Source organism: Streptomyces sp. NPDC001868, assembly GCF_040297125.1.
GTDB lineage: Bacteria > Actinomycetota > Actinomycetes > Streptomycetales > Streptomycetaceae > Streptomyces.
The window spans coordinates 1-202,004 of the sequence record NZ_JBEOYO010000015.1 but is presented as its reverse complement, the minus strand read 5'-3'; the positions used below and the strand labels follow the sequence as shown (position 1 = coordinate 202,004).

The following is a 202,004-nucleotide window of genomic DNA, read 5'->3' as shown; positions in this document are numbered from 1 at the left end:
ATCACGAGGTCGCCCGCCTCGTTCTGGTACAGCTCGCGCACCTTGCCGGTGTGCAGATGCACCAGGCCCGGAACCTGAACATCCCACCGTCCCGTTTAGTGTGCCGCCATGAACGACACCCTCCACGACCTCCGCATACGCGAGATGACCCCCGCCGACTGCCGCCCCGTCGCCGAGATCCGCGTCGGCGGCTGGCGGGCCGCGTACGCCGGGCTCGTTCCGCAGTCGTACCTCGATGCGATGGATGTGGAGGAGGACGCCGAGAAGCGGCGTGTGATGCTCTCGAAGCCGGACAGCCCCGTGGTCAACCTGATCGCCGAGCGGGCCGGGGAGGTCGTCGGCTGGGCGGCGTACGGGCCCTATCGGGACGGGGATGTCCGCACGGACGACGCCGAGTTGTACGCACTGTATGTACGACCTGACGACTTCGGCGGCGGGGTCGGCGGCGCGCTGCTGAAGGCCTGTACCGAGAACTGCGCGACCACCGGCCACGGCCGCATGCTCCTGTGGGTGCTGCGGGAGAACACCCGGGCCCGCCGCTTCTACGAACGGCACGGGTTCACCGCGGACGGCGCCGAGGAGCCCTTCGTGATCGACGGGGTCGAGGTACCCGAGACGCGGTACGCACGACGCCTCTGAGGGGCGCGGGAACTGCGCGACCAGCCGCACACACCGGCCCGCACACACCGGCCCGCGGACTTCAACGCCGCTTCGGGATCCGCGCCAGCGCCCGCACCGCCGCCTCCGCGAGCGTCGGGTGGGCCAGCGCCTCGTTGAGGACGGTCCTGGCCCGGGCGTCCCCCAGAGCCCCCAGCCCGTCCACGCACGCGAGGGCCACCCGGCGGTAGGGGTCGTGCGGTCGCAGCCGGCGCTGGAGGGTGGTGATCAGCGCGGGCACGGCCTCGGGTGCGCGGAGTTCGACGAGCAGGCGTACGGGGTGCAGGGCATAGGCGACGCGGAGTTCGTTCGTGGCGAGGGCCGCCGCCGCCCGGGCCGTGCGCGGGTCACCGAGCCGGGACAGCGCGTACGCGGCGGAGGCACAGCGCGGAGGGTCCCGGTGGTTGAGGAGCAGGACGAGGGACTCGAAGGCCCGGCGGTCCCCCGCGACCCCCAGCCGGAACGCGGCCAACTCCCGCGCCCACAACGGCTGTCCCGGCTCGACGAGCACCCCCGCCAGTTCGTCCGTGGACTCGGTCGTGACGAGCCGGTCGTATCCCGCCGCGCCCCCCGACTCGCTCCGCACACGCTCCGTGAGTGATCGCAACTCCTCGTCCATACACCGAGCGTACGGGCGCGGGCCCGTTCGGGGGACGTACATCACAAACACGAGGGCTGGCGCGCTCGTTACCCACCGGTTAAGCTCAGACGAGCGAGATACCCTCTCGCATTCGCTCACAACGGTTTGGTGACGCAGCCGTGGTGAGCACAGTCGGTTCGGTACCTGGAGTACCAGTACGGCTCGGCCTCGGGACAGGGCCGGTCGGTTCAGCCGTTCCCCCTGGGCGTGTGCACGCCCTCGGCGGCGGCACCGGGCGTGTGCGTTCTTCATCAGCCCGGCTTCACCAACACCCGCACGCCACGCGCCGGTTGCGCGCTCTTCGCGTACCCGCGGCGCTTCCCTCAGTCGTCACCACCTCCTGGAGTCCCGCGATGGCCACTCCCCTTTCCGACTCGTCGCTGTCCCCGCAGTCCCCGTTCAAGACGATCGCCGTGATCGGCCTCGGCACCATGGGCACCGGTATCGCCGAAGTGCTGGCCCGGGCCGGCCGTGAGGTCATCGGCATCGACATCAGCGAGGCCGCCGGCGCCCGTGCCGCCGCCTCGCTGGAGGCCGCGACCGAGCGGGCCGTGACCCGTGGGCGGATCACCGAGCGGGAGCGCGGCGACGTCCTCGCCCGGTTCCGCACCTTCACCGACCTCCAGGCCGCGGCCGACGCCGACCTGGTGATCGAGGTCGTCCCGGAGTCGTACGAGATCAAGCAGCAGGTCTTCCGCGAGCTGGACGCGATCGTGCGTCCGGACGCGGTTCTCGCCACCGGCACCAACGCCCTGTCGGTGACCCGGCTGGCCGCCGAGTCGGCGCGTCCCGAGCGGGTGCTCGGGCTGCACTTCTTCAACCCGGCGCCCGCGATGAAGCTGGTCGAGGTCGTCTCCTCGGTGCTCACCGCGCCGCAGGCCGTCGCCCGGGTCACGGATCTCGCCCTCGATCTGGGCAAGGAGCCCGTCGCGGTCGGCGACCGGCCCGGTTTCGTCGCCGACGGGCTGCTGTTCGGCTACCTCAACCAGGCCGCCGCGATGTACGAGGCCAAGTACGCCTCCCGCGAGGACATCGACGCGGCGATGCGGCTCGGCTGCGGGCTGCCGATGGGCCCGCTGGCGCTGCTGGACCTGATCGGCATCGACACCGCGCGGACGGTCCTGGAGGCCATGTACGCGGCCTCCCACGACCGGCTGCACGCACCGGCGCCCATCCTCAGGCAGCTCAGCGAGGCGGGCCTGACGGGCCGTAAGTCGGGGCGCGGCTTCTACTCCTACGAGGCCCCCGGTTCCGCCACCGTCGTGCCGGACGCGCTGACGCCGCTGGACGGGGTCGCCACGACCCCGGGCCGGACCGTGCGCTCGGTGGGTGTCGCGGGCTCGGGGACCATGGCGTCCGGGATCGCCGAGGTGTTCGCGAAGGCCGGGTACGAGGTCGTGCTGGCCGCCCGCAGCGAGGAGAAGGCGCAGGCGGCGAAGGCCCGCATCGGCAAGTCGCTCGCGCGGTCCGTCGACAAGGGGCGGATGACGGTCGAGGCCGCCGCCGAGACCCTGGACCGGATCACCCCGGCGGGCTCGTACGACGCGTTCGCGGACGTCGATCTGGCGCTGGAGGCCGTGGCCGAGGACCTGGAGGTCAAGCGGCAGCTGTTCGCGACCTTCGACAAGGTCTGCAAGCCGGGCGCGATCCTCGCCACCACCACCTCCTCGCTGCCCGTCGTCGCCTGCGCCCGCGCCACCTCGCGCCCGCAGGACGTCATCGGGATGCACTTCTTCAACCCGGCGCCGGCGATGAAGCTGGTCGAGGTGGTCCGTACGGTCCTGACCGCCGACGACGTCCACGCCACGGTCCGTGAGCTGTGCGCGAAGGTCCGCAAGCACCCGGTGGACTGCGGCGACCGGGCCGGATTCATCGTGAACGCGCTGCTGTTCCCGTACCTCAACAACGCGATCAAGATGGTCCAGGAGCACTACGCGACGCTGGACGACATCGACGCGGCCATGAAGCTGGGCGGCGGCTACCCGATGGGCCCGTTCGAACTGCTGGACGTGGTCGGTCTCGATGTCTCCCTGGCCATCGAGAAGGTCCTGCACCGCGAGTTCCGCGACCCGGGCCTCGCCCCGGCGCCGCTCCTCGAGCACCTGGTGGCCGCGGGCTGCCTCGGCCGCAAGACCGGCCGTGGCTTCCGCGAATATGCCAAGCGCTGAGCGGGCGGACGACGCGCTCGGCACGGCCTCGGGCCCGGGGGCAACGCCGGGCCCGGGATCCCCGCCGGAGCCGGCCCGGGCGGGCCGGTCGACGGTGGACGCCGGCCCGACGGACCGGTCGGCGGCGGGCACGGACTGGGGCGGGCTGCTCGGGCCGGGCAGCCGTTCCCCGTCCGCCCGCTCCGCCGACCCCGCGACCGGCCCGTCCCCCGCTTCGCCGTCCGCCCACCTGGCCTCTCCCCCCTCCGGGCAGGGCGGGGGGATGCCCGGGCACGCGCGCTCTCCTGCACGGATGCAGTACGTTCGGGGCATGTCCCAGCCCGCCAAGTCCTCACGTACACCAGCTGCGCCCGACGCTCCGGAGAGCGCCGCGGGAAGCCGTGCCGCCGCCCAACGCCTCAAGATGCGCCGGGAACTGGCGGCCGCGGCCATGGAGCTGTTCTCGACCAAGGGGTACGAGGCGACCACCGTCGACGAGATCGCGGCGGCGGCCGGGGTCGCCCGCCGTACCTTCTTCCGCCACTTCCGCTCCAAGGAAGAGGCGATCTTCCCGGACCACGACGACACCCTGATCCGCGCGGAGGCGGTGCTCAACGCGGCACCCCAGCACGAGCACCCGCTCGACACGGTGTGCCGCGGCATCAAGGAAGTCATGAAGATGTACGCGGCCCGGCCGGAGATCTCGGTCGCCCGCTACAAATTGACCCGTGAGGTCCCCACCCTGCGGGAGGCGGAGATCGCCTCCGTGGCCCGCTACGAGCGCCTGTTCACCCGCTATCTGCTGGGCCACTTCGACGAGCACGCCCACCACGACGACGGCAACGACGACCCGCTGCTCGCCGAGGTGGCCGCGTCGGCGGTCGTCACCGCGCACAACCACGTGCTGCGGCGGTGGCTCAGATCCGGTGGGCAGGGCGATGTCGAGACCCAGCTCGACCACGCCTTCGCCATCGTCCGCAGGACCTTCGGCACCGGCATCGGCGCGGGCCGCACCCTGGCGCCCGAGCCGGCCGCCGCGACGGCCTCCGCCCACGGCGAGGTGCTGGTGACGGTCGCCCGCACCGACGCCCCCCTCGACGAGGTCATGCGGACCATCGAAGAGGCACTCCGGGACCGCTGAGGAACTGCCCGAAACCTCGATCTACTCATCGGTAACTGTGAGAACGGCCACCCCACCGGGTGGCCGTTTTGGCATGTCAGAGGCCCTTTTCGACCTCCGTCTGATCGATCATCGCTCAGGTGTTACGTAAAGATTTCACCTGAGCGAACTTTCTGGCACTCGGTGCCTTGCGGGGTGACACGGCGTGCCATACGTTGAAGGAGTCCGGGCGGCCGGCGTGCAGAGATCTCACGTACGTCGGCTGTCCCAGCAAGCCAAGTGCCTGCCCGCCCGGACGCCTGCGTCACAGGCACCCTTCCGCGCCACAAAGCGCCGCCGAAAGCACCACCTCCGCCGAACCGACGGCATCACGCACCCAGCTCAGCAGCACCCGACGTAACCCTCAGCAGCGTCCTCCCTCAGGACGCTCGTCGCCGGAGGCACCACCGTGAAGGAAATCCTGGACGCGATCCAGTCGCCGGAGTCCACTTCCGCCGACTTCGCCGCTCTGCCGCTCCCCGAGTCGTACCGCGCGATCACCGTGCACAAGGACGAGACGGAGATGTTCGCGGGGCTCACCACCCGCGACAAGGACCCCCGTAAGTCGATCCACCTCGACGACGTTCCGCTCCCGGAACTCGGCCCGGGCGAGGCCCTGGTGGCCGTCATGGCCTCCTCGGTCAACTACAACTCCGTGTGGACCTCGATCTTCGAGCCGCTGTCCACCTTCGGCTTCCTGGAGCGCTACGGAAAGCTCTCCGAGCTGACCAAGCGCCACGACCTGCCGTACCACATCATCGGCTCCGACCTCGCGGGTGTCGTCCTGCGCACCGGCCCCGGCGTCAACGCCTGGCGGCCCGGTGACGAGGTCGTCGCGCACTGCCTGAGCGTGGAGCTGGAGTCGTCCGACGGCCACAACGACACGATGCTCGACCCCGAGCAGCGGATCTGGGGCTTCGAGACCAACTTCGGCGGCCTCGCCGAGATCGCGCTCGTCAAGTCCAACCAGCTGATGCCGAAGCCGGACCACCTCAGCTGGGAGGAGGCCGCCGCTCCGGGCCTGGTGAACTCCACCGCGTACCGGCAGCTGGTCTCCCGCAACGGCGCCGGTATGAAGCAGGGCGACAACGTGCTGATCTGGGGCGCCAGCGGCGGCCTCGGCTCGTACGCCACGCAGTTCGCCCTCGCCGGCGGCGCCAACCCGATCTGTGTCGTCTCCAGCGAGCAGAAGGCCGGCATCTGCCGGGCCATGGGCGCCGAGGCGATCATCGACCGCACCGCCGAGGACTACAAGTTCTGGAAGGACGAGCACAACCAGGACCCGAAGGAGTGGAAGCGCTTCGGCAAGCGCATCCGTGAGCTGACCGGCGGCGAGGACGTCGACATCGTCTTCGAGCACCCCGGCCGCGAGACCTTCGGCGCCTCGGTCTACGTCACCCGCAAGGGCGGCACGATCGTCACCTGCGCCTCGACCTCGGGCTACAACCACGAGTACGACAACCGCTACCTGTGGATGTCACTGAAGCGGATCATCGGCTCCCACTTCGCGAACTACCGCGAGGCCTGGGAGGCGAACCGGCTCATCGCCAAGGGCAAGATCCACCCGACGCTGTCGAAGGTCTACTCCCTGGAGGAGACCGGGCAGGCCGCGTACGACGTGCACCGCAACCTCCACCAGGGCAAGGTCGGCGTCCTCGCGCTGGCCCCCGAGGAGGGCCTCGGCGTGCGCGACCACGAGAAGCGCGCCCAGCACATCGACGCCATCAACCGCTTCCGGAACATCTGAGGTCCAGAGATGAGTGAGCGTCAGAAGGACCGGCCGTGGCTCATGCGGACGTACGCCGGTCACTCCACGGCAGAGGCGTCCAACGAGCTGTACCGGCGCAACCTCGCCAAGGGACAGACGGGTCTGTCGGTCGCGTTCGACCTGCCGACCCAGACCGGCTACGACTCCGACCACATCCTCGCCCGCGGCGAGGTCGGCCGGGTCGGCGTCCCGGTGGCCCATCTCGGTGACATGCGCAGGCTGTTCCAGGACATCCCCCTGGACCAGATGAACACCTCGATGACCATCAACGCCACCGCCATGTGGCTGCTGGCGCTCTACCAGGTCGTCGCCGAGGAGCAGGGTGTGGACATCACCCAGCTCCAGGGGACGACGCAGAACGACATCGTCAAGGAGTACCTGTCGCGGGGCACCCATGTGTTCCCGCCGGGACCCTCGCTCCGGCTGACGACGGACATGATCGCGTACACGGTCTCCCACATACCGAAGTGGAACCCGATCAACATCTGCAGCTACCACCTGCAGGAGGCGGGCGCCACACCGGTCCAGGAGATCGCGTACGCGATGTCCACGGCGATCGCGGTGCTCGACGCCGTGCGGGACTCCGGTCAGGTGCCGCAGGAACGCATGGGTGATGTCGTCGCCCGTATCTCCTTCTTCGTGAACGCGGGCGTCCGCTTCATCGAGGAGATGTGCAAGATGCGGGCGTTCGGCCGCATCTGGGACCGGATCACCCGCGAGCGGTACGGCATCGAGAACCCCAAGCAGCGGCGTTTCCGGTACGGCGTCCAGGTCAACTCCCTCGGGCTGACCGAGGCGCAGCCGGAGAACAACGTCCAGCGGATCGTCCTGGAGATGCTGGCCGTGACCCTCTCCAAGGACGCACGCGCGCGTGCCGTCCAGCTGCCGGCCTGGAACGAGGCGCTTGGCCTGCCCCGGCCGTGGGACCAGCAGTGGTCGCTGCGGATCCAGCAGGTGCTGGCGCACGAGAGCGATCTGCTGGAGTACGAGGACATCTTCGAGGGCTCGCACGTCATCGAGGCGAAGGTGGCCCAGCTGGTCGAGGAGTCCTTCGCCGAGATCGACCGGATCCAGGAGATGGGCGGCGCGATGGCCGCCGTCGAGTCCGGCTACCTCAAGTCGCAGCTGGTCTCCTCGCACGCCGAGCGCCGGGCGCGCATCGAGTCCGGCCAGGAGAAGATCATCGGCGTCAACATCTTCGAGTCGACGGAGCCGAACCCGCTGACCGCCGACCTGGACGCGGCGATCCAGACCGTCGACCCGGCGGTCGAGGCCCGGGTGATCAAGTCCCTGCGGAACTGGCGCGACACGCGCTACCAGCCGCCCTTCAACCACCCGCGCCCGTGCAAGGCGCTGGAGCGGCTGAAGGAGGCCGCGAAGGGCACCGACAACCTCATGGAGGCCACCCTGGAGTGCGCCCGTGCCGGGGTCACGACCGGCGAGTGGGCCGGGGCCCTCCGTGAGGTGTTCGGGGAGTTCCGGGCGCCGACCGGGGTGTCGTCGGCGCCGGTGGCCGTCTCCGCCGAGGAGGGCTCGGCCATGTCGGAGGTCCGCCGGAAGGTGGACCTGACGGCGAAGGACCTGAACGTCGGCAAGCTGCGCTTCCTGGTCGGCAAGCCGGGCCTGGACGGGCACTCCAACGGGGCCGAACAGATCGCCGTGCGGGCCCGGGACGCGGGCTTCGAGGTGGTCTACCAGGGCATCCGGCTCACCCCGGAGCAGATCGTGGACGCGGCCCTCGCCGAGGACGTGCACGCGGTCGGGCTCTCCATCCTGTCCGGCTCGCACGCCCAGCTCGTCCCCGATGTGCTGGACCGGCTGCGTGAGGCCGGCGCAGGCGACATCCCGGTGATCGCCGGCGGGATCATCCCGAACGCGGACGCCGCGCAGCTCAGGGCCGCCGGAGTGGCCGCCGTCTTCACCCCGAAGGACTTCGACATCACCGGGATCATCGGCCGTATCGTCGACGAGATCCGCAAAGCGAACAAGCTCGACCCCCTGGAGGTCCCCGCATGACCACGCCCGTCAACCGTCTGCGTCCGCGACGCTCCTGCCTCGCGGTCCCCGGAAGCAACCCCCGCTTCCTGGAGAAGGCGCAGGGCCTCCCGGCGGACCAGGTCTTCCTCGACCTGGAGGACGCCTGCGCCCCGCTCGCCAAGCCCGAGGCGCGGCACACCATCGTCAAGTTCCTCAACGAGGGCGACTGGACCGGCAAGACGCGGGTCGTGCGCGTCAACGACTGGACGACCGAGTGGACGTACCGCGATGTCGTGACCGTCGTCGAGGGCGCCGGGCAGAACCTCGACTGCATCATGCTGCCGAAGGTGCAGACGGCCCAGCAGGTCGTCGCCCTCGATCTCCTCCTCACCCAGATCGAGAAGACGATGGGCTTCGAGGTCGGCAGGATCGGCATCGAGGCGCAGATCGAGAACGCGCAGGGCCTGAACAACGTCAACGAGATCGCCACGGCCTCCCCGCGCGTGGAGACGATCATCTTCGGCCCGGCCGACTTCATGGCGTCGATCAACATGAAGTCGCTGGTCGTGGGCGAGCAGCCGCCCGGCTACCCGGCGGACGCCTACCACTACATCCTGATGAAGATCCTGATGGCCGCCCGCGCCAACAACCTCCAGGCGATCGACGGCCCCTACCTCCAGATCCGCAACGTCGACGGCTACCGCGAGGTCGCCCAGCGGGCCGCCGCGCTCGGCTTCGACGGCAAGTGGGTGCTGCACCCGGGCCAGGTCGAGGCGTCCAACGAGATCTTCTCGCCCTCGCAGGAGGACTTCGACCACGCCGAGCTGATCCTGGACGCGTACGACTACTGCACGTCCGAGGCCGGCGGCAAGAAGGGCTCGGCGATGCTCGGCGACGAGATGATCGACGAGGCCAGCCGCAAGATGGCGCTGGTCATCTCCGGCAAGGGACGCGCGGCCGGCATGCAGCGCACCTCCAAGTTCGAGATCCCGGAGGGCTGAGCGCGATGCAGTTCGGACGCACCTACGAGGAGTTCGAGGTCGGGGCGGTCTACAAGCACTGGCCCGGGAAGACGGTCACGGAGTACGACGACCATCTCTTCTGTCTTCTCACCATGAACCACCACCCGCTCCACATGGACAGCAACTACGCGGAGAAGACGACCGACTTCGGCAAGAACGTCGTCGTGGGGAACTACATCTACTCGCTGCTGCTCGGCATGTCCGTCCCGGACGTCTCCGGCAAGGCGATCGCCAATCTGGAGATCGAGTCGCTGAAGCACGTGGCGCCGACCTTCCACGGCGACACGATCTACGGCGAGACGACCGTGCTGGACAAGTGGCCGTCGAAGTCGAAGAACGACCGCGGCATCGTCCATGTCGAGACCAAGGGCTACAAGCAGGACGGCACTCTGGTGTGCGTGTTCCGCCGCAAGGTCATGGTGCCGACCGAGACCTACATCAAGGAGCGCGGCGGCGAACAGCCCGGCCGCCCGGAGCTGACCGCACCTGCGGAAAAGAACACGGAGAAGTAGCCATGGCCCGACTCGCCCAGACCGCCGGTCTGACCGACATCCAGCAGGAGATCCTGTCCACCGTCCGCGATTTCGTGGACAAGGAGATCATCCCGGTCGCGACCGAACTGGAGCACCGCGACGAGTACCCGCAGCAGATCGTCGACGGGCTCAAGGAACTGGGCCTCTTCGGCCTGATGATCCCCGAGGAGTACGGCGGTCTGGGCGAGTCCCTCCTGACGTACGCGCTGTGCGTGGAGGAGATCGCCCGGGGCTGGATGTCCGTGTCCGGGATCATCAACACGCACTTCATCGTGGCGTACATGCTGAAGCAGCACGGCACGCAGGAGCAGAAGGACTACTTCCTGCCGAAGATGGCGCTCGGTGAGATCCGGGGCGCGTTCTCGATGTCGGAGCCGGCGCTCGGTTCCGATGTGTCGGCGATCACGTCCAAGGCGGTCAAGGACGGCGACGAGTACGTCCTGAACGGTCAGAAGATGTGGCTGACGAACGGCGGAACGTCAACACTCGTCGCCGTACTCGTCCGAAGTGACGAAGGACACCCCGAGGGCACGGCGCCCCACAAGTCGATGACGACCTTCTTGATCGAGAAGGAGTCCGGTTTCGGAGAGGTCCGCCCCGGCCTCACCATTCCCGGGAAGATCGACAAGATGGGCTACAAGGGCGTCGACACGACCGAGCTCATCATGGACGGACTGCGCATTCCGGCCAATCGTGTACTGGGCGGCACCACCGGCCGAGGGTTTTACCAAATGATGGACGGCGTCGAGGTCGGCCGGGTGAATGTGGCCGCACGTGGCTGTGGAGTCGCTCAGCGTGCATTCGAACTCGGGGTCCGGTACGCCCAGCAGCGCCATACTTTCGGCAAGCAGATCGCCCAGCACCAGGCGATCCAGTTCAAGCTGGCCGAGATGGCTACCAAGGTCGAGGCCGCGCATGCGATGATGGTGAACGCGGCTCGCAAAAAGGACTCGGGAGAACGAAACGACCTCGAAGCAGGGATGGCGAAGTACCTCGCCTCCGAATACTGCAAAGAAGTCGTCGAGGACGCTTTCCGGATCCACGGCGGCTACGGCTTCTCCAAGGAGTACGAGATCGAGCGCCTCTACCGTGAGGCACCGATGCTGCTGATCGGTGAAGGTACCGCCGAAATCCAGAAAATGATCATCGGTCGTCGACTGCTCGAAGAGTATCGATTCCAGGGCTAGCACAGGGCCGGCCCGGGGTCGGTTGTCTGGTTGGGGGTGTTTTCTTCGAGAAGAAGATCACACCCCGTCAGCACTCTTCGGTCGTCGACTCGGCTTCCTGGCTTGCCCAGTTGCGGTCCGCGACCGGTACGATCCCCGGAAAGCCGCCGTCCCCAGTCACCGCGCGGCATCATCCGCTACGAAGGTCATCCATGCCCCACAGCCAAACCTCTGCACCTCGCGGCCGGGTCCGCCTCGCGCGCGGAGCATCGCCGTGGCTTCTCCCGACCGTCGCCACCGCAGCACTCAGCCTCGCCCGTTCGCGCCGCTCCGGTGCCGCTCGGGCCGTGGCCGTACCCGCCACCGCGCTGGCGGCGGGCATGCTGTGGTTCTTCCGCGACCCCGAGCGTGAGATCGCCCAGGGCCGGGTCATCTCGCCCGCCGACGGAGTGGTGCAGAGCATCATGCCGTGGAAGGACGGCCGTACCCGCGTCGCGATCTTCATGAGCCCGCTCAATGTTCACGTCAACCGGGCGCCGCTCTCCGGCACGGTGACGTCGGTCGAGCACATCCCGGGTGGGTTCGTACCGGCGTTCAACAAGGAGAGCGAGAACAACGAGCGCGTCGTCTGGCACTTCGACACCGAACTCGGTGACATCGAGATGATCCAGATCGCCGGCGCCGTGGCTCGCCGTATCGTCCCGTACATCCCCGAGGGCACCAAGGTCGAGCAGGGTGACCGGATCGGGCTGATCCGCTTCGGCTCGCGCGTCGACATCTACCTGCCCGAGGGTGTGGAAATCGACGTCGAGGTGGGTCAGAAGACTGTGGCTGGGGTGACTCGCATTGACCGTGACTGATCCGGAGACCCAGCCCGGCCAGACCGGGTCCTGGGTGCCCGAAGTCGACGAGGTGGAGGACGACGCGGAGGAGATGCCGCTGTCGCTCCGGCTGTCGATAGCGGACACCCTCACCCTGGGCAACGCCACGTGCGGCTTCATGGCGGTGTACTTCACCACCACGGGCATTCTGATCCCGCACCTCACCGGCAGCCAGGAGTCGGGCATGGCCCGCCACAGCGCGGCCACCGCCGTGATCCTGATGCTGTGCGCGGCGATCTTCGACCTGTTCGACGGGCTGGTGGCGCGCAAGCTCCGCTCCTCGCCGATGGGCGCGGAGCTGGACAACCTCTCCGACCTGATCAGCTTCGGCCTCGCGCCCGCGTACTTCGTCCTCGTCTACGGCATGGTCGCGGACGACGCGCACCAGCGCGTGGCGGCGGTGGGCGCGATCGTCGTGCTGCTGGCCGTGGTGCTGAGGCTCGCGAGATTCTCCTGTGTGACGGTCAAGGACGGCACCTTCCAGGGCATGCCGTCGCCGTTCGGCGCGCTGACCGTCGTGTCGATCGTGCTCCTCGAGCTGCCCTTCGTGGCGACGCTCCTGGCGATCATCGGCACGGCATGGCTGATGGTGAGCCGGGTCGAGTACCCGAAGCCTCGGGGTCCCCTCGCGGGCGCGATGCTCTCCTGGATCGTCCTGTCGATGGGCCTGCTGATGGCCTGGGCCTTCGACGCCCCCGGCGGCCAGCTCCTCCTCCAGACCGGCTGCGCCCTGCAGCTCGTCATGGGCGCGGTGATCCCGTTGTTCGCCACGGCACGCCGGGTGAACAACTTCCGCGACAACCGCCGCGAGGCGCGGGCGGCTCAGCTGCCCTGACGCTCCGCTCCAGCACTGACAGGTGTGGCCCGAGCCTTTCCGGCTCGGGCCACACCTGTTTCGCGTTCAAGGGCGTCGGGGTTTGCCCTTGAGGGGTCAACTACCTCGTGTGGGACTCCGGTTGCTGGGGGTGAGGAGGGGGAGGACGGTGGAAAGGGGTGGCTTTCACATCACTTGACACCTTTCGAGCGTCAGGAGAAGAGCATGACCTCGTACCAGCTCGAAGAGCACAGGGTGACGCACACTTCGAAGATCCCGGCGAACGAGGGCATCGAGGTGGAACTGCCCGTCCGCGAGTACAGGGCCACGCAGGGGCACGACCGCGAGCCGGTGCTGATGCTGCACGGCAGGAGTGTCCCGGCGCTCCCGGGCTTCGACCTCGCACCGGTGCCCGGCGAGAACCCGATCCGGTACAGCTGGGCACAGGAACTGGCGAAGGCCGGCTTCGACGTCTTCATCATGGACCTGCAGGGCTCCGGGCGGTCGCCTCGCCCGATGATGGACGTGGCGTGCAACACCAACCCCACCCAGCAGGCGCAGGCGCTCGTCCCCAACCCTCTGACGGAGCCGTGCACTCCCCCGCCCCCGTACGCCTTCCAGCTGGGTAACTCGGAGAGCGAATGGGCGGAGGTGAAGACGGTCGTCGACTTCATCAGGGACCTCCCCGGCGCGGACAAGCCGATCCACTTCGTGGGCTGGTCCGCGGCCGCGTTCGTGATGGGCCCCTACGCGCTCCAGTACCCCAACGACGTCAAGAGCCTCTTCCTGCTCGCCCCGATGTTCCCGCCGAAGGGGCGCTGGTCGGAGCAGGTCGACGAACCCTTCGGACGTCCGGCCGAGGCCGCGCAGCTGCCCATGCCCGGTTTCCCGATGCACGTCACCAGCAAGACGGGGTTCAAGGCCGCCCTGAGCGGCCCCGCCGCCCTGTGGGAGCCCGGCATCGACGAGCTGGCGTGGGAAGCCTGCATGCAGGACGACCACGAGGGCAGCAAGTGGGGCCCCAGGGTGAACGGCGGCGAGCCCGAAGGAGTGCTGCGCTACCGGAACACCTACTGGTGGGGCTGGAACAACCACACCGTGCCGCTCATGCACAAGGACAAGTACGTGCTCGGTGGTCGCGTACCCGTGCTCATCCTCTACGGACAGAACGACCGGACGGCCAACAGCCCGACGCCGATGCCCGACAACCTGAACTTCTCCGTGCCGGCCCTCTACAAGGCCATCGCGGGAACGAAGAAGCTGATGTTCTGCTTCGAGGGTTCGGGCCACTCCCTCGTCTGGGAGACCACCGCCGAGGCCATCCACCACTTCTCGAAACACTGGTTGAAGAAGGGCGAGGTCGAGGGTCACGGCTGCGGCAGCTTCTTCAGGGAACTCGACGGCAATCTGATCCGCCTGCCCTAGGGCCTGTTGCGAAAGTGGCGTCGTCGCCCGAAGGGCGGCCGGTCAGGTGAGGAAGTCCCGGCCGATCCGCTCGGCCGCCCGCTCCAGGATCGGCCCCGGATCGGCGAGGCACCGCTCCACGTCCGGCTCGACGTCCGTCAGGGGATAGACCCGGCGGAATCCGGCCCGCCCCAGCGCCTCCGGCTGGAGGGCCAGGCGGCCACAGACGGCCACGACCTCCTTGCCGGCGGCCCTGGCGGCGGCCGCGACCCCCGCCGGGGCCTTGCCGTGCAGGGTCTGCTCGTCGAGGGAGCCCTCGCCGGTGATGACGAGGGTGACCTTCTCCAGCGCCGCCGCGAAGCCGAGGACGTCGAGCATGACCTCGATGCCGGGGCGGAAACGGGCGCCGAGGACGAGCGCGCCGTAGCCGATGCCCCCGGCGGCACCCGCACCGGGGGCGCGTGCGTGCTCGGCGGCGCGCCCCCCGATCGTCGTCTCCAGGACGGCCGCGAAGTGGCCGAGGGCCGTGTCCAGCGCCGACACGTCCTCGGGGCTCGCGCCCTTCTGCGGGCCGTAGACGGCGGGCGCGCCCTTCGGGCCGGTCAGCGGATTGTCGACGTCGCTGGCCAGGACGAGGTCGATGGACGCGAGCCGCTCGTCGAGGCCCGACAGGTCCGCCGTCGCCAGGTCGCGCAGGCCTCCGCCGCCGGGCCCGACGGGCTCGCCCGCCGCGTCCAGAAAGCGGGCCCCGAGCGCGGCGAGCATGCCCGCGCCGCCGTCCGTCGTGGCGCTGCCGCCGACGCCGAACACGATCGTGCGGGCGCCCGCGTCGAGCGCGGCGCGCAGCAGTTCCCCGGAACCGTACGTGGAGGCGGTGAGCGGCGCGAAGACCCCGGCGGGGAGCCGCTGCAGCCCGCTCGCCTCGGCCATCTCGACGACGGCCGTGTCGCCGCGCAGCGCGTACGCGGCGGTGACCGGCTCGCCGAGCGGGCCCTCGACCCGTACCTCGCGTCGCTCGAAGCCGGCCGCGACCGCCGCGGCCACCGTGCCGTCGCCGCCGTCGGCGACGGGCAGCGCCTCGACCTCCAGATCGGGCAGGACCCGGCGCAGGCCCGCCGTGACCCGCTCGGCGACCTGGACGGCCGTCAGCGTGCCCTTGAACTTGTCCGCGGCGATCAGCACCCGCGGGACTGCCGTGTCCGTGTCGATACCCTTGTCGATCCCGTCCACTGCGGCGTTCGCCACCTTGCGTTCCCCTCGCTCGTCGAGCCTTGCCCACGTCAAGGCAGTCGCGCCGCTGCGACCCTAACCGCCCCGGCCCCGTACGTCATGCCCCGTCCCGCCCACCGAACACCGGGCGGGGGCCGCCGGCGGGGGGAGAACGGCGGCCCCGACACTGCTTGCGCGCGGTCCGGGGGCGGCCAGGGGCGCTGCGCCGTCCTCAGCCCCTGGGACGGCCGGGCCCGGCACGGGGGCCTTCGCGCCGCGCGAGGACCCGGCGCGGCCCGGAACCCCACGCGCGGGCGCCGCCCACCCCGCGCCGCCCGCTCCACTCCACGCCCTCTCCGCCGTACGCCCCCGTCCGTACGCCACCCCCGGGCGGCCGGGCCCGGGATTGGGTACACCTCAGGTATGACGCCCACGACCATCAAGCCGCTCACGCCCCCCGTGGGTGCCGATCTCGCCGACCGTGTGCTCGGGGGCTGGGTGGGCCGGATCGCGGGGAACATGCTCGGGAAGCCGGTCGAGCAGGGGGACGTGTGGACGCGGGAGCGTATCGACCGGTATCTGCGGCAGGCCGGGGCGCTGCCGCTCACCGACTATCTCCCGGAGCCGCTGACCGAGAGCGACGGGCTCGCGCTGCGGCCGGAGTGGCGGAGCTGTGTGCGGGGCCGGATCCACGGCAGCTGCCGTGACGACGACGTCGACTACGCGATCCTCGGGCTCCACCTCCTGGAGACGCACGGGTTCGGCTTCAGCACCGAGCAGGTCGGCGACCTGTGGCTGCTGCGGCTGCCGTATCTGCAGACGTTCACGGCGGAGCGGGCGGCCTACCGCAACCTCGCCCGGGGTCTGAAGCCGCCGCTGACCGCCACGTACGAGAACCCGTACCAGGAGTGGATCGGCGCCCTCATCCGCGCCGACGTCCACGGCTGGACCTCCCCCGGCCTGCCCCGGCGCGCGGCCTCGCTCGCCCGGCGTGACGCCGTGCTGTCGCACACCGGCAACGGGGTGTACGGCGCGATGTGGGCGGCGGCGCTGGTCGCGGCGGCGTTCACGGCGCCGGGGGTGCGGGCGGCCGTGGACGAGGCGCTGGCGGTGATCCCGGCGAGCAGCCGGCTCGCCCGGACCGTACGGCGCGTCGTGTCGCTGTACGACGCCGGGCTGGGCTGGGAGGACACGCTCACGACGGTGGGCGAGGAGACGGCCGGGCTGGGCTGGATCCATGTGGTGCCGAACGCGGCGGTGCTGACCGCCGGGCTGCTGTACGGCGAGGGCGACTTCACCCGGACCGTCGCGCTGACCGTCCGCGCCGGCCTGGACACCGACTCGAACGGGGCCACCGCCGGTTCGGTGGCGGGTGTGCTGTGCGGGGCGGCGGCGATCCCGGACCGGTGGAAGGACCCGTTGGAGGACACCGTGCGCAGCGCTGTGTTCGGCTTCGACGGGGTGCGCATCAGCGAACTCGCGGAGCGCACGGTGCGGTTGGCGGAGTCCTCCGGCCCCTGAGCGCCGGTCGCTCCGCTCCCGAGCGCCGATTTCACGCCCTTCGGGGCCGTCTACCCTTCCTGGATGACCACTCAGGACTTTGCCACGTACCTCGCGAGCCTGCCCCGTGTCCTCGCCGGCGCCGCCGCCCTCTTCCGGGACGCCGAGGGGCGGGTGCTGCTCGTCGAGCCCAACTACCGCGAGGGATGGGCGCTCCCGGGCGGGACGATCGAGTCGGACGACGGGGAGAGCCCGCGGCAGGGTGCGCGGCGCGAGACCCTGGAGGAGATCGGGCTGGACGTCGAGCTGGGGCCGCTGCTCGCCGTGGACTGGGTGCGCCTCGGGGCGGGACGGCCGCCGCTGGTGGCGTATGTGTACGACGGCGGGGTGCTCGGCGAGGAGGAGCTGAAGCGGATCCGGCTGCAGGAGGAGGAGCTGCTGTCGTGGCGGCTCGTCCCGCGCGCCGAACTCACCGACCATCTCCTCGGACCGCTCGGTCTCCGGGTGCTCGCCGCCCTGGACGCGTTGACGGACGGCACCGGTACGGTCGAACTGGAGAACGGCGAGCGGGTGGTCTGAACCAGCGAAGATCAGCCACGGCGGTGCCGTTCGACCCTCGCCCGCCACTTACAGGAGTCACTGACATCGCGTCAACTACCCTTGTACGGAACGTGAGAAGGGTGAACCCTTCACTTAATAGAAGTTTAAAGCGCTGGCTGAAAACGCTGCCCGTTCATCACTTCAGCATCTAGGCTGACGCCAACCCCGTCCGAGCGATCGCGCCCCATGGCCTCGCTCAGGAACCGGGGCAGCACTTGGGACACCCGTGACCGGCGGCCCGGGCGCGGGCCGTGGCTCCGGGAGATCCGGGGCCCCTGGGGGAACGGTCACCGGGAGCCGCCCGGAGCAGTCGGTCTCCCCCCACCCGCGGGCCGTTCGTCGCCCGTCCTCACCGAACAGGCAGCTGAGGTCATGGAACCACTGGGCTCAGACGATCCCGAGGAGCTAGGTCCCTACCGTCTCGTGGCACGGCTCGGCGCAGGCGGGATGGGACGGGTCTATCTGGCGCGCTCCCCGGAAGGGCGGACCGTCGCGGTCAAGGCCATCCGTCCCGAGCTGATGGGGGACAAGAACTTCCGTATCCGCTTCCGCCGGGAGGTGGAGGCCGCCGGAGCCGTCAGCGGCAGGTACACCGCGCCCGTGGTGGACGCCGACCCGGAGGGCACCGTCCCGTGGCTGGCCACGGACTACATCGCCGGTCCCACCCTGGCCGAGGCGGTCGCCGCGCACGGCCCGCTCCCGGTGGAGTCGGTGCTCGTGCTGGGCGCCGGTATCGCCGAGGCACTGATCTCGGTGCAGGCCGCCGGGCTGGTGCACCGCGACCTCAAGCCGTCCAACGTGCTGCTCGCCGCCGACGGCCCGCGCGTCATCGACTTCGGCATCGTCCGGGCGAGCGACGGCTACGACCTCACCCGCTCCGGTGCCCTCTTCGGCTCCTTCGAGTACATGTGCCCCGAGCAGGCCACGGGCGAGCCGCTGGGCCCCGAGGGGGACGTCTTCTCGCTGGGCTCGGTGCTCACCTTCGCCGCCGCCGGGCACGCGCCGTTCAGCGGCACCGCGGCGGCCACGCTGCTCTACCAGGTCGTGCACAGCGCACCCGACCTGACGGGCGTGCCCGAGCCGCTGGACAAGATCATCAACCTCTGTCTCACCAAGGACCCCCGGCTGCGGATCACGCCGGACAAGCTGGCCGCGGCGTGCGCGCCCGGGGGCGTGGAGCCGACGGCGGGAGAGGGTTGGCTGCCCGCGTCGGTGGCCTCCTCGATCGCCCTCCGCGCGGCGGCGGTGGAGAGCCTGGACGGCACGCCGTACACCGATGTCGCGTTCCCCGCCGCCGGGACCGACTCCGAACCGGACGCGTACGGCCGGAACCGCGACCGCGCCGCGTACGACTACCAGCGGGAACGCGCCGCCTACGCCCCGCCGCGGGACCGGGCCGCCTACGACCCGCAGCGCGGCCGGGCCGCGTACGACTTCGAGGGGGCCCAGGCGCCCGGCGCCACCGAGACCCCGTCGACGTACGACTCCGGCGGCCGGGGCGACGGCTCCGGGCTCCCGGGCCGCCTGGCCGAGGTGCCGCCGCCCGGCGGGGCCGGCGGAACCGGTGGCGTCGGCGCCGAGCCGCCGGGCGCCGAGCCCTCCTCCCGTGCGGAGCCCTACTCCGCTCCCGAGGAGCCGGAGCCGTACCGCTCCGCCTCCCCCGGGCATCGCCGCGCCGTACCCCGGCCCGGCCCGTCACGCCGTACGGTCCTCACCGCCTCGGCCGGCGCCGCCACCGCCGCCGCGGTCGGCGCCGCCCTGGTGCTCGGCCGACGGAAGGAGCCGGCCGCGCGGTCCACCAAGCCCGCGGGTCCGGCCCCGAAGCCGCTGTGGACCTACCGGGGCGGCCCGCTGCTCCAGGCACCCGCCGTCTTCAACGACGGCACGGCCCTGGTGAAGACCCGCCCGGGTGACTTGGTCTGTCTGGACCTCAAGGACGGCACCCGGCCCAAGTGGGTCTACGAGGGCATCAGCCAGTCGCCCACCCCGACGGTGCTGGCCTTCGACGCCGCGGTCGCGCTCGGTGAGGGGTCGACGGTGATCGGCATCGACCCGGTCGACGGAACGGAACGTTTCACCATCGACTTCGGGCCGGACTTCCGGTTCAACACGCTGCTCGGCGCCACCGAGGACCGGGCCGTCTCCGTCATCGGGGTCCGGCTGCGGCGCGAGTCCGACGAACAGGGCGTGGCGACCTCCACGGACACGGTGTTCGGCGTCGACCTCGCGGCCCGTCGCGCCGAGGTCATCCCCATCAGCCCGGAGGACGTCGGTGTCCGGCTGGCGCCGGTCATCGTCCCCGAGTTCTTCGTCTACGCCGACGGCCTGCGCAACATCACCGCCCGGGACACCGACAACTCCGGTGTCGTGTGGCGCCACCCCGTCGGCTACGACCTGCGGCCCGGCCTCGCCGTGCTCAACCGCACGGTGTACGCCATCGGCCGGGAGCTCGAAGCCCTCAACCTCGCCACCGGCAAGCTCCGTTGGCGGGTGAAGCCGGAGCGCGGCATGTTCGCCTCCCTCGGCGGCTACGGCAACACGGTCTACGTCACCGGCACGGACCCCGCCGGGGTGTACGCCTTCAACGCCGGGACCGGCGCCCGCCGTTGGTTCTGCCCCACCCCGCGCCTCAACATCGACCAGCCGGTCACGGCGGGCCCCGACGCCGTCTACGTCCCCGCCTACCAGAACAGGAACGGCTTCTACGCGATCGGCGCCGCCAAGGGCAGACTCCTGTGGAACTTCACCGACGGCCTGGAGACCGGCGTCAACGACTGGCAGCTCGCCTGCGACCACAGCGGCGTCCTGGTCGCCCAGCACTACGACCGCACCTACGGCCTGCCGGCCCCCTGACACCACCGCGGCCGGACCGCCGCACCCGGCCGCGACCGGTGTCCGCCCCGATATCCGCTCGCCCCGGCCGGACGGCCGACCTACCCTCACCCCATGAACAAGCCCCTGGTCGCCATCCTCAGCGGAGCGGGCATCTCCACCGACTCCGGCATCCCCGACTACCGGGGCCCGAACGGGCTGTGGCGGCGGGATCCGGAGGCCGAGAAGCTGGTGACGTACGAGTACTACATGGGCGATCCGGAGATCCGCCGGCGGTCGTGGCAGATGCGGCGGCGGAACCGGACGCTGAAGGCGGAGCCGAACGTGGCGCACCGGGCCGTGGCCGAGCTGGAGCGGTCCGGGGTGCCGGTGCGGGTGATCACGCAGAACGTGGACGGGCTGCACCAGCTCGCCGGGATGCCGGCCCGCAAGGTTCTCGAACTGCACGGCAGCGCACGCTCCGTAGTGTGCGTGAAGTGCCATGCCCGGGGGCCGATGGAGGACGCCCTCGCCCGGGTCGACGCCGGCGAGGACGATCCGCCCTGTCTGGAGTGCGGCGGGGTGCTGAAGTCCGCCACCGTCATGTTCGGTGAGCGCCTCGATCCGGTGGTGCTCGGGGAGGCCGTCGCGATCACCAAGGCCTGCCAGGTCTTCATCGCCGTCGGCACCACCCTCCAGGTCCAGCCCGCCGCCGGGCTCGCCGGGGTCGCCGCCGACCACGGGGCACGCCTGATCATCGTCAACGCCGAGCCGACCCCGTACGACGAACGGGCGGACGAGGTCGTACGGGAGCCGATCGGGACGGCGCTGCCGGAGGTGCTGCGGGGGCTCGGCGCCGAGAGCGTCTGACGGGCCGGGGGCCTGTCCCTCAGAAGAGGGCGGCCCCTCGTTCGAAGTCCAGCAGGCGCCGCTTGCGCTCCATGCCGCCGCCGTAGCCGGTAAGGCTGCCGTCGGAGCCGACCACGCGGTGGCAGGGGACGATGATCCCGACAGGGTTCTTGCCATTGGCCAGGCCGACCGCGCGGGAGGCCTTGGGGTTGCCGAGGGCGTCCGCGAGTTCGCCGTACGAGCGGGTCTCGCCGTAGGGGATCCGCGCGAGCTGTTCCCAGACCCGGCGCTGGAACGGGGTTCCGTGCAGCCTGAGTTCGACGGTGAACTCCTTCGACTCTCCCGCGAAATACGCCTCCAGCTGCTCCTCCGCCTCGGCGAAGAGCGTGTCGTCGCGCCCGCCGAAGCTCTCCTCCGGCGGGCGGTGGCGCTGCTCGGTCATGTACAGCCCGCACAGGACACCGTCGTCGGCGACGAGGGTGAGGGGGCCGTAGGGGCTGTCGACAACGGTGTGCCGCTTCTGCTGATTCATGGACGATCCTTGAAAACCATGGCGAACGGGCTTATACGGGAAGGAAGTTGATGGGGTGGCTGTCCGTCGCCCACAGGTACTGGACCGCGTACGCCCGCCACGGCCGCCAGGCCGCCGCTCGGGCCGTGAGCGCCGCCGGGGTGGACGGCAGACCCAACTCCTGTGCGGCGCGCCGGATTCCGAGGTCGCCGGCCAGGAAGGCGTCGGGGTCGCCGAGGGCGCGCATGGCGATGACGTCGACGGTCCAGGGGCCGAAGCCGGGGAGGGCGAGGAGGCGGGCCCGGGTCTCCGCCCAGTCGCTGTCGACACCCAAGCGCAGTCGCCCGTCAGCGAGTTGCCCGACCAGCGTGGTGAACGTGGTCCGGCGGGTGCGGGGCATCGCGAGGGTCTCGGGGTCGGCGCCCGCCAGTGCCTCGGGGGAGGGGAAGAGATGGGTGAGGCCGCCCTCGGGGTCGTCGACCGGTTCGCCGTGCGCGACGACCAGCCGGGCCGCGTGCGTCCGGGCGGCGGCCGTGGACACCTGCTGGCCGAGCACCGCCCGTACGGCGAACTCCGCCTCGTCGACCGTACGCGGCACCCGGCGCCCCGGCGCCTTGTCCACCAGCGGCGCGAGCACGGGGTCGGCGCGCAGCTGCTCGTCGACGGCGACCGGGTCGGCGTCCAGGTCGAGCATGCGGCGGCAGCGGCTGATGGCGACCGGCAGGTCACGCAGATCGCCGAGGGTGAGCCGGCAGGCGATGTGGTCGGGCCGGGGTGTGAGGCCCACGACGCCGTGGCCGTACGGCAGGCGCAGGGTGCGCCGATAGGTGCCGTCGCGCCACTCCTCCACTCCGGGTACGGCGGTCGCGACGAGGTGGCCGAAGAGGTTGTCGGGGTTGAGCGGGGCCCGGAACGGCAGCCGCAGGCTCAGCACCCCTGACGTACCGGGCGAGTCGGAGCGCTGTCGTACCGAACGCGTCGCCCGCTCGCGCAGTTCGCTCGGGGGCAGCGCGAAGACCTCTCGCACGGTGTCGTTGAACGTCCGGATCGACGCGAACCCGGCGGCGAAGGCGATCTCCGCCATCGGCAGCGCGGTCGTCTCGATCAGCAGCCGCGCGGTCTGCGCCCGCTGCGCCCGGGCGAGTGCCAGCGGCCCCGCGCCCAGTTCGGCGAGCAGCTGCCGTTCGACCTGGCGGGTGCTGTAGCCGAGCCGCCGCGCCAGCCCCGGCACGCCCTCGCGGTCCACCACCCCGTCCCCCACGAGCCGCATCGCCCGCGCCACGAGGTCGGCCCGCTGGTCCCACTCCGGCGACCCGGGGCTCGTGTCCGGCCGGCACCGCTTGCACGCCCGGAACCCGGCCTGCTGACACGCCGCCGCGCTCGGGTAGAACGTCATGTTCTCCACCTTCGGCGGGACCACCGGGCAACTGGGCCGGCAGTAGATCCGCGTGGTCACCACGGCCGTGAAGAACCACCCGTCGAACCGCGCGTCCTTCGACCGCACGGCCCGCACACACCGCTCCGTATCCGCGTACATCCCATTCCGCATGCCTCAAGCATCGGGGAGGGGAGGGAGGAGGGCTGGCGGAAATCCGACATCAGCGTGGGCCGACCTGCGACCGCCGGAAGCCCGGCGGTCTTTCAGGGGCGCGGGGCTGTGACATGTGCGGCTTCGCCGCGTGGGCGCGACCAGCCAGTACGAACCCGCAGCCGCCCTACGACACAAGCCCCTCCCCCCATCAGGCGCCCGTAGCCCTTCCCCACGCGGACTCCCGCAACAACCGCAGCCCGTTCAGCCCCACCAACACCGTGGACCCCTCGTGCCCGGCCACCCCGAGGGGCAGCGGCAGATGTCCCACCAGGTCCCACACCACCAGCACGGCGATGCACACCCCCGCGATCACCAGGTTCTGCACCACCAGCCGCCGAGCCGCCCGCGACAGCCGCACCACCGCCGGAATCGCGCCCAGCTCGTCCCGCACCACCACCGCGTCCGCCGTCTCCAGCGCGAGATCGGACCCGGCGCGCCCCATCGCCACCCCGGAGTGCGCGGCGGCGAGCGCGGGCGCGTCGTTGACGCCGTCCCCGACGAACAGCACCTTCCGGCCCCCGTCCTGGAGCCCCTGTACGGCCTCGACCTTGTCCTGCGGCAGCAGTCCGGCCCGTACGTCGGTGATCCCGGTGTCCGTCGCCACCCGGGCGGCGGCGCGCGCGTTGTCCCCGGTCAGCAGGACCGGGGACGCCCCGGTCACGGCGGTGAGCGCGGACACGGCGGCGGGCGCGTCGTGGCGCAGCCGGTCGGCCAGGGTGAGCGTCCCGACGGGGCGCCGGTCGCGCGAGACGAGGACGGTGGTCCCCTCGCCGTCCCCGTCGTCGGCGGTCTCCTCGCTCTCGCCGGGCCGCCCCACGGTCACCACACGCCCCTCGACGGTCGCGCGCACCCCCCGCCCGGGCAGGGCCGCGAAGTCCTCGGCGGCGGCCACGCGCAGCCCCCGGGCCCCGGCGGCGGCCACCACCGCCCGGGCCAGCGGGTGCTCACTGGGGTGCTCGGCGGACGCGGCCAGCGCCAGCAGCGCGTCCTCGTCGAGCCCGGAGCCCGGCAGCGGCCGTACGGACGTCACCTCGGGCGTGCCCTCCGTGAGCGTGCCGGTCTTGTCGAGGGCGGCGGTGTCGATCTCGCCCAGCCGTTCCATCGCGACGGCGGACTTCACGAGGACACCGTGGCGGCCGGCGTTGGCGATGGCGGAGAGCAGTGGCGGCATGGTGGCGAGGACGACCGCGCAGGGCGAGGCCACGATCATGAAGGTCATGGCGCGGAGCAGCGCGGCCGTGAGGTCCTCGCCGAAGGCCAGCGGGACACCGAAGACGGCGAGGGTGGCGACGACGATACCGACGGCGTACCGCTGTTCGACCTTCTCGATGAACAGCTGGGTCGGCGCCTTGGTGCGGGAGGCCTCCTCGACGAGGCTCACGATGCGGGCGATCACGGAGTCGGCCGGGTCGCGGGTGACGCGGACACGCAGCGCGCCCGTGCCGTTGAGGGTGCCCGCGAAGACCTCGTCGCCGGGGGCCTTGGGGACGGGCAGGGGTTCGCCGGTGATGGTGGCCTGGTCGGCCTCGCTCTCCCCCTCCAGGACCTGCCCGTCGGCGCCGATGCGCTCGCCGGGGCGGACCAGCACCATGTCCCCGACGGCGAGTTCGCCGGTCGGCACGGTCTCCTCGGCGGAGCCGTCCGCCGGCAGCCGGGTGGCCGTGGTGGGCGCGAGATCGAGGAGCCCGCGTACGGAGTCGGCGGTGCGGGCGGTGGCCAGGGCCTCCAGGGCGCCGGAGGTGGCGAAGATGACGATCAGCAGACCGCCGTCGAGGACCTGGCCGATCGCGGCGGCGCCCAGCGCCGCGACGATCATCAGCAGGTCGACGTCCAGGCTCTTCTCGCGCAGCGCCCGCAGCCCTTCGAGGGCGGGCTCCCAGCCGCCGGCCGCGTACGCGATCACATAGAGCGGGCCGTACAGCCAGGCGGAGAACCCGGCGAGGTCCAGCGGGAACGCGAGCAGGAAGGCGACGGTCGACGCGAGTGCCCAGCGGGCCTCGGGCAGGGCGAGGATCCGGGTACGGCGGCGGGGGGCCGTCGGCGCGGACGTACGGCGGGCCGGTGACGGAGCGAGGGTGACAGACACGCGCCACACCATACAGGAACACATGAAGACTCATTCATGCCTTCATGTGCCATGGGTAAGATATCCGCCATGGGTCATGGAGCCGTCACCTCAGCGCAGGACGCCACCCCTCGCGTGCGCCTGGACGCGGCCAATGTCGCCAAGGTGGCCACCACCCTCCAGGCCCTCTCCACCCCGTCCCGCCTGCTGATCCTGGCCCGACTGCGCGAAGGCCCGCTCCCGGCGACCGAGTTGGCCGCCGAGGTCGGGATGGAACAGTCCGCCTGCTCCCACCAGCTGCGCCTGCTGCGCAACCTCGGTCTGGTCGTGGGCGAGCGGCAGGGCCGTTCGGTGGTGTACGCGCTGCACGACCACCATGTCGCCGAGCTGCTGGACCAGGCCGTCTACCACGTCGAGCACTTGAGGCTGGGGCTCAGCGACGCGCCGGACCCGGACGGGGACTGAGGCACGGACGCCGGCGACCCGGGCACCGGGAGCGGTGCGCGGGCCGGGCGGTCACGTCGCGGGCCGGGCGGTCACGTCGCGGGCCGGGTGGTCACGTCGCGGGCAGCGTCGGCAGGGTGGGCGTCAGACCGCCGAGGAGGCCGGTGACCAGGCCGAGGACCGGCTGCAGCAGACCGGTGACGACGCCGAGGACCGGGGCGAGCAGACCGGTCACCGCGCCCAGGACGGCGCCCAGGTCGAGCGAGGTCAGGGCCTTGAGCAGGGCGTCGACCGCGGCCTGGAGCGCGGCCAGCAGATCCGCGACCGGGTCGGCCGCCGCGGCGGCGCGGTCGGTGCCGGCCGGGGCCGCCGCCTCCAGCTTCTGGAGCCGCTGCTGAACGGTGGTGTGGGCCGTGCGGAGGGCCTCCACGTGCCGGGCCGCCTCGGCGGCGTCGAGCTCGTCGGCGTCCAGCTTGGCGATGGTGGTCAACTCGTCCAGCAGCGGGGCGAGTACGTCCTTGTCGTCCATGCGGTCAAGCAGGTCCAGCTGGTCGAGCAGCACGTCCGCGTCGGTCGCGACGGCGTCGGCGTCCGTGGCGGTGTCCGTGGCCGTATCGGTGGCCGTGTCGGCGTCGATGTCCGCCAGGAGCCCGTCCAGATCGAGGTCGAGTTCAGCGAGGAACGCCTCCACCTCGGCCTCCTCCTTCTCGATGAGCGCCTCCACGTCGGCTTCCTCCTGGGCGATGAGCGCGTCGATCTGCGCGTCCAACGCGTCGAAGAGGTCGTCCAGTTCGTCTGCGGGGACCGCGCGGGTCCCTGTCGAGGTGCGGTCCGAGGCGGTGCGGTCCGAGGCGGTGCGGCCCGCGTCGACGGCCGCGGTTGCGGTGCCGACCGGCCCGAAGACCAGTGCCCCGCAGACCAGGGGCGACAGGAGGAGACCACGGGAGACGAGGGCGCGCATGCACGTTCCTTTCGAAGCAGCTGTCCTTGCGCTCACCGTGGGAGGCGGTACGGCCCGCCGCAACCGATCACGCGGCCGGGGCCCGGCCCGTCGGCCGATCACGCGGACGACCCTGACCAGGCTGTTTCCCCCTCGGGGCGAGCCCCGTACGACTCCGTTCGACACGCTCCGGCCGTTCGCCCGTCAGAGTGCGGGAGGGCGGCGCGCCCGGCCGCCTCACCCCGTCGACCAGTCAGCCCGTCGACCCGTCAGCCGGCCTGTTCGGCGAACGCCGCGTACGCCTCGTCGTCGAAGAGGACGAATCTGACCTCCTCGACCGATGTCTCCGTGGCGCGGACGGTCTGCACGGCGATGCGGGCGGCGTCGTCCATCGGCCAGCCGTAGATGCCGGCGGAGACGGCGGGGAAGGCGACCGTGCGGGCGCCCAGCTCGTCGGCCACGCGGAGGGACTCGCGGTAGCAGGAGACGAGGAGGGCGGAGCGGTCGAGGCTCTGGCTGTGGACCGGGCCGACCGTGTGGATGACCCAGCGCGCGTCCAGGTCGCCCGCGGTCGTGGCGACGGCCTGGCCGGTGGGCAGGCCCTTGCCGTAGTGGCCCGCGCGGAGCTTGCGGCAGTCGGCCAGGATCGCGGGGCCGCCGCGCCGGTGGATCGCGCCGTCCACTCCTCCCCCGCCGAGGAGGGAGGAGTTCGCGGCGTTGACGATGGCGTCGACGGACTGCTGGGTGATGTCGCCCCGGACGAGGGTGATGGTGGTCATGCCCGCCTCTATATCAGCCGACGGGACGCGCGGGCCGCCCTATATCGGGCCTTGTCAGCGTGTGCCGGGGCCGCGCCGGTCCGCCGACTCCCGGCCTACCAGCTCACCGGCAGCGACCTCACCCCGTGGATGGTGCTCATCGTCAGGGCGAAGTCCTCCGGGGGTGCGGTCAGACGCAGGCCGGGGAGGCGGTCGAAGAGGGCGGGCAGGCCGACCTGGAGTTCCGCGCGGGCGAGGGACTGGCCGATGCACTGGTGCAGTCCGTGGCCGAAGGCCAGATGGCCGGTGGTGGCGCGGCGGACGTCCAGCTCGTCGGGGTCGGCGAACACGGACGGGTCGCGGTTGGCGGCCTGGACCGCCACGATCACGCCCTCGCCGGCGCGGATACGGACGCCCGCGACCTCCGCGTCCTCGGTGGCCAGCCGTCGCAGCCCCGAGTGCGCGACGGTCTGATGGCGCAGCAGCTCCTCGACGGCCCCGGGCCACAGGCCGGGGTCCGCACGCAGGGCGGCGAGCTGTTCGGGGTGGCGCAGCAGGGCCACCACCGCGAGCGGGACCATGTTCGCGGTCGTCTCATGGCCCGCGACCAGCAGCAGCGCGGCGATGCCGACGGCCTCGGGCGCGCTGACCTCGCCGGTCGCCACCCGGTCCCGCGCGAGCCGCGAGATGAGGTCGTCGGCGGGCTCCCGGGTCCGCCGGTCGAGCAGCTCTCCCAAGTACGTCTGGAGGGCCTGACGGGCGGCCCGCATCTCCTCCGGTCCGGAGGTGAGCGTGCTGATCGCCCTGGCCTGCCGCTGGAAGAAGTCGTGGTCCTCGTACGGCACCCCGAGCAGCTCGCAGGTGACGAGCGAGGGCAGCGGCAGGGCGTACGACTCGACGAGGTCGGCCCGCGTGACGTGGGCCGCGCCCACCCCCGCCCCCGCGTGGGTCGCGCCCTCCACCGCGCCCGCCTCCACCGCGCCCGCCTCGGCCGCGCCCACCCCGGCCGTGCCCGTCATCGCGTCCAGCAGCTCGTCGCAGATGCGGGCGATGGCCGGCCTCAGTCGCTCGATACGGCGGAAGGTGAAGTCGGGGATCAGGACGCGGCGCAGCCGGGTGTGGTCGGGCGGGTCCATCATGAAGAACTGGCCCGGTTTGCGTGGCGGCGGCTCCGGCCGGAAGCCGGGGAAGCCCTCACGGGTCGCGTCGGCGCTGAAGCGCGGGTCGGCGAGGACCGCGCGGGCGTCCTCGTGCCGGGTGACCAGCCAGGGGCTGTTGTCGCCCCAGACCGTCACCCGCCGGATCGGCTCCTCTGCCCGCCACTTGGCGTACTCGGGCGACGGGTCGAGCAGCGGGCGGACGGCGGGAAGGGGAGGGTGGGCCGTCATGCGGGGCGCCCCTCGGCTTCCGCGTCCAGTCCCGCCAGCCTTAGCAGCAGCGACTTGATCTCGGTGGCGGCGTACGCCTCACGGCTCGACTCGCCGGTGGAACACAGCAGTACGGGACCGTCGTCGGGGTCGGCGGGCAGGCGGCCGTGGCTGCCGCTGACACCGGCGGGGTTCAGCGGCACCGTGCTGATGCGGTAGCGGAAGCCCAGCTTCTTGCGGGCGAGTTGGCCGGCCGCGCGCAGTTTCACGTTGGGGACGGTGTCGTCCCACAGCAGCTCGGCGGGGTCGTAGCCGGGCTTGCGGTGGATCTCGACCTGACGGGCGAAGTCGGGGGCGCGCGCGTCGTCGAGCCAGTAGTAGTACGTGAACCAGGCGTCGGGGTCGGCGACCGCGACGAGTTCGCCTGAGCGTTCGTGGTCCAGGCCCTGCGCCGCCTTGCCCTCGGCGTCCAACACCTGGTCCACACCGTCGAGTTCGGCGAGGATCTTGGCGACCTCCGCCGTGTCGGCCGGGTCCCGTACGTACACGTGGGCGATCTGGTGGTCGGCGACGGCGAAGGCCCGGGAGGCCCAGGGGTCGAGGTACTCCATGCCGTCCTGGGTGTACACCTGGAGCAGCCCGGCCCGGCGCAGGGCCCGGTTGATGTCCACGGGGCGGGAGACGGGGGTGATGCCGTACTCGCTGAGCGCGACCACGGTGGCGCCCGCGTCCAGGAAGTGGTCGATCAACGGGCGCAGGGCGTCGTCGAGTTGGCGGGCGGCCTGGATCGTGGCGGGTGAGTCGGGGCCGGATCGCTGGGGCTCGTAGTCGAGTTGGGGGATGTAGACGAGGGTGAGGTCCGGTTCGTGCTCGTCGAAGACCTGGCGGGCGGCGCCGAGGATCCACTGGGTGGAGGGCATGCCGGCGTTGGGGCCCCAGTAGGTGAAGAGGGGGAACGGGCCCAGCCGGTCGGTGAGTTCGTCGTGCAGGGACGGCGGCCAGGTGTAGCAGTCGGGTTCCTTGCGGCCGTCGGAGTAGTAGACCGGGCGTGGGGTGACGGTGAGGTCGACGTCCGCGCCCATCGCGTACCACCAGCAGATGTTGGCGACCTTGTAGTCGGGGTCGGACCTGCGGGCCGTCTCCCAGATCTTCTCGCCGCCGACGAGCGCGTTGTGCTGGCGCCACAGCAGCACCTCGCCGAGGTCCCGGAAGTACCAGCCGTTGCCCACCGCGCCGTGCCCGGCGGGTGGTTCGCCGGTGAGGAACGTGGACTGGACCGCGCAGGTCACGGCGGGCAGCACGGGGTCGAGCCGGGCCCGGAAGCCGCGCTCGCCGAGGGCGGCCACGGCGGGCATGTGCCGGAGCAGTTTCGGGGTGAGGCCGACGATGTCGAGGACGACGAGCCGGTTGGGCGGAGTGCTCACTGGTGGTCCTCCTTGAGGCCCAGGCCGGTCAACCGGTCGCGGGCCCAGGCGAGTTCGGCGGCGATACCGCCGGGCAGGTCGGTGGGCGGTTCGGGCAGGACGGACCAGGTGTAGGTCTCGACCTCGATGTGGTCGCAGTCGGCCGAGGCCCCGCCGAGCAGTCCGGCCAGGACCAGGCTCAGCTGGTCGGCGGTGGTGCGCAGCGGCGGTTCGGGGTCGGCGTGCAGCGGGGCGTGGAAGTGGACGCGCCAGGGGCCGGTGTCGGTGGGCAGGGCCCCGTCCAGCGCGTCCGGGAGGTCGTCGGCGCCCCGTACGCCAGCCGCCGTCGGGGTGCGGGTCTGGTGCAGGAAGCGGGGCTCGACGAAGCGGCCCAGGGCCGTACGGGTCGCCGGGTCGGCCGGATCAGGGGCCTCGACCGCGCAGGACGCCTGGAGCTTGACGACGGGCAGCCCGGCCTCGGCCAGGCGGCGCAGGGCGGCGCCGGGTTCCTCGAACTGCACGGCGAGATGGCAGGCGTCGAGACAGACGCCGAGCCGCTCGGGGTCGAGGCCGCGCAGTTCCCGTACGGCCTGGGCGGTGGTCTCCACGACGCAGCCGGGCTCCGGTTCGAAGCCGACCCGGATACGGCGGCCGGTGTCCGACTCGATCTCGGCGAGCCCGGCGGTGAGCCGGTCCAGGGCGCGGCGGGCGGCGTCGGCGCGGTCCGGCGGCCAGGGGGTGCGCCAGGCCAGCGGCAGGGTGGAGACGCTGCCGCGCTCGGCGTCGTCGGGGAGGAGCGCGGCGAGGACGCGGGCGCAGTCGAGGGTGTGGCTCAGCCGGGCCTCGTCCGCCCAGTCGGGGAGGTACACGTCCTTCTTGACCACCTCGCGGTGGAACCCGGCGTACGGGAAGGCGTTGAGGGTGACGGTCTCCAGGCCCCGCGCGGCGAGTTCGCCCTTGAGACGCTTCAACTCGCTCGGTTCCACGACCAGTTCGGAGACCACGTCGCGGGCGAGCCAGAGCCCGATGCCCAGCCGGTCGGCGCCGAGGCGTTCGCGCACCGGCTCGGCATAGGTGGCGAGTTGGGCGAGGACGCCGTCGAGGTCCTCCGCCTGGTGGACATTGCTGCAGTAGCCGAGGTGGACGGCGGTGCCGTCCGGATGCCGGAAGCGCATGGCCTCGCCCTCACTCCCCGCCGCGCCGGATGGAGTTGCCCTGGAAGCTCGACTCCTCGTCCGGCTTGGGCTCGTCGAGGTCGAGCCGGCCGCTCTGCCCGTAGAAAGCGACGGGGTTGCGCCACAGCACCCGGTCCACGGCGTCGTCGTCGAACCCGGCGGCGAGCATGGCGTCGGCGGTCTTCCGGGTCTTGAGGGGGTCCGAACGGCCCCAGTCGGCGGCCGAGTTGACGAGGACGCGCTCGGTGCCGTGCTCCCGAAGGATCGGCACCATGCGGTCCTCGCTCATCTTGGTCCTCGGGTAGATCGAGAACCCGGCCCAGCAGCCGCTGTCGAGGACCATGCCGACGGTCAGTTCGTTGAGGTGGTCGAGGACGACGAGTTCGGGGGCGATGCCCGACTCCCGTACGACGTCCAGGGTCCGGCGGGTGCCGGCGGCCTTGTCGCGGTGCGGGGTGTGCACGAGGGCGGGCAGTTCGTGCTCGATCGCGAGCTGGAGCTGGAGGGCGAGCGCCTCGTCCTCCTCGGGTGTCATGGAGTCGTAGCCGATCTCGCCGACCGCGACCACCCGGTCCTTGGCGAGATAGCGGGGCAGCTCGTCCAGCACGGGCCGGCAGCGCGGGTCGTTGGCCTCCTTGGGGTTGAGGGCGATCGTGCAGAAGTGCTGCATGCCGAACTGGGCGGCCCGGTAGGGCTCCCAGCCCAGCAGCGCGTCGAAGTAGTCGTAGAAGCTCTCCGGCGAGGTGCGGGGCTGGCCCAGCCAGAAGGCCGGCTCGACAACGGCACGCACCCCCGCCGCGTACATCGCCTCGTAGTCGTCGGTGGTGCGGGAGGTCATATGGATGTGGGGGTCGAAGATGCGCACGGGCGGGCCTTTTCCTCTGGTTGTGCTGTGAGCGACGTCGGCGGTGTGCTGCGGCGGCTGGGGGAAGCCCGCTGTACGAAGGCGGTGCCTGGCGGAGGCGGGGCGGTGGCCAGGGGGCTGTGGCGAGGCGGCTGGGGTCAGGGGGTGGCGGTCAGAGGGTGGCGGTCAGAGGGTGGCGGTGGCTTCCCGGAGCGCCTTCAGGGCGCGCTCGGCGGCCTCGCGGCGGTCGGGGGCGCTGGCCCGCGTCTCGGTGGTGAGCCGGTCGGTGAGCAGGTCGGCGGCGGGGAAGGGGCCGACGACGGGCCAGATGTCGGCCGGTACGTCCCGTCCGGCGGCGACCCGCTCGTGCGCGAAGTCGGCGAGCATCCGGGCGAGTTCGGCGTCGGCGCGGGCGGCAAGACCCGCGATCCGGTCCAGCGCGATCTCGTGGAAGACGCACTTCAGTACGGCCTGCCGGTACTCGGCGTCCGGGAGGCGGGCGGCGCCGTACGGGCCGAGGGCGGCCTCGATGACACTGCCGTCGTTGCCGCGCAGGGCCTCGCGGACGAGCGGCAGGGCGAGGTCGCCGAGGGGTTCTGTGGAGCTGTCGCCGTCTCGGGGGCCGGTGAACAGGTGCAGGGCCCGCAGGACGGCCCGCTGTTCGGCCGGGTCGCCGTGGCGGAAGAGGCCCGCGAGTTCCTCGGCGAGCGGCTGCCCGCCCAGCGGCAGCGCGGTGAGCAGGACGGCGCGGGCCGCCTCGTCGACGGTCCAGTGCGCGTCCAGCCGGGCACGCCCGCTGCGTCTTCGGGCGGCGGGGAACAGGGTGCGTACGGCGGCGGGCCGGTCGGCGATCCGGGCCACGGCCTCGTCGAGCCAGGCACGGGCCGCCGGGTCGGCGTGCCGGGCGAGGAGGCTTCGGGGGTCGGAGGGTGCGGCCGTCTCGGGGAGCGGCGTTCCTGTGGGGACCATGACGGGACAACCTCCGGTGGGGTGGAGGACGGGACGGAACGGTGTGTGCGTCGGGTGGGGTCAGGCCGTCGCCGCGCGCAGGAAGTCCAGCGAGCGACGGGCCACTTCGGGGGCGTCGAGGGCACCGCCCTGGATCTCCACGGAGACCAGTCCTCGGTGGTCGAGGTCCCGCAGGGCCGCGAGCACGGGCGGGAAGTCGATCTCGCCGGAGCCGAGTTCGAGATGCTGGTGGACGCCCCGCCGCATGTCCTCGATCTGCACGTTCAGCAGGCGCGGGGCGGCGAGGCGGACACACTCCAGTACCGTCCGGTCCTCCACGCAGTGCGCGTGCCCGATGTCGAGGGTGATCCCGAACAGTTCGTGCCCGCCGACCATCTCGGCTAGTTCCAGGCACCGTTCCACTGTGTCGACGAACATGTACGGCTCGGGCTCGAAGGCCAGCGAGACGCCGTACTCCCCCGCCGTCTCCAGGACGGTCTCGATGCCCGCCGCGAGCCGTTTCCACGCGTCCCGTTCCGGCAGCCCGACGGCCGGCGCGGGGCCGCTGCACAGGTGGACGGTGGGCGAGCCGAGGTCGGCGGCGATGCGGACGGCCCGGCGCAGCAGGTCGATCCGGGGCTCGGACCCGTCCGCCATGAGGGTCGGGTGGTGCTTGCCCCAGGGGTCGAGGAGGTAGGGCGCACCGGTCTCGACGGTCACGTCGAGTCCGTGCCGGGCCAGGTCCCGGGCGACCTCGGCCACCCGCCGGGGCAGGTCGTCGGCGTACGGGTCGAGGTGGCCGTGGTCCAGGGTGAGCGCGACACCGTCGTAGCCGAGGTCGGCGAGGACCGCGAGGACGTCGGCGAGCCGGTGGTTGGTGAAGCCGTTGGTGCCGTAGCCGAATCGGAGGGGCGTGGGGGGCGGGGTCATGCCGGCTCTCCTCCCGCGGAGGTCTGTGCTGGTTCAGGTGGGGGATATGCGCCGGGCGAGCCGCCGGGCGAGGGGGTGCACGACACCCAGGGCCGCCGCCGCGACCGTGGCTCCGCTCCGTGCGGTCAGCGCCGCCTGCAGCGGCATCAGCCCGAGGATCCCGGCGCCGACGGCCCGCCGTACGTTCTCGCCCGACGGCTTCCGTACGGCACGGGCCTGGGCGGCTCCGTAGCTGCCGAGGTAGGCGAGGGCACCGGCGGCGACCACGACGGCGCGGGCGGCGGTGGAGGGCGAGACACTGGCGGTCGTGGCCGGGCGGCGGGTCCCGGAGGCCGCGGCCGGGCGCGGGATGGTGACGGTCGCCGCCGGGCGCGAGATCCCGGCGCTCGTGCCGGACCGCGCGGCGCCGGTGGCCCCGTCGCGCTCCGCGAGGCGCCCCGCGCGCCAGGCGACGGCCGTGCGGACGGCCGGGAGTGCCGCGGCGAGGGCGGTGGCCGTGGAGGCGGCGAGGGTCGCGGCCGGCAGCCGGGCGGGGGCGCCGGAGATCTCGTGGCGGCTGAGGGCGGTCAGCGTGTACGTGTGGGCGCCCACCAGCGCGGCGGGGACGGCACCGCGCAGCAGGGCGGTACCGGTTCCGGTCGTACGGTCCGGCCCGCGCCCGGCGGCGAGGGCGCCCGCGAGGACGTCCAGGGCCCGCGCGGAGGCCATGGCGGCCGGGCCGGCCGGGGTGGACTTGAGCTTCAGGTCGTACGCCCAGACGGCACCGGCCAGGGGGAGCGCTCCCAGCAGACTCCGCCGGCCTCCCGAGGCGGCGGCGAGCGCGAGGCCCCCCGCCGTGAGGGCGCCCGCGACGGCGAGGGCGGTGCGGCGCGGGACACGGCCCGACGGGACGGGGCGCTCGGGGCGCTCGACCGCGTCGACCGCGGCGTCGGCGTAGTCGTTGAGGGCCATGCCGGCCCAGTAGAGGCAGACCGACGAGCCCATCACACCGAACGTCCGCGCGCCCAGCGGGTGTCCGGCGGCGGCGGCCCCCGCGAGCACGTCGCCCGGGACGCTCAAGGCGGCCGGTGCGCGCACGAGTTGCGCGAGGTCGGCGAGGCCCACGGCAGGTCGTGAGCCGGAGCCCGGTACCGCTCTCCGATCTTCCATGGCGGCAACTTACCCACGTGACTTGAACATTCACATGGAGAAAGTGTGAAGACCTTTGTCGATTCGTGACATTGCATTGCGCGCCGATGAACCTCAGGGCTCCTGCCGCAGCCTCCGCCACACCGCCTTGGCCGCGTTGTGCCCCGACATGCCGTGCACACCGGGGCCCGGCGGGGTCGCCGAGGAGCAGATGAACACGGCCGGATGCGGGGTGTGGTACGGGAAGAGCGAGAGCTTGGGGCGGAGCAGCAGCTGCAGTCCGGAGGCGGCGCCGCAGGCGATGTCGCCGCCCACGTAGTTCGCGTTGTGCGCGGCGAGTTCGGGCGGGCCGGCGATGGCGCGGGCGAGGACGCGGTCGCGGAACCCCGGGGCGAAGCGCTCCAGTTGGCGCTCGACGGCGTCCGTCAGGTCTCCGGTCCAGCCGTTGGGGACATGGCCGTACGCCCAGAAGACGTGCTTGCCCTCGGGGGCCCGGCTCGGGTCGACGAGGCTGGGCTGCACGGTGATCAGGAAGGGCGCGTCGGGCGCCCGGCCGTGCCGGGAGGCCGCGTCGAGCGCCGCGCTGATCTCGGCCCTGCTCGCCCCGACCTGGACGGTCCCGGCGGTGCGCGCCTCCTCGGCGGTCCACGGCACGGGGCCGTCCAGCGCGTAGTCGAGCTTGAAGACGCTCGCGCCGTAGCGGTACTGCTCGTAGTAGTTGCCGAAGCCGGCGATCCGGGCCAGCGCGGTGGGCGAGGTGTCGAAGACGTACGCGCGGGCGGGCGGCAGGTCGTCGAGGCGCTTGACCTCGTAGTCGGTGTGGACGGTGCCGCCGAGGTCCTTCAGATACGCGGTGAGCGCGTCGGAGATGGCCTGGGAGCCGCCCCGGGCGACCGGCCAGCCGGCGGCGTGCGCGGCCAGCGCGAAGACGAGGCCGACGGCGCCGGTGGCGAGGCCGCCGAGCGGGGCGATGACATGGGCGACGAGTCCGGCGAACAGCGCCTTGGCCCGCTCGTCCTTGAAGCGGCGCATCAGCCAGGTCGACGGCGGCAGCCCCACCAGGCCGAACCGGGCGAGGGTGACCGGGTCGCGGGGCAGCGCGGACAGCGGCAGCGACATGAAGTCCCGGGCGAGGGTGTCCCACTTGGGCAGGAACGGCTCGACCAGTCTGCGGTACGTGCCCGCGTCACGCGGCCCGAACGAGGCGGCCGTCTCCCCCACCGAGCGCGCCAGCACGGCCGCCGAGCCGTCGAGGAAGGGGTGGGCCATGGGCAGCTCGGCGTGCAGCCACTCCAGGCCGTAGCGGTGCAGCGGCATCGCCTTGAACGCGGGCGAGTTGACGCCGAGCGGGTGCGCGGCCGAGCAGGGGTCGTGACGGAAGCCGGGCAGGGTCAGCTCCGCGGTGCGGGCGCCCCCTCCCACGGTGTCCTTCGCCTCGAACACGGCCACGGAGAAACCGCGGCGGGCCAGCTCCACGGCAGCCGTCAGGCCGTTCGGCCCCGCCCCCACCACCACCGCGTCGAGCATCGACGGCACGTCCGGACCCCTTCGTCAGCCGATGGCCAAGCCCCGTCGGCGGAATCCCCGCCCGCCGACAGACACGCGCCCAGGATATGCCCGGCCACCGACAGCCCGGGCAAGGGTGGGCTCCGCCGACGGACGCGCCGGTTCCGCTCACCGTGCTCCACCCGGCGCTCCGTCCCACGCTCCACCGCTCCGACCGGGCCACCGGGGAGACACCCCGGCCCGCCGTGCGGTCGGGCGAGGCGCCCCCGGCACCCGGCACCCGGCACCCGGCACCCGGCACCCGGCACCCGGCACCCGGCACCCGCGTCAGGCTCCGTCGGAGGTCAGCCCCCGTCGGACAGCAGCCCCACCACACGGCGGGCCGTGGCCGCGTCCCGGGCCGTGGTGAACGGCAGGGCGTTGCCGCCGGTTATCCGGAAGGGTTCGCCGGCCAGGGTGAGGTGGGCGCCGCCCGCCTCCTCGACGAGCAGGAGCCCGGCCGCGTGGTCCCAGGCCGCTTCCCAGCTGAAGGCGGTCGCGTCCAACCGGCCCCGGGCGATGGCGAGATACTCCAGCCCGGCCGAACCGCAGGCGCGCGGTTCCACCCCGTCCGTCCAGAGGCCGAGCAGGGCCCGCTTCTGCTCGTCCGTGGTGTAGTCCGGGTGGGAGGTGGCGATGTCGAGGTCACGGCCGGGGTCGGGCGAACCGGCGCGCAGGGGCTCGCCGTCGAGCGTGGCCCCCTGGCCGCGTATCGCCACGGCGAGCCGGTCGAGGGCGGGCGCGTAGGTCCAGGAGGCGCGCAGGACCCCGCCCTGGGCGAGGGCGACGAGGGTGCAGAAGCCGGGCTCGCCGTGCACGAACTGCCGGGTGCCGTCCACCGGGTCGACGATCCAGACCGGTGCGTCGCCCTGAAGCGCCTCGTACGACGCCGGGTTCGCGTGCACCGCTTCCTCGCCGACCACGACCGAGCCGGGCAGCAGCGCGGCGAGCACCTCGGTCAGATACAGCTCGGCCTTGCGGTCGGCGTCGGTCACCAGGTCGTGCGGGCCGTTCTTCTCGTCGACCTCGTGCGCTGCGAGCTGCCGGAAGCGCGGCATGATCTCCGCGGCGGCGGCCTTGCGGATCGCTTCCTCGACGTCCGAGGCGTGCCGGGCGAGAAACTCGTCGATGGTTTCGTTGTCTTCGATCATGCCTCCATGACAGCACGCGGCACTGACAATCCCCACCCGTTCGGGGTATTCGGGATGGAATCGCCGTGAATATCCGGGGCGGACGGGCTGCGACGGGCAGCCGGGCGGACGGGCCGGGAAGCGGGCGCGGCCGGCCCTCCGCTCAGCGCCCGACCGCATACCCCTGCATCCCGCGCGGATTCGCCGCCGCCGACAACACCCCGGTCTCCGGGTCCCGTGCGACCGCGCACAGTCTGCCCTCGGACCAGGCCTCGCCGATCACGACGTCATGGCCGCGCCGACGCAGCTCGGCGACGGTCTCCGGGGGCATGCGGGACTCGACGGTGACGCTGCCGGGGCGCATACCGCGCGGGTAGAAGGAGCCGGGGAAGCTGTCGTTGTGCCAGTTCGGGGCGTCGATCGCGCCCTGGAGGTCGAGGCCGCCGCGCATGTGCGGGCGCAGGGCGACGGCGAGGAAGAAGTGCAGCTGCCACTGGTCCTGCTGGTCGCCGCCGGGTGTGCCGAAGGCCATGACCGGCACGCCGTCGCGCAGCGCCAGCGACGGGGTGAGCGTGGTGCGCGGCCGCCGGCCGGGGGTGAGGGAGTTGGGCAGCCCCTCGTCCAGCCAGGTCATCTGCAACCGGGTGCCGAGCGGGAAACCCAGCTCGGGCACCACCGGGTTGGACTGCAGCCAGCCGCCGCTGGGCGTGGCCGCGACCATGTTGCCCCAGCGGTCGACGACGTCGAGGTGGCAGGTGTCCCCCCGGGTGCTCCCGTCCCCCGCGACCTCGGGCTCCCCCGGCACCGGCGACCGAGGACTCTTGGCGACGGTGGGCTCACCCACTCCACGGAGCCCCTCCGTACCGGTGGGCTCGCCCACTCCCCCGAGCCCCTTCGCGACGGTGGGCTCGCCGGCCCCCATGCCGCTGAAGCCCGGGTCATCGGTGGCCACCACGCGCGCGTGCGCGCTCAGTCGCGGGGTGCGGTCACCGGGACGGCCCGGCAGCAGCTCGTACGAGGCCGTGTCGCCGACGAGGGCGCGCCGCGCGGCGTTGTACTCGTCGGACAGCAGCTCGTCGAGCGGTACCGGCGCCGCGTCCCCGTACCAGGCCTCCCGGTCCGCCATGGCGAGCTTGCAGCCCTCGACGAGGAGGTGCACATAGTCGGCGGACCCGTACGCGGGCAGTTCGGGCGGCAGCAGGGCGAGTTGCTGGAGGAGCACCGGGCCCTGGCTCCAGGGGCCGGCCTTGCACAGGGTCCAGCCGTGCCAGTCGTACGTCGCCGGGGCCTCGTAGGACGCGGACCAGCCGGCGAGGTCGGCCGGGGTGAGCGTCCCGGTGTGCCGTTCGCCGCTGGTGTCCAGGGTGGGCCGCCCGGCCTGCCGGACGAGGGCGTCGGCGATGAAGCCGGAGCGCCACACCTCGCGCGCCGCCTCGATCCGGGCCTCCCGGCCGCCCGCCCCCTCGGTCTCGGCGAGCAGCCGCCGCCAGGTCGCGGCCAGCGCCGGGTTGCGGAACAGCTCGCCGGGGCGGGGCGCCCGCCCGTCCGGCAGGTACACCTCCGCCGACGACAGCCACTCCTTCTCGAAGAGGTCCCGCACGGACTCGACCGTCGCGCCCACGTTCTCCACGGGCGCGTGCCCGTCCTGCGCGTACCCGATGGCGTACTTCAGGACGTCGGCCAGGTCCTTGGTGCCGTGGTCGCGCAGGAGGAGCAGCCACGCGTCGAAGGCGCCCGGCACCGCGGCGGCCAAGGGGCCCGTACCGGGGACGAGTTCCAGGGCGAGCCCCCGGTAGTGCTCGATCGTCGCCCCGGCGGGTGCCACGCCCTGCCCGCACAGTACCCGGACCTCGCCGCCCGCCGGGGCGAGGATGATCGGCACCTCGCCGGCGGGCCCGTTGAGGTGGGGTTCCACGACATGCAGGACGAAGCCCGCCGCCACGGCCGCGTCGAACGCGTTACCGCCGTCCTCCAGGACCGCCATCGCCGACTGCGAGGCGAGCCAGTGCGTGGAGGACACCATGCCAAAGGTCCCCTGGAGCGTCGGTCGAGTGGTGAACATACGGGGTCTCACCTCGCTGTTTACGCGCGTCGGACGGTCGAATCCGCACTCAGGATCGGGCCTGGGGAGAATCTGGGGAGTTTGGACCGGAACTCTCCTCGGCCCGCTCCCCCAACAGGCTATCGATCGCCCTGCGCCCCTTCTTCCCCGCCTCCGGCATGAAGTGCGCGTAGTGATCGAGCGTGATGGTCGGCGATGAATGCCCCAACCACTTGGCGAGTGTGACGACCGACTCTCCTGCCTCCAGCACGAGGGACGCGTACGTGTGCCTCAGCACATGGAACCCGTCCTTCGGTGCCGCTTGCCACTGCCAAGGTTTCGCCCCCTTGACACGCGGAGGGATTACACCTGCCCTAGCCAAGGCAGGCTTCCAGATCTCGGTGTTCCACGTGTTGGCGGCGATCGCGTTCCCGTACTTCGTTGTCAGTACGAGGCCGAACTTCTTCCGCTCCCTGTCCAATTCAGGACCGCCCCAGGGAAGCTCGACCTTGTCGCCGGGGTATGCCCTGGCATGCTTCACCAGCTCGTCGGACACGGAACGCGGCATGTCCGCAACGCGCGTTTTGCCACCCTTTGGAAGGGTAAAGTACTTCCGGCCATTGACTATTTGCACCTGACGTCGGACGTGGAGCACTCCGCGCGCGTGGTCGACGTCCTCCATGCTCAGGCCGAAGACTTCGCCCTGGCGCAGACCGCACCCAAGCCCAAGAACTACCGCTATACGGCGTCTCTGGCTGATCTCATCACGCACCCTCCGAGCCAACGCCTCAGGCCACGCCTCGCGACGCTCATCGGGCAGCTTCGGCCATCGGACCGACTTGGACCTCATCGGGTTCCGAGCAAGACGCTTGTCATCAACCGCTGTCTCTAGTGTCGTGTGTTTGAAGTCTATTTCCGCTTGATCTTGTCGAGGATCTGGTCGGCGGACTTCGTCCAGGTGAAGGGCTTGCAGCGGTCGTTGTAGCCATCGATGAACGCGCGGATGGCGGCCTTGAGGTCGGGGACGGACTCGAAGGTGCCGCGCCGTACCGCCTGCCGCGTGATGATCCCGAAGAAGATCTCGATCATGTTCAGCCACGAGCAGGAGGTGGGGGTGAAGTGCAGCGTGATCCGCGGGTTCTTCGCCAGCCACGCCTTGACGTTGGGATGCTTGTGCGTGGCGTAGTTGTCGGCGATGACGTGCAGCTTCACTCGGGGGTGGGCCTTGGCGACCTGCTTGAGGAAGGTGAGGAACTCCTTGTTGGTGTGCCGCTGGTAGCAGGCGTCCGCACTGATCTTGCCGGTGGCGACCTCAAGTGCGGCGAACAGCGAAGTGGTGCCGTTGCGCCTGTAGTCGTGAGTCTGCCGCTCGGGCAGACCGGGCCGCAGCGGCAGGATCGGAGCAGTGCGGTCCAGTGCCTGAATCTGGGTTTTCTCGTCCACGCAGACCACCACCGCCTTCTCCGGCGGCGCCAGATACAGCCCGACGATGTCCCGGATCTTCGGCTCGAGTTCAGGATCGGTGGAGAACTTGAACGTCTCCACCCGGTGCGGCTGGATACCCCACTTCCGCCAGATCTTGGCGATCGTGGAGTACGCCAGCCCCAGCTCCGCGCCCAGCAGCCGCGACGACCAGTGCGTGACGCCGAGCCGCGCCGGCGGCCTGCCGTCCTCCGCGAGCGTGGCGACCAGAACAGCGACCTCGTCCACGGTGCCGGGCCGCCCCGCGCGCGGGAGATCGCCCAGCGCCTCGATGCCCGACTCGGCATAACGCGAACGCCACTTGAGAACGGTCGGACGCGAGGACCCCAGTGACTCGGCGATCTCGGTGTTCGGCACCCCGTCCGCCGCCAGCAGCACGATCCGCGCCCGCTGAACCAGGCCGGACGGCGCGGACGTCATGCGCACCAACGCCTCCAGCCGGGAACGATCACCGTCACGAAGCACCAACGCCGAGGCCACATACATGGCCCGATTCTCCCCGACATCCAGACGTAAAGCTACTTCAAACACGGAACACTAGCTCTCCATCGTCGCCCGAACACCTCGTCCAGCGATTCCAACCGGGCCACCTCATAGACGACTGCTGGCAATAGACGGATGCTTGCCAGAGACCGGACTGGCCATCGGAGCATCCTGAAAAGCGAGACGGCCTCAGGATATCAACCTCAGTAGGGATCCGCACACTTGCAGTGCAGCGTCGAGTCGCCCGCTCCAACGAAGAATCATAAAATGGGACTATCAACGCGTCCTTCGAGGGCATGATGCGACTCCGGGGCCTCCTGTTTGACAAGAGGAATGTTCCGCCACCGGAGGTTCACCAAGACCCACTGGTGAGGACGCCGCATGAAGAGATTCCCGTTGCCGCACTCTCTCGGGGACGAGTCTACGGCGAGTGAAAGCATGTCCCTTCTGTATGTGCGTTATGGATCCCAAAGCGGCCGAGTACCCCAGTGGACACTATGCCGGATAGCCGCCTCGCAAGCGCAGTTGAGAGGCTTCGGATGATGACCAGATCTCGTATCTTTGTTGCACTCCTGGCGATACTATTGTCCATCCTCATCGGCAGTGGATGCAGCCGTGGAGGCGGCAGTAGTGAGAGTGTTCTCAACAACCTCAAATCACTCGCCAGGCAAGCAGATCAGCTGCGCACCACTATTCCTGAATCTGCAAACAGCAGCGAGTTGTCAGCTTTCAGGGAAGAGATGAGCGAGCTGTCTACTGAGTTGGCCGCCGTTCCCGACAACCTATCGAGCGCAGAGCTCGCTGCACGAGAAGCTGCCCTAGCTGCACAACTCAGGCTGGCAACTGCCATCAGGCAGGCGGAAATACCTCAGACGGCCGCCACCCTGACTGATAATTCCCGGCCGTCCAATGTAGCGCGCGTCGACGCGGAGTGGGTAACCCTCAGGGACAGCCTCAAGAAGACCGGCGAAGACTACATCAAGCAGTTTGCCTGTGAACAAGCGTGGACTGCTCTGACGCCGGAGAAGAAGCTGGAGCAGAATCCACCCACGACCAACTGGTTTACTGATGCGACAGAACAGACAATCCAGGGGTACATCGACACCCGCTACAGGGACTGGAAGTCGACCGCCATAGGGCAGTATGTCGCTTGGGCCCAGTACAGCAACGGCCTCTTTGAAAAAATGAAGGAGTTCGCTTCCCAGGGCCAGCTCGCCGCACCTGCGCAAGCGTACGTTTACTATGTGCGCTATTGCCAGACTCCGCCTATCCCATGACGGTGGGCTACGCATCAACCAAAGCTGCCGTTAATGGCGTGATGCACACCGTTTCCCCTTGAGGCGGCAGTCGCGGAGGATATTCCAGGTCTTCATTCGGGCGAAGACGTGTTCTAGCGGGCGCGGACTTGCCTGTGGGAGCGGTTGCGTTCCTATGGCTCTAAAGCGGCTCACCAAAGCGTCGCGCGTCGCCGCCTGCACCCGGAACACCCGCGTCCCCGCGAACTGCCGTCTCGCCATGAGACCCCTGGGCCATATGGCTGCTAACTCGGTGTCATGTGCCTCGATACAACGACATGCATGTGTTAATACCCCTTGCCGTTGACCTAAGGAGGACCTATGGAAGGCTTCGCAGCAAGCAGTCGACTGCCGACCGCGTACTGGGCCCACTTCACGCAGGCCATCGCACCCCTCGCTGACGAATGGAGTGGCGGCCACCCCGTCCGTGAGATCGAAGTGACGATTGAGTTCCGAGATGCCTCCGTCTTCCATATTGGCCCTGCCTTGCAGGACCTCGACAGATGGTTTCGCTGGGCTCATGCCGTAGATCAAGTGCACCGCAGCGGGCCAGCCAAGCCACCCCTCGTGCATTTGTTGCAACCCGCATTGCCCAAGGATTTCACCTTCGAGATCGTCAGCGTTGAGGGTGGGTCGCTGTGGGTGCGCCTGCGAAGCGCACTGAGGAACATCCGCGTCGATCTAAGCAGCGTAGTGCTGGTGCTCGCGCTATGGAACGACCTAACCGGAATCGCACCCTTTGAGTTCCTTTTCGATGGCGGACCTGACCGCGTCGTGGCGCCTGCTGCCCCCGCCGATGTCATGGAGCAGCAAAGGGGGCTGTTCGGCATCAGAGAAGGGGGGCACACTCCCCATTCCGACGCAGCTGATTTCCGTATTGCGCTCGACGGCGACCGTGTCCTTACCTGCAACGTTCGCGTTCCGTCCCGGTTGATCGATTCAGACAGTGAATTCATCAAGGATGCCGCCGATGCCTGCGCCCAATTCGCGGATGACGACGAGGAGTGATCGAGCGCATAACGCGCCACGCGAGTCATTGCTGTAAAGCGATAATGCGGACATGCGCGTTTACCGTAAGTCGCTACTTCAGTTGGCGTGATCTTGCGGCAGTCGGAGGGTGATGACACTGCGCTTCGGCCCCGGGAACTGGAGCAACTCCTTCGAAGTGCACTCGCCATCCCGAGATCGACATGGCGCTGAACGATAGCCCGTGGACAGCTCAACAGCGCATAACCGAAGTGGGACGGGTTCCGGGCACTCCTCTCCGTCGACGCCGACCAGGTGATGCTGCGCTCGAAACGCGGCACCGACATGGCCGCCTCCTTTCCGGAGATCGTGGCAGGGGCCGCCCAGTTGCCGGACGCGACCGCGCTCGACGGCGAGCTCGTCGTCTGGGACGCCGCAGGCCGCCTCGCCTTCGAGCGGGTACAGCAACGGCTCACCCGGCGCGGCTCCTGTGCGGCCCGGGCCGCACAGGAGCGGCCGGCCCACTTCGTAACTGGAAGTACGCACGGGTTCCTGAACCGCGCCTGAGGGGTTGATCGGGCGAAGTCAGCAGGTAGGAGACCCGTGTTCGAGGCATCCCTCAAGGGTGTGAGATTCCTGCAATCACTCGCATATTCCGCGAGTGGCCGTCGTAATCTGCGGGTTCATGAGGGAATCCGAAACACGTTCCCTGGCCCCTGGACGTGACGCGGTTCGGTCTGGCGGAGGTCTTCTCTCTCCACACCCGCCAGAGCCGTTCAGGCCAGACGGATGAGCGGTCGTACTTCTTCGACACGCTCGCGGAGTACCAGTGGGCGCGGGACGCGGCCGGGCTGATGCCCTCGTCGATCGACCAGTTGGTCAAGCCAGTGATCGACTTGTGCGTGCACTACGACATCGTGCCGCGACAGCTCACACCGGCGGCGTTGGACGGTACTTCGCCGGTTCGGGCAGGCGGGCCCGGTCGACGGTCTGCGCCAAGAGCAACAGGCACATCCCATCCCCAATTGGTCGAACCAGCCATCGTCACCGAAGTCACCGTCGACTGTCCCAGGACGTGGCCGCGCTGGTCGACTGCTTGCGGCCTTGCGGTGACGGCCTCCATGCGGGCCGGCAACGCCAAGTGGGACCGGCCCTGGACTCCAGCGTTCCATGGGTCCGCTGGTGAGCGGGGTCGGGGAACCGGAGGGCGGTGGCTGAGCGTATATCGGAAAAGACGCTGTGTGCGCGCTAGTAGGGCGCTACCGTCTCAGACCAATCAGCATGCAGCAGGGGACAGTGGGGGGATTGGATGCTGGCAGAGGAACTGGCCACGCTTGTCGCGGCGGGGGGCTTGGCAGTGGTACAGGCTGCGGGCACGGACGCCTGGCGGGGATTCCGGGAGAAGGCGGCGGCCTGGTTTGGCCGAGGGGACACCAGGCGGGAACGCGTCGCGCTGGAGCGGCTGGACCAGACAGCGGAAGTGCTGGCGAGTGCTAGCCCAGGCCAAGTTGAGGAATGCCGGGGCCAGGAGGCCGCATCCTGGCGGACTCGGTTCGCTGACCTATTGGATGACTTGGGTGAGGATGACCGCGTTCAGGCAGCAGCTGGCCTGCGCGAGCTCGTCACACAGGTCCGGCAGGCCCCTGGGGTCACCGTAGGGGAGATCGCCATTAGCGGAAACGTGCACATCCAGTCCACGCACGGCTCGGTGAGCGCGGTGAAGACGGGCAACGTGACCATGGGAAACCCTCCCCAGCCGGACGCGGACCCGAGCTGACCGCGCCCGGCAGCAGGCAGGCTCCCCAACCTGACGCCCACACCATAATCTCGGCTAAGCACGGCAGCCTGGCGGCCTGGAACATCGAGGTGCTGAACCAATACGCTGCGCCGCAGGCCCCAGTGGAGTGGCCCGTGCGGGTGGGGGCCGTGCCAGCCCTGGCCTCGGCCTTCCAGCCCCGCACTAGTCTGCGTGAGCGGATTGAACAGGCCCGGGCCGGACACGCCACGGTGGTGCTGACTCAGGTGCTCTCCGGCGGTGGCGGGGTAGGCAAATCCCAGCTGGCCGCCGCCTATGCCCACCATGCGCTGTCCGAGGGCACCGAGCTGGTGGTCTGGGTAAACGCCTCCGAGACTCAGCAGGTCGTCACCGGCTACGGCGACGTTGCACGCCGCGTCCAGGCACCCGGCGCTGCAGGGCAGGACCCCGAGACGGATGCCCGGGCCTTCCTAGCCTGGCTGGCTGTCACCTCCCGCTCGTGGCTGGTAGTCCTCGATGACCTCGCCGATGTGGAGGAGATCGCCCCGTGGTGGCCGCCGCCTTCTCGTGCGGGACAGGGCCGGGTGTTGGTCACCACCCGGCGCCGGGATGCGCTGCTGTCCGGCGGCGGCCGGGTGGTCATCGAGGTCGACGCCTACACCCCGGCTGAAGCGATGGCCTTCTTGCGCGACCGGTTCACCGGCGCGCAGACGCCCCACCTGTTGGACGTGCGGGCCGAGGATGTGGTGCAGAAGCTGGGGTACCTGCCGCTGGCGCTGGCCCTTGCCGCCGCATACATGATCAACGAAGACGTTCCATGCACGCCCTACCTTGACGTCCTCACCGACCGCGAGTTACGGCTGGGGGCGACGTTGCCCCATCAGGCGGACACCGAGGGCTACGGGCGGCAGATCGCCGCGGCTCTGCTGCTGACCCTGGACGCCGCCCAGCGATGCAACCCAGTGGGCCTGGCCGTCCCCGCCCTGCGCCTGGCCTCCCGCCTGGACCCGGCCGGACACCCCCAGGCCCTGTGGGCCGAAGCCGCGATCACCCGCTACCTGACCACCCACCGAAGCCGCTCCACCGCACCGGCCGCCCTCCCTTCTCCTGACGTCACCACGGAGCAGGCCCGATCCGCACTGCGGCTGCTACACCGCTACGGTCTGATCACCTGCGACTCCCGGCACGGCCCCCGTACGGTGCGCCTGCACGCCCTGACCGCCCGCGCCGCCCGCGAAACCACCCCTGCACCCGATGTCCCCGCGATGGTGCAGGCGACCGCAGACGCCTTGGCGGCAATCTGGCCCGAGACCGACCACACCGATCCCGATCTGTGCTCCGTACTGCGGGCCAACACCGACACCCTGGCCGCCCACTCTGGCGACCTGCTGTGGCAACCCCATGGCCACGGGGTGCTGTACCGGGCAGGGAAGAGCCTGCTGAACGCTGGCCTGTACGCCGCTGCACTCACCCATTGGCACCACCTCGCCACAACCGCCGGGAGGCTGCTGGGGCCCGAGCACCCCGACACCCTCACCGCCCGCGCTGGCCTGGGCACCGCGTATAAGGAAGCGGAGCGGACTGCCGAAGCCATCACCCTCCTGGAGCAGGTCGTCGCCGACGCCGAGCGGTTGCTGGGGCCCGAGCACCCCGACACCTTTTCCGCTCGCACCGACCTGGGCACCTCCTACCGGCAAGCGGGTCGCACGCCCGAAGCCATCACCCTCCTGGAGCAGGTCGTCGCCAGCGCCGAGCCGCTCCTGGGAGCCGAGCACCTCGAAACTCTCGCCGCCCGCAACAGCTTGGCCACCTCCTACTTGACGGCGGGGCGCACCGAAGAAGCCATCACCCTGCTCGAACAGGTAGTCGCCGACGCCGATCGGGTGCTGGGGCTGGGGCCCGAGTCCATCGCCGCCCGCGCCAATTTGGCCACCGCCTACTCGGCGGCAGGGCGCACGGCGAAAGTCACCTCCCTGGAAGAGGAGGTCGTCGCTGACATCGAGCGGCTGCTCGGGCCCGAGCACCCCGACACCCTCACTGCCCGAGCCAACCTGGCCATCTCCTATCGGGAGGCGGGGCGTGCCGAGGAAGCCATCGCTCTCGAAGAGCAGGTCGTCGCCGACCGCGAGCGGCTGCTGGGGCCCGAGCACCCCGACACCCTCACTTCCCGCAACAATCTGGCCCTTTCATACGCGCAGGTGGGCCGCACGGCGGATGCCATTCCCCTGGAAGAGCAGGTTGTCGCCGGCTTCGAACGTCTCTTTGGGGCCGGGCACCCGAGCACCCTGACCGCCCGCAACAACCTGGCCGTCTCTTATAAGGAGACCGGGCGGGCCGAGGAAGCCGTCCCCCTGCTGGAACAGGTAGTCCTTGGCCGCCAGCGACTGCTGGGGCCCGAGCACCCCGACACCCTTGCCGCCCGAGCCAACCTGGCCGCCTCCTACCGGCAGGCGGGGCGCGGCGAGGAAGGCATCACTCTCGAGGGGCAGCTGGCCACCGACGCCGAGCGGCTGCTGGGGCCCGAGCACCCCAACACCCTCACCATCCGAGCCAACCTCGCGTTCTCTTACTTGGAGGAGGGGCGGGCCGAGGAAGCCATCCCCCTGCTGGAACAGGTAGTCCTTGGCCGCCAGCGACTGCTGGGGCCCGAGCACCCCGACACCCTCACCGCCCGCAACAACTTGGCCAACTCCTACTCGAATGCAGGGCGCACGGCCGAAGCCATCACCCTGCTCGAACAGGTCGTCGCCGACGCCGAACGGGGGCTGGGGCCCGAGCACCCCTACACTTTCGACGCCCGCAACAACCTGGCCATGTGCTGGAAGGAGGCGGGGCGCACCGAGAAAGCGATCCCTCTCGAAGAGCAGGTCGTGGCCGGCCGCGAGCGGCTGCTGGGGCCCGAGCACCCCGACACCCTCACAGCCCGAGCCAACCTCGCGATTTCTTACTGGCAGATGGGGCGTGCCGAGGCAGCGATCCCTCTCGAAGAGCAGGTCGTGGCCGGCCGCAAGCGGCTGCTCGGGCGCGACCACCTCGACACTCTCGACGCCTGTTACAACTTGGCTGCCTCCTACCAGCAAGCGGGTCGCGTCGAAGAAGCCATCACTCTGCTGGAACAGGTCGTCGCCAGCGCCGATCGGGTGCTGGGGCCCAAGCACCGCAGTGTTGTGGCGATGACCGACACTCTGCGCTCATGGCGACGCGCGAACAGGCCACGCTGGTGGCACTGGTAGTTGATCACGAGGGATCCACAACTCCGAGGCGGCCCATGAGCAGGGGCATGCGGAAGTACTCGATTCTCGCCCTCATTTGAGGGCGGCCGCGTCGCCTTCGGTGTGCCCCTTCAAGGGCGGGGGTCCGGACGTAGTGAGGCGGTGGCCTGGGTCGGCTCTGTCTTCCGAGGACTTCGTGATGCCCGTTCGTCGCAGCAACAGGATGAAAGGGCCAGCTAGGAGCGTGTCTCAGTAACGAACAAGGGGCCCGCTGGCTCACGGCCCGCGCGGAAGGCCGCGGGAAACACCAGCTCGTCTCGTCTCCCCCACTTAGACCGTGTCCTATGTGGCGAGGCGGACGAGTCGCTTGTAGCAGCAGAGGGCGGCTGCGAGTCCGAGGAAGGCCAGGTAGTTGCGGGGATGGCGCTCGTAGCGAGGGCTCAGGCGTCGGTAGCCGGACAGCCAGGACATCGTCCGCTCGATCACCCACCTGCGGCGCCCTAATCGTTCGCTGGACTCGATGCCTTTGCGGGCGATGCGTACTCCGATGCGTTTCCATCGGAGCCATCTGCGCAGGTCGGCACGGTCGTAGGCTTTGTCTGCGTGTAGGCGCTGGGGCTTGAAGTAGCGGCCGCGGTGGGGGTCGTGTCTCGTTTGGTGGCCCTCGATCATGGGCTTCAGCCCTTCGCTGTCGTGGGTGTTGCCCGCGGAGATGCCGACAAGGAGGGGCAGTCCGTTCGCGTCCGACAGGACGTGCATCTTGGAGCCCGGCTTGCCCCGGTCCACGGGGCTCGGACCTGTGTGTTCGCCCCCTTTTAGCCCTGACGTGGGCGGTGTCGAGGACGACGCGGGTGACGTCGATGAGGCCGGCGTCGTCCAACCGGTGCAGGACTGCCTCGTGCAGGCGGCCCCATACGCCGGCTCTGGACCAGATCAGGAACCGGCGGTGGGCGGTCGACTTCGATACCCCGAAGCACAGCGGCAAGGCGCGCCAGGCGCAGCCGCTGCCGAGCACGTAGATGATGGCCGCGAACAGCGTCTCATCTGGGGTGTCCTGCGTTCCGCCGCCCTGCGGCCTCACTCTCGATGGCGGGATCAGTGGCTCCGCGATCTCCCACAGCCCGTCCGGAACAATCCAACTCCACGTACCCCGCCCCATGCACGGCTCAACGACGCCTCACCACATAGGACACGGTCTAAGAAGTCATCTCATTTGGTAAGTCGGCGGTAGCAGATGAGTGTGCAGGCGATGCTGGTGAAGGCCAGGAAGTGGTCGGCTTTGCGTTCGTAGCGGCGGTGCAGGCGGCGGCATCCGGCGAGCCAGGCCATGGTGCGTTCGATGGTCCAGCGGTGGCGGCCGAGTCGTTGCGAGGTCTCGATGCCCTTGCGGGCGATGCGGTGCCGGATGCCTCGGCTGGACAACCATCGCCGCAGGTGGTTGTAGTCGCAGCCCTTGTCGGCGTGGAGTTTGTGGGGTCTGCGTCGTCGGCGTCCGCGCCGGGAGCGGATCGGGGGTATGCCCTTCACCAGCGGGATCAGTGCCTGGCTGTCGTGTGTGTTGGCGCCGGAGATGCCGACGGACAAAGGCAGGCCGGTCCGCTCCGTGATCAAGTGGATCTTTGACCCGTACTTGCCCCGGTCTACAGGATTCGGGCCTGTCAGCTCCCCCTTTTCAAGGCCCGCATGTTGACCGAGTCGATCGCGCACCGCGACCAGTCCAGCTCGCCGCGGGAGCCGAGTTCGTCGAGGACCAGGCGGTGGAGTTTGGCCCACACGCGGGCCTTCGTCCACTCGGTGAATCGCCGGTGGGCCGTCGCACCCGACGGCCCGAACGACGCGGTCGGCAACTGCTGCCACGTGCAGCCCGAGGTCGCCACAAAGACGATCGCAGCCAGCACTTCACGGTCGCCGTGCCGACGCCGGCCACCGCCCTGAGGCCGCGACGGCGCCTCCGGCACCACACGCTGGAACAACTCCCACAACTCGTCCGGCACCAGCCGCTCAACGATCCCTGCCACGACCGGCAGCCTACCCAACCAAATGAGATGACTTCTAAAGGCCATCCCCGCAGAACGCCTCTGGGTCAACAAGACTGCGGCCTGAGGACCCGTGCATCGCCCGAGACTCGGGCGTCCCTGGAGAACCTGGTGGCTGCGGCCCGCACGGTCCACGCGGAACTCTCCGCATCCTGACGGCAGGCCCAGTCGGCTGGGGAGGAAATTGCTGTCCTCCCCAGCATCGGCATCGGACCTCGTCGTCCTCGGGGTCGACGAAACGCACACGCCCCCGCCGACCAGACGCTGGATCAACTCCTCCGCCTTCGGCCGTCGGGCACGAGCGATGGGCCGTTCACTGTGAGGCGTCGGACTGTGCTTGCGACCCGCACCTCCGCGCCGCCCACCTGCATTCGCTGACGCTGGAGGCCCACCAGACGCCTCCTGGACGCCACCGCCCTCAAACGCTGGATCCTCGGGGTGACGACCGAGCCGGAGGTAGAAGCGGCCGGCGTCGGGGACCTCGACACGACCGTGCCCTCCAGCCCTGCCGACCGCCAGAAGCCCACGGTCGCGCAGGGCATAAGCCGACAGCCAGTCCCCTGGCGACCATGCTCCAGATTTCTCACCGGCCGCGACACGTTCGAGAAGAGCGCGCTGCCGTTCGTTGAGGGCGGACCATCTGTGCACGACCCCCAGCCCACACCGCGCTACCACACGCTGCACAGAGCCGAAAGAGTGGCCTTGGGCCTAGGACGACCGAGCATGGCAGAGCAGCCGTTTCAGACGCCCCAGCCCTTGGCAGTCACTCAGCGTACTTACGGCGGGAGGGAGTTTCATCTCGTCGCCGCTGGTCACACCGGCTTTCCCTGGGGAGGATCTGGGGAGTATCCGCGCCGCTGGGGAGCGCGTGGGGAGGATCGGCTGCATAACACAGCACGAACCTGAAACGCCCTGAAAGACGCATCTGCCCAGGTCAGCCATAGGCCCAGCCGCATCACCGCAGGTCAGCCCACCCTGCGGACAACTACATGCCGAAGGTCCCCTGGAGCGTCGGTCGAGTGGTGAACACGGGTGGACTCCTCACTGCGCGACGGGCGTTCGATGATCGTACGCAGCGCTCCGCAGGGCCCTCGGGATCAGCCCTCGACGGGACGCCGCCCCGCCGTCAGCACATGCCCGCTCGCCCCCAGCAGCGACGGCTCCGACTCGATCCGCCGGGTCGCCGCCAGCACCGCCTCCCGGCGCTCCGGGTCGTCCAGCCACTCCTCCACGCCGCCCATCAGCCAGGCGACGCCCTCGACGCCGTACTGCCCCTCGGGCGCGAGCCCGGCCTCGGTGAACTCGTCCGGCGCCTCGGCGGGGTGGGCGAAGTAGGCGGTGGTGAAGTGCGGGTCCGCCGACGAACGGCTGTGCCGGCCGTCGGCCGAGACGGCGTCGATGCGTTCGCGGCGCTCCGGAATGAAGTAGTTCCCTTGCAGAAGCGTGTCGTTGAGCCCCGCGAAGCGGTTGATCGTGGCCGCGACCACCACGCCGCCGGGGCGCACGGCCCGCCGCGCCTCGGCCAACGCCCGTACCCGGTCCGGGCGTTCGGGCAGATGGTAGAGCGGCCCGAGGAACAGCACGGCGTCGTACGCGGCGTCCTCGGCGGGCAGCGCGCGGGCGTCCCCGAGCCGGGCGGTGACCCCGGGCAGCCGTCCGGACCGCTCCACGTGCATCGGCACCGGGTCGACGACCTCGACCGCGTGGCCGTCCTCCCCCGCCAGCCACTCGGCATGGATCCCCGTGCCGCCGCCGACGTCGAGCACACGCGCCGGCGCCTCGGGCAGGAGCCGTCGCAGAATGTCCTGCGTGCGCCAGAACTCCAGCCGTCCGGTGCCTTCTCTGAGGCGGGTGTTCTCCCCGCCGCGCTCGTAGTAGGCGAGGATCTCCTCGCTCAGGGACGGGAGTGGGGACGGGAGTTGGGGCTCGGTGGCGTACGGTGACGGCTCCATGCGACCAGGGTGCTGATCGCCACGCGGGCCCCGCAACCGGTTAAGCCCCGTCGGCGGCCCGCGTCCACGCCGTCGTGCCGAGGCGTCCCGTGTTGCCGAGGTCGAGGCCGCCGTCGGGGGTGAGGATCTCGGCCGGCCGGCCCGCGAGTGGGGCGACGCGCAGGGCGGGGGCGTTGACGGCGGGTACGTCCGCCTCGGTGACCGTGTTGCGCCAGACCAGCACGGTTTCGGCGGACTCGCCGGGTTTCAGGGTGACGCTGTGCGGTCTGAAGTCGGGCACCCCGGTGGTGATGTCCTCGGTGCCCCGGAGCACGCGTACGTCGCCGTAGGGCTCGCCGCTCTCGTCGAGGGCCTGGATCGACGGGTAGCCGTTGACCGTGTACGGCTTCTTGCCGCAGTTCGTCAGGGTCACGCTCATCGCCCGGAGTCCCATCGCCGCGTCCACGAGGCCGGGCAGCATCCGCACCCCGGAATACGGGCAGGCGTCCGTCGCGTCGGGTGACGCGCTCCCGGTGGGGGCGGCACCCGTCTCCGTCTCCGCGGCCTCGGGCGGCTCCGAGCCCCTCGCTCCCCCTGGCGCGTAGGTGACCGTCAGCGAGGCCTCCGCCGAGGGGGTCGTGCGGTCGGGGTCGAGTTCGCGATCCACCTCGGCCGCGAGTCCGCAGCCGCCGACGGCCAGGGCCAGTGCCACCACGAGGAGCGCGCGGGAGGCCGTACGGCCGCGTATCGGGATCACGAGCCGATCCTGACACGCACCCCGGCGGAAGCCCCGGCTCCGCCGACGACACGAAGACCCGTCGAGGTGGAAGGGGGCACAGACCGCCGACACGAGGACGGCACCCGTGTGAAGACGGCACCCGTGTCGTGAACACCGCACCCCTGTCACCACGTATACACAGAGCGAGTTCGGACTTTCGTCCCACAGGCACTCGTGTGACACTGACGTACCCCACCGCCCGGCGGTACCGCCGCCTCGACCCCGAGAAGTGCGCTGTGCGTGATCTCCCTCTGCCGCTCGCCCTCACCGCGCGACTGCTGCCGGTCGCCGTACTCGCCACCGCGGGCTGGGCGTTGTCGTCCGGTCCGCTGTCCGCGAGCCCGGCCGGGGAGGAGCCCGCGCAGGACACCGCGTCGGGGCCCGTCTCGACCTCCGAGTCGGCGCCGTCGACTTCGACCGCGACCAAGACGTACACGAAGGCACCCTCGCCCTGCTCCGGCGTATCGGAGAAAACGGTCAAATCCCTTGTTCCGGGCGCGAAGACGGCCGGCAAGGAGATCGCGTCGACCGACGAGTCCGTGCGCCGCACCTGCTCCTGGAACGCGCTCAAGGGCTTCGACTACCGCTGGCTCGACGTCTCGTACGAGATCCAGCAATCGGACGAGAAGGCACAGAGCTCCTATAAGGCGCGCACCACGGAGAAGAGCGGCGGCGGCGCCGTCCCCGGTCTGGGTGACGCGGCCTACTCGGTGGTGAACCTCACCACCGAGGACAAGCAGCAGACCCGCGAGGGCGTGGTGTACGTCCAGATGGCCAACGCCCTGGTGGTCGTCACCTACAACGGCAGCGACTTCGAGTCCCAGAAGGCGCCCGGCACGGACGAGATCAACAAGGGTGCCATCAAGGCCGCGAAAGAGGCGGCGGCCGTGCTGGAGGACGCCCAGTAGGGGCATGTCGCTCCGGCACGGCCACCGCCGCTCAGCTCGCTCCGGTCGCTCCGGTCACGGCCGCCGTCGGACGACGGCTGTCAGACGGCCGCCTTCTCCTGCTCCGCCTGCCGGCGCACCCGCTCACGCTCCCCGGCCATCAGCGCCACGTACAGCAGCATCGACGTGCCGAGGCCCACCGCCCAGCCGTAGTCGGCGAGCGGCTTGAGGAACGGGATCATGCCGTCGTGCGGGAACGGTCCCGAGGACACGCCGTCCGCGGAGACGGTCGAGTACGAACCGCCGACCGCGAGGACACCGCCGACCACGAAGGCCACTATCGCCCGCCAGTTCCAGCCGGACTTGTACCAGTAGCGCCCGCCGGGCGTGTACAGGTCCGCGAGGTGCAGGACGGTACGGCGGATGATCCAGTAGTCGGCGATGAGGATGCCGGCGACCGTGCCGAGCAGTCCGCCGACCACGCCGAGCCAGGTGAAGATGTAGAACTCGGGCGTCGAGATCAGCTTCCACGGGAAGATCAGGATGCCGACGACACCCGTGATGAGCGCGCCCGTACGGAAGTTGATGAGCTTCGGCGCGAGGTTCGCCAGGTCGTACGCCGGTGAGACCACGTTCGCCGCGATGTTCACGGAGATGGTCGCGACCAGCACGGTGATCAGGGCGAAGAGGAGCCCGAAGACGTTGTCGGCCTTGGCCGCCAGGGTGACCGGGTCCCAGATGGCCTCGCCGTAGACGACCTCGGAGCCGGAGGTGACCAGCACGGCGAGGACGGCGAAGAGGGTCATCGTGGTGGGCAGGCCCAGGGACTGGCCCCAGGTCTGCGCCTTCTGACTGGCGCCGAAGCGGGTGAAGTCGGGGATGTTCAGGGACAGGGTCGCCCAGAAGCCGATCATTCCCATCAGCGACGGGAAGAAGACCGGCCAGAAGTCGGCGCCCCAGCCGAGCTTGGACGGCTGGTCGAGCAGCGCGCCGAAGCCGTCGGCCTCGACCGCGATCCAGACCAGCAGCACCAGCGCGCCGACGATCACGAAGGGCGCGGCCCAGTTCTCGAAGTGCCGCAGGAAGTCCATGCCGCGGTAGATGATCGCGATCTGCAGCGCCCAGAAGAGGAGGAAGCAGAGCCACAGCGGCCACGGGTTGCCGAAGACCTGTCCGGACTTCTCCCACTCACCGCCGGTGAGCTTGGAGCCCAGCGCGAAGATGCCGGAGCCGCCGATCCAGGTCTGGATGCCGAACCAGCCACAGGCGACGGCGGCACGGATCAGCGCCGGGATGTTGGCTCCCCGCAGCCCGAAGGAGGCACGGGCCAGCACCGGGAAGGGGATGCCGTACTTGGGCCCGGCGTGCCCGGTGGCCAGCATCGGCAGCAGCACGATGATGTTGGCCAGGGCGATGGTGAAGACGGCCTGCTTCCAGTCCATACCGAGGGCGACCAGGCCGGAGGCCAGGGTCCAGCTGGGGATGCAGTGCGCCATGGAGATCCACAGCGCCGCGAAGTTGTACGTCGTCCACTTGCGCTCGGAGACGGGTACGGGGCGCAGGTCCTCGTTGGCGAAGGGGCTGTCGGCGGGGAACGCCTCGGGGGCCAGCTCGATCCGGCCCGACGAGTCGGCGGACTGGGCTATCTGTGACCCCGTGGGGACTGTTTCGGTCATGGGCAGGCCAATCAGGGGAGGTGGGACGGGAGAGAAAGGCCGTGCGGAGGCCTTGGGCCCCTCCCCGGGGACGGCCGGGGAGGGAGTCAAGGTGTGGGGGTCGGGGTGGAGCGGTTGGTTCCGGATTGTCGCAGGGGCTGACCTGGGAGAGAACCCCCTGGTCAGCCGTTGAGCCTCGGTCAGCCGTTGATCGCGGGGATGATCGTCGAGCCGTACACGTCGATCACCCGCTCCTGCGCGTCGTGCATGTCGTAGACGGCGAACTGGTCCACGCCCAGCGCGCGGAGCGCGTCGAGCTTCTCGATGTGCATCTCCGGCGTCCCGATGAGGCAGAACCGGTCCACGATCTCGTCGGGCACGAACTGGGTGTCGGGGTTGTCGGCACGACCGTGGTGGGAGTAGTCGTACCCCTCGCGGGCCTTGATGTAGTCCGTCAGCTCCTCCGGTACGGCCGCGGAGTGCTCGCCGTACTTCGACACCAGGTCGGCGACGTGGTTGCCGACCATCCCGCCGAACCAGCGGCACTGCTCCCGCGCGTGGGCCAGCGCCTCGGGCGAGTCGTCCTCGGTGACGTACGCGGGGGCGGCCACGCAGATCTTCACCTCGGACGGGTCGCGCCCGGCGGCCACGGCCGCGTCCTTGACCGCCTTGACCATGTACTCGGTGAGATACAGGTCGGAGAGCTGGAGGATGAAGCCGTCGGCCTCCTCACCGGTCATCTTCAGGGCCTTGGGGCCGTACGCGGCCATCCAGACCGGGAGTTCGGCGTCGTCCTTGATCCAGGGGAAGCTGATGACCGTACCGCCGAGGTCGGCCTCACCCCCGCTGCCCAGCGAGCGGATCACCTTCATCGCCTCGCTGATGCGGGCCAGGGTGTTGGGCTTGCGGCCCGCGACCCGCATCGCGGAGTCGCCGCGGCCGATGCCGCAGACCGTGCGGTTGCCGAACATGTCGTTGAGCGTGGCGAAGGTCGAGGCGGTGACCTCCCAGGTGCGGGTGCCCGGGTTGGTGACCATCGGGCCGACCGTCAGCTTGGTGGTGCTGGAGAGGATCTGGCTGTAGATGACGAACGGCTCCTGCCACAGCACGGCCGAGTCGAAGGTCCAGCCGTAGGTGAAGCCGTTGTTCTCGGCGCGCTTCATCAGCTCGATGACACGCGAGGCCGGCGGGTCGGTCTGCAGGACGAGTCCGAAGTCCATGGGCTCCACTCCTAGTTGAGGTACTGACAGGTGGAGCGGGGGGTGTACGTGCCGTGCCCGGCGTGCCCGGTGTACTCCCGCTCGGTGATGACGAGTTCGCCGCGCGAGAGGACCGTCTCGACCCGGCCGGTGGTGCGCTTGCCCTCGTACGCCGAGTAGTCGACGTTCATGTGGTGCGTCTCGACGGACATGACCTGCTCGGCGTGCGGGTCGTAGATGACGATGTCGGCGTCCGCGCCCGGCGCGATGGTGCCCTTCTTCGGGTACATGCCGAACATGCGGGCCGGGGTCGCGCAGGCGATCTCGATCCAGCGGCGGCGCGAGATGTGCCCGTCGACGACGGCCTGGTGGAGCAGGTCCATACGGTTCTCGACGCCCGGCAGACCGTTGGGGATCTTGGAGAAGTCGCCCCGGCCGAGTTCCTTCTGGCCGACGAAGCAGAACGGGCAGTGGTCGGTGGAGACCACCTGGAGGTCGTTGGTGCGCAGGCCCTGCCACAGCTTGGCCTGGTGCTCCTTCGGCCGCAGCGGCGTGCTGCACACGTACTTGGAGCCCTCGAAGTCCGGCTCCGCGAGGTTGTCCGTGGAGAGGAACAGATACTGCGGGCAGGTCTCGCCGAAGACGTTGAGCCCCTCGTCGCGTGCGCGCGCCAGCTCGGCCACTGCCTCCATGGCCGAGACGTGCACGACGTACAGGGGGGCGCCGGCGACCTGGGCCAGCTTGATCGCGCGGTGGGTGGCCTCGGCTTCGAGCAGGGCCTTGCGGACCTCGCCGTGGTACCGGGGGTCGGTCTCGCCGCGGGCGAGCGCCTGCTCCACCAGCACGTCGATCGCGATGCCGTTCTCCGCGTGCATCATGATCAGGCCGCCGTTCTCGGCGGAGCGCTGCATGGCGCGCAGGATCTGGCCGTCGTCGCTGTAGAAGACGCCCGGGTAGGCCATGAACTGCTTGAAGGAGGTGACGCCCTCCTGCACCAGCAGGTCCATCTCCTTGAGCGTGTCCTGGTTCACGTCCGACACGATCATGTGGAAGCCGTAGTCGATCGCGCAGTTGCCCTCCGCCTTGGCGTGCCAGGCGTCGAGGCCCTCGCGGAGGGTGTGGCCGACGCTCTGTACGGCGAAGTCGACGATCGTGGTCGTGCCGCCCCAGGCGGCGGCGCGGGTGCCGGTCTCGAAGGTGTCGGAGGCGAAGGTGCCGCCGAAGGGGAGTTCCATGTGGGTGTGGGCGTCGACGCCGCCGGGGATCACGTACTTCCCGGTGGCGTCGATGGTGTGCTCGGCGGTCCAGGCCTCCGCGGCGGTTGTGCCGGCGGCGGCGAGGGCGGCGACGCGGCCGTCCTCGATCAGGACATCGGCGTGGATCTCATCCGAGGCTGTGATGACGAGACCGCCGCGGATGACTGTACGGCCGCTCATTCGGTCACGCTCCGTTCGGTTGTCGGGAAAGTGCCGGTCGTTCGTGGCTGGTCGCGCCCACGCGGCGGAAGCCGCATATCGGGCACTTCCCCGCGCCCCTTTGGGGCGCGGGGGTGCTGGACCTCGCTGCTTACGGTGCCGTCAGCGGGCCGTACGCGTCCGGGCGGCGGTCCCTGAAGAACTGCCAGCGGTCGCGGACCTCGCGGAGCTTGGTGAGGTCGAGGTCGCGGACGACCAGTTCGGTCTCCTTGTCGCTGGCCACCTCGCCGACGAACTGGGCCTCCGGGTCCACGAAGTAGGAGGTGCCGTAGAAGTCGTTGTCGCCGAGTTCCTCGACGCCGACCCGGTTGATCGCGCCGATGAAGTACTCGTTGGCGACGGCCGACGCCGGCTGCTCCAGCTGCCAGAGGTAGCGGGACAGGCCTCGTGAGGTGGCCGAGGGGTTGAAGACGATCTCGGCGCCGCCGAGGCCCAGCGCACGCCAGCCCTCCGGGAAGTGCCGGTCGTAGCAGATGTAGACGCCGATCTTGCCGACGGCGGTGTCGAAGACGGGCCAGCCCGCGTTGCCGGGGCGGAAGTAGAACTTCTCCCAGAAGCCGGGGACCTGGGGGATGTGGTGCTTGCGGTACTTGCCGAGGTACTTGCCGTCCGAGTCGATCACGGCGGCGGTGTTGTAGAGGACGCCCGGCTGCTCCTCCTCGTACATCGGCAGTACGAGGACGAGGCCCAGCTCCTTGGCGAGCGCCTGGAAGCGCTTGACGATCGGGCCGTCGGGGATCGCTTCCGCGTACTCGTAGAACGCCTTGTCCTGGACCTGGCAGAAGTAGGGACCGTAGAACAGCTCCTGGAAGCACAGGACCTGCGCACCCTGCGCGGCCGCGTCGCGGGCCGCCTGCTCGTGGACCTGGATCATCGACTCCTTGTCGCCGGTCCAGGCCGTCTGGAAGATGGCTGCGCGGATGACTCTGCTCATCGGGACCTCCGGTCACTCGGTGTGCGGTGAGCCTAGGAAGTCCGGATGTCGGGTTTGAGTTGCACGGTGTCACGTCTGCGGGCCTTCTCCGTTCCACCGTGTCACCTCTTCGTGGGCGCATGTTTCACCGCCGTTTTCGCAGGTCGCGGCATGTTTCAGCCCTGTTGCGCGTCGTGTGCGAGGAGGGCGATGTGGACGGACGCCGCCTGCTCGAAGTCGTCGAGGTCCACACCGAGGCGGGCCTGTATGGCTTCGAGCCGGCGGTACAGCGCGGGCCGGCTGACGTGGTGCAGCTGGGCCGTGTGCGACTTGTTGCGGCCGGTCGCGAGGTAGGTCCGCAGCACGGGCAGCAGATCCTGCTCGGCGTGCCCGTCACCGCGCAGCAGACCGTCCAGCTCCCGCTCGGCGAAGGCCTGTACGTGCGGATCGTCCCGCAACAGCCGGATGAGGCCGCGCAGATGGACGTCACGGAGGCGTACGACGACCGGGAGGTCCAGCCCGGTCGTGGCGGACTGGGCGACGGCGTCGGCCACATGCCGGGCCTCCCGCAGTCCGCCCGGCACGTCCTCCCAGGTGGTGCGGGCCTCCGCCGCCGCCACGACCGTCCGGCGCGCCCCCGACTCCGACCGCAGCCGGGTCGCGAAGTGCGCGGTGAGCGCGGTCGCGTCCTGGTCCCGGGCGAGGCTGAGCAGTACGGCGGTGGCACCTTCCGCCAGCTCGGCGACAAGCCCGGGCATACCCAACATCCGTAGTACTCGGTCGAGTTGGGCCGCGTCCTCGTCGCGTACGACGAGCGGCACGAACGTACGGCGGTTGACCGGGAGCCCGGCCGCCCGCGCCCTCGGCAGCAGCTGCCGGGCCGGTACGACCCCGGAGACGAGGTCCGTCAGGAGGCTCTGCGCGGACTGTTCCTCCCACGAGTGCGCCGAACCACCGAGCATCCGGTGGAGGACGAGCGCCTCGGCGGCCCGGTCGGCGAGCAGCCGCCCGGTGGCGGTGTCGCCCCGGTACCCGCACAGCACGATCTGCCCCCAGCGTTCCCCCCGTCCGCCCAGTTCGGCCCGCACCCAGCCGTCGCCCTCGTTGCCGCCCGCCTGCCGGGAGATCCGCTCCCAGTCGCGCAGCACGTCGTCGACCGCCGACCGCTCCCCCGCCGTGGCGAGGACACGGTGGGCGAGGTTGGTGACGACGAGCGGACAGCCGGCGTGCTTGGCGATCTCGTCGAGGAGCCGTTGCAGCGGGGCGCCCGCGGTGATCAGTCCGGTGAGGGCCGTGCGGACGGCCTCCGACAGGCTCACTGCCGCGAACTTCCGCCGCACCAGCCGGGACTGCACCTCTTCGGTCAGTTCGGCGAAGGGGAACGGCCGGTGCAGCACCACCATCGGCAGTCCGCACCGCTCCGCCGCCCGGCGCATCACGTCGGGCGGCGTCGGGAAGGCCCGGCCGAGTCCGAGGACGACCGCCGAGGCCTCCGCGTGGTGCAGGGAGCGGATGTACTCGGCCTGGGCCTCGACGTTCCCGGCGAGCAGGACCCCGGTGGTGAGGACCATCTCTCCGCCGGTGAGCATCACGCCCACGTCGGGGGCCTCGGCGACATGCACCCAGCGCACGGGCCGGTCGAGCTGACCGGCTCCGGCCACCACCTCGGGCTCTCCGGCGAGGACCCGGTCCAGGCTGAGGACCTGGCGTACCGACAGGGCGGGTTCCAGGCCGGGTTCCGAGGTGGTGGTCATGGTGGTGTTCCTCAGATCTGTTCTGCTGGTGCTACTGGATGCTCCTCAGAGCGCGTTCGAGGGCGTCGGCGCCCTCCTCGGCCTCGGCGACGGTCAGCGACAGCGGGGGCGCGACACGCAGGGCGCTGGTGTTGTGGCCGCCGCCCTTGCCGATCAGCAGGCCCTCACGGCGGGCGGCCTCCAGGACGGCGGACGCGGCCTCCGGGTTCGCCTCGTCGGTGCCGGGTTTCACCAGCTCGATGCCGATCATGAGGCCCCGGCCGCGCACTTCCTTCACCGCCGGGATCTGCGCGGCGATCGCCCGCAGCCGCTCGATGAGCAGTCCGCCGACCCGGCGCGCGTTGCCCTGGAGGTCGTGCTCGATCAGGTAGTTGAGGTTGGCGAGGCCGGCGGCCATGGTGATCTGGGTGCCGCCGAAGGTCGAGATCGAGTTGCTGTCCAGGCAGTTCATGACCTCGGAGCGGGCGACGACACCGCCGATGGACATGCCGTTGCCGATGCCCTTGGCGAAGGTGAGGATGTCCGGCGGCCCGTTCTGCCCGTGCGCCTGCCAGCCCCAGAAGTTGTCGCCGGTACGGCCCCAGCCGGTCTGCACCTCGTCGGCGATCCACAGCACACCGTGCCGCTGCAGCACCTCGCGGAAGGCCGCGTACAGGCCGTCCGGCGGTGAGGTGAAGCCGCCGACGCCCTGGACCGGCTCGGCGATCAGCGCGGCCGGCGGGCGGCCGTGGCCGAGCAGGTCCTCCAGGTCGGCGACGCAGGCCGTGATGAAGTCGGCGTCGCTCAGGTCGGCGTAGGGGCCGCGCGTCCGGACGCCGCCGTGCACGTACAGCGTCTGGAGCGGGGACAGCGAGGTCGGGGACCAGCCCTTGTTGCCGGTGATGCCGACCGTGCTGAACGAACGGCCGTGGTAGCTGTTGCGCATCGCCAGGATCTGGTTGCTGCGGCGGTACGTCGTGGCCAGCATCAGCGCGGTGTCGTTGGCCTCGGTGCCGGAGGTGGTGAAGAAGACGCGTGCGTCCGGGATGCCGGACATCTGCGCGATCCGCTCGGCGAGTTCGACCATCGGACGGTTGAGGTAGAGCGTCGAGGAGTGGATGATCCGCCCGGCCTGCTCGCTCACCGCCTTGGTGACCTCGGGCAGCGCGTGCGCCGTCATCGTGGTGAGGATGCCGCCGAAGAAGTCGAGGTACTTGTTGCCCTGGGCGTCCCAGACATGGCGGCCCTCGCCGTGGGTGATCTCCATCGGGTCCGCGTAGTAGAGCGCGAGCCAGTCGGGCAGTACGGCCTTGTGGCGTCCGAGCAGTTCGTCGGTCACGGCTGCACCACTCCTTTCACTCCTGTACGGGTTCTGCGTGTGTCACGGCTGTACGTGCCCACGTCAGGGCTGGACAAGTCCTTCGTACGCGTCGGGCCGGCGGTCCCGGTAGAACGCCCACTGCCGCCGGACCTCCTCGATCAGGTCGAAGTCGAGGTCCCGTACGACGAGTTCCTCGCCCTTGTCGCTCGCGACCTCGCCGACGAACTTGCCGCGCGGGTCGACGAAGTACGAGGTGCCGTAGAAGTCGTTGTCCCCGTACTCCTCCACGCCGACCCGGTTGATCGCGGCGACGAAGTACTCGTTGGCGACGGCCGCCGCGGGCTGCTCCAGCTGCCACAGGTGGGAGGACAGGCCCCGGTGGGTCGCGGACGGGTTGTACACGAGCTGGGCGCCGTTCAGGCCGAGCTGGCGCCAGCCCTCCGGGAAGTGGCGGTCGTAGCAGATGTAGACGCCGACCTTGCCGACGGCGGTCTCGAAGACCGGCCAGCCGAGGTTCCCGGGCTTGAAGTAGTACTTCTCCCAGAAGCCCTTGACCTGGGGGATGTGGTGCTTGCGGTACTTGCCGAGGTAGGTGCCGTCGGCGTCGATCACGGCCGCGGTGTTGTAGTAGAACCCGGACTGCTCGACCTCGAAGACCGGGACGACGATCACCATGCCGGTCTCACGGGCCAGTTCCCGCATCCGGGTCACGGTCGGGCCGTCCGGCACGGGCTCCGCCCAGGCGTAGTGCTCCGGCTCCTGGACCTGGCAGAAGTACGGCGCGTTGAAGACCTCCTGGAAGCCGATCACCTTCGCACCCTGCCGGGCCGCCTCACGGGCGTGCTCGATGTGTTTGGCGACCATGGACTCGGTGTCACCGGTCCAGGTGGCCTGGACCAGGGCGGCGCGTACGACGTTGGCCATGTCAGGTGCTCCTTCGACAGGGACCTCGGAGAGCCTCTACGCCCGTAGACGCAGGCCGTAGAGGCTTGAAACTAAGCCCCGTCGACGGGCTGGGCAAGACCATCGTCGTCAACCGGCCGAGTCGATCACGTTTCGCACTCCAGTGGGTGATTACCCCTGTGTTTCGCGCGACGGGCAGGTCGGATGGGTCGGGCGGGGTCGTCCGGTATCCGGCAGGGATCAGGTGATCCCCTGCACGCGCAGGGCGTGCACCACCTCTCGGTAACGCTCCTCGGAGACACCGCGCGCCGCCGCCAGCACGAGGGGCTTGAGCCGGCGCGGATGGGCCTCCGCGGTGCGCGCCGCCTCCTCCGGCGTGCGTACGCGCACATAGACGTCGAGCAGTGCGCGCGCCTCCCGTTCACGCCCCTCGGTGGTGAACGCGAGCACCGCCTCGCCGATCTCCTCGGCGGGCCGTGAGACTCCCTGCCGCAGCATCTGCTCCCCGTCCGAGGCGCGGCCCACCGCGTGCAGGGCGTCCGCGACCGCGACCAGCCGGTCGGCGGGCAGCGAGCCGGCCTCCCACAGCAGGGTCGCCCAGTCGGCGCCCAGTCCCGCGCGGTGCAGATCGGCCGCGAGCAGCGGGAAACGGGCGGCGGGCCCCTGCGCGACCTCCACGAGGAGGGCGTGCGCCTCCCCGCTGCGGCCCTCCCGGCGCAGCCGCACCAGCCGCTCCACGGTCTCGGCGACCTCCCGGCGCGCCTCGTCGTCCAACGCCTGCCGCGCCTGCGGCTGCTTCGGCTTCGCCGTCTCGGCCCGCCCCACGACACCGGCGTACCGGGCGCCCCGGGGAGACCGCCCCTTGCGGCCGACGGCCGGCGCGGCCTCGGGCACGACGACGGGCTCCGCCTCCTCGTCCTCCGTCGCCCCGGCGAAACGGGCACCCCCTCGGGGGCGGCGCTTGGAGCGCTGCTTGGCTGGAGCCGGGGTGGCGACGGGTTCCGGGGCGGACTCGGGGTCGGGCTCCGCGCCGGCGTCGGGGGCGGGAGCGGGGCTGGTCCGGACGGGTTCGTCGGGCTCGGGGAAGGCGTCCGCGTAGGTGTCGCGCCGGGCGTCGTGCGCGGCGGGCTCCTCGGGGCCACGACCGTCTGACGTACGACCGCCGAACATCCGGCTGTCGGACATCTGGCTGTCTGACATCCGGCCGTCGTGGGTCCGTCCTCCGGCGCCGTACCGGTCCGTATGTATACGTCCGTCGCCGTACTGGTCCGCCTGGTCCGCCTGGTCCGCGTGCGCGCGCCCACCACCGTGACGCGCCTCCTGCGTACGTCCGTCGAGGCGCTGCGCCGAACCGTCCGTACGCTCCTCCGCCTCCGGTACTCGGAAGACGTCCCCGGCGGTGTTCCCCGGAACGCGCGCCGCGCCCCGCACGGGGCTGTGCGGGGCGCGGCGGTCGGCGTCCTCGATGCGGGTGCGCAGTTCCGTGCAGCGGGCTGTGGCGCGTTCGTGGTCGTCGTGGGCCCAGGCCAGGTCGAGGCGGATGGAGTCGGCCTCCTCCTGGGTGGTGGCGGCGTGGAGCAGGCGGCTCAGTTCGGCGGTGCGTTCGGCGGCGTAGCGCTGTTCGCGGAGCATGACGTCGAGCCGGTCGCCGAGGGCCTCACGGCCGCCGGGCCGGGCGTCGTACGCGGCGAGCGAGGCGCTGTGCAGGGCGCGGGCCCGCCCGGTCTCCTGGGCCGCGGCGGCGGGGCCGTACGCGGTGTTGAGGTCGTGCATGAGCGCTTCCACGACGTCCCAGGGCGGCACCTCCAGACCGTCCAGGCAGGCGCGCATGCCGTCGGGGTCGCGCTGCCAGAAGACGGCGCACCAGCCGTTGCCCTGGTCGAGCTTGGTCATCAGCTTGTTCAGGTATCCCGCGAACTCCCGCACTTGTCCCGGGAGTTGATCCACAGCCATCGCATACTCCCCGGCAGACTGGAGTGCTCCGGTCCGCAAGAAAACACCAGTTGTGTTACGGAAGGGCTACGCGAAGTTTTCAGAGCGGACGCAGTGTCCTGTGAGTTGCGGCGCGACGGCTGTTCGGGAAGGGATCACGCCATGACGGCGGTGGCCTGAACGGTTCAGGCCACCGCGGCCGTCGGGGCGACCGAGGGGGCCGGGGCGCACCGCGTGACGAGGACGTCCATGGACAGGCCGAGGGTGCGGGCGAGGGCGGCGACCGTGAAGAAGGCCGGGGTGGGGGCGCGGCCGGTCTCGATCTTGCGGAGGGTCTCCGCGGAGATACCCGCGCCGGCGGCGATCTCGGCCATGCTGCGACCGCCGCGGGCCTCTCGCAGCAACCGGCCGAGCCGCTCGCCGCGTTCGCGCTCTTCGGGGGTCAGTGGGGTGCGCACCATGACCCCATTCTAATACCGATCCCCCACCCCGGGGCCGGTATATTAATTGGGCATCGACCGGTATAGTAATTGGCATGGTGGAACTGAAGACGGATGCGTCGATGGACGCGATGTACGAGGCCGGGCAGGTCGTGGGGCGCGCGCTCACCGCGATGCGGAAGGCCGCCGACGTGGGGGTCTCCCTGCTCGAACTGGACGAGGTGGCACGCGAGGTGCTGCGGGAGGCGGGCGCCTCGTCGCCGTTCCTCGGCTACCGGCCCTCCTTCGCGCCCACTCCCTTCCCCGCGGTGCTCTGCGCCTCCGTGAACGACGCGATCGTGCACGGCATCCCGACGGCGTACCGGCTGCGCGACGGCGACCTCGTGTCCCTGGACTTCGGTGCCGTACTGGACGGATGGGCCGGGGACTCGGCGATCAGCTTCGTGGTGGGCGAGCCGCGCGTGGCCGACCTCCGGCTCGTCGAGACGGCCGAACGCGCCCTCGCGGCAGGCATCGAGGCGGCCGTCGTCGGCAACCGCATCGGCGACATCGCCCACGCGATCGGCACCGTGTGCCGGGGCGCCGGGTACGGGATTCCCGACGGGTTCGGCGGCCACGGGATCGGCCGGCACATGCACGAGGACCCGGGGGTGCCGAACGAGGGGCGGCCCGGGCGCGGGATGCGGCTGCGGCACGGGATGGTGCTGGCGATCGAGCCGATGGTGATCGGCGGGGGTGGTGACGGGTTCCACGCGGCGCCGGACGGGTGGACGCTGCTGACGGACGACGGGTCCCGGGCGGCGCACGCGGAGCATACGGTGGCCATCACGGAGGCGGGGCCGCGGGTGCTGACCACTCGGTGACGGGTGTTGTGAAGCGCCGTTGAAGTGCGGGTGGTTATGTGGCTGCGGGTGCGTGGGGCTTCTCGCGCAGTTCCCCGCGCCCCTGAAAAGCCGGGGCTGCGCCCCGTGCCTTTCAGCCCGCAGCCCCATCGCTTCTTCAGACCCCCGGGCCGTGGTCTTTCAGGCCCGCAGGGGCCTGAATCTTTAGGGGCGCGGGGAACTGCGCGACCAGCCCCCACCGGACCCGCAGCCACAAACGCACCGCAAACCCCACGGCACCCCCGGTGTAGCCCCACCACTCAAGGGAACCCGGTGCCGAATGAACAGCGGATTCCCGAGGCCCGAGGGCTACGGCCCGGACCCCTTCACCGAGTTCTTCGCCCGTTTCTTCGGCGGGCCGCACCCGCAGCGGATCGAGATCGGCCGCCTGATGAGCGGCCAGGCCCGCCAGTTGGTGGCCGACGCGGCGGCCTACGCCGCACGCCACGGCAGCAGCGACCTCGACACCCAACACCTGCTGCGCGCCGCGCTCACCGCCGAGCCGACCCGAAGTCTGGTGGCCCGCGCGGGCGCCGACCCCGACGCGCTGGCCGGTGAGATCGACGAACGGTCGGGCCCGGAGCGGCACCGGCCGGGCCAGGGACCGGCGCCCGCCTCCCTGGCCCTGACCCCCGCGGTCAAGCGGGCCCTCCTGGACGCGCACGAGTTGGCCCGGGTCACCGGCTCCGGCTACATCGGCCCCGAACACGTCCTGAGCGCCCTCGCCGCCAACCCGGACTCGGCCGCCGGGCACATCCTGGGCGCCGCGCGGCTCCCGGCGTCCGCGCTGCCACCGGACGCGTCGGAGCCGCCGCCGGCGACCCCGCCCGTCGGCATGCCCCTCGCCGGGCTCCCGCGCTCCGACCTGCCGCGCCGCACGTCCACCGCCACCCCGACCCTCGACAAGTACGGCCGCGATCTGACCGACCTCGCCCGTCAGGGCCGTGTCGACCCGGTCATCGGGCGGGAGGAGGAGATCGAGCAGACCGTCGAAGTGCTCTCCCGGCGCGGCAAGAACAACCCCGTGCTCATCGGTGAGGCGGGCGTCGGCAAGACCGCGATCGTGGAGGGGCTGGCCCAACGCATCGCCGAGGGGGACGTGCCCGAGGTGCTGGCCGGGCGCCGGGTGGTCGCCCTGGACCTGTCCGGGGTGGTGGCCGGGACCCGCTACCGGGGCGACTTCGAGGAGCGGCTCACCGGCATCGTCGACGAGATCCGCGCGCACTCCGAGGAACTGGTCGTGTTCATCGACGAGTTGCACACGGTCGTGGGCGCCGGCTCGGGCGAGGGCAGTGTGATGGACGCGGGCAACATCCTCAAACCGGCCCTGGCGCGCGGCGAGCTGAACATCGTGGGCGCGACGACGCTGGAGGAGTACCGGCGGATCGAGAAGGACGCGGCGCTGGCCCGCCGGTTCCAGCCGGTGCTGGTCCCCGAGCCGGGCAGCGGTGACGCCCTGGAGATCCTGCGCGGGCTGCGCGACCGGTACGAGGCCCACCACCAGGTCCGCTACACCGACGAGGCGCTGACGGCCGCCGTGGATCTGTCGGCCCGGTATCTCACCGATCGCCGGCTGCCCGACAAGGCCATCGATCTGATGGACCAGGCCGGGGCCCGGGTCCGGCTGCGCGCCCGGACGAAGGGCACGGATCTGCGGGCCCTGGAGCGGGAGATCGAGCAGCTGACCCGGGACAAGGACCAGGCGGTCGCCGGTGAGGAGTACGAGCAGGCGACGCGGCTGCGGGACCGTATCGGCGAACTGCGGCAGCGGATCGGCACCGGCCGTGGCGAGGAGCGGGCCGACGACGGGCAGAGTCTGGAGATCGGCGCCGAGGACATCGCCGAGGTCGTCTCCCGGCAGACCGGCATCCCCGTCAGCAGCCTCACCCAGGAGGAGCGGGAACGGCTCCTCGGGCTGGAGCAGCGGCTGCACGAGCGCGTCGTCGGACAGGACGAGGCGGTGCGGGTGGTGGCGGACGCCGTGCTGCGCTCACGCGCCGGGCTCTCCGGCCCCGAACGGCCCATCGGCGGCTTCCTCTTCCTGGGCCCCACCGGCGTCGGCAAGACCGAACTGGCCCGCGCGCTGGCGGAGGCCCTGTTCGGCGGCGAGGACCGGATGGTGCGGCTCGACATGAGCGAGTACCAGGAACGGCACGCGGTCAGCCGGCTGGTGGGCGCCCCGCCCGGCTATGTCGGCCATGAGGAGGCCGGCCAGCTGACGGAGCCCGTGCGCCGGCACCCGTACGCGCTGCTGTTGCTGGACGAGGTGGAGAAGGCCCACCCCGATGTCTTCAACCTGCTGCTCCAGGTCCTCGACGACGGCCGGCTCACCGACGCGCAGGGCCGTACGGTCGACTTCGGCAACACCGTGGTCGTCATGACGAGCAACCTGGGCTCGGAGGCCATCGGCCGGAGCGGGTCGGGGCTCGGCTTCTCGGCGGGCGGCGTCGAGGCGGCCGAGGAGGACCGGCGTGAGCGGATCCTGCGGCCGTTGCGGGAGCACTTCCGGCCCGAGTTCCTCAACCGCGTCGACGAGATCGTCGTCTTCCGCCGGCTCACCGACGACCAACTGCGGCAAATCACCGGCCTGTTGCTGGAGCGGACGCGGGACCGGCTGCGGGCGCGGGGCGTCACCATCGAGTTCACCGAGGAGGCCGTCGACCGGCTCGCCCGCCACGGCCACCAGCCCGAGTACGGCGCCCGGCCGCTGCGCCGCACGATCCAGCGGGAGGTCGACAACCCCTTGTCCCGGCTGCTCCTGAACGGTGAACTGCCGTCCGGCAGCCGGGTGGTGGCGGAGGTGGAGGACGGGCGGCTCGCCTTCCGTACGACGCCGCCCGCCTCGCGGTGACAACCTGCCCCCGGTGACGCCTACTTGGCCGGGTGCACGACCATCGCCGCGCCGCCCCCGCGCCGTACGGTCTCCGCGGCGGCCAGCCACTTGCCGTTCGACAGGCGCTGGACGGCGGCCACGGCGCCGATCTCCGGGTTCTGCCGGAAGCCGTGCCCGATGGCTTCGAGCTGGGTCCTCAACGGGCTGTTCCACAGGCCCGGTTCGAGTTCGGTGGTGGTCTGGTTGCGCTGACTGGCGCGCGGCGCGGCGATCGCGTCGACCAGCGGCGTGCCCCGGTCGAGGAAGCCGGTCAGGGTCTGCAGCACGGTGGTGATGATGGTCGCGCCGCCCGGCGAACCGAGCGCCACGACGGGCTTGCCGTGCCTGTCCAGCACGATGGTCGGCGACATCGACGAGCGCGGCCGCTTGCCCGGCCCCGGCAGGTTCGGGTCGTGCACGGCCGGATTGGCCGGGGCGAAGGAGAAGTCCGTCAGCTCGTTGTTGAGCAGGAAGCCCCGGCCCGGCACGGTGATACCGCTGCCGCCGGTCTGCTCGATGGTGAGCGTGTAGGAGACGACGTTGCCCCACTTGTCGGCGACCGTGAGATGGGTCGTGCTGTCGCCCTCGTACGTCGTCGGCGCGGCCGTACCGCCGCTCGCGCAGGCCGCCGGATTGCGCGGGTCGCCCGGCGCGACGGGGCTGGTGAGCACCGCGTCGTCCTTGATCAGGCACTCGCGCGAGTCGGCGAACCGCTGCGACAGCAGTTCCTTCGTGGGGACGTCCTCGAAGGCGGGGTCGCCGACCCAGCGGCCCCGGTCGGCGAACGAGATCCGGCTCGCCTCGATGAAGCGGTGCAGATACTGGACGTCGCTCGCCTTCGAAAGGTCGGTCCGCTCAAGGATGTTGAGGGCTTCGGCGACCGTCGTGCCGCCGGAGGACGAGGGCGCCATCCCGTAGACACCGAGACCCCGGTACGACGCCTTCGTGGGCGCCTGGCGCTTGGCGCGGTAGGTGGCGAGGTCCGTGGTGGTCAGGTCGCCGGACCGGGCGTTGTAGCCCGAACCGGGGTCCACCGGGGGCTTGTTGACCGTGTCGACGATGTCCTGCGCGAGGTCGCCCCGGTAGAGGGCTCCGACGCCCTTGCGGCCCAACTCGGCGTAGGTGCGGGCCAGATCGGGGTTCTTCAGGGTCGAGCCGACCACCGGCAGCTGCCCGCCGGGGAGGTAGAGCTCCGCCGTGGCCGGGAAGTTGCGGAACCTGGCCTCGTTGGAGGCGGTCTGGGCGCGGAAGGTCGCGTCGACGGTGAACCCGTCGCGGGCGAGCTTCTCGGCGGGCTTCAGCAGCTTCCCGAGCGGCTCGCTGCCCCAACTCCGCAGCGCGGTCTGCCAGGTGGCCGGGGTGCCGGGCGTGCCGACGCTCAGTCCGCTGGTGACGGCCTCGGCGAACGGGATCGGCTGGCCGTTCTCCAGGAAGAGATCCTCCCCGGCGCTCAGCGGCGCGGTCTCCCGGCCGTCGATGGTGTGCACCGAACGGGACCCGGCGTCGTAGTAGACGAAGTAGCCGCCCCCGCCGATGCCCGCCGAGTAGGGCTCGGTGACGCCGAGCGCGGCGGCGGTGGCGACGGCCGCGTCCACCGCGTTGCCGCCCCTGCGGAGCACCTCGATACCGGCGGCGGAGGCGTCCGGGTCGACGCTGGAGACGGCACCGCCGTAGCCGACGGCGACCGGAACCTTCTCGACGGTGTCCGCCGTGGCGGAGGTCGGCGGGGCCGCCCCCACCGACACCACGGCGGACGTTGCCGCCAGTACAGCCAGTTTCCGCGCGACAGGGCGACGCAGACGCATCCGTACCTCCAGTCAAGGACCGTCCGCGCAGAGTAACGCGGGCCCCACGGCCCCGTCAGCGGTGTCTCGGCCATCCGGCGGTCCCGCGACACTCCCGCAACGGCACGTCGAACCGGGGCACCGGGCATGAAATCGGACAGGGATTCGGACAGTGTTCGGCCGCGCCCGCTACCATGCGCGGCCATGAATGACGACGTGCGCAATATCGTCCTCGGCGTGATCGCGGCCGGGCTCAGTGCCTCGGTGGGCTGGTTCTTCCGGACGTACCTGTGGAAGCGGAAGCTCCGCCGCAAGCAGACGTTCTTCGGGCTGCCCGACAGCTCCGAGTCCTTGCTGGTGGTCAGCCGCGATCCGTCGACCGCGAACCTGGCCGTGCACCGCTTCGACGTGTTCGCCCTGCTGGAGCTCTCCGCGCTGATCAAGGACTGCGGCGCGCACGCGCAGATCATCACGCAGGACGCCGCACAGCAGGGCTTCGGCGAACGCACCGAGTTCTGTGTGGGAGGGCCCGGTTCGAACCGCCGTATGGCCGCCCACATAGCGGCCATGCTGCCGGGCATCCACTTCAACCTCGACCCCGAGCCCGGCCCCGACCGGGTCGCCCTGCACGTCGGCAGCGAGCAGTACCGCCTGGACCCCGGCATCACCGAGCACGTGATCCTCGCCCGGCTCACCACCGGCCAGCCGGACCAGGCCCGGCCCGTCTTCCTCTTCTGCGGTCAGCGCGCGATCACCAACCAGGCGGCCACCCGCTACCTCGCCCGCAACCACGAGCGCCTGCACCGCAAGTACGGCACCGGCACCTTCGTACTCCTCCTGAAGGTCGTCAACTCCCAGGCGTATGGCCCCGACGTGGTCGAGCTCGTCGCGGACGTCACCCGGGCGGCCCAGAGCCCGGCACCGGCGCCGTCGGCCCCGGCCCAGATCTCGCACCGCGCCTCCTAGGGACCGCCGCCCCATTCACCGCTGAACGTTACCGTCACGTAACTTACCGAGGAGTTACTTCCGGTAAGGGAGTCCGGTTACCGTCGGGTCACTTTGCACTTACACGAGTGAGGAGCGACCCATGAGACACCCGCACGGCACCACATCGCGTACAGCCAGGGCTCTGCGTACGAGCGCCGTGGGCGCCGTCTCGGCCGCCCTGGTCGCCGGTACGGCCCTCGGCCTCGCCCCCGTCGCCCAGGCGGCCTCCGGCACCGCCGCCGGCCCCACCACCCGCTTCGTCGACATCGAGGGCGACGGCGGCACGGTCCTCAAGGCCAATGTCGTCGCACCCGCCGACACCTCGCGCGCGTACCCGCTCCTCGTGCTGCCCACGAGCTGGGGCCTTCCCCGGATCGAGTATCTGGCGCAGGCGCGGAAACTCGCCGACGCCGGATATGTCGTGGTCAGTTACAACGTCCGCGGCTTCTGGGAGTCCGGCGGATACATAGAGGTCGCGGGGCCACCCGACACCGCCGACGCGTCCAGGGTGATCGACTGGGCCCTCGCCAACACCCCGGCCGACGCCGAGCACATCGGCATGGCGGGGCTGTCGTACGGCGCGGGCATCAGCCTGCTCACCGCCGCCCACGACAAGCGCGTCAAGGCGGTCGCCGCGCTCAGCGGCTGGGCGGACCTGATCGACTCGATCTACGGCGGACGCACCCAGCACGTCCAGGCCTCCGCCCTGCTGGACGGCGCCGGACGGATCACCGGCCGCCAGGGCCCCGAACTCCAGCAGATCTTCAAGGACTTCTACGCCTCCAACCTGGACAAGGAGGGAGACATGATCGCCTGGGGGAAGAAACGTTCCCCCGAGACCTATCTGGACCAGCTCAACACCAACGGCACGGCGGTCATGCTCGCCAACGCCTGGGGCGACTCGATCTTCCCGCCCAACCAGTACGCCGACTTCTACGAGAAGCTCACCGGCCCCAAGCGGCTGGAGCTGCGCCCCGGCGACCACGCCACCACGGAGGCGACCGGACTGTTCGGGCTGCCCAACGACGTGTGGACGGACACTCAACGCTGGTTCGACCGCTACCTCAAGGGCACGCCCAACGGCATCGACCGCGAGCAGCCCGTCCGGCTCAAGTCCCGTACCGGCGGCGCCTTCGAGGGCTACCCGGACTGGAAGTCGGTCACCGCGACCCGCGAGAAGATCGCCCTGTCGAGCGGCACCACGATCCGCGCGAACGTCGACTCGGGCGCGAACGGCGGGATCATCTTCCTGTCCAGCATCCTCGACCAGGTGGCCCAACTCCCGCCCATGGCCTCCGTTCCGCTGCTGCCGCGCCGCTGGGCGGCCGTGTGGCAGTCGGAGAAGTCCCGGAAGGCACGGGCCGTGCGCGGTACCGCCAAGCTGCACACCACGGTCACGGCCACCAAGGAGAGCGGCACCCTCGTCGCCTACCTGTACGACGTGGGCCCGCTCGGCCTCGGCAAGCTGGTCAGCCACGCGCCGTACACCTTCCACGGCGAGACGCCCGGCAAGCCGTTCGGCGTGGACCTGGAGTTGCTCTCCACGGCCTACGACGTTCCGGCGGGCCACCGTCTCGCCCTGGTCGTCGACACGGTCGACCCGCTCTACATCGAGCACAACCCGACCGGCGCGCAGCTGACCTTCTCCTCGCCGCCGAACGACCCGTCGTACGTGTCGATCCCGCTGCGCGAACAGTGATCTCCGGCTGCCGCCGGGCGGGCCTGGCCCCTGGCTACTGCGCGCCTGGCAGCAGCGTCCCTTTCTCGGCCGGGGTGGCGTCCACGGCCTCGCTCACCCCAAGTGGATGAACCGCTCATCGTAGTCGAGGCCCGCGCCCGGTCCAGTGGCGGTGGTCAGTGCTTGAGGATCTTGGAGAGAAAGTCCTTGGCACGGTCGCTCTCCGGGGTCGTGAAGAACGCGTCCGGAGCGCGGTCCTCGACGATCCGGCCGTCCGCCATGAAGACGACACGGTTGGCGGCGGAACGGGCGAAGCCCATCTCATGGGTGACTACGACCATGGTCATGCCCTCGCGCGCCAACTGCTGCATGACGTCGAGGACTTCACTGATCATCTCGGGGTCGAGGGCCGAGGTCGGCTCGTCGAAGAGCATCACCTTGGGGTCCATGGCGAGAGCGCGGGCGATGGCCACGCGCTGCTGCTGGCCGCCGGAGAGCTGCGCCGGGTATTTCGGCGCCTGGTCGGCGAGGCCGACACGGTCGAGGAGTTCACGGGAGCGGGCGTCGGCCGCGTCCTTCTTCCGTTTGCGGACCTTGATCTGACCGAGCGACACATTCTGCAGGACCGTCTTGTGGGCGAAGAGGTTGAAGGACTGGAAGACCATGCCGACGTCCGCGCGCAGTGCCGCGAGGGCCTTGCCCTCGTCCGGCAGCGGCTGCCCGTCGAGCAGGATCGTGCCGGAGCGGATGGGCTCCAGCCGGTTGATCGCCCTGCACAGCGTCGACTTCCCCGACCCCGACGGGCCGATGACCACGACCACCTCCCCCTTGGCGACGGTGAGGTCGATGTCCTGAAGGACATGCAGCTCGCCGAAGTACTTGTTCACGTCGCGCATCTCGATCAGCGGTTCGCCCGCCATGCCCTGCCCGCCCTACTCGCTCTCGGCCGTGCCGTGTTGTGTCGCAGGTGCCGCAAACTATCCGGAGGGCAGTTGCCCCCGTACACGACACGCACGCTCAAGGATTAGCAGTATTTTCAGGATTCGGCGCTACAGAAAGCCTCATCCCTCCGCGACCTCGGCGTACAGCTGGGAGAGTTCCGGCGCGCCGCTGGCGGCCCACTCGCGGCCCGCCTCGACCACGTCGATCTCACGGCCGGACGCCAGACGCACCACCGGCTGCCCCTGGGGCCAGATCTCCCAACGGGCGCCCGGGACCGTCCGTACGACGACCGTGCCCAGGTAGAGCCCGGCGTCGTTCCCGAGCCAGGTCACGGTCTCCTCGTCGTAGTCGCGCCAGCGCGGGACGAGCTGGTCGAGTTCTTCCAGGGAGTCGGCGGAGTCGTCGAGTCGGACGCCGGCCTGAGCCGCCTGCGCGCGCAGCAGTTCGCATTCGGAGAGGAGTTCGGCGAGTCCCTCGTGACCGTCGTCGTCACCGTCGCCGCCGGTGAACACCGCGACCCCGAACGCGGGGTCACGCCTCTTGCGCCAGTTGCCCAGGAAAGAGATGTTCATGCGCTCAGCGTGTCATCCACCTCACCCTTCGCACCACAGGCGCGCGGGGACCGCCTGTTCGACGGGAGTTCGCCCGCAGTTGGCGTCCGCCTCATTGACGGGTTCCTGACGCCTCTTTAGCTTCATGACGCAACTGTCGTCTCATCGTTGTACCGAGTCGTACCGATGTCGCGTCCGTCGTCATCGTCGCCATCATGGTCATCAGCGAGCGGGAGGGGTCACGCGTGCGCCGACGCGTCTGGGGAACGGCCGTCGTACTGGCACTGGTGGCGACGGCCGCACCCGTCGCCACCGCCCGGGCCGCCGGTACCGGAGCGGCCGAACCGGCGCCGCTGGAACGCCTCTTCGACAACCGGGCGGTCAGCGACGACGCCCGGCCCGCCGGGGCCGACTTCGACGGCTCCGGCGGCTCCCTCTCGGCCGCCGACCTGACGGCCGCCGGGTGGACGCCCGGGCGCGCGCTGACCGTCCAGGGCGCACGCCTGACCTGGCCGCGCCGCACGGCGGGCGAGCCCGACAACGTACGCGCCGCCGGCCAGTCCGTCCGTGTACGGGGCCGGGGCGACGCCCTCGCCTTCCTGGTCGCCGCCACGGGCGGCGCGAACGCGACCGGCAGCGGCACGGTCCGCTACACGAACGGCGCCCGCTCCGCGTACCGGCTCACCGCCCCGGACTGGCGCACCGGCCCGCTCGCCACCAAGGCCGTGGCCCTCCCCCACATCAACACCCCCGGCGGTCAACTCGCCGAGAAGGCGCGGCTGTACGTCGTCACCGTGCCGGTCGCGCGGGGCCGCGAGGTCGCCTCGGTGACCCTGCCGCGCAACCGGGACCTGCATGTGTTCGCCCTGTCCGTGCGCCCCGAGTCGCGCGGCTGGAGCGGCGGTTGGGCCGCCTCCACCTCCGGCTACACGGCCGTCGGCCCCTGGACCGACCGGACGCTGCGGCTCGTCGTCCACACCTCGGCGGGTGGTCCCCGGGTGCGCATCCGGCTCGACAACACCTTCGCGTCGGCGCCGGTACGGGTGGGCGGCGCGACCGTGGCGTTGCAGGCGGCGGGGGCGAGCGCCCGGAGCGCGCCGGTGCCGCTGTCGTTCGGGGGCGCGGCGGGCACCGAGATCCCGGCGGGCGCCCAGGCGTTCAGCGATCCGCTGGGCTTCGAGGTGCCCCCGGACACCAACCTGCTGGTGAGCTTCCATCTGCCCGGCACGGTGACGGCCGCGCCCGTCCACCGGCTCGCCCAGCAGACCTCGTACGTCAGCGAGCCCGGGAACCACGCGGCCGACGGCTCGGCGGTGGCGTACACCTCCACGACCACCACCTGGCCGCTGCTGACCGGTGTGGACGTGGGCGGCGGGCCGGGCTCCGTCGTGCTCCTCGGGGACTCGATCACCGACGGGGAGCGGACGACGGTCGACGCGAACCGGCGGTGGCCGGACGTGCTGGCCGGGCGGCTGCTGAGCCAGGACGAGGTCCCGCACTACGGCGTCCTCAACCAGGGGATCTCGGCGAACCGCGTGGTCACCGACCGCTATCCCGGCGACGGCGTCTCCACCGACACGGGCGGTGTGAGCGCCCTGCACCGCCTCGACCGTGACGTCCTCGCCCAGACCTCCGCCCGTACCGTCGTCGTCTTCCAGGGCGTCAACGACGTTCGCTGGGGCGCGACGTCGGACGAGGTCGTCGCCGGGCTGCGGGAGATCGCGGCCCGGGGGCACGATCGGGGGCTGCGCATGCTCGTGGCGACCATCGCCCCGTGCGCGGGCGAGGCCCGCTGCACGGCCGCCGCCGACGCCCACCGGGTCGCGGTGAACGAGTGGATCCGGGGCAACGAGGACTTCGACGGGGTCCTGGACTTCGACACGGTGCTCCGGGACCCGGAGAAGCCGGCCCGGCTGCTTCCCGCGTACGACAGCGGGGACCATCTGCATCCGAACGAGGCGGGGCTGGCGGCACTGGCCGAGTCGGTGGAGCTGAGGCTCCTCTGAGACCGCCGGGGGCTACACCTCCAGGTCCACCACCACCGGCGCATGGTCCGACGCGCCCTTGCCCTTGCGCTCCTCCCGGTCCACGTACGAGTCGGTCACGGCCTTCGCGAACGCCTCGTTGCCGTAGACCAGGTCGATGCGCATGCCCCGGTTCTTCGGGAAGGCGAGCTGGCGGTAGTCCCAGTAGGTGTAGGGGTGGTCGTACTTGAGGGGGCGGGGGACGACGTCGGAGAGGCCGGCCTCGCGGAGGGAGGCGAGGGCGGCGCGCTCGGCCGGGGTGACATGGGTGAGGCCCTCGAAGGCGGCGACGTCGTACACGTCGTCGTCCGTCGGCGCCACGTTGTAGTCGCCCATGACCGCGAAGGGGCGGCTGCCGGCCGCGTCACCGGCGACGGTCGCCTTGAGGGCCTCGAACCACTGGAGCTTGTACGCGTAGTGCGGGTGGTCGACCTCGCGGCCGTTCGGCACGTACACCGACCAGACGCGGACCGGGCCGCAGGTCGCGGCGATCGCGCGGGGCTCCACGGAGCCGTCGTAGCCGGGATCGCCGGGCAGGCCCTTGACGACGTCCTCGATGCCCGCGCGGGAGATCACCGCCACGCCGTTCCACCGCCCCGTCGCGTGCACCGCCGCCTCGTAGCCCGCCTCGCGCAGGGCGTCGAACGGGAAGCCCTCCTCGGCGATCTTGGCCTCCTGGAGGCAGAGCACGTCCGTGCCGCTGCTCTCCAGCCAGGCCAGGAGCCTCGGGAGGCGGGCGGTGATCGAGTTCACGTTCCAGGTCGCGATGCGCATGCCTCACAACCTACCGGGCGGGTCCGACAACGCCCGTCCCGCCCGGTTCCGAGGCCGCCCTCAGACGTGCGCCGAGGCGCCGGGGGCCAGGCGCAGGTGCTCCGCGCCGCCCAGGGCGCCGATCTGGCGGTCGTAGATGGGGCGGGCGAGGTCCGTGAGGAGCGCGTCGTGAATGTCGTACGCCCGTTGCGGCTTTACCTCGCGGACGTAGTCGATGACCTCGGAGATCTTGCTCCAGGGGGCCATCACGGGGAGCATCAGCGTCTCGACGGCGTGGTCGGGGACGGTGAGGGCGTCGCCGGGGTGGAAGACACGGCCGTCGTCGACGAGGTAGCCGACGTTGGTGATGCGCGGGATGTCGGGGTGGATGACGGCGTGGAGTTCGCCGTGGACCTGGACGTCGAACCCGGCGGCGGTGAACGTGTCGCCGTGGCCGACGGTGTGCACCCGGCCGGGGAAGGCGGCGGAGATCTTCTCGGCGACGGCGGCCAGCGTCCAGATCTCGGCGGCCGGGTTGCCCTCCAGGGCCGCCCGCAGCCGTCCCTCGTCGAAGTGGTCGGCGTGCTCGTGCGTGACCAGGACCGCGTCCGCGCCGATCGCCGCGTCCTCCTCGCTGAACCCGCCCGGGTCGATGACGAGCGTGCGTCCGTCCTTCTCCAGACGGACGCAGGCGTGCGACTTCTTCGTGAGCTTGATGGTCATGACTCCATCCTGCCCCCGGTGACCGGCCGGCGGCTCACTCCTCGGGGGTGGTCTCCTCGCGGATGACCTGCTGGGCCACCCGGAACGCGCTGTTCGCGGCCGGGACCCCGCAGTAGACGGCGGCCTGGAGGAGGACTTCCTTGATCTCGATCGGGGTGAGGCCGTTGCGCAGGGCGGCACGGGTGTGGAAGGCGAGTTCGTCCAGATGTCCGCCGGCGACGAGGGCGGTCAGCGTGACACAGCTGCGGGAGCGACGGTCGAGGCCGGGCCGGTCCCAGATCTCGCCCCAGGCATAGCGGGTGATGAACTCCTGGAAGTCGCCGGAGAACTCGTCCGCCGAGGCCAGCGCCCGGTCGACATGCGCGTCGCCGAGCACCTCACGGCGGACCTTGAGCCCGGCGTCGTACGGGTCCGGTCTCCCCATCGCCTCGGGCTGGGCGGCGGCCGGGGCGATCTCGGCGACCGGCCCCATCTGCGGCGGGACGGCGGCGAGGGCCGGCTTGACCGGGGCCGCCGGGATGGCGACCTGGCCGGTGGCGGAGTCGTAGGCGGGCTGCCAGGCCGTGGAGAAGTGGCGGACCAGGAGGTCGGTGACGGCGGCGGGCTGCTCGACCGGCACGAGGTGCGAGGCGCCGGGGACGACGGCGAGCCGGGCGTCCGGGATGCCCGCGACGAGCGTACGGGCCTCGGCGGGGCCGGTGACCTGGTCGTCGGAGCCGACGAGGACGAGGGTGGGCACGCCGATACGGCCGAGTTCGGCGCGCACGTCGAAGGAGGCGAGCGCCTCGCAGGCGGCGATGTAGCAGCCGGGGTCGGTGGTGCGGACCATCTGCACGGCCCACTCGGTGATCGCGGGCTGCGCCGCCGCGAACCCGCCGGTGAACCAGCGGTCCGGGGACGTACGGGCGATCGGGTCGAGGCCGTTCGTCCGGACGATCACTCCGCGCTGGCGGAACTCGTCGGCCGTGCCGAAGCGGGGCGAGGCGGCGATCAGCGCGAGCGAGGCGATGCGTTCGGGGTGGCGCAGGGCGAGTTCGGCACCGATGGCGCCGCCGAGCGCGCAGCCCGCGTAGCCGAACCGCTGCACGCCGACGGCGTCGAGCGTCGCCAGCAGCCGCGTGGCCAGCTCGGTGACCGAGCCGCCCGGGTACGCGGGCGCGCCGCCGTGGCCCGGCAGGTCGAAGCGGAAGATCCGCCACTGTTTGGTCAGTTCGGGGATCTGGCGATCCCACATGTGCCAGGTCGTGCCGAGCGAGGGCCCGAGGATCAGGACCGGGGCGTCGTCCGGCCCGTCGAACCGATACTGGAGGGCGGGGGTTTGCGTCTCACTCACCGCTCCACGCTAACGTCCCTTCCTCGGTGCTCGGTCCCAGGCCCCCGAATACGCCCGCACGACTCCCGAACATCAGCGGGCAACTCTCACACCGTCTTCACCGGAGCGCAGGTCACAGGCCGGGCATACCGCCCGCACGGGGTGACCGACGCGGGTGTCGAACAAATATCCCTGCGTGTCGCGGGGCGTGAGGGGTGTGCGCGTGGGCGCGTGACGGGGCGGGGGTGCGTGTCGTGGGGCGTGCGGTGTGCGTCGCGGGTCGGGGGTGTGCTTCTCAGCTCGGGCGGGGCGGAGCCCGGCGTCGTCAGTCGTCGGTCGTCAGTCGTCGGTCGCGCCCAGGCCGGTCAGTGCGCCGACCGGGTCGAGGTCCGGTATGCCTCGTGGCCACCAGTCGTCGTGGCCCGGTTCGGACTCGTACGCGTACCAGAGGCCGTCGCGGCCCAGGCGGAGTTGGACGTGGCCCCGGGGGTGGGTGAGGTGGTTGCGCCAGGGGCGGAAGGCCGGGAGGTCGGCGGCGAGGAGCAGGGGGCGGGCGCGGTCGAAGCGGCCGGCGGGCGGGTCCCAGGGCTCCTCCAGGACCGCCAGGCCCTCCGGGCCGCCCTGGCGCCAGGCGGCGACCGCGCGGGCCAGGTCGGCGGAGGTACGCCCGGTGGCCGCGGCCAGGGACGAGTAGAGGGCGCGGGTCGTGGCGGTGAGACCGGAGCCGGGGCGGGCGGCGGCGAGCCGTACCGCGTCCTGCCACAGCGACAGTTCGGCCACCGGGTCGCGTCCGGTGGTGAGCAGCGTGTGCGCGCGGGCCGCCGCGTCGGTGGCCAACTGGTCCAACACGAACGGGTCCGGGCCGCCGGGCGCGCCCGGGTACACCGGGGGCTGCTCCGGGTGCGGGGGCGGGGGCAGCGGGGCGGGCAGCGGTGGGAGGGTGCGCGGGGCGAGGGCGTCGCGGGCCCGGACGCCGGGGAGCGGTGCGGGTTCCTGGTCCTGCGCGGCGCGCGCCGCACGGGCCGCGTTGCGCCGCGACAACGCGTCGAGCGTCTCCCGCTCGCCCCGGCCCCGCAGCAGCAACAGCACGAACGGGTCCTCGTCCAGCAGTCGCGCCGTCTGGTAGCAGAGCGCGGCGGCGTGCTTGCAGGGGTGCCCGAAGTCGGGGCAGCTGCAACGGGGTTCGAGCTCCCCGGGGCCGGGCAACAGGCGCACGCCGCGGCCGGCCTCCGGTCCGGCGAGGGTGTGCGGCAGTTCCTTGTCCAGCAGTGCGGCGATGTGGGCCGGTTGCTCCGCCGCCGCGTCCAGGAAGCGGTCCCATTCGTCGTCGTCCAGGGTCCGCAGGCGGACCTGCACCCGGTACGGCCGCGCCCTGCTGCCGTGCACATAGGCGAGCACCAGCCCCGGCGTGACGGTGACCGCGTCCACGTGCCCCTTGTCGGCGTACGCCCGCCCACGCGCCAGCCGCGCCGCGTCCAACGCGCCCTCCTCCAGCGCCGCCACCCACGCGTTGCCCCACCAACTCTCCGCGAACGCCTCCCCGGCCGATGGGCGCGGCGGGAACGGGCGGAACGTGCGCCGCAGTTCGCCGTCCCGGGAGGGGGCGGCCATGGTGCGGGGGACGCGGGGGGTGATGGGGGCGTCCGGTTCGGGGGGCGCGGGGAGGTGGGGGGCCGACTGCGTGGTGCTGGGCGGGGCGGAGCCAGGGGGGAGGACGGCTTCGGGTGCGGCTTCGGCTTCGGCTTCGGCTTCGGCTTCGGCTTCGGCTTCGGCTTCGGATGAGGGTGCGGGTGCGGAGCGCACCCGGTGTACGGAGGGGTCGCCTGTGCCGGGGGACGGGGCGTGGGTGGTGGGGCCGGGGGCGGCGGGGCCTTGGGACGCGCTGTCGCGGGTCACGCGCTCACGAGGTGACGGCGAGGTGTGGACCTCACCCGGCGCCGCCGAAGCACCGCCGTGTCCATCGGTGTCGGGGCCCACCGTGGAGGGCTCGTCGGGTTCCTGGTCCTCGGAGGGCAACTTGAAGGCGTCGGCGAGCAGTTCACGTACCTCACGAGCCCGGTTTCGCGCGGTCCGGTCGCCCGGCACGCTGTCCGAAGCCCAGCCGCCGGGGACGCTTCCGGCGGCCCGATCTCCCCGCACGCCCCCTGAGACCCGGCCTCCCCCGGCTCCGCTACGGGTACCTCGCCCCAACCGAGTTGGCGTGGGACCGAGGACCCGCCGCCCGGCTCGACCTCCCTCCCCTTCGCCCTCACCCCGCGCCCGCGTGCCCTCCGCCTCGACACGAGCCCGCTCGGCGGCATCACGAGCCGCCCGCAGGGCTTCCCGGGCGATGTCGCCGGGGCGGGGGGCGGGTTCGGCGCTGTCGCCAGGGCGAGCACCGGGCTTGGTAGCCTCCTCAGCGGGGCGAGCCATGGGCTGGCCCTCGTCGCCGGCACGAGCCGTGGGCGCGGTCCGCTCACTAGGCGCACCGCCGTCACCGGACCCGGAGCCGACCTGGGACTCCCCGCCCGGGCGCGCGCCAAGCTTCGTCCGCTCGTCGGCCCGAGCAGCGGAATCGGGCCCGGCGCCGAGCCGGGCGTCCTCAGGCTCGGCGGAGGTGCGGTGCGCGGCCCGCCGCAACGCCTCCCGTGCCGCGTCGCCCGGCCGAGGGGTGGCACCCGGGGCTGCCGGCACTCCGGCCGCCCCCTTCCGCCTCGCCGCGCCCGGCGCCGCGCCCGCACCCCGTTGATCACCGGTGTCGGCCCCGTGCCTGTCCCGCCCCCGCGCCGCCCGCAACGCCCGGCGGGCCGCGTCGGCGGGACGGGACACGGGCGCACCGGAGTCCGGGCCGTCCTCGTCCCCCGGTCCGCCCGTGTCCCCCAGCATTCCCGCGTCCCTCAACGCTCCCTCGTCCCCCAGCCCTCCCGTGCCCCCCGGCGCTCCCGCGTCCCCCAGCCCTGCCACGTCGCCCAACGCTCCCGCGTCCCCCTCGGCGGACAGCGGCATCGCGTCGGTCTCCTCCCGAGGGATCTCCGGGATCTCCGGGGTCTCCGGGGTCTCCGGGATCTCCGGGATCTCCGGGATCTCCGGGATCTCCGGGATCTCCGAGTCTTTCGCGTTCCCCGGCGTCCTCGCACCCCCGCTCACGTCGGCCTCCGCAGTGACACCAGGTCGGTCAGTTCGCGGTCGGTCAGCTCTGTGAGGGCCGCCTCGCCGGAGCCGAGGATGGCGTCGGAGAGGGCCCGCTTGGATTCCAGCATCTCGGCGATGCGGTCCTCGATGGTGCCCTCGGTGATGAGGCGGTGGACCTGGACGGGCTGGGTCTGGCCGATGCGGTAGGCGCGGTCGGTGGCCTGCTCCTCGACGGCCGGGTTCCACCAGCGGTCGAAGTGGACGACATGGCCGGCGCGGGTGAGGTTCAGGCCGGTGCCGGCCGCCTTCAGGGACAGGACCAGGACCGGGGTCGCCCCGCTCTGGAAACGGTCCACCATGTGCTCGCGGTCCTTGATCGGTGTGCCGCCGTGCAGCAGCTCGACCGGGACCGCGCGGGCGGCGAGGTGCGCGGTGATCAGGCGGGCCATGCCGACGTACTGGGTGAAGACCAGCGCGGAGCCGTCCTCGGAGAGGAGCGTGTCCAACAGCTCGTCCAGCAGGGCCAGTTTGCCGGAGCGGGCGGCGAGGCGTTCCTCGGTGGCGGCGCCCGGCTCCTCCTTCAGGTAGAGCGCGGGATGGTCGCAGATCTGCTTCAGGGCGCCCAGGAGTTTCAGGACCAGGCCCCGGCGGGCGATGCCCTGTGCTGTCTCGATGGCGAGCAGCGACTCGCGGACGACGGCCTCGTACAGGGCGGCCTGTTCGCGGGTGAGGGGGACGGGGTGGTCGGTCTCGGTCTTGGGCGGGAGCTCGGGGACGATGCCCGGGTCGGACTTCTTGCGGCGGAGGAGGAAGGGGCGGACCAGACGGGCGAGGCGGGTCACGGCCTCCTGGTCCTCGCCGTTCTCCACGGCGCGGGCGTGGCGGGCGCGGAAGGACTTCAGGGGGCCGAGGAGTCCCGGGGTCGTCCAGTCGAGGAGGGCCCACAGCTCGGAGAGGTTGTTCTCGACGGGGGTGCCGGTGAGGGCCACGCGCGCGGGGGTCGGGATCGTGCGCAGGGCCTTCGCCGTCGCCGAGTAGGGGTTCTTGACGTGCTGGGCCTCGTCGGCGACGACCATGCCCCAGGGCTGCTCGGCGAGGTGGGCGGCGGTCGAGCGCATGCTGCCGTAGGTGGTGAGGACGAAGCCGCCGTCGAGGTCGTCCAGGGTGCGGTCGGGGCCGTGGAAGCGGCGGACGGGGACGCCGGGGGCGAAGCGGGTGATCTCGCGCTGCCAGTTGCCCAGCAGGGAGGCGGGGCAGACGACCAGGGTGGGTTCGGGGCGGGCGCGGCGCAGATGGAGGGCGATGACCGTGATCGTCTTGCCGAGGCCCATGTCGTCGGCGAGGCAGCCGCCGAGGCCGAGGGAGGTCATGAGGTCCAGCCAGGCCAGGCCCCGGAGTTGGTAGTCGCGGAGCGTGGCGGAGAGGCCGGGGGGCGGGTCGACGGGGCCGATGCCCGCCGTGAGCCGGTCGCGGAGGGCCGCCAGCGCGCCGACCGGTACCGCCTCCACCGTCTCGCCGTCGATCTCGGCGGTGCCGGCGAGGGCCATGGACAGGGCGTCCACCGGGTCCAGCAGGCCCAGTTCGCGTTTGCGGGCCTTGCGGACGAGGGCCGGGTCGACGAGGACCCACTGGTCGCGGAGGCGGACGATCGGTCGGTGGGCCTCGGCGAGGGTGTCCATCTCGGCCTCGGTGAGCGGGTCGCCGCCGAGCGCCAACTGCCAGCGGAAACGCAGTAGTTCCTCGCTCTCGAAGAAACCGGTGCCGTCCGTGGCGGAGCCGGGCGCGGTGCTCACCTCGGCGCGGGCGCTCAGGTCGTGGGCCAGGTCCCGGGGCCAGTGCACGGCGACACCGGCCGCGCCGAGCCGGGTCGCGGCGACGCCGAGCAGGTCGGACAGCTCGTCCTCGGAGAGGGCGAGGACATCGGGGACGTCCTGCTCGGAGAGCCGGTCCAGGGGCGGCCAGACGCGGGCCGCGCGGCGCACGGCGAGGGCCGCGTCCACGCGCGCGCGGGGCCCGAACGCCGCGTCCGCGTCGCCCGCCCACAGCGCGGCGGCGTCGACGACGAGCGTGGGGTCGGCGAGGCTGTGCACCTGGACGACGGCCGCGCCCGCCCGCGAGGCGCCCTCGCTGTCGTCGAAGAGGTCGTGTGCCGCCAGGTCGAGGCGCAGGGAGATACGGACGCCCGCGTCCATGCCGGCGGCGACCTCGGCCGCCCAGTCGCGTGCGTGCGGCAGCCGCTGCCCGGTGTGCGCGGCGAACGGTTTCCCGGAGACGTACGGCGCCGCCGGGCCACGCGGGAGTGTGTCGGCGACCGCGTCGAGGAAGGACCGCATCAGCGGCTCCGGCTCGGGCAGCCGCAGCGGTCCCCTGCTGGGCAGCGGGACGGCGTGGCCCTCGTACGGCAGGGCAGCGGCGACGGCCCTGAGGTGCGCGATGTCGTCCGGGTCGAGCGGGCCCGCCCGCCACGCGTCGTACCCGTCGGCGGTCAGTCCCGGCAGCAGGCGTCCCCGGGCGATCAGACGCAGTGCGTGCAGCGCGGCGGCGCCCCAGCAGGCCGTGGCGGGGTGGGCGGCGGGGTCGCGGCGGGCGCGGGTGAGCAGGGGGAGGGCTTCGCCGACCGGCAGGCACACGGCGGGGACGGTGCCTCTGCGGGCTCCGGAGCCGTGCGGTCGTACGACCGTGAGGTCCTCGGTGGCGCCCGGTGGCGGCTCGCCGCCCGCCGGGTCCCAGAACGCGAACCGGCTGTGACGGGGCAGCGGGGCCGGGAGGAAGACGGCGGCCAGCCGGACGGGGACGGCCGTGTCGGCCTCGGGAACAGCCATGTCCCGCATACGTCCGGTCACCTCCCGCCCTTCGGTCGGACGAGCCGTCTCACTCCGGCTCGGATCAGCTGCCGTCGACTCGATCAGCTGTCTCCGACTCTACGGGCGGGGTCTGACAATCGGCCCCGGCCACCGTGCGCGCGCCCGTCCTGACCGGGGTTTCCGCTGGTCAGGGCACGGTGCGGGAGACCACGTACACCATCGGATGGTCCGGGTTCGTCCGGTTCACGACGATGTCGTGGGTGGGCGCCGGGTTCTTCTGGTGGCTGATCAGGCCGTACCAGGGGCCGGTGCCGGTGAAGTCCCAGCCGACGATGCCCCGGTCGCGGGAGTTGATGGCCATCTCGTCCCGTTCCAGGTCGGCCGTGCCCGTGCCGATCTGGTTGAGGAAGCTCTCCAGGCCCTCGTTGCTCGTATAGAACTGCACATAGAGACGGCTGGTCTTCCAGTTGTTCGTCTCGTAGTACGCGACGTGCTTGGAGTACGGCGGGATCGGCACCTGGTAGAGGCGCTGCTGGACCCGGGAGGGCCAGTGGGCGGTGAGGCCGGTCGCCGAGTACTTCTTCTCCTTGTCCTTGCCGCTGTCGCGGCTCTGGTTGGCGGAGATGACCAGATAGCCGGCGGGTACGCCGATGAGCAGCACGATGATCGCCAGGGTGAGCGCCCGGCGGCGGTTGCGGTGACGGCGGTCCTCGGCGGGCCGCTCCGGCTCCTCAGGTGAGGAGCCCTGGCGCGGCACCGAGGCGGTCACGCGGAGTCCTGGGTGGTGCGGCGGGCCTCCACGTACCGCGCGTACCGCTCGTATCGCTCGACTCTGCGCCGGTTGGCGCGGCGGAAGCGGCGGGCGACGAGTCTGGCGAGGTCGGCGGCGCCCACCATGCCGGCCTCGGGGCCGAGCTGGGCGCGCGCGATCCGGGCCTCGGGGCGGTAGCCGCGGCCGGTGAGATGGCGGCGGAAGGCGTCCCGGGCCGGGCCGATCAGCAGGTCGTCGGCGGCCGAGACACCGCCGCCGATGACGAAGCAGGACGGGTCGAGGGCGGCGGCCAGGTTGGCGATGCCGACGCCGAGCCACTGGCCGATGTCCTGGAGCAGCTCGATGCACATCGCGTCGCCCTCACGGGCCAGCTCGGTGATCATCGGGCCGGTGATGTCGGCGATGTTCCCCTTGACGTGCTCGATGATCCCGTACGCCACCGGGGAGTCGGCCGCCGCGAGTTCGCGGGCCTCTCTGACCAGGGCGTTCCCCGAGCTGTACTGCTCCCAGCAGCCGCGGTTGCCGCACGGGCAGCGGTGGCCGCCGGGCACGACCTGCATATGGCCGAACTCGCCCGCGACACCGAACTTGCCGCGCTTGACCTGGCCGTCCTCCAGGATCGCGCCGCCGATACCGGTACCGAGCGTGATCATGACCAGGTGGTCCTCGTCGCGGCCGGCGCCGAAGCGCCACTCGGCCCAGGCGGCGGCGTTGGCGTCGTTGTCGACCAGCACCGGCACGGCGAGGCGGCCGGCGAGGCGGTCGCGCAGCGGCTCGTTGCGCCAGGACAGATGGGGGGCGAACAGTACGCGGTTGCGGTCCGCGTCCACCCAGCCGGCGGCGCCGATGCCGACGGCGTGCACGTCGTGCCGGTCGGAGAGGTCCAGGACCAGTTCCGTGATGGTGTCCTCGACGACCTGGGGGCTCTTCGACTTGTCCGGGGTCTCCGTGCGGAGCTTCTCCAGGATGTTGCCGTCGGCGTCCACGACGCCCGCCATCACCTTCGTGCCGCCGATGTCGATGCCGACGGTGGGGACGCGGGGTGCCGTCAGGTGGGAGCGGCGCTCGCGCGTTCCCACGGTCCGCAGGACGGTGGCCCGCGCGGAGCCGCGGTGGGTGAAGTCGCGGTAAGTGCTCATCGGGCCGATTCTGCCTTAACGCTCCGCTGGGTGCGGCGTGGGGGCGGGGGGTGCCATGGGTTGTTTTTCGGGTGCGGGTCAGGTGGGGGGCCGGTCGCGCAATTCCCCGCGCCCCTTGAGGAGCCGGGGCTGCGCCCCCGGCTCCTCAAGGGGCGCGGCGCGGAGACCGCCTACGCCCTCACCAGCAATTGGAAGTCGAACGAGTAGCGCGATGCCCGGTAGATGTGGGTGCCGTATTCGACCGCTCGGCCCGTGTCGTCGAAAGTGGTGCGCTGCATGGTGAGGAGGGGTGCGTTGGTGGGCTCGTTGAGGCGGTCGGCCTCCTCCGGTGTCGCCGACTTCGCGCCGATGGTCTGGCGGGCGCTGTGGAGGGTGATGCCCGCGGCGCGCATCAGACGGTAGAGACCCGTCGCCTCCAGCTGGGGGGAGTCGAGGTCGAGGAGGTCGGTGGGGAGGTAGTTGCAGAGGTAGGCCATGGGTTCGGCGTGGGCCAGACGGAGTCGCTCGATCCGGTGGACTTCGCTGCCCTCCGCGACGGCGAGGGCGGCGGCGACCTCGGCGGAGGCGGTGACGGTGGTGTTGAGCAGGACCCGGGTGGCCGGGCGCTGGCCCGCGGCCTCCAGGTCGTCGTAGAGGCTGCTGAGCTCCAGAGGGCGTTTGACCTGGCTGTGGACGACCTGGGTGCCCACGCCTCGGCGGCGTACGAGCAGGCCCTTGTCGACCAGGGACTGGATGGCCTGGCGGACGGTCGGGCGGGACAGGCCCAGGCGTGCGGCCAGCTCGATCTCGTTGCCCAGCAGACTGCCCGGGGTCAGCTCGCCGTGCTCGATCGCGGCCTCCAGCTGCTGCGACAGCTGGAAGTAGAGCGGGACCGGGCTGCTGCGGTCGACGCTGAGCTGGAGCGGCACGGTCGGAGCCTCTTCTGGTTTCGGCACGGGCCGAGCGTAGCCCCGGTCCTTGTTGACGGGAAGTTGCGTAGTTCGGTTGTCCGGACAAACCATTGACACGGCGGCAGGTACGACCCCACTTTGTTTCCCATGCGCATCGGACTCATCGGGGCGGGTCGCATCGGGACTTTTCACGCGACCACCCTCAGCCGCCACCGTGATGTCGGCTCTCTGATCATCACGGACGTCGATACGACTCGGGCCCATGACCTCGCGGATCGCCTCGGCGAGACGGTGGCGCCGGGCGTGGACGAGATCTTCACATGGGGTGTGGACGCCGTGGTCATAACGGCCGCGACGTCGGCCCACGGCGAACTGATCGGTCGGGCAGCACGCTCGGGGCTCCCGGTCTTCTGCGAGAAACCCGTCGCCGTGGACCTGCCGAGCACGTTAGGCGCGCTCGCCGAGGTCGACGCGGCCGGGACGGTGCTGCAGATGGGGTTCCAGCGGCGCTTCGACTCCGGCTATGTCACGGCGCGGGAGGCGGTACGCGCGGGGCGGCTCGGGCGGCTGCACACCGTACGGGCGCTGACGGCCGATCAGACGCCGCCGCCCCCGGCGTATCTGTCGGTGTCCGGTGGGATCTACCGGGACTGTCTGATCCATGACTTCGACATCGTGCGGTGGGTGACGGGGCGCGAGGTCGCCACGGTGTACGCCACCGGGTCGGACGCCGGGCACGCCATGTTCCGGGAGGCGCACGACCTCGACACGGCGGTCGCCGTGCTCACGCTGGAGGACGGGACGCTCGTCACGGCGACGGCGGCGCGGGTGAACGGGGCCGGGTACGACGTGCGGCTGGAGCTGGCCGGGGAGCTGGACACCGTGGTCGTCGGGCTGGACGACCGTACGCCGGTCGCGTCCACGGAGCCGTCGGGGCCGCCGCCGGCGGACAAGCCGTGGACGGGGTTTCTGGAGCGGTTCGCCGCGGCGTACGAGGCCGAGATCGCTGCGTTCGTGGAGGTGGTGCGGGGCGAGCGGGCGAACCCGTGCGACGGGCGGGAGGCGTTGCACGCGTTGCGGGTGGCCGAGGCGTGCGAGCTGTCGCGGCGCGAGCACCGGCCGGTGAACCTGGGCGAGATCCCGGGCGGCCGGGAGTAGCCCCCGGCCCGCACCTCGGGTTCCGCCCCGGGGAGGACGGTCCGCCCGGTATCGCGGCCGCGTCCCCGGTGGGGCTGGTCGCGCAGTTCCCCGCGCGCTTTAAGGGCCTACGGCCCCTTCGGGCCGAAAGCGAAGCGGGGCGCAGCCCCTGCTTTGCTTTTCAGGGGCGCGGGGAACTGCGCGAGAAGCCCCACCGGACCCGCACCGTGGGGGTCCCCTTGAGGGGGCCTCACCAGCGCAGGGGCAGGCTCCGCACCCCCCGTATGAGCATCCCGGGCAGCCACTCCCCCGGCGGCCCGTCCAACGCCAGGTCGGGGCAGCGCTCCAGAAGCGCACGCAGCGCCACCCGCGCCTCCATCCGGGCCAGCGCCGCGCCGAGGCAGAAGTGAATACCGTGCCCGAAGGCGAGATGTCCCCGCGTATCGCGGTGGATGTCGAAGCGATCGGGCGCGGGATCGGAATAGCGCGTACCGTCACGATCGGCGGCGGCCAGACACACCATCACCGAGTCGCCCGCGCCGATGGCCGTGCCCCCGATGTCCAACGGCTCGGCGGCGTAACGGAACGTCGCGTTCTCCACCGGCCCCTCATACCGCAACGTCTCCTCCACGACCGCGTCGACGAGACTCATGTCGGCCCGCACCTCGGCGAGTTGCCCGGGGTGGGTGAGGAGCGCGTGGACGGACCCGGTGATGAGGTTCACCGTGGTCTCGTGGCCGGCGATGAGAAGGATGAAGGCCATACCGCGCAGCTCGGCGGAGGACAGCCGGTCGCCGTCCTCGTTCGTCGTCCGGATCAGCGCGCTCAGCAGATCGTCGGCAGGCGGGGAGCACCGCTTGTCCTCGATCAACTCACCGAGATAGGCGGCGAGTTGGACGAAGGTCTCGTACTCGCTCTCGCCACTGGTCGGGGCCACCGCCTCCGTGGACAGCTTGCGGAAGGCGGCCCGGTCGAACTCGGGCACGCCGAGCAGCTCGCAGATGACGGTGAGCGGCAGCGGGTACGCGAACGACTCCACCAGGTCGGCGCGCCCCCGGGGCACCATCGCGTCCAGCAGCGAGTCGGTGATCTCCTGGACCCTCGGCCGCAGCCGCTCGACACGGCGCCCGGTGAACTCCCGGGCTATCAGCCCGCGCAGCCGGGTGTGCTGGGGCGGGTCGGCGACCAGCAGATACTTGCCGATCAGCTCCTCGTCGAGGAAGGTCACCCCGACCTTCGAGCCGTCCTTCGACAGCCGGGGGTCGGCGAGCGCCGCCCGCGCCTCCTCGTACCCCACGACGAGCCAGACCTCGTGGTGTGCGTCGTGCTTCGGCAGCCGGACCCGGTGCACGGGGCCGCGCTCCCGCAGTTCGGCGTAGACGGGGTGCGGGTCCTCGGTGAACCGTGGCCCGTACTCCCCCAGATCGATCACTTCCGTCCGTCCCATGAGTCCCCCCTCGCCCGTAGAACGCGCGGACCCGTCCACGAGTGCCCGCTCCCGCACGCCGGCTTCCGCGATGCCGGCTCCCTAGCGCCCGTCGTCCTCCAGCAGCCCCGCGTCGTACGTCAACAGGGCGATCTGCACCCGGTTGTTGAGGTCGAGTTTGGCGAGGACGCGGGAGACATGGGTCTTGACGGTGGCGACGCTCATGAAGAGCTCGGCGGCGATCTCGGCGTTGGAGGCGCCCCGGCCGACGGCGACGGCGACCTCGCGTTCACGGTCGTTGAGGGCGGCGACCCGTGAACGGGCGGTGGTGCGGCGGGTGTCGGGGGCGCTGCCGGCGGCGTGGGCCATGAGCTGGCGGGTGACGGCGGGCGAGAGCACGGGGTCGCCGGCCGCGACCCGCCGTACCGCCGCGACGATCTCGGCGGGCGGGGTGTCCTTGAGGACGAAGCCGGCGGCGCCCGCGCGCAGGGCGCGCAGGACCTGGTCGTCGGCGTGGAAGGTGGTGAGGACGACGACCTGGGGCGCGTCCGCGCGGGCGCGGAGCCGCTCGGTGGCCGCGAGGCCGTCGACGGTCGGCATCCGGATGTCCATGAGGACGACGTCGGGACGGGTGCGGTCGACGAGGGCGTCCACCTCGTCGCCGTCGGCACCCTCCCCCACGATCTCGATGTCGTCGGCGCCGCCCAGCATGAACGAGAGTCCGGCGCGCACGAGGGGATCGTCGTCGACGAGGAGAAGTCGGATCACGGTCATCGGCCCCTCGTTCGTCGTGACACGGTCTTCGGCCCCTCGTTCGGATGTCGGTCATGGAGCACTACCGTAATGACGCTTCGACGCTTCGTCGTGGACCGCCGCGTTGTCGGGGGCCGACCCGTTAGTGTCGGCCGGTACGGCTTTCAACTGACGGAGGAATCAGGTGCGTTACCGACTCCTGGGCCGGACCGGGCTCCGTGTCTCCGAGCTGTTCCTGGGCGCCATGACGTTCGGGGAGCAGGGCGGGGTGGGGGCGCCCTTGGAGGAGTGCGCGCGGATCCTCGACGTGTACGCGGAGGCCGGCGGCAATGTGATCGACACGGCGGTCAACTACCGGGGCGGGGAGAGCGAGCGGATCGTCGGCGAGCTGCTCAAGGGGCGGCGCGACCGGTTCGTGCTGTCCACCAAGTACACCGTCTCCCGCGACGGCACCGACCCCAACGCGGCGGGCAACCACCGCAAGAACCTCACCCTGTCCCTGGAGACGAGCCTGCGGCGGCTGGGGACGGACTACGTCGACCTCTACTGGGTGCACATCTGGGACCGCAACACCCCGGTCGAGGAGACGATGCGCGCCCTGGACGACGCCGTACGGTCCGGGAAGGTGCTGTACGTCGGCATCTCGGACGCCCCGGCGTGGGTGGTCGCGCGCGCCAACACCCTTGCCGAGTGGCGGGGTTGGTCGCCGCTGTCGGCGCTCCAGGTGCCGTACAGCCTGCTCAACCGGGACATCGAGCGTGAGCTGCTGCCGATGGCGGAGGCGTTCGGCATGTCGGTGGCGGCCTGGAGTCCGCTGCAGAACGGTGTCCTGTCCGGCAAGTACACCCGCCCGGGCGGGGTGGCGCCGGGCACCGCGACCCGGCTGTCCGCCGAGGCGGTCGGGGAGCGCGAGCGGGCGGTCGCGGAGGCCGTGCAGAGCGCCGCTGACGAACTCGACGCCACTCCGGCCCAGGTCGCCATCGCCTGGACCATGGCCCACTCCCCCGCCGTGCACCCCGTCCTCGGCGCCCGCCGTGTCGAGCAGCTCATGGACAACCTGGGCGCCGCCCGGCTCGTCCTCCCGAAGGAGGTGCTGGACCGGCTGGAGGAGACCACCGCGTTCCGCCTCGGCTTCCCCGGCGACTTCATCGACGAGGCGTCGGCGTGGGTGTACGGGTCGGCGGGGCAGCGCGTGGTGCCGCGTACGGTCTGACCCGGCGCGAGGGGGCGCACTTCAGGCGCGCAGGCGTACCCCGTACCGGGTGCGCAGGCGGCGTACCTCCCACCACGCGACGGCGGTCACCGACGCCGGGCCACCGACCAGGGCGGCGAGCTGGACCAGGGGCGGACCCGGTGGCAGCCCGCCGACGGCCAGGCTGATGGCGGCGAACTCCCACACCAGGGCGCCGGTGAGCAGGGCCGGGAGCCCCGGGTGCACATCGGCGGTGTTGAAGGCGCTGCGCACGGCGGGCCCGGTGGCGAAGACGATGAAGAGCAGCACCCAGAGCAGCGGTACGAGGAGGGCGAGCGGTGCCCAGAGGCTCAGGTCCTGCTCCAGGTGGGTGCGGGTGTAGTAGATCGCCCCGCCGAGCAGCGGCACCGCCGTGAAGGCGCCGACGTACCAGAGGGCCGATTTCCCGGCCGTGCGCAGCGGGGCGCGCATGGCCCGGCGCGCGGTGGGCGAGGACAAGCGGAAGAGGCCGGCGACGACCACGGGCGCGCTGAGGAGCAGCAACCAGGGGGTGATGGTCAGCCGCATCATGAACTGCTGCTGCGCCTGGTCGACGTCCTCGGCCTTGCCGTACACGGCCAGGATCAGCAGTGACATGAGGGTGGCCGTCCAGGCTCGCCGCCGCTGCATCCGCGACACGTCGTCGTCCACGAGGCGGTGGCGGGCGCGGGAGGGGAAGATCCGCCGGGCGGGGCGGCGGGCCGAGCGCGCCAGCGGGTAGCCCACCAGCAGCCCGACCACCAGCGGCCACGCGCACATGGCGGCCAGCGCCCAGAGACAGCCGTGCAGCCGGAGCCCGCTGAGGAACTGCCCCAGCGGCGGCCATTCGTCCTCCCGCATCCGCCCCCACAGGGTGGGCGGCGGCGGAGGATACGGGCCGTACGGGCCGTACGGCGGTGGGCCCGGCTGGGGCGGGACGTACGGTCCCTGGGGTGGTGGCGGGGGGTACGGTCCTCCGTTCGGCTGCCAGGGCGGCTGATACGGGTTGTGTCCCCCGAAACTCACGCTGCTGTCCCTCCCGAGACCCACCAGGTGTCGTGTGGCGAACGGCTCGCACGCGCCGAGCGGCTCGCCCCCCGCCGAACGCGCCGCATGCGTTGTGCGGGCCGCATGCGTCGTACGCGTCAACTGGCCATCATGGACGACGAGATGGCGTCGCGCACGCAGATACCCGTGCCCGTGCCCGTGTCTGTGCCCGTGGCCGTGGCCGTGGCCGGGTTCAGGTCCAGGGCAGCCAGGCCCGCACTCCGAAGCCGCCGCCCGCCTCGGGGCCATGGTCGAGGCGGCCACCGGCGAGCGTGGCGCGTTCGGTGAGGCCGATCAGTCCCTGGCCCGAGCCGGGGACCGGCGGAACCTCCCCCGGGGGCGCCGGATTGCGTACGGAGACGGTGAGTCCGTCGCCCGGGGCGCCCGAGACGGTGACGGTGACCTCGGCGCCGGGCGCGTGCTTGCGGGCGTTGGTCAGGCACTCCTGGGCGATGCGGTAGGCGGTGCGGCCGACGGAGGTGGGGACGGCGGCGCGGTCGGTGACGTGCTGGTCGAGGACGACCTTCATGCCGGCCTCACGGCACTCGGAGACAAGGGTGTCGAGCGCGCCGAGGGTCGGCTGGGGCCGGCCCGCGTCGTCGGGCTCCCCCGCGCGGAGCACGCCGATGATCTCCCGGAGGTCCTGGAGGGCTTCGTGGGCGCTCTCCCGGATGACGCCCGCCGCGCGGACGATCTCGGCCCGGGGCGCGTCGGGCCGGAACTCCAGTGCGCCGGCGTGCACGCTCAGCAGGGTCAGGCGGTGTGCCAGGACGTCGTGCATCTCGCGCGCGATGGCCTCGCGGGCGAGCCGTTGCGCCTGCTCGGCCCGGAGCGCCGCCTCCGTCTCGGCGCGCCGGGCGCGGTCCCGGAAGCTCAGCATGAGCTGCCGCTTGGAGCGTACGAACATGCCCCAGCCGACGGTCGCGGCGGTGAGCACCGCGGCCAGGAAGACCGCCCAGGGGTAGCTGACATCGGGGTCGGGCCGCAGCCAGAAGAACAGCGGGACCAGCGCGACGGAGGCACCGGCCACCCAGGCCACGTACCGGAAGGGCCGGTGCACGGTGAGGGTGAAGAGGGCAGCCAGGCCTGCCCCGCCCGCGGTGTTGGAGACGAAGCAGACCGGCACCATGGCCACGGCCAGGCCGACGGGCCAGCGCCGGCGCAGCCAGACGGCGGCGCAGGCGAGCGCGCCCAGTACCTGGTCGAGGGCGGCGTAGCCCTGCGGCAGCCCGGATTCGTTCCTGACGTTCTCCACGCTCAGCAGACCGATGAACACGGCCAGCACGAAGCAGGTGAAGTCGACGACCCAGTCGCGTGCGGTCCGCCTGGGCCGCCGCCCGGCGCGTCCGTGGCCGTGGCTGGACTCGGGGCCGGGGCCGTAATCCGGGTCGAGCAGGGCCGACGGCAACAGCCAGCTCCGCCCCGGGAAGGTCGGGGGCTCCGGCACCGGCTTGTCACCACTCACGGTCGACAAATCTATGCGGAGACGGCATCCGGCACCTCCCCTCCGCCGGTGATCGCGACCAAAGTCGTGGCCTCGTCGACTTTCGGCGGCCGACCGCCCTGCGGATCGGTACTCCCGTCGGACAGGCCTCGCCCCGCGGCCGATGGATGTGGGGGGACCGCGGGGCGAGGATCCGGGACATGAAGCAGTTGTTGGAGTTTCTCGGGTTCATCGCCCTGCTGCAGGGCACGGGCGGCCTCGTGTACGAACTCACCGGCAAGCTGAAGTGGGGGGTGACACAGCGGTGGAGCACCCTGGACGGCTACGAGATCTATGTGAGCATCGCGCTGATCGTCCTGGCGATCGCCCTGTTCGCGGCGGCGGAGGGCAGGAAGTCCGAGTGACCGTCAGCGTGTCAGGTGGGCCCGTCGGCCGGTGGCCCGCCCGAACGTCCGCCCGGTGGGGGAAGGGCGGACGGTCGGGCGGGGTCGTGCCGGATCGGCCTGATCAGCAGTCGTAGTCGACCAGGTCGAAGGACGCGTAGTGGTCGGCGGTGTAGTAGTCCTCCTCGTTGGCCTGACCGGTGACGATGCGGCGGGCACCGCGGGTGGAGGAGCCGGGGGTCTTCACCGTGTACTCGTGGTAGTAGCCGGTGGACCGCGACGGCAGGATGCGCTCCCGGTTCTGGAAGACGCTGCCGTCCTGCGAGTACGGGTACGGGCCGCCCTGGGCGATCAGGTTGAGCGTGGTGTACGCCTGCGACGGCAGGTCGCTGTAGCAGATGCTGCCGACGGCGGTCGTGGCGGCGCCCGCCGGGCCGGCGGTGACGGTGCCGCCGACGAGGACGGCGGACAGGAGGGCGGCTGCCGCTCCGATGCGTGTTGCTCGTGGGGGGAATCTCATGGCCACATGATGACGCGCGTAGACAGTGGCATGTCAATGACAAGTTCCATGATTTTCCGGGCACGTCCGGTAAGTTTTCCGGGAGTTAACCGGAGTTCACGGGGGCGCCCGCGGTCTTCACACCGCCGACCGCGGGCGGACCCTCCGCAGGTCAGGCGTTCTCGGGGAGCTCGTACGTGCCGTACTCGGGGCGCCCCACGCGGTCGTACGTCTGGATCGAGACGCCGGTGCTGGTGATGCTGCCCCCGGCATGGCGGAACGCCGTCGGGAGGCCGCCCTCGGCGAAGAGGCGGCGGCCGGCGCCGAGGACGACCGGGAACGTCAGCAGGTGCACGGTGTCGACCAGGTCGAGGGCGAGCAACGACTGGGCGAGGTTTCCACTGCCGTGGACCTGGACCTCGCCGTCGGTGTGCTCCTTGAGGGCGGTGACCTCCTTGGCGAGGTCGCCGGAGAGCACGGTCGTGTTGTTCCATTCCGGGTGGGTGACCGTGTGCGAAACGACGTACTTGGGCAGGGAGTTGAGCTTCCCCGCGACCGGGTCCGCCGGGTCGGTGACCTTCGGCCAGTGGGCGGCGAAGATGTCGTACGTCCTGCGGCCCAACAGGAAGGCGCCGACGCGGCCGAAGACTCCGTCGACGAACCGGCCGAAGTCCTCGTCCCCGTACGGGACGCTCCAGCCGCCGTGCTCGAAGCCGTCGCGGCGGTCCTCGTCGGGGCCGCCGGGGGCCTGGTAGACGCCGTCGAGGGTGACGAACGAGGTGAGGGAGAGCTTGCCCATGGTGGGTGCCTGCTTTCGGGTGCCGGGGGGTCTGCTGTCATCAGGGCAGACCCCGTCGGCGCCCGCAACTCATCGGTGGGCGGGGATGTCGGACCGCCGGGGTTGTGGGGTCGAGTGCGGGTGGGTGGGGGCTGGTCGCGCAGTTCCCCGCGCCCCTGAAAAGCAAAGCAGGGGCTGCGCCCCGCTTCGCTTTTCGGCCCGAAAGGGCCGCAGGCCCTGAAGGGGCTGCGGCCCTTTAAGAAGTCATCTCATTTGGTAAGTCGGCGGTAGCAGATGAGTGTGCAGGCGATGCTGGTGAAGGCCAGGAAGTGGTCGGCTTTGCGTTCGTAGCGGCGGTGCAGGCGGCGGCATCCGGCGAGCCAGGCCATGGTGCGTTCGATGGTCCAGCGGTGGCGGCCGAGTCGTTGCGAGGTCTCGATGCCCTTGCGGGCGATGCGGTGCCGGATGCCTCGGCTGGACAACCATCGCCGCAGGTGGTTGTAGTCGTAGCCCTTGTCGGCGTGGAGTTTGTGGGGTCTGCGTCGTCGGCGTCCGCGCCGGGAGCGGATCGGGGGTATGCCCTTCACCAGCGGGATCAGTGCCTGGCTGTCGTGTGTGTTGGCGCCGGAGATGCCGATGGACAGGGGCAGGCCGGTCCGCTCCGTGATCAAGTGGATCTTTGACCCGTACTTGCCCCGGTCTACAGGATTCGGGCCTGTCAGCTCCCCCTTTTCAAGGCCCGCATGTTGACCGAGTCGATCGCGCACCGCGACCAGTCCAGCTCGCCGCGGGAGCCGAGTTCGTCGAGGACCAGGCGGTGGAGTTTGGCCCACACGCGGGCCTTCGTCCACTCGGTGAATCGCCGGTGGGCCGTCGCTCCCGACGGCCCGAACGACGCGGTCGGCAACTGCTGCCACGTGCAGCCCGAGGTCGCCACAAAGACGATCGCAGCCAGCACTTCACGGTCGCCGTGCCGACGCCGGCCACCGCCCTGAGGCCGCGACGGCGCCTCCGGCACCACACGCTGGAACAACTCCCACAACTCGTCCGGCACCAGCCGCTCAACGATCCCTGCCACGACCGGCAGCCTACCCAGCCAAATGAGATGACTTCTAAGGGGCGCGGGGAACTGCGCGACCAGCCCCCACCACCCACCCGCACGTACCCGACAGGCCGAGGCTAGCCGCCCAGCTCCTGGTGGCGGGTCGACAGGCTGGTCCTGCCCTCTTCCGTGAGGGAACCGAAGAGGCGGAGGCGGGAGATGCCGCCGTCGGGGTAGATGTCGACCCGGGCGTGGGTGGCGGTGACCGGGGTGTCGAGGACGAAGCGGTGGTTGGTGTCGGGCTGGAGGCGGGTGCGGGGGAGGATCTCGGTCCAGCCCCCGTCGTCGCCCTCGCCGTCCACGCCGTCCACACCGTTTTTGATCGAGACCGTGGCCCAGCCCGCCGCGTTGCCCTTGAGGTAGGCCGTGTCGATCTCCAGGGCGCGGATCTCGGACTGGGCGGCGAGGCGGTAGCGGATCCAGTCGTTGCCCTGGTCGCGGCGGCGGCGGGTCTCCCAGCACTCGTGCATCACCCGGGCCCGGCCGGGCTGGATGGTGTTGGTGGCGGGTGAGTAGAAGAGGTTGGAGGCGTCCTCGGCCCGGCCGCCGTTCTCCAGGGCGACCACGTCGAAGGTGCCGAGCGCGTCCAGCCAGGCCGGGTCCGGCACGACCTCGCCATAGACGCGGAGGCGGGCGATGCCGCCGTCGGGGTGCTGGTTGAGGCGGAGGTGGGTGAAGCGCTGTTCGACGGTGACCGCGAAGCCGTTGGCCGCGTGGCCGCCGACCGGGGTGCGCGGAACGAGGGTCGTCCACTTCACGTCGTCGGCGAGCAGGTCCTCCGGCGACGGGGAACCGGCCACGCACGCGCCCTCGACGGACACCGCCTGCGGGTAGTTGCCGCGGAAGTGGGCCGTGTCGACGACGATCCCCCGGATCACCCCGGGCGCGCCGAGGCGGATCAGGGCCCAGTCGTGGTCGTCGGCCGTCGGCCAGGGGTGCTCGGCCGAGGCGCCCCGGCGGCGGCGCGTCTCCCAGCCGTCCATGACCTTGCCCTTGTGCCCGAAGTGCTCGGGGACGAACTCGGCCGGCTCGGGCACCAGCAGATTCTCGCGATGGGCGAAGAACTCGTCGTTGGCGGCGATGACCCCGGCGCCGAGCCTGCGGTCGGCGAGGTCGGCGTACCGGGTGAAGGGGAAGTCGGCGGTGCGGTAGTCCGCGTACGGGTCGCCGCCGCCGTACGGGTTCGCGTCGCCTGTGAAGCTCGCCAACGGGGAGTGCTGCTGCGCCGTCACGATGATCAGGTCTGCCTTTCGGTGGTCGTCCGCTGCGGGTGCGGGGGTCAATCAGGGGGTGCGTGTGAGGAGTTGTCCCTTCGGGGCGGTGAACTCGCCGTCCGCGACGATGCGTTGTCCGCGCAGCCAGGTGGACTTGACCACGCCGTACAGGGTCTTGCCGGCGTACGCGGTGACGCGGTTGCGGTGCTGGAGTGCGGCCGGGTCGACGGTGAAGGTCTCGTCGGGGGCGAGGACGGCGAAGTCGGCGTCGCGGCCCGCCTCGATGGCGCCCTTGCGGTCGTCCAGGCCGACGAGGGCCGCCGTGCGCGTGGACATCCAGCCGACCACGTCCTCCAGGCCGTGGCCGCGCCTGCGGGCCTCCGTCCAGACGGCCGCGAGGCTCAGTTGGAGGCCGGAGATGCCGCCCCAGGCGGTGGCGAAGTCGTCGGTCTTCAGGTCGGCCGTCGACGGGGAGTGGTCGGTGACCACGCAGTCGATCGTGCCGTCCGCGAGCGCCTGCCACAGGAGGTTTTGGTTGGCGGACTCGCGGATCGGCGGGCAGCACTTGAACTCGCTGGCCCCGTCCGGGACTTCCTCGGCGGTGAGGGTGAGGTAGTGCGGGCAGGTCTCGACGGTGATCCGTACGCCCTCCCGCTTGGCCTCGGCGATCAGCGGGAGCGCGTCGCTGGAGGAGAGGTGGAGGACGTGGACGCGGGCGTCGAGCCGGCGGGCCCGGTCGATGAGGGTCGCGATGGCGGTGTCCTCGGCGTCGCGCGGGCGGGAGGCGAGGAAGTCGGCGTACCTGGGCCCGCCCCGCTGCGGGGCCGTGTCGAGGTGGTGCGGGTCCTCGGCGTGCACGATGAGCAGTCCGCCGAAGCCGGCGATCTCGGCCAGGGAGCGGGCGAGGCCGTCCCCGTCGAGGTGCGGGAACTCGTCCACGCCCGACGGCGACAGGAACGCCTTGAAGCCGAAGACCCCGGCGTCGTGGAGGGGCCGTAGATCCTTGACGTTGTCGGGCAGGGCGCCGCCCCAGAAGCCGACGTCGATGTGGGCCTTGTCGGCGGCGACCTCCCGCTTGGTACGGAGGTGGTCGACCGTCGTGGTCGGCGGGAGGGAGTTGAGGGGCATGTCGACGAGGGTGGTGATGCCCCCGGCCGCCGCGGCGCGCGTGGCGGTCCAGAAGCCCTCCCAGTGGGTGCGGCCCGGGTCGTTCACATGCACATGGGTGTCGACCAGGCCGGGCAGCAGGACGTGGTCGCCTAGGTCCTCCAGACGGGCGCCGGAGGGTACGTCGGCGTCGTAAGGGAGGACGGCCGTGATCCGGCCGGCCGCGACGGCGACCGCGGCGGGGCGTGATCCGTCGGGGGTGATGACACGCGTCGAGCGCAGCACCAGTTCAGCCACGGACACCTCAGATACCTCAGACACCTCGGACACCGGGATCCCTCTCGCCGTACCGCCGTTCACTTCCGCGTAACGGTATTTACTTCCGCGTAACGGAATTCAACGTTCTGTTGAAGGAGTTTTCACCTCCACCCCCGCCCCGTCAAGGGCACACCCCTCCACTCTGCCTCCAGCGCACCCACTCTGGATGTTTTCACAAGACGGAATTAGAATTCCACTGCGCAGAACGTAGTGACGCACAAGCGAGTAGTCAATGAACTGCCCGGTAGGCTGCGATCTCGCCCGCCATCCCGAAAGGACCGCGCCCCGTGCCGACGTCCAGCGCCAGCGCCCACACGACCGATTCCACCAAGTCGTCCTCCGGTGGTGTCCAGTCCCTCGAGCGCGCCTTCGATCTGCTGGAGCGGATGGCGGACGCGGGCGGCGAGGTCGGGCTCAGCGAGCTGTCCGCGAGCAGTGGGCTGCCGCTGCCGACCATCCACCGGCTGATGCGGACGCTGGTCGTCTGCGGCTACGTACGCCAGCAGCCCAATCGGCGGTACGCCCTCGGGCCTCGGCTGATCCGTCTCGGCGAGTCGGCGTCCCGGCTGCTCGGCACGTGGGCGCGGCCGTACCTCGCGCGGCTCGTGGAGGAGACCGGCGAGACGGCGAACATGGCGCTCCTCGACGGCGACGAGATCGTGTACGTCGCGCAGGTGCCGTCCAAGCACTCCATGCGGATGTTCACCGAGGTGGGCCGGCGGGTGCTGCCGCACTCCACCGGCGTCGGCAAGGCCCTCCTCGCCGGGTTCCCGGCCGACGAGGTCCGCGCTCTGCTGGCCCGTACGGGGATGCCGGCGGCGACGGACAAGACGATCACCACGCCGGACGGTTTCCTGACCGCGCTGGAGGATGTCCGCCGGCTCGGCTACGCCGTCGACGACAACGAACAGGAGATCGGCGTCCGCTGTCTCGCCGTCTCCGTCCCCAACTCCCCCACCGCCGCGGCGATCTCCATCTCCGGGCCGGCGGGCCGCGTCACCGAGACGGCGACGGAGCGGATCGTGCCTGTGCTGCAGCAGGTGGCCGTGGAACTGTCGGAGGCGCTGGCGAGTTCGGGGGCGGGCGGCTGAGGGCCTCGGTCTTCGGCTGCGGGTCCGGTGGGGGCTGGTCGCGCAGTTCCCCGCGCCCCTAAAGATTCAGGCCCCTGCGGGCCTGAAGAGACGACGGGGCTGCGGGGTGAAAAGCACGGGGCGCAGCCCCGGCCTTTTCAGGGGCGCGGGGAACTGCGCGAGAAGCCCCACGGACCCGCGCTTTGAGGTCGCAGGGGCGCAGCCCCTGCCCTTGAGGGGCGCGGGGAACTGCGCGGGCAACCACGACGCAGCCGCACCCGCCGACGCACTCCCAAACCCCCTCACCGCCGCGGCGGCTCCCCGAACAGTTCCACCGCCGTCCGCACCTCCGCCAGCCCCCGCGCCAACGCGCTCACCGACCCGATGGACCCCGCGATCAACAACAGGGACCGCCGCAGTCGCGGCACCTCGGGCATCCCGCTGACAGCCATCGCCGCGAGCACCGCCAACTCGTCCTCCGCGATCCCCCGATCGGGGAACTCCGCGGGATGCGCGGCCAGTTCACGCCGCAGCCGGGACACGGCCGACCGCAGTCCCGCCACCCTAGGATCCTCGTCACTGCCGGTCACTGACCTCTGCCCCAAGCTCCGCAGCACAGCCCTCTCCCCCCTCGCCCACTCCCTCGTGCGCGAGCCACGGCCGTACGCCCGAGCACGGCCCGCCACCCGTCGGCGCCGGTCGTCCGCCGGGGGTGGCGCGGGCCAGTAAACGCCAACAGTGTGGCGAGCGCCACTACGGGGACCGAAATTCAGTCCCAGGGCATCGCAAAGCCGACTCCCGGTCCGTCCGGCTTCACGGGACACCCGCACCGGGTCGGGTATGCAAGAGGACATGACGCACCACCAGGCCCAGGAACCACCCCGGAGCGAGACCGTCGGTCTGCTGCTGGCGGCCGGCGGCGGCCGGCGCCTCGGCGGCCGCCCCAAGGCCCTGCTGACCCACCGCGGCCGCCCCCTGGTCGAACACGCGGTCGGGGTGCTGCGGGCGGGCGGCTGCGCCCGGATCCACGTGGTCCTGGGCGCCGAGTCCGCGACCGTACGCGCCCGCGCCGAACTGCCCGGCTGCGTCCTGGTCGACAACCCGGCGTGGGCCGAGGGCATGGGCTCGTCGCTGCGGGCCGGACTGGAGTCACTGACGGGTACGGGCGCCGACGCCGCCCTCGTCTCCCTCGTAGACCAGCCGGGCATCGGCCCGGAGGCGGTGGCCCGCGTCCTCGCCGCGTACGGGTCGGGCGGATCGCAGAGCGGGGCGCAGAGTGGGTCACAGAGTGGGCCGTCTCGCGGGGCGTTGCGCGAGGCGCTCGCGGCGGCCTCGTACGACGGCGTCCGGGGCCATCCCGTCCTCTTCGGCGCCGACCACTGGGCGGAGATCGCCGCGTCCGCCACCGGCGACCGAGGCGCGCGCGCCTATCTCAAGGCCCACGGCGACGCGATCACGCTCGTCGAGTGCGGGGACGTGGCGCGGCCGTACGACATCGACACCGAGGCCGACCTCGTCCACCTTGAGTGAACGGGGTGACACTCAGCGCCACCCTGCCTCGACCCGAAGAATCTCGACATCAACAAAACATTGAACTTCCACCATGAGGAAACTAGTATCCACTGTTCAGAAGCGCCCTACTCATCCGAGGGCGCTCGCAGCCCGACCCGGGTCGACTGACACCCGGTGCCACGCCCGCTGAAGGAAGTGACAGCTCATGTCCGCACCAGCGCCGTCCCCGCTGGCCATCGTCGACGCCGAGCCTCTGCCCCGCCAGGACGAGGTCCTCACCGACGCCGCCCTCGCCTTCGTGGCCGAACTGCACCGCCGGTTCACGCCCCGGCGTGACGAGCTGCTGGCCCGCCGTGCGGAGCGCCGTGCCGAGATCGCCCGTACCTCCACCCTCGACTTCCTCCCGGAGACCGCCGCGATCCGCGCCGACGACTCCTGGAAGGTGGCGCCCTCCCCGGCCGCCCTGGACGACCGCCGCGTCGAGATCACCGGGCCCACCGACCGCAAGATGACGATCAACGCCCTCAACTCGGGCGCGCGGATCTGGCTCGCGGACTTCGAGGACGCCTCGGCGCCCACCTGGGAGAACGTGGTCCTCGGCCAGGTGAACATGGCCGACGCGTACACCCGGAACATCGACTTCACCGACGAGCGCACCGGCAAGTCGTACGCCCTGCGCCCGAACGAGGAGCTGGCGACGGTCGTCATGCGCCCGCGCGGCTGGCACCTCGACGAGCGCCATCTCGTCGACGCCGACGGCACCCCCGTCCCCGGCGCGCTCGTCGACTTCGGCCTGTACTTCTTCCACAACGCCCAGCGGCTGCTGGACCTCGGCAAGGGCCCGTACTTCTACCTCCCGAAGACGGAGTCGCACCTCGAAGCCCGCCTGTGGAACGACGTGTTCGTGTTCGCGCAGGACCAGCTCGGCGTCCCCCAGGGCTCCGTCCGCGCGACGGTCCTGATCGAGACGATCACGGCCGCGTACGAGATGGAGGAGATCCTCTACGAACTCCGCGACCACGCCTCGGGGTTGAACGCGGGCCGCTGGGACTATCTCTTCTCCATCGTGAAGAACTTCCGTGACGGCGGCGCCAAGTTCGTCCTCCCGGACCGCAACGCGGTGACGATGACGGCCCCGTTCATGCGGGCGTACACCGAACTCCTCGTCCGCACCTGCCACAAGCGCGGCGCGCACGCGATCGGCGGCATGGCCGCGTTCATCCCGTCGCGGCGCGACGAGGAGGTCAACAAGGTCGCGTTCGAGAAGGTCAAGGCCGACAAGGACCGCGAGGCGAACGACGGTTTCGACGGGTCGTGGGTGGCCCACCCCGACCTCGTGCCGATCGCGATGGCCTCCTTCGACGCCGTGCTCGGCGACAAGCCCAACCAGAAGGACCGCCTCCGCGAGGACGTCGACGTCAAGGCCGCCGACCTGATCGCCGTCGACTCCCTCGACGCCAGGCCGACGTACGCCGGTCTCGTCAACGCCGTCCAGGTCGGCATCCGCTACATCGAGGCCTGGCTGCGCGGCCTCGGCGCCGTCGCCATCTTCAACCTGATGGAGGACGCGGCGACCGCCGAGATCTCCCGCTCCCAGATCTGGCAGTGGATCAACGCGGGCGTCGAGTTCGAGCACGCCGGCGAGTCCGTGAAGGCCACCCCGGAGCTGGCCCGCGCGGTCGCCGCCGAGGAACTGGCCGCCATCCGCGCCGAGATCGGCGAGGAGGCCTTCGCCGCCGGTCACTGGCAGCAGGCCCACGACCTGCTCCTCCAGGTCGCCCTGGACGAGGACTACGCCGACTTCCTGACCCTCCCGGCGTACGAGCAGCTCAAGGGCTGAGCCGGCTCACGGGCTGACCGGGCTCACGACCCGCCCTCCGCCCCCGCGGCCTTGTCCGAGTGGCCCAGGGACTTCCCCGGGGCCACTCGGTCGCGTACGGCCTGCTTGACGGCGGTGGGCTCGGGGAAGCCCTGGTCGCGGCGGTCCCAGACGACCTCGTCGTCGACGCGTACGACGAAGACGCCGCCCGTGCCGGGCTTGAGGGACAGTTCGCCGATCTCCGCCTCGAAGGTGGTGAGCAGTTCCTGCGCCAGCCAGGCCGCGCGGGGCAGCCAGCGGCACTGGGTGCAGTACTCGATCTGTACGACGGGGCTCATCCGAGGTGCACCGACCAATCCTGTTCGGCCGCCGGCTTGCCGTGCAGGTCGGGGACCCGTTTGAGCCAGCTCGGGCGGCCTCGCTGTGTCTTCGCCGCGCGGAGGGCCTCCTCTGCGGCGAGTTCCTCCCGGGTGGGGAAGTCGGTGGGGAGCCAGGCGGCGGAGGCCCGCACGCGCGCGTGGAGGTAGCGGACGTAGGCGTCGCGGACCTCGTCGGGCGACGCGAAACCGTCCTCGGTGGGCAGCCAGGCGTCCGGGACCTCCGCGAGGATCCGCCGCAGCAGGTCCTCCGTCACCTTCGGTGCCAGCTCGGCGTCGGCCGCCCGCACGTCGGGGGTGTAGTGGCCGAGGGCGTGGTGGCGGAAGTCGTAGGCCTTGGTGGGGTCCGAGGCGTCCCAGCGGTGGTGGAAGACGAGGGCCGCGCCGTGGTCGATCAGCCACAGACGCGGGGGCGCGACGCCGAGCGTGGGCCAGATCATGAGGTTCGAGCTGTGCACGGTGCGGTCGACGTTGACCGTCAGGGCGTCGAGCCAGATGATCCGGCCGGCTTCGAGGGGGTCCACCCGGAACTCCTGCGCGACCTCCGGGGTGAAGTCCTTCGCGCCCGGCAGATAGTCCATGCCGAGGTTGAGACCGGCGCTCGCGCCGTGCAGCTCCCGCACCTCCTGGTGGGGCTCGTGGTCGGCGATCGCCGGGTCGAAGTGCGCGAGGACCAGCTCGGGGAACCGCAGGCCGAGCGCCCGCGCCAGCTCACCGACGATCACCTCGGCGACCAGCGCCTTGCGCCCCTGAGCCGAGCCCGTGAACTTCACGACGTAGGTGCCCAGGTCGTCCGCTTCGACGATCCCGGGCACGGAGCCGCCCGCCCGCAGGGGCTCGATGTAGCGGGTCGCGGTGACTTCCCTCAGCATCTTCTCAGGCCACTCCCGCCCTCGGGTTCCGAGCTCGGCACGAAATGAGCATGATAATCGAGCGTGGTGGGAAGCTGCGCCGTTGCGGACCCCGGTGGTGGGCCTGCTCCGGGCGGCCATCGTCGGTGCGGAGTTCGCGCCGGGCGAGCGGCTGGTGGAACGCGCGCTGTGCGACCGGTTCGAGGTCAGCCGGACGGTGGTGCGGGAAGCGCTGCGGCAGCCGGAGTCCGAGGGCCCCGTGGACATGGTGCCCCACCGCGGACCGGTGGTCGCGACCCTGTCGGCCGAGGACGCCGCCGCGCTCCACGAGGTCCGGGAGGTGCTCGAAGCCCTCGCCGGACGGTCCTTCGCCGAACGCGCCACCTCGGCACAGCGGACGACACTCAAGCGCCGGCTCAAGGCGGTCGAGTCCGCTCTGGCCGACGGCGGACTGCCCGGCATCCTCGCCGCCAAGGACGCGTACTACGACGCGTTGTCCGACGGCGCCGGCAACCCCGTGGTCCGCGCGACGCTGCTGGGAATCCACGCCCGTACGAGCCTGCTCCGCGGGGTGACGCTTCAGTCCCCGGGGCGTGGCGCCGACACCCTGCGCGAGCTGCAGGCGATCACCACGGCGGCGACGGCGCGCAACCCGGACGCGACCTGGGCGGCCCGCGAGGCCCACGTCCGCTCGGCGGCGGGCGTGGCCATGGGCGTGGCGATGGACCTGCTGCGGAGCGCGGCGGACAAGGCCGGAACGGCCTGACGATCGACCTGGCGGCCCACCCGCGGTCCCCGGCCGGAACGGCATGGCTGCACGGCCTGGCTCCGCAGCCTGGCTCCACGGCATGGCTCCACGGCATGGCTCCAGGCCTGACGGAATCCGCCGCCCGAGGTGCGCGGCCTCGACCGACTGGGTCCGCTCAACCGGTCGTCCGCCGGATCGGGTTGGGCAGCGGCAGATAGCGCGCGTCCGCGCCGTCCGCGCCCGTCCACCGCAGCAGCAGGTTCGTCTTGCCGGGCAGGGTGGACGAGTCGAGCAGGTCGGCGACCTCCGGCAGCTCGGCGTGGCGCGCCAACTCCCGTCGTACGGCGGCCCAGAGGTCGACCTCCGGATGGTGTTCGGCCACGGCCGCCGCGATCTCCAGCAGGTTGTTGACGAACAGGCAGTAGACCAGCCGTTCCCAGCCCGCCTCGCGGTTCACGTCCGACAGGAGCTTCACGCCCTCGGCGTCGCGGTAGACGACCTGGACGGGCGTGCCGGCGGGGTCGCAGGCGACGACCGTGTTCTGCAGGTGGGCCTCCAGGACGACACCATGGCCGTGGAAGGCGCCGAGCGCCGGAGGCACCACCGCGCGCAGATACGCCTCCCACCAGGCCCCGGGGTCCGCGGTGCGGGCCAGCGGGTTGTCCGGGAAGGCATCGAGGTCCTCGGTGAGTGCGGCGGCGAGGAAGGGTGTCGTACCCGGGGGTACATGGCTTCCCAGGCCGTCCCGGACCAGTACCGCCAGCTCCTCGAAGGCGAAGTCGGCCGTGCGGTAGCCGCAGTCGCTCAGCCAGGCCCCCGGCAGCCCGGCGAAGGCATCGGTGACCGCCCGGTCCGTCCGGCGCAGCTTGAGCAGGTCGTGGCGCCACAGACGGCGTACGTCGTTGGTGATGCGCACGTCCAGGCTGAACTTGAGGAAGAGATCGGGGGCGGGCGGGGCGCCGATGGGCACCGCGTCGGAGGCGGGCGGGGCCCCCGTGGACACCGCCAGGGGAACGTACTCGGGAACGTACACCGTGCGGATCGCCGCCGTGGGCCACACCTCGCCCTCCGTCCGGCCCAGCCGGACGAGACGGCCGTCGGCGAATGCGTCCGCCAACTCCGCTCCCACCAGGTCGAGTTGCCAGGGGTGGGCGGGGAGCAGCCGGTAGCCGGGCGGGGCGCTGCCCAGGGTGTCGAGGGCGGAGGTGTCACCCTCCTCGACCACCGTGTCCTCGCGGACACCGAGGAGGGTCAGCGGGAAGTGGGCGTACGCCTCGGGCGCGTACGGCAGCCAGCCCGCTGCCGGGCCGCCGCCCCGGGCCTTGGGGGCGGGGTGGAACGGGTGGCCGGTGATCAGGGACTGCTCGGAGCGCCGGTACGGGTCCTCGGGCGCCGGTGTACGGGAGCGCGCGGCGAGGAGGGCGGCCACGGCCTCGCGGCTGTCGAACATCTCGGCGGGCAGCTCGGAGTTGGACAGGCCGGTGAGGGCGCGGAGTTCCTCGACGACGAGTTTCACGAGCTCGGTGTGGGTGAGCGGGTGCCAGGTGTCCGCCGTGCGCACCTCGGGGCGCGTGGGGCGGCGGGTGCCGCGCACGCGCAGGAGACGGCCGCTGCCTCTCAGGCGGTGCACCGTGCCCGACGGCTCGACCGGCTCCCCCGCCTCCCGCAGAAGGCAGTTGAGCAGCGGTGCGGCGGCGTGGGCGTCGGCGGAGTCGCCGACGCCGTCTCGGGGCGCGTCCGCGCCCAGGGGGGCCAGGGGATCCAAGGGGTCCATTCATTCCTTACGGTGCACTCGTGATCAGTATGTCTGCCCGTCACGCTTCGTCGCGAAGCGGCCATATCGCAACCAATCGTGATGCCATCAGGCGTCGCGACGGAGACGGACGGGCAGTGGTCGTACGCCGATGTCGATACCGACGCGGGTTCCGTACCCGCCCGACACCGTCCCCGCACCCGAGGAGCCCGTCCGTGGACCGTCACCCGTTGTCCGACGCCTACGCCGACGCCGAGGCGGCGCTCGGCGCCGAGCTGGGCGCCGTACGCCCCGATCTGACGCTGCCGTACACGACCGCGCTGCCCGGCGCCCGGGCGGCCGTGCTGTCCCGGCTGTGGCGGGGCCTCGTCCATGAGCCGCTGCCCTGGGTGGTGCGCCGGGACTCGGCCGGGGGCGACGGGGTCACGCTGCACCTCGCCGACGGCCGCCGGCTGCACGGCCCGGCCGTGGACCCGTACGGCACCGCCGCGCACATCGAGGAGGTGTGGTTCGACGAGCGGCCCTACGATCGTCCGGCGCGGCTGATGACCGCCCTGGCCGTTCCGCACAGCGCCGCCTTCGCCGTCGAACTCGACCACAGCGTGGCCTCGTTGGCGCTGTCCCGGGCCGGCCAGGAGGCGGCCGCCGCGCCTCCGGTCACCAGTTGGGAGTGGGAGCAGCGGATCGTCGACGGGCACCCCTTCCACCCCAGCTGTCGTTCCCGGCCCGGCTTTTCCGCGTCCGACCAGCTCGCCTACGGGCCCGAGCACCGGCAGGTGGTACGGCTGGGGCTGGCGCCGGTGGACGACGCGCTCGTCGTCGGGGAGTGGCCGGAGACGTTGCGGGACGGCGGGCGGGTGCTGGTCCCGGTGCATCCGTGGCAGGCGGCCCATGTGCTCAAGTGCCCTGTGGGGGAGGTGATCGAGGCGCATCCGCTGATGTCGCTGCGCACTCTCGCCCTCGCGGACGGCGGGCCGCACGCACCGCACGTCAAGACCGCGCTGAGCGCCCGGCTGACCTCCTCCGTCCGGGACATCTCGGTCTACTCGATCGAGACCTCGGGGATCGTCTCGGACTTCATGGCGGAGGTCGCCGCACGCACCGGAGGACTGCTGCACGTGACCCGGACGCTCGGCGCGGTCACCGCCGGTTCGCCCGATCTGGCGGCGGTGCTGCGGGAGTCGCCGGAGACGTACGCGGACACGGCGACCGGTGAGCGGGTCCTGCCGGTGGCCGCGCTCGCGGAGACCGAGCTGCCCCGGTCGCCGTCCTGGCTGGCGGACTTCACCCGACTCGCGCTCACGGTCTGCCTCCGGCTGCTCGACCTGGGCGTGGCCCTGGAGGCACACGGTCAGAACCTCCTGGTGGTCCTGTCCCCGTCGGGTGCCCCCCGCCGCCTCGTCTACCGCGACCTCGCGGACATCCGGGTCAGCCCGGCCCGCCTCGCCCGGCACGGCGTCCCGGCCCCGGCGATGGCCGGACGCATCATCACGGACGACGAGACCACCCTGCGCCGCAAGCTGTTCGGCGCCCTGATCACGGGCGCGCTCGGCGCCACGGCCGGTTCGACGCCGGTCCTGCGCGAGGCGCTCGCCACCGCCGTACGGGATCTGCCGCGCACCCCCGATCTCGGCACGCTGCTGGAGGGGCCCGTACCGACGAAGGCGTTGACGCTGATGCGACTTTCGCCGGAGCTGCCCGGCGACATCTGGGCGGAGGTGCCGACTCCGCTGCGGTGAAGGGCGGGACGCGCGGAAGGCCGGGCTCGTGTCGTCCGGCCGGTGAACGGGTCGTCAACAGGCGGTCTCGTTTTGAAGGGTGACCCTCCTGATCAATAGGATCCGCCGATGATCACAAGACAACGGCTGAAAGCAGGGGTGTTCGTCCTGCTCGCCGTCCTGACGGCCGGAATCGCGGTTCCGACCACGGCCGTCGCCGACGAGACCACGGCCCTCGCGCCCAAGGTCAACCTCCTGCTGGACGTCAGCGGTTCGATGCGGGCGAAGGACATCGACGGGCAGTCCCGTATGGCCGCGGCCAAGCAGGCGTTCAACGAGGTGCTGGACGCCACGCCCGAGGAGGTCCAGCTAGGTATCCGGACCCTGGGCGCGAACTACCCGGGCGACGACCGGAAGACGGGCTGCAAGGACACCGCGCAGCTCTACCCGGTGGGGCCGCTGGACCGCACCGAGGCGAAGGCGGCGGTGGCGACCCTCGCGCCGACCGGCTGGACCCCGATCGGTCCGGCGCTGCTGAAGGCGGCCGACGACCTGGAGGGCGGCGAGGGCACCAAGCGGATCGTGCTGATCAGCGACGGCGAGGACACCTGCGCCCCGCTCGACCCGTGCGAGGTGGCCCGTGAGATCGCGGCCAAGGGCATCGGGCTGACCATCGACACGCTCGGCCTGGTCCCGAACGCCAAGATGCGGCTCCAGCTGAGCTGTATCGCGGAGGCGACCGGCGGCTCGTACACGTCGATCGAGCACCGTGACGAACTCACGGACCGCGTCAACCAGTTGGTCGACCGCGCCGCCGACCCGGTGGTCGTGCCGAAGGCCGTCGAGGGCGCCGGGGCGTGCGCGGACGCCAAGACGCTCACGTCGGGTCTGTACACCGACCGCGAGGAGTTCGGCCAGGAGCGCTGGTACCGCGTCGACGTGAAGCCGGGCCAGGAGCTGCGTGCCTCGGTGAGCGTCGCGGCCGACCGTGACGTCAACCCGGACTACGGCGTGCTGCTGCGCGCGGTGACGACCAAGAACCGCGAGATCGTACGCGGCGAGGCGGCCGGCAACGGCCGTACCGATGTCATCTCGACCGGCCTGCGCTACCCGAAGGCGGAGATCGAGGACGCGGACGAGGCGGACGAGGACGCCGCCGAGTCCGTGTGTCTCCAGGTGACCCACTCCTACTCGCCGGCCAGTGGGGTGAAGACCACGCCCGGTCTGCCGCTCGAAATCACCGTCGACGTCGTGGACGGGCCCGACCGGGCCGCCGACGTGGCCTCCTTCGGCCTCGGCCGTGGCTGGTGGCTGCTCGGTGTGCTGGTGCTCGTCGGGTTCCTGGCGGGTGTGCTGTGGGGCTGGCTGTCGCGCTGGCGTGTCGCGGTCTGGAGGACCAACTGATGCGGATCACACGTGTGTTGGGCGCGGCCCTGCTGATGCTGGGTCTGGCCGTGTCCCCGGCCGTCGCCGACGCCACGCCGTCCGCGAGCGCGTCCGGGGACGGTGACGCGCCCACCGAGGCGGGCACGTCCTTCCGTACGGCCGCGGAGTTCGAGCAGGGGCTGACCGCGACGGCGAACGCCTCGACCGGCGACTACCTGTACTGGTCGTTCCCGGCCGACGCCGGGCAGCGGCCCACCGTACGGGCGAAGGTCAAGCTGCCCGAGGGGGCGCAGTCGTCCTCGACCTGGCAGCTCGACGTGTACGACGGGCTGCGGCGCCGCCAGGCCTGCCAGTACGGGGCGCAGACGCGGACCGCCGGGGCGGGGGCGGCGTCCGTCGCGCTGTCCTGCACGTTGCGCACGGTCCGTGCCTGGTCGGAGCCCTGGGCGGACGATCCGCTGCCGGGCACGTACTACGTCCGTCTCACCACGGTCCGCCTGGCCACGGGGGATCTGGGGCTGCCCGTCTCCACCGAGGTCGAGGCCGACTCCAAGGACATCGGCGGGTCCGCGGCCGTCGACGGTGCCCTGGCGCAGCCGCTGGTCCCGGGTGTCGCCGTGACCTCCCGGGAGGACGACGAGGACTCCTCCACGGACACGGAAGCGGTCCTCTCCTCCCTGGAGCCCGACGACGGCTGGGCCTCCGGGTGGTGGAGCGACCGGTGGGTGTGGACTGCGCTGGGTGCGGTGCTGGCCGCGTTGGCGGGTATCGGCGGCTACTCCCTGACCCGGGGCGCGGGCCGTCCCGTCCGGGTGCCCCCACCCGGAGCCTGACCTCCGCCGAGGGCCCGCCGAACCCTGCCGGTTCGACGGGCCCTCACACCCCTTCGACGCCGCCCGCGGCCCCGGTGGGGCTTCTCGCGCAGTGCCCCGCGCCCCTGAAAGAAGCAGGGGACTACGCCCCGTGCTTTGCGCCCCAGAAAAGGCAGGGGCTGCGCCGTGTGCCTTTTCAACAGCCCGCAGGGGCCGTTGCCTTTAGGGGCGCGGGGAACTGCGCGAGAAGCCCCACCGGACCCGCACCCGACGACGCACCCCCCGACCCTCACAACTCACCCCTCCCGCAACTCCTTGGCCAACGCCCCCTCCCCCACCACCACAACCCGCCCCTCCCGAACCGCATCCCTCAACCCCAACTCCCCCCGCCCAAGCACACCGCAGGTGCCCGCGTCGAGGGTCAGCCGCACATCCGCCTCCCCGGGCGCGGGCCCGTCCCCGTACACCGGCCCCTCCTCCGCGCCCACCCACACATGGAACTCCCCTTCCTCCAGCCGGACTTCGACCAGCCCCGCACTCCCCACACCCTCCAGCCCCCGCAACACCGGCAACGCGAACCAGTGCGCCCGCACCGCGTCCGTCGCCCGCCGCGCCCCGAGCGCCGACTCCCCCCACACCCCGAGCGCCTGCAGCACCGGCAGCAACTCCCGCCCCCGCAGCGTGAGTTCGTACACGTACGCGGCCCCCGGAGGCGGCAGCCGGCGTCGTGTCGTCAGCCCGTCGCGCTCCATGTCCTTCAGCCGGGACGCGAGGACGTCCGTGCTGACACCCGGCAGGTCGGCGTGCAGGTCCGTGTAGCGACGCGGCCCGGCCAGCAGCTCACGCACGATCAGCAGGGTCCAGCGGTCACCGACGAGATCGAGCGCCCGGGCGGCGGAACAGTACTGGTCGTAGCTTCGACGAGGTGACATGGGACGCAGTCTAGACATGTCGTTGGACTTTCCAAGCACCTACTTGGTAAAACCAAGCAACACAACGAACCGGAGGGCTAGGCGCATGGAGTTCCGGCAGTCCAGCAAGCTCAGCGAGGTCTGTTACGAGATCCGCGGCCCCGTGATCGAGCACGCCAACGCACTGGAGGAGGCGGGCCACAGCGTCCTGCGCCTCAACACCGGCAACCCCGCACTCTTCGGTTTCGAGGCGCCGGAGGAGATCATCCAGGACATGATCCGGATGCTCCCGCAGGCCCACGGCTACACGGATTCACGCGGCATCCTCTCGGCCCGCCGCGCGGTCGCCCAGCGCTACCAGGACCGCGGCCTCGACGTGGACGTGGACGACGTCTTCCTCGGCAACGGCGTCTCCGAGCTGGTCTCCATGGCCGTACAGGCGCTGATCGAGGACGGCGACGAGATCCTGATCCCCGCCCCAGACTTCCCCCTGTGGACGGCGGTGACCACCCTCGCCGGCGGCAAGGCGGTCCACTACCTCTGCGACGAACAGGCCGACTGGTACCCGGACCTCGACGACATGGCGTCGAAGATCACCGACCGGACGAAAGCCGTCGTGATCATCAATCCGAACAACCCCACCGGCGCGGTCTACCCCAAGGAGATCATCGAGGGCATCCTCGACCTCGCCCGCCGCCACGGCCTGATGGTCTTCGCCGACGAGATCTACGACCAGATCCTGTACGACGACGCCGTCCACCACTCGGCCGCCGCGCTCGCCCCCGACCTGGTCGTCCTCACCTTCTGCGGGCTGTCCAAGACGTACCGCGTCGCGGGCTTCCGCTCCGGCTGGCTGGTCGTCACCGGGCCCAAGCAGCACGCCCGCAACTACCTGGAGGGCCTGACGATGCTGGCCTCCATGCGGCTGTGCGCCAACGCGCCCGCCCAGTACGCCATCCAGGCCGCGCTCGGCGGCCGCCAGTCCATCACCGACCTCACCACTCCGGGCGGTCGCCTCCACGAACAGCGCGACGTGGTGTGGGAGAAGCTCAACGAGATCCCCGGTGTGTCGTGTGTGAAGCCCAAGGGCGCCCTCTACGCCTTCCCTCGCCTCGACCCCAAGGTCCACAAGATCCACGACGACGAGAAGTTCGTCCTCGACCTGCTGCTGAGGGAGAAGATCCAGGTCGTCCAGGGCACCGGCTTCAACTGGCCCACCCCCGACCACTTCCGCATCCTCACCCTCCCGTACGCGGACGACCTGGACGCGGCGATCAGCCGCATCGGGCGGTTCCTGAGCGGGTACCGGCAGTAGCCGGAAGCATCGGAAGCAGCCGACAGCGCTCTCGGCGTCGGCGCGTACGGGAAGCGCGTACGGGACTCGTGGCGTCGGCGCGTACGCGGATCACGGCGTCGGCGTACGCGGCAGCCCGGCGTCGACGCGCCCCCGGCATGGGTAGCCCTTCCCCATGACTGACCGACCGCTCCTTCCGCTCCTTCTCCTCGATGTCGACGGCCCCCTCAACCCGTTCGGCGCCCGGTTGTGGCGTCCGCGCGGCTATGTGACCCGCCGCGTGCACCCGTCGAACTGGTCCGCACGGCAGAAACCGGGGTCGCGGCGGCTGCGCCGGGGCCTGCGGATCCGGCTCAACCCGGCGCACGGGGAGCGACTGCTCGCGCTGCCCTACGAGTTGGCGTGGGCCACGACCTGGATGCACGAGGCCAACGAGATGATCGGCCCGGTGATAGGGCTGCCGCGCGATCTGCCGGTCATCGAGTTCGGCAACCTCTTCGCCACGGAACCGGACGGGCTGTACTGGAAGACCCGGCAGGTTCTGGAGTGGGCGGCGGGACGGCCGTTCGTCTGGGTCGACGACATGATCACCGACCTCGACGTACGGCATGTGGCCGAGCACCACGACACGGCGGCGCTGCTGCTGCGGATCGATCCGCGCCGGGGGCTGCGGGAGGAGGAGTTCGCGGAGTTGGAGCGGTGGGCCCGTGCCCTGTGAGGCGCTTCGGCGCCGGTGCGGCGGGCTCGTAGCCTGGGGGCATGGGTGATCTTCTTCTTGTGCGGCACGGTGAGACCGAGTGGTCGGCGTCCGGGCAGCACACCAGCTGGACCGACATCTCACTGACGGACCACGGCCGCGAGCAGGCGCGCGGCCTCGCTCCCCTGCTCGGCTCGCACCACGTCGGCGCCGTCTTCGTCAGCCCGCTCAAGCGTGCCCGGCAGACAGCCGAACTGGCCGGGCTCGACGGGGCGCGCGTCGACGCGGATCTCGTCGAGTGGGACTACGGCGGCTACGAGGGCGTCACGACCGTCGAGATCCATCGCACCCGGCCGGACTGGTTCCTGTTCACGGACGGGGTCGCGCCCGGTCCGCCGGAGCATCCCGGGGAGAGCCCGGAGGAGGTCGGGGCGCGCGCCGACCGGATGCTGGCGAAGGCGCACGCGGCACTGGGGAACACCGAGGGGAGTGTGGTGCTGGTGGCGCACGGGCACTTCCTGCGCGTCCTCACCGCCCGCTATCTCGGTCTGCCCGCCTCCGGCGGCGCGCTGTTCCAGCTGGCCACGGGCACGGTCTGCCGGCTCGGCACGGAGCACGGCCGTCCGGTCGTCGCGGGGTGGAATGTCAGACCCGCCTCGTAGTCTTCGAGTGGGGTGACGCACAGCCGGCTCGGGGTGAGGGAGGGTGCCGTGACGCGACCGCCGACCGCCGTCCAGCGGCGGATCATCGACGCCGCCGAGCCGGTGACCGGGCGGCTGACGGGTACGGAGGCACAGCTCGCGGCGCTGGTGAAGCGGGGCCTGGCCTTCCGACATCCCCGCCCGCCGCACGACCACTTCCTGACCCCGGCCGGGCATCGCGTACGGGAGACGGCACCGGCCGAAGTCGCGGAGCCTGCGTCGGCGTCGAAGGAGAGCGCTCCCGCCGACACCGGTGTCTTCGCCGCGCGCGTCGGCGGTGAGGAGGCCGCCATCACCGGACCGGCGCGCACACGTGAGGTGCACAGCGCCTGGCAGGGGCTCCTGGAGCTGCGCCGGATGACCAACCCGGGCGGCGCCACGGACCGCCCGTGCGGCTGGGAGCGGACCCATCTGGTGCGGGCCGCCGCGCTGGCCCTGGAGTCCGCGGGCCATCGACCGGCGGAGGGGCCGGCGGGCGGCGGCTACCGCGTGCGGGCCACGCCCCAGCCGGAGGCCGTCGCCGTACGAGAGCCCGACGCGGAGGCGCTGCGGGCCTGTGCGGCGACGCTGGAGCGGGCGGGATGGCAGGTCAGCGAGCACACGGATCCCCGTACGCGGGAGCGGTATCTGCTGGCCTCCCCTCGGCGGGCCTAGCGGCATCTGCCACCTGAGCACCTGAGCACGCGGGAATCTGAGCAAGCGCTCAGTAAGCTGATCCCCGTTCCGTTCGCCTCAGACAAGGGGAAGTCATGGCCGAACCGTTTTCCGTCCCGGTGACCGTGCGCGGGTACGAGACCGATGTGCAGGGACATCTGAACCAGAGCGTGTATCTCCAGTACGGCGAGCACGCGCGCTGGTCGCTGTTGCAGGCCGCAGGGATACGTCAGGCCGATCTGATGGCGAACGGCGTCGGGCCCGTGGCGCTGGAGACGACGATCAGTTACCGGCGGGAGCTGCTGGCCGGTGACGAGGTCGAGGTGACCTGTGTCTTCGTGTGGGGTGAGGGCAAGACGTTCCGCATCGAGCAGACCGTACGCAGGACGGACGGCACCGTGGCGGCCGAGATCACCGGTGTCGGCGGGCTGATGGACCTGAAGATCCGCAAGCTGGTGGCCGACCCCCGGGAGCAGTTCCGGGCTCTGGCGAAGGACCCCACGCTGTTCGGACTGTGAGGACGTCGACCCCAGGCGGACGGCCCACGCCGTCGACCGGTCCCGCTGTCGGCCGGTCCCCGGTGTCGGCCGCCCCCGCCGTCCGGGCCACAGGCACACGCCCGTGGGCCGGACAGCGGGGTCGATGCGCGGCTTCCGGTCGCTCAGCCCAGCGGGTTGAGAAGCTCCGGGTCGTTCTCGAAGGCGAAGAGCAGCAGGTCCGTCATGGTGAACCTGCCCTTCCGGTGGGACGGAAGGCTCGGGCGCCAGCCCGGGTGCTTCACGATCGACCTGCGGCTGCCCTCGATCGCGCGGTGGAAGACCTCGGCGACGAGGGTGCCGCCGACGCCGGTGAGGCGGCCGGGGCGGGCTTCGTTCACCTCGGCCTCGCGCAGGACGTAGAACCACAGCGGGGTGTGCTCCACGACCTGGGCGCGCTCGGCGTCGGAGAGGCCCTCAAGGACGGCGCCGCCGTTGCCTTGCAGGATCTGGTCCTCCGTCAGCGGCTTGAAGCCCATCTGGGCGGCCAGCTGCGGCCCGGTGGCCAGCTCGACCATCCTGGCCCGCACGAGGTTGCGGAACGCGAGGTTGCGCTGGATCGGCGGCGGGGCCGGGCGGCCACGGCCGTCGAAGGTGCCGGTGGGCAGGGTGGACAGCGGGTCGACGAGGAGCGTGTCGAGACGCTTGGCCACATTGAACTCGGCCTCGGGCACGACCAGGTCGTCCCGGCCGATCTCGCCGAAGTCGAACAGCCGGCGGAAGTCGACGATCCAGTTGCTCGGCAGCCGCAGGAAGTCGCCGGAGTTCGGGTCGTCGAGGTCGCTGAGGTCGTCCGGGCCCGGTGTGAGGTTGCCCGCCGTGCCGCTGAACCGGAACAGCAGCCCGAGCGAGGCGATGGGGCCGGGTCCGCCCGCGCGGAACACGCTGTTCCACTGGTAGGCCCCGCGCACCATGCTGTGCCCGAGCCGGTAGGCGGCGACCGAGAACTCGATGGGCATCGTCGGCAGATCACCGGGCCGGGTGTACCCGGGCCGCTCGAAGTGCTTGCGTCCTCGGGTGAAGACCCGCTCGACGATGTCCGGGTCGACGATGCGCGGCAGGAAGTCGGTGCGCAGCACCCACTGGTAGTGCTTCACGACGATGTCCCGGGCCGCCTGGAACAGCCGGTGCTCGGGCACCCCGCGCTCGGCGAGGAGGTCGACGACGCGGTTGTGGAAGCGGATGAACGCCAGGTGGAGCTGGCCGACGGCGAGGTTCTCGTCGTTGCGCGCGTCCGGGATGAGCGGGGCGCGCTTGTCGGCCCGGGTGCCGCCGGCCGCCTCGCCGGCCCTCGGCAGGTCGAAGCCCTCGTGGTCGACGTTGGACGTCGACTCGGGCGGGAAGCCCACGCCGAGCGTGGTGCCCATCCGGAGGCGGCCGTCGGTCTCGTAGAAGCGGGCGCTGCCCGCGTGGCGCGGGCCCATGCCGTAGAGCGAGTCGAGGTCGAGGGCGGGGCTGCGGCCCTGCACCAGGTCCTCGACCGGGACGGGTTCACCCAGTCCCACCTGGGTGCGGTCCAGGGTCAGGTCGTGGTCGACGAACTGACCGAGATAGGTGAACCCGGCCGGGATCGTCTTCCCGCCGAGATCCCCCGAGTTGGGGTCGGTGCCGCCCGTGCCCGTGGTCATGGCCTCGGCCAGCTTGCCGAGCAGTGCCTCGTCGAGCTGGACTCCCTTCTCACCGAACCGGGAGAAGCGGAAGGCCAGCTGCTGCTCGGTCGCGCTCGGTACGCGCGCGACCGCGTCGCCCTTCTCGAACTCCAGGATCCGGCCCTCGTTGACGACGTAGTAGGTCTCGCGATGGTGTCGATGCACCATGTGTGTCCCCGTTCTGTCCCCCGGCTCCGCGAACGGCCACAACCGGACTTACCGGTTCTCCCCGTCGGTACCGGCCCCCACCGGACGCGAAGCGATCATTCGGATAAATCCCTGTTTCCCGACAACGTGTCGTGTACGACGCGGGGTTCCCGAACCGGGAGATCTACTCCTATTGCGGTACACACGATGTCGTACGCCGTCCGCCGGGCGTTCGCCCGCCCCCGAAATCCGGATGCGTCGCGCGGGGTTTGGACGTCATGATCGCCGTATGTCCTCACGCACGATCAAGCCCAGTCTGTACATCTCCGTCGATGTCGAGGCGGACGGGCCGATACCGGGGCCGTACTCGATGCTCAGCTTCGGCGCGGCCGTCGCGGGGCGGCAGGGCGCGGGCGGTTTCGTGGCGACCGATCCGCGGCGGCGCACCTTCTATCGCGAACTGCGGCCGATCAGCGAGGAGTTCGTGCCGGAGGCGCTGGCGGTGAGCGGCCTCGACCGTGAGAAGCTGGCGACGCAGGGGACCGAACCGGGGGCCGCGCTGCACCAGTTCAGCTCCTGGGTCCGCGAGGTCAGCGGCGACGCGCAGCCCGTGATGTGCGGCTATCCGGCCTCCTACGACTGGACGTTCCTGTACTGGTATCTGATCCGCTTCACCGGGGCGAGCCCCTTCGGGCACTCGGGGTGTCTGGACATGAAGACGCTGTACGCGACGAAGGCCGGCGTCCCGCTGCGCTCGGTCTCCAAGCGTGCGATGCCCCGGCATCTCCTCTCCCGGCGTCCGCACACCCACCACGCGCTGGACGACGCGATCGAGCAGGCGGAGCTGCTGGCGAACCTGATGGCCTGGGACGGCACGACCGCTTAGACGTCCACCGGACACCCGGGTGCCCTCCGGCGGCCACCGGACATCCGCGATGATGGGGGCCGAAGGCAGGCCGACACGCCGGGAGGAGCCATTCATGTCAGGTTCTCCCCCGTGTGGCCCTGTGTCTGCGCACAAGTGCGGTTTCGGCGGGTATTCCTCCCACGGCGTACCCCCACCGCACCCCGGAGACCTCATGCCGCTCGCCCGTCGTGCCCTGCTCGCCGCCCTCGCCGCCGGTCCCGCCGTCGCCTGTACGTCGGCCCGCGCGATCCCGTCGGACGACGCGCCCCGCGCCGACAAGGCGCTGCGCACGGCCTCGGCGGCGGCCCGGCGGCTGTTGCCGGACCACTGGCGGCAGATCACGTTCACGCAGGGGCAGGACCCGGACACCTTCCGGGTCTCGGGCGGCACCGGGCGCATCATCGTCGCCGGGGACACGCCCGCCACCCAACTCACCGGCCTGAACTGGTACTTGAGGCACATCGCGTACGCCGAGATCAACTGGGCGGGTGAGCAGACGAACCTCCTGCCGCGCGACCTGCCCGGCGTCGACGAGGCGGTCAGCCGCAAGGCGAACGTCACCCACCGCTTCGCCCTCAACGACACCAACGACGGCTACACGGGCGCGTACCTCGACTGGTCGTACTGGGAGCGCGAGCTGGACGTGCTGGCGCTGCACGGCTACAACGAGGTCCTCGTCTACGCGGGCGCGGACGCGCTGTACCACCGGGTGTTCCAGGAGTTCGGGTACACGGAGGAGGAGCTGCGGGAGTGGGTGCCGGGCCCGGCGCATCAGCCGTGGTGGCTGCTGCAGAACCTGTCAGCGTTCCCCTCCCCCGTCTCCCGACAGCTCCTGGACGCGCGAGCCACCCTCGGCCGCCGGATCGCCGACCGGGCCCGTGAGCTGGGGATGACGCCGGTGTTCCCCGGCTACTTCGGGACGGTCCCGGCCGGGTTCGCGGAGCGCGTTCCGGGGGCGCGGACCGTGCCGCAGGGCGACTGGATGGGCTTCGCCCGCCCCGACTGGCTGGACCCGCGCACGGACGAATTCGCGCGGGTGGCGGCGGCGTTCTACCGGGTGCAGGACGAGATGTTCGGCCCGTCGACGCTGTACAAGATGGATCTGCTGCACGAGGGCGGCGACCCGGGTGACGTGCCCGTCGCCGACGCGGCGAAGGGTGTCGAGCGGGCGCTCCAGCGGTCCCACCCGGGGGCCACCTGGGTGATTCTCGGCTGGCAGCACAATCCGCCGCGCGCGATCGTCGACGCCGTCGACAAGGAGCGCATGCTCGTCGTCGACGGTCTCTCCGACCGCTTCCCCACGGTCACCGACCGCGAGGCAGACTGGGGCGACACCCCGTACGCCTTCGGTTCGATCTGGAACTTCGGCGGCCACACCGCGCTCGGCGCGAACACCCCCGACTGGGCCGCGCTGTACGAGAAGTGGCGCACCAAGGACGGCAGCAAGCTGCACGGGATCGCGCTGATGCCGGAGGCGGCGGACAACAACCCGGCCGCCTTCGCCCTCTTCTCCGAACTCGCCTGGCGGGAGGGCGAGTTGGACCTGAAGACCTGGTTCGCGGAGTGGGCGCACGCCCGTTACGGCGCCCTCGACCCGCATGCCGAGGCCGCCTGGGAGATCCTGCGCCGCACCGCGTACGGCACCACTCGCGCCGACTCGTGGAGCGAGGGCGCCGACGGCCTCTTCGGCGCCCGGCCCGCACTGAACGTCGTACGGGCGGGCCGCTGGTCGCCGAAGCAACTCCGCTACAGCGCCGCCGACTTCGAGCCCGCGCTCGGTGAACTGCTGAAGGTGCGGGCCGAGTTGCGAGCATCGTCGGCCTACCGTCGGGATCTCCTCGACGTGGCCCGCCAGGCACTCTCCAACCGCAGCCGGGTCATGCTGCCGCAGATCAAGGCCGCGTACGACGCCGGCGACAAGGCCCGCTTCGACCGGCTGAGCGGTGACTGGCTCTCGCTCATGGATCTGCTGGACAAGCTGGTGGCCACCGACTCCCGTCATCTGCTGGGCCGTTGGGTCGCGGACGCCCGTTCCTGGGGTGCCAGTGGCGCCGAGCGGACGGAGCTGGCGTACGACAATCTGTCGTTGCTGACGGTGTGGGGGACGCGGGAGGGCGCGGACGCGGGGCTGCGGGACTACGCCAACCGGGAGTGGGCGGGGCTGGTCGGCGGGCTGTACCGGCTGCGCTGGTCCACGTACTTCGAGGAGCTGCGGGCCGCGCTGGCGGCCGGGCGGGCGCCGAAGAAGATCGACTGGTTCGCCCTGGAGGACCGCTGGGCACGGAACCCGGGGACGCTCGCGACCGAGCCGACCGGGGACACGTACACGGTCGCCGCACAGGTCCGGGACCGGCTCACAGCGCTCTCCTGACGGATCACAGCCCACTGCCACGGCACCCGCCCGACGCTCTCCGTCGGTGGGCGGGGCCGGGCGGGCGCCGTCTCCGGGGCGCGCACGCTCATGCGCGCCCCGGAGACGGCTGCCGTGGACCTCGCGGGTCCACGGCTCTGGCCGAGGGCCGTCCCCCTCGGCCAGAGTTCAGCGGGTCAGGCCCCGGCGGCGATCCGCGCCAGCCGCCGGGCCTCTTCCCGTGTCGAGCGGGCGATCGCTTCCTCGTCGACGTGCAGCAGACGGCCGTGCTCCACGATCTGCCGGCCGTTCACGAACGACGCCGTCACCGGGGCCGCCGCGCCGAAGACCAGGGCGGTCACCGGGTCGGCGATCGACGCGTGGGCGAGGGTGTCGAGCTTCCAGAGGACGAGGTCGGCGAGCTTGCCCGCCTCCAGGGAGCCGATCTCGCCCGCCCGGCCCAGGACTTGGGCGCCGCCGAAGGTGCCGAGCCGCAGCGCCTGACGGGCGTTGAGGGCGGCCTCGCGGTGGGTGCCGAGGCGGTTGATGAGGAGCGCGTTGCGCAGCTCGGTGTGGAGTTCACCGGACTCGTTGGACGCGGTGCCGTCGACACCGAGGCCGACCGGGACACCGGCGGCCAGCATGTCCGGGACGCGGGCGATGCCCGCCGCCAGCCGGGCGTTGGACGAGGGGCAGTGGGCGACCCCCGTCCTCGTACGGGCGAAGGCCTCGATGTCGGAGTCGTTCATATGGACGCAGTGGGCCATCCACACGTCCTCCCCGAGCCAGCCCGTCGACTCGAAGTAGTCGGTCGGGCCCATGCCGAACAGCTCGTGGCAGAACTTCTCCTCCTCGACCGTCTCCGAGCCGTGCGTGTGCAGCCGTACGCCGAGGCGGCGGGCCAACTCGGCGCCCTCACGGAGCAGTTCGGTGGAGACGGAGAAGGGGGAGCAGGGGGCGACGGCGATCTGGGTCATCGCGCCGAAGGAGGCGTCGTGGTGCTGCTTGACGGTCTCCTCGGTGGCGGCGAGGGCGCCCTCCAGGGTCTCGACGGCGAAGTCCGGGGGCAGTCCGCCGTCCTTCTCGCTGCGGTCCATGGAGCCACGGGCAAGCGTGAAGCGGACGCCCATCTCGCGGGCCGCCCGGATGATCGAGCCCGACAGGTCGCCGGAGCCGCGCGGAAAGACGTAGTGGTGGTCCATGGCCGTGGTCACACCGCCGCGGGCCATCATGCCCAGCGAGCCCTGGGCCGCCGCGTACGTCATGCGCTCGTCGATGCGCGCCCAGGTCGGGTAGAGCGCGACGAGCCAGTCGAAGAGGTTGTGGTCGGTGGCCAGGCCCCGGGTGATCCACTGGTAGAAGTGGTGGTGGGTGTTGACCAGTCCGGGGGTCACGAGATGGCCGGTGGCGTCGATGCGCCGTACGACGTCCGTCAGGCCCTCGGGGGCGCTGCCCGCGCCGAGCGACTCGATGCGGTCATCGGCGATGACGACATGGCCGGTGGCGTACTCGGTGTCCTGGGCGTCGACGGTGGCGAGGGAACAGTTCTCGATGACGGTGCGCTGAGCGGCTGCCATGGTTCGTCCTTCAGAAGGCTGTTCAGAGGTTGGTGAGGTCCGCCGGGATCGTCGCCTCGCATCCGTCCCGCAGGACGGTGGCCTCGATCAGGCCGTAGGGGCGGTCGGCGGCGAAGTACACCTCGTTGTCGTTCTTGAGGCCGAACGGGGCCAGGTCCACCAGGAAGTGGTGCTTGTTCGGGAGGGAGAAGCGGACCTCGTCGATCTCGTCGCGGTGGTCGATGATCCGCGCGCCCATCTGGTACAGGGTCTGCTGGAGCGAGAGCGAGTACGTCTCCGCGAAGGCCCGGAGCAGGTGCTGCTTCACCTGCCCGTAGGACGCGTCCCAGTCGGGCATCTCCTGTGTGTCGTCGGCCCAGTTGAAGCGCCAGCGGGCGGAGACGTCGGTGGCGAGGATGCGGTCGTGCGCCTCGGGCAGGGTCGTGTACTTGTCCTTGACGTAGCCCCAGAACTCGGAGTCGGTCGAGTTCATGACCGTGAGGTCCTTGAGGCCGGAGACGACCTCCCACGACGAGCCGTCGTACGTGATCTGGGTCAGCCGGGTCTCCTGGCCCGTCCGGACGAAGGAGTGCGCGCCCTCGTTGCCGTGCTCGACACGCTCCCAGGAGTACTCCTCGATCCGGATGCGGGCCCGGTGGATGGCCGGCTGGGAGGTCACGAAGTGCCGGGCGAGGTGGATGCCGAACTGCTCGGCGGACTCGATGCCGTGCTCCTTGGCGAAGGCGTACACCGTGTTCTTGGTGGTGTCCGTCGGCAGGACGTTGGCGTTCGAGCCGGAGAGGTGGACCTCCTCCATGTCGCCGCTCAGCGACACGGAGACGTTCAGGTCCTTGATGTGGTGGGTGGCGCCGTCCCGCGTGATCCTGACGACTCGGTTCTCGGCCTTGCCGTACTGGTTCTGTCCCAGCACAGGGCGGGCAGGGCGGGAATGGTCGGGCATAGCTAGCTCCCTCGGTATACGGAGTAGCCGAACGGGTTGAGCAGCAGCGGCACGTGGTAGTGCTCGCCGGGCGTCACCGCGAAGGTGATGACGACCTCGGGGAAGAACACGGCACCGCTGTCCCGGTTCGCGGGGGCGTCCTGCTGCGCATCGGCTTGCTCGATCGCGGACTTCTCGATCGCGGACTTTTCGAGATACGGCTCGACCTCGAAGTCGAGCCGCACGTGGGTCGTGCCCTCCGGCGGTGCCGGAAGGTCCTTGCAGCGGCCGTCGGCGTCGGTCGCGGAGCCGCCGAGCGCCTGCCAGTCCGCTTCACGGCCGCTGCGGGCGGCGAGGCGGACGGCGACGCCCTGGGCGGGGCGGCCGACGGAGGTGTCCAGGATGTGCGTGGACACCGAGGCGGTCGTGCTGGTGCTCATGAGCGGGCTTCCTCTTCGACGTCGGCTTCGACGAGCCGGGCCAGGCGGATGCGGTTGATCTTGCCCAGTTCGGTGCGGACGATCTCGCGTTCCCGCTCCGGCGCGTTGCCGAGCCGGTCCCTGACCGCGTCGCGCATCTGCTCGCCGGTGCGGCCGGTGGCGCAGATCAGGAAGACATGGCCGAACTTCTCCTGGTAGGCCAGGTTCAGTTCGAGCATCTCCGCCTTCAGCGCGTCGGAGGCGCCGGCCATCCCGCGCTGTTCACGGGCCGAGGTCGGGTCACCCGGCTTGGGGCGGCCGATCGGCGGATGTCCGGCCATCGCCTCCGCCAGATCCCCGGCGGTCAGCTCCGCCATGGCCGCGTCACTGGCGGCGAAGAGGTCCTCCACGGTGGCGTACGGGCGGCCGGAGAGGAGACCGCGCCCCCATTCCGCCGAGGCGCACACCTCGTGGAGCGCCGCGGTGGCCGCGTGCTCCTCCAGGGTGTTGAGACGGGCGAGGCCCGGTGTCGAAGAACGCGAAGAGCGCGAAGTCACGGGAGCCTCCGTGGCCGTGGTGCTGGACTGGCTACGGCAAGCTAACGCCCCGCGACGACGCCACGTCAACAGTTTGTTGAAAAATCGCGGTTACGGCGAGGCGCCGGGCAGCCGCTCAGGCCTCTTTCTCGCGGTTGAGGTAGTTGTAGACGGTGAAGCGGCTGACGCCGAGCGCGCTCGCGACGGTCTCCACGCCATGGCGCACGGAGAAGGCGCCGCGCGCCTCCAGTATCCGTACGACCTCCTGCTTGGCCTTGCGGTCGAGGTCGGCGAGCGGTTTGCCCTTCTGGCGCTCCATCGCGGCCAGGATGTGATCCAGCGACTCGGCGAGCTGCGGCAGGCGTACGGCGACGACGTCGGCGCCCTCCCAGGAGAGGACGACATCGTCGGGGCCGGCCTCGCCGGGCGGCAGCATGACCCCGCCCATGGCGTCGACCAGCGGCTTGACGGCCGCGACGAAGGGCTCGTCACCGGCGCCGGTCACGCGCCGCCCTCCCCGATCACATTGATCTGGAGCGAGATCCGGGTGGCGCCGGACTCCAGGGTCCGGCGCAGCAGGGTGTCCACGGCGGTGAGTACGGCGTCGGCGCCCCCCTCCGCCGTGTTGCCGAACGGGCCGACGTCCACCGCGTCCAGCTCGGCCGCCTCGACGACCTCACGGGCCACGAGCGCGTGCTCCGGGGCCTCGTCGAGGTCGAAGGGTTCGGTCGTGAACTCCACTCGCAATCGCATCGTGCCCCCAGAACACACCCATGACCTGCGCCATTACCCGGGTCCCTCGCTGCGAGGGCTCATCGGGGCACCACGGGAAACGCGTCGGTCGACCGCTGCACAGCCGCGATGCGCCCCAGGCCGACCCTAGCCGACCAGGGCATACCTCCGCCCACTGCCGCACGGACGCACTGCCGCACGGACGCACTGCCGCACGGACGCACTGCCGCACGGACGCACTGCCGCACGGACTCACTGCCGCACGGACTCACTGCCGCACTGCCGCACTGCCGCACTGCTTCGGCATCCCGCGTCGGCGTGCCGCGTCAGTCGGTCATGTCGAACCGGGGTTCCTCGCTCCGGGGGCGCTTGATCTCGTGGAAGCCCGGAACGGCGGCCAGCATCAGGAAGCCGTCCCACAACCGCCCGGCGGCCTCCCCGGTGGGAGCGGGGGAGACGACCGGGCCGAAGAAGCCGACCCGTTCGCCGCCGGGCCCGTCGACCGACACGACCGGGGTGCCGATGTCGGCACCGGCCAGAGCGAGGGCGCGCGCGTGCGAGGACCGGATCGCGGCGTCGTACACGGTGGACTCGGCGACCCGCGCGATCTCCTCCGGCAGCCCGGCATCCGCCAGGGCCCCTTCGAGGTCGCCCCAGTCGCCCCGGAGGTGGAAGCGGGTGCCCATCGCGGTGAGGAGATCGCCGAGCGCCCGCTGACCGAAGCGGTCCTCCACCGCCGCGCAGACCCGCACCGGGGCCCACATGTAGTCCTCCCACTCGCCCTCGGGGTGGTCGTCCCGGTGTTCGTTGAGCACCGACAGACTCATCAGCCGCCAGCGGACGGTCACCGGCCGCACCTTGGTGACCTCGGTCATCCACCGCGAACTGATCCATGTGTAGGGGCAGACGGGGTCGAACCAGAAGTCGGCGGTGAATTCCCCGGTCATCTAGCGGTGTCCGCCGACAGTGCCGGCAGTCGGGCGCACACGGGACCGACCGGCCGCCACGATCCCCGCCGGCGCGACGGCGCAGGCCGCCGATGCCGCCGCCGTCACCCGAACCCCCTGCGGCACGTCGTCCACCGCTCTGCGCTCCCCGTCCTCCATGACGCACACGGTGCTCAGGGTGTGGAAGTGGACCTCGTAGTCCACCGCCCCCTTCACCTGGGCCCGGCACGGGTGGTCGTAGGGGAAGGGGGCCGAGTCCGCCCCACCGTCCTGCGCCACGGTCACGGTCGACATCAGCTGGACGGCCCCCCACGCGTAGAAGGCCGTGGCCGAGGCCGCGCAGGCGAAGGAGACGGCGACGACGACGCGGCGCCATCCGGTCCAGTGTCTGTTCCCCGGCAGGGCGACCCCGAGGCACCGGAGCAGGAAGAACAGGACCAGCGCGATGGCGGCGATGCACACCACCGGTATGAAGAGGATCACCCGACTGCCCTTTCCGCACCCACGCCCGCACCCACGCCCGCACCTGCACCCGCACCCGCACCCGCACCCGATGTCAACTACGGAGTGGATCACGAAAGTTGAGGTGCCACAGCGAATTATCCGGCCGGACGACCCGTCAGTTCTCGGCCTTCGCCGACGCCTCGGCGCAGAGGTAGGGGCGTGCGAGCAGCAGGCCGGTGCCGGTCATGGCGATGCCGAAGTAGACCGGCGCGAGGTGGAGGAGGTCGGTGTAGTGGATCGCGCCGTGCACCACGACAGCCGGCAGGAACCCGGCGGCCGACGCCGCGGCCAGGGTCCAGAACACCCAGGCCTCACCGCGCCGCCAGCCCCACGCGCTGAGCAGCGTGATGGCCACGGCGGCGGACATCAGGGCGCCGCCGAACCCGGCCCGGTCGTGGGCGACGAACGGCACGAGCCGGGGGTTCACGGTCTCCAGCGTCTGCGCGTCGGCGCCCAGGAAGGTCAGATCGCTCGGCACGAAGACACCGGTCAGACCGACCACCGAGATCACCGCCCCGCCGACGAACAGCCCGGTCCCCGTGACGATCAGCAGCAGCTGGCCGACCAGCGCCCGTCGGCGCTCCGGCTCCGGCCCCTCGGGTTCCCGGCGCCATCGCGGTGTGTGCGGGGTCCGGCGGACCCCGGCCACGAACATCGGGAACAGCACGAGGGTGGTGGCCGTGTGCAGGGGTTCCACGAAGCCGGTGGCCAGGAAGTAGAACAAGGTGGGGAAGCCGATGGCACCGGAGAGCAGATACACCTCGCGGGCCCAGGGCCGGCCGCGTCGGATCCCGCCCACGGCGAGGCCGGTGTAGACGGCGCCGATCGCGATCATCGTGCCGGCCATGGTGATCCGGTCGTGCTGGAGGAAGTGCACGAGGTGGTGGTTGGCGGCATGCAGTTCACGCAGCGTCATGCCGAGGTAGTCGCGGTCGTACCAGAGCAGCACCGGCCCGAGCGTGATCGCGGCGGCACCGAGTCCGGCGCCCGTCATTCCGAGCCCGACGAGCAGCGCCCACCACCAGGCGGGCCAGCGGCGGGGGTCGCGGCCGACGTCCCGTAGCGCCGGGGCGGGCGCGGTGGGCGTGGCCGCCTCGGTGACGCGTTGGAACCAGCCGGGTCCGGCCGCTACGAGCACCTCGGGCCGGGCGAGCACGACGGTGCCCGGCTCTTCGAGCGCGGCGGCAGCGGCGGTGACCGACGGGTCGGACGTATGGACCACCTGGGGCTCGTCACCGCTGGTGAACCCGTCGACGTACGGCTTGAGGGCGGCCTCGGCCTCCGGGTCGCAGGCGCGCACGACCAGCGGGATCGAACGGCCTGCGGCAGCCTCGCGTACGGTCTCGGCGTCGGCCGCCGAGACGGGGGCCACCTCGACGACACCGGCCCCGAGCGGGGGCATGGCGCGTACCGCGTCGCGGGCGAGCGAGGGCGGGACGGTGATGCCGAGGCGGACGGTCACGGGCACACCGGCGAGTTCGCCGGCGAGGTGCTCGGGCGGATGGCGGTGGCCGAACCCCCGGGCGATCAGCCGGGCGCCGGCGGGCCGGGAGCCGATCGAGGCCAGCAGCCGCAGCGCGGCGCGCTGTGAACGGTGTCGGCCGAGGACGGCGGCGGCCGGGCCGCGCAGCGGGTGATACGTCCAGTCCGGCATCAGTGGCCCTCGTCCTTCGTCGCGGTCACCTGGGCGCCGGGCGCGGTCCAGCCGAGCACCGGCGTCATGGAACGCAGCGTCGCCCAGGTCGGCGTGAGCCGGGCGGCCGTGTCGCGCAGCAGCACCGCCGGCGGCCACGACAGCTGGCCGATCGCGCCCAGCCGGGCGGAGCGGCGCGTGACGGCCCGGGTCCGGGGGCGGCGCAGCAGGTCGTACGAGCGCAGCGCGGCGGTGACGTCCGGGGTGCCGTCGAGGCAGTGGGCGAGGGTGACCGCGTCCTCCAGCGCCTGGCACGCGCCCTGGCCCAGGTTGGGGGTCATGGCATGGGCCGCGTCGCCGAGGAGCGCGACCCGGCCTCGTACGAAGGAGGGCAGCGGCGGCAGGTCGTAGAGGTCGTGCCGGAGGACCGTGTCCGCGGGGACGGCGGCGAGCAGGGCCGGGATGGGGTCCGGCCAGGACGCGAAGCGGCGCAGCAGTTCGGCGTACTCGGACGAGGCCGAGGCCGTTCCCGCCGGCAGCGACGCGGTCGCGAAGCAGTACATCCGTCCGCCCGGCAGGGCCGTGTAGCCGAACCTCTCCCCGCGGCCCCAGGTCGCCGCGCCCTCGGCGGGCGGCTGGGCGAGGGGCTCGGTGACCATGCGCCAGGCCGTGTAGCCGGCGTACCGGGGTCCGGCCGCGTCGGGCCACAGGGCGCGGCGGACCGCGCTGCGCAGCCCGTCGGCACCGATCACCAGGTCGGGCCGGGACTCGCCCCCGCGGTGATCGACGACCGGGCCGTGGCCGTCGTCGCGGACCGCGGACACCTCGCTGTCCGGGCGCAGGCTGTCGGCGGGCAGCGCCTCGGTGAGCGCGCGCAGCAGGTCCGCGCGGTGCAGGACCGTCAGCGGACGGCCGAAGCGGCGCGCCAGCTCGCCGTTGTCCGTACGGGACAGCCAGCGGCCCCGGCGGTCGCGTACCCCGCCTGCGGTCTCGACGGCGCCGAGTGCCCGGACGGTGTCGGCCAGGCCGAGCGCATCGAGGGCGTGGAGGGCGTTCGGCCACAGGGAGATGCCGGCGCCGATCTCGGTGAACTCCGGGGCGCGTTCCAGCACTTCGACGCGCCAGCCCCGGCGGTGCAGGGCGATGGCCGCCGCGAGGCCGCCGATCCCGCCGCCGACGATGGTCACGGCGCGCTGCGGCATGGGTCCTCGCTCTGGTCCGGGGGCGCCGCCCCCGGTCGAGTGGCCGTCGATCCGGTGCCTGTGCGGCATGCGACATGACGCAGGTCCGGCTGAGCAGCGCCCCATGGCAACATGTCGACAGTCGCCTGTCAATGCGGTGACTCCCGTCGGCCGTGGCGGAGTTCTGGTCGCCACGTCGCCACAGGGTGCGCGCTTCCGGCGCGGCTTCGTCGCCTCACGCGCTCTCGCGCGGGCCTCTCCCTCTCTCCCCCTCTCACGTGCGGTGCCGTTTTCCACCGAGCCCTCTTGACAAGCTCCGACGCACAGCGGCAGTCTTCCATTAAGCAGAAAGCAACTTCCATAATACGGAAAACAGTCAAACAGTCGAGGGAATACTCGGAAGGGAGCGCCTGAGGCCCCATGGGATTCGCAGAGCAGCGCTACAACGTCAACCTGTCGATCCTCTTCACGGAACTCCCGCTCCTGGAGCGCCCCGCGGCCGCCGCCGCGGCGGGCTTCACCGCGGTCGAGCTGTGGTGGCCCTGGGTCGACTCCCCCACCCCCGCGCGGTCCGAACTCGACGCCCTGCGGGGCTCGCTCACGGACGCGGGCGTCCGGCTGACCGGGCTGAACTTCTACGCCGGACAGCTGCCCGGCCCGGACCGGGGCGCCCTGTCGATCCCGGGTGCGGAGTCGGAGCGGTTCCGCGCCAACATCGACGTGGTCGCGGAGTTCGCCGAGTCCGTCGGCTGCACCGCGCTCAACGCCCTGTACGGCAACCGTGTCGCCGGTGTGGACCCGGCCGAGCAGGACGCGCTCGCGCTGCGGAACCTGGTCCTGGCGGCGCGGGCGGCCGACCGGATCGGCGCGACCCTGCTGATCGAGGTCCTGAACAAGGTGGAGTCGCCGCTCTACCCGCTGGTGTCGGCCCCGGCCGCCGTCGGCGTCGTCGACCGGGTCAACGAGGCGTCGGGCCTCGGCAACGCGCGCTTCCTGATGGACCTCTACCACCTGTCCATGAACGGCGAGGACCTGCCGCGGGTGATCGCCGAGTACGCCGCGAAGACCGGCCATGTGCAGATCGCCGACAACCCCGGGCGCGGTGCCCCCGGCACTGGGACCGTCCCGCTGGAGGACCTCCTCGACCAGCTGGGCAAGGCCGGTTACGAGGGTCTGGTCGGCCTGGAGTACAAGCCGGGCGACCGGCCGAGCGCCGAGGCCTTCGGATGGCTCCCCCGAGAGGCCCGAGCGACGCGCTGAGCGCCCACCCCACCGACGTAGCAGAGCAGTCAGAGAGGCACCCTCACCATGAGCACTCTTCCCAAGGTCGCGTGGATAGGCCTCGGCATCATGGGCTCCCCCATGTCCGAGAACCTGATCAAGGCGGGTTACGACGTCACGGGCTTCACCCTGGAGCGGGACAAGCTCGACCGGCTGGCCGCCGCCGGCGGGACCCCGGCGGCCTCCCTCGCCGAGGCCGTGCGGGACGCCGACGTCGTCATCACGATGGTGCCCGCCTCCCCGCAGGTCGAGGCCGTCGCGTACGGCCCCGACGGCATCCTGGAGAACGCCCGGCCCGGCGCCCTGCTGATCGACATGTCGTCCATCACCCCGCAGACCTCGATCGACCTCGCGAAGGCCGCGAAGGAGAAGGGCATCCGGGTGCTGGACGCCCCGGTGTCCGGCGGTGAGGCGGGCGCGATCGAGGCCGTGCTGTCCATCATGGTCGGCGGCGAGCAGGCCGACTTCGCCGAGGCCCAGCCGGTGTTCGAGGCGCTCGGCAGGACGATCGTGCTGTGCGGCCCGCACGGCTCGGGGCAGACGGTGAAGGCCGCGAACCAGCTGATCGTCGCCGTGAACATCCAGGCATGCGCCGAGGCCGTGGTCTTCCTGGAGAAGTCGGGCGTGGACCTGAAGGCGGCGCTCGACGTCCTGAACGGCGGCCTCGCCGGCTCGACCGTGCTGACCCGCAAGAAGGACAACTTCCTGAACCGGGACTTCAAGCCGGGCTTCCGTATCGACCTGCACCACAAGGACATGGGCATCGTCACCGACGCCGCCCGCACCGTGGGCGCCGCGCTGCCCGTCGGCGCCGTGGTGGCCCAGCTGGTCGCCTCGCTGCGCGCCCAGGGCGACGGCGGCCTCGACCACTCGGCCCTGCTGCGGGCCGTGGAGCGCCTCTCCGGCGCCCTGGTCTGAGGCGGGCACCTCCCCCAACTTCCGGTCCGCGGCGGCGCCGACATCTGTCCTGTCGCGCCCAGGCGCCGCCGCGGGCCGGAACCACCGTCCCGGGTACGCCGACTTCCTGAGGGGTGTCGGCGGGCGCACCGTGATGTGCGTACGACTCCCGACGGTGAGTGAGGGTCTGGCCGACGCCCGTGGCGTGGGCGAACGCCCCTCCCCGGCGATCGACTTCAACCATTCCCGAACGGCGTCCGGTCCCTGGTGGACACCCATCAGCCACCGGACGCACCGCCCGCGACCGTTTCCGACCGACCCGGATGAGGGGTGAGCGTCGGTCACACGCGGGCAGGGCCCGGACCGCGGCGGCGACGCGCGCCAGTGCGGTGGTGAAGGCTCCGGTCCGTGTCTCGACATGAGGGACACGGAACCGGTGCCGCCGCGACCGCCGTGGTCCGGGCCCGTTGTCCGACCGTCCGATCACCGGCCACGGTCGCGGCGCCCTGCCTACGCAAGCGTGCGTAGACCGTCTACGGAACCCTCAAATCAACCTCTGAACCCGTGCGTGAGGGCTTCAACCACCCCTGGGTCAGGGCACATTCTCGACACACGAGGCCCGCCGGCACGGGGGCGGCGGGCCTCGAACGGGGGAAGCTCCCACGGGGGAAATCGGGGGCACGGGGGAAACGGGGGCCCGGTGGTCGGGGGACGACCGGGGAACGGGGGAAACGAGGACCCGGTGGTCGGGGGACAACCGGGAAACGGGGGAAACGGGGGCCCGGAAGTCGGGGGACAACCGGGGAACGGGGGAGGCCGTCGGCGGCGTGACCTCGCACGGCTCGCGTCGTGCGAGGTCACGCCGCCGCAGGGCTTCCCCTCCCCCTTCTCCTCCCGCCCCGCTTCTCCCCGTCAGCCCCGCAACGCCCTGATGGATGTGGGCGCGTGCCCCGGCTCGGTCGCGATCTCCTCGAACTCGACCACGTTGCCGATGTCGTTCGTCGTGGACATCGAGATATTGGTGACGCGCTCCAGGATCGCCTCGACGACCACCGGCACCCGGTACTCCGCCGCGAGCTTCTTCGCCTGTTCGAAGGCGGCGCCCAGCTCGGCCGGGTCGGTCACCCGGATCGCCTTGCAGCCCAGCCCCTCGGCCACCTTGACGTGGTCGACGCCGTAGACGCCCAGCTCGGGCAAGTTGACGTTCTCGAACTCCAGGTTGACCTGGAAGTCGATGTCGAACGCGCGCTGGGCCTGGCGGATGAGACCCAGATAGGAGTTGTTGACCAGGACATGGACGTACGGGATGCGGTGCTGCGCCCCGACCGCCAGCTCCTCGATCATGAACTGGAAGTCGTAGTCGCCGGACAGGGCGACGACGGACGCCTCCGGGTCGGCCTTCGCCACGCCGAGCGCCGCCGGGACCGTCCAGCCGAGCGGGCCCGCCTGGCCGCAGTTGATCCAGTGGCGGGGGCGGTAGACGTGCAGCATCTGGGCGCCGGCGATCTGGGAGAGGCCGATGGTGGAGACGTACCGGGTCTCGGGGCCGAAGGCCTTGTTCATCTCCTCGTAGACGCGCTGCGGCTTGATCGGGATGTCGTCGAAGTGCGTACGGCGCTGGAGCCGGGCCCTGCGGTCCTGCGCGTCGGCCGCCCAGGCGGAGCGGTCCGGCAGTCGGCCCTCGGCCTTCAACTCCCTTGCCACCGCCACGAACAGCTCGAGGGCGGCCTTGGCGTCGGACGCGATGCCGTAGTCGGGGGCGAAGATCCTGCCGATCTGGGTGGGCTCGATGTCGACGTGGACGAACTTCCGTCCGGCCGTGTAGACGTCCAGTTTCCCGGTGTGCCGGTTGGCCCAGCGGTTGCCGATGCCGAGGACGAAGTCGGACTCCAGGAAGGTCGCGTTGCCGTAGCGGTGCGAGGTCTGGAGGCCGACCATGCCGGCGTTCAGTTCGTGGTCGTCGGGCAGAACGCCCCAGCCCATGAGGGTGGGGACGACCGGGACACCCGTCAACTCGGCGAATTCCACGAGGAGTTCACTCGCGTCCGCGTTGATGACCCCGCCGCCCGCGACGATCAGCGGGCGCTCCGACGCGTTCAGCAGCCCGATCGCCTTCTCGATCTGGGCACGGGTCGCGGCCGGCTTGTACACCGGGAGCGGCTCGTAGGTGTCCGGGTCGAACTCGATCTCGGTGAGCTGGACGTCGACGGGCAGGTCGACGAGGACGGGCCCGGGGCGCCCGGAGCGCATCAGGTGGAAGGCCTTCTGGAAGACGCCTGGGACCTGCGCGGCCTCCAGGACGGTGACGGCCATCTTGGTGACCGGCCCCGCGATGGAGGCGATGTCGACCGCCTGGAAGTCCTCCTTGTGGATCACGGCCGTGGGTGCCTGGCCCGTGACGCAGAGGATCGGGATCGAGTCACCGATGGCCGAGTAGAGCCCGGTGATCATGTCGGTCCCGGCGGGCCCCGAGGTGCCGACGCAGACACCGATGTTGCCGGGGTGGGTGCGGGTGTAGCCCTCGGCCATGTGCGAGGCGCCCTCGACATGCCGGGCGAGGGTGTGCTGGATGCCGCCGGAGGCCTTCAGGGCCGCGTAGAAGGGGTTGATCGCGGCGCCGGGGACACCGAACGCGTCACGGACCCCTTCGCGCTTGAGGATCTCGACTGCCGCGCGGGCAGCGGTCATACGAGCCATTGCGTACTCCTGCTTCAGCTGCCGGACTCGCGCTCCCGTCGCGCCCCGCGGTGAGCACTTCCGTGATCTCGACGGTTGACCTTCCGCGTTCCAGAACCCTGTTCTGATTCCGCATTACGGAAGTTACTTTCTACTATCTGGAAGCAATGTAGGGGGCGGGGTAAGGAGCGTCAAGGACGTGGGCCGGGGAATCCCCCTGGGCACTCGGGGTGTTTCCCTGCCGGAACAGCCCTGGCTGGAGGACGATGAGGGGGCGCTTTCGATGGGGCTCGGCGGTGGGGTGGGGGGACATGAGCGAGAGCATGGCGGTGCGGTGCCCGGACTGCGGGCGGGAGCATCAGTACGCGGCCCCCGCCTACCCCTGTGCGTGCGGCACCCCGGTCGCCCCGCCCCTGAACCGCCGCGCCGCCCCCGTCTCCGTCACCCATCACACCTGGGACGAGGACTGGGTCACCGTCCGCTGCGGAAGCTGCGGACGGGCCGACCAGTGGCCCCACCCGGAGCTGGGCTGCTCCTGCGGGACCGTGCTGCGCGTCCCCGTGGCCGGCGCCCTGCGGCCGCTGGGCCCCGGCGGCGCCCCGCACCCGTCCGGCGCGCCCGCCGGCCCCCGGGCGAGCTTCCGGCCCGTCACCATCCGCACGGCCCGCGACGCGGTCACCGCCGTCGCGCTCTATCTGCGCTGGCTGGGCTACCGGGACATCCGCCGCGCCGACCAGCGCCAGCCGTCCGGGATCGGCCTGGCCGCGCGGGGCGTCCTGGCCCAGGTGGACCCGTCGGTCCGCCCGGCCTCGCTGCGGGACGTCGAGTGTCTGTGGCTGACCGCCATGACGGAGTCCACCGACTGTGTGTACTTCTCCCTCGCCGGGTACGCGAACGACGCCCGCGACCGCGCCGAGGGCCTGGGCGTCTCCCTGTTCGTCCTGGACCTCACGGGCACCCCGCAGCCGGTGAACGGCGCGGCGACGGCCCTGGTCACCACCGGAGCGAGAGCCTGAGGCCTCACCCGCGAGCCCGAGGCACCCGCGAGCCTGAGGCCTCACTCTCCGGGAGCGGCTATCCGGTGGCGTACCGCTCCCGCAGCTCGATCTTCCGCACCTTCCCCGACACCGTCATCGGGAAGGAGTCCAGCAGGCGCAGCGCGCTCGGGATCTTGTAGTGGGCCAACCGCCCGTCGCAGAAGGCCCGTAGCTCCTCCAGGGTGAGCGGTTCGGTGCCCTCGTGCGGGATGACGCAGGCGAGGACCTCCTCGCCGTACCGCTCATGGGGCACACCGACCACCTGGACGTCGGCGATCTTCGGGTGGCCGTACAGGAACTCCTCGATCTCGCGCGGGTAGATGTTCTCGCCACCTCGGATGATCATGTCCTTGATACGGCCGACGATCTCGACGTACCCGTCCTCGCGCATCACCGCCAGGTCCCCGGTGTGCATCCACCGCCCGGCGTCGACGGCCTCGGCGGTCTTCTCGGGCTCCTCCCAGTAGCCGAGCATCACGCTGTAGCCGCGGGTGCACAACTCCCCCGCCGTGCCGCGTGGTCGCGTCACCCCGGTCGCCGGGTCGACGACCTTCACCTCGATGTGCGGGAGGACGCGGCCGACGGTGCCGGTGCGGTGTTCCAGGTCGTCGTCGCGCCGGGTCTGGGTGGAGACGGGCGAGGTCTCCGTCATGCCGTAGCAGATGGAGACCTCGGTCATGTGCATCTCGGCGACCACCCGCTTCATCACCTCCACCGGGCAGGGCGAGCCCGCCATGATGCCGGTGCGCAGGGAGGACAGGTCGTACGCGTCGAAGTCCGGCAGGTTCAACTCCGCGATGAACATGGTCGGTACGCCGTACAGCGAGGTGCAGCGCTCCCGTTGGACGGCCTCCAGGGTGGCCTTCGGGTCGAAGGACGGTGCCGGGATGACGACGCAGGCGCCGTGCGAGGTCGCCGCGAGGTTGCCCATCACCATGCCGAAGCAGTGGTAGAAGGGCACGGGCACACAGATCCGGTCCTGTTCGGTGTAGGAGAGCGTCTCCCCCACGAAGTAACCGTTGTTGAGGATGTTGTGGTGCGAGAGGGTCGCGCCCTTGGGGAAGCCCGTGGTGCCCGAGGTGTACTGGATGTTGATCGGGTCGTCGCAGGACAGCTCCGCGTACGGCACCGGCGTCCCGCGCGCGATCAGCGCCTCCCAGCTCGGGTCGCCGATGTAGACGGCCTCCCGCAACTGCGGACAGCGGGCGCGTACTTGCTCGACCATCGCCCGGTAGTCGCTGGTCTTATGGCTGAGCGAGGCGAAGAGCAGGGAGATGCCGGCCTGGTTGAGGACGTACTCGACCTCGTGGGTGCGGTAGGCCGGGTTGATGTTCACCATGATCGCGCCGATCCGCGCGGTGGCGTACTGGACGAGCATCCACTCGGGGCAGTTGATCGCCCAGATCCCGACCCGGTCGCCCTTGACGACGCCGCTCGCGAGCAGTGCGTACGCCAACCGGTCGACGTCGGCGGCGAATTGGGCGTACGTCCAGCGCCGCCCGGACGGCACGTCGACGAGGGCCTCGCGGTCGGGCCAGGCCGCGACCGCCCGGTCGAGGTTGGCGCCGATGGTGTCACCGAGCAGCGGTGTCCCGCCGATGCCATGGGTGTAGGACAGCTCGCTCACCGGAAGTCCTCCTCGCGGTACTCCGCGTCCGAGCCCTTGGCCGTGGCCTCGCGCAGCTCGATGCGACGGATCTTGCCCGACACGGTCTTCGGCAGGTCGCCGAACTCCAGGCGGCGCACCCGCTTGTAGGGCGCGAGGACGGTCCGGGAGTGCTCGAAGAGCACCTTCGCGGTGTCCGGGCCCGGCTCCCAGCCGGCCGCCGGCACGATGTACGCCTTCGGCACGGCGAGCCGTACCTCGTCCGGCGCGGGCACGACCGCCGCCTCGGCGACCGCCTCGTGCTCCAGCAGGGCGCTCTCCAGCTCGAACGGGCTGATCTTGTAGTCGCTGGCCTTGAAGACGTCGTCGGCGCGGCCCACATAGGTGATGTAGCCGTCCGCGTCCCGTGAGCCGATGTCGCCGGTGCGGTAGTAACCGCCGGCCATGGACTCGGCCGTACGGTCCGGGTCGCCGTGGTAGCCGGTCATCAGGCCGACCGGGCGGTTGGAGAGGTCGAGGGCGATCTCTCCCTCGTCGGCGTCGGGGGCGCCCGAGACGGGGTCGAGGAGGACGACCTTGAAGCCGGGTCCCGGCCGGCCCATCGAGCCCGTCTTCAGTCGCTGGCCGGGGCTGTTGGAGACCTGGACGGCGGTCTCGGTCTGGCCGAAGCCGTCCCGGATGTCGACGCCCCAGGCACGCCGCACCTGCTCGATGACCTCGGGGTTGAGGGGTTCCCCGGCGGCGACGACCTCACGGGGCGGGGTGCGCAGCTGTGTGAGGTCGGCCTGGATGAGCATGCGCCACACGGTGGGCGGGGCGCAGAAGGTGGTGACGCCCGCGCGCTCCATCTCCGCCAGCAGCCGGCTCGCGTCGAAGCGGGTGTAGTTGTGGATGAACACGGTCGCCTCCGCGTTCCACGGGGCGAAGAGATTGGACCAGGCGTGCTTGGCCCAGCCGGGCGAGGAGATGTTGAGATGGACGTCGCCGGGTTTCAGGCCGATCCAGTACATGGTCGCCAAGTGGCCGATGGGATACGACACATGGGTGTGCTCGACCAGTTTCGGCCGGGCGGTCGTGCCCGAGGTGAAGTACAGCATCAGCGGGTCGGTGGCGTTGGTCGGGCCGTTCGGTTCGAAGCGGGCCGCGGCGGCGTAGGCCTCCTCGTACGGACGCCAGCCGTCCACGGTGCCGCCGACCGTCGTACGGGTGTAACGGCCGGGCACGTCCGCGAACTTGGGGGCGTCCTCGGCCCGTACGATCACATGCCTGACCCGGCCGCGTTCCACCCGGTCGCGCAGGTCGGCGGGGCCGAGCAGCGGGGTCGCGGGGATGACGACGGCGCGCAGCTTCATCGCGGCGAGGGCGGTCTCCCACAGCTCCGCCTGGTTGCCGAGCATGACGAGGACGCGGTCGTCGGCGCGTACACCCCGGTCCCGCAGCCGGTTGGCGACCTGGGACGAACGCGCGGACATCTCGGCGAAGGAGACGAGGGTCTCGGTGCCGTCCTCCTCGACGATGTGCAGCGCGGTGCGGTCGTTCCCACGTGCGATCACGTCGAACCAGTCGAGCGCCCAGTTGAAGTACTCCGGGCGCGGCCAGGTGAAGCCCTCGTAGGCCGTGGCGTAGTCCTCACGATGGGCCAGCAGGAAGTCCCGGGCCGCCCGGAACTCGTCCGTGGCGCTCGTCCTCGCCGACATCTGTCCTCCTCATTGCCGGACCGTTGCGTGACATCGTGTAATGCGTGATGCACGTCTCACTACCCCCGAACGGGGGTGCGCCGCGAGGAAGGGGCGAGTTCATGGCAGGGGATCCCTCGGATTCTGTCGGGACGGCGTGGTCCGGCCGGGCGGACATGCGCGGCGCGCTGCACCGGCTGCGGCAGGCCACCGGGCTGCCGCTCGCCTTCGCGGGGCTGGTCGAACCCGGGCCGGGGCAACTGCGCATCAGCGAACTCCAGGGCCACCGGACCACCGCGCTGCAGGGCCTCGCCGTGCGCTCCGGGAACGGCCTCGGCGGCAAGACCGTCGCCCTGGCCCGCCCGTGCTGGGTGACCGACTACTCCGTCTCGCGCCAGATCAGCCACGAGTACGACGCCGCGGTCGCCGCCGAGGGCATCCGCTCCGTCCTCGCGGTCCCCGTCGTCGTACGCCGTCAGGTGCGCGGGGTGCTGTACGGCGCCCTGCGCGCGGCCCAGCCGCTGGGCGACCGCACGGTCGGGGCCGCGCTGGACGCGGCGCGGGACATGGAGCAGGCGCTGGTGGTGCGGGACGAGGCGCGGAGTCTGCTGGCCGCGTCCCGGGTGCCCGAGCGGGGTACGGCCGGGGCGTGGGAGGAGGTGCGGGAGGCACACGGCGCGCTGCGCGCGCTCGCGCCGCGCATCGGTGATCCGGAGCTGCGGGCGGAATTGCTACGGGTGTGCGGGCGGCTGGCCGGGGTGGCCGGTGGGGAGAACACCGGGACGGAGGGTGTCCCCCGGGTCTCTCTCACGCCGCGTGAGACGGATGTGCTGGCCTGTATCGCGACGGGTGCGACCAACGCGGTGGCCGCGGATCGGCTGGGGCTGCGCCCCGAGACGGTGAAGGCGTATCTGCGGTCGGCCATGCGGAAGCTCGGGGCGCGTACGCGGTGGGAAGCGGTGATGGCTGCTCGCCGAGCCGGGGTGTTGCCGTAACGCTCGGCGGGTCGCTGTCGGAGTGCCGGCCCGGTGGGGGCTGGTCGCGCAGTTCCCCGCGCCCCTTTACAGGGCGCGGCTGCCGTGTGCCGGGAGCTTTCATGTAACGCGCATGTGAAATTCCCTATGCCGTACCCTTCCTGTTATTTCCCACACCCGGGCTACGTTCCGAAATTCAAAGACTGGACGCCTAATATTGGCTCGGACACGACACTTGAGGGGAGCGGTGGCCCGTGCGACGGGAGTTCAAGGAGCCTGGGAGACCCCGCCCCGACCTGGTCATAGGCCGGGAGGAGCTGTTCGCGGGGGCGCGTGAGCAGCTTGCGCGGGGCGGCAGTGTGCTGGTGCACGGCTCCGCCGGTATCGGAAAATCGACGGTCCTGCGCGCCCTGGCCGCGGAATACGACGAATCGGCACGGACGGTACTGCGCTGCTCGGCGACCGAGTCGGAGTCGCATCTGCCGTTCCTCGCGCTGACCGATCTGCTCGGTCTGGTGCTGGACGAGGTGTCCGACCAGTTGCCCGCCCCGCAGCGCACCGCCCTGGAGTCCGCGCTCACCGGCCGTGGCGAGTCGACCCTCCAGCGCGACGGGCTCGCCCTGCGGCTGGCCGTGCTGTCGACCCTGCGCGCCCTGGCCGCCAAGGGCCCGGTGCTGATCGTCGCGGACGACCTCCAGTGGCTGGATCCGGCCAGTGTCGAGCTGCTCGGGTTCGCCGCGCGGCGGCTCGGCGAGATGCCGGTGCGCATGCTGTGCGCCGTACGTACCTCGACGGACCCGCAGGGTCACGAACAGGACAGGTATCTACGCGCGTCCCCGCCCGACACCCTCGCCCTGCGGATGACTCCGCTGTCCCGGACTCATGTCGCCGACCTGCTGGAGAACCGCGGCTACACCGGTCTGCCCCGCTCGACCGTGCGGGACATCCACCGCACCAGCGGCGGCAACCCGCTGTTCGCGCTGGAGCTGGGCCGCGCCCTCGCCGACAGCCCGACCCCGCCGCGTCCCGGTGAGCCGCTGCCGGTGCCGACCTCGCTGCGGACCCTGGTCCTGAACCGGCTGGACATGCTCTCGGCCGAGGCCCGCCGCACCCTGCTGGTCGCGAGCGCCGGTGCCCGTCCCACGGTGGCGCTGCTGCGTGCCGCCGGACGGGAGAACGCCGAGGCGGAGACCGCGCAGGCCGTCGAGCTGGGGCTGCTCGCGCCGGAGCGGGAGGGGCCCGGCGTACGGTTCGCGCACCCGCTGGTGTCGGCCGCGCTGTACGCGGAGGCCACCGCCCAGGAGCGGCGGGCCGCCCATGCCGCGCTGTCCACCGCCGCCGTCGACCCGATCGAGCGGGCCCGGCATCTGGCGCTGTCCACCCATGGCACCGATCCGCTGGTCGCCGGGCGGCTGGGCGAGGCCGCGGCCGTGGCCCGGGACCGGGGCGCGCCCTCGGTCGCCGCCGAGCTGGGGCTGCTGTCGGCCCGGCACACCCCGGCGGACGCGACGCCGGGCCCGGACGAGCGGCGGCTGCAGGCCGCCGAGGACGCGCTGACCGCCGGGGAGAACGACCTCGGCCGGGACATCGCCCGTGAGGTGCTGAGCCGGGCCACCGAACCGGCCGAGCGGGTCCGGGCCTGGATGGTGGTGATCGACGCGGCCGGGCAGTCGCTCGCCGAGGTCGACGCCGTGTACCCGCAGGTCCTCGCCGACGCGGGCGACGATCCGCGGCTGCTCGGCCTGGTCCGCTACCAGCTGGCCTGGCGGGCGCTGGTCCTGGAGGGCGACTTCGCGCAGAGCCGGGAGGAGGCCGCGCGCGCGGCGGAACTGGCCGGACGCGCCGAGGACCGGCGCACCGAACTCCTCGCACTCGCCTTCCAGGCGCAGGCCGAGATCCTGATGGGCCATCCGGACGCCCCGATGACGATCAAACGCGCGCTGAAGGAGCCCCAGGACCCGCAGTTGGCCTGCCACCACAACGGCGCGGGCGCTACCCGCTTCCGCTGGCTGATGATGAGCGACCAGCTCGGCGAGGCCCGCGCCACGATCACCTCGTTGCTGCGGGAGGTGCGGCGGCGCGGCATGGTCGAGAGCGAGGTGCACTATGTGCGCTTCCTCGCCGAGACCGAGCTGCGTTCCGGGCACTGCGGCCGGGCGCTCGACCTCGCCCGCGAGGGCTATGTCCTCGCCCGTGACTCGGGCATCGGCGAGGGCGCGTCCGCCATGCTCACCTCGCTCGCGGAGGCCGCCGGCGGCGATGTGGAGCGGGCCCAGGCGCTCGCCCGCGAGGCCGCCGAGCACGCGGAGCAGGACGGCGACCTGATGTATCTCTCCCGGGCCCTGGGCGCCCTCGGGCACGCCCGGCTGGTGGCGGGGGACGCGCCGGGGACCGTTCAATCCCTGCGTCGCGTACGGGAGTTGGAGGACGGGCTCGGGGTCAACGACCCCGCGCGCGGCCGGTGGCACGGCGATCTCGCCGAAGCCCTGGTGCGGGTGGGCGAGTTGGCCGAGGCACAGGACGTCATCGACGTCACCCGGCGGCAGGCGCTGCGGCTCGGGCGGGAGAGCGTGCTCGCCGTGCTCGACCGGGCCGAGGCGCTGGTGCGCGCGGCCCGGGGTGAACACGACGCCGCCGTACGGCAGTTGACATCGGCTCAGGACCGGCTGGCCAAACTGGGCTACGGCCTGGAGGAGGCGCGGGCCGCGTACGCCCTGGCCGGGCTGCGCGCCCTCCCGGGGGCCCTCGGCCTCGCCCGGCCGGGGGCGACGCCCGCCTCCGGGCCGGGCTCGTACGACGAGGCGTCCCGGCTGTTCCGCCGCTGCCGTGCCCTGCCATGGCTGCGGCAGGTGGAGGAGGCCTCGGTCGTCCCGGCGCCCCCGCAGCAGCCCGCGATCGCCCCTTCGGCGCTGGACGCCCTCGCCGTGCTCGCGGCGACGGAACGCCAGGTCGCGGAGCTGGTCATGGAGGGTGCGACCAACCGGGAGATCGCCGGCCGGCTGTACATCAGCGTGAAGACGGTCGAGGCGACACTCACGCGGGTCTACCGGAAGCTGGGCATCCGGTCGCGTGTGGACATCGTGCGACTGGCGGCGGGACACCGTACGAACTGACCTCCCCGGGACCGGCTGACGAGCCCCTCCGCCCCCTCCCCGGGAGTGGTGCGCGCAGCGACCTTGCGGCTCCAGCCTAGGCTCAAACCCCGGCCCGGGTCATCGAGGGTTTTCCCTTCCCAACTCCCTTAGGGGGATCCCCCCTTGGGAGGAGATCACTCCGGCTCCTATTTTTTGTGACGTGCCGCACGCCAGGGCACACAGACCGGCCCGCCGCCCCCGCTCGGCTCCCCCGAGCGGGGGCGGCACCGCAGGCTCTGTGCACCAACCCCCCACCCGCGCGTCCCCCACCGGCAACTCCCCCCATAGGAGCACCCATGTTCGGGTTCAACCGCGTCAAGAAGTCGATGGTCGCCGCCGCGGCCACCGCTGCCGCCGCCGCTGCCGCGCTGCTCACCGCCCCCGGCGCCGTCGCCGCTCCCCAGCCCATCGTGGGTGGTACGACCACCACCGCGAGCGCGTACCCGTACGTCATGCAGATCACGAACGCCTCGCAGAGCCAGTTCTGTGGTGGCACCCTCGTCTCGCCCACCAAGGTGATCACCGCCGCTCACTGCATGGTCGGCAGAACGACCTCCAACACCCGTGTCGTCGGTGGCCGTACCTACCGGAACGGCACGAACGGCACCGTCAGCACGCTCAGCAAGATCTGGATCCACCCGAGCTACAACAGCTCCACGATGACCAGCGACGTGGCGGTGCTGACGCTCGCGGTCGCGCAGCCGTACACCACGGCGTCGTACGTCAGCGCCTCGCAGACGGGCGTCTACGCGGCCGGCACCACCGCCCGTATCGTCGGCTGGGGCACCACGTCCTCGGGCGGCTCCTCCTCCAACCAGCTGCGCACCGCGACCGTGCCGATCGTGGCCGACTCGGTCTGCGGCAGCTCCAGCTCCTACGGCTCCGAGTTCGTCGCGAGCTCCATGGTCTGCGCCGGATACTCCTCCGGCGGCGTCGACACCTGCCAGGGCGACAGCGGCGGTCCCCTGATGATCGGGGGCGTCCTGGCAGGCATAGTTTCCTGGGGTTACGGCTGCGCCGACGCGCAGTACCCCGGTATCTACACCCGGCTGACCACCTTCTCCAACACGGTGGCCGCCCAGATCGCCTCGTAACCGAGGCCGGGCGCGAGCCGACAGACTCCCGGGGTACTGCCTCGGGGGAACTGCCAGGGGGCGCCGCGAACCTGCCACGAGCGGTTCGCGGCGTCCCCTCTCCATGTGTGACGGGCTCAGGCGGCCACGGTGCCGAAGCGGATGTCGTACGCGCTGGCGCCGTGCAGGGTGGTGAGGGTGCGCTCGGCCTCCGCGACGAGGTCGGTCCGCTGCCGCCGGGTGAGGTCGCCGAAGGGTTCGAGGGTGAGGACGTCGGCGTCGAGCTTCCACAGGCCGGCGAGGAAACCGTCGACGAGGAAGGTGCGGTGGGCCTGGTTCCCCTGCCAGGAGCGGCCCTTGAGGTCCGGCGGGACCACGCGGGAGCGGTCGGCGTGGGAGAGGAGCAGGTTGTCGAACTCGGGGAGCAGCCGGGGCGGGGCCGGGGTCTCCGGGTCCGGGCGGGGCGCGTCCGGTAGGTCGAAGAGTTCGGTGCCCTTGTCGTCCGTGAACGTGAGCAGTTCCGGGCGCAGCCGCTCGAACGCCTCGCGCAGCCGGGTCAGTCCGGCCCAGGCCTGCATGTCCTTGACGGAGGAGGGCCCGAAGGCGGCGAGATAGCGCCGGACGACGGTCTCGGGCGCCGGGGCCTCCTCCGCGGGCCGGCCCAGCCAGTGCTCGGCTGTGGTGAGGGCGACCTGTCCGCTCTTCCCCCACAGCCCGCGCGGGGTGACCTGGACGAGCGGCAGCCGGCAGCGCGCGGCGAGCCCCAGGGCGAACGGGTCGGCGTCGGGCCACTCCACGGACAGGGTCTCGCGCAACTGCTTCAGGGTGCGCGGCTCGTCCTCGACGAGTTCCCGCGCGATGCCCTCCAGCCGGTCGAGATCGACCCCGGCGAGCCCCTTGCGGAACAGGTTCAGCTCCCGTTCCCGGGCCGGCTGCACCAGCGGGCGCAGCGTGAGGCAGTCCTCGGCGGTGTGCGTGTGGATCGTGGACCGCATGGTGACGATGCGTACGACGTCCCGGTCCGCCATCAACGCCGACAGCTGCTCGGGCGCGAAGCCGTCCAGCCGGGCGGCGAGCGCGTAGTACGGCGGCCGTACGTTCTGCGCCTGGAGGCCCACGAGGTGTGTGACGGCGTCGTGGGCGGACATGGACGCCCGGCGCAGCAGCAGCTGGCGGGCCAGGGTCGCGCGGTTGAGTGCGTGGGTGCCGAGCCGGGGGGCGGCGGCGGTCCGGGGCGCCTTGTTCGTCATACTGGGCACGCTAGCGGGGGTTGCGGACAGGTTCTGTCCGCGACGGTCCTGTTCTCGGTCATCGGCTCGCGTGGGGTTTGCCCCGTATACCCTGATCGGTGATCACACAGTCGTACATGTACGCGCACCTCGGGAGGCACCCGCGATGGCCGATCGACGCGCCCGCCCGGACTCGAAGAACACCGGACCGGACCCGCAGAACGCCCGACCGGACCCGAAGGGCGGCCGGAAGTCCGGCTGGCGCCGCGCCCTGCCCCCTCCGCCGGTCCCACCCGCCGAGCCCGCGGCACCGAGCCGGGAAGCGGCGGCGGTGGCCGACGCCGAGCGGGCGACCAGTGTGGTGGAGGCGGCCCTGTACCAGGACGGCGTACGCGTCTCCACCCCCGCCACGCTCGCGGACACCTTCCGCGAGCTGCGGGAGGAGCCGGCCGGCATGGCGTGGATCGGGCTGGCCCGCCCGACCGAGGGCGAACTCCTCTCCCTGGCCGCCGAGTTCGACCTCCACCCGCTCGCCGTCGAGGACGCGCTGGAGGCCCACCAGCGCCCCAAGCTGGAACGCTACGGCGACACCCTCTTCGTCGTCCTGCGCGCCGCCCGCTACCTCGACGCGCCCGAGGAGGTCGACTTCGGCGAGCTGCACGTCTTCGTGGGGCCGGACTTCGTCATCACGGTCCGGCACGGCGCGGCCCCCGACCTGTCCGCCGTCCGCCGCCGGATGGAGGAGACCCCGGAGCTGCTGAAGCTCGGCCCCGAGGCGGTCCTCTACGCCATCCTCGACGCGGTGGTCGACGGCTATGTGCCCGTCGTCGCGGGCGTCCAGAACGACGTCGACGAGATCGAGACGGAGGTCTTCCGCGGCGACCCGGAGGTCTCCCGCCGCATCTACGAACTCTCCCGCGAGATGGTCGAGTTCCAGCGCGCCACCCGCCCCCTCGTCGGCATGCTGCACAGCCTGATGGCCGGCTTCGCCAAGTACGAGACGGACGAGGAACTCCAGCGCTACCTCCGCGACGTCGCCGACCACGTCACCCACACCAGCGAACGCGTCGACGGCTTCCGCCAGGCCCTCACGGACATCCTCACCGTCAACGCCACCCTCGTCACCCAACAACAGAACGCGGAGATGCGCGCCCTGGCGGAGGCGGGCTTCGAACAGAACGAGGAGATCAAGAAGATCTCGTCGTGGGCGGCGATTCTGTTCGCCCCGACACTCGTCGGCACGATCTACGGCATGAACTTCGCGCACATGCCCGAGCTGGGCTGGAGCTTCGGATACCCCTTCGCCATCGGTTTGATGGGGGTCGTCTGTGCCAGCCTGTACGTGATCTTCAAGCGGCGGGACTGGCTCTAGGTTTCCTGTCCGGCGCCACCCCCGTGCGACGCCCTGACACCGTCATACCGCGCAGGCGCGGACGAACGCGTCTGCCAGTTCGGCGGGGCGGGTGAAGAGGGCCTCGTGGCTGCCCGGGGTCTCGATCATCAGAGGGTTCTTCAGACGCTGGGGGAAGCGCTCGGCCCAGTGCCACTCGCCGGGGAGGGAGAGGTCGTCCTCGGACAGGACGTACGCGGTCGGGATGTCGAGCGCGTAGAAGGCGCTCGTGTCCGGCTTCTCCGTGAACGTGCCGAGCGGCTGGGGCACGAGGAGGGAGTGGACGATCCGCTGTGTCTCGTCGTCGGCGTCCTGCATGAACGCCTGCCGGAACACCTCGAACGGGAAGGTCACCCCGTTGTTACCGGAGGCGGCCGCGACGGCGTGGAACATCTCGCCGTAGTGCGGCGGGCAGGCGTCGATCAGCGACTCGCCGTCGTTGGGTACGAACGCGCTCCAGAAGACCAGCCGGCGCAGCCGGGAGGCCAGTCGGGGCGCCGCGCCCACCAGCACGTAGCCGCCCCAGCTGTGGCCGACCAGGGTCAGGTCGGTCAGGCTGGCGCGTTCGACGTACTCGACGAGGCTGTCGACACAGTCGGTCAGGGTGACGTCGCGCGGGTCGTCGCCCTCGCCCAGTCCGGCCAGGGTCGGGGTGTGCACCTCGTGCCCGGCGGCCCGCAGTTCATTGGCGACGGGGCGCCAGGCCCATCCTCCGTGGCAGGCTCCCGTCACCAGGACGAAGGTCTCGCTCATGCCGATCTCCTTTGATCGTTGACAATCTGCTGATCACTGACAATCACTCGGTCATATCCAGCGCGGCAGCTTCGGCGGCTCGCCGCGCAGTTCTTCGGTGCCGCCCCGGCCGGTGAGCCAGGCGGCGAGGGCGTGCGGCGGGCCGGAGACCGTGGTGCCGCTCGGGGAGGGCGTTCCGAGGAGGACGGTGCCGTGGCCGTCGGCCGTCAACTCGGCCCCGACTTCCGGCCCTACGCGGGCCGACATCCATCCGGCGACGTCCCGTACGAGGGCCCAGGCGAGGTGCGGCGGCAGCGCGTCCATGCCCACCCCCACCCGCAGGTCGACCAGGTGGAGCCACACCTCGCGGGCGCGGAGCCACGGCACTTCGGACGCCGGGATCTCACGGCCCTGGCCACTGGTGACGGTGGCCGACCAGGCGTCGTCCGTCAGCGCCTCGGCCGCCCTGGCGAACCGGGCGGCGGATTCCCGTAGGTCCGACCGCTGTTCGGCGAGCGGACGTCCGGCGCCCGCGTCGATGTCCGTCGCGCGCTGGTCCGGGGAGGTGTACATGGGGGTCGGGATGCCCGTCCGGGCCCAGGTCAGCAGGTTGACCAGGGCGTCGGCGTTGCGGGCGAGGTGGGTGAGGAGGTGGCCTCGGGTCCAGCCGGGGAGGGCGGACGGTTCGGTCACCGCCTCGGCGGGCAGCGCGTCGACGGCTTCCTCGAGTCGGCACCGGCCGTCCGCGACCCAGTCGAGGACGCGTTCCGGCTCCGTCACGGCTTGTCCTCGACGACCATGTTCACGCACTCCCCGACGCCCTCGACGACCGTCCGGACGACCTGCCCGGGCTTCAGGAACACCTTCGGGTCGCGGGCCGCGCCGACCCCGCCCGGGGTGCCGGTGAGGACGAGGTCGCCCGGCTCCAGCGTCGTGAACGTGCTGAGGTAGGCGGCGATGTCCGCCGGGGTGAAGAGCAGGTCGGACGTGCGCGAGCGCTGCATGACCTCGCCGTCCACGTCGAGACGGATCTCCAGGTCGGCCGCGTCGTCGATCTCGTCGCCGGTCACCAGCCAGGGGCCGGCCGGGGTGCTGGCCTCCCATGCCTTGCCCTGCAGCCACTGCGGGGTGCGCCACTGCCAGTCCCGCATGGAGATGTCGTTGACGACGGTGTAGCCGGCGATCGCGGCCGCCGCCTCCTCCTTGCCGGCCCGGCGGCGCAGCCGGGAGCCGATGACGAAGCCGAGTTCGGCCTCCCAGTCCAGCTCCTCCGTCTCGCCGGGGTGGACGATGTCGTCGCGGGCCCCGAGCAGGACGTTGGCGAACTTGCCGAAGAGGGCGGGGTACGACGGCATCTCGCGGCCCATCTCCGCGATGTGGCCTCGGTAGTTGTGACCCACGCAGAAGATCTTGGACGGGGTGGTGACGACCGGGGCGAGGTCGAGGGCGGCCACCTCGTGCGAGGGGCCGTCGGCCGCGGCAGCGTCCGTACGCCAGTCGGGGCGGCGCAGCAGGGCGGCGACGTCGGGGGCTCCGGTTTCCACGGCCCGGGCGCCGTCGAGACGGACGGCCGCCGTGCCGGTGGCGGTGCGGATGGTGGCGAGCTTCATGCGGACGTGCTCCCGGTCGTTTCGGTGCGGGCGAGGTTCAGCGCCTCGTAGAGCGGCGCGTCGTTGAAGGTGAACAGGTCGAGCCGGGTGTGCGCGGCGATGGTCAGGGCGCACCAGGAGGGGACGGCGATCAGGTCTCCCTCGCTCACCTCGATCACCCGGTCGTCGAGGGTGACGGTGCCGCTGCCGCGGAACACCTGCCAGACCGACGAGCCCACCGTGCGGCGGGTGGCGGTGGCCGTGCGCGGGCGCAGGCGGTGCATCTCCGTGCGCAGGCTGGCGAGGGCGTCGCGGCCGGTGGCGGGGTTGGTGAAGCGGACTCCTGCGTGGCCGGGTTCCAGGACGCCGGGGTGTCCCTCGTCCTCCAGCTCCAGCTGGGCCGTGAGGGCGTCGTCGGTGTCGGCCCAGCGGTAGGCCATCAGCGGGGAGTCGACGCTGTCCGGTGCCCCGATCGGGCGCAGCCCGGGGTGACCCCACAGGCGTTCGTTGCGTGACCGGGTGGGGGTCGAGCGGTCCGACACGCCGTCCTCGCCGAACTCGAAGAACCCGGCGTCCAGGCGGTGCACGAGCGGGATGTCGAGGCCGTCCAGCCAGACCATCGGCGCGTCGCCGACGTGGTGGTGGCCGTGCCAGTGCATCGAGGGGGTGAGGAGCAGGTCGCCGGGCCGCATCTCGACGGCGTCGCCGTTGACGACCGTCCACACGCCCTCGCCCTCCAGGATGAACCGGAAGGCGCCCTGGGCGTGGCGGTGCGCGGGGGCGACCTCGCGCGGGCCGAGGTACTGGACCGCCGCCCACAGGTTGGGAGTCGCGTACGGCCGTCCGGGCAGGCCGGGGTTGGCGAGGGCCATGGCGCGGCGCTCGCCGCCGCGCCCGACCGGTACGAGGTCGCCGGAGCTGCGGGCGAGCGGGAGGAGGGTGTCCCAGGGCCAGACGTGCGGGACGGCCTCGGGCTGTGGGGTGAGCGGCATGAGGTCACCGATCTCGGTCCACAGGGGGATGAGGCCGGCCGCCGCGAATCCGTCGTACAGCTTGCGGAGTTCGGGGTCCGTCTCCTCCGGGGCTATGACGGGCACCGTTCGATCGGCGTCACTGGTCATCGGGGGTTCCTTCGGCGTCGAGCCGGCGCGTGATGTCGGCGCGCAGCGCTTTCTTGTCGATCTTTCCGACCTTGGTGGCGGCGAGTTCGGGGACCGTCACCAGCCGGTCCGGGAACTTGAAGCGGGCGGTGCCCGTGCTCTCCATGACGTGGTGGATGTCGGCGAGGGTCACCGTGTGGCCCGGCTCCGGTACGACGTAGAGGCAGACGCGCTCGCCGAGCCGGTCGTCGGGCATCGCGACGGCGGCGGCGCGGGCGACGCCGGGGGTCTGGTAGGCGAAGTTCTCGATCTCCTCGGCGGAGATGTTCTCCCCGCCCCGGATGATCATGTCCTTGTCGCGGCCCTCGACGACGAGGTTGCCGTCGGGCAGCAGCCGCACGATGTCGCCGGTGCGGTACCAGCCGTCCTCGGTGAAGGCACGGGCGTTCTGCTCCTCGGCGCGGTAGTAGCCGCGCGGGGTGTACGGGCCGCGGGTGAGCAGCACACCCGGGGTCCCCGCAGGGACGGGGTTGCCCGACTCGTCGACGACGAGGAGTTCGTCGTCCTCGCACATGGGGCGCCCCTGCGTCGTACAGATGACGTCCTCGGGGTCGTCCGGGCGCGTGTAGTTGAGCAGGCCCTCGGCCATGCCGAACACCTGCTGGAGTGTGCAGCCGAGTTCGGGGCGTACCCGGCGGGCGACGTGGTCGGCGAGCCGGGAGCCGCCGACCTGGAGCAGACGCAGCGAGCTCAGGTCGGTTCCGGGGTTCTCCCGGTGGTGGTCGAGCCAGCGCTGGGCGACGGCCGGGACCAGGGCGGAAGCCGTGACGCCCTCGCGCTCGACGATCGGGAACGCCTTCTCCGGGTTGGGCGAACCCAGCACCACCCGGCCGCCGTTCAGCAGCACGCCCAGCAGGCCCGGGCAGGCGAGCGGGAAGTTGTGGCCGAGCGGAAGAGCGGCGAAGTAGACCGTGTCCGGGCCGAATTCGCAAACATCGGCGCTGCGGCGGGCGTTGTAGACGTAGTCGTCGTGGGTGCGGGCGATGAGCTTGGGCAGTCCGGTGGTGCCACCGGAGAGCAGGAAGACGGCGACGGAGCGGCTGTCGGGCCGGTACGCGTCCACGGCGGCCCGGTCCTCGGAGGTGCCGGGTGCGGGGGTGCCGGGTGCGGGCGTGCCGGGTGCGGGGGTGCTGGGCGCGGCGCACAACTCCCGCAGATCCACGGCGTCGTCGCCGACTTTGTCGCCGAGTACGAGGACGTGCCGGAGGGTGGGAGAGGCGCCGGCGACCTCGAAGGCCATCGCCTGGTGGTCGTGGTCCTTGAGGAGGTCCGGCACCGCGATGCCCACGGCCTCGCTGTGCTCGACCAGATGGCCGATCTCGTGTCTGCGGTGCCCGGGCAGTGCCATCACCGGGATGACGCCGAGGCGCAGACAGGCGTAGGTCAGGATCACGAACTCGGCGGTGTTGGGGAGTTGCACCACGAGCCGGTCGTCCGGGCGGAGCCCGAGCGCGGCCAGGCGCAGGGCCACGGCGTCCGCCCGCTCGGCGAGTTGACGGTACGTCAGGCGTCGGTCGCCGTCGACGAGCGCGACCGCGTCGGGGGCGGCGTCGGCGGCGGCGTGGAGCCGGTCGCCGATGGTGTGACCTTCCCAGTACCCCTTGGCGGTGTAGCGCGCCGCGTACTCCGCGGGCCAGGGCACGGCGCCGTCGCTGCTCGGCCTAGGCATGGTCGGTCTCCTCGGTGGTGGGCACGATCACGGCGTCCAGGGCGATCAGCCCGTCGGCGGTGAGCCGCAGGGGGTTGATCTCGATCTCGGCGGTGTCCGGGCTCGCGGCCAGGGCGGCGGCGAGCGCGGCGACGACGCGCCCGAAGTCGGTCCGGTCGAGCACCGGCCCGCCGCGCCAGCCGTCGAGCAGGGCGCGCGCGGCCAGGTCGTCGGGCATCCGGGCGGCCTCGGCCGCGGAGAGCGGGGCGAGCCGGATCGCCACGTCCGCGAGGGCCTCGGCGGCCGTGCCGCCCAGTCCGGCGAGGACGACCGGCCCGAACACGGGGTCCCGTCGTACGCCGAGCACGAGGTCGACACCGGCCGGGGCCATCGCCTCGACCAGGTAGCGGTGACCGGGGCCGATGGCGTCCAGCGCCGTGTCGAGTTCGCCGGGGGTGCGCACGCCCAGGTGGACTCCGCCGGCCTCCGTCTTGTGGAGGATCGCGGCGTCGAGCACCTTGACCGCGACGGGCCCGCCCAGTAGACGCAGCGCGTCATGGGCGTCGGCGCGGGTGTCGCAGGCGACGCGGCCGGGGGTGCGGATCCCGAGGGAGGCGAGGAACGTCTTGGCGGCGTCCTCGTCCAGCGGGCCGGACGGCACGGACGCGGGCGTCGTCCGCACGGGCAGGTCGGTGGGCACGGGCGGGTCGGCGGGCACGGCCCGCTGCCGGGCGTGCGTCACCAGTGCCCGTACCGCGTTGGCGGCCGACGCCGGTCCGGTCAGGGCCGGGATCCCCGCCTTGTGCAGCCTCGCCCGCTGCTCGGTGACGTCCTCGGGCAGGCCGCCGACGACGACCACGGCCGGGGAGCGGGCGCCGAGGCCGGCGTCCTGCGCGGCCGAGGCGAGGTCGACGCTGTCGGGCTCGGTCAGGGCGTAGACGGCGAGCAGGTCCACCGCCGGATCGGCGGCCGTGGCGCCGAGGACCCGGGCGAAGGTCTCGGCGGGCCGGCCGGTGTCGACCGGGTTGCGCTGGTAGGTGAGCGGGGGCAGCAGCCCGCTCAGGGTGCGCCGCGTGTCCTCGGCCAGCTCCGGCATCCGGATGCCGTCACCGCCCGCCCGGTCCGCGAGCAGAAGTCCCGGTCCGGCCTGGGCGGTCACGACGGCGAGCCCCGGGTCGGGGTCTGGGCGCAGCTGGACGCGGGACAGAGCGGTGAGCGCGTCGACCGTCTCCCGTTCGTCGTCGACGACCACCGCCCCGGCCTGTCGCAGCGCGGCGCGCGTCGTACGCCAGGAGGTGGCGAGCGCGCCGGTGTGCGACCGGGCGAAGTCACCGACGTCGCTGCGGCCGACGACCAGTGCCACGACCGGCTTGACGGAGGCCACCAGACGTACGGCCTCGACCAGCCGTGGCCCGTCCGGAACCGTCTCCAGGTGCAGGGCGACGGCTGTCGTACGGTCGTCCCCCGCGAGGTGCTCCAGGACGTCCGCGGCGGTGACGTCGAGGCCCGTCCCGATGCCGACGCCGAGGCTGATCCCGTTCCCGGCGGCGGCCAGATCGAAGGAGAGCGCGTGGTTGACGCCGCCGCTGGCCGCGACGACCGCGATGTCCCCGGCCGGGATCCGTCCGGCGGCGGGCACGAAGCTGGCCGTCAGGCCCAGGTGAGGGGCGAAGAAGCCGGAGGTGTTGGGGCCGAGCAGACGGATCCCCGTCTCCTGGGCGACGCGGCGCAGTGCCTGCGCGTACCGCTCGCCCTCAGGGCCCGCCTCGCCGAAACCGCCCGCGCAGACCAGCGCGGCACGGCAGCCCGCGGCGGCGGCCTCGGCCAGCGCCTGGGCGCAGCCGGCCGCCGGTACGCAGAGCACGGCCAGGTCGAGCCGTCCGGCGGTGTGCGCGGCGGCTTCGGCGACCGAGGCGTACACGCCCTCGCCGGGTTCCGGGCGGCGGGAGTTGACCAGGGCTCGGGCGCCGGGGAAGGGGGTCAGCGAACGGGCCATGGCGGCGCCCAGCTTGCCGCTCTGCCGTGAGGCGCCGATCACGACCACGCCTTCGGGCGCGAACAACGGCGTCAGGTGCGTGCTCATGCCCGCTCCCCCGCCACCAGGTCGGCGCGCCCGGACAGCAGCAGTGTCTCGGCCCGGTCGTCGTCCATCGTGTCCTCCACGATCAGTGCGGGTACGCCGTGCGCCAGCCGGGCCTGTTCGGCGAGCAGCGACCGGGTGAGCGGGGTTCCGCCGTGTACGGCGACCAGCTCCGGGGGCGTGTCACCGCCGAGGGCGGCGGCCAACTCGTCGTAGATCTCCGGCAGTTGTGTCTCGTCCTCCGGTGCGGTGAGCCACAGGCAGCCCTCGGCGCGCAGCGCCGCGAGGTCGGCCGAGGTCAGCCGCCGTCCCCCGAACTCCCTGAACGGTGTGTCCAGGGGATCGCGCCCCTCGTGCGCCGCACGCCAGTCCTGTACGACCTGCTCGACGAAGTCCGGGTCGCGGCGGGCGATCCGTTCCTTGCCGATGCTGCGGGAGATGAAGTGGAAGGCGAACCGCGTCGGTTCGAAGGCGTCGTGGTAGCGCCCGAAGTGCTCCCACCACGACAGGCTCGGCCGGGCGGCGCCCTGGATCTTCGCCACCGAGGGCTGCCGCGCCGCCTCGTACGCCTCCAGGGCTCTCGGCAGATCGTCGCGGTGGGCGAGGAGGCCCTCGGCGAGGGCGACCGCGTCCTCCATGGCCATCTTGGTGCCGGAGCCGACGGAGAAGTGGGCGGTGTGCGCGGCGTCGCCGAGCAGGACGACGTTGCCGCTGTGCCAGCGCCGGGTGCGCCGGGTGCGGAAGTTGCCCCAGCGGGAGTTGTTGACCAGCAGTTCGTGCCCGTCGATCTGCTCGGCGAAGAGCTTCTCCAGGTACCGCTTGGTCTTCTCGTCGCTCGGGCCCGGCGGTTGCGCGGTATCGAACTCGTCGAGCCCCGCCCGCCGCCAGGACTCCTCGTCGGTCTCGACGATGAAGGTGCTGACGCTGTCGCCGATCGGGTAGCCGTGCACGGCGAAGGTGCCGTGCGGACCGTGCTCGTGCACGAAGGTCAGACCGTCGAAGAGGTAGTCGGTGCCGAACCAGATGAACTTGGCGGTGGCTACCTCCACCTCCGGCACGAGCACGTCGGCGAACCGGTCACGGAACCGGGAGTTGGCCCCGTCGGCGGCCACGATCAGGTCGTAGTCGGCGAGCCGCGCCGGATCGGCGGGCACCTCATGGCTGAACCTCAGGTCGACCCCGACCTCTTCCGCCCTCCGGTGCAGCAGTTCCAGCAGGGTCTTGCGGGTGATGGCCGCCATGCCGTTGCCGCCGCACCGGATCCGCTGCCCCTTCAGCCGTACCTCGATGTCGTCCCAGTGCCGGCCGTGTTCCGCGAGCGCGGTGCGCAGGACGGGATCCGCCGCGTGGATGGCGGCCAGCGTCGCGTCCGAGAACACCACGCCGAAGCCGAAGGTGTCCTCCGGGCGGTTCCGCTCGAAGACCGTCACCTCGACCGACGGATCGGCCTGCTTGACGAGCGCCGCGAAGAACAGCCCACCGGGGCCGCCTCCCACGCAAGCGATCCGAGTAACCATGACTCCTGCCTCCACGTCGAGTACAGGCCCAGAGTCAGGCCCGAACGCGTCCTGTGTCAATGGATACACGGACGTCAATAATTTGACGCACATCGCTGAGGGCGGTTTCCCCGGCGAAAACAAGGGTTCTCTCGGCTTTCCTCGGCTTCATGTCTCATCATCACGACGGCCGTCCGTGTGACATAGTCGGTTTCGTGAAGCCTCGATCGATCGTCTTCGACCTGTTCGGCGACTACGTCCGCTACCGCGGCGGCGCCGCCCGGCTGCGCACCCTCAGCACGCTGATGGGCTGTTTCGGCGTCGGTGAGAGCACCGTGCGGGTGGTCCTCGCGCGCCTGCGCAAGGAGGGCTGGTTCGACGTCCGGCGCGAGGGCCGGGAGACCCTCTACGCACTCAACAAGCGCAGCCTCCAGCTCCTCGACGAAGGCCGCTCACGCATCTTCGACCGGGCACCGTCCGACTGGGACCGCCACTGGTACATGGTCATCTACTCGGTCCCCGAGAGTGAGCGCGGCGTACGCGACCGCATCCGCAAGGAGCTGGCCTGGCTGGGCTTCGGCCCGCTGGCCCCGTCCACCTACGTCTCCCCGCACGACCGGCTCCAGCAGGTCCGGGAGAAGTTCGCGGACGAGCCGGCCATCCGTCTGGACACGCTGCGCTGCCAGTCCGGCGGGCTGCCCGTCGACCGTGAGATGGCGGCGCGCGGCTGGGATCTCGCGGCCCTCAACGAGGACTACCGGGAGCTGCTGCGCACCTACCGCGGCCGTATGCCGTCGTACCGGTCCGGGCACCTCGGCCCCGAGGAGGCGCTGGTCGAGCGCATGCGGCTGACCTACGACTACCGCAAGTTCCCCTTCCGCGATCCGGACCTGCCGACCGAGCTGCTGCCCGCCGGCTGGGTGGGGCACGAGGCGCACGAGATGTTCCTGGAGGCCCACGAGATCCTCGGCCCGTCCGCCGAGGCCCACTACGACGAGGTGACCGGCTCGCGCCCCGTCGAGTAGGACCCTACGAGCCCCACGGCCCCACGGCCTTACGAGCCCTACGAGCCCCACGGGCCCCACGGCCTTACGAGCCCTACGAGCCCCACGGGCCCCACGGCCTTACGAGCCCTACGAGCCCTACGAGCCCTACGAGCCCTACGACAGATACCCCAGCTCGTGTGACGCCGCCGCCACCGCCTCGTGCAGCTCGCGGGTCACCTCGGCGAGGTGGTCCGGGGTGCCGAGGCTCTCGGGCAGGACGACGGAGACGGCGAGCGGCAGCGGGTCGTTCGCCGCGAAGACGGGCGCGGCGACCGAGATGATGCCCGGGATCACCCCGCCGTGCGTCACGACGTGCCCCTCTGCGCGGACCTGTGCGCGGGTGGCCGCGAGGCGCTCGCTCGTCCACTCCGTCTCCTTGCCCCGGAGTTCGCCGCCGAGCACCTCGTCGGTGAGGCTCTCGGGCAGGTGGGCGAGGAAGACCTGGCCCACGGACGATGTGAGCAGCGGAAGCGTGGCGCCGACGCGCACCGTCAGGGGCAGCGGGCGGGTGCCGTACGCCCAGCTCACCACGATCGGGCCCCGGTCCCCCCACACGGCGAGGTTCACGGAGTGGCCCGTGCGGTCGCGCAGCCGCGCCGTGTGGCCGCCCGCCACCGCCACCTCGTTGGTGCGGCGCAGCGACTCGGCGCCCATGCGGCGCATCGCGGCCCCGAAGTCGTAGAGACCCGACGCGGGATCCTGCGAGGTCAGCCCTATGCGGCCGAGGCTGACGAGGTAACGGTGCACCTTGCTGGGCTGCATGCCGCTCGCCTGCGCGATCGCCGACAGACTCAGCGCTCCGCCGCCGTTCTCCAGCGCCAGCAGGACCCGCATCGCGGTCTCGACGGACTGGATGCCCTGACGCTCCCCGCTCTCCCTGGGGTCGGTCTCGGTCACAGCGCAGCTCTCTTCCCGCAGGTGGATGGCGGTGCTCAGCCTATCGACGCGAGGTGCGCCGGCCTCCGACCACGAACAGATCTTACATTCACTATTGCGGAACGCGTTACGTTCTGGTGAACTGCGGGAGCGGTGGCACTCACCTCCCCGACTGCCCCGGTCACCTCGGCGGCCCGTTTCGCAGCCGCCCGGAGCCGCTCACCCTTCGGCGCACACAACCCGCGCACCCCTTTCCTCCCCGGCCACTCACACCGAGCCGGGCATCGCCGCACCCCCGCACGCGGGACATCGACCGCGAAAACGCACAAACACTCAGGCGCTCAGACGCTCAGACGCACAAATCCTCCGAGGAGAACTCCGCAATGAAGCTGATCGGCCTCGAAGAGCACTTCGTGACCCCGGACCTGGTGGGCCATGGCGCGTCGACCGCGTCCATCGCCCAGCCCGGCGCCTGGGCCGAAGCCTCCCGCCGCCTCCTCGACCTCACCGAGGAACGCCTCGACGACATGGACGCGGCCGGCCTGGACATGCAGGTCCTGTCGCTCAACTCCCCCGGCCTCCAGGCGGAGCAGGACCCGGCCGCCGCCGTACGCCAGGCGATCACGGTCAACGACTTCCTCACCGGCGTCATCGCCGAGCACCCCGACCGTTTCTCCGGCTTCGCCGCACTGCCTCTCCAGGACCCCGGGGCCGCGGCCGACGAACTGGAGCGCGCGGTCACCCAGCTCGGTCTGCGCGGCGCCCTCGTCAACGCGCACACCCACGGCAGGTACCTGGACGACCCGGCCCTGCGCGTCGTCTGGGAGCGCGCCGAGCACCTCGACGTACCGCTCTATCTGCACCCGGCCAACGGCGTCGACACCGCGCACGTCCTGTCCGGGCACCCCGAACTCGTCGGACCGATGTGGAGCTGGGGAATCGACACCGCCACCCACGTCCTGCGGCTCGTCTTCGGCGGCGTCTTCGACGACTTCCCGAACGCCAAGCTGCTCCTCGGCCACATGGGAGAGGGCCTGCCCTACGTGATGTGGCGCATGGACTCCCGCTGGGACTTCCACGCCCACCACGGCATCGAGCTCAAGCGCGGACGCCCCTCGGAGTACCTCCGCCACAACCTCTACATCACGACCAGCGGCGTCTGCTCCCCCGCCCCGTTGCTCACCGCGCTGCTGTCGATGGGCGCCGACCACATCCTCTTCGGCACCGACTACCCCTTCGAGGACATCGAGACGGCCACGAAGTTCCTGCGGGAGGCCCCGATCAGCGACGCCGACCGGCTCAAGATCGGCCACCGGAACGCCGAGAGGCTCCTCGGCCTCGCCCCCACTCCCACTCCCGCACCCGCGTTCGCGGGTGTCTGAGCGGAAGGGAACGCACGTGTACGACGTCGCCGTCATCGGGTACGGGCCCGTGGGCATGGTCACCGCGGCGCTGCTCGGGCAGGCAGGCCACGACGTGGTCGTCCTGGAGCGCTACCCGACCCTCTACAACCTTCCGCGCGCCGCCATCTTCGACGACGAGACGATGCGGACCTTCGACCGCCTCGGCATCGCGCGCGGGCTGCTGCCCACGCTGCACGTCCAGCGGAACTACGAGTGGCGCAACGGCGCCGGCGAGCTGCTCATCGAGCACGACTTCGCCGCCGTCGGCGGCCAGGGCTGGGCGGAGTGGTACATGATGTACCAGCCCTACCTGGAGGACGCCCTCGACGGCCTGGTCCGCGGTCTGGGGAACGTCGAGATCCGGATGAACTCCCCGGTCACCGGTCTGCGGAGCACCCGCCACGGCGTGGACGTCCCGGGTGTGGAGATCCAGGTCGAGGGAAGCGACACGGCCGTCTCCGCGCGGTACGTCGTGGCCTGCGACGGCGGCAACAGCTTCACCCGCGGATGGCTCGGCGTCGGGCAGGAGGACTACGGGTTCTCCGAGCCGTGGATGGTCTGCGACTTCCGCCTGACCGACCCCGCGGACGTTCCGGACATTCCCAAGGCCCGTCAGGTCTGCGATCCGAAGCAGCCCGCATCGATCATCTCCTTGGGCCCCCGGCACCACCGCTTCAGCTTCATGCTCGACTCGGTGGACTCCTTCCCCGTCGAGCGGGAGCCCGACCGGGTGTGGGCCCGGGTCGCCGACCACGTCGACCGCTCGCGGGCCGACCTCGTCCGCGTCGCCACGTACACCTTCCGCTCGCTCGTCGCGGAGCGCTGGCGCGACGGCCGGATCCTGCTCGCCGGGGACGCGGCCCATCAGATGCCGCCCTTCCTCGGGCAGGGCATGTGCTCGGGCGTCCGCGACGCCCAGAACCTCGCCTTCAAGCTCGACGCCGTACTGCGGGGCGCCGACGACGCGCTCCTCGACACCTACCAGAGCGAACGTGAGCCGCATGTGCGGGCCATCATCGCCAAGGGCATCGAACTCGGCCGCGTCCAGACGATGCGCGACCCGGTGGCCGCCGCCGAGCGCGACGCCCGTCTGATCGCGCGGCGCGAAGCCGACGGGCGCCCCGAGAAGATGCGCTTCCCGGGTCTCGGCCCGGGCCTGCGCGACACGTCCCCGCAGGCGGGACACCTGATGCCGCACGGCCGGGTGGAGTCGCACGGCACCGGGGGACTCTTCGACGAGGTCCTCGGCCGCGGCTTCGTCCTCCTCGTCGACGGCCGCGAGGGCGCCTCGCTCGACGCCTCGGCCGTCGAACCGGCCGCGGCGCTCGGTGTGGCCGTCCACCACCTCACCGACCGCCGCCTCACCACCGAGGGGATCACCGATGTCGGCGGCGTCTACGGGCGCTGGTTCGACGAGACCGGCTCCGCCGCCGTTCTGTGGCGGCCCGACTTCTACATCCTCGGCACCGTGGACTCGCTGTCCGACGTCCCGGCGCTCCTCAAGACACTTGCCACGGCAGTCCAGCCGATACAGGCTCCTGCCACCGTCGGAGAAGGGATCCGGCCATGACCGCACCGTCCGTCATACGCCCGACCGTCCGCAGAGTGCCCGCGACCACGTTCATGCTGGTCGCCGCCTGGGTCGTCGCCTCCCTGGAGGGGTACGACCTCGCCGTGTACGGCGTCACCGTGCCCGCGATCCTGGGCGACCCCTCGCTCGGCATCGACAAGGCCGAGGCCGGCACCATCGGCTCGCTCGTCGGCATCGGCATGCTGATCGGCGCGGCCCTCGCCGGGGCCCTCGTCCACCGCACCGGCCCGCGCCGGCTCCTGCTCGTCGGCACCACCGTGTTCTCGCTCGGCATGGCGGTCTGCACGTTCGCCGCCGGCGTCCCGTCCTTCGGGGCCGGACGCCTGGTCGTAGGCCTCGGCCTCGGCGTCGTACTGCCCACGATCAACGCCTACGTCGCCGACCTCAGCGAACCGGGCCGCCGCAGCCGCAACGTCGCCCTGATCATGAGCGGCTACGCGTTCGGCGCCCTGCTCTCCCCGCTGCTCGGCACCGCCCTGCTGCCCGACGTCTCGTACCGCTGGCTGTACGTGATCGGCGTGGTCCCCGTCTTCCTGGCCGTACCCCTGGTGCTGCGGCTCCCGGAGAGCCCGTTCCACCTCAGCCGTACGGGCCGGGCGGCCGAGGCCAGGGCGGTGGAGGAGCGGCTCGGTCTCGCCCCTTCGGAGGCCTCCCCGACGTCGGACCCGGGCCGCTGGCTCGGTATCGGCTCGCTGCTGACGGGCGGGCTCGCGGTCTCGACCGTGCTGTTCTGGGCGATGTCCTTCTGCGGACTGCTGCTGGTCTTCGGCATCAGCACCTGGCTGCCCAGCATCATGCAGGCGGCGGGTTTCTCCCTCGGCTCGGCGCTGCTGCAGACGGCCGCCATGTGGCTGGGCGTCGGCTTCGGTGCCATCCTCGGCGGCCGGGTCGCGGACGCGCTGGGCGCCAAGCGTGTGGTGGTCGTCGCGTTCCTGGTCGGCACGCTGAGTCTGGTCGCCATGAGCACCCGCCCGCCGACGCCGGTCATGTTCGTGCTCATGTTCGTCAGCGGGTTCGGGTTCATCGGCTCGCAGATCCTCGGCAACGCGTTCATCGTGACGCGCTACCCGGACGCCCTGCGCGGCAACGGCCTCGCCTGGGCCCTGTCGATCGGCCGCTTCGGCGCGATCGTCGGCCCGTCCCTGGGCGCGTTCGTCCTCAGCTCCGGCGCCGACGTCGAGTGGGCCTTCTACGCCTTCGCCGTACCGGCGCTGATCGGGGCGTGCGCGGCGGGCGCGGTACCCCGGGTGCGCGCGGTGACGGCATGACGCGAGTCGTCTACGACTCCTGGGGCCAGCGGGTCGTCTTCGGCTCGGGCACCGCGCGGGAGGACGTGGCGGCCGAGGTCGCGGGACTCGGCGCGAGCCGGGTCCTGCTGATCGCGGCCGAGGGGGAACGCGCCCTGGCCGAGGACATCTGCAAGGACGTTCCCGTCGTGGCGACGTTCGGCGCCGTCAGGCCGCATGTGCCGGCCGATGTGGCGGAGGCCGTGCGGGCGGCGGCCCACGAACACACGGCCGACCTGCTGCTGAGCGTCGGCGGCGGCTCCACGACGGGCACCGCCAAGGCGGCCGCGCTCACCACCGGCCTGCCGGTCCTCGCCGTCCCCACGACCTACGCCGGTTCCGAGGCGACCCCCGTCTGGGGCCTCACCGAGGACGGCCACAAACGCACCGGCGTCGACCCGAAGGTGCTCCCCCGGGTCGTCGTCTACGACGCGACGCTCATGCTGTCGCTGCCGACCCGGCTGTCGGTGACCTCGGGGCTCAACGCGCTCGCCCACTGCGTCGACGCGTGGTGGGCACCCCGGCACAACCCGATCAGCTCCGCCCTGGCCGTCGAGGGCGTCCGCTCGCTGGCGTCCGCGCTGCCGCGCATCGTCGCCGACGGCCAGGACGTCGCGGCCCGCCGGGAGATCCTCTTCGGCACCTACCTCGGGGCGGTCGCCTTCGCGGGGGCCGGTTCCGGACCGCACCACAAGGTGTGCCACGTCCTCGGCGGCGCGTACGACCTCGAACACGCCGCCCTGCACGCGGTGGTCCTGCCGCACGTGGTCGGCCTCTACCTGGCCGCGGCCCCCGACGCCGCCCGGCACCTCGGAGCGGCGCTCGGATCGCCGGCGGACCCCTTCGGCGCACTGCTCGCGCTCTACACCCAGCTCGAACCTCCTTCCTCGCTACGCGAGTTGGGGCTCGCCGAGGAGGAACTCGACCGGGCCGCCGAGCTGGTCATGGCACAGGTACCGGACACCGGCCCGCGCCGGGTGACCCGCGCCGAGATGCGCGAGCTGCTGGGGCGCGCATGGCGCGGTGACACTCCGGTACCGGTCCCCCTTGATACGCCACTCGCCACGCCCCTCGACACGGAAGAGCATCCCGATGACTGAACAGGAGACGGCTGAACAGGAGCTGACCGACAAGGTCGTCGCGAGCTTCGACTCCGCGAAGGACGAGCGGTTCCGCGAGGTCATGCGGGCGCTCGTCCGGTACGCGCACGCGTTCGTGCGCGAGACGAGGCTCACCCACGACGAATGGACCGCCGCGATCGAGTTCCTGACCGCCGCCGGCCACCTCACCACCGACACCCGCCAGGAGTTCGTCCTCCTCTCGGACGTCCTCGGCATCTCCATGCTCACCGTCGCCGTGAACGAACCCGGCCTCCACGAGTCGACGGAGTCCACGGTCCTCGGCCCGTTCTTCGTCCGGGACTCGCCCGCGATCGAGCTCGGCGGGAACATCGCGGGCGGCGCGACCGGTGAGCCCGCGTGGGTCGAGGGCCGGGTCACGGACACCGGCGGCGACCCGGCCCCCGGCGCCCGCGTCGAGGTGTGGGAGGCCGACGACGACGGCATGTACGACGTCCAGTACGACGACGGCCAACTCGCCGGGCGCGCCCACCTGTTCACGGACGCCGAGGGCCGCTACCGATTCTGGGGGCTCACCCCCACGCCGTACCCGATCCCGGACGACGGTCCCGTCGGCCGGCTGCTCGATCACGCCGGCCGCTCACCGATGCGCGCGCCGCATCTGCACTTCATGGTGACGGCACCCGGCTTCCGGCGTCTGGTCACGCACATCTTCGTGGCGGACGACCCCTGGCTTGACGCCGACTCCGTCTTCGGCGTGAAGGAGTCACTCGTCCGCCCCTTCGACCGTCACGAGGCCGGAACACCGACACCGGACGGCCGGCGGCCGGAGGGCCCGTGGACCTCGACGACCTTCGACATCGTCCTCGCGAAGGAGTGAGCGGACACCCCTCCGGCCGGACCGGGTTCGGAGGCCGGCGTCGTCACCGCGCCACGCGGTAGCGGACGTAGACGACTCGTGAGCCCAAGGTGCGGGTCTCGACGAGGTCGAGGTCCACCCGGCGCTCGTTCCGGGGGAAGAACGGGATGCCGCCGCCGACCAGCACCGGGTGGACCACGGTCCGGTACTCGTCGATGAGACCCGCCTCGGCCGCCTCGGCGGCGAGAGTCGCGCCGCCGATCGCGATGTCACCCTCCCCCGGCTCGGCCCGCAACCGCTCGATCTCCTCCGCCAGGCCGCCGGAGAGCAGGCGGGCATTGCCCCGCACCGCCGACAGCGTGGTGGAGAACACCACCTTGGGGAGCGGATTCCAGAGCCCGGCCCATTCGAGTTCGGCCTCGTCGAGCGACTGCTCCTGTTCGGCGGTCTCCCAGTACAGCATCGTCTCGTACAGCCGTCGTCCCAACAGGTGGACGCCGACGTCCCGGATCTCGTCGATCCAGAAGCGGAAGACCTCCGGGTCGGGCGCCCCCCAGTCGAAGCCGCCGTCCGGTCCGACGATGTAGCCGTCGAGCGAGACACCCATCGAATAGGTCACTCTGCGCATCGGAAGTCCTCCTCGGTAGCGGGTTCGACAGTACGACCGCCGGACGCCCCGGAACTCATCGCGACTCGCGGGATCCTGGTCAGGGATGTCCGCCCGCCCGGTGCTCGGCCCTCGTGTCCGGGTGGCCGTCGGGCCGGGGCGCGGTCATGTCGAGCAGGAGCATCGCGTCGTGGTCGGGGCTGCCGGGTTCGGCGGTGTAGGCGCCGAGGCGCCGGCCGGGGGTGCCGTCGAGGTGCATGCTCTGGCGGCTGAGGGTGAGGACGCCGACCTGGGGGTGGTGGAAGGTCTTGCGGATCCTCTTGCGGCCGACGACCTCGTAGCGCTCCCACAGTGTGGCGAAGTCCGGGCTCTTGAAGAGGAGTTCACCCACGAGGTTCAACTCGACGATCTCGGTCTGCGACGGGTACTTCGGGAAGTGATCCCGGAGTACCCCACGACGCGTCGCTGAAAGGGGCCCTGCCGGAAGCGCGGCTTCCGACAGGGCCCCCGGCTGTGTCCGTGGCCGTGTCCGTGGGTGTGCCCGTGGGTGTGCCCGTGGGTGTGCCCGTGGGTGTGCCCGTGGGTGTGCCCGTGGGTGTGCCCGTGGGTGTGCCCGTGGGTGGACATGAGACGGGCCGGGTGGTGGCCGTACGCTGTCCGCCGGGTCTCCCGAGGGAGGCCGGGTGCGCGTCGTGTCCTTCTCCCGTCGACATCCCGAAAGCGGTACTGCCGTGAAGGTCCATCACCTCAACTGCGGGACCATGCGCCCGCTCACCGGCACGCTGGTGTGCCACGTCCTGCTCGTCGAGGCGCCCGACGGACTGGTCCTGGTGGACTCCGGGGTCGGGCTGCACGACATCGCCGATCCCGCACGCCGGGTCGGGCCGACCCGGCGTCTGGTCAGGCCCGTGCTCCGGGCGGAGGAGACGGCGGCGCGTCAGGTCGAGGCCCTCGGGTTCCGGCGGGAGGACGTCCGCCACATCGTCGTCACGCACTTCGACTTCGACCACATCGGCGGGCTGTCCGACTTCCCCGGCGCCCAGGTGCACACGACGGCGGCCGAGGCCCTGGGATCCATGATCGCCCCGTCCCGGCGGGAGCGGTTCCGGTACCGGTCGGCCCAGTGGGCGCACGGCCCGCGGATCGTCGAGCACACCCCGGACGGCGAGGCGTGGCGCGGATTCGCCGCCGCCAGGGAACTCGACGCCGTCGCCCCCGGAATCGTCCTGGTCTCGCTGCCGGGACACACCCGGGGCCACGCCTGCGTCGCTGTGGACACCGGAACCGGCTGGATCCTGCACGCCGGCGACTCCTTCTTCCACCGGGGAACGCTCGACGGACGCTCCCCGGTGCCGCGCGCCCTGCGCACCATGGAGAACCTGCTGGCGTACGACCTGAAGAAGGTGCGCGACAACCACGCCCGCCTCGCCGAGCTGCACCGTCACGACGACGCCGGCCTGACCGTCGTCAACGCGCACGACCCCGTCCTGTACGAGAAGGCGCGCGGTACGGCGTAGGAGGAGGGGCGGCGCGGAGGAGGGGGCGGCGCGGGCGTCAGAGCCAGCCGTCCAGGGACTTCATGAAACCGTCGAAGTCGTCGCGGTGGATGGTGTGTCCCGCGCCGGCGACCGTACGGACCTCGAAGCCGCTCGCCCGGAGCCGGTCCGCGTCCTCGGTCCCGACCAGGAAGCTGGGGTCGGCGAGCTGGACGAGGGAGGGCACGGCCGGGCGGTCGGGGACGAAGCCCGTGAGCGGGCGACCGCCGAGGAAGTGCGCGGAGGCGGCGTCCCAGGCGGCCAGCGTGGCCATCTCGATGTCGACGTCCTCGGCGTCCCAGCGCGGGTTGAGCGCGATGGTCCGCTCGCGGGTGGCGTGCTTGAGGGAGGCGAAGATCTCGGGGCCGATGTGCCGGTCGGGGTCGGCCGACGACCATGCCGGGTCCGAGTAGACCGCCCGCAGGGGCCGCAGCCGCTCCACGGCGAGGGAGAGGCAGAGCCCGCCCAGGGAGTGACCGAGGGCCAGATCGGCCTGCCGGGGCAGGGTGTCGACGAGGTCGTCGGCGAAGAGCTGGGGACCGTACGCGCCGCGCGGTGAGACGCCGTGGCCGCGCAGATCCACGGCGATCACCCGGTAGCCGCGCTCCACGAGCGCCGGGGCCACCCGTCGCCAGGTCCTGGAGTCGGACATGAGGCCGTGGACGAGCAGAGCCGTCCGGTCACCTGCGCCCCATTCACGGGTGCTGAGCTGCACGTCTCGCCTCTCGGTCGGCCGGCCGGGCGTTCCCTGCGGTGGCAGCGGAGGCGCTGCTGGCGCTGCTGGCGCTGCTGGCGCCGAACGCTTGGCGCGCGCCGCCGGTCCCGGGTCACGTGCTCCATCTTCTTGGACCGGCGGCTTTCATGGCGACCTGAGCCACACCGGCGGGGAGACGCCCGCCGATGCGGCCGTGTCGCGGCGCCCCGTCGGTGTCGGGCGCCGTCGGCCTCAGGCCGCGTCGACGTCGGGCCGACCGGGGACGGTCGTGCCGAGGGCGGTGCGCAGGGCGTCGGCCATCAGCTCGATCGCCTCCTTGCCGGCCGGCACCGGGCCGGTGTGGGTGAAGTAGTGGTCGACGCCCTCGAAGACACGGTGGGTGACCGGGACGCCCGCGGCCTCCAGGGCCTTGGCGTAGGCGTCGCCCTCGTCGCGCAGACGGTCGTTCTCGGCGGTGATGACGAGGGCGGGCGGCAGTCCGGCGAGGTCGTCGGCGAGTCCGGGCGAGACCAGGGGGTCGGCGAGGTCAGCCGGATCGGGGACGTACGCGGCGGTGAAGATCCGCATGAGCTGGGGGCTGAGCAACGGCTTGGCGATTCGGGACACCTTGGTGGCCGGGTCGGCGGTCTGGTCGAGGGGCGCGGAGTCGATGATCTGGAGGAGCGGCGCGAAGGTGCCCCGGTCACGGGCCGTACGGCAGACCCCGGCGGTCAGGTTGGCTCCGGCACTGTGTCCGCCCACGGCGACGCGTGAACCGTCCCAGCCGTGGGCCGGGCCGTTCTCGACGACCCACGCGGTGACGTCGTAGGCCTGGGTGACGGCGGTGGGGAAGACCCGCTGCGGGGCGACGGCGTAGTCGACGTTGATCACGACACAGCCGGCCGTGGCGGCTATGTAGCGGCAGATGTGGTCGTCCTGCTCGGGGCGGGCCACGATGAAGCCGCCGCCGTGGAAGTTGACGTACACCGGAGCGGGGGTGTCGGTGGGGGTGGTGGTGTCGGTCGGCGGGCGGTAGACCGTGCAGTCGACCGGTCCGGCGCCGGTCTCCACCCGGATGGTTTCCGTCCGCTTCGGGAGATCGGCGAAGCGCAGGTCCTTGTGGACACGGGTCATGACGCCGCTGAGCAGCAGCTGAACCCCTCTGGCCTGGATTCTGGCACGGAACGGCATGATCGGACCCGCCCATCGCTACAACGTTGAATTAACAGGATTCCTGTTAATGGTGATGAGGGGATGATGGCCGCTGTTCCCGTTTCGCGCAACGGTGAACGCACCACCGCCGTACGGGACGACCGTCGGCGGTGGCGCGGAGCCTCTCGGGGGGACCGGTGGGGGGGTCAGCTCTCGGCAGGGGTCGTGGTGGCGGCCTCGGCGGGGGTGAGGAGCACGAAGTCCGCGTTCGCCGGGTCGAGGCAGACGGCCAGCCGGCCGACGCCCTCCGCGTCCTCCGGCCCCATCTGCACGCCGCCGCCGTTCGCGGTGACGGCGGCGACCGCGGTGTCGCAGTCGGTGACGGCGAAGACGGGGTGCCAGTAGGGCCGTCCGTTCGCCAGGGCGAGGTCGTCGGCGCGGAGCTCCATGACGCCGCCCTGCATCCGCTCCTCGGGGAGATCGGCGGGTGTGATGAGGCTGTACGTGCCGCCACCGCCCGGCAGGGGCATGTCGCCGAACCGCCAGCCGAAGAGGCCGCCGTAGAACTCCTTGGCCGCCGCCGCGTCGGTCGTGTACAGCTCGGTCCAGGAGAGCGAGCCCGGCTCGTCCGCCAGCTCGAAGCCCGAGTTCGTGCCCGGCTGCCACACCGCGAACTGGCCGCCCAGCGGGTCGCTGTACTGGGCCATCCGACCCCACTCGCCGAGGTCCCTCGGCGCCACCCGCACGGTGCCGCCGGCCCGCTCCACGGCCTGGGTCGTGGCGTCCGCGTCGGTGACGGTGAAGTAGATCATCCAGGCCGGACGCGCGCCCTGCTCGGTCAGTGCGCCGAGCCCGCCGACGATCTTGCCGTCCTTCCGGAAGACTCCGCCTTCGCCGTCCATCTCCTCCCCTTCGCCCCCGCCCATGGGCTCGTACTCCCAGCCGAGCACCGCACGGTAGAAGGCCGCCGTCGCCGGTACGTCGGGGACGCCGAGGTCCAGCCAGCAGGGGGAGCCGGGAGTGAGGTCAGTGGTGATCACGGGATTCCCCTTCACATTCGCGGATCCGGTGATCTCAGCGTGACACCGGCCCCGGACGACCGCGCGCCGGCCGGTGCCGGCCCTCAGGCGTCGAGATCGTCGGCGAAGTGCCGGAAGCCCCGGCGGTCGCGGTGGATGCCCCACAGGGTGTCGGCGAGGACGGCCGGATCCTTCCGGTGGTGCCCGGGGACGATCGCGCCGGGCACGACCAGTTGGGCGACATGGATGCCCTCGCCCGCGAGGGTGTCGTGCAGCAGCATGCCGTACGCGCTCTCCGCCGCGAAGGCGACGGACGTCCCGGCCCGGTCGGGGTGCGGGACCACGGCCGTGCCGCCGTTGACGAGGAGGACCGTGCCACGGCCGAGGGCGCGCATTCCGGGCAGCACCTGCCGTACGGCGGCGACCGCGCCGTAGACGGAGAACTCGATCGGGCCGACCAGGTCGGTGTGGCTCGTCTCCAGCACCGGCAGCATGAAGTCCCGGTGCGGCAGCGGGCTGTACTGGAGGACCTCGACCGGGCCCAGCGCGGTGTGCGCCGCGTCGAGCGCGGCGGTCAGGGCCTCCGGATCGCGTACGTCGGCGGCGAAGCCCCGGGCCGTGACGCCCTGGTCGGCGAGCTCGGCGGCGAGCGCCTTCGTCCGCTCCGGGTCGCGGGCGACGAGCGCCACGGCGAACCCCTCACGGCCGAAGCGACGGGCGACGGCCGCGCCGAGACCCGGCCCGGCTCCGATGACGGCGATGGTGGTCATGGCGTCCTCGCTCTTCCTGACGGAACGGAAGGGCCGGCCTCTCGTACGAGTCCGGCCCCGGGGAGCGGGCGTGACGGGCTCCCTCGTGACGTAACGCGCGCTCGCGGCGGCAGGGTTCCGCCCCGGGGCCCGTACGTGCCGGACGTGCCCTGACGCGGTCGTACGCTTGCCCCCGTGGAGGACTACGACATCCTGGACACCCCGGACAGCGACGCCCTGGACAGTGACGCCTCGGACAGCGGCACCCCGGACGCCGACACCTCGGACGGCCCGCAGCCGCGCCCGCAGTCGCTCATGCTCGCCTTCTTCGGCAACCATGTGCTGGAGGAGGGCGACCGTGATCTGTGCGTGTACTCGGGCAGCATCATCGACGTGCTCGGCCGGGTCGGCGTCGGGGAACAGGCCGTACGTTCCACACTGACCCGCATGGTCAACCGGGGTCTGCTGCGGCGCCAACGTGAGGGCCGCAGAATGTACTTCGGGCTCACGCCGCAGGCGACGCGCGTCCTCGGGGACGGCCGCACCCGCATCTGGAAGCAGGGCGCCGTCAACGACGACTGGGACGGCACCTGGACCCTGCTCGGCTTCTCCCTCCCCGACTCCTGGAAGCGCCGGCGCCACGACCTGCGCTCGCGGCTGACCTGGTCCGGGTTCGGCGCGCTGTACAGCGGGCTGTGGATCGCCCCGGGGAACGTCGACATCGCCGGTGTCGTCGCGGAGCTCGGGCTCACCGACCACGTCAAGATCTTCCACGCCCGGGCGGACACGACCACCGACATCGAGCTGATGGTCCGCGACACCTGGGACCTGGAGAGCATCGCGGCCCGCTATGTCACCTTCGACAAGCGCTGGACGGCCCACCCGGGCGCCGGTTCCGGTGACGACCCGATCGGGACGCGGCTGCGGCTCGTCAGCGAGTGGCTCTGGACCATCCGCACCGACCCGCGCCTCCCCGCGCGCCACCTTCCCCCCGACTGGCCGGCCCGCGCCGCCGAGGACACCTTCCGCCGCGTCGCCGCCCGGACCGGGACGCCCGCGCGACGGATGGCCGCCGAACTCCTCGACACGGTGCCGTCGCGTCAGGGCCCGCCCCGCCGGAGCCCGTCGGACGCCCCCCGCCCGACCCGGCTCTAGGACCGGCCCGTCCCGAGCAGGCCGTTGAGCACCAGTGACGCCAGCGACTCCGCCGTGGCCTCGGTCCGCTCCGGGGAGGAGTGGCCGGCGCGGCCGAGACGGCGGGCGAGGGGGACGTCCAGCATGCCGGAGACGGTCGGGACGACGGCGAAGAAGAGCACGTCCATCGGGACGGGGGCCATCCGTCCGGCGGCGACGAGGCGGTCGACGAGGGACGCCATGTTCCCCACGACGACGCCGATGTAGTGGTCGTAGAGATAGTCCAACCGCTCGGTGTCCTGGTTGAGTTCGTCGACGAAGAGCCGGCCGACCAGAGGGGTGTCGGCGGCGGCCCGGTAGAAGTCGGTGATGAGCCGCCGCAGGTTCTCCGCGTCGTCGACCGAGGGGTCGGGCTCGGGCAGGCGGGCCACCTGCGGGCCCAAGGCGGAATCGACCACCGCGCGCCAGAACGCCGCCTTGGAGCCGTAGCGGTCGTTGATGAAGTTGTGGCTGACGCCCAGGCGGCGGGCCAGCTCGCGGGCGGACGCCCGGTCGTAGCCCAGCTCCGCGAAGGCCTCCAGGCCACGCAGCAGGACGCTCTCCTCCTCGGGCACCGCGGGAGTGTCCGCGCCGGGGCGCCCCGGCCGTCGCGCGGATTCGGCTCTTGCTCCCACCCTTGCCTCCCTCACCTACGGCTCCCGCCCCCACGCCTCGCGGGCGGTCCCGCGCCCATCTTAGGGACCCGCGGACCCCTTCCGAGGACCCATGGACATGTTATTTGACACCTGTCAGATTACCGCTAATCTGACAGGTGTCAGAGCGTTTCTCTCGCATGGAGAACCCCATGACCGCACCCCTCACACCCCCCGCATCCCCCGTGACCACCGGGCGGGCGCCCGGCCCCACGGCCGGTGACCCGCTCGCCGACGCCGTCGTCGCCGAGCTGGACGCCCTCGGCGCCCCGGCCCGCGAGGCCCTCGACACCGGCCTGCGCAACGGCCTGGCGAGCCTGTCCGAGCCGCCGCCCGAGGCCGTCGCCGCCCTGCTGCGGCAGCTGGAGACCACCCCCTCGGGCGTCGACCCGCTGATGCTGCACCGCGGCGACGTCGTGAGCCTGTCCGTGCCCCCGCTGTGGTTCGGCCTCTGCTCGGTCACCACCACGCTCGCCCACACCTACGCGTCCCCGACCGTCGCGGCCCGCCTCGTGCGGGCGGGCAGCCCGGCGGCCATGGCCGCGCGCCGGCTCGCCGGTACCGGTGTCTGGGCCCGTCAGACCATGCGACCGGGAGGGCTGCTGCGCGGCGCCCCGGGCCACCTGGCCACCGTCCGGCTGCGGCTGCTCCACGCCCGGATACGGCTCACGGCGTTCGAGCGCGACCGGTGGCCGGCCGAGGGGGACGTGTCCGGCTGGAACTCCTACGCCCGGCGGCGGCCCCCGGTCACGGGGGACGACGAGCCGGCCCGTACGTGGCTCGGCCTCACCCTCGTCTCCTTCCGCGCCCTGGCCGCCGTCGGGATCGAGATCGGCCCCGAGGAGGAGCACTACCTCTACCGCTACTGGTCCTACGTCGCCCATCTGCTCGGCCTGGACGAGAGCCTCCACGGGAACGTGCTCGACCACACCGACGCCGAGCGCCTGCGGAGACGGCTGGACGCGGGGACGCCCGCGCCCGACGACAGCTCACGCGCGCTGACCACCGCCATGGTCGACGCGCAGGCCCGTGCGATGGCCGGGGCGCCGGGTGCCGTCCTGTCCGAGGAACAGCTGCGCTACCTCATCCACAGCGTGCTCCGGCAGACCTTCGGGGACACGGCCGCGGACGGGCTGGGCGTCCCCGTCCCCGCCGCGACCCATCTGATGCCGCTGATCGGCAAGCTCAACCGCCAGTCCCGGTACTGGCAGACGTTCTCCCCGGCCTCGGCGGGAGAGGCCCGCCGCCGTGCGCTCCAGGGCCCCGGCCCCGAACTGATCGCGGCCGTGCTCCCCGTCGGCACCACCGCCGACCGCCACGGCCGGAGCCGGAACCAGAACCGTAGCCAGGGAGCCGACCGGCCGGGGGTCCCGGCGGCCTGATCCGACCCGTGACGAGCTCCACCGACGCAGCCGTCCACCCCGCACCACCCAAGCAGTCAACCCCTCTCATCTGGAGTTTCGTCATGCCCGGAACCACATCCGACACACCCGTCGACACGCCCTCCGGCACGGCCACCACGTCGTCCCCGCCGACCACCGACCCGCCGCACCGCCATCGCTGGTGGATCCTCGCCGTCATCGGCCTGGCCCAGCTGATGGTGGTGCTGGACGCGACGATCGTGAACATCGCGCTCCCCTCGGCCCAGCAGGACCTGGGTTTCTCCGACGGCGACCGGCAGTGGATCGTCACCGCCTACGCGCTCGCCTTCGGCAGCCTGCTGCTGCTCGGCGGCCGGATAGCCGACCTGTTCGGCCGCAAGCAGACGTTCCTGGTCGGCCTGGTGGGCTTCGCCGGCGCCTCCGCCGTCGGCGGCGCGGCCGGCAGCTTCGAGATGCTCGTCGCCGCCCGGGCCGGACAGGGCCTCTTCGGGGCACTCCTCGCACCGGCCGCCCTGTCCCTGCTGACCACGACGTTCACCGACCCCAAGGAACGCGGCAAGGCCTTCGGTGTCTACGGCGCGATCGCGGGGGCCGGCGGCGCCGTCGGCCTGCTGCTGGGCGGCGTGCTGACCGAGCACCTCGACTGGCGCTGGACCCTGTACGTCAACCTCGTCTTCGCCGCCGTCGCCTTCGTCGGCGGAGTGATCCTGCTCGCCCGCAGCAGCCGCGACAGGACCGCCAGGATCGATGTGCCCGGTGCCGTCCTGGTCTCCGCCGGACTGTTCTGCCTGGTCTACGGGTTCTCCAACGCCGAGAGCCATGACTGGGGTTCGACCGCCGTGTGGGGGTTCCTGCTCGCCGGGACCGTGCTGCTCACCGCGTTCACGGTGTGGCAGACCCGCTCCCCGCATCCGCTGCTGCCCCTGCGCGTCCTGCTGGACCGCAACCGTGGCGCCTCCTTCGTCTCCGTCCTGATCATCGGCGCGGGCATGTTCGGGGTCTTCCTCTTCCTCACCTACTACCTGCAGCAGAACCTCGGCTACACGCCCATCGAGACCGGGCTGGCCTTCCTGCCGATGATCGCCGGGCTCATGCTGACCTCGACGCTCGCGTCCACGATCCTCGTCCCGCGCATCGGCCCCAAGCCGGTGGTCCCGCTGGGCATGGGCATGGCCGCCGCCGCGATGGCCTGGCTGACCGCCCTCGACCTGAACAGCTCCTACACCACCGACATCCTGCCGCCGCTGGTCCTCGCCGGACTGGGCTTCGGCCTGGTCATGGCCCCCGCCATGAGCCTGGCCACGGACGGGGTCGCCGCGGAGGACGCCGGTGTCGCCTCCGCCGCCGTCAACACCATGCAGCAGGTCGGCGGCTCACTCGGCACCGCGCTCCTCAACACGCTCTCCACCAGCGCCGCGGCCGACTACCTGATCGGCCGGAACCCGAAGGACCCCGCCGTCGTCGCCCAGGCGGGCCTGGAGGCGTACTCCACCGCGTACTGGTGGTCCGCCGTCTTCTTCGTCGTCGGTGTGGTCGTCAGCTTCCTGCTCTACCGGCGCGGCGCCCCCGTCCACGACCCCGACGCGGCCCCCGTGGTGCACATGTGAGGTGACGGCTCCGTAGACCTGCCGAAGCCCGGTCGGGGCGCCCTCCCCCCGTACGCCCCGACCTCCGCGAAGCGGCCCGCCGGACGTGTCCGGCGGGCCGCTTCTGGTCTCCCCGGCTCTCCGGGTCAGAACAGGCCGTTGGAGTGCGGCAGTTCGGCCGGTACGGGGGCGATGACGTCCCAGTGCTCGACGATGCGGCCGTCGGCCACGCGGAACAGGTCCCAGTAGGCGACCGGCCCGCCGAACTCGCCCTCGGACTGCAGCAGCACGAGGTCGCCCTCGGCGACGACCTTGTGGACGGTCCGGTAGACCAGGTTCTTGCCCTGCTCGGCCCACTTCGCGGCGGCGGCGCCGAAGCCGTCGAGTCCGTCGGCGGCCTCGGGGTTGTGCTGGAGGTAGGTCTCGGTGGAGATGTAGTCGGTCAGCACCGAGTAGTCGGCGCCGACGAGCACCTTCTCCGCGAACCCGGTCACCAGCGCGCGGTTGGCCCCGGTCCGGTCGAGGTCGCCCGGTGCGCCCGGCCCGTCGGTCTGCGAACGGCCTGAGGCGGTGTCCGTCACCACCGGGGTGAGGGCGTCCCAGTGCTCGGCCAGCCTGCCGTCCGCGTCGACGCGGAAGAGGTCGAAGGCGACCAGCGGCTGCGGGCCGAACCCGTGGTACGTGCCGTGCAGCGCCACCAGGTCGCCGTCGGCGATCACCCGGGCGCCCTCGTAGCGGAAGCCCTCCGGCAGGCCCGCGACCAGCTCGCGCAGGGCCCCCGGGCCGTCCGCCGCCAGGCTGCTGTGCTGACGGTAGTCAGCGGCCACCCAGCGGTCCACCGCGCTCGGGTCCTTCTCCCCGAACAGTTCCCCCGCCGCCTTGAGGACGATTTCCCTGCTGCCCACGGTACGTCTCCGATCTGCGCTTTCCGGTGTCGCTCCGCTCACCGGTCCGCCCTCCACTCTCCCCGCGCGGCGCCCCCGACGCACGGTAGAGTCGGGCATGGCCATGGTCGAAACGGGACAGACTCCGGTGGTCGAGCGGGGTTATCGCAACCCCACGCGGCCGGATCTCGGGCTGGAGGTCCTCACCTTCGCGGACCTCAGGGCCCGGCTGCCGGGTGAGGAGTTCACCCGGCTGAACCGGCTCGACTTCCACCACATCACGCTGGTCCACCGGGGCGAGGGCACCGGGACGGCCGACTTCGTCGACCGCCCCTGCCGGCCCGGCACCCTGCTGCACATCCGCCCAGGCCAGGTGCAGCGGCTGCCCACCACGGCCGACGGTGACCCCGCCGGTCTGGACGCCACGGTCGTTCTGTTCACCCCGGACTTCCCGCCCCGGCTCCCCGCGACCGTCCGGGTGACCGACGACCCGTTCGGCCCGGACACCTGGCAGCTCTCCCCCGCCGACCACGACCGCTTCCGCCGCGCCCTGGCCGACCTCGCCGCGGAGTACGCCGCCCTCCCGACCGAGGAACCGGAGATCACCCGGGAACTCCTGCGCCACCTGCTCGCGGGAGTCCTGCTGCGCATCGCGCGCCTCCCGGCCCCCGGCGACGACGGAGGCGGCACACGGGCCCCGGCCGCCGCGCGGGAGCCGTACCGCCTGTTCCAGCACGAGCTGGAGCGCTCCTTCACCGTCCTGCGCCAGGCCCACGACTACGCGGCCCGGCTCGGCTACTCCCTGAAGACCCTCAACCGCGCCTGCCGGAGCGCCACCGGTCACACCGCCAAGCACCTCATCGACGCCCGCGTCACCCTGGAGGCCAAGCGGCTCCTCGCCCACACCGACCTGCCCGTCGCCGCCATCACCCACCGCCTCGGCTTCACCGAGCCGACCAACTTCAACAAGTTCTTCATCCGGACGACCGGGCAGACACCGGGAGTGTTCCGTGAAACACAGGGCTGAGCGGCGACGGGGGAGTTCGGCGGCGGGCTAGAGGGCGGACAGTTCGGGGAACGCGGCGGTGGCGGAGTCGTCGAGTTCGGCCCAGACCGTCTTGCCCCGGCGCGAGCGGCGGGTGCCCCAGTGCTGGGCGAGCTGGGCGACGAGGAGGAGGCCCCGGCCGCCCTCGTCGTAGACACGGGCGCGCCGCAGATGCGGGGTGGTGCCGCCGGAGTCGGAGACCTCGCACAGGAGGGTGCGGTCGTGGATGAGGCGCAGCCGGACGGGGGGCCGGCCGTAGCGGATGGCGTTGGTGACGAGTTCGCTGACCACCAGTTCGGCGGTGAACTCCAGCTCCTCCAGGCCCCAGTCGTCCAGCTGCCGGGTGACGCTCGCGCGGGCGCTGGCGACGGCGGCGGGTTCGGCCTCCAGCTCCCAGGTGGCGACCTGGCCGGTGCCCAGCGCCCGGGTCCGGGCCAGGAGCAGGGCGACGTCGTCGGGCGGCCTGGCGGGCAGCAGGGCTTCGAGCACGCCGTCGCAGGTGGCCTCCAGGGAGGGGGCGGGCCGGGCGAGGGCGTCACGGAGCCGGTCCAGGCCCGCGCCGATGTCGTGGTCCCGTGCCTCGATCAGACCGTCGGTGTAGAGCGCGAGCAGGCTGCCCTCGGGCAGTTCGATCTCCGCCGCCTCGAACGGCAGCCCGCCCAGCCCGAGCGGCGGGCCCGGGGGCAGGTCCAGGATGTCGACGGTGCCGTCCCCGGTCGCCACGGCGGGCAGCACATGCCCCGCGCGGGCGAGGGTGCAGCGGCGCGAGACGGGGTCGTACACGGCGTAGAGGCAGGTGGCGCCGATGTCCCCGCCGCCCGCGGTGGCGGTGGGGGTCGCGGAGGGTGAGGCGTCCGTGCCCAGGGCGGCCCCGGTCCCGGCCTCGTCCTCGGCGTCGTCCGCGCCGCTCTCCTCCACCTCGGCGGCCAGGCGGATCACCACGTCGTCGAGGTGGGTGAGGAGTTCGTCGGGCGGCAGGTCGATGTCGGCGAGGGTGCGGACGGCCGTCCTGAGGCGGCCCATCGTGGCGGCGGCGTGGATGCCGTGGCCGACGACGTCGCCCACGACGAGGGCGACCCGGGCCCCGGAGAGCGGGATGACGTCGTACCAGTCGCCGCCCACGCCGCCGTGGGCGTCGGCGGGAAGGTAGCGGAAGGCGACGTCGACGGCGGACTGTCTCGGCGTACGGCGCGGGAGCAGGCTGCGCTGCAGGGTCAGGGCGGTGGCGCGGGCGTGCGTGTAGCGGCGGGCGTTGTCCATGGCGATCGCCGCCCGCGCCGCGATCTCCTGGGCGAGCAGCAGATCCTCGTCGTCGAACGCGTCGGGGTTGCGGTCCCGGCAGAACTGCGCGACACCGAGCGTGGCCCCCCGGGCGCGCAACGGCACCACCAGCGTGGAGTGCACCGGACGGGCCCGGCCGACGGGACCGCCGTCCACGCCGCCCGTGGTGTCGGCGCCGTCGTGGTGGTCCCGGCCGCCGCCCTCCCCGGCGCACCCGCCGACCGGGGACTCGGGGGCCTCGTGCGGCCCCCGGCGGCCGCCGTCGAGGCGGTGCAGGGTCGGCTGGCCCGTCCGCAGGGCGCGGGCGAGGGGTGAGTCGGGCGGGGCGGTGTGGGGCCGTCGGCGGGTGGGCGCCCGGTCGGGGCGGGCGACCGACCGCCGGGCGACCCGGTGGAGCACGGGGGCGGCGGGCGGGTCGTCCGGCGGGGTGTCGTGGGCGCCGAACGCGGAGTCGAGCAGGTCGACGGTGACGAGGTCGGCGAAGTACTCGGTGGCGAAGTCGGCCAGTTCCTGGGTGGTGCGGGCGATGTCCAGGGTGGTGCCGATGCGCACGCTGGCCTCGTTCACCATCGACAGCCGCCACCGCAGCCGCCGGTCCCGTTCCTCCTGGTACGCCACGACACCCTGCTCGGAGGTGCGGTCCACGTACCCGGTCGCCGTGGCGATCAGGCTGCGCGCGGCCTCGCCGATCAGGGCCGCGTCGTCGGTGCGCCGGACCATCTCCTCCAGCAGCCGGTCGAGGATGATGCCCTGGCCCAGCCGGAAGGCCCGCAGCACCGCGCTGACGGGGATGCCGTGCCGGGCGACGCGGCGCACCCGCTCCAGCTCGGCGTTCGGTACCTCGATGGCGGCCGGGTCGACGCCGTACTGGAGTGCGGACAGCACCGCGACGACGTGCTGGGCGACATTGTCCGTGGCCATGGCGTCGGGGTGCTTCCACAGTTCGGGCATCTCGCGGCGCAGGCACTCCTCCACCTCGGCGATCAGCTCGTCCGCCCTGGGGACGAGCTCACGCGCGACCCGGGACACGAGACGATCGGCCGTGGAGTCCACAGTCACGACGGTACGCCGAACCACCGCCGACGCCCCACCGGTGGCCCGTGGGCGCCGTCAGCCGATCGCCGCCCCGTACACGTGGTCGACCGTGAGGGTGATGAGGACGCGGCGGTCGGTGACCATGACCGAGCGGTACTCGTCCCAGTCCGGGTGCTCCCCTGCTGCGGTGCGGTAGTAGTCCACCAGGGCCTGGACCTCCGGGCCCTCGGGGTCGGTGCCCGGTCCGGTGAGGTGGACCGTGCCCTCGGCGGTGGCCCAGGACATGCCGTCGGAGCTGGTCACCTCCAGGGCGGCGCGCGGGTCCCGGCGCAGGTTGGCGGTCTTGGCGGTCGCCTCGGTGGTGGAGACGAGGACGACGCCGGCCTCCTCGTCGTAGAAGGGCAGGACGGGGGAGAGCTGGGGGCGGCCGTCCGACTTGAGGGTGGCGAGGACGCCGAGCCGGCTCTTCGCCAGCAGGGCACGCGGGTTGAACGGTGTCGCGGTCATACGAGGATCATCGACCTTCACATCGGTATGAAGGTCAAGAACAATGGCGGGAGAGGGAGCCGGAGGGGACGAGCGCGGCGAGGGGGAACGGGCGTGCTGATCGGGGAGTTGAGCCGGCGGACCGGCGTCCCGGCTCATCTGTTGCGGTACTACGAGGCGCAGGGGCTGCTGGAGCCCGCGCGCAGTGCCGGTGGCTACCGCGAGTACACCGATACGGCCGTCCTCACGGTGACACAGATCAGACGGCTGCTCGAAGCCGGGCTGTCCACGCAGGAGATCGCCTCGCTGCTGCCCTGCGCGAGCGGCGCGGCCCCGGAGCTGGAGCCCTGCCCCGAGTTGCTGGACGTCATGCGGGCCCGGCTGCGCGAGCTGGACGAGCGCATCGACACGCTCACGCACTCCCGCCGGGCCCTCCACGACTACCTCGACGCCACCGAGCGGCGGGCGAGCAGCAGCCCGGCCGCCACCAGGGCCGAGGCGAGGCCGAGCAGTCCGACGGCGGCGGCCAGTCCGCCGGCCGCCGAGGCGACGCCGATCAGCACGAGCGGGCAGACGAACTCCCCGGCGAAGAACGCGGCCGTCCACAGGCCCGTGCCCCGGCCCCGGTCGGCGTAGTCCAGCCGCGACATCGCCGCCGTGAGCAGGGACGGCAGCAGGATGCCGGTGCCGACGCAGTTGAGGATGCCGCCCGCGATCAGCGGTACGGGGTCGCCGGCCAGGCCCATCACCACGAACCCGGCGGCGCACAGGGCGAACACGGCGGGCAGCCGGCCCTCGGGCGTGCCCGGCAGCCTGGTGAAGACGAGGGAGCCGGCCACGGTGGCGGCACTGGCGAGCCCGGTGGCCAGACCGATCACACCGGTGGAGGTGACGCCCAGGTCGTCGAGCAGATACGCCGTTTCGACGGGCACGGTGTAGAAGACCATGCCGCCGAAGACGGTCAGCAGGCAGATGCCGGCCAGTCGACGCAGGGGGAACGGGCGGGCCTGGAGCGGGAGTTCACCGGCTCCGGCGGTCGTGTCGGGACCGACGGCCGGATCGGGGCCGATGGCCGGGTCGGGGCCGGGGGCCTTGTCGGTCTGCCCGTGGAGCGCGCCGGTGCCGTGAGCCGTGGGGGTTCCGTGGGCCCCGTCGGCAGCCTGGGTCGTGGCGGGCGCGCGGCCCTCGTCGCCCGCGCCGGGGCGCGGCTTCGGCAGCACGGTCGCCATCACGGGTGCGAGCAGCAGACCGACGGCGTAGATCCAGAAGGGGGCGCGCCAGCCCGCCGAGCCGAGCGCGCCGCCGATGACGAAGAACGCGGTGGCGGAGGCGGAGGCGCACACGGTCTGCAGGGCGAGGTAGCGCTCCCGCGTCCGGCCCGTGTAGTAGTCGCCGATCAGCGTGGTGCAGCAGGTCATGATGGCGCCCTCCACGACGCCGACCAGGACCCGGCTGGCCACGATCGCGCCGAGCGAGTCCAGCCACAGCGGCGCGGTGCCGAAGACCGCGTAGAGGGCGGTGGCGACGACCAGCAGGCGTTTGCGGCCGAGCCGGTCGACGACGACCCCGGCGAACGGTGCCAGCAGGGCGAGCGCGAGCGCGGGGACGGTCAGGACGACGGGGACGAGGACCTCGGCGCCGGGCACCGACGCGAAGTGGTCCTGCATCCTCGGCAGCACGGGGGCGATGAGGACGGCGCCGAGCACCGGAAGACAGCTGCCGGCCATGAGGAGCGCGGCGCGCAGCCGTCCCCGGTCGGCGGGCGGGGCACCGGAGGCGGAAGCGGGCGGGGACGCGGGCAGGGACAGGGATCCGGGCATACGGGACTCCACGAGCGGTGGCGGAAGGGCGCGGGGCCGTACCGCCGCCGTGGCCGTCACCACGCCGCGGGGCACCGGCGCACCCGGGGAACGCTCCCGAGGCCCGGGCGGCGGGCATCGGGGAACTGCCCCGACTATGAGCGAACCCGCGCCCCGCGCCTAGCCTCCCGGTGATCGAAGTACCTGATCACGCCCATCCGCCCGATGGATGCCGCGCGCCGACGGGGCCGGGAGCGACCTACTCGGGGGAAGCCTCCGTGCCCTCGGAAACCAGCCCCTTTACCGACTCCCCCACCGTCGCCCCCACCCGTGCCGCCGTCTCCCTCAGCCAGATGTGCGCCGCGTCGTGGGTGTGCACCGGATGCCACCACAGGGCCTCCTGGAGCGGGACCGTCTCGTACGGCGCCTTCATGATCCGTACGGGGGCGACATCGCGCAGCCGCTCGGCGAGGAGGCGCTGGACGAGGGCGATACGGCGGGTGCCGGCGACGAGGAAGGGCAGCACGGTGAAGCTGTCGGCGGAGACCTCGACCCGGGGTTCGATGCCGAGCATGCCGAGCTGCCGTACGGCGGGGGCGTCGTACGTGCGCTGGTACGTCACCCAGGGCAGCCGGGTCAGGTCGTCCCGGGTGAGGCTCTCGCCGACCTCGGGGTTGTCCTCGGCGACCAGGTAGACCCACTGGTCCTGGTACAGCTCGGTGGCGGGGGAGTCGCTGATGATGCCGTGCGGGATGAGGAGCCCGTCGGTCGTGCTCAGCAGGGTGCCGAGCCCGTCGCCGATGCCGGGCGGTGTCTGGGTGAAGCGCAGCCGGATGCCCGGCGCCTCCCGGTGGACGACCCGGGCGAGTTCGGCGCCGAAGACGGCCACCGCGTAGTCGGAGGCGACCAGGGTGAACTCGCGGGACTCCACCGCCGGGTCGAAGTCGGCCTGGCTGGTGAAGAGGCGTTCCAGCAGGTCACAGGCGGTCGAGGTGCGGTCGAGGAGGACCTGTCCGAGGGCGGTCAGCTCGTAGTGGCCGCCGACGCGGGAGAGCAGGTCGTCGTCGAAGTGGCGGCGCAGCCGGGCGAGGGCGGCGCTCATCGCGGGCTGGCTCAGTCCGACCCTGCGCCCGGCCCGGGTGACGTTGCGTTCCTCCAGGAGCGCGCGCAGGGCGACGACGAGGTTGAGGTCGAGGCTGGCCAGGTTCACGGCGCGCTCCCAGGGGTCCGGGCGAGGAGACATATAGACGGGGTGGATGATCCGCATCCACGGAATCGATTTCCTAGATTACGAGATGCCGGGCCAGATTAGTCGCATCGCAACGAGGAGGACACGTCCGTGAAACCCCCAGCCGCGTCCGCCGCCTTCGCCGGACCCTTCGCACTCGGCACCGTCTCGGCCCCCGACGGGGCCCCCTTCCCCGCCCTGGTCACCCCGGAGGGCCGCGCGCTCGACCTCCGCCGGGCCCTCACCGCCCCGGACCTCACGATCCGCGTCCTCCTGGAGCGCTGGACCGAACTGCTGCCCCGCCTGCACGAGTTGGCGGCGGACCCGGATGCCGGGTGGCGACCGCTGGACGGCCTGCGGGTGCACGCGCCCGTCGAACCCCGGCAGATCTTCCAGTCCGGCGCCAACTACCGGCAGCATGTGATCGACCTGGAGGTCGCCCACCGCTCGCCCGACGACCCCCGCACCGTCGAGGAGGCGCGGGCGGAGATCGCCGCGGTCATGGACCGGCGGGCGGCCGAGGACCTGCCGTATGTGTTCATCGGTCTGCCGAGCGCGGTCACGGGCCCGTACGACGATGTCGTGCTGCCCGCCTGGGCCGAACAGCCGGACTGGGAGCTGGAGTTGGCGGCCGTGATCGCCGCGCCGGCCCATCGGGTGTCCGTGGCGGAGGCCATGGACTATGTCGCCGGGTACACCATCGCCAACGATCTCACCGACCGCGCCACCGTCTTCCGCCGCGACATGAAGGCCATCGGCACCGACTGGCTGCGCTCCAAGAACGCGCCCGGCTTCACCCCGCTGGGCCCGTGGATCGTGCCCGCCGGACAGGTGGCCGACCCGGGTGACCTGCGGGTCACCCTGCGGCTGAACGGCGAGACCATGCAGGACGAGTCCACCGAGGACATGCTCTTCGGTGTCGCGCGCCTCGTGTCGTACGCCTCGCAGACAGCCCAACTGCTACCGGGCGACCTGGTGTTGACGGGCTCCCCGGCCGGCAACGGCATCCACTGGGGGCGGCTGCTGCGCGACGGTGACGTGATGGAGGGCTCGATCACGGGGCTGGGCGCCCAGCGCACCCGCTGTGTCGCGGAGCGGTCCGCATGACCCCGGACCGGCACGACCCCGAGGGCGCGATCGCCGCCACGGCCAAGTCGGTTTCCAACTGGGGGCGTTGGGGCGCGGACGATGTGCTCGGCACGCTCAACTTCCTCGACGCGGCCAAGCGGCGGGAGGGTGCGGCCCTCGTGCGGCGGGGGGTGAGTTTCTCGCTCTCGCAGAGCTTCGACATGAACGGCCCGCAGAAGGGCTGGCGGCGCCGGACGAACCCGGTGCACACCATGCTGGACACCGGCACGGACGCGGCGCTCGGCAACCAGGGCTTCCCGCACGGCATCGGCGGCGCCGACGACGTGATCGCGATGCCGTTGCAGTGTTCCACCCAGTGGGACGGGCTCGGCCACATCTTCGACCACGGCAACGCCTGGAACGGGCGGCGCGCCGAGCGGGTCGTCACCTCCGACGGCGACCTCGTCACCGGCATCGAGCACATGGCGCCGTACGTCGCCGGGCGCGGTGTCCTCCTCGACGTGGGCCGAGTGATCGGCGAGGAGGGCGAGTTGCCCGACGGGTTCGCCGTCACCGAGGAGCATCTGACGGCGACCGCCGAGGCCCACGGGGTGAGCGTCGGAAGCGGTGACCTCGTCGTCGTACGGACCGGGCGGCTGGCCCGGGCCCGGCGCGAGGGCTGGGGCGACTACGCGGGCGGCGACTCGCCCGGACTGTCCTTCACCACGGCCGGCTGGCTGCACCGCACCGAGATCGCGGCCATCGCCACCGACACCTGGGGCTTCGAGGTACGGCCCAACGAGTTCGAGCACGCCTTCCAGCCGCTGCACCAGGTGGCCATCCCACACATCGGGCTGCTCATCGGCGAGATGTGGGACCCGGACGCGCTCGCCGCGGACTGCGCGGTGGACGGCGTGTACGAGTTCTGGCTCACCGCCGCGCCCCTGCCGATCACCGGCGCCGTCGGCTCCCCGGTCAACCCGGTCGCCGTCAAGTAGCCCCGGCGCCCACCCCCACCCCCTTCGCCCCCTGTCTCTCCACACCACCACTCGCCGCCAACCGTCCGGCGGAACAAGGGAGTTCCCCATGCCCGAGAGAACCGGCACCCGCAGGGTCCTCGTCATCGGCGGCGGCGCCTCCGGCAACGCCGTCACCGTCCTGCTGCGCCGCGCCGGCCTCGCCGTGGACCTGATCGAGGCGAAACCGGACTGGAACGCCACCACCGGTTCCGGCATCACCCTCCAGGGCAACGCCCTGCGCGTCCTGCGTGAACTCGGCGTCTGGGAACAGGTCGAGGCCTCCGGGTTCGCCTTCGGTTCGCTGGGCGTGACCACCCCCGACGGCACGGTGCTGCACGTCGCCGAGGACATCAGGACGGGCGGCGAGGACCTGCCCGCCACGCTCGGCATGCGGCGCCCGCGACTGCAGCGGATCCTCATCGAGGCGGTCCGCGCCTCCGGTGCGGACGTACGTCTGGGCACCATCGCCGAGAAGCTGGAGCAGGACGACGAGGGTGTGTCGGTGCGGTTCAGCGACGGCACCGACGGCCGCTACGACCTGGTGATCGCCGCCGACGGCCTCAACTCCGCGACCCGCGCCGCCATCGGCATCACCGACCGGCCCGAGCCCACCGGCATGGCCATCTGGCGCACCCCGGCCCCACGCCCCGAGGGCGTGGTCCGCACGGATCTGGCGTACGGCGGCCCGGCGTTCATCGCGGGCTTCTGCCCGACCGGTGAGGACACGATCTACGCGTACGTCGTCGAGGCCAACCGCGACCGGTGCTCCGTCCCCCCGGAGTCGTACGCGGACGAGATGCGCCGCCTCACCGGGCACTACGGCGGTCACTGGCCCGAGATCACCCGGCACATCACCGACCCGGAGCAGGTCAACTACACCTGGTTCCAGAGGCTGTTGGTCGAGGGTTCCTGGCACCGGGGCCGGGTCGTGCTCGTCGGCGACGCGGCCCACTGCTGCCCGCCGACCCTCGCGCAGGGCGCGGCCCAGTCCCTGGAGGACGCCTCCGTCCTGGCCGAGCTGCTCACCGGCGGCCGGCCCTGGGGGGACGCGCTGTTCCAGGCGTACTACGAGCGCCGGATCCCGAGGGTGCGGACCGTCGTCGAGGCGTCCGTGCGGCTCGGCCAGTGGCAGCTGGACGGCGTCCGGGACGCCGATGTGCCCGGTCTGATCGGCCGCACGATGACCTTCCTCAAGGAGCTGCCGTGACCACGCCCACCGTCGACGTCCACGCCCACATCCTGATCCCCGAGGTCGAGGAGGCGGTGGCCGGACTCCCCGGCCTCGCCGAGGCCAGGGCCCTGGACGCCCGGCGCAACGGCCCCGCCTCCCTGGCCGTCAGCGGCCCCATGGTCCGCGCCCTGCTCCCCAGGGCCACCGACGTCTCCGTACGGCTCGCCGCGATGGACGCGCAGGGCGTGGACGTCCAGCTCGTCAGCCCGTCCCCCTCGCACTACCACTACTGGGCGGACGAGGAGACGGCCGAGAAGGTGTACCGGCTCGCGAACGAGGCGACGGCGGCGCACTGCGCTCAGGCCCCCGACCGGCTGCGCGGCCTCGGCCTGGTCCCCCTCCAGCACCCGGAACAGGCGGTCCGCGCCCTCGAACACGCCCTGGAACAAGGCCTGTCGGGCGTCGAGATCTCCTCCCACGCCCCGGGCCGGGAGCTGTCCGACCCGGCCTACGAGCCCTTCTGGGCGCGGGCCGCCGCGACCGGCGCGCTCCTCTTCCTGCACCCCTTCGGCTGCACGCTCGACGAACGCCTCGACCGCTGGTACCTGTCCAACGTCGTCGGGCAGCCCACCGAGAACGCCGTCGCCCTGTCCCACCTCATCTTCTCCGGCGTCCTGGACCGCCACCCCGGCCTACGGATCATCGCCGCGCACGGCGGCGGCTATCTGCCCACGCACATCGGCCGCTCCGACCACGCCTGGCGGACCCGCTCCGACGCGGGCGCCGGCTGCGCGAACCCGCCGAGCAGCTACCTCGGGCGGATCCACTTCGACTCCCTGGTCCACGACCCGTACGTGCTGCGGGAGCTGGTCCGGGTCGCCGGCGCCGACCGGGTGCTGCTGGGCTCCGACTTCCCCTTCGACATGGGCACCGAGGACCCGGTCGGCGCGCTGCGCGCGGCCCGGCTCCCCGACCCCGACTTCCACGCCGTACGAGGCGGCAACGCGGCCGCCCTCCTCCGGAAGGACTGACATCATGCGTCTGCTCACCCATCTCAGGCACGTCGACCTGGCCGTGCCCGACTACGACACCCAGCTCGACTTCTACGCCGGCGTCTGGGGCCTCACCAAGGTCGCCGAGGACTCCGGTATCTCCTTCCTGGCCGCCGAGGGCTCCCCCGAGCAGTACGTCGTACGGCTCCGCAAGGCCGACGAGAAGCGGCTCGACCTCGTGTCGTACGGCGCCGCGAGCCCGGCGGACGTCGACACGCTCGCCGAGCGACTCCTCGCGGGAGGGGTGGAGTTGGTGTCGCGGCCGGGCAAGGTGGACACCCCGGGCGGCGGTTACGGCTTCCGGTTCTTCGACATCGACGGGCGGACCATCGAGGTCTCGGCCGACGTCGAGGTCAGGCGGCACCGGAAGATCGAGGAGAAGGAGTCCGTCCCGGTCAAACTGTCGCACGTCGTGCTCAACTCACCGGACCTCGACAGGACCCGCGAGTGGTACGAGCGCCACCTCGGCTTCCGCCACTCCGACACGCTCAGCTCGCCGTACGTCGGCGATGTCATGCACTTCATGCGGATCAGCAACCAGCACCACTCCATGGCCATCGCCAAGGGCCCGCACACCTCCCTGCACCACATCTCCTTCGAGATGCGCGGCATCGACGAGTACATGCGCGGCTCCGGCCGGGTGATCCGGGCCGGGTTCAAGAAGGTGTGGGGGCCGGGCCGGCACATGGCGGGCGACAACACCTTCACCTACTTCCTGGACCCGCACGGCAACACCGTTGAGTACACGACCGAGTTGGAGCTGCTGGACGAGGACACCTGGCATCCGCATGTCTACGACTTCTCCCGGCCCGAGGTCACCGACCAGTGGGGCACCGCCAACCCGATGAACGAACTGATCGCCAAGGAGTCCTTCAACGACGTCGACCGGGGTGTGTTCGTGGCCCCGCCGGTGTGAGGTGACGAGCGGCCCCCACGACCACGTTCCGGGCAGCCGGGGCCCGGAACGGCGGCTGCGGGAGCCGCCCCGAAACCGGTCCTCCTCCCAGGCCCCTGCACCGGGCCGGTTATGGTGACGATGCGAATCGAACGTATGCGGGGCTGGCGGAGGGCACGTGGTGTCGGACGTAGGGCGGCTCGTCGCCGGGCGTTACCGGCTCACGGAGCAGATAGGCCGCGGAGGCATGGGTACGGTCTGGCGGGCCGGGGACGAGGTCCTCGACCGCCAGGTCGCGGTGAAGCGGCTGCATGTGCAGCCGCACCTCTCCTCCGACGATCTGGTCACCCTGTACGAGCGCACGCGCCGCGAGGCGCGCAGCGCGGCCCGGATCGCGCACCCGAACGTGATCGTCGTCCATGACGTGGTGGACGACCACGTGGTCGGCCAGGCGGACAGCACCTCGGGCGGCGTCCAGGGCGCCGTCGGGGACGGCCGGCCGTGCATCGTCATGGAGTACGTCCCGGCGCCCTCGCTCGCCGACGTCCTCGTGGACGGCCGGACCCTGCCGCCGGAGGAGGCGGCCCGTATCGGTCTGGGCATGGTCGCCGCGCTGCGCGCCGCGCATGCCGCCGGTGTCCTGCACCGGGACGTCAAGCCCGGCAACGTCCTGCTCGGCGCCGAGGGCCGGGTCGTCCTCACCGACTTCGGCATCGCGATGACCACCGACGCCTCGACCCTGACCAAGACCGGCGAGATGGTCGGCTCCATCCACTACATGGCCCCGGAGCGCATCCGGGGCCAGAAGCCCGGCCCCGCGTCGGACCTGTGGGCCCTGGGCGCGACCCTCTACCAGGCGGTCGAGGGCCGCCCGCCGTTCCGCCGGCTCACCGCGATGGAGGCCGCGTACGCCATCGCCGTGGACCCCCTGGAGCCCATGAAGCAGGGCGGCACCCTGGCCCCGCTCATCGATGCCCTCCTCGCCAAGGAACCCGCCGACCGCCCCTCGACGGAGGAGACGGAACGCGTACTGCGGGCCGTGATCTCCGGCGAGTCGACACTCGCCCAGCCGAGGCCGGGCCAAGGCGCGGGGGCGGCGGCGGAAGACTGGGCCGACGAGGGGTCGCACGGCGGCGGCGCGTACGACAGCGGCTCGCACAACAGCGGCTCGTACGGCGCAGGCCCGTACGCCGCCCGGGAGACCGGCGGCCACGACACGGGTGGTCACGACACGGGCGCCGACGGCGGCCGTTCGTCCCGCCGGGGCCGAAGGCAGCGCCGTGTCCTCGTGCCGGCCGCCGTCGCGGTGACCGTGGCCGCCCTGGTCGCGGGGACCGCGTTCTACCTGTCGGACCCCGACGGGAGCACCGCCTCGCCCGGCGGCGAAAACGCCGCCACCCCCTCCTACTCCCCCTCCCCCTCCCCCGTCCCCGACGGCTACCGCCTGGTCACGGACAAGACCCTCGGCATCTCCTTCCCCGTCCCGGACGGCTGGAAGGCCGGCAAACGGACGGGCGAGTCGGTCTCCTACACCGACGAGAAGAAACTGGCCGAACTCACGATCGGCATGGTGGACCCCGCCGGCTCGCACCCCCTGGCCCACTTCGAGGACATCGAGGCGAACACCAAGCTCAACTACCCTGGCTCGTACCGGAGGCTGCGGATGCAGAAGACCGCCTTCCGTGGGCAGCCGGCGGCCATCTGGGAGTTCACCTTCGAGGGACGGGCCCGCGGCTTCCGCGCCAAGGACCTCGGCTACGGCCGCGAGGGCGAACGGGAGTACGACATCTACCTCTCGGCCCCGGAGGCCGAATGGGACTCCTACGCGCCCGTCTTCGACAAGGCCAGGGACGGCTTCATCACGGACGTCTCGAAGTGAGGCCCGCTAGGGCCCGGTGAGCGCCCGAGCTTCTGTCGGCGCCACGTGCAGCCGGAACCCCGCGACCCGGTGGGCGGGCCAGGAGCGGGCGAACTCGGGTGGGCCGCCGCCCGGGGCGACGAGGGCGGCCACGGGGAGGCGTTCGGCGGTGCGCAGGATGCCGGCCCGGGTGGTGTTGGCGTTGTTGCCGCTGGTGTGGGCGGAGGCGCAGCCCGCGTAGTAGGCGATGGGGATGGCGTAGTCGCCGGTCAGCAGACAGGGCGGCCGTACGCCGAGGCGCCGAAGCTCGGCGGCGGTGCGGTCCCAGTCGCGGTGGGACGCGGTGGTGCGCTCGACGGTGCGTGCCAGCACCGTGTACTGCGCCGCCAGATGTCCGACGAGCCCGAGCACCACGAGGGCCCCCATGACCGGCCGCCAGGCCCCGCCCGGCCCTCTGACGAGGCTCAGCAGCGCGTCGGCGACGGGGATCGCGAGCAGGGCGTACGCGGGCAGCAGGAAGCGCGGGGCGGCGTACCCGATCAGGAACAGATACGGGACGGCGGCCGTGGCGGCACAGACCAGCGGCACCGCCGTGGGTGTCGTCCGCCCGCCCCGGCGCGCGACGGCCAACCCGATCCCGGCCAGCACCGGCAGCGCGAACCACCACGCGATGGCCGCCGGATGCGGCATGTCGCCGGTGCACGGACGGCACAGCGTGCGTCCCACCAGGCTCCGCAGCTGGTCGTCGACGGCGATGTTCCAGCCCAGCCCGCCCTGGACCCGCGACGCGTCGGCCAGCCGCCGCGCGAGCCCGCCGTACTGGGCGTACGCCTCGACCACCCACGCCCCCGCCCCGGTGCCCAGCCCGACCGCCATCGCCCCCAGGAGCCGTGGCCGCCGCCACTCCCGTACGCCCACCAGCAGCACGAACAGCGGGAGAGTCACCCACACGGTGTCGGTGGGCCGCATCCATGCCATCAGGGCGGTACCGAGGGCCGCGCCCCACACCGCCGCCCGGTCCCCGGGGTCGCTGCGGACTCGCAGGAAGCACCCCACGCAGCCGAGCGCGCCGACCGCGACCCAGTAGTTGGGCATGGCCTGCGGCCCGTAGAAGAGGGTCACCCACAGGGACGCGAAGAGCGCTCCCGCGACCGCCGTCACCCGCACCGGGAACAGCCCCCGCCAGGCGCGCAGCGCGAGATACAGCCCCACCCCGGACAGCACCGCCAGATAGACCCGCAGCAGTTCGGTGGACGACGACCACACGGCGACCGGCGCCACCAGCAACGGCACGCCCCGCGCACGCGGCGCGCTGAAGAACGCCGCCGGCGCGTGCGGGCTGACCTGGCTGACGTACACCGTCTCGTCCCAGCCGAGGCCCATCCCCGGTGGGACGAGGAGGAGTTGGGCCAGCGTGAAGGCTCCGGCCACCAGGGCGAGGGGGCCGAGGACCGGCGCGACTGCCCTCGACACGGGGGCCCGCGTGACGACCGGAGCGGCGTGCGAACTCATACGCGTGAACCCATCCCGGAGTGATACCGATAAGCCTCTAAAGAGACAAAAGGATGAGATGTCGCCAGTGCCGCGGACGGCACGCCACGCCGCCCGCACCCCTCCACCACCCGACCGGCGCAGTGCACCCACCCGGCCACCCGGCCCGGTGCACACACCCGGCCCAGCGAGCCCGCGCGGCCCGGTGAGCCCGCCCGTTCCTTGCCCGCGACGGGCCTCTTCCTCGGGGGACGGCCGTCTGCCTAGCGTGCGTCTCATGGATCACCGACAGCAGTCGCCCGTACGGCACTTCGACCACGCCGGCCGCTTCGACCACCTCCCCTGGCTGTTCGAGAAGGAGGCGACGGAGGAGCTGCGAGCCGCGCAGCGGGAGCGGCAGAGCTCGCTCGGCGGAGACAGCGAGGTGGGTGAGCGTTGTTATGTGGCCGAGTCGGCGGCGGTCTTCCCCGACCTCCTCCGACTGGGCGACGACTCGTACATCGCCGCCCACGCCTATGTCACCGGTGACCTGACCACCGGCACGGACTGCACGCTGAACCCGTTCACCGTCGTCCGTGGCGCGGTCTCGCTGGGCAACGGTGTCCGCGTCGGCGCCCACACCTCCCTCCTCGGCTTCAACCACTCGACGGCACCTGACCAACCGGTCTTCCGCCAGCCGCAGAGCAGCCGGGGCATCACCGTCGGCGACGACGTCTGGATCGGCTCCCATGTGGTCGTCGTCGACGGCGTCACGATCGGCGACCACTGTGTGATCGGCGCCGGGGCGGTGGTGACGAAGGACGTTCCGGCGTGGACGGTGGCGGCGGGAAATCCGGCGCGGCGGATACGGGACCGGCGGGAGAGGGAGGACCGGAGAGAGACGGAGGACCGGAGGGAGGCGGGGAGTTGGAGAGAGACGGGAGACCGGAGGGAGGCGGGGAGCCCGGAGCGGCCGCGAGGCCTGGGGGGCGGCAGGGGGAACAGTGACTCTCTGGCCCGGTTCGCCGACACCGCCCGCGCCCAGGCCGCCGACATCCTCGCCCGCTCCTGGAACGGCGACCACTACACCGACCACCCGGGCGCAGCACCCACCGTACGAGCGCACTGCGACGCCGTGGAGATCGCGGACCTGCTGATGTCGTCCGTCCCCGAGCAGCTGGACAGGACGGAACACATCGAGCGCCTGGCGTCCCTCCAGGACCGGGATACCGGCCTCGTACCCGAACTCGGCGAGCCCCTGCCGCCCATGGACGCCGACGGTTTCATCGGTGAGGGCGCGGCGCTCTACCACGTCCTGTCGGTGGGCTACGCGCTGGACCTGATGGGCGCGTCCTTCCCCCACCCCATCCACGGCGTACGCGACATGACGGCGAGTCAACTCATGGCCCGCCTCGACTCGTTGCCGTGGCGGGACGGCGCATGGAGCGCGGGCGCCTGGATCGACTCCTGGGCCACGGCGGCCCATTGGAACCTCCGCCGTCCCGACTCGGGATCCGCGCGCGACGGCCGAGCCGACGCCGACCTGACCCCGGGCACCCTCGAATCCCTCTTCGGCCGGCTCCTCATCCGGGCCGACCCCTGGACCGGTATGTGGGGCAGCCCCTCGGCCACCGCCGGCCGCCTCCAGGTGGTGAACGGCTACTACCGGCTCACTCGGGGTTCGTTCGCCCAGTTCGGGCTGCCCGTCCCCCACCCGGAACGGGTCGTGGACGCGGTCCTGGACCACGCCCGCGACCCCCGCCACTTCGGCGCGGACCGCGAGAACGCCTGCGACGTCCTCGACGTGGCCCACCCGTTGTGGCTGTGCACCCGGCAGTCGGGCGGCACCGGAGGGGACGGCTACCGCTCGGCCGAGATCCGCGCCTGGGCCGAAGGCCAACTCACCGCCGCCCTGCACCGCTGGCGGCCGGGAAGGGGCTTCGCCTTCGGACCGGGTCCGACGGGACCGGGCCCGAAGCCGGGCCTGCAGGGGACGGAGATGTGGCTGGCCATCATCTGGCTTCTGGCGGACCTGCTGGGGCGGTCGGACAGCCTCGGGTACCGTCCGCGCGGGGTCCATCGCCCCGAGCCGGCGGACGGACGATGACCACGCCCCGGGTACGGCCGCTCGTCAGCGGTCCGACGAGGCCCAGAAATCGGTGAGCACCCGGGCGCCGCGGCCGGGGTCCTGGGTCATCCACCAGTGGCCGAGCCCGTCGAGCGTCACGGTGCGGGCACCGGCCCGCACCGCCGTGCGCGACCGCTGTTCGATGGTCCCGGCCAACAGGTCCTCGGTGGCGAGCAGGGCGAGGCCCGGCCGCCGCGCCGCGCTTTCGATGTTCCGGCCCAACTCGGCCATCACCGGCTGGGCGGCCGACCGGTAGAGCGCGTACGCGGCCCGCCCCATCGCCTCGTCCTGGCCCACCGCGACCCGCTTCGCCACGGGCTCGCTCATACCGAACCGCACGAGCATCGCGACCCGTATGTCGAGGTCCGGGCCGAGCGGGACGGCGGGGTCCGGTCCCGTGCTCTCCGGCGCCTGCTGGCTCAGGGCGAAGCCGTGCCACGCGTAGTCCGGGTCGAACAGGCCGACCACATCGCTGACCCAGCTGCGTACGAGGTCCGGGCGGGCCATCACCGCGTTGAGGGTGTGCGCGCCGCCCCAGTCGTGCCCGACCAGGTCGACGGGCTCGTCGAAGCGCTCCAGTTCGCCGATGAGCCAGTCCCGGTAGTCACCGACGGTCGCGCCGAACCCCTCCGGCAGGGGTGCCCCGAAACCGGGCGGGGACAGGCGGATCGGGGCGGGCCGCGCGGGAGCGACGCGTTCGAGCTCGACGAGCAGGGGCTCCCAGACCTCCGGCGTCTCGGGGAAGCCGTGGACGAAGACGGTGGGCATGACGGGAACTCCGTTCCTGTGGGTCGCGACCGATTCCGCGACCGATTTCGCGAGTGACTCTGTGACCGAAGCGCGACCGACTCTGTGACCGATGCACGGCCGACTCTGTGACCGACCTCGTGAGCGGCTCTGTGTTCGGCTTCGCGACCGACTCTCGCGACTGACCTTCGCGACCGACCTTCGCGACTGACTTTTGCGACCGACTTTTGCGACCGACTCACGCGGCCGACTTTCACTACTGACCAAATGACCGATCGGGTCAGTGAGTATAGTCTGGGGCCATGAACGCGAACACCACCCCGCGACAGCGGGCTCTTGTCGTCGGACTCGGCGTCAGCGGAACCGCCTCCGCGCTGCGGTTGCACAAGGCGGGCTGGGACGTCGTCGTCCTGGAGAAGGCCCCCGAACGCCGCCGCGGCGGGTACTTCCTCACCCTCTTCGGCACCGGCATGACCGCCGCGGAGCGCCTGGGCATCGAGGTCCCGGACCGCTCCTCCGAGGCCATCGCCTACTACAACGTCGACCGCGCGGGCCGACGCCGGCGCGGCATGGGCTTCGCCGAGGCCGTGGCGGGCGAGTCACGCCCGGTCGTACGCGGCGACGTCGAGCAGGCCGCGTTCGACGCCCTGCCCGAGGACGTGGAGATCCGGTACGCCTCCGTACCGGTCGCGCTGCACCAGGACGAGGAAGGCGTGCGGGTCGACATCGAGGACCGGGCCGCGGGGGCGGTGACCACCGAACGGTTCGACCTCGTGGTCGGGGCCGACGGCCTCCGCTCGACCGTGCGCCGGCTGGCGTTCGGGCCCGACGACGGCCGCATACACCGTCTCGGCTACATGCTCGCGGCGTGCGCCCTGCCCGGCCCGGTCCCCGGTTTCCGGGCCACGGACGGCATCATCATGTCCGAGGAGGGCCGGTCCGCCTGGGTCTTCGCCTTCGCCGACCGGCCACCGACGGTGTTGTTCAACTACCGGACCGACGACGTGGACAGCGAGTTCACCCGGCCCGCCATCGACACGCTGCGCGCGGTGTTCGGACCGGAGCCCACGGGCCCGACGCTCGGCTGGCTGCTCGACCGGTTCGAGGAGGCACCGGACCACCTGTTCGACACCGCCGAGCAGGTACGGCTCGACACCTGGCACCAGGGCAGGGTGGTGCTCGTCGGCGACTCGGCCTGGTGCCTGACCCTCTACTCCGGGATGGGGGCCTCCAGCGGTATGGCCGGGGCCGACATGCTGGGCACGATGCTGGAGCGGTATCCCGGGGACGTGCCGCGGGCGCTGACGGCCTGGGAGGCGAAGCTCCGCCCCTTCATCGAGTTCCACCAGGAGAGCGGCATGGCCATGCGCAGGCTCTTCGTCCCGGCCGACCACACCGAGTTCCAGATCCGGTCCGTCTTCGACCATGTGGTGGGGACTACGGTCGGCAGGACCGTCATCTCGAAGCTGGAGCACCGCAGCAAGGCCTCCCGGATGAAGACGGTCGACATCGGCCTGTCCTGACCCGGCCTCGGAGCCCGCCGCACGGCCGGCTCACCTCCGTGAACGCCCGTGAACCCGGGTGAACCCCCGTGACATCATGCTGTCGAGGCACGAACGGGAGGAAACACGACGGTGAGCCGGCTGATCGAACACGACTCCGTCAAGGCGGCCAGAATCCTCGACAGCGCGCGCGAGCTGGTCCTCGAACACGGCGTCCGCAAGGTGACCATCGCCGAGATCGCCGCCGCCGCGGGAGTGGGCAAGGGCACGGTCTACCTGTACTGGGAGACCAAGGAAGACCTGTTCGTGGGGCTGGCCGCACGCGAGGTACTGGCCTGGATCAGGACCGTCACCCACGAGATCGCCCAGGACCCGCGGTCCGTCCTGCCCCGCCGTCTCGCTCCGCTGCTCATCCGCACGACACTGAGCAACCCGTGGCTGCGGTGGCTCCAGAGCGACGACAGCGCCATGCGGCAGCTGCTCCACCGCACCGCCGACCGGGAGCGCTTCGCCGAGGCCAGCACGAGCGCGATGGGCAACGCGGTCCTGACGATCCTCCGCGACCGCGGGATCGTGCGCGACGATCTCCCGCTGCCCCGGCAGATGTACGCCCTGCACGCCGTGCTGGTCGGGTTCGTCACCGTCATGCACCACGCCGATGCCACGGGCCCGTTCGGCATCGACGATCCCGAGTCCGCCCTGGCCGACACCGTCCAGCTGCTGCTGGAACGGCCTCGCGATCCCGCCGCGGACGATGTCGCCAAGGCTGCGGAGGCGGTCCGGGCCCGGTTCACCGAGATCCACGACAACCTGCTGGGACTCGTCGCTGCGGGCGCCGCCGGCACCCGATGACCCGTCTCCCCGAGGCCGTCCTCAAGGGCGGCCTCGAAGCCGTGCCGCTCAGCCGCGGATCAGCCGTGGTGGCGTAGGGCCGGCGTCTCCGCCGTATCCGATGTGCGCCACGTCTCATCCGCGGGCTGTCACACCAGAGGCGCGGCCGGTGTCTCCATGCCGAGTGCACCACACAAGGGAGACATGATGAGCGGGAACGTCCAGGTGGTCGTGATCGGCGGCGGCTACGGCGGTGTGACGGCGGCCAACACCCTGGCACGGCGCGACGGGGTGTCGGTGACCGTGATCAATCCGCGTCCCGAGTTCGTCGAGCGGATCCGCCTGCACCAGCGTGTCACCGGCTCCGACGACGCGACCGAGGGCTTCGCCAGGGTCATGGGCGGGAACGTCCGGCTGGTGGTCGACACCGCGACCCGGATCGACGCGGCGCAGCGCCAGGTGGAGCTGGCGGGCGGTGGCACGGTCTCCTACGACTACCTCGTCTACGCGGTGGGCAGCGGCGCCGCCGATCCCGGCGTGCCCGGGGCGGCGGAGTTCGCGTACTGGGTGTCGGACCTCGAAGGGGCGGAACGACTGCGGTCCGCGCTGGACGCGGCGCCCGCGTCGGCGCCGGTGACCGTGGTCGGGGCCGGCCCGACCGGTCTGGAGACCGCCGCCGAACTGGCGGAAGCGGGCCGCAAGGTCACCCTGGTCTGCGGCGATGTCCTCGGCCCCTCCCTGCACCCCCGGGTCCGCCGCCCGGTCGCCCGCCGGCTCGCCAAGGTGGGTGTGACCGTCCTGGAAGGCCCCGGCGCGCAGGTGACACGAGTGACAGAGGAGTCCGTTGAGCTCGGCGACGGCCGTGAGCTGCCCAGCGCGGTGACGATCTGGACCGCGGGGTTCCGTGTCCCGGACCTGGCCGCCCACAGCGGACTGCGCACCGACGCCGACGGCCGTCTGGTCACCGACACGACGCTGACCTGTGTGGACGACGAGCGCATCGTCGCCGCCGGGGACGCGGGGGTGATGCCGGACCATCCGTTCCGGATGAGCTGCCAGGCCGCCGTACAGCTGGGCCCGGCCGCCGCCGACACGATCCTGCGCCGGATCGCGGGGAAGAAGCCCGCACCCGTCCGGATGTTCTTCGCCGGGCAGTGCCTCAGCCTCGGCCGGAACGCGGGCGTCACCCAGTTCTCCTACCCGAACGACAAGGTGAACGCGCTCAGCATCAGCGGGCGGACCGGTGCCGTCGTCAAGGAGATCGCCTGCGTGTTCACCCTTGACAAGCTGGTGTCCGGGGCACGCAAGGCCGGTTCCCGCTCGTCCCACGGCAACGACACCGACCGCCCGGGTGCGCCGCAGCCGGACCCCCGCACGACGCCGTCGGACACCCGTCCCGCCGCCTAGCCGCGAGGCCCGCCCCGGGGCCGGACCGACCGCTCCGGCCCACGGCCCACGGCCCACGAAGGACCGAGCCGCAGCGACACGCACGAGAGAAGAGTGAGGCGTACGCCATGGACAACCCCGTCGGCGACCCCGCGACGGAGGCCTTCGTCGCCCACCGGGACCTGCTGTTCACCGTCGCCTACGAGATGCTCGGATCGGCGGCGGACGCGGAGGACGTCCTCCAGGAAGCCTGGCTGCGCTGGGTCGAGGTCGATCTGGCGCAAGTACGGGACCAGCGCGCCTACTTGGTGAGGATCACGACCCGGCAGGCGCTCAACCGGCTGCGCACCCTGAAACGGCGCAAGGAGGCCTATGTGGGCCCGTGGCTGCCCGAGCCCCTGCTCACCGCGCCGGACGTGGCCGAGGACGTCGAGCTGTCCGAGAACCTGTCGCTGGCGCTCATGTTCATCCTCGAAACCCTGTCACCGACCGAGCGCGCCGTCTTCGTGCTGCGCGAGGTCTTCGACTTCGGCTACGACGAGATCGCGGCGGCGATCGACAAGAGCCCCGCCGCCGCACGCCAGATCGCCCACCGCGCCCGCCGGCACGTCGATGCCCGCCGACCGCGCACACCGGCGTCCCCGGAAGAGGCCCGGGAAGCGTTGGACTCGTTCCGGAGCGCGCTCGTGACCGGGGACCTCCAAGGGCTGCTCGACGTACTCGCCCCGGACGTCGTCTTCGTCAGCGACGGCGGCGGCCTCAAACTGGCGGCTCCGCACCCGGTCGTCGGCGTCGACAAGGTGATCCGCTACATGGCCGGCAGCATGACCAAGGCCGGCGGCGTCCTCAGCGGCGAGCCCACGTCGGTCAACGGCAACCCCGGCCTCCTCCTGCGCCTGGACGGTGCGATCGACGGCGTACTGGCCGCCCGTGTGGAGAACGCCCGTGTCACAGGCCTCTACTACGTCCGCAACCCCGAAAAACTGACCCGCGTCGAGTCCGAGACCCCGCTCACCTCGCGCTGACTGGTCGTCAGGATGCCTCTCCTGGACGCCCCTTCGGTAGAAGGGGCCGTCGTACCGGGAAAGGCGTCCTGACGACCCGGCCGTCGTCATCGCCGTGACCGCTCGCGGGGAGCGGCCGAACCCGTGTTACGCGGCATCGCCCTTCGAGGAGACCGTGGGTGCGGTGAGGTCCTCCGCTTCCGGGAGTTCCTCCACGTCCACTCCACGGACCTGGGCCAACTCGTGCTTCAGGGCGGCGAGTTCGGTGCCGCCGGCCATGTGGTTGGTGAGTTCTTCGAGGCTGACCTGGTCGCGGGCGGCGGAGAGTTCCATGGTGCCCAGGCGCAGGACGCTGAAGTGGTCGCCGACCATGTAGGCGTGGTGGGGGTTGTGGGTGATGAAGATGACGCCGAGGCCCCGGTCGCGGGCGGCGGCGATGTACTTCAGGACCACGCCGGACTGCTTGACGCCGAGGGCGGCGGTGGGTTCGTCGAGGATGAGGACGCGGGCGCCGAAGTAGACGGCGCGGGCGATGGCGACGCACTGGCGCTGGCCGCCGGAGAGGGTGCCGATGGGCTGGTCGAGGTCGTCCAGGACGATGCCCATGTTCCGCAGTTCCTCGTCCGCCGTCTTCTTCATCTTCTCGATGTCGAGGCGACGCACGGGCCAGGGGCCCTTGGTCATCTCCGAGCCGAGGAAGAAGTTGCGCCACACCGGCATCAGGGGCACGGTCGCCAGGTCCTGGTAGACGGTGGCGATACCGGCGTCCAGGGCCTCGCGCGGGGTGGAGAAGCGCACCGGCTCGCCGTCGATGACGAACTCGCCCTCGGTGTGCTGGTGCAGCCCGGAGATGATTTTGATGAGGGTGGACTTGCCGGCGCCGTTGTCGCCGAGGACGCAGGTGACGCGGCCGGGGTGGACGGTGAGGTTCACACCGTGCAGCGCGCGGATGTTGCCGTAGGACTTGCCCGCGTCGCGCAGTTCGATGATCGGCTGGTCCCGGACGGTGTCCTCCGCGGTGTCCTTCGCGGGCGCACCGCTGGCCGCTGATCCGTTGGTGTTGGTCATGGGGTGGTTCACCTCCGGGTCGCCTGGCTGCGGACCCACAAGTTGACGAGGGCGGCGATCAGGAGCATCACGCCGAGGAAGGCCTTGAACCAGTCGGGGTTCCAGTTGGCGTAGACGATGCCCTGGGAGACCATGCCGAAGATGAAGGCACCGATCACCGGTCCGACCGCCGAGCCGTAGCCGCCGGTCAGCAGACAGCCGCCGATCACCGCGGCGATGATGTACAGGAACTCGTTGCCCACACCCTCACCGGACTGCACCGTGTTGAACGAGAACAGCAGGTGCATGCCGACGAACCAGGCGCCCGCGCCGACGCCCATGAACAGGGCGATCTTCGTGAAGTC

General features: G+C 71.7%; 167 protein-coding genes and 3 pseudogenes. 73 read left to right on the top strand and 97 right to left on the bottom strand.

All coding sequences use genetic code 11. The features are described from left to right. Positions 1-108 precede the first annotated feature (108 nt). Positions 109-639: a GNAT family N-acetyltransferase gene (locus tag ABT147_RS20065; protein WP_351407837.1), complete on the top strand. Its 531-nt coding sequence runs from the start codon at positions 109-111 to the stop codon at positions 637-639. Between the two features lie 61 nt (positions 640-700). On the opposite strand, the gene ABT147_RS20060 is transcribed toward ABT147_RS20065, so the two are convergent. After that, entirely contained in the window at positions 701-1,276 is a 576-nt protein-coding gene (locus ABT147_RS20060) for an adenylosuccinate lyase (protein WP_351407835.1), read from the bottom strand. Between the two features lie 374 nt (positions 1,277-1,650). On the opposite strand from ABT147_RS20060, the gene ABT147_RS20055 reads away from it, so the two are divergent. The 10 genes from ABT147_RS20055 (at position 1,651) to ABT147_RS20010 (ending at position 14,189) form a co-directional block, all read left to right on the top strand. After that, the gene (locus ABT147_RS20055) at positions 1,651-3,465 is read left to right on the top strand and encodes a 3-hydroxyacyl-CoA dehydrogenase family protein (RefSeq protein ID WP_351407832.1); all 1,815 of its coding nucleotides are present in this window, start codon (positions 1,651-1,653) and stop codon (positions 3,463-3,465) included. Between the two features lie 292 nt (positions 3,466-3,757). Continuing rightward, positions 3,758-4,585: a TetR family transcriptional regulator gene (locus tag ABT147_RS20050; protein WP_351407830.1), complete on the top strand. Its 828-nt coding sequence runs from the start codon at positions 3,758-3,760 to the stop codon at positions 4,583-4,585. Between the two features lie 427 nt (positions 4,586-5,012). Beyond that, entirely contained in the window at positions 5,013-6,350 is a 1,338-nt protein-coding gene (gene ccrA / locus ABT147_RS20045; protein WP_351407828.1) for a crotonyl-CoA carboxylase/reductase, read from the top strand. Positions 6,351-6,359: 9 nt separating this feature from the next. Then, positions 6,360-8,387, top strand: coding sequence for an ethylmalonyl-CoA mutase (locus tag ABT147_RS20040; RefSeq protein WP_351407826.1), 2,028 nt, complete (start codon positions 6,360-6,362; stop codon positions 8,385-8,387). After that, on the top strand, positions 8,384-9,349 hold the full coding sequence (locus ABT147_RS20035; protein ID WP_351407824.1) for an HpcH/HpaI aldolase/citrate lyase family protein: 966 nt from the start codon (positions 8,384-8,386) through the stop codon (positions 9,347-9,349). Before ABT147_RS20040 ends, ABT147_RS20035 begins: the two co-directional genes overlap by 4 nt. A 5-nt stretch (positions 9,350-9,354) precedes the next feature. Beyond that, positions 9,355-9,882: a MaoC family dehydratase gene (locus tag ABT147_RS20030; protein ID WP_351407821.1), complete on the top strand. Its 528-nt coding sequence runs from the start codon at positions 9,355-9,357 to the stop codon at positions 9,880-9,882. A 2-nt stretch (positions 9,883-9,884) separates the two neighbouring features. After that, positions 9,885-11,090, top strand: a complete 1,206-nt coding sequence (locus tag ABT147_RS20025) for an acyl-CoA dehydrogenase family protein (protein WP_351407819.1) — start codon at positions 9,885-9,887, stop codon at positions 11,088-11,090. A gap of 191 nt (positions 11,091-11,281) precedes the next feature. After that, positions 11,282-11,929: a phosphatidylserine decarboxylase gene (locus ABT147_RS20020; RefSeq protein WP_078935522.1), complete on the top strand. Its 648-nt coding sequence runs from the start codon at positions 11,282-11,284 to the stop codon at positions 11,927-11,929. Between the two features lie 34 nt (positions 11,930-11,963). Next, entirely contained in the window at positions 11,964-12,785 is an 822-nt protein-coding gene (gene pssA / locus ABT147_RS20015) for a CDP-diacylglycerol--serine O-phosphatidyltransferase (protein ID WP_351407868.1), read from the top strand. Positions 12,786-12,989: 204 nt separating this feature from the next. Further along, entirely contained in the window at positions 12,990-14,189 is a 1,200-nt protein-coding gene (locus tag ABT147_RS20010; RefSeq protein WP_351407816.1) for an alpha/beta hydrolase, read from the top strand. 42 nt (positions 14,190-14,231) lie between these two features. On the opposite strand, the gene ABT147_RS20005 is transcribed toward ABT147_RS20010, so the two are convergent. Beyond that, entirely contained in the window at positions 14,232-15,350 is a 1,119-nt protein-coding gene (locus ABT147_RS20005; protein ID WP_351407866.1) for a glycerate kinase, read from the bottom strand. A gap of 450 nt (positions 15,351-15,800) precedes the next feature. Here ABT147_RS20005 and ABT147_RS20000 point away from each other — a divergent pair, with 450 nt between their 5' ends. The 4 genes from ABT147_RS20000 to ABT147_RS19985 all read left to right on the top strand — a co-directional run bounded on the left by ABT147_RS20000 (position 15,801) and on the right by ABT147_RS19985 (position 21,158). Beyond that, positions 15,801-16,898: an ADP-ribosylglycohydrolase family protein gene (locus ABT147_RS20000; protein ID WP_351407815.1), complete on the top strand. Its 1,098-nt coding sequence runs from the start codon at positions 15,801-15,803 to the stop codon at positions 16,896-16,898. Positions 16,899-16,961: 63 nt separating this feature from the next. Continuing rightward, positions 16,962-17,456 (top strand): NUDIX domain-containing protein, encoded by a 495-nt coding sequence (locus ABT147_RS19995; RefSeq protein WP_351407813.1) that lies wholly within the window; start codon positions 16,962-16,964, stop codon positions 17,454-17,456. A gap of 393 nt (positions 17,457-17,849) precedes the next feature. After that, entirely contained in the window at positions 17,850-20,330 is a 2,481-nt protein-coding gene (locus tag ABT147_RS19990; protein ID WP_351407811.1) for a protein kinase domain-containing protein, read from the top strand. Positions 20,331-20,423: 93 nt separating this feature from the next. Beyond that, entirely contained in the window at positions 20,424-21,158 is a 735-nt protein-coding gene (locus ABT147_RS19985) for an SIR2 family NAD-dependent protein deacylase (RefSeq protein WP_351407809.1), read from the top strand. Between the two features lie 19 nt (positions 21,159-21,177). Here ABT147_RS19985 and ABT147_RS19980 read toward each other — a convergent pair whose 3' ends face one another. The 3 genes from ABT147_RS19980 to ABT147_RS19970 form a co-directional block, all read right to left on the bottom strand. Continuing rightward, positions 21,178-21,669 (bottom strand): methylated-DNA--[protein]-cysteine S-methyltransferase, encoded by a 492-nt coding sequence (locus ABT147_RS19980; protein WP_351407806.1) that lies wholly within the window; start codon positions 21,667-21,669, stop codon positions 21,178-21,180. A gap of 31 nt (positions 21,670-21,700) precedes the next feature. Beyond that, positions 21,701-23,185, bottom strand: a complete 1,485-nt coding sequence (locus ABT147_RS19975) for an AlkA N-terminal domain-containing protein (protein WP_351407863.1) — start codon at positions 23,183-23,185, stop codon at positions 21,701-21,703. A gap of 202 nt (positions 23,186-23,387) precedes the next feature. Next, positions 23,388-25,337, bottom strand: coding sequence for a heavy metal translocating P-type ATPase (locus ABT147_RS19970; RefSeq protein WP_351407804.1), 1,950 nt, complete (start codon positions 25,335-25,337; stop codon positions 23,388-23,390). Between the two features lie 57 nt (positions 25,338-25,394). On the opposite strand from ABT147_RS19970, the gene ABT147_RS19965 reads away from it, so the two are divergent. Further along, complete coding sequence (locus ABT147_RS19965) at positions 25,395-25,769, top strand: ArsR/SmtB family transcription factor (RefSeq protein ID WP_351407802.1); 375 nt, start codon at positions 25,395-25,397, stop codon at positions 25,767-25,769. Between the two features lie 91 nt (positions 25,770-25,860). On the opposite strand, the gene ABT147_RS19960 is transcribed toward ABT147_RS19965, so the two are convergent. The 14 genes from ABT147_RS19960 to ABT147_RS19895 form a co-directional block, all read right to left on the bottom strand. Continuing rightward, positions 25,861-26,709: a hypothetical protein gene (locus tag ABT147_RS19960; RefSeq protein ID WP_351407800.1), complete on the bottom strand. Its 849-nt coding sequence runs from the start codon at positions 26,707-26,709 to the stop codon at positions 25,861-25,863. Positions 26,710-26,957: 248 nt separating this feature from the next. Beyond that, positions 26,958-27,467, bottom strand: a complete 510-nt coding sequence (locus tag ABT147_RS19955) for an O-acetyl-ADP-ribose deacetylase (RefSeq protein WP_351407798.1) — start codon at positions 27,465-27,467, stop codon at positions 26,958-26,960. A 95-nt stretch (positions 27,468-27,562) separates the two neighbouring features. Next, positions 27,563-28,834, bottom strand: a complete 1,272-nt coding sequence (locus tag ABT147_RS19950) for a cytochrome P450 (protein WP_351407796.1) — start codon at positions 28,832-28,834, stop codon at positions 27,563-27,565. Then, on the bottom strand, positions 28,831-30,237 hold the full coding sequence (locus ABT147_RS19945; protein WP_351407793.1) for an alkaline phosphatase family protein: 1,407 nt from the start codon (positions 30,235-30,237) through the stop codon (positions 28,831-28,833). The genes ABT147_RS19950 and ABT147_RS19945 overlap by 4 nt, the downstream gene beginning before the upstream one ends. Next, a complete protein-coding gene (gene eboE / locus ABT147_RS19940; protein ID WP_351407791.1) occupies positions 30,234-31,391 on the bottom strand; it encodes a metabolite traffic protein EboE in 1,158 nt (385 codons plus the stop codon). The genes ABT147_RS19945 and eboE overlap by 4 nt, the downstream gene beginning before the upstream one ends. Before the next feature lie 10 nt (positions 31,392-31,401). Further along, a complete protein-coding gene (locus ABT147_RS19935) occupies positions 31,402-32,256 on the bottom strand; it encodes a TatD family hydrolase (RefSeq protein ID WP_351407788.1) in 855 nt (284 codons plus the stop codon). A 165-nt stretch (positions 32,257-32,421) separates the two neighbouring features. After that, a complete protein-coding gene (locus tag ABT147_RS19930) occupies positions 32,422-33,204 on the bottom strand; it encodes an EboA domain-containing protein (protein WP_351407786.1) in 783 nt (260 codons plus the stop codon). Positions 33,205-33,264: 60 nt separating this feature from the next. Further along, on the bottom strand, positions 33,265-34,113 hold the full coding sequence (locus ABT147_RS19925) for a sugar phosphate isomerase/epimerase family protein (protein ID WP_351407784.1): 849 nt from the start codon (positions 34,111-34,113) through the stop codon (positions 33,265-33,267). Between the two features lie 33 nt (positions 34,114-34,146). Continuing rightward, positions 34,147-35,262: an SCO3242 family prenyltransferase gene (locus tag ABT147_RS19920; protein ID WP_351407782.1), complete on the bottom strand. Its 1,116-nt coding sequence runs from the start codon at positions 35,260-35,262 to the stop codon at positions 34,147-34,149. A gap of 93 nt (positions 35,263-35,355) precedes the next feature. Further along, the gene (locus tag ABT147_RS19915; RefSeq protein WP_351407861.1) at positions 35,356-36,768 is read right to left on the bottom strand and encodes a phytoene desaturase family protein; all 1,413 of its coding nucleotides are present in this window, start codon (positions 36,766-36,768) and stop codon (positions 35,356-35,358) included. 323 nt (positions 36,769-37,091) lie between these two features. Then, complete coding sequence (locus ABT147_RS19910; protein ID WP_351407779.1) at positions 37,092-37,937, bottom strand: inositol monophosphatase family protein; 846 nt, start codon at positions 37,935-37,937, stop codon at positions 37,092-37,094. 142 nt (positions 37,938-38,079) lie between these two features. Then, complete coding sequence (locus tag ABT147_RS19905; protein ID WP_351407777.1) at positions 38,080-39,978, bottom strand: gamma-glutamyltransferase family protein; 1,899 nt, start codon at positions 39,976-39,978, stop codon at positions 38,080-38,082. Between the two features lie 49 nt (positions 39,979-40,027). Further along, on the bottom strand, positions 40,028-40,729 hold the full coding sequence (locus ABT147_RS19900; protein ID WP_351407775.1) for a tyrosine-type recombinase/integrase: 702 nt from the start codon (positions 40,727-40,729) through the stop codon (positions 40,028-40,030). 137 nt (positions 40,730-40,866) lie between these two features. After that, positions 40,867-41,925 carry an IS630 family transposase gene (locus ABT147_RS19895; protein WP_351407773.1) on the bottom strand — a complete coding sequence of 353 codons (1,059 nt, stop codon included), beginning with the start codon at positions 41,923-41,925 and terminating at the stop codon, positions 40,867-40,869. Between the two features lie 536 nt (positions 41,926-42,461). Here ABT147_RS19895 and ABT147_RS19890 point away from each other — a divergent pair. Continuing rightward, a complete protein-coding gene (locus ABT147_RS19890) occupies positions 42,462-43,199 on the top strand; it encodes a hypothetical protein (protein WP_351407770.1) in 738 nt (245 codons plus the stop codon). 14 nt (positions 43,200-43,213) lie between these two features. Here the strand turns inward: ABT147_RS19890 and ABT147_RS19885 are convergent. Beyond that, positions 43,214-43,351, bottom strand: a pseudogene (locus ABT147_RS19885) (IS5/IS1182 family transposase); the annotation flags it as partial. Positions 43,352-43,538: 187 nt separating this feature from the next. Here ABT147_RS19885 and ABT147_RS19880 point away from each other — a divergent pair. The 3 genes and pseudogenes from ABT147_RS19880 to ABT147_RS19870 all read left to right on the top strand — a co-directional run bounded on the left by ABT147_RS19880 (position 43,539) and on the right by ABT147_RS19870 (position 49,172). Further along, positions 43,539-44,225, top strand: coding sequence for a hypothetical protein (locus ABT147_RS19880; RefSeq protein ID WP_351407768.1), 687 nt, complete (start codon positions 43,539-43,541; stop codon positions 44,223-44,225). Between the two features lie 240 nt (positions 44,226-44,465). Next, a pseudogene (locus ABT147_RS19875) lies at positions 44,466-44,750 on the top strand (ATP-dependent DNA ligase); the annotation flags it as partial. Positions 44,751-46,109: 1,359 nt separating this feature from the next. Continuing rightward, positions 46,110-49,172, top strand: coding sequence for a tetratricopeptide repeat protein (locus tag ABT147_RS19870; RefSeq protein WP_351407766.1), 3,063 nt, complete (start codon positions 46,110-46,112; stop codon positions 49,170-49,172). 321 nt (positions 49,173-49,493) lie between these two features. On the opposite strand, the gene ABT147_RS19865 is transcribed toward ABT147_RS19870, so the two are convergent. From ABT147_RS19865 to ABT147_RS19850, 4 genes are all read right to left on the bottom strand, one after another. Beyond that, positions 49,494-50,310, bottom strand: a protein-coding gene (locus tag ABT147_RS19865; RefSeq protein WP_351407764.1) for an IS5 family transposase whose coding sequence is annotated in 2 segments (ribosomal slippage) — positions 49,494-49,968 and positions 49,967-50,310 — 819 coding nt in all. Because the reading frame shifts where the segments join, the coding sequence is not laid out codon by codon here. A 50-nt stretch (positions 50,311-50,360) separates the two neighbouring features. Beyond that, positions 50,361-51,214, bottom strand: a protein-coding gene (locus tag ABT147_RS19860; protein ID WP_502983121.1) for an IS5 family transposase whose coding sequence is annotated in 2 segments (ribosomal slippage) — positions 50,361-50,822 and positions 50,825-51,214 — 852 coding nt in all. Because the reading frame shifts where the segments join, the coding sequence is not laid out codon by codon here. A gap of 1,070 nt (positions 51,215-52,284) precedes the next feature. After that, a complete protein-coding gene (locus tag ABT147_RS19855; protein WP_351407761.1) occupies positions 52,285-53,139 on the bottom strand; it encodes a class I SAM-dependent methyltransferase in 855 nt (284 codons plus the stop codon). Between the two features lie 40 nt (positions 53,140-53,179). Beyond that, positions 53,180-53,875, bottom strand: a complete 696-nt coding sequence (locus tag ABT147_RS19850; RefSeq protein ID WP_351407759.1) for a DUF4232 domain-containing protein — start codon at positions 53,873-53,875, stop codon at positions 53,180-53,182. A 257-nt stretch (positions 53,876-54,132) separates the two neighbouring features. Between ABT147_RS19850 and ABT147_RS19845 the strand changes: the two genes are divergently transcribed. After that, entirely contained in the window at positions 54,133-54,804 is a 672-nt protein-coding gene (locus ABT147_RS19845) for a hypothetical protein (RefSeq protein WP_351407757.1), read from the top strand. Between the two features lie 80 nt (positions 54,805-54,884). Here ABT147_RS19845 and ABT147_RS19840 read toward each other — a convergent pair whose 3' ends face one another. The 9 genes from ABT147_RS19840 to ABT147_RS19800 form a co-directional block, all read right to left on the bottom strand. Next, complete coding sequence (locus tag ABT147_RS19840; RefSeq protein ID WP_351407755.1) at positions 54,885-56,459, bottom strand: NCS1 family nucleobase:cation symporter-1; 1,575 nt, start codon at positions 56,457-56,459, stop codon at positions 54,885-54,887. A 179-nt stretch (positions 56,460-56,638) separates the two neighbouring features. Next, positions 56,639-57,658 carry a TIGR03842 family LLM class F420-dependent oxidoreductase gene (locus ABT147_RS19835; protein ID WP_351407753.1) on the bottom strand — a complete coding sequence of 340 codons (1,020 nt, stop codon included), beginning with the start codon at positions 57,656-57,658 and terminating at the stop codon, positions 56,639-56,641. Between the two features lie 11 nt (positions 57,659-57,669). Further along, positions 57,670-59,073, bottom strand: a complete 1,404-nt coding sequence (gene hydA / locus ABT147_RS19830) for a dihydropyrimidinase (RefSeq protein ID WP_351407751.1) — start codon at positions 59,071-59,073, stop codon at positions 57,670-57,672. 130 nt (positions 59,074-59,203) lie between these two features. After that, positions 59,204-60,046 carry a nitrilase-related carbon-nitrogen hydrolase gene (locus tag ABT147_RS19825; RefSeq protein ID WP_351407748.1) on the bottom strand — a complete coding sequence of 281 codons (843 nt, stop codon included), beginning with the start codon at positions 60,044-60,046 and terminating at the stop codon, positions 59,204-59,206. 155 nt (positions 60,047-60,201) lie between these two features. Then, entirely contained in the window at positions 60,202-61,779 is a 1,578-nt protein-coding gene (locus ABT147_RS19820) for a PucR family transcriptional regulator (protein ID WP_351407746.1), read from the bottom strand. Positions 61,780-61,810: 31 nt separating this feature from the next. Beyond that, positions 61,811-63,097 carry an aspartate aminotransferase family protein gene (locus ABT147_RS19815; RefSeq protein ID WP_351407744.1) on the bottom strand — a complete coding sequence of 429 codons (1,287 nt, stop codon included), beginning with the start codon at positions 63,095-63,097 and terminating at the stop codon, positions 61,811-61,813. A 63-nt stretch (positions 63,098-63,160) separates the two neighbouring features. Then, on the bottom strand, positions 63,161-64,003 hold the full coding sequence (locus ABT147_RS19810; protein ID WP_351407742.1) for a nitrilase-related carbon-nitrogen hydrolase: 843 nt from the start codon (positions 64,001-64,003) through the stop codon (positions 63,161-63,163). A gap of 219 nt (positions 64,004-64,222) precedes the next feature. Next, complete coding sequence (locus ABT147_RS19805; RefSeq protein ID WP_351407740.1) at positions 64,223-65,935, bottom strand: hypothetical protein; 1,713 nt, start codon at positions 65,933-65,935, stop codon at positions 64,223-64,225. A 164-nt stretch (positions 65,936-66,099) separates the two neighbouring features. Then, complete coding sequence (locus ABT147_RS19800) at positions 66,100-66,375, bottom strand: helix-turn-helix domain-containing protein (protein WP_351407738.1); 276 nt, start codon at positions 66,373-66,375, stop codon at positions 66,100-66,102. A gap of 74 nt (positions 66,376-66,449) precedes the next feature. Here ABT147_RS19800 and map point away from each other — a divergent pair, with 74 nt between their 5' ends. Both map and ABT147_RS19790 read left to right on the top strand, forming a co-directional pair. After that, on the top strand, positions 66,450-67,217 hold the full coding sequence (map, locus tag ABT147_RS19795; protein WP_351407736.1) for a type I methionyl aminopeptidase: 768 nt from the start codon (positions 66,450-66,452) through the stop codon (positions 67,215-67,217). Positions 67,218-67,515: 298 nt separating this feature from the next. After that, positions 67,516-70,086 carry an ATP-dependent Clp protease ATP-binding subunit gene (locus ABT147_RS19790; protein WP_351407734.1) on the top strand — a complete coding sequence of 857 codons (2,571 nt, stop codon included), beginning with the start codon at positions 67,516-67,518 and terminating at the stop codon, positions 70,084-70,086. A gap of 20 nt (positions 70,087-70,106) precedes the next feature. On the opposite strand, the gene ggt is transcribed toward ABT147_RS19790, so the two are convergent. Beyond that, complete coding sequence (gene ggt / locus ABT147_RS19785; RefSeq protein ID WP_351407731.1) at positions 70,107-71,912, bottom strand: gamma-glutamyltransferase; 1,806 nt, start codon at positions 71,910-71,912, stop codon at positions 70,107-70,109. A gap of 183 nt (positions 71,913-72,095) precedes the next feature. Here ggt and ABT147_RS19780 point away from each other — a divergent pair, with 183 nt between their 5' ends. After that, positions 72,096-72,857, top strand: coding sequence for a hypothetical protein (locus tag ABT147_RS19780; RefSeq protein WP_351407729.1), 762 nt, complete (start codon positions 72,096-72,098; stop codon positions 72,855-72,857). 121 nt (positions 72,858-72,978) lie between these two features. Beyond that, positions 72,979-74,577 carry a CocE/NonD family hydrolase gene (locus ABT147_RS19775; RefSeq protein WP_351407727.1) on the top strand — a complete coding sequence of 533 codons (1,599 nt, stop codon included), beginning with the start codon at positions 72,979-72,981 and terminating at the stop codon, positions 74,575-74,577. Between the two features lie 155 nt (positions 74,578-74,732). Here the strand turns inward: ABT147_RS19775 and ABT147_RS19770 are convergent, their stop codons facing one another. Both ABT147_RS19770 and ABT147_RS19765 read right to left on the bottom strand, forming a co-directional pair. Continuing rightward, positions 74,733-75,476, bottom strand: a complete 744-nt coding sequence (locus ABT147_RS19770) for an amino acid ABC transporter ATP-binding protein (RefSeq protein ID WP_351407725.1) — start codon at positions 75,474-75,476, stop codon at positions 74,733-74,735. A gap of 141 nt (positions 75,477-75,617) precedes the next feature. Next, positions 75,618-76,070, bottom strand: a complete 453-nt coding sequence (locus ABT147_RS19765; protein ID WP_351407723.1) for a DUF6278 family protein — start codon at positions 76,068-76,070, stop codon at positions 75,618-75,620. A gap of 194 nt (positions 76,071-76,264) precedes the next feature. Here ABT147_RS19765 and ABT147_RS19760 point away from each other — a divergent pair, with 194 nt between their 5' ends. Then, positions 76,265-78,055: an SGNH/GDSL hydrolase family protein gene (locus tag ABT147_RS19760; RefSeq protein WP_351407721.1), complete on the top strand. Its 1,791-nt coding sequence runs from the start codon at positions 76,265-76,267 to the stop codon at positions 78,053-78,055. A gap of 12 nt (positions 78,056-78,067) precedes the next feature. Here the strand turns inward: ABT147_RS19760 and ABT147_RS19755 are convergent, their stop codons facing one another. The 8 genes from ABT147_RS19755 to ABT147_RS19720 form a co-directional block, all read right to left on the bottom strand. Beyond that, positions 78,068-78,847 carry an exodeoxyribonuclease III gene (locus ABT147_RS19755; RefSeq protein WP_351407718.1) on the bottom strand — a complete coding sequence of 260 codons (780 nt, stop codon included), beginning with the start codon at positions 78,845-78,847 and terminating at the stop codon, positions 78,068-78,070. A gap of 60 nt (positions 78,848-78,907) precedes the next feature. Further along, on the bottom strand, positions 78,908-79,543 hold the full coding sequence (locus ABT147_RS19750; protein WP_351407857.1) for an MBL fold metallo-hydrolase: 636 nt from the start codon (positions 79,541-79,543) through the stop codon (positions 78,908-78,910). Between the two features lie 40 nt (positions 79,544-79,583). Next, complete coding sequence (gene pcaDC, locus ABT147_RS19745; RefSeq protein WP_351407716.1) at positions 79,584-80,882, bottom strand: bifunctional 3-oxoadipate enol-lactonase/4-carboxymuconolactone decarboxylase PcaDC; 1,299 nt, start codon at positions 80,880-80,882, stop codon at positions 79,584-79,586. Positions 80,883-81,200: 318 nt separating this feature from the next. After that, positions 81,201-83,987, bottom strand: a complete 2,787-nt coding sequence (locus ABT147_RS19740; protein WP_502983120.1) for an SWIM zinc finger family protein — start codon at positions 83,985-83,987, stop codon at positions 81,201-81,203. Continuing rightward, positions 83,984-86,803 carry an SCO1167/SCO6262 family helicase gene (locus ABT147_RS19735; RefSeq protein WP_351407714.1) on the bottom strand — a complete coding sequence of 940 codons (2,820 nt, stop codon included), beginning with the start codon at positions 86,801-86,803 and terminating at the stop codon, positions 83,984-83,986. Before ABT147_RS19735 ends, ABT147_RS19740 begins: the two co-directional genes overlap by 4 nt. 160 nt (positions 86,804-86,963) lie before the next feature. Beyond that, entirely contained in the window at positions 86,964-87,545 is a 582-nt protein-coding gene (locus ABT147_RS19730) for a sugar kinase (protein WP_351407712.1), read from the bottom strand. Next, positions 87,542-88,687 (bottom strand): ROK family glucokinase, encoded by a 1,146-nt coding sequence (locus ABT147_RS19725; protein ID WP_326575041.1) that lies wholly within the window; start codon positions 88,685-88,687, stop codon positions 87,542-87,544. Before ABT147_RS19725 ends, ABT147_RS19730 begins: the two co-directional genes overlap by 4 nt. Positions 88,688-88,857: 170 nt before the next feature. After that, positions 88,858-89,595 (bottom strand): GntR family transcriptional regulator, encoded by a 738-nt coding sequence (locus ABT147_RS19720; RefSeq protein ID WP_351407852.1) that lies wholly within the window; start codon positions 89,593-89,595, stop codon positions 88,858-88,860. 129 nt (positions 89,596-89,724) lie between these two features. On the opposite strand from ABT147_RS19720, the gene ABT147_RS19715 reads away from it, so the two are divergent. Then, complete coding sequence (locus tag ABT147_RS19715) at positions 89,725-90,735, top strand: Gfo/Idh/MocA family oxidoreductase (protein ID WP_351407710.1); 1,011 nt, start codon at positions 89,725-89,727, stop codon at positions 90,733-90,735. A gap of 229 nt (positions 90,736-90,964) precedes the next feature. On the opposite strand, the gene ABT147_RS19710 is transcribed toward ABT147_RS19715, so the two are convergent. Together ABT147_RS19710 and ABT147_RS19705 are read right to left on the bottom strand one after the other, a co-directional pair. After that, positions 90,965-92,161, bottom strand: coding sequence for a cytochrome P450 family protein (locus tag ABT147_RS19710; RefSeq protein ID WP_351407708.1), 1,197 nt, complete (start codon positions 92,159-92,161; stop codon positions 90,965-90,967). An 81-nt stretch (positions 92,162-92,242) separates the two neighbouring features. Continuing rightward, positions 92,243-92,914, bottom strand: coding sequence for a response regulator (locus tag ABT147_RS19705; protein WP_351407705.1), 672 nt, complete (start codon positions 92,912-92,914; stop codon positions 92,243-92,245). Between the two features lie 163 nt (positions 92,915-93,077). On the opposite strand from ABT147_RS19705, the gene ABT147_RS19700 reads away from it, so the two are divergent. Further along, positions 93,078-94,106, top strand: a complete 1,029-nt coding sequence (locus tag ABT147_RS19700; RefSeq protein ID WP_351407703.1) for an aldo/keto reductase — start codon at positions 93,078-93,080, stop codon at positions 94,104-94,106. A 21-nt stretch (positions 94,107-94,127) separates the two neighbouring features. Here the strand turns inward: ABT147_RS19700 and ABT147_RS19695 are convergent, their stop codons facing one another. After that, the gene (locus ABT147_RS19695; RefSeq protein ID WP_351407702.1) at positions 94,128-94,964 is read right to left on the bottom strand and encodes a hypothetical protein; all 837 of its coding nucleotides are present in this window, start codon (positions 94,962-94,964) and stop codon (positions 94,128-94,130) included. Positions 94,965-95,343: 379 nt separating this feature from the next. After that, the gene (locus tag ABT147_RS19690; protein WP_351407700.1) at positions 95,344-96,615 is read right to left on the bottom strand and encodes a sensor histidine kinase; all 1,272 of its coding nucleotides are present in this window, start codon (positions 96,613-96,615) and stop codon (positions 95,344-95,346) included. Positions 96,616-96,794: 179 nt separating this feature from the next. On the opposite strand from ABT147_RS19690, the gene ABT147_RS19685 reads away from it, so the two are divergent. Beyond that, the gene (locus ABT147_RS19685; RefSeq protein ID WP_351407698.1) at positions 96,795-96,998 is read left to right on the top strand and encodes a hypothetical protein; all 204 of its coding nucleotides are present in this window, start codon (positions 96,795-96,797) and stop codon (positions 96,996-96,998) included. Between the two features lie 103 nt (positions 96,999-97,101). On the opposite strand, the gene ABT147_RS19680 is transcribed toward ABT147_RS19685, so the two are convergent. From ABT147_RS19680 to allB, 5 genes are all read right to left on the bottom strand, one after another. Next, positions 97,102-97,497, bottom strand: a complete 396-nt coding sequence (locus ABT147_RS19680) for a guanyl-specific ribonuclease (protein WP_351407696.1) — start codon at positions 97,495-97,497, stop codon at positions 97,102-97,104. A gap of 151 nt (positions 97,498-97,648) precedes the next feature. Next, the gene (locus ABT147_RS19675; RefSeq protein WP_351407693.1) at positions 97,649-98,275 is read right to left on the bottom strand and encodes a dihydrofolate reductase family protein; all 627 of its coding nucleotides are present in this window, start codon (positions 98,273-98,275) and stop codon (positions 97,649-97,651) included. A gap of 248 nt (positions 98,276-98,523) precedes the next feature. After that, positions 98,524-99,323, bottom strand: a protein-coding gene (locus tag ABT147_RS19670) for an IS5 family transposase (protein ID WP_351407850.1) whose coding sequence is annotated in 2 segments (ribosomal slippage) — positions 98,524-98,985 and positions 98,988-99,323 — 798 coding nt in all. Because the reading frame shifts where the segments join, the coding sequence is not laid out codon by codon here. Between the two features lie 110 nt (positions 99,324-99,433). After that, positions 99,434-100,588, bottom strand: coding sequence for an allantoicase (gene alc / locus ABT147_RS19665; RefSeq protein WP_351407691.1), 1,155 nt, complete (start codon positions 100,586-100,588; stop codon positions 99,434-99,436). 51 nt (positions 100,589-100,639) lie between these two features. After that, positions 100,640-101,980: an allantoinase AllB gene (allB, locus tag ABT147_RS19660; RefSeq protein ID WP_351407848.1), complete on the bottom strand. Its 1,341-nt coding sequence runs from the start codon at positions 101,978-101,980 to the stop codon at positions 100,640-100,642. Between the two features lie 302 nt (positions 101,981-102,282). Here allB and ABT147_RS19655 point away from each other — a divergent pair, with 302 nt between their 5' ends. Then, entirely contained in the window at positions 102,283-103,086 is an 804-nt protein-coding gene (locus tag ABT147_RS19655; RefSeq protein WP_351407689.1) for an IclR family transcriptional regulator, read from the top strand. A gap of 281 nt (positions 103,087-103,367) precedes the next feature. Here the strand turns inward: ABT147_RS19655 and ABT147_RS19650 are convergent, their stop codons facing one another. Continuing rightward, positions 103,368-103,682: a DUF5955 family protein gene (locus ABT147_RS19650; RefSeq protein ID WP_351407686.1), complete on the bottom strand. Its 315-nt coding sequence runs from the start codon at positions 103,680-103,682 to the stop codon at positions 103,368-103,370. A gap of 235 nt (positions 103,683-103,917) precedes the next feature. Between ABT147_RS19650 and ABT147_RS19645 the strand changes: the two genes are divergently transcribed. Both ABT147_RS19645 and aceB read left to right on the top strand, forming a co-directional pair. Next, positions 103,918-104,595 (top strand): nucleotidyltransferase family protein, encoded by a 678-nt coding sequence (locus ABT147_RS19645; RefSeq protein WP_351407684.1) that lies wholly within the window; start codon positions 103,918-103,920, stop codon positions 104,593-104,595. 187 nt (positions 104,596-104,782) lie between these two features. Continuing rightward, positions 104,783-106,417, top strand: coding sequence for a malate synthase A (gene aceB / locus ABT147_RS19640; protein WP_351407682.1), 1,635 nt, complete (start codon positions 104,783-104,785; stop codon positions 106,415-106,417). 23 nt (positions 106,418-106,440) lie between these two features. On the opposite strand, the gene ABT147_RS19635 is transcribed toward aceB, so the two are convergent. Next, the gene (locus ABT147_RS19635) at positions 106,441-106,734 is read right to left on the bottom strand and encodes an Rdx family protein (RefSeq protein WP_351407680.1); all 294 of its coding nucleotides are present in this window, start codon (positions 106,732-106,734) and stop codon (positions 106,441-106,443) included. Further along, positions 106,731-107,645, bottom strand: a complete 915-nt coding sequence (locus ABT147_RS19630; RefSeq protein ID WP_351407677.1) for a HipA family kinase — start codon at positions 107,643-107,645, stop codon at positions 106,731-106,733. Before ABT147_RS19630 ends, ABT147_RS19635 begins: the two co-directional genes overlap by 4 nt. A gap of 82 nt (positions 107,646-107,727) precedes the next feature. On the opposite strand from ABT147_RS19630, the gene ABT147_RS19625 reads away from it, so the two are divergent. Continuing rightward, the gene (locus tag ABT147_RS19625; RefSeq protein ID WP_351407675.1) at positions 107,728-108,390 is read left to right on the top strand and encodes a GntR family transcriptional regulator; all 663 of its coding nucleotides are present in this window, start codon (positions 107,728-107,730) and stop codon (positions 108,388-108,390) included. A gap of 157 nt (positions 108,391-108,547) precedes the next feature. Here ABT147_RS19625 and ABT147_RS19620 read toward each other — a convergent pair whose 3' ends face one another. Further along, positions 108,548-110,146 (bottom strand): IucA/IucC family protein, encoded by a 1,599-nt coding sequence (locus tag ABT147_RS19620; protein ID WP_351407673.1) that lies wholly within the window; start codon positions 110,144-110,146, stop codon positions 108,548-108,550. A 194-nt stretch (positions 110,147-110,340) separates the two neighbouring features. Here ABT147_RS19620 and ABT147_RS19615 point away from each other — a divergent pair, with 194 nt between their 5' ends. The 3 genes from ABT147_RS19615 to ABT147_RS19605 all read left to right on the top strand — a co-directional run bounded on the left by ABT147_RS19615 (position 110,341) and on the right by ABT147_RS19605 (position 114,062). Beyond that, complete coding sequence (locus ABT147_RS19615; RefSeq protein ID WP_351407671.1) at positions 110,341-111,864, top strand: IucA/IucC family protein; 1,524 nt, start codon at positions 110,341-110,343, stop codon at positions 111,862-111,864. Positions 111,865-111,972: 108 nt separating this feature from the next. Beyond that, a complete protein-coding gene (locus ABT147_RS19610; protein ID WP_351407669.1) occupies positions 111,973-113,247 on the top strand; it encodes a VWA domain-containing protein in 1,275 nt (424 codons plus the stop codon). Continuing rightward, positions 113,247-114,062 carry a hypothetical protein gene (locus ABT147_RS19605; protein ID WP_351407667.1) on the top strand — a complete coding sequence of 272 codons (816 nt, stop codon included), beginning with the start codon at positions 113,247-113,249 and terminating at the stop codon, positions 114,060-114,062. Before ABT147_RS19610 ends, ABT147_RS19605 begins: the two co-directional genes overlap by 1 nt. 275 nt (positions 114,063-114,337) lie before the next feature. Here ABT147_RS19605 and ABT147_RS19600 read toward each other — a convergent pair whose 3' ends face one another. Further along, positions 114,338-114,973 carry a winged helix-turn-helix transcriptional regulator gene (locus tag ABT147_RS19600; protein ID WP_351407665.1) on the bottom strand — a complete coding sequence of 212 codons (636 nt, stop codon included), beginning with the start codon at positions 114,971-114,973 and terminating at the stop codon, positions 114,338-114,340. 85 nt (positions 114,974-115,058) lie between these two features. Between ABT147_RS19600 and ABT147_RS19595 the strand changes: the two genes are divergently transcribed. The 5 genes from ABT147_RS19595 (at position 115,059) to ABT147_RS19575 (ending at position 118,816) form a co-directional block, all read left to right on the top strand. Then, positions 115,059-116,267, top strand: a complete 1,209-nt coding sequence (locus ABT147_RS19595) for a pyridoxal phosphate-dependent aminotransferase (protein ID WP_351407663.1) — start codon at positions 115,059-115,061, stop codon at positions 116,265-116,267. Between the two features lie 154 nt (positions 116,268-116,421). Next, a complete protein-coding gene (locus ABT147_RS19590; protein WP_351407661.1) occupies positions 116,422-116,964 on the top strand; it encodes an HAD domain-containing protein in 543 nt (180 codons plus the stop codon). A gap of 41 nt (positions 116,965-117,005) precedes the next feature. Beyond that, the gene (locus ABT147_RS19585) at positions 117,006-117,605 is read left to right on the top strand and encodes a histidine phosphatase family protein (RefSeq protein WP_351407659.1); all 600 of its coding nucleotides are present in this window, start codon (positions 117,006-117,008) and stop codon (positions 117,603-117,605) included. Positions 117,606-117,653: 48 nt separating this feature from the next. Then, complete coding sequence (locus tag ABT147_RS19580; RefSeq protein ID WP_351407657.1) at positions 117,654-118,298, top strand: hypothetical protein; 645 nt, start codon at positions 117,654-117,656, stop codon at positions 118,296-118,298. Between the two features lie 95 nt (positions 118,299-118,393). Then, on the top strand, positions 118,394-118,816 hold the full coding sequence (locus ABT147_RS19575) for an acyl-CoA thioesterase (protein WP_351407654.1): 423 nt from the start codon (positions 118,394-118,396) through the stop codon (positions 118,814-118,816). A 143-nt stretch (positions 118,817-118,959) separates the two neighbouring features. On the opposite strand, the gene ABT147_RS19570 is transcribed toward ABT147_RS19575, so the two are convergent. Continuing rightward, entirely contained in the window at positions 118,960-120,651 is a 1,692-nt protein-coding gene (locus ABT147_RS19570; RefSeq protein ID WP_351407652.1) for a peroxidase family protein, read from the bottom strand. 268 nt (positions 120,652-120,919) lie between these two features. Here ABT147_RS19570 and ABT147_RS19565 point away from each other — a divergent pair, with 268 nt between their 5' ends. Next, on the top strand, positions 120,920-121,516 hold the full coding sequence (locus ABT147_RS19565; protein ID WP_351407650.1) for a 3'-5' exonuclease: 597 nt from the start codon (positions 120,920-120,922) through the stop codon (positions 121,514-121,516). A gap of 193 nt (positions 121,517-121,709) precedes the next feature. Next, a complete protein-coding gene (locus ABT147_RS19560; protein WP_351407648.1) occupies positions 121,710-123,908 on the top strand; it encodes an alpha-N-acetylglucosaminidase in 2,199 nt (732 codons plus the stop codon). 176 nt (positions 123,909-124,084) lie between these two features. On the opposite strand, the gene ABT147_RS19555 is transcribed toward ABT147_RS19560, so the two are convergent. From ABT147_RS19555 to ABT147_RS19510, 10 genes are all read right to left on the bottom strand, one after another. Then, complete coding sequence (locus ABT147_RS19555; RefSeq protein ID WP_351407646.1) at positions 124,085-125,464, bottom strand: 8-oxoguanine deaminase; 1,380 nt, start codon at positions 125,462-125,464, stop codon at positions 124,085-124,087. Between the two features lie 22 nt (positions 125,465-125,486). Beyond that, entirely contained in the window at positions 125,487-126,404 is a 918-nt protein-coding gene (gene pucL, locus ABT147_RS19550) for a factor-independent urate hydroxylase (protein ID WP_351407644.1), read from the bottom strand. Between the two features lie 2 nt (positions 126,405-126,406). Beyond that, the gene (uraH, locus tag ABT147_RS19545) at positions 126,407-126,823 is read right to left on the bottom strand and encodes a hydroxyisourate hydrolase (protein WP_351407642.1); all 417 of its coding nucleotides are present in this window, start codon (positions 126,821-126,823) and stop codon (positions 126,407-126,409) included. Beyond that, the gene (uraD, locus tag ABT147_RS19540; RefSeq protein ID WP_351407640.1) at positions 126,820-127,359 is read right to left on the bottom strand and encodes a 2-oxo-4-hydroxy-4-carboxy-5-ureidoimidazoline decarboxylase; all 540 of its coding nucleotides are present in this window, start codon (positions 127,357-127,359) and stop codon (positions 126,820-126,822) included. The genes uraH and uraD overlap by 4 nt, the downstream gene beginning before the upstream one ends. Before the next feature lie 115 nt (positions 127,360-127,474). Further along, positions 127,475-127,843 (bottom strand): helix-turn-helix domain-containing protein, encoded by a 369-nt coding sequence (locus tag ABT147_RS19535; RefSeq protein ID WP_351407637.1) that lies wholly within the window; start codon positions 127,841-127,843, stop codon positions 127,475-127,477. After that, positions 127,840-128,091, bottom strand: coding sequence for a hypothetical protein (locus tag ABT147_RS19530; RefSeq protein WP_351407635.1), 252 nt, complete (start codon positions 128,089-128,091; stop codon positions 127,840-127,842). Before ABT147_RS19530 ends, ABT147_RS19535 begins: the two co-directional genes overlap by 4 nt. Before the next feature lie 305 nt (positions 128,092-128,396). Then, complete coding sequence (locus ABT147_RS19525) at positions 128,397-129,017, bottom strand: mycothiol-dependent nitroreductase Rv2466c family protein (RefSeq protein ID WP_351407633.1); 621 nt, start codon at positions 129,015-129,017, stop codon at positions 128,397-128,399. Then, positions 129,018-129,500 (bottom strand): hypothetical protein, encoded by a 483-nt coding sequence (locus ABT147_RS19520; RefSeq protein WP_351407631.1) that lies wholly within the window; start codon positions 129,498-129,500, stop codon positions 129,018-129,020. A gap of 136 nt (positions 129,501-129,636) precedes the next feature. Then, a complete protein-coding gene (locus tag ABT147_RS19515) occupies positions 129,637-131,175 on the bottom strand; it encodes a hypothetical protein (protein ID WP_351407629.1) in 1,539 nt (512 codons plus the stop codon). Next, positions 131,175-132,356, bottom strand: a complete 1,182-nt coding sequence (locus tag ABT147_RS19510; protein WP_351407627.1) for an FAD-dependent monooxygenase — start codon at positions 132,354-132,356, stop codon at positions 131,175-131,177. The genes ABT147_RS19515 and ABT147_RS19510 overlap by 1 nt, the downstream gene beginning before the upstream one ends. Before the next feature lie 399 nt (positions 132,357-132,755). On the opposite strand from ABT147_RS19510, the gene ABT147_RS19505 reads away from it, so the two are divergent. Continuing rightward, entirely contained in the window at positions 132,756-133,595 is an 840-nt protein-coding gene (locus ABT147_RS19505) for a TIM barrel protein (protein WP_351407626.1), read from the top strand. Positions 133,596-133,643: 48 nt separating this feature from the next. Further along, positions 133,644-134,534 (top strand): 2-hydroxy-3-oxopropionate reductase, encoded by an 891-nt coding sequence (locus ABT147_RS19500; RefSeq protein ID WP_351407624.1) that lies wholly within the window; start codon positions 133,644-133,646, stop codon positions 134,532-134,534. 891 nt (positions 134,535-135,425) lie between these two features. Here ABT147_RS19500 and gcl read toward each other — a convergent pair. After that, entirely contained in the window at positions 135,426-137,210 is a 1,785-nt protein-coding gene (gcl, locus tag ABT147_RS19495; protein WP_351407621.1) for a glyoxylate carboligase, read from the bottom strand. Between the two features lie 290 nt (positions 137,211-137,500). Between gcl and ABT147_RS19490 the strand changes: the two genes are divergently transcribed. Next, the gene (locus tag ABT147_RS19490) at positions 137,501-138,205 is read left to right on the top strand and encodes a hypothetical protein (RefSeq protein ID WP_351407619.1); all 705 of its coding nucleotides are present in this window, start codon (positions 137,501-137,503) and stop codon (positions 138,203-138,205) included. A gap of 58 nt (positions 138,206-138,263) precedes the next feature. On the opposite strand, the gene ABT147_RS19485 is transcribed toward ABT147_RS19490, so the two are convergent. Further along, positions 138,264-139,853, bottom strand: coding sequence for an AMP-binding protein (locus ABT147_RS19485; RefSeq protein ID WP_351407616.1), 1,590 nt, complete (start codon positions 139,851-139,853; stop codon positions 138,264-138,266). Next, the gene (locus tag ABT147_RS19480) at positions 139,850-141,529 is read right to left on the bottom strand and encodes an AMP-binding protein (RefSeq protein ID WP_351407614.1); all 1,680 of its coding nucleotides are present in this window, start codon (positions 141,527-141,529) and stop codon (positions 139,850-139,852) included. The genes ABT147_RS19485 and ABT147_RS19480 overlap by 4 nt, the downstream gene beginning before the upstream one ends. A 101-nt stretch (positions 141,530-141,630) precedes the next feature. Here ABT147_RS19480 and ABT147_RS19475 point away from each other — a divergent pair, with 101 nt between their 5' ends. From ABT147_RS19475 to ABT147_RS19465, 3 genes are all read left to right on the top strand, one after another. Then, positions 141,631-142,503: a helix-turn-helix transcriptional regulator gene (locus ABT147_RS19475; protein WP_351407612.1), complete on the top strand. Its 873-nt coding sequence runs from the start codon at positions 141,631-141,633 to the stop codon at positions 142,501-142,503. A gap of 233 nt (positions 142,504-142,736) precedes the next feature. Next, complete coding sequence (locus ABT147_RS19470; RefSeq protein ID WP_351407609.1) at positions 142,737-145,595, top strand: helix-turn-helix transcriptional regulator; 2,859 nt, start codon at positions 142,737-142,739, stop codon at positions 145,593-145,595. Between the two features lie 317 nt (positions 145,596-145,912). Next, positions 145,913-146,710: a S1 family serine peptidase gene (locus tag ABT147_RS19465; RefSeq protein ID WP_351407607.1), complete on the top strand. Its 798-nt coding sequence runs from the start codon at positions 145,913-145,915 to the stop codon at positions 146,708-146,710. A gap of 116 nt (positions 146,711-146,826) precedes the next feature. On the opposite strand, the gene ABT147_RS19460 is transcribed toward ABT147_RS19465, so the two are convergent. After that, entirely contained in the window at positions 146,827-147,939 is a 1,113-nt protein-coding gene (locus ABT147_RS19460) for a winged helix DNA-binding domain-containing protein (RefSeq protein WP_351407605.1), read from the bottom strand. A gap of 145 nt (positions 147,940-148,084) precedes the next feature. Here ABT147_RS19460 and ABT147_RS19455 point away from each other — a divergent pair, with 145 nt between their 5' ends. Continuing rightward, positions 148,085-149,290 carry a magnesium and cobalt transport protein CorA gene (locus ABT147_RS19455; protein ID WP_351407602.1) on the top strand — a complete coding sequence of 402 codons (1,206 nt, stop codon included), beginning with the start codon at positions 148,085-148,087 and terminating at the stop codon, positions 149,288-149,290. Between the two features lie 42 nt (positions 149,291-149,332). Here the strand turns inward: ABT147_RS19455 and ABT147_RS19450 are convergent, their stop codons facing one another. From ABT147_RS19450 to ABT147_RS19420, 7 genes are read right to left on the bottom strand one after another with little or no spacing between them, the layout of a single operon-like run. Beyond that, positions 149,333-150,061 carry an alpha/beta fold hydrolase gene (locus ABT147_RS19450; RefSeq protein WP_351407600.1) on the bottom strand — a complete coding sequence of 243 codons (729 nt, stop codon included), beginning with the start codon at positions 150,059-150,061 and terminating at the stop codon, positions 149,333-149,335. Between the two features lie 51 nt (positions 150,062-150,112). Continuing rightward, positions 150,113-150,820 (bottom strand): maleylpyruvate isomerase family mycothiol-dependent enzyme, encoded by a 708-nt coding sequence (locus tag ABT147_RS19445; RefSeq protein ID WP_351407598.1) that lies wholly within the window; start codon positions 150,818-150,820, stop codon positions 150,113-150,115. Beyond that, complete coding sequence (locus ABT147_RS19440; RefSeq protein ID WP_351407596.1) at positions 150,817-151,650, bottom strand: fumarylacetoacetate hydrolase family protein; 834 nt, start codon at positions 151,648-151,650, stop codon at positions 150,817-150,819. The genes ABT147_RS19445 and ABT147_RS19440 overlap by 4 nt, the downstream gene beginning before the upstream one ends. Then, on the bottom strand, positions 151,647-152,750 hold the full coding sequence (locus tag ABT147_RS19435; protein ID WP_351407593.1) for a cupin domain-containing protein: 1,104 nt from the start codon (positions 152,748-152,750) through the stop codon (positions 151,647-151,649). The genes ABT147_RS19440 and ABT147_RS19435 overlap by 4 nt, the downstream gene beginning before the upstream one ends. Then, on the bottom strand, positions 152,740-154,458 hold the full coding sequence (locus ABT147_RS19430; RefSeq protein ID WP_351407591.1) for a (2,3-dihydroxybenzoyl)adenylate synthase: 1,719 nt from the start codon (positions 154,456-154,458) through the stop codon (positions 152,740-152,742). Before ABT147_RS19430 ends, ABT147_RS19435 begins: the two co-directional genes overlap by 11 nt. Next, a complete protein-coding gene (locus tag ABT147_RS19425; RefSeq protein WP_351407589.1) occupies positions 154,451-156,520 on the bottom strand; it encodes an acetate--CoA ligase family protein in 2,070 nt (689 codons plus the stop codon). The genes ABT147_RS19430 and ABT147_RS19425 overlap by 8 nt, the downstream gene beginning before the upstream one ends. Continuing rightward, positions 156,517-158,034 (bottom strand): FAD-dependent monooxygenase, encoded by a 1,518-nt coding sequence (locus tag ABT147_RS19420; RefSeq protein WP_351407586.1) that lies wholly within the window; start codon positions 158,032-158,034, stop codon positions 156,517-156,519. The genes ABT147_RS19425 and ABT147_RS19420 overlap by 4 nt, the downstream gene beginning before the upstream one ends. Positions 158,035-158,228: 194 nt before the next feature. Here ABT147_RS19420 and ABT147_RS19415 point away from each other — a divergent pair, with 194 nt between their 5' ends. After that, positions 158,229-159,038 (top strand): PaaX family transcriptional regulator, encoded by an 810-nt coding sequence (locus ABT147_RS19415; protein WP_351407584.1) that lies wholly within the window; start codon positions 158,229-158,231, stop codon positions 159,036-159,038. Between the two features lie 135 nt (positions 159,039-159,173). On the opposite strand, the gene ABT147_RS19410 is transcribed toward ABT147_RS19415, so the two are convergent. Next, positions 159,174-159,956 carry an IclR family transcriptional regulator gene (locus ABT147_RS19410; RefSeq protein WP_351407582.1) on the bottom strand — a complete coding sequence of 261 codons (783 nt, stop codon included), beginning with the start codon at positions 159,954-159,956 and terminating at the stop codon, positions 159,174-159,176. Positions 159,957-160,318: 362 nt separating this feature from the next. Here ABT147_RS19410 and ABT147_RS19405 point away from each other — a divergent pair, with 362 nt between their 5' ends. The 5 genes from ABT147_RS19405 to ABT147_RS19385 are packed head-to-tail and all read left to right on the top strand — an operon-like array spanning position 160,319 to position 166,174. After that, on the top strand, positions 160,319-161,317 hold the full coding sequence (locus ABT147_RS19405; protein WP_351407579.1) for an amidohydrolase family protein: 999 nt from the start codon (positions 160,319-160,321) through the stop codon (positions 161,315-161,317). A gap of 16 nt (positions 161,318-161,333) precedes the next feature. Beyond that, positions 161,334-162,908: a bifunctional 3-(3-hydroxy-phenyl)propionate/3-hydroxycinnamic acid hydroxylase gene (locus tag ABT147_RS19400; protein ID WP_351407577.1), complete on the top strand. Its 1,575-nt coding sequence runs from the start codon at positions 161,334-161,336 to the stop codon at positions 162,906-162,908. Continuing rightward, positions 162,905-164,197 carry an MFS transporter gene (locus tag ABT147_RS19395; RefSeq protein WP_351407575.1) on the top strand — a complete coding sequence of 431 codons (1,293 nt, stop codon included), beginning with the start codon at positions 162,905-162,907 and terminating at the stop codon, positions 164,195-164,197. The genes ABT147_RS19400 and ABT147_RS19395 overlap by 4 nt, the downstream gene beginning before the upstream one ends. After that, entirely contained in the window at positions 164,194-165,315 is a 1,122-nt protein-coding gene (locus ABT147_RS19390) for a maleylacetate reductase (RefSeq protein WP_351407572.1), read from the top strand. The genes ABT147_RS19395 and ABT147_RS19390 overlap by 4 nt, the downstream gene beginning before the upstream one ends. Next, positions 165,308-166,174 carry a hydroxyquinol 1,2-dioxygenase gene (locus ABT147_RS19385; protein ID WP_351407570.1) on the top strand — a complete coding sequence of 289 codons (867 nt, stop codon included), beginning with the start codon at positions 165,308-165,310 and terminating at the stop codon, positions 166,172-166,174. The genes ABT147_RS19390 and ABT147_RS19385 overlap by 8 nt, the downstream gene beginning before the upstream one ends. 43 nt (positions 166,175-166,217) lie before the next feature. Here ABT147_RS19385 and ABT147_RS19380 read toward each other — a convergent pair whose 3' ends face one another. Beyond that, entirely contained in the window at positions 166,218-166,781 is a 564-nt protein-coding gene (locus ABT147_RS19380; protein ID WP_351407568.1) for a dihydrofolate reductase family protein, read from the bottom strand. Positions 166,782-166,860: 79 nt separating this feature from the next. Then, positions 166,861-167,262 carry an MmyB family transcriptional regulator gene (locus ABT147_RS19375; RefSeq protein WP_351407846.1) on the bottom strand — a complete coding sequence of 134 codons (402 nt, stop codon included), beginning with the start codon at positions 167,260-167,262 and terminating at the stop codon, positions 166,861-166,863. Between the two features lie 229 nt (positions 167,263-167,491). Between ABT147_RS19375 and ABT147_RS19370 the strand changes: the two genes are divergently transcribed. Continuing rightward, positions 167,492-168,277 (top strand): MBL fold metallo-hydrolase, encoded by a 786-nt coding sequence (locus ABT147_RS19370; protein ID WP_351407566.1) that lies wholly within the window; start codon positions 167,492-167,494, stop codon positions 168,275-168,277. A gap of 37 nt (positions 168,278-168,314) precedes the next feature. On the opposite strand, the gene ABT147_RS19365 is transcribed toward ABT147_RS19370, so the two are convergent. The 4 genes from ABT147_RS19365 to ABT147_RS19350 form a co-directional block, all read right to left on the bottom strand. Next, positions 168,315-169,010, bottom strand: coding sequence for an alpha/beta fold hydrolase (locus ABT147_RS19365; protein WP_351407564.1), 696 nt, complete (start codon positions 169,008-169,010; stop codon positions 168,315-168,317). A 231-nt stretch (positions 169,011-169,241) separates the two neighbouring features. After that, positions 169,242-170,180 (bottom strand): alpha/beta hydrolase, encoded by a 939-nt coding sequence (locus tag ABT147_RS19360; RefSeq protein WP_351407562.1) that lies wholly within the window; start codon positions 170,178-170,180, stop codon positions 169,242-169,244. Positions 170,181-170,347: 167 nt separating this feature from the next. Beyond that, positions 170,348-171,181: a VOC family protein gene (locus ABT147_RS19355; protein ID WP_351407560.1), complete on the bottom strand. Its 834-nt coding sequence runs from the start codon at positions 171,179-171,181 to the stop codon at positions 170,348-170,350. Positions 171,182-171,264: 83 nt separating this feature from the next. Further along, entirely contained in the window at positions 171,265-171,930 is a 666-nt protein-coding gene (locus ABT147_RS19350) for an SDR family NAD(P)-dependent oxidoreductase (protein ID WP_351407558.1), read from the bottom strand. 174 nt (positions 171,931-172,104) lie between these two features. On the opposite strand from ABT147_RS19350, the gene ABT147_RS19345 reads away from it, so the two are divergent. Continuing rightward, the gene (locus tag ABT147_RS19345) at positions 172,105-173,064 is read left to right on the top strand and encodes a PaaX family transcriptional regulator (RefSeq protein ID WP_502983119.1); all 960 of its coding nucleotides are present in this window, start codon (positions 172,105-172,107) and stop codon (positions 173,062-173,064) included. On the opposite strand, the gene ABT147_RS19340 is transcribed toward ABT147_RS19345, so the two are convergent. Beyond that, on the bottom strand, positions 173,061-173,717 hold the full coding sequence (locus ABT147_RS19340) for a TetR/AcrR family transcriptional regulator (RefSeq protein ID WP_351407556.1): 657 nt from the start codon (positions 173,715-173,717) through the stop codon (positions 173,061-173,063). The genes ABT147_RS19345 and ABT147_RS19340 overlap by 4 nt on opposite strands. 170 nt (positions 173,718-173,887) lie before the next feature. Between ABT147_RS19340 and ABT147_RS19335 the strand changes: the two genes are divergently transcribed. After that, the gene (locus ABT147_RS19335; RefSeq protein WP_351407553.1) at positions 173,888-175,117 is read left to right on the top strand and encodes an oxygenase MpaB family protein; all 1,230 of its coding nucleotides are present in this window, start codon (positions 173,888-173,890) and stop codon (positions 175,115-175,117) included. Positions 175,118-175,200: 83 nt separating this feature from the next. Beyond that, positions 175,201-176,724, top strand: coding sequence for an MFS transporter (locus ABT147_RS19330; protein ID WP_351407551.1), 1,524 nt, complete (start codon positions 175,201-175,203; stop codon positions 176,722-176,724). Positions 176,725-176,849: 125 nt separating this feature from the next. Here ABT147_RS19330 and ABT147_RS19325 read toward each other — a convergent pair whose 3' ends face one another. Further along, complete coding sequence (locus ABT147_RS19325; protein WP_351407548.1) at positions 176,850-177,608, bottom strand: nuclear transport factor 2 family protein; 759 nt, start codon at positions 177,606-177,608, stop codon at positions 176,850-176,852. Positions 177,609-177,705: 97 nt separating this feature from the next. Between ABT147_RS19325 and ABT147_RS19320 the strand changes: the two genes are divergently transcribed. Continuing rightward, positions 177,706-178,614, top strand: a complete 909-nt coding sequence (locus ABT147_RS19320) for an AraC family transcriptional regulator (RefSeq protein WP_351407546.1) — start codon at positions 177,706-177,708, stop codon at positions 178,612-178,614. A 27-nt stretch (positions 178,615-178,641) separates the two neighbouring features. On the opposite strand, the gene ABT147_RS19315 is transcribed toward ABT147_RS19320, so the two are convergent. Beyond that, on the bottom strand, positions 178,642-180,966 hold the full coding sequence (locus ABT147_RS19315; protein WP_351407544.1) for a SpoIIE family protein phosphatase: 2,325 nt from the start codon (positions 180,964-180,966) through the stop codon (positions 178,642-178,644). 57 nt (positions 180,967-181,023) lie between these two features. After that, the gene (locus tag ABT147_RS19310; protein WP_351407542.1) at positions 181,024-181,455 is read right to left on the bottom strand and encodes a PPOX class F420-dependent oxidoreductase; all 432 of its coding nucleotides are present in this window, start codon (positions 181,453-181,455) and stop codon (positions 181,024-181,026) included. Positions 181,456-181,548: 93 nt separating this feature from the next. Here ABT147_RS19310 and ABT147_RS19305 point away from each other — a divergent pair. Next, positions 181,549-181,905, top strand: a pseudogene (locus ABT147_RS19305) (MerR family transcriptional regulator); the annotation flags it as partial. On the opposite strand, the gene ABT147_RS19300 reads toward ABT147_RS19305, so the two are convergent. Both ABT147_RS19300 and ABT147_RS19295 read right to left on the bottom strand, forming a co-directional pair. Then, entirely contained in the window at positions 181,875-183,254 is a 1,380-nt protein-coding gene (locus ABT147_RS19300; RefSeq protein WP_351407540.1) for an MFS transporter, read from the bottom strand. The pseudogene ABT147_RS19305 and the gene ABT147_RS19300 sit on opposite strands and share 31 nt — an antisense overlap. Before the next feature lie 238 nt (positions 183,255-183,492). Then, positions 183,493-184,443, bottom strand: a complete 951-nt coding sequence (locus ABT147_RS19295) for a LysR family transcriptional regulator (RefSeq protein ID WP_351407841.1) — start codon at positions 184,441-184,443, stop codon at positions 183,493-183,495. 129 nt (positions 184,444-184,572) lie between these two features. On the opposite strand from ABT147_RS19295, the gene ABT147_RS19290 reads away from it, so the two are divergent. The 6 genes from ABT147_RS19290 (at position 184,573) to ABT147_RS19265 (ending at position 191,545) form a co-directional block, all read left to right on the top strand. After that, complete coding sequence (locus ABT147_RS19290) at positions 184,573-185,568, top strand: fumarylacetoacetate hydrolase family protein (RefSeq protein WP_351407538.1); 996 nt, start codon at positions 184,573-184,575, stop codon at positions 185,566-185,568. Beyond that, a complete protein-coding gene (locus ABT147_RS19285; protein WP_351407536.1) occupies positions 185,565-186,527 on the top strand; it encodes a cyclase family protein in 963 nt (320 codons plus the stop codon). The genes ABT147_RS19290 and ABT147_RS19285 overlap by 4 nt, the downstream gene beginning before the upstream one ends. Before the next feature lie 88 nt (positions 186,528-186,615). Beyond that, positions 186,616-187,755: an FAD-dependent oxidoreductase gene (locus ABT147_RS19280; protein ID WP_351407533.1), complete on the top strand. Its 1,140-nt coding sequence runs from the start codon at positions 186,616-186,618 to the stop codon at positions 187,753-187,755. Next, positions 187,752-188,750, top strand: coding sequence for an amidohydrolase family protein (locus ABT147_RS19275; RefSeq protein WP_351407531.1), 999 nt, complete (start codon positions 187,752-187,754; stop codon positions 188,748-188,750). The genes ABT147_RS19280 and ABT147_RS19275 overlap by 4 nt, the downstream gene beginning before the upstream one ends. 4 nt (positions 188,751-188,754) lie before the next feature. Further along, positions 188,755-189,687, top strand: a complete 933-nt coding sequence (locus ABT147_RS19270; RefSeq protein ID WP_351407529.1) for a VOC family protein — start codon at positions 188,755-188,757, stop codon at positions 189,685-189,687. A gap of 157 nt (positions 189,688-189,844) precedes the next feature. Then, complete coding sequence (locus ABT147_RS19265) at positions 189,845-191,545, top strand: serine/threonine-protein kinase (protein ID WP_351407526.1); 1,701 nt, start codon at positions 189,845-189,847, stop codon at positions 191,543-191,545. A gap of 6 nt (positions 191,546-191,551) precedes the next feature. Here the strand turns inward: ABT147_RS19265 and ABT147_RS19260 are convergent, their stop codons facing one another. Continuing rightward, positions 191,552-193,036 (bottom strand): hypothetical protein, encoded by a 1,485-nt coding sequence (locus ABT147_RS19260; RefSeq protein ID WP_502983118.1) that lies wholly within the window; start codon positions 193,034-193,036, stop codon positions 191,552-191,554. A gap of 256 nt (positions 193,037-193,292) precedes the next feature. On the opposite strand from ABT147_RS19260, the gene ABT147_RS19255 reads away from it, so the two are divergent. Further along, the gene (locus ABT147_RS19255) at positions 193,293-195,101 is read left to right on the top strand and encodes an acyltransferase (RefSeq protein WP_351407524.1); all 1,809 of its coding nucleotides are present in this window, start codon (positions 193,293-193,295) and stop codon (positions 195,099-195,101) included. 24 nt (positions 195,102-195,125) lie between these two features. On the opposite strand, the gene ABT147_RS19250 is transcribed toward ABT147_RS19255, so the two are convergent. Beyond that, positions 195,126-195,890, bottom strand: coding sequence for an alpha/beta fold hydrolase (locus ABT147_RS19250; RefSeq protein ID WP_351407522.1), 765 nt, complete (start codon positions 195,888-195,890; stop codon positions 195,126-195,128). Positions 195,891-196,171: 281 nt separating this feature from the next. On the opposite strand from ABT147_RS19250, the gene ABT147_RS19245 reads away from it, so the two are divergent. The 4 genes from ABT147_RS19245 (at position 196,172) to ABT147_RS19230 (ending at position 200,613) form a co-directional block, all read left to right on the top strand. Then, positions 196,172-197,392 carry an FAD-dependent monooxygenase gene (locus ABT147_RS19245; RefSeq protein ID WP_351407520.1) on the top strand — a complete coding sequence of 407 codons (1,221 nt, stop codon included), beginning with the start codon at positions 196,172-196,174 and terminating at the stop codon, positions 197,390-197,392. A gap of 111 nt (positions 197,393-197,503) precedes the next feature. Beyond that, the gene (locus ABT147_RS19240; RefSeq protein ID WP_351407517.1) at positions 197,504-198,223 is read left to right on the top strand and encodes a TetR/AcrR family transcriptional regulator; all 720 of its coding nucleotides are present in this window, start codon (positions 197,504-197,506) and stop codon (positions 198,221-198,223) included. 186 nt (positions 198,224-198,409) lie between these two features. Next, on the top strand, positions 198,410-199,609 hold the full coding sequence (locus tag ABT147_RS19235; RefSeq protein ID WP_351407515.1) for an NAD(P)/FAD-dependent oxidoreductase: 1,200 nt from the start codon (positions 198,410-198,412) through the stop codon (positions 199,607-199,609). 107 nt (positions 199,610-199,716) lie between these two features. Beyond that, on the top strand, positions 199,717-200,613 hold the full coding sequence (locus tag ABT147_RS19230; protein ID WP_351407512.1) for an RNA polymerase sigma-70 factor: 897 nt from the start codon (positions 199,717-199,719) through the stop codon (positions 200,611-200,613). Positions 200,614-200,739: 126 nt separating this feature from the next. On the opposite strand, the gene ABT147_RS19225 is transcribed toward ABT147_RS19230, so the two are convergent. After that, positions 200,740-201,660, bottom strand: a complete 921-nt coding sequence (locus ABT147_RS19225; protein ID WP_351407510.1) for an ATP-binding cassette domain-containing protein — start codon at positions 201,658-201,660, stop codon at positions 200,740-200,742. Positions 201,661-201,668: 8 nt separating this feature from the next. After that, on the bottom strand, positions 201,669-202,004 hold a 336-nt coding region (locus ABT147_RS19220; protein WP_502983117.1), incomplete at its 5' end, for an ABC transporter permease.

What these genes read in the sequence shown, in the direction of transcription:
- aceB (WP_351407682.1), top strand. Translation starts at nt 104,783, where the DNA reads ATGTCCGCACCAGCGCCGTCCCCGCTGGCCATCGTCGACGCCGAGCCT.
- ABT147_RS19905 (WP_351407777.1), bottom strand. Translation starts at nt 39,978, where the DNA reads ATGTTCACCACTCGACCGACGCTCCAGGGGACCTTTGGCATGGTGTCC.
- ABT147_RS19245 (WP_351407520.1), top strand. Translation starts at nt 196,172, where the DNA reads ATGAACGCGAACACCACCCCGCGACAGCGGGCTCTTGTCGTCGGACTC.
- ABT147_RS19840 (WP_351407755.1), bottom strand. Translation starts at nt 56,459, where the DNA reads ATGACCGAAACAGTCCCCACGGGGTCACAGATAGCCCAGTCCGCCGAC.
- ABT147_RS19475 (WP_351407612.1), top strand. Translation starts at nt 141,631, where the DNA reads ATGGCAGGGGATCCCTCGGATTCTGTCGGGACGGCGTGGTCCGGCCGG.
- ABT147_RS19605 (WP_351407667.1), top strand. Translation starts at nt 113,247, where the DNA reads ATGCGGATCACACGTGTGTTGGGCGCGGCCCTGCTGATGCTGGGTCTG.
- ABT147_RS19985 (WP_351407809.1), top strand. Translation starts at nt 20,424, where the DNA reads ATGAACAAGCCCCTGGTCGCCATCCTCAGCGGAGCGGGCATCTCCACC.
- ABT147_RS20010 (WP_351407816.1), top strand. Translation starts at nt 12,990, where the DNA reads ATGACCTCGTACCAGCTCGAAGAGCACAGGGTGACGCACACTTCGAAG.
- ABT147_RS19965 (WP_351407802.1), top strand. Translation starts at nt 25,395, where the DNA reads ATGGGTCATGGAGCCGTCACCTCAGCGCAGGACGCCACCCCTCGCGTG.
- ABT147_RS19515 (WP_351407629.1), bottom strand. Translation starts at nt 131,175, where the DNA reads ATGCCGGACTGGACGTATCACCCGCTGCGCGGCCCGGCCGCCGCCGTC.
- ABT147_RS19960 (WP_351407800.1), bottom strand. Translation starts at nt 26,709, where the DNA reads ATGCGCGCCCTCGTCTCCCGTGGTCTCCTCCTGTCGCCCCTGGTCTGC.
- ABT147_RS20065 (WP_351407837.1), top strand. Translation starts at nt 109, where the DNA reads ATGAACGACACCCTCCACGACCTCCGCATACGCGAGATGACCCCCGCC.
- map (WP_351407736.1), top strand. Translation starts at nt 66,450, where the DNA reads ATGGTGGAACTGAAGACGGATGCGTCGATGGACGCGATGTACGAGGCC.
- ABT147_RS19695 (WP_351407702.1), bottom strand. Translation starts at nt 94,964, where the DNA reads ATGCGGGAGGACGAATGGCCGCCGCTGGGGCAGTTCCTCAGCGGGCTC.
- ABT147_RS19780 (WP_351407729.1), top strand. Translation starts at nt 72,096, where the DNA reads ATGAATGACGACGTGCGCAATATCGTCCTCGGCGTGATCGCGGCCGGG.
- ABT147_RS19300 (WP_351407540.1), bottom strand. Translation starts at nt 183,254, where the DNA reads ATGCCCGGATCCCTGTCCCTGCCCGCGTCCCCGCCCGCTTCCGCCTCC.
- ABT147_RS19570 (WP_351407652.1), bottom strand. Translation starts at nt 120,651, where the DNA reads ATGGTGCATCGACACCATCGCGAGACCTACTACGTCGTCAACGAGGGC.
- ABT147_RS19930 (WP_351407786.1), bottom strand. Translation starts at nt 33,204, where the DNA reads ATGGTCCCCACAGGAACGCCGCTCCCCGAGACGGCCGCACCCTCCGAC.
- ABT147_RS19460 (WP_351407605.1), bottom strand. Translation starts at nt 147,939, where the DNA reads ATGACGAACAAGGCGCCCCGGACCGCCGCCGCCCCCCGGCTCGGCACC.
- ABT147_RS19880 (WP_351407768.1), top strand. Translation starts at nt 43,539, where the DNA reads ATGGAAGGCTTCGCAGCAAGCAGTCGACTGCCGACCGCGTACTGGGCC.
- ABT147_RS19820 (WP_351407746.1), bottom strand. Translation starts at nt 61,779, where the DNA reads ATGACCACCACCTCGGAACCCGGCCTGGAACCCGCCCTGTCGGTACGC.
- ABT147_RS19910 (WP_351407779.1), bottom strand. Translation starts at nt 37,937, where the DNA reads ATGATCGAAGACAACGAAACCATCGACGAGTTTCTCGCCCGGCACGCC.
- ABT147_RS19680 (WP_351407696.1), bottom strand. Translation starts at nt 97,497, where the DNA reads ATGAGATTCCCCCCACGAGCAACACGCATCGGAGCGGCAGCCGCCCTC.
- ABT147_RS19760 (WP_351407721.1), top strand. Translation starts at nt 76,265, where the DNA reads ATGGTCATCAGCGAGCGGGAGGGGTCACGCGTGCGCCGACGCGTCTGG.
- ABT147_RS19285 (WP_351407536.1), top strand. Translation starts at nt 185,565, where the DNA reads ATGACCCCGGACCGGCACGACCCCGAGGGCGCGATCGCCGCCACGGCC.
- ABT147_RS19380 (WP_351407568.1), bottom strand. Translation starts at nt 166,781, where the DNA reads ATGCGCAGAGTGACCTATTCGATGGGTGTCTCGCTCGACGGCTACATC.
- ABT147_RS19225 (WP_351407510.1), bottom strand. Translation starts at nt 201,660, where the DNA reads ATGACCAACACCAACGGATCAGCGGCCAGCGGTGCGCCCGCGAAGGAC.
- ABT147_RS20055 (WP_351407832.1), top strand. Translation starts at nt 1,651, where the DNA reads ATGGCCACTCCCCTTTCCGACTCGTCGCTGTCCCCGCAGTCCCCGTTC.
- ABT147_RS19250 (WP_351407522.1), bottom strand. Translation starts at nt 195,890, where the DNA reads ATGCCCACCGTCTTCGTCCACGGCTTCCCCGAGACGCCGGAGGTCTGG.
- ABT147_RS19255 (WP_351407524.1), top strand. Translation starts at nt 193,293, where the DNA reads ATGGATCACCGACAGCAGTCGCCCGTACGGCACTTCGACCACGCCGGC.
- ABT147_RS19735 (WP_351407714.1), bottom strand. Translation starts at nt 86,803, where the DNA reads ATGCGGGACATGGCTGTTCCCGAGGCCGACACGGCCGTCCCCGTCCGG.
- ABT147_RS19710 (WP_351407708.1), bottom strand. Translation starts at nt 92,161, where the DNA reads ATGGGACGGACGGAAGTGATCGATCTGGGGGAGTACGGGCCACGGTTC.
- ABT147_RS19500 (WP_351407624.1), top strand. Translation starts at nt 133,644, where the DNA reads ATGAGCACTCTTCCCAAGGTCGCGTGGATAGGCCTCGGCATCATGGGC.
- ABT147_RS19790 (WP_351407734.1), top strand. Translation starts at nt 67,516, where the DNA reads ATGAACAGCGGATTCCCGAGGCCCGAGGGCTACGGCCCGGACCCCTTC.
- ABT147_RS19635 (WP_351407680.1), bottom strand. Translation starts at nt 106,734, where the DNA reads ATGAGCCCCGTCGTACAGATCGAGTACTGCACCCAGTGCCGCTGGCTG.
- ABT147_RS19435 (WP_351407593.1), bottom strand. Translation starts at nt 152,750, where the DNA reads ATGACCAGTGACGCCGATCGAACGGTGCCCGTCATAGCCCCGGAGGAG.
- ABT147_RS19560 (WP_351407648.1), top strand. Translation starts at nt 121,710, where the DNA reads ATGCCGCTCGCCCGTCGTGCCCTGCTCGCCGCCCTCGCCGCCGGTCCC.
- ABT147_RS19335 (WP_351407553.1), top strand. Translation starts at nt 173,888, where the DNA reads ATGACCGCACCCCTCACACCCCCCGCATCCCCCGTGACCACCGGGCGG.
- ABT147_RS19725 (WP_326575041.1), bottom strand. Translation starts at nt 88,687, where the DNA reads ATGAGCACTTACCGCGACTTCACCCACCGCGGCTCCGCGCGGGCCACC.
- ABT147_RS20050 (WP_351407830.1), top strand. Translation starts at nt 3,758, where the DNA reads ATGCAGTACGTTCGGGGCATGTCCCAGCCCGCCAAGTCCTCACGTACA.
- ABT147_RS19770 (WP_351407725.1), bottom strand. Translation starts at nt 75,476, where the DNA reads ATGGCGGGCGAACCGCTGATCGAGATGCGCGACGTGAACAAGTACTTC.
- ABT147_RS19505 (WP_351407626.1), top strand. Translation starts at nt 132,756, where the DNA reads ATGGGATTCGCAGAGCAGCGCTACAACGTCAACCTGTCGATCCTCTTC.
- ABT147_RS19685 (WP_351407698.1), top strand. Translation starts at nt 96,795, where the DNA reads ATGAAGCAGTTGTTGGAGTTTCTCGGGTTCATCGCCCTGCTGCAGGGC.
- eboE (WP_351407791.1), bottom strand. Translation starts at nt 31,391, where the DNA reads ATGCGCTTCCGGCATCCGGACGGCACCGCCGTCCACCTCGGCTACTGC.
- ABT147_RS19230 (WP_351407512.1), top strand. Translation starts at nt 199,717, where the DNA reads ATGGACAACCCCGTCGGCGACCCCGCGACGGAGGCCTTCGTCGCCCAC.
- ABT147_RS20030 (WP_351407821.1), top strand. Translation starts at nt 9,355, where the DNA reads ATGCAGTTCGGACGCACCTACGAGGAGTTCGAGGTCGGGGCGGTCTAC.
- ABT147_RS19970 (WP_351407804.1), bottom strand. Translation starts at nt 25,337, where the DNA reads ATGGTGTGGCGCGTGTCTGTCACCCTCGCTCCGTCACCGGCCCGCCGT.
- ABT147_RS19425 (WP_351407589.1), bottom strand. Translation starts at nt 156,520, where the DNA reads ATGAGCACGCACCTGACGCCGTTGTTCGCGCCCGAAGGCGTGGTCGTG.
- ABT147_RS19330 (WP_351407551.1), top strand. Translation starts at nt 175,201, where the DNA reads ATGCCCGGAACCACATCCGACACACCCGTCGACACGCCCTCCGGCACG.
- ABT147_RS19800 (WP_351407738.1), bottom strand. Translation starts at nt 66,375, where the DNA reads ATGGTGCGCACCCCACTGACCCCCGAAGAGCGCGAACGCGGCGAGCGG.
- ABT147_RS19350 (WP_351407558.1), bottom strand. Translation starts at nt 171,930, where the DNA reads ATGACCACCATCGCCGTCATCGGAGCCGGGCCGGGTCTCGGCGCGGCC.
- ABT147_RS19270 (WP_351407529.1), top strand. Translation starts at nt 188,755, where the DNA reads ATGCGTCTGCTCACCCATCTCAGGCACGTCGACCTGGCCGTGCCCGAC.
- ABT147_RS19565 (WP_351407650.1), top strand. Translation starts at nt 120,920, where the DNA reads ATGTCCTCACGCACGATCAAGCCCAGTCTGTACATCTCCGTCGATGTC.
- ABT147_RS19810 (WP_351407742.1), bottom strand. Translation starts at nt 64,003, where the DNA reads ATGGCCAACGTCGTACGCGCCGCCCTGGTCCAGGCCACCTGGACCGGT.
- ABT147_RS19490 (WP_351407619.1), top strand. Translation starts at nt 137,501, where the DNA reads ATGAGCGAGAGCATGGCGGTGCGGTGCCCGGACTGCGGGCGGGAGCAT.
- uraH (WP_351407642.1), bottom strand. Translation starts at nt 126,823, where the DNA reads ATGAGCACCAGCACGACCGCCTCGGTGTCCACGCACATCCTGGACACC.
- ABT147_RS19280 (WP_351407533.1), top strand. Translation starts at nt 186,616, where the DNA reads ATGCCCGAGAGAACCGGCACCCGCAGGGTCCTCGTCATCGGCGGCGGC.
- ABT147_RS19555 (WP_351407646.1), bottom strand. Translation starts at nt 125,464, where the DNA reads ATGGCAGCCGCTCAGCGCACCGTCATCGAGAACTGTTCCCTCGCCACC.
- ABT147_RS19590 (WP_351407661.1), top strand. Translation starts at nt 116,422, where the DNA reads ATGACTGACCGACCGCTCCTTCCGCTCCTTCTCCTCGATGTCGACGGC.
- ABT147_RS19975 (WP_351407863.1), bottom strand. Translation starts at nt 23,185, where the DNA reads ATGTACGCGGATACGGAGCGGTGTGTGCGGGCCGTGCGGTCGAAGGAC.
- ABT147_RS19465 (WP_351407607.1), top strand. Translation starts at nt 145,913, where the DNA reads ATGTTCGGGTTCAACCGCGTCAAGAAGTCGATGGTCGCCGCCGCGGCC.
- ABT147_RS19980 (WP_351407806.1), bottom strand. Translation starts at nt 21,669, where the DNA reads ATGAATCAGCAGAAGCGGCACACCGTTGTCGACAGCCCCTACGGCCCC.
- ABT147_RS19645 (WP_351407684.1), top strand. Translation starts at nt 103,918, where the DNA reads ATGACGCACCACCAGGCCCAGGAACCACCCCGGAGCGAGACCGTCGGT.
- ABT147_RS20000 (WP_351407815.1), top strand. Translation starts at nt 15,801, where the DNA reads ATGACGCCCACGACCATCAAGCCGCTCACGCCCCCCGTGGGTGCCGAT.
- ABT147_RS19530 (WP_351407635.1), bottom strand. Translation starts at nt 128,091, where the DNA reads ATGCGATTGCGAGTGGAGTTCACGACCGAACCCTTCGACCTCGACGAG.
- ABT147_RS19755 (WP_351407718.1), bottom strand. Translation starts at nt 78,847, where the DNA reads ATGCGCATCGCGACCTGGAACGTGAACTCGATCACCGCCCGCCTCCCG.
- ABT147_RS19925 (WP_351407784.1), bottom strand. Translation starts at nt 34,113, where the DNA reads ATGACCCCGCCCCCCACGCCCCTCCGATTCGGCTACGGCACCAACGGC.
- ABT147_RS20060 (WP_351407835.1), bottom strand. Translation starts at nt 1,276, where the DNA reads ATGGACGAGGAGTTGCGATCACTCACGGAGCGTGTGCGGAGCGAGTCG.
- ABT147_RS19675 (WP_351407693.1), bottom strand. Translation starts at nt 98,275, where the DNA reads ATGGGCAAGCTCTCCCTCACCTCGTTCGTCACCCTCGACGGCGTCTAC.
- ABT147_RS19620 (WP_351407673.1), bottom strand. Translation starts at nt 110,146, where the DNA reads ATGGACCCCTTGGATCCCCTGGCCCCCCTGGGCGCGGACGCGCCCCGA.
- ABT147_RS19390 (WP_351407572.1), top strand. Translation starts at nt 164,194, where the DNA reads ATGACGCGAGTCGTCTACGACTCCTGGGGCCAGCGGGTCGTCTTCGGC.
- ABT147_RS19385 (WP_351407570.1), top strand. Translation starts at nt 165,308, where the DNA reads ATGACTGAACAGGAGACGGCTGAACAGGAGCTGACCGACAAGGTCGTC.
- ABT147_RS20035 (WP_351407824.1), top strand. Translation starts at nt 8,384, where the DNA reads ATGACCACGCCCGTCAACCGTCTGCGTCCGCGACGCTCCTGCCTCGCG.
- ABT147_RS19455 (WP_351407602.1), top strand. Translation starts at nt 148,085, where the DNA reads ATGGCCGATCGACGCGCCCGCCCGGACTCGAAGAACACCGGACCGGAC.
- ABT147_RS19915 (WP_351407861.1), bottom strand. Translation starts at nt 36,768, where the DNA reads ATGCTCGACGCGGTGGTGGTGGGGGCGGGGCCGAACGGCCTGACGGCT.
- gcl (WP_351407621.1), bottom strand. Translation starts at nt 137,210, where the DNA reads ATGGCTCGTATGACCGCTGCCCGCGCGGCAGTCGAGATCCTCAAGCGC.
- ABT147_RS19595 (WP_351407663.1), top strand. Translation starts at nt 115,059, where the DNA reads ATGGAGTTCCGGCAGTCCAGCAAGCTCAGCGAGGTCTGTTACGAGATC.
- ABT147_RS19610 (WP_351407669.1), top strand. Translation starts at nt 111,973, where the DNA reads ATGATCACAAGACAACGGCTGAAAGCAGGGGTGTTCGTCCTGCTCGCC.
- ABT147_RS19805 (WP_351407740.1), bottom strand. Translation starts at nt 65,935, where the DNA reads ATGGCTGTGGATCAACTCCCGGGACAAGTGCGGGAGTTCGCGGGATAC.
- ABT147_RS19705 (WP_351407705.1), bottom strand. Translation starts at nt 92,914, where the DNA reads ATGACCGTGATCCGACTTCTCCTCGTCGACGACGATCCCCTCGTGCGC.
- ABT147_RS19775 (WP_351407727.1), top strand. Translation starts at nt 72,979, where the DNA reads ATGAGACACCCGCACGGCACCACATCGCGTACAGCCAGGGCTCTGCGT.
- ABT147_RS19715 (WP_351407710.1), top strand. Translation starts at nt 89,725, where the DNA reads ATGCGCATCGGACTCATCGGGGCGGGTCGCATCGGGACTTTTCACGCG.
- hydA (WP_351407751.1), bottom strand. Translation starts at nt 59,073, where the DNA reads ATGAGCGGCCGTACAGTCATCCGCGGCGGTCTCGTCATCACAGCCTCG.
- ABT147_RS19920 (WP_351407782.1), bottom strand. Translation starts at nt 35,262, where the DNA reads ATGGAAGATCGGAGAGCGGTACCGGGCTCCGGCTCACGACCTGCCGTG.
- ABT147_RS19825 (WP_351407748.1), bottom strand. Translation starts at nt 60,046, where the DNA reads ATGAGCAGAGTCATCCGCGCAGCCATCTTCCAGACGGCCTGGACCGGC.
- ABT147_RS19890 (WP_351407770.1), top strand. Translation starts at nt 42,462, where the DNA reads ATGATGACCAGATCTCGTATCTTTGTTGCACTCCTGGCGATACTATTG.
- ABT147_RS19990 (WP_351407811.1), top strand. Translation starts at nt 17,850, where the DNA reads ATGGAACCACTGGGCTCAGACGATCCCGAGGAGCTAGGTCCCTACCGT.
- ABT147_RS19480 (WP_351407614.1), bottom strand. Translation starts at nt 141,529, where the DNA reads ATGTCGGCGAGGACGAGCGCCACGGACGAGTTCCGGGCGGCCCGGGAC.
- ABT147_RS19420 (WP_351407586.1), bottom strand. Translation starts at nt 158,034, where the DNA reads ATGGTTACTCGGATCGCTTGCGTGGGAGGCGGCCCCGGTGGGCTGTTC.
- ABT147_RS19235 (WP_351407515.1), top strand. Translation starts at nt 198,410, where the DNA reads ATGAGCGGGAACGTCCAGGTGGTCGTGATCGGCGGCGGCTACGGCGGT.
- ABT147_RS19995 (WP_351407813.1), top strand. Translation starts at nt 16,962, where the DNA reads ATGACCACTCAGGACTTTGCCACGTACCTCGCGAGCCTGCCCCGTGTC.
- ABT147_RS19510 (WP_351407627.1), bottom strand. Translation starts at nt 132,356, where the DNA reads ATGCCGCAGCGCGCCGTGACCATCGTCGGCGGCGGGATCGGCGGCCTC.
- ABT147_RS19360 (WP_351407562.1), bottom strand. Translation starts at nt 170,180, where the DNA reads ATGCCGTTCCGTGCCAGAATCCAGGCCAGAGGGGTTCAGCTGCTGCTC.
- ABT147_RS19395 (WP_351407575.1), top strand. Translation starts at nt 162,905, where the DNA reads ATGACCGCACCGTCCGTCATACGCCCGACCGTCCGCAGAGTGCCCGCG.
- ABT147_RS19430 (WP_351407591.1), bottom strand. Translation starts at nt 154,458, where the DNA reads ATGCCTAGGCCGAGCAGCGACGGCGCCGTGCCCTGGCCCGCGGAGTAC.
- ABT147_RS19855 (WP_351407761.1), bottom strand. Translation starts at nt 53,139, where the DNA reads ATGGAGCCGTCACCGTACGCCACCGAGCCCCAACTCCCGTCCCCACTC.
- ABT147_RS19260 (WP_502983118.1), bottom strand. Translation starts at nt 193,036, where the DNA reads ATGAGTTCGCACGCCGCTCCGGTCGTCACGCGGGCCCCCGTGTCGAGG.
- ABT147_RS19765 (WP_351407723.1), bottom strand. Translation starts at nt 76,070, where the DNA reads ATGAACATCTCTTTCCTGGGCAACTGGCGCAAGAGGCGTGACCCCGCG.
- ABT147_RS19440 (WP_351407596.1), bottom strand. Translation starts at nt 151,650, where the DNA reads ATGAAGCTCGCCACCATCCGCACCGCCACCGGCACGGCGGCCGTCCGT.
- ABT147_RS19630 (WP_351407677.1), bottom strand. Translation starts at nt 107,645, where the DNA reads ATGCTGAGGGAAGTCACCGCGACCCGCTACATCGAGCCCCTGCGGGCG.
- ABT147_RS19835 (WP_351407753.1), bottom strand. Translation starts at nt 57,658, where the DNA reads ATGGACTTCGGACTCGTCCTGCAGACCGACCCGCCGGCCTCGCGTGTC.
- ABT147_RS19450 (WP_351407600.1), bottom strand. Translation starts at nt 150,061, where the DNA reads ATGAGCGAGACCTTCGTCCTGGTGACGGGAGCCTGCCACGGAGGATGG.
- ABT147_RS19955 (WP_351407798.1), bottom strand. Translation starts at nt 27,467, where the DNA reads ATGACCACCATCACCCTCGTCCGGGGCGACATCACCCAGCAGTCCGTC.
- ABT147_RS19950 (WP_351407796.1), bottom strand. Translation starts at nt 28,834, where the DNA reads ATGACGGCCCACCCTCCCCTTCCCGCCGTCCGCCCGCTGCTCGACCCG.
- ABT147_RS19310 (WP_351407542.1), bottom strand. Translation starts at nt 181,455, where the DNA reads ATGACCGCGACACCGTTCAACCCGCGTGCCCTGCTGGCGAAGAGCCGG.
- ABT147_RS20040 (WP_351407826.1), top strand. Translation starts at nt 6,360, where the DNA reads ATGAGTGAGCGTCAGAAGGACCGGCCGTGGCTCATGCGGACGTACGCC.
- ABT147_RS19575 (WP_351407654.1), top strand. Translation starts at nt 118,394, where the DNA reads ATGGCCGAACCGTTTTCCGTCCCGGTGACCGTGCGCGGGTACGAGACC.
- ggt (WP_351407731.1), bottom strand. Translation starts at nt 71,912, where the DNA reads ATGCGTCTGCGTCGCCCTGTCGCGCGGAAACTGGCTGTACTGGCGGCA.
- ABT147_RS20025 (WP_351407819.1), top strand. Translation starts at nt 9,885, where the DNA reads ATGGCCCGACTCGCCCAGACCGCCGGTCTGACCGACATCCAGCAGGAG.
- ABT147_RS19320 (WP_351407546.1), top strand. Translation starts at nt 177,706, where the DNA reads ATGGCCATGGTCGAAACGGGACAGACTCCGGTGGTCGAGCGGGGTTAT.
- ABT147_RS19525 (WP_351407633.1), bottom strand. Translation starts at nt 129,017, where the DNA reads ATGACCGGGGAATTCACCGCCGACTTCTGGTTCGACCCCGTCTGCCCC.
- ABT147_RS19405 (WP_351407579.1), top strand. Translation starts at nt 160,319, where the DNA reads ATGAAGCTGATCGGCCTCGAAGAGCACTTCGTGACCCCGGACCTGGTG.
- pucL (WP_351407644.1), bottom strand. Translation starts at nt 126,404, where the DNA reads ATGCCCGACCATTCCCGCCCTGCCCGCCCTGTGCTGGGACAGAACCAG.
- ABT147_RS19600 (WP_351407665.1), bottom strand. Translation starts at nt 114,973, where the DNA reads ATGTCACCTCGTCGAAGCTACGACCAGTACTGTTCCGCCGCCCGGGCG.
- ABT147_RS19895 (WP_351407773.1), bottom strand. Translation starts at nt 41,925, where the DNA reads ATGTATGTGGCCTCGGCGTTGGTGCTTCGTGACGGTGATCGTTCCCGG.
- ABT147_RS20020 (WP_078935522.1), top strand. Translation starts at nt 11,282, where the DNA reads ATGCCCCACAGCCAAACCTCTGCACCTCGCGGCCGGGTCCGCCTCGCG.
- ABT147_RS19585 (WP_351407659.1), top strand. Translation starts at nt 117,006, where the DNA reads ATGGGTGATCTTCTTCTTGTGCGGCACGGTGAGACCGAGTGGTCGGCG.